At 71.1% G+C, this 223,609-nt stretch carries 211 protein-coding genes, 1 tRNA gene, 3 pseudogenes and 1 riboswitch (1 of these 216 cut by a window edge); of the genes and pseudogenes, 128 read left to right on the top strand and 87 right to left on the bottom strand.

Annotated elements, in window-relative coordinates:
• The 6 genes from ACZ6S6_RS01075 to ACZ6S6_RS01050 all read right to left on the bottom strand — a co-directional run.
• On the bottom strand, positions 1–107 hold the 5' end (the start) of the coding sequence (locus ACZ6S6_RS01075; RefSeq protein WP_362953817.1) for an ABC transporter ATP-binding protein. Its footprint begins 790 nt before the window's first position; only the first 107 of its 897 coding nucleotides appear in the window; the start codon lies at positions 105–107; the stop codon falls past the left edge of the window.
• A gap of 5 nt (positions 108–112) precedes the next feature.
• Entirely contained in the window at positions 113–1,912 is a 1,800-nt protein-coding gene (locus ACZ6S6_RS01070) for a branched-chain amino acid ABC transporter permease (RefSeq protein WP_362953756.1), read from the bottom strand.
• A 5-nt stretch (positions 1,913–1,917) separates the two neighbouring features.
• Positions 1,918–2,847, bottom strand: a complete 930-nt coding sequence (locus ACZ6S6_RS01065) for a branched-chain amino acid ABC transporter permease (protein WP_362953758.1) — start codon at positions 2,845–2,847, stop codon at positions 1,918–1,920.
• A gap of 100 nt (positions 2,848–2,947) precedes the next feature.
• Positions 2,948–4,159 carry a branched-chain amino acid ABC transporter substrate-binding protein gene (locus tag ACZ6S6_RS01060; RefSeq protein ID WP_362953819.1) on the bottom strand — a complete coding sequence of 404 codons (1,212 nt, stop codon included), beginning with the start codon at positions 4,157–4,159 and terminating at the stop codon, positions 2,948–2,950.
• Between the two features lie 646 nt (positions 4,160–4,805).
• The gene (locus ACZ6S6_RS01055; protein WP_362953760.1) at positions 4,806–5,276 is read right to left on the bottom strand and encodes a PaaI family thioesterase; all 471 of its coding nucleotides are present in this window, start codon (positions 5,274–5,276) and stop codon (positions 4,806–4,808) included.
• A gap of 124 nt (positions 5,277–5,400) precedes the next feature.
• Positions 5,401–7,674, bottom strand: coding sequence for an FdhF/YdeP family oxidoreductase (locus tag ACZ6S6_RS01050; RefSeq protein ID WP_469702845.1), 2,274 nt, complete (start codon positions 7,672–7,674; stop codon positions 5,401–5,403).
• A 157-nt stretch (positions 7,675–7,831) separates the two neighbouring features.
• Between ACZ6S6_RS01050 and polA the strand changes: the two genes are divergently transcribed.
• On the top strand, positions 7,832–10,543 hold the full coding sequence (gene polA, locus ACZ6S6_RS01045; RefSeq protein ID WP_362953763.1) for a DNA polymerase I: 2,712 nt from the start codon (positions 7,832–7,834) through the stop codon (positions 10,541–10,543).
• A gap of 28 nt (positions 10,544–10,571) precedes the next feature.
• On the opposite strand, the gene ACZ6S6_RS01040 is transcribed toward polA, so the two are convergent.
• Positions 10,572–11,444: a DUF4184 family protein gene (locus tag ACZ6S6_RS01040; RefSeq protein ID WP_469702843.1), complete on the bottom strand. Its 873-nt coding sequence runs from the start codon at positions 11,442–11,444 to the stop codon at positions 10,572–10,574.
• Between the two features lie 185 nt (positions 11,445–11,629).
• On the opposite strand from ACZ6S6_RS01040, the gene ACZ6S6_RS01035 reads away from it, so the two are divergent.
• The 3 genes from ACZ6S6_RS01035 (at position 11,630) to pgfA (ending at position 14,771) form a co-directional block, all read left to right on the top strand.
• Positions 11,630–13,333, top strand: coding sequence for a lytic transglycosylase domain-containing protein (locus tag ACZ6S6_RS01035; RefSeq protein ID WP_469702841.1), 1,704 nt, complete (start codon positions 11,630–11,632; stop codon positions 13,331–13,333).
• 137 nt (positions 13,334–13,470) lie between these two features.
• The gene (locus ACZ6S6_RS01030; protein ID WP_123469382.1) at positions 13,471–13,608 is read left to right on the top strand and encodes an SPW_0924 family protein; all 138 of its coding nucleotides are present in this window, start codon (positions 13,471–13,473) and stop codon (positions 13,606–13,608) included.
• Between the two features lie 155 nt (positions 13,609–13,763).
• On the top strand, positions 13,764–14,771 hold the full coding sequence (gene pgfA / locus ACZ6S6_RS01025) for a cell envelope lipid trafficking protein PgfA (protein ID WP_362953769.1): 1,008 nt from the start codon (positions 13,764–13,766) through the stop codon (positions 14,769–14,771).
• Here pgfA and hrpB read toward each other — a convergent pair.
• Positions 14,758–17,271 carry an ATP-dependent helicase HrpB gene (gene hrpB / locus ACZ6S6_RS01020; RefSeq protein ID WP_469702838.1) on the bottom strand — a complete coding sequence of 838 codons (2,514 nt, stop codon included), beginning with the start codon at positions 17,269–17,271 and terminating at the stop codon, positions 14,758–14,760. The two genes, pgfA and hrpB, sit on opposite strands and share 14 nt — an antisense overlap.
• Before the next feature lie 49 nt (positions 17,272–17,320).
• Complete coding sequence (locus ACZ6S6_RS01015; protein WP_469702836.1) at positions 17,321–18,133, bottom strand: class I SAM-dependent methyltransferase; 813 nt, start codon at positions 18,131–18,133, stop codon at positions 17,321–17,323.
• Positions 18,134–18,529: 396 nt separating this feature from the next.
• Here ACZ6S6_RS01015 and rpsA point away from each other — a divergent pair, with 396 nt between their 5' ends.
• Positions 18,530–20,050, top strand: a complete 1,521-nt coding sequence (gene rpsA / locus ACZ6S6_RS01010; protein WP_362953774.1) for a 30S ribosomal protein S1 — start codon at positions 18,530–18,532, stop codon at positions 20,048–20,050.
• A 107-nt stretch (positions 20,051–20,157) separates the two neighbouring features.
• Here rpsA and ACZ6S6_RS01005 read toward each other — a convergent pair whose 3' ends face one another.
• Positions 20,158–21,120, bottom strand: coding sequence for a right-handed parallel beta-helix repeat-containing protein (locus ACZ6S6_RS01005; RefSeq protein ID WP_469702834.1), 963 nt, complete (start codon positions 21,118–21,120; stop codon positions 20,158–20,160).
• Between the two features lie 370 nt (positions 21,121–21,490).
• On the opposite strand from ACZ6S6_RS01005, the gene ACZ6S6_RS01000 reads away from it, so the two are divergent.
• The 3 genes from ACZ6S6_RS01000 to ACZ6S6_RS00990 all read left to right on the top strand — a co-directional run bounded on the left by ACZ6S6_RS01000 (position 21,491) and on the right by ACZ6S6_RS00990 (position 23,595).
• Positions 21,491–22,429, top strand: a complete 939-nt coding sequence (locus ACZ6S6_RS01000) for a PAC2 family protein (RefSeq protein ID WP_362953777.1) — start codon at positions 21,491–21,493, stop codon at positions 22,427–22,429.
• Between the two features lie 106 nt (positions 22,430–22,535).
• Entirely contained in the window at positions 22,536–23,138 is a 603-nt protein-coding gene (gene coaE / locus ACZ6S6_RS00995) for a dephospho-CoA kinase (RefSeq protein WP_469702832.1), read from the top strand.
• 88 nt (positions 23,139–23,226) lie between these two features.
• Entirely contained in the window at positions 23,227–23,595 is a 369-nt protein-coding gene (locus ACZ6S6_RS00990) for a tetratricopeptide repeat protein (RefSeq protein ID WP_362953781.1), read from the top strand.
• 65 nt (positions 23,596–23,660) lie between these two features.
• On the opposite strand, the gene ACZ6S6_RS00985 is transcribed toward ACZ6S6_RS00990, so the two are convergent.
• Positions 23,661–23,939, bottom strand: coding sequence for a DUF6343 family protein (locus ACZ6S6_RS00985; RefSeq protein ID WP_469702829.1), 279 nt, complete (start codon positions 23,937–23,939; stop codon positions 23,661–23,663).
• A 112-nt stretch (positions 23,940–24,051) separates the two neighbouring features.
• On the opposite strand from ACZ6S6_RS00985, the gene ACZ6S6_RS00980 reads away from it, so the two are divergent.
• Together ACZ6S6_RS00980 and ACZ6S6_RS00975 are read left to right on the top strand one after the other, a co-directional pair.
• Complete coding sequence (locus tag ACZ6S6_RS00980) at positions 24,052–25,170, top strand: ADP-ribosylglycohydrolase family protein (RefSeq protein ID WP_469702827.1); 1,119 nt, start codon at positions 24,052–24,054, stop codon at positions 25,168–25,170.
• Positions 25,171–25,373: 203 nt separating this feature from the next.
• Positions 25,374–26,069 carry a class I SAM-dependent methyltransferase gene (locus ACZ6S6_RS00975; RefSeq protein WP_469702824.1) on the top strand — a complete coding sequence of 232 codons (696 nt, stop codon included), beginning with the start codon at positions 25,374–25,376 and terminating at the stop codon, positions 26,067–26,069.
• Between the two features lie 38 nt (positions 26,070–26,107).
• Here ACZ6S6_RS00975 and ACZ6S6_RS00970 read toward each other — a convergent pair whose 3' ends face one another.
• A complete protein-coding gene (locus tag ACZ6S6_RS00970) occupies positions 26,108–26,455 on the bottom strand; it encodes a hypothetical protein (protein WP_362953789.1) in 348 nt (115 codons plus the stop codon).
• Positions 26,456–26,719: 264 nt separating this feature from the next.
• Here ACZ6S6_RS00970 and ACZ6S6_RS00965 point away from each other — a divergent pair, with 264 nt between their 5' ends.
• The 5 genes from ACZ6S6_RS00965 (at position 26,720) to ACZ6S6_RS00945 (ending at position 33,298) form a co-directional block, all read left to right on the top strand.
• Entirely contained in the window at positions 26,720–27,802 is a 1,083-nt protein-coding gene (locus ACZ6S6_RS00965; RefSeq protein WP_469702822.1) for a slipin family protein, read from the top strand.
• Between the two features lie 189 nt (positions 27,803–27,991).
• Complete coding sequence (locus tag ACZ6S6_RS00960; RefSeq protein WP_469702820.1) at positions 27,992–31,006, top strand: DEAD/DEAH box helicase; 3,015 nt, start codon at positions 27,992–27,994, stop codon at positions 31,004–31,006.
• Positions 31,003–32,328, top strand: a complete 1,326-nt coding sequence (locus ACZ6S6_RS00955; RefSeq protein WP_362961928.1) for an SWIM zinc finger family protein — start codon at positions 31,003–31,005, stop codon at positions 32,326–32,328. Before ACZ6S6_RS00960 ends, ACZ6S6_RS00955 begins: the two co-directional genes overlap by 4 nt.
• 118 nt (positions 32,329–32,446) lie before the next feature.
• Positions 32,447–33,178: a DUF7873 family protein gene (locus ACZ6S6_RS00950; protein WP_362961930.1), complete on the top strand. Its 732-nt coding sequence runs from the start codon at positions 32,447–32,449 to the stop codon at positions 33,176–33,178.
• A 33-nt stretch (positions 33,179–33,211) separates the two neighbouring features.
• Positions 33,212–33,298, top strand: a tRNA-OTHER gene (locus ACZ6S6_RS00945).
• A 320-nt stretch (positions 33,299–33,618) separates the two neighbouring features.
• Here the strand turns inward: ACZ6S6_RS00945 and ACZ6S6_RS00940 are convergent.
• Positions 33,619–34,263: a cysteine peptidase family C39 domain-containing protein gene (locus tag ACZ6S6_RS00940; RefSeq protein ID WP_469702818.1), complete on the bottom strand. Its 645-nt coding sequence runs from the start codon at positions 34,261–34,263 to the stop codon at positions 33,619–33,621.
• Positions 34,264–34,342: 79 nt separating this feature from the next.
• Positions 34,343–35,554 (bottom strand): pyridoxal phosphate-dependent aminotransferase, encoded by a 1,212-nt coding sequence (locus tag ACZ6S6_RS00935; RefSeq protein ID WP_362961934.1) that lies wholly within the window; start codon positions 35,552–35,554, stop codon positions 34,343–34,345.
• A gap of 85 nt (positions 35,555–35,639) precedes the next feature.
• Between ACZ6S6_RS00935 and ACZ6S6_RS00930 the strand changes: the two genes are divergently transcribed.
• Together ACZ6S6_RS00930 and ACZ6S6_RS00925 are read left to right on the top strand one after the other, a co-directional pair.
• A complete protein-coding gene (locus ACZ6S6_RS00930) occupies positions 35,640–36,317 on the top strand; it encodes a winged helix-turn-helix transcriptional regulator (RefSeq protein WP_362961936.1) in 678 nt (225 codons plus the stop codon).
• A gap of 108 nt (positions 36,318–36,425) precedes the next feature.
• Complete coding sequence (locus ACZ6S6_RS00925; RefSeq protein ID WP_469702813.1) at positions 36,426–36,962, top strand: cupin domain-containing protein; 537 nt, start codon at positions 36,426–36,428, stop codon at positions 36,960–36,962.
• 62 nt (positions 36,963–37,024) lie between these two features.
• Here ACZ6S6_RS00925 and ACZ6S6_RS00920 read toward each other — a convergent pair whose 3' ends face one another.
• Positions 37,025–37,390: a nuclear transport factor 2 family protein gene (locus ACZ6S6_RS00920; protein WP_469702811.1), complete on the bottom strand. Its 366-nt coding sequence runs from the start codon at positions 37,388–37,390 to the stop codon at positions 37,025–37,027.
• Positions 37,391–37,431: 41 nt separating this feature from the next.
• On the opposite strand from ACZ6S6_RS00920, the gene ACZ6S6_RS00915 reads away from it, so the two are divergent.
• Positions 37,432–38,097 carry a nucleotidyltransferase domain-containing protein gene (locus ACZ6S6_RS00915; RefSeq protein ID WP_469702808.1) on the top strand — a complete coding sequence of 222 codons (666 nt, stop codon included), beginning with the start codon at positions 37,432–37,434 and terminating at the stop codon, positions 38,095–38,097.
• A 64-nt stretch (positions 38,098–38,161) separates the two neighbouring features.
• Positions 38,162–38,809 (top strand): nucleoside/nucleotide kinase family protein, encoded by a 648-nt coding sequence (locus ACZ6S6_RS00910; protein ID WP_469702804.1) that lies wholly within the window; start codon positions 38,162–38,164, stop codon positions 38,807–38,809.
• A gap of 59 nt (positions 38,810–38,868) precedes the next feature.
• Here ACZ6S6_RS00910 and ACZ6S6_RS00905 read toward each other — a convergent pair whose 3' ends face one another.
• Both ACZ6S6_RS00905 and ACZ6S6_RS00900 read right to left on the bottom strand, forming a co-directional pair.
• Complete coding sequence (locus ACZ6S6_RS00905; RefSeq protein ID WP_469702801.1) at positions 38,869–39,015, bottom strand: hypothetical protein; 147 nt, start codon at positions 39,013–39,015, stop codon at positions 38,869–38,871.
• A gap of 311 nt (positions 39,016–39,326) precedes the next feature.
• Complete coding sequence (locus tag ACZ6S6_RS00900) at positions 39,327–40,337, bottom strand: hydroxyacid dehydrogenase (protein ID WP_362961948.1); 1,011 nt, start codon at positions 40,335–40,337, stop codon at positions 39,327–39,329.
• A 485-nt stretch (positions 40,338–40,822) separates the two neighbouring features.
• On the opposite strand from ACZ6S6_RS00900, the gene ACZ6S6_RS00895 reads away from it, so the two are divergent.
• The 9 genes from ACZ6S6_RS00895 to ACZ6S6_RS00855 all read left to right on the top strand — a co-directional run bounded on the left by ACZ6S6_RS00895 (position 40,823) and on the right by ACZ6S6_RS00855 (position 50,538).
• Complete coding sequence (locus ACZ6S6_RS00895) at positions 40,823–42,151, top strand: sugar ABC transporter substrate-binding protein (RefSeq protein ID WP_469702796.1); 1,329 nt, start codon at positions 40,823–40,825, stop codon at positions 42,149–42,151.
• Positions 42,148–43,119 carry a carbohydrate ABC transporter permease gene (locus ACZ6S6_RS00890; protein ID WP_362961951.1) on the top strand — a complete coding sequence of 324 codons (972 nt, stop codon included), beginning with the start codon at positions 42,148–42,150 and terminating at the stop codon, positions 43,117–43,119. The genes ACZ6S6_RS00895 and ACZ6S6_RS00890 overlap by 4 nt, the downstream gene beginning before the upstream one ends.
• Positions 43,116–43,982, top strand: coding sequence for a carbohydrate ABC transporter permease (locus ACZ6S6_RS00885; RefSeq protein ID WP_469702791.1), 867 nt, complete (start codon positions 43,116–43,118; stop codon positions 43,980–43,982). Before ACZ6S6_RS00890 ends, ACZ6S6_RS00885 begins: the two co-directional genes overlap by 4 nt.
• A gap of 128 nt (positions 43,983–44,110) precedes the next feature.
• Complete coding sequence (locus tag ACZ6S6_RS00880; RefSeq protein ID WP_362961954.1) at positions 44,111–45,457, top strand: alpha-L-fucosidase; 1,347 nt, start codon at positions 44,111–44,113, stop codon at positions 45,455–45,457.
• A gap of 80 nt (positions 45,458–45,537) precedes the next feature.
• Positions 45,538–46,971: a polysaccharide lyase 6 family protein gene (locus ACZ6S6_RS00875; protein ID WP_469702785.1), complete on the top strand. Its 1,434-nt coding sequence runs from the start codon at positions 45,538–45,540 to the stop codon at positions 46,969–46,971.
• A gap of 32 nt (positions 46,972–47,003) precedes the next feature.
• On the top strand, positions 47,004–48,431 hold the full coding sequence (locus ACZ6S6_RS00870) for a polysaccharide lyase 6 family protein (protein WP_469702782.1): 1,428 nt from the start codon (positions 47,004–47,006) through the stop codon (positions 48,429–48,431).
• Positions 48,432–48,535: 104 nt separating this feature from the next.
• Positions 48,536–49,375 carry a sugar phosphate isomerase/epimerase family protein gene (locus tag ACZ6S6_RS00865; protein WP_469702779.1) on the top strand — a complete coding sequence of 280 codons (840 nt, stop codon included), beginning with the start codon at positions 48,536–48,538 and terminating at the stop codon, positions 49,373–49,375.
• A gap of 62 nt (positions 49,376–49,437) precedes the next feature.
• Positions 49,438–50,085, top strand: coding sequence for an SGNH/GDSL hydrolase family protein (locus tag ACZ6S6_RS00860; protein WP_469702776.1), 648 nt, complete (start codon positions 49,438–49,440; stop codon positions 50,083–50,085).
• 90 nt (positions 50,086–50,175) lie between these two features.
• A complete protein-coding gene (locus ACZ6S6_RS00855) occupies positions 50,176–50,538 on the top strand; it encodes a cupin domain-containing protein (protein WP_362961963.1) in 363 nt (120 codons plus the stop codon).
• A 25-nt stretch (positions 50,539–50,563) separates the two neighbouring features.
• Here the strand turns inward: ACZ6S6_RS00855 and ACZ6S6_RS00850 are convergent, their stop codons facing one another.
• The 3 genes from ACZ6S6_RS00850 to ACZ6S6_RS00840 all read right to left on the bottom strand — a co-directional run bounded on the left by ACZ6S6_RS00850 (position 50,564) and on the right by ACZ6S6_RS00840 (position 53,595).
• Positions 50,564–51,865: an MFS transporter gene (locus ACZ6S6_RS00850; protein WP_469702773.1), complete on the bottom strand. Its 1,302-nt coding sequence runs from the start codon at positions 51,863–51,865 to the stop codon at positions 50,564–50,566.
• A 27-nt stretch (positions 51,866–51,892) separates the two neighbouring features.
• Positions 51,893–52,435 (bottom strand): methylated-DNA--[protein]-cysteine S-methyltransferase, encoded by a 543-nt coding sequence (locus ACZ6S6_RS00845; RefSeq protein ID WP_362961966.1) that lies wholly within the window; start codon positions 52,433–52,435, stop codon positions 51,893–51,895.
• A 98-nt stretch (positions 52,436–52,533) separates the two neighbouring features.
• Positions 52,534–53,595, bottom strand: a complete 1,062-nt coding sequence (locus tag ACZ6S6_RS00840; protein ID WP_469702769.1) for a glycerophosphodiester phosphodiesterase — start codon at positions 53,593–53,595, stop codon at positions 52,534–52,536.
• 210 nt (positions 53,596–53,805) lie between these two features.
• On the opposite strand from ACZ6S6_RS00840, the gene ACZ6S6_RS00835 reads away from it, so the two are divergent.
• From ACZ6S6_RS00835 to ACZ6S6_RS00815, 5 genes are all read left to right on the top strand, one after another.
• Positions 53,806–54,681, top strand: a complete 876-nt coding sequence (locus tag ACZ6S6_RS00835) for an MHYT domain-containing protein (protein WP_362961970.1) — start codon at positions 53,806–53,808, stop codon at positions 54,679–54,681.
• Between the two features lie 38 nt (positions 54,682–54,719).
• On the top strand, positions 54,720–56,837 hold the full coding sequence (uvrB, locus tag ACZ6S6_RS00830) for an excinuclease ABC subunit UvrB (protein WP_469702764.1): 2,118 nt from the start codon (positions 54,720–54,722) through the stop codon (positions 56,835–56,837).
• A 130-nt stretch (positions 56,838–56,967) separates the two neighbouring features.
• Positions 56,968–57,546: a TerD family protein gene (locus ACZ6S6_RS00825; RefSeq protein WP_362961973.1), complete on the top strand. Its 579-nt coding sequence runs from the start codon at positions 56,968–56,970 to the stop codon at positions 57,544–57,546.
• Between the two features lie 121 nt (positions 57,547–57,667).
• Positions 57,668–59,605, top strand: a complete 1,938-nt coding sequence (locus ACZ6S6_RS00820; RefSeq protein WP_469702760.1) for a TerD family protein — start codon at positions 57,668–57,670, stop codon at positions 59,603–59,605.
• A gap of 259 nt (positions 59,606–59,864) precedes the next feature.
• Positions 59,865–60,866, top strand: coding sequence for a TerC family protein (locus ACZ6S6_RS00815; protein WP_469702756.1), 1,002 nt, complete (start codon positions 59,865–59,867; stop codon positions 60,864–60,866).
• A 75-nt stretch (positions 60,867–60,941) separates the two neighbouring features.
• On the opposite strand, the gene ACZ6S6_RS00810 is transcribed toward ACZ6S6_RS00815, so the two are convergent.
• Both ACZ6S6_RS00810 and ACZ6S6_RS00805 read right to left on the bottom strand, forming a co-directional pair.
• Positions 60,942–61,598, bottom strand: a complete 657-nt coding sequence (locus ACZ6S6_RS00810; RefSeq protein ID WP_362961978.1) for an MBL fold metallo-hydrolase — start codon at positions 61,596–61,598, stop codon at positions 60,942–60,944.
• A gap of 10 nt (positions 61,599–61,608) precedes the next feature.
• On the bottom strand, positions 61,609–62,301 hold the full coding sequence (locus ACZ6S6_RS00805; protein ID WP_469702753.1) for a maleylpyruvate isomerase family mycothiol-dependent enzyme: 693 nt from the start codon (positions 62,299–62,301) through the stop codon (positions 61,609–61,611).
• A gap of 175 nt (positions 62,302–62,476) precedes the next feature.
• Here ACZ6S6_RS00805 and uvrA point away from each other — a divergent pair, with 175 nt between their 5' ends.
• Both uvrA and ACZ6S6_RS00795 read left to right on the top strand, forming a co-directional pair.
• Positions 62,477–65,542 (top strand): excinuclease ABC subunit UvrA, encoded by a 3,066-nt coding sequence (gene uvrA, locus ACZ6S6_RS00800; RefSeq protein ID WP_469702750.1) that lies wholly within the window; start codon positions 62,477–62,479, stop codon positions 65,540–65,542.
• Between the two features lie 250 nt (positions 65,543–65,792).
• The gene (locus ACZ6S6_RS00795) at positions 65,793–66,221 is read left to right on the top strand and encodes a Rieske (2Fe-2S) protein (protein ID WP_362961984.1); all 429 of its coding nucleotides are present in this window, start codon (positions 65,793–65,795) and stop codon (positions 66,219–66,221) included.
• A gap of 32 nt (positions 66,222–66,253) precedes the next feature.
• On the opposite strand, the gene ACZ6S6_RS00790 is transcribed toward ACZ6S6_RS00795, so the two are convergent.
• Positions 66,254–67,180 (bottom strand): hypothetical protein, encoded by a 927-nt coding sequence (locus ACZ6S6_RS00790; protein WP_362961986.1) that lies wholly within the window; start codon positions 67,178–67,180, stop codon positions 66,254–66,256.
• Positions 67,181–67,407: 227 nt separating this feature from the next.
• Here ACZ6S6_RS00790 and ACZ6S6_RS00785 point away from each other — a divergent pair, with 227 nt between their 5' ends.
• From ACZ6S6_RS00785 to ACZ6S6_RS00720, 14 genes are all read left to right on the top strand, one after another.
• A complete protein-coding gene (locus ACZ6S6_RS00785) occupies positions 67,408–68,019 on the top strand; it encodes a papain-like cysteine protease family protein (protein WP_469702744.1) in 612 nt (203 codons plus the stop codon).
• Positions 68,020–68,023: 4 nt separating this feature from the next.
• Positions 68,024–68,938, top strand: coding sequence for a hypothetical protein (locus ACZ6S6_RS00780; RefSeq protein WP_469702740.1), 915 nt, complete (start codon positions 68,024–68,026; stop codon positions 68,936–68,938).
• A 152-nt stretch (positions 68,939–69,090) separates the two neighbouring features.
• Positions 69,091–71,199: an excinuclease ABC subunit UvrC gene (uvrC, locus tag ACZ6S6_RS00775; protein ID WP_469702738.1), complete on the top strand. Its 2,109-nt coding sequence runs from the start codon at positions 69,091–69,093 to the stop codon at positions 71,197–71,199.
• Positions 71,196–72,161, top strand: a complete 966-nt coding sequence (rapZ, locus tag ACZ6S6_RS00770; RefSeq protein ID WP_362961996.1) for an RNase adapter RapZ — start codon at positions 71,196–71,198, stop codon at positions 72,159–72,161. The genes uvrC and rapZ overlap by 4 nt, the downstream gene beginning before the upstream one ends.
• Positions 72,158–73,192 (top strand): gluconeogenesis factor YvcK family protein, encoded by a 1,035-nt coding sequence (locus ACZ6S6_RS00765; RefSeq protein ID WP_362961998.1) that lies wholly within the window; start codon positions 72,158–72,160, stop codon positions 73,190–73,192. Before rapZ ends, ACZ6S6_RS00765 begins: the two co-directional genes overlap by 4 nt.
• Positions 73,183–74,172 (top strand): DNA-binding protein WhiA, encoded by a 990-nt coding sequence (gene whiA / locus ACZ6S6_RS00760; RefSeq protein ID WP_024494235.1) that lies wholly within the window; start codon positions 73,183–73,185, stop codon positions 74,170–74,172. The genes ACZ6S6_RS00765 and whiA overlap by 10 nt, the downstream gene beginning before the upstream one ends.
• 259 nt (positions 74,173–74,431) lie before the next feature.
• Positions 74,432–75,442, top strand: a complete 1,011-nt coding sequence (gene gap, locus ACZ6S6_RS00755; protein WP_362962000.1) for a type I glyceraldehyde-3-phosphate dehydrogenase — start codon at positions 74,432–74,434, stop codon at positions 75,440–75,442.
• 108 nt (positions 75,443–75,550) lie between these two features.
• The gene (locus ACZ6S6_RS00750; RefSeq protein ID WP_469702732.1) at positions 75,551–76,762 is read left to right on the top strand and encodes a phosphoglycerate kinase; all 1,212 of its coding nucleotides are present in this window, start codon (positions 75,551–75,553) and stop codon (positions 76,760–76,762) included.
• Between the two features lie 6 nt (positions 76,763–76,768).
• Positions 76,769–77,545, top strand: coding sequence for a triose-phosphate isomerase (tpiA, locus tag ACZ6S6_RS00745; RefSeq protein WP_362962004.1), 777 nt, complete (start codon positions 76,769–76,771; stop codon positions 77,543–77,545).
• 113 nt (positions 77,546–77,658) lie between these two features.
• Positions 77,659–77,895, top strand: a complete 237-nt coding sequence (secG, locus tag ACZ6S6_RS00740) for a preprotein translocase subunit SecG (protein ID WP_362962005.1) — start codon at positions 77,659–77,661, stop codon at positions 77,893–77,895.
• A 108-nt stretch (positions 77,896–78,003) separates the two neighbouring features.
• On the top strand, positions 78,004–78,339 hold the full coding sequence (locus ACZ6S6_RS00735; RefSeq protein WP_073735395.1) for an RNA polymerase-binding protein RbpA: 336 nt from the start codon (positions 78,004–78,006) through the stop codon (positions 78,337–78,339).
• Positions 78,340–78,555: 216 nt separating this feature from the next.
• Entirely contained in the window at positions 78,556–80,223 is a 1,668-nt protein-coding gene (gene pgi, locus ACZ6S6_RS00730; RefSeq protein WP_469702727.1) for a glucose-6-phosphate isomerase, read from the top strand.
• A gap of 4 nt (positions 80,224–80,227) precedes the next feature.
• A complete protein-coding gene (locus ACZ6S6_RS00725; protein ID WP_469702725.1) occupies positions 80,228–80,731 on the top strand; it encodes a PH domain-containing protein in 504 nt (167 codons plus the stop codon).
• Entirely contained in the window at positions 80,728–82,245 is a 1,518-nt protein-coding gene (locus ACZ6S6_RS00720; RefSeq protein ID WP_469702723.1) for a PH domain-containing protein, read from the top strand. The genes ACZ6S6_RS00725 and ACZ6S6_RS00720 overlap by 4 nt, the downstream gene beginning before the upstream one ends.
• A gap of 124 nt (positions 82,246–82,369) precedes the next feature.
• On the opposite strand, the gene pgl is transcribed toward ACZ6S6_RS00720, so the two are convergent.
• The 5 genes from pgl to tkt are packed head-to-tail and all read right to left on the bottom strand — an operon-like array spanning position 82,370 to position 88,988.
• Positions 82,370–83,155: a 6-phosphogluconolactonase gene (gene pgl, locus ACZ6S6_RS00715; protein ID WP_469702720.1), complete on the bottom strand. Its 786-nt coding sequence runs from the start codon at positions 83,153–83,155 to the stop codon at positions 82,370–82,372.
• Complete coding sequence (gene opcA, locus ACZ6S6_RS00710) at positions 83,152–84,198, bottom strand: glucose-6-phosphate dehydrogenase assembly protein OpcA (protein ID WP_469702718.1); 1,047 nt, start codon at positions 84,196–84,198, stop codon at positions 83,152–83,154. Before opcA ends, pgl begins: the two co-directional genes overlap by 4 nt.
• Positions 84,195–85,727 (bottom strand): glucose-6-phosphate dehydrogenase, encoded by a 1,533-nt coding sequence (gene zwf, locus ACZ6S6_RS00705; protein WP_362962016.1) that lies wholly within the window; start codon positions 85,725–85,727, stop codon positions 84,195–84,197. Before zwf ends, opcA begins: the two co-directional genes overlap by 4 nt.
• A 5-nt stretch (positions 85,728–85,732) precedes the next feature.
• Positions 85,733–86,851, bottom strand: a complete 1,119-nt coding sequence (gene tal, locus ACZ6S6_RS00700) for a transaldolase (protein ID WP_362962018.1) — start codon at positions 86,849–86,851, stop codon at positions 85,733–85,735.
• A 34-nt stretch (positions 86,852–86,885) separates the two neighbouring features.
• Positions 86,886–88,988 (bottom strand): transketolase, encoded by a 2,103-nt coding sequence (gene tkt, locus ACZ6S6_RS00695; protein ID WP_362962020.1) that lies wholly within the window; start codon positions 88,986–88,988, stop codon positions 86,886–86,888.
• 423 nt (positions 88,989–89,411) lie between these two features.
• Between tkt and ACZ6S6_RS00690 the strand changes: the two genes are divergently transcribed.
• From ACZ6S6_RS00690 to dgoD, 5 genes are all read left to right on the top strand, one after another.
• A complete protein-coding gene (locus ACZ6S6_RS00690) occupies positions 89,412–90,365 on the top strand; it encodes a heme o synthase (protein ID WP_362962022.1) in 954 nt (317 codons plus the stop codon).
• A 97-nt stretch (positions 90,366–90,462) separates the two neighbouring features.
• Positions 90,463–90,819, top strand: coding sequence for a hypothetical protein (locus ACZ6S6_RS00685; RefSeq protein WP_469702713.1), 357 nt, complete (start codon positions 90,463–90,465; stop codon positions 90,817–90,819).
• Between the two features lie 260 nt (positions 90,820–91,079).
• Entirely contained in the window at positions 91,080–91,838 is a 759-nt protein-coding gene (locus ACZ6S6_RS00680) for an SDR family NAD(P)-dependent oxidoreductase (RefSeq protein WP_469702711.1), read from the top strand.
• Between the two features lie 41 nt (positions 91,839–91,879).
• Positions 91,880–92,722 carry a FadR/GntR family transcriptional regulator gene (locus ACZ6S6_RS00675; RefSeq protein ID WP_469702708.1) on the top strand — a complete coding sequence of 281 codons (843 nt, stop codon included), beginning with the start codon at positions 91,880–91,882 and terminating at the stop codon, positions 92,720–92,722.
• A complete protein-coding gene (gene dgoD / locus ACZ6S6_RS00670) occupies positions 92,719–93,864 on the top strand; it encodes a galactonate dehydratase (protein WP_469702706.1) in 1,146 nt (381 codons plus the stop codon). The genes ACZ6S6_RS00675 and dgoD overlap by 4 nt, the downstream gene beginning before the upstream one ends.
• Before the next feature lie 39 nt (positions 93,865–93,903).
• Here the strand turns inward: dgoD and ACZ6S6_RS00665 are convergent, their stop codons facing one another.
• The 3 genes from ACZ6S6_RS00665 to ACZ6S6_RS00655 form a co-directional block, all read right to left on the bottom strand.
• Complete coding sequence (locus ACZ6S6_RS00665; protein WP_469702704.1) at positions 93,904–94,914, bottom strand: COX15/CtaA family protein; 1,011 nt, start codon at positions 94,912–94,914, stop codon at positions 93,904–93,906.
• Positions 94,915–94,979: 65 nt separating this feature from the next.
• Entirely contained in the window at positions 94,980–95,747 is a 768-nt protein-coding gene (locus ACZ6S6_RS00660) for an ABC transporter permease (RefSeq protein WP_469702701.1), read from the bottom strand.
• Entirely contained in the window at positions 95,744–96,691 is a 948-nt protein-coding gene (locus tag ACZ6S6_RS00655; protein WP_362962036.1) for an ABC transporter ATP-binding protein, read from the bottom strand. The genes ACZ6S6_RS00660 and ACZ6S6_RS00655 overlap by 4 nt, the downstream gene beginning before the upstream one ends.
• A 136-nt stretch (positions 96,692–96,827) precedes the next feature.
• Between ACZ6S6_RS00655 and ACZ6S6_RS00650 the strand changes: the two genes are divergently transcribed.
• The 8 genes from ACZ6S6_RS00650 (at position 96,828) to ACZ6S6_RS00615 (ending at position 103,395) form a co-directional block, all read left to right on the top strand.
• Positions 96,828–97,568 (top strand): helix-turn-helix transcriptional regulator, encoded by a 741-nt coding sequence (locus tag ACZ6S6_RS00650; RefSeq protein WP_362962038.1) that lies wholly within the window; start codon positions 96,828–96,830, stop codon positions 97,566–97,568.
• The gene (gene sufB / locus ACZ6S6_RS00645; protein WP_362962040.1) at positions 97,565–98,986 is read left to right on the top strand and encodes a Fe-S cluster assembly protein SufB; all 1,422 of its coding nucleotides are present in this window, start codon (positions 97,565–97,567) and stop codon (positions 98,984–98,986) included. The genes ACZ6S6_RS00650 and sufB overlap by 4 nt, the downstream gene beginning before the upstream one ends.
• A 62-nt stretch (positions 98,987–99,048) precedes the next feature.
• A complete protein-coding gene (gene sufD, locus ACZ6S6_RS00640) occupies positions 99,049–100,230 on the top strand; it encodes a Fe-S cluster assembly protein SufD (protein WP_362962041.1) in 1,182 nt (393 codons plus the stop codon).
• On the top strand, positions 100,230–100,547 hold the full coding sequence (locus ACZ6S6_RS00635; RefSeq protein WP_362962043.1) for a bifunctional 3-phenylpropionate/cinnamic acid dioxygenase ferredoxin subunit: 318 nt from the start codon (positions 100,230–100,232) through the stop codon (positions 100,545–100,547). The genes sufD and ACZ6S6_RS00635 overlap by 1 nt, the downstream gene beginning before the upstream one ends.
• 7 nt (positions 100,548–100,554) lie before the next feature.
• Positions 100,555–101,319 carry a Fe-S cluster assembly ATPase SufC gene (sufC, locus tag ACZ6S6_RS00630; RefSeq protein ID WP_362962045.1) on the top strand — a complete coding sequence of 255 codons (765 nt, stop codon included), beginning with the start codon at positions 100,555–100,557 and terminating at the stop codon, positions 101,317–101,319.
• Entirely contained in the window at positions 101,316–102,584 is a 1,269-nt protein-coding gene (locus tag ACZ6S6_RS00625; RefSeq protein ID WP_362962047.1) for a cysteine desulfurase, read from the top strand. Before sufC ends, ACZ6S6_RS00625 begins: the two co-directional genes overlap by 4 nt.
• A 20-nt stretch (positions 102,585–102,604) precedes the next feature.
• A complete protein-coding gene (sufU, locus tag ACZ6S6_RS00620; RefSeq protein ID WP_306052627.1) occupies positions 102,605–103,060 on the top strand; it encodes a Fe-S cluster assembly sulfur transfer protein SufU in 456 nt (151 codons plus the stop codon).
• The gene (locus tag ACZ6S6_RS00615; protein ID WP_362962050.1) at positions 103,057–103,395 is read left to right on the top strand and encodes a metal-sulfur cluster assembly factor; all 339 of its coding nucleotides are present in this window, start codon (positions 103,057–103,059) and stop codon (positions 103,393–103,395) included. The genes sufU and ACZ6S6_RS00615 overlap by 4 nt, the downstream gene beginning before the upstream one ends.
• A 293-nt stretch (positions 103,396–103,688) precedes the next feature.
• Here ACZ6S6_RS00615 and ACZ6S6_RS00610 read toward each other — a convergent pair whose 3' ends face one another.
• Positions 103,689–103,868: a hypothetical protein gene (locus tag ACZ6S6_RS00610; protein ID WP_469702693.1), complete on the bottom strand. Its 180-nt coding sequence runs from the start codon at positions 103,866–103,868 to the stop codon at positions 103,689–103,691.
• Complete coding sequence (locus tag ACZ6S6_RS00605; RefSeq protein WP_362962094.1) at positions 103,865–104,059, bottom strand: hypothetical protein; 195 nt, start codon at positions 104,057–104,059, stop codon at positions 103,865–103,867. The genes ACZ6S6_RS00610 and ACZ6S6_RS00605 overlap by 4 nt, the downstream gene beginning before the upstream one ends.
• A gap of 148 nt (positions 104,060–104,207) precedes the next feature.
• Between ACZ6S6_RS00605 and ACZ6S6_RS00600 the strand changes: the two genes are divergently transcribed.
• Genes ACZ6S6_RS00600 through ACZ6S6_RS00590 form a run of 3 tightly spaced genes read left to right on the top strand, consistent with a single transcriptional unit; the run spans position 104,208 to position 105,504 of the window.
• Positions 104,208–105,038, top strand: coding sequence for a helix-turn-helix domain-containing protein (locus ACZ6S6_RS00600; RefSeq protein WP_362962054.1), 831 nt, complete (start codon positions 104,208–104,210; stop codon positions 105,036–105,038).
• Positions 105,035–105,244, top strand: coding sequence for a DUF397 domain-containing protein (locus tag ACZ6S6_RS00595; protein WP_362962056.1), 210 nt, complete (start codon positions 105,035–105,037; stop codon positions 105,242–105,244). Before ACZ6S6_RS00600 ends, ACZ6S6_RS00595 begins: the two co-directional genes overlap by 4 nt.
• A gap of 50 nt (positions 105,245–105,294) precedes the next feature.
• Positions 105,295–105,504: a DUF397 domain-containing protein gene (locus tag ACZ6S6_RS00590; RefSeq protein WP_469702687.1), complete on the top strand. Its 210-nt coding sequence runs from the start codon at positions 105,295–105,297 to the stop codon at positions 105,502–105,504.
• 70 nt (positions 105,505–105,574) lie between these two features.
• Here ACZ6S6_RS00590 and ACZ6S6_RS00585 read toward each other — a convergent pair whose 3' ends face one another.
• Complete coding sequence (locus tag ACZ6S6_RS00585) at positions 105,575–106,042, bottom strand: hypothetical protein (protein WP_362962060.1); 468 nt, start codon at positions 106,040–106,042, stop codon at positions 105,575–105,577.
• Between the two features lie 216 nt (positions 106,043–106,258).
• Here ACZ6S6_RS00585 and ACZ6S6_RS00580 point away from each other — a divergent pair, with 216 nt between their 5' ends.
• Positions 106,259–107,149 carry an aminoglycoside phosphotransferase family protein gene (locus tag ACZ6S6_RS00580; protein ID WP_362962062.1) on the top strand — a complete coding sequence of 297 codons (891 nt, stop codon included), beginning with the start codon at positions 106,259–106,261 and terminating at the stop codon, positions 107,147–107,149.
• 327 nt (positions 107,150–107,476) lie between these two features.
• On the opposite strand, the gene ACZ6S6_RS00575 is transcribed toward ACZ6S6_RS00580, so the two are convergent.
• Entirely contained in the window at positions 107,477–109,468 is a 1,992-nt protein-coding gene (locus ACZ6S6_RS00575; RefSeq protein ID WP_469702684.1) for a caspase, EACC1-associated type, read from the bottom strand.
• Positions 109,465–109,869 carry an effector-associated constant component EACC1 gene (locus ACZ6S6_RS00570; RefSeq protein ID WP_362962066.1) on the bottom strand — a complete coding sequence of 135 codons (405 nt, stop codon included), beginning with the start codon at positions 109,867–109,869 and terminating at the stop codon, positions 109,465–109,467. Before ACZ6S6_RS00570 ends, ACZ6S6_RS00575 begins: the two co-directional genes overlap by 4 nt.
• Before the next feature lie 322 nt (positions 109,870–110,191).
• Between ACZ6S6_RS00570 and ACZ6S6_RS00565 the strand changes: the two genes are divergently transcribed.
• Entirely contained in the window at positions 110,192–112,516 is a 2,325-nt protein-coding gene (locus tag ACZ6S6_RS00565; protein WP_362962068.1) for an eCIS core domain-containing protein, read from the top strand.
• A 63-nt stretch (positions 112,517–112,579) separates the two neighbouring features.
• Here the strand turns inward: ACZ6S6_RS00565 and ACZ6S6_RS00560 are convergent, their stop codons facing one another.
• Complete coding sequence (locus tag ACZ6S6_RS00560) at positions 112,580–112,831, bottom strand: hypothetical protein (protein ID WP_469702681.1); 252 nt, start codon at positions 112,829–112,831, stop codon at positions 112,580–112,582.
• Positions 112,832–113,252: 421 nt separating this feature from the next.
• On the opposite strand from ACZ6S6_RS00560, the gene ACZ6S6_RS00555 reads away from it, so the two are divergent.
• Entirely contained in the window at positions 113,253–113,882 is a 630-nt protein-coding gene (locus ACZ6S6_RS00555) for an alpha-ketoglutarate-dependent dioxygenase AlkB (RefSeq protein ID WP_469702679.1), read from the top strand.
• 53 nt (positions 113,883–113,935) lie between these two features.
• On the opposite strand, the gene ACZ6S6_RS00550 is transcribed toward ACZ6S6_RS00555, so the two are convergent.
• The 5 genes from ACZ6S6_RS00550 to ACZ6S6_RS00530 all read right to left on the bottom strand — a co-directional run bounded on the left by ACZ6S6_RS00550 (position 113,936) and on the right by ACZ6S6_RS00530 (position 118,966).
• Complete coding sequence (locus ACZ6S6_RS00550; protein ID WP_362962072.1) at positions 113,936–114,118, bottom strand: hypothetical protein; 183 nt, start codon at positions 114,116–114,118, stop codon at positions 113,936–113,938.
• 159 nt (positions 114,119–114,277) lie between these two features.
• Positions 114,278–116,437: a permease gene (locus ACZ6S6_RS00545; protein ID WP_469702677.1), complete on the bottom strand. Its 2,160-nt coding sequence runs from the start codon at positions 116,435–116,437 to the stop codon at positions 114,278–114,280.
• Positions 116,437–117,120 carry an ABC transporter ATP-binding protein gene (locus ACZ6S6_RS00540; RefSeq protein ID WP_362962076.1) on the bottom strand — a complete coding sequence of 228 codons (684 nt, stop codon included), beginning with the start codon at positions 117,118–117,120 and terminating at the stop codon, positions 116,437–116,439. Before ACZ6S6_RS00540 ends, ACZ6S6_RS00545 begins: the two co-directional genes overlap by 1 nt.
• Positions 117,121–117,222: 102 nt before the next feature.
• A complete protein-coding gene (locus ACZ6S6_RS00535; RefSeq protein ID WP_469702675.1) occupies positions 117,223–117,570 on the bottom strand; it encodes a hypothetical protein in 348 nt (115 codons plus the stop codon).
• A gap of 373 nt (positions 117,571–117,943) precedes the next feature.
• Positions 117,944–118,966, bottom strand: a complete 1,023-nt coding sequence (locus ACZ6S6_RS00530) for a DUF7847 domain-containing protein (protein ID WP_469702673.1) — start codon at positions 118,964–118,966, stop codon at positions 117,944–117,946.
• A 202-nt stretch (positions 118,967–119,168) separates the two neighbouring features.
• On the opposite strand from ACZ6S6_RS00530, the gene ACZ6S6_RS00525 reads away from it, so the two are divergent.
• Positions 119,169–119,489 carry a DMT family transporter gene (locus ACZ6S6_RS00525; RefSeq protein ID WP_362962080.1) on the top strand — a complete coding sequence of 107 codons (321 nt, stop codon included), beginning with the start codon at positions 119,169–119,171 and terminating at the stop codon, positions 119,487–119,489.
• Positions 119,489–120,025, top strand: a complete 537-nt coding sequence (locus ACZ6S6_RS00520) for a TetR/AcrR family transcriptional regulator (protein ID WP_469702671.1) — start codon at positions 119,489–119,491, stop codon at positions 120,023–120,025. Before ACZ6S6_RS00525 ends, ACZ6S6_RS00520 begins: the two co-directional genes overlap by 1 nt.
• A 67-nt stretch (positions 120,026–120,092) precedes the next feature.
• Here ACZ6S6_RS00520 and ACZ6S6_RS00515 read toward each other — a convergent pair whose 3' ends face one another.
• Positions 120,093–120,998 (bottom strand): winged helix-turn-helix transcriptional regulator, encoded by a 906-nt coding sequence (locus ACZ6S6_RS00515; RefSeq protein WP_469702668.1) that lies wholly within the window; start codon positions 120,996–120,998, stop codon positions 120,093–120,095.
• 304 nt (positions 120,999–121,302) lie between these two features.
• Here ACZ6S6_RS00515 and dapD point away from each other — a divergent pair, with 304 nt between their 5' ends.
• Entirely contained in the window at positions 121,303–122,292 is a 990-nt protein-coding gene (dapD, locus tag ACZ6S6_RS00510) for a 2,3,4,5-tetrahydropyridine-2,6-dicarboxylate N-succinyltransferase (RefSeq protein WP_362962086.1), read from the top strand.
• On the opposite strand, the gene dapA is transcribed toward dapD, so the two are convergent.
• Positions 122,289–123,197: a 4-hydroxy-tetrahydrodipicolinate synthase gene (dapA, locus tag ACZ6S6_RS00505; protein WP_469702665.1), complete on the bottom strand. Its 909-nt coding sequence runs from the start codon at positions 123,195–123,197 to the stop codon at positions 122,289–122,291. The genes dapD and dapA overlap by 4 nt on opposite strands.
• Before the next feature lie 301 nt (positions 123,198–123,498).
• Between dapA and ACZ6S6_RS00500 the strand changes: the two genes are divergently transcribed.
• Positions 123,499–124,008 (top strand): DUF4232 domain-containing protein, encoded by a 510-nt coding sequence (locus ACZ6S6_RS00500; protein WP_469702663.1) that lies wholly within the window; start codon positions 123,499–123,501, stop codon positions 124,006–124,008.
• Between the two features lie 45 nt (positions 124,009–124,053).
• Here ACZ6S6_RS00500 and ACZ6S6_RS00495 read toward each other — a convergent pair whose 3' ends face one another.
• Positions 124,054–125,172 (bottom strand): lipid II:glycine glycyltransferase FemX, encoded by a 1,119-nt coding sequence (locus tag ACZ6S6_RS00495; RefSeq protein WP_469702661.1) that lies wholly within the window; start codon positions 125,170–125,172, stop codon positions 124,054–124,056.
• Between the two features lie 135 nt (positions 125,173–125,307).
• On the opposite strand from ACZ6S6_RS00495, the gene ACZ6S6_RS00490 reads away from it, so the two are divergent.
• The 4 genes from ACZ6S6_RS00490 (at position 125,308) to ACZ6S6_RS00475 (ending at position 129,903) form a co-directional block, all read left to right on the top strand.
• Positions 125,308–126,024, top strand: a complete 717-nt coding sequence (locus ACZ6S6_RS00490) for an antibiotic biosynthesis monooxygenase (RefSeq protein ID WP_469702659.1) — start codon at positions 125,308–125,310, stop codon at positions 126,022–126,024.
• A 179-nt stretch (positions 126,025–126,203) separates the two neighbouring features.
• Positions 126,204–127,703 (top strand): hypothetical protein, encoded by a 1,500-nt coding sequence (locus ACZ6S6_RS00485; RefSeq protein ID WP_469702657.1) that lies wholly within the window; start codon positions 126,204–126,206, stop codon positions 127,701–127,703.
• Positions 127,704–127,871: 168 nt separating this feature from the next.
• Positions 127,872–129,350, top strand: coding sequence for an alkaline phosphatase PhoX (locus tag ACZ6S6_RS00480; protein ID WP_469702655.1), 1,479 nt, complete (start codon positions 127,872–127,874; stop codon positions 129,348–129,350).
• A gap of 322 nt (positions 129,351–129,672) precedes the next feature.
• The gene (locus ACZ6S6_RS00475; protein ID WP_037711258.1) at positions 129,673–129,903 is read left to right on the top strand and encodes a hypothetical protein; all 231 of its coding nucleotides are present in this window, start codon (positions 129,673–129,675) and stop codon (positions 129,901–129,903) included.
• 140 nt (positions 129,904–130,043) lie between these two features.
• On the opposite strand, the gene ACZ6S6_RS00470 is transcribed toward ACZ6S6_RS00475, so the two are convergent.
• Positions 130,044–131,261 carry a TerD family protein gene (locus tag ACZ6S6_RS00470; RefSeq protein ID WP_362961783.1) on the bottom strand — a complete coding sequence of 406 codons (1,218 nt, stop codon included), beginning with the start codon at positions 131,259–131,261 and terminating at the stop codon, positions 130,044–130,046.
• A 122-nt stretch (positions 131,262–131,383) separates the two neighbouring features.
• Positions 131,384–132,193: an NAD-dependent epimerase/dehydratase family protein gene (locus ACZ6S6_RS00465; protein WP_362961781.1), complete on the bottom strand. Its 810-nt coding sequence runs from the start codon at positions 132,191–132,193 to the stop codon at positions 131,384–131,386.
• Between the two features lie 681 nt (positions 132,194–132,874).
• Between ACZ6S6_RS00465 and ACZ6S6_RS00460 the strand changes: the two genes are divergently transcribed.
• Together ACZ6S6_RS00460 and ACZ6S6_RS00455 are read left to right on the top strand one after the other, a co-directional pair.
• Positions 132,875–133,843, top strand: a complete 969-nt coding sequence (locus tag ACZ6S6_RS00460; RefSeq protein ID WP_362961779.1) for a 5-dehydro-4-deoxyglucarate dehydratase — start codon at positions 132,875–132,877, stop codon at positions 133,841–133,843.
• The gene (locus ACZ6S6_RS00455; protein WP_469702652.1) at positions 133,840–135,018 is read left to right on the top strand and encodes a hypothetical protein; all 1,179 of its coding nucleotides are present in this window, start codon (positions 133,840–133,842) and stop codon (positions 135,016–135,018) included. The genes ACZ6S6_RS00460 and ACZ6S6_RS00455 overlap by 4 nt, the downstream gene beginning before the upstream one ends.
• On the opposite strand, the gene ACZ6S6_RS00450 is transcribed toward ACZ6S6_RS00455, so the two are convergent.
• On the bottom strand, positions 135,001–136,233 hold the full coding sequence (locus tag ACZ6S6_RS00450) for an MFS transporter (protein ID WP_362961803.1): 1,233 nt from the start codon (positions 136,231–136,233) through the stop codon (positions 135,001–135,003). The two genes, ACZ6S6_RS00455 and ACZ6S6_RS00450, sit on opposite strands and share 18 nt — an antisense overlap.
• Before the next feature lie 265 nt (positions 136,234–136,498).
• Here ACZ6S6_RS00450 and ACZ6S6_RS00445 point away from each other — a divergent pair, with 265 nt between their 5' ends.
• From ACZ6S6_RS00445 to ACZ6S6_RS00390, 12 genes are all read left to right on the top strand, one after another.
• Positions 136,499–137,155: a GntR family transcriptional regulator gene (locus tag ACZ6S6_RS00445; RefSeq protein ID WP_362961775.1), complete on the top strand. Its 657-nt coding sequence runs from the start codon at positions 136,499–136,501 to the stop codon at positions 137,153–137,155.
• Between the two features lie 32 nt (positions 137,156–137,187).
• Entirely contained in the window at positions 137,188–138,090 is a 903-nt protein-coding gene (locus ACZ6S6_RS00440; protein ID WP_362961773.1) for a dihydrodipicolinate synthase family protein, read from the top strand.
• On the top strand, positions 138,087–139,823 hold the full coding sequence (araD, locus tag ACZ6S6_RS00435) for an L-arabinonate dehydratase (protein ID WP_469702649.1): 1,737 nt from the start codon (positions 138,087–138,089) through the stop codon (positions 139,821–139,823). The genes ACZ6S6_RS00440 and araD overlap by 4 nt, the downstream gene beginning before the upstream one ends.
• Before the next feature lie 243 nt (positions 139,824–140,066).
• Entirely contained in the window at positions 140,067–140,996 is a 930-nt protein-coding gene (locus tag ACZ6S6_RS00430; RefSeq protein WP_250970433.1) for a carbohydrate ABC transporter permease, read from the top strand.
• Positions 140,993–141,913, top strand: a complete 921-nt coding sequence (locus ACZ6S6_RS00425) for a carbohydrate ABC transporter permease (protein ID WP_362961769.1) — start codon at positions 140,993–140,995, stop codon at positions 141,911–141,913. The genes ACZ6S6_RS00430 and ACZ6S6_RS00425 overlap by 4 nt, the downstream gene beginning before the upstream one ends.
• A 5-nt stretch (positions 141,914–141,918) precedes the next feature.
• Positions 141,919–143,097: a Gfo/Idh/MocA family protein gene (locus ACZ6S6_RS00420; protein ID WP_469702646.1), complete on the top strand. Its 1,179-nt coding sequence runs from the start codon at positions 141,919–141,921 to the stop codon at positions 143,095–143,097.
• Positions 143,094–143,921: a DUF6807 domain-containing protein gene (locus ACZ6S6_RS00415; RefSeq protein WP_469702644.1), complete on the top strand. Its 828-nt coding sequence runs from the start codon at positions 143,094–143,096 to the stop codon at positions 143,919–143,921. Before ACZ6S6_RS00420 ends, ACZ6S6_RS00415 begins: the two co-directional genes overlap by 4 nt.
• Entirely contained in the window at positions 143,918–145,471 is a 1,554-nt protein-coding gene (locus ACZ6S6_RS00410) for a glycoside hydrolase family 43 protein (protein WP_469702642.1), read from the top strand. The genes ACZ6S6_RS00415 and ACZ6S6_RS00410 overlap by 4 nt, the downstream gene beginning before the upstream one ends.
• A gap of 63 nt (positions 145,472–145,534) precedes the next feature.
• Positions 145,535–146,869 carry an ABC transporter substrate-binding protein gene (locus ACZ6S6_RS00405; protein ID WP_469702639.1) on the top strand — a complete coding sequence of 445 codons (1,335 nt, stop codon included), beginning with the start codon at positions 145,535–145,537 and terminating at the stop codon, positions 146,867–146,869.
• 127 nt (positions 146,870–146,996) lie between these two features.
• Entirely contained in the window at positions 146,997–147,818 is an 822-nt protein-coding gene (locus tag ACZ6S6_RS00400) for a rhamnogalacturonan acetylesterase (protein WP_362961759.1), read from the top strand.
• Positions 147,819–147,921: 103 nt separating this feature from the next.
• Positions 147,922–149,253 carry a pectate lyase family protein gene (locus tag ACZ6S6_RS00395; RefSeq protein ID WP_469702637.1) on the top strand — a complete coding sequence of 444 codons (1,332 nt, stop codon included), beginning with the start codon at positions 147,922–147,924 and terminating at the stop codon, positions 149,251–149,253.
• 136 nt (positions 149,254–149,389) lie between these two features.
• Positions 149,390–150,502, top strand: a complete 1,113-nt coding sequence (locus ACZ6S6_RS00390) for a pectinesterase family protein (RefSeq protein ID WP_469703807.1) — start codon at positions 149,390–149,392, stop codon at positions 150,500–150,502.
• 51 nt (positions 150,503–150,553) lie between these two features.
• Here the strand turns inward: ACZ6S6_RS00390 and ACZ6S6_RS00385 are convergent, their stop codons facing one another.
• From ACZ6S6_RS00385 to ACZ6S6_RS00365, 5 genes are all read right to left on the bottom strand, one after another.
• A complete protein-coding gene (locus tag ACZ6S6_RS00385; RefSeq protein WP_469702635.1) occupies positions 150,554–151,279 on the bottom strand; it encodes a hypothetical protein in 726 nt (241 codons plus the stop codon).
• Positions 151,276–151,857 (bottom strand): SigE family RNA polymerase sigma factor, encoded by a 582-nt coding sequence (locus ACZ6S6_RS00380; RefSeq protein ID WP_362961753.1) that lies wholly within the window; start codon positions 151,855–151,857, stop codon positions 151,276–151,278. The genes ACZ6S6_RS00385 and ACZ6S6_RS00380 overlap by 4 nt, the downstream gene beginning before the upstream one ends.
• 255 nt (positions 151,858–152,112) lie before the next feature.
• Positions 152,113–153,564, bottom strand: a complete 1,452-nt coding sequence (locus ACZ6S6_RS00375) for a peptidoglycan D,D-transpeptidase FtsI family protein (protein WP_469702632.1) — start codon at positions 153,562–153,564, stop codon at positions 152,113–152,115.
• Positions 153,565–153,689: 125 nt separating this feature from the next.
• Positions 153,690–154,163, bottom strand: coding sequence for a GNAT family N-acetyltransferase (locus tag ACZ6S6_RS00370; RefSeq protein WP_469702630.1), 474 nt, complete (start codon positions 154,161–154,163; stop codon positions 153,690–153,692).
• 2 nt (positions 154,164–154,165) lie between these two features.
• Positions 154,166–154,936, bottom strand: coding sequence for an IclR family transcriptional regulator (locus tag ACZ6S6_RS00365; protein WP_362961747.1), 771 nt, complete (start codon positions 154,934–154,936; stop codon positions 154,166–154,168).
• Between the two features lie 154 nt (positions 154,937–155,090).
• Here ACZ6S6_RS00365 and ACZ6S6_RS00360 point away from each other — a divergent pair, with 154 nt between their 5' ends.
• From ACZ6S6_RS00360 to ACZ6S6_RS00330, 7 genes are all read left to right on the top strand, one after another.
• On the top strand, positions 155,091–156,611 hold the full coding sequence (locus ACZ6S6_RS00360) for an aldehyde dehydrogenase (NADP(+)) (protein WP_469702627.1): 1,521 nt from the start codon (positions 155,091–155,093) through the stop codon (positions 156,609–156,611).
• Entirely contained in the window at positions 156,608–157,219 is a 612-nt protein-coding gene (locus ACZ6S6_RS00355; protein ID WP_469702625.1) for a DUF1349 domain-containing protein, read from the top strand. Before ACZ6S6_RS00360 ends, ACZ6S6_RS00355 begins: the two co-directional genes overlap by 4 nt.
• Positions 157,220–157,373: 154 nt before the next feature.
• A complete protein-coding gene (locus ACZ6S6_RS00350; RefSeq protein ID WP_469702623.1) occupies positions 157,374–158,207 on the top strand; it encodes an NAD(P)H-binding protein in 834 nt (277 codons plus the stop codon).
• A 164-nt stretch (positions 158,208–158,371) separates the two neighbouring features.
• Positions 158,372–159,343 (top strand): pectate lyase family protein, encoded by a 972-nt coding sequence (locus ACZ6S6_RS00345; RefSeq protein ID WP_469702621.1) that lies wholly within the window; start codon positions 158,372–158,374, stop codon positions 159,341–159,343.
• A 156-nt stretch (positions 159,344–159,499) separates the two neighbouring features.
• Positions 159,500–159,991, top strand: coding sequence for a GNAT family N-acetyltransferase (locus tag ACZ6S6_RS00340; protein WP_469702619.1), 492 nt, complete (start codon positions 159,500–159,502; stop codon positions 159,989–159,991).
• Positions 159,992–160,115: 124 nt separating this feature from the next.
• Positions 160,116–160,835, top strand: coding sequence for a DsbA family oxidoreductase (locus ACZ6S6_RS00335; RefSeq protein ID WP_469702617.1), 720 nt, complete (start codon positions 160,116–160,118; stop codon positions 160,833–160,835).
• 92 nt (positions 160,836–160,927) lie between these two features.
• Positions 160,928–161,989 (top strand): aminotransferase class V-fold PLP-dependent enzyme, encoded by a 1,062-nt coding sequence (locus tag ACZ6S6_RS00330; RefSeq protein WP_469702615.1) that lies wholly within the window; start codon positions 160,928–160,930, stop codon positions 161,987–161,989.
• Positions 161,990–162,011: 22 nt separating this feature from the next.
• Here the strand turns inward: ACZ6S6_RS00330 and ACZ6S6_RS00325 are convergent, their stop codons facing one another.
• Positions 162,012–162,497, bottom strand: a complete 486-nt coding sequence (locus tag ACZ6S6_RS00325) for a MarR family winged helix-turn-helix transcriptional regulator (protein WP_362961721.1) — start codon at positions 162,495–162,497, stop codon at positions 162,012–162,014.
• 156 nt (positions 162,498–162,653) lie between these two features.
• Here ACZ6S6_RS00325 and ACZ6S6_RS00320 point away from each other — a divergent pair, with 156 nt between their 5' ends.
• The gene (locus ACZ6S6_RS00320) at positions 162,654–163,724 is read left to right on the top strand and encodes an alkene reductase (RefSeq protein ID WP_362961719.1); all 1,071 of its coding nucleotides are present in this window, start codon (positions 162,654–162,656) and stop codon (positions 163,722–163,724) included.
• A gap of 149 nt (positions 163,725–163,873) precedes the next feature.
• Here the strand turns inward: ACZ6S6_RS00320 and ACZ6S6_RS00315 are convergent, their stop codons facing one another.
• The 4 genes from ACZ6S6_RS00315 to ACZ6S6_RS00300 form a co-directional block, all read right to left on the bottom strand.
• Positions 163,874–164,899, bottom strand: coding sequence for a VOC family protein (locus ACZ6S6_RS00315; RefSeq protein WP_469702612.1), 1,026 nt, complete (start codon positions 164,897–164,899; stop codon positions 163,874–163,876).
• Between the two features lie 95 nt (positions 164,900–164,994).
• Complete coding sequence (locus tag ACZ6S6_RS00310) at positions 164,995–165,204, bottom strand: DUF397 domain-containing protein (RefSeq protein WP_362961715.1); 210 nt, start codon at positions 165,202–165,204, stop codon at positions 164,995–164,997.
• 212 nt (positions 165,205–165,416) lie between these two features.
• On the bottom strand, positions 165,417–165,626 hold the full coding sequence (locus tag ACZ6S6_RS00305) for a DUF397 domain-containing protein (protein ID WP_469702610.1): 210 nt from the start codon (positions 165,624–165,626) through the stop codon (positions 165,417–165,419).
• A complete protein-coding gene (locus ACZ6S6_RS00300) occupies positions 165,623–166,465 on the bottom strand; it encodes a DUF5753 domain-containing protein (protein WP_469703805.1) in 843 nt (280 codons plus the stop codon). The genes ACZ6S6_RS00305 and ACZ6S6_RS00300 overlap by 4 nt, the downstream gene beginning before the upstream one ends.
• A 92-nt stretch (positions 166,466–166,557) precedes the next feature.
• On the opposite strand from ACZ6S6_RS00300, the gene ACZ6S6_RS00295 reads away from it, so the two are divergent.
• Together ACZ6S6_RS00295 and ACZ6S6_RS00290 are read left to right on the top strand one after the other, a co-directional pair.
• A complete protein-coding gene (locus ACZ6S6_RS00295) occupies positions 166,558–166,815 on the top strand; it encodes a hypothetical protein (RefSeq protein ID WP_469702607.1) in 258 nt (85 codons plus the stop codon).
• A 163-nt stretch (positions 166,816–166,978) separates the two neighbouring features.
• Positions 166,979–167,242 carry a hypothetical protein gene (locus ACZ6S6_RS00290; protein ID WP_469702605.1) on the top strand — a complete coding sequence of 88 codons (264 nt, stop codon included), beginning with the start codon at positions 166,979–166,981 and terminating at the stop codon, positions 167,240–167,242.
• Positions 167,243–167,330: 88 nt separating this feature from the next.
• Here the strand turns inward: ACZ6S6_RS00290 and thpD are convergent, their stop codons facing one another.
• The 5 genes from thpD to ACZ6S6_RS00265 all read right to left on the bottom strand — a co-directional run bounded on the left by thpD (position 167,331) and on the right by ACZ6S6_RS00265 (position 171,996).
• Positions 167,331–168,224 carry an ectoine hydroxylase gene (gene thpD, locus ACZ6S6_RS00285; protein ID WP_362961707.1) on the bottom strand — a complete coding sequence of 298 codons (894 nt, stop codon included), beginning with the start codon at positions 168,222–168,224 and terminating at the stop codon, positions 167,331–167,333.
• A 6-nt stretch (positions 168,225–168,230) separates the two neighbouring features.
• Complete coding sequence (locus tag ACZ6S6_RS00280; RefSeq protein ID WP_362961705.1) at positions 168,231–168,629, bottom strand: ectoine synthase; 399 nt, start codon at positions 168,627–168,629, stop codon at positions 168,231–168,233.
• Positions 168,630–168,695: 66 nt separating this feature from the next.
• Positions 168,696–169,958, bottom strand: coding sequence for a diaminobutyrate--2-oxoglutarate transaminase (gene ectB / locus ACZ6S6_RS00275; protein ID WP_362961703.1), 1,263 nt, complete (start codon positions 169,956–169,958; stop codon positions 168,696–168,698).
• 82 nt (positions 169,959–170,040) lie between these two features.
• Complete coding sequence (gene ectA, locus ACZ6S6_RS00270; RefSeq protein WP_469702602.1) at positions 170,041–170,571, bottom strand: diaminobutyrate acetyltransferase; 531 nt, start codon at positions 170,569–170,571, stop codon at positions 170,041–170,043.
• A 318-nt stretch (positions 170,572–170,889) separates the two neighbouring features.
• Positions 170,890–171,996: a pyridoxal-phosphate-dependent aminotransferase family protein gene (locus ACZ6S6_RS00265; RefSeq protein WP_469702600.1), complete on the bottom strand. Its 1,107-nt coding sequence runs from the start codon at positions 171,994–171,996 to the stop codon at positions 170,890–170,892.
• Between the two features lie 114 nt (positions 171,997–172,110).
• On the opposite strand from ACZ6S6_RS00265, the gene ACZ6S6_RS00260 reads away from it, so the two are divergent.
• Positions 172,111–173,211: an amidohydrolase family protein gene (locus tag ACZ6S6_RS00260; protein ID WP_469702597.1), complete on the top strand. Its 1,101-nt coding sequence runs from the start codon at positions 172,111–172,113 to the stop codon at positions 173,209–173,211.
• A 343-nt stretch (positions 173,212–173,554) separates the two neighbouring features.
• Positions 173,555–174,586 carry an SCO1860 family LAETG-anchored protein gene (locus ACZ6S6_RS00255; protein ID WP_469702595.1) on the top strand — a complete coding sequence of 344 codons (1,032 nt, stop codon included), beginning with the start codon at positions 173,555–173,557 and terminating at the stop codon, positions 174,584–174,586.
• A gap of 132 nt (positions 174,587–174,718) precedes the next feature.
• Here the strand turns inward: ACZ6S6_RS00255 and cobC are convergent, their stop codons facing one another.
• From cobC to ACZ6S6_RS00240, 3 genes and pseudogenes are all read right to left on the bottom strand, one after another.
• Entirely contained in the window at positions 174,719–175,813 is a 1,095-nt protein-coding gene (cobC, locus tag ACZ6S6_RS00250) for an Rv2231c family pyridoxal phosphate-dependent protein CobC (RefSeq protein WP_362961695.1), read from the bottom strand.
• Positions 175,797–176,065: pseudogene (locus ACZ6S6_RS00245) on the bottom strand (sirohydrochlorin chelatase); the annotation flags it as partial. The gene cobC and the pseudogene ACZ6S6_RS00245, both read right to left, overlap by 17 nt.
• Positions 176,062–176,439: pseudogene (locus ACZ6S6_RS00240) on the bottom strand (cobalamin biosynthesis protein); the annotation flags it as partial. The pseudogenes ACZ6S6_RS00245 and ACZ6S6_RS00240, both read right to left, overlap by 4 nt.
• Positions 176,440–176,611: 172 nt before the next feature.
• Here ACZ6S6_RS00240 and ACZ6S6_RS00235 point away from each other — a divergent pair.
• Entirely contained in the window at positions 176,612–177,334 is a 723-nt protein-coding gene (locus ACZ6S6_RS00235) for a ZIP family metal transporter (RefSeq protein ID WP_469702592.1), read from the top strand.
• 38 nt (positions 177,335–177,372) lie between these two features.
• On the opposite strand, the gene ACZ6S6_RS00230 is transcribed toward ACZ6S6_RS00235, so the two are convergent.
• The 7 genes from ACZ6S6_RS00230 to ACZ6S6_RS00200 form a co-directional block, all read right to left on the bottom strand.
• The gene (locus ACZ6S6_RS00230) at positions 177,373–178,740 is read right to left on the bottom strand and encodes a cobyrinate a,c-diamide synthase (protein WP_469702590.1); all 1,368 of its coding nucleotides are present in this window, start codon (positions 178,738–178,740) and stop codon (positions 177,373–177,375) included.
• Positions 178,734–179,333 (bottom strand): cob(I)yrinic acid a,c-diamide adenosyltransferase, encoded by a 600-nt coding sequence (gene cobO, locus ACZ6S6_RS00225; RefSeq protein ID WP_362961689.1) that lies wholly within the window; start codon positions 179,331–179,333, stop codon positions 178,734–178,736. The genes ACZ6S6_RS00230 and cobO overlap by 7 nt, the downstream gene beginning before the upstream one ends.
• Positions 179,333–181,357 carry a putative cobaltochelatase gene (locus ACZ6S6_RS00220; protein ID WP_469702587.1) on the bottom strand — a complete coding sequence of 675 codons (2,025 nt, stop codon included), beginning with the start codon at positions 181,355–181,357 and terminating at the stop codon, positions 179,333–179,335. Before ACZ6S6_RS00220 ends, cobO begins: the two co-directional genes overlap by 1 nt.
• A gap of 52 nt (positions 181,358–181,409) precedes the next feature.
• Positions 181,410–183,032 carry a cobyric acid synthase gene (locus tag ACZ6S6_RS00215; RefSeq protein WP_469702585.1) on the bottom strand — a complete coding sequence of 541 codons (1,623 nt, stop codon included), beginning with the start codon at positions 183,030–183,032 and terminating at the stop codon, positions 181,410–181,412.
• Positions 183,029–184,042, bottom strand: a complete 1,014-nt coding sequence (locus ACZ6S6_RS00210) for a cobalamin biosynthesis protein (RefSeq protein WP_469702583.1) — start codon at positions 184,040–184,042, stop codon at positions 183,029–183,031. The genes ACZ6S6_RS00215 and ACZ6S6_RS00210 overlap by 4 nt, the downstream gene beginning before the upstream one ends.
• 144 nt (positions 184,043–184,186) lie before the next feature.
• Positions 184,187–184,318: riboswitch (cobalamin riboswitch) on the bottom strand.
• A gap of 171 nt (positions 184,319–184,489) precedes the next feature.
• Positions 184,490–184,723, bottom strand: coding sequence for a hypothetical protein (locus ACZ6S6_RS00205; RefSeq protein WP_362961682.1), 234 nt, complete (start codon positions 184,721–184,723; stop codon positions 184,490–184,492).
• 12 nt (positions 184,724–184,735) lie between these two features.
• A complete protein-coding gene (locus ACZ6S6_RS00200; protein WP_469702580.1) occupies positions 184,736–186,016 on the bottom strand; it encodes an inorganic phosphate transporter in 1,281 nt (426 codons plus the stop codon).
• A gap of 235 nt (positions 186,017–186,251) precedes the next feature.
• Between ACZ6S6_RS00200 and ACZ6S6_RS00195 the strand changes: the two genes are divergently transcribed.
• The 3 genes from ACZ6S6_RS00195 to ACZ6S6_RS00185 all read left to right on the top strand — a co-directional run bounded on the left by ACZ6S6_RS00195 (position 186,252) and on the right by ACZ6S6_RS00185 (position 189,675).
• Positions 186,252–186,941, top strand: a complete 690-nt coding sequence (locus ACZ6S6_RS00195) for a class II aldolase/adducin family protein (protein WP_362961678.1) — start codon at positions 186,252–186,254, stop codon at positions 186,939–186,941.
• A gap of 110 nt (positions 186,942–187,051) precedes the next feature.
• Positions 187,052–188,179, top strand: coding sequence for an alpha/beta hydrolase (locus tag ACZ6S6_RS00190; protein ID WP_469702578.1), 1,128 nt, complete (start codon positions 187,052–187,054; stop codon positions 188,177–188,179).
• Positions 188,180–188,364: 185 nt separating this feature from the next.
• Complete coding sequence (locus tag ACZ6S6_RS00185; RefSeq protein WP_362961797.1) at positions 188,365–189,675, top strand: hypothetical protein; 1,311 nt, start codon at positions 188,365–188,367, stop codon at positions 189,673–189,675.
• Between the two features lie 105 nt (positions 189,676–189,780).
• On the opposite strand, the gene ACZ6S6_RS00180 is transcribed toward ACZ6S6_RS00185, so the two are convergent.
• On the bottom strand, positions 189,781–190,194 hold the full coding sequence (locus ACZ6S6_RS00180; protein ID WP_362961674.1) for a VOC family protein: 414 nt from the start codon (positions 190,192–190,194) through the stop codon (positions 189,781–189,783).
• A gap of 271 nt (positions 190,195–190,465) precedes the next feature.
• On the opposite strand from ACZ6S6_RS00180, the gene ACZ6S6_RS00175 reads away from it, so the two are divergent.
• The 3 genes from ACZ6S6_RS00175 (at position 190,466) to ACZ6S6_RS00165 (ending at position 193,570) form a co-directional block, all read left to right on the top strand.
• The gene (locus tag ACZ6S6_RS00175; RefSeq protein ID WP_362961672.1) at positions 190,466–192,064 is read left to right on the top strand and encodes an ABC-F family ATP-binding cassette domain-containing protein; all 1,599 of its coding nucleotides are present in this window, start codon (positions 190,466–190,468) and stop codon (positions 192,062–192,064) included.
• A 341-nt stretch (positions 192,065–192,405) separates the two neighbouring features.
• Positions 192,406–192,627 carry a helix-turn-helix domain-containing protein gene (locus ACZ6S6_RS00170; RefSeq protein ID WP_018518904.1) on the top strand — a complete coding sequence of 74 codons (222 nt, stop codon included), beginning with the start codon at positions 192,406–192,408 and terminating at the stop codon, positions 192,625–192,627.
• Positions 192,628–192,778: 151 nt separating this feature from the next.
• On the top strand, positions 192,779–193,570 hold the full coding sequence (locus tag ACZ6S6_RS00165; protein WP_362961670.1) for an enoyl-CoA hydratase/isomerase family protein: 792 nt from the start codon (positions 192,779–192,781) through the stop codon (positions 193,568–193,570).
• A gap of 87 nt (positions 193,571–193,657) precedes the next feature.
• On the opposite strand, the gene ACZ6S6_RS00160 is transcribed toward ACZ6S6_RS00165, so the two are convergent.
• A complete protein-coding gene (locus ACZ6S6_RS00160) occupies positions 193,658–194,392 on the bottom strand; it encodes a hypothetical protein (RefSeq protein WP_469702575.1) in 735 nt (244 codons plus the stop codon).
• Positions 194,393–194,486: 94 nt separating this feature from the next.
• Between ACZ6S6_RS00160 and ACZ6S6_RS00155 the strand changes: the two genes are divergently transcribed.
• Genes ACZ6S6_RS00155 through amaP form a run of 5 tightly spaced genes read left to right on the top strand, consistent with a single transcriptional unit; the run spans position 194,487 to position 196,834 of the window.
• Positions 194,487–194,981 carry an Asp23/Gls24 family envelope stress response protein gene (locus tag ACZ6S6_RS00155; RefSeq protein WP_362961666.1) on the top strand — a complete coding sequence of 165 codons (495 nt, stop codon included), beginning with the start codon at positions 194,487–194,489 and terminating at the stop codon, positions 194,979–194,981.
• A 32-nt stretch (positions 194,982–195,013) separates the two neighbouring features.
• A complete protein-coding gene (locus ACZ6S6_RS00150) occupies positions 195,014–195,205 on the top strand; it encodes a hypothetical protein (RefSeq protein WP_136330255.1) in 192 nt (63 codons plus the stop codon).
• A gap of 5 nt (positions 195,206–195,210) precedes the next feature.
• Positions 195,211–195,564, top strand: a complete 354-nt coding sequence (locus ACZ6S6_RS00145) for an Asp23/Gls24 family envelope stress response protein (protein WP_362961664.1) — start codon at positions 195,211–195,213, stop codon at positions 195,562–195,564.
• Entirely contained in the window at positions 195,561–196,250 is a 690-nt protein-coding gene (locus ACZ6S6_RS00140) for a DUF6286 domain-containing protein (protein WP_469702570.1), read from the top strand. The genes ACZ6S6_RS00145 and ACZ6S6_RS00140 overlap by 4 nt, the downstream gene beginning before the upstream one ends.
• Positions 196,247–196,834 (top strand): alkaline shock response membrane anchor protein AmaP, encoded by a 588-nt coding sequence (gene amaP / locus ACZ6S6_RS00135; protein WP_362961660.1) that lies wholly within the window; start codon positions 196,247–196,249, stop codon positions 196,832–196,834. Before ACZ6S6_RS00140 ends, amaP begins: the two co-directional genes overlap by 4 nt.
• A gap of 72 nt (positions 196,835–196,906) precedes the next feature.
• Here the strand turns inward: amaP and ACZ6S6_RS00130 are convergent, their stop codons facing one another.
• The 6 genes from ACZ6S6_RS00130 to ACZ6S6_RS00105 form a co-directional block, all read right to left on the bottom strand.
• A complete protein-coding gene (locus tag ACZ6S6_RS00130) occupies positions 196,907–197,662 on the bottom strand; it encodes an SDR family oxidoreductase (RefSeq protein ID WP_362961658.1) in 756 nt (251 codons plus the stop codon).
• 4 nt (positions 197,663–197,666) lie between these two features.
• On the bottom strand, positions 197,667–199,478 hold the full coding sequence (locus ACZ6S6_RS00125; RefSeq protein WP_469702568.1) for a glycoside hydrolase family 15 protein: 1,812 nt from the start codon (positions 199,476–199,478) through the stop codon (positions 197,667–197,669).
• Positions 199,479–199,571: 93 nt separating this feature from the next.
• Positions 199,572–200,387, bottom strand: a complete 816-nt coding sequence (locus ACZ6S6_RS00120; RefSeq protein WP_362961654.1) for an SURF1 family cytochrome oxidase biogenesis protein — start codon at positions 200,385–200,387, stop codon at positions 199,572–199,574.
• A 71-nt stretch (positions 200,388–200,458) separates the two neighbouring features.
• Entirely contained in the window at positions 200,459–200,692 is a 234-nt protein-coding gene (locus ACZ6S6_RS00115; RefSeq protein ID WP_362961652.1) for a hypothetical protein, read from the bottom strand.
• A gap of 64 nt (positions 200,693–200,756) precedes the next feature.
• Positions 200,757–201,764, bottom strand: coding sequence for a DEDDh family exonuclease (locus ACZ6S6_RS00110; protein ID WP_469702564.1), 1,008 nt, complete (start codon positions 201,762–201,764; stop codon positions 200,757–200,759).
• Positions 201,765–201,793: 29 nt separating this feature from the next.
• Positions 201,794–202,462 (bottom strand): TetR/AcrR family transcriptional regulator, encoded by a 669-nt coding sequence (locus tag ACZ6S6_RS00105; protein ID WP_362961648.1) that lies wholly within the window; start codon positions 202,460–202,462, stop codon positions 201,794–201,796.
• A gap of 125 nt (positions 202,463–202,587) precedes the next feature.
• On the opposite strand from ACZ6S6_RS00105, the gene ACZ6S6_RS00100 reads away from it, so the two are divergent.
• The 8 genes and pseudogenes from ACZ6S6_RS00100 to ACZ6S6_RS00065 all read left to right on the top strand — a co-directional run bounded on the left by ACZ6S6_RS00100 (position 202,588) and on the right by ACZ6S6_RS00065 (position 210,389).
• Positions 202,588–203,388 (top strand): acetoacetate decarboxylase family protein, encoded by an 801-nt coding sequence (locus ACZ6S6_RS00100; protein ID WP_469702561.1) that lies wholly within the window; start codon positions 202,588–202,590, stop codon positions 203,386–203,388.
• Positions 203,385–204,269: an SDR family NAD(P)-dependent oxidoreductase gene (locus ACZ6S6_RS00095; RefSeq protein ID WP_469702559.1), complete on the top strand. Its 885-nt coding sequence runs from the start codon at positions 203,385–203,387 to the stop codon at positions 204,267–204,269. Before ACZ6S6_RS00100 ends, ACZ6S6_RS00095 begins: the two co-directional genes overlap by 4 nt.
• Before the next feature lie 10 nt (positions 204,270–204,279).
• Positions 204,280–205,560 carry an amidohydrolase family protein gene (locus ACZ6S6_RS00090; RefSeq protein WP_469702557.1) on the top strand — a complete coding sequence of 427 codons (1,281 nt, stop codon included), beginning with the start codon at positions 204,280–204,282 and terminating at the stop codon, positions 205,558–205,560.
• Positions 205,561–205,598: 38 nt separating this feature from the next.
• Positions 205,599–206,825: an amidohydrolase family protein gene (locus tag ACZ6S6_RS00085; protein ID WP_362961795.1), complete on the top strand. Its 1,227-nt coding sequence runs from the start codon at positions 205,599–205,601 to the stop codon at positions 206,823–206,825.
• Between the two features lie 25 nt (positions 206,826–206,850).
• Entirely contained in the window at positions 206,851–207,564 is a 714-nt protein-coding gene (locus tag ACZ6S6_RS00080) for a VIT1/CCC1 transporter family protein (protein ID WP_469702554.1), read from the top strand.
• A 130-nt stretch (positions 207,565–207,694) separates the two neighbouring features.
• Positions 207,695–208,588: a sterol desaturase family protein gene (locus ACZ6S6_RS00075; protein ID WP_469702552.1), complete on the top strand. Its 894-nt coding sequence runs from the start codon at positions 207,695–207,697 to the stop codon at positions 208,586–208,588.
• Entirely contained in the window at positions 208,585–209,292 is a 708-nt protein-coding gene (locus ACZ6S6_RS00070) for a lysoplasmalogenase (protein ID WP_362961636.1), read from the top strand. Before ACZ6S6_RS00075 ends, ACZ6S6_RS00070 begins: the two co-directional genes overlap by 4 nt.
• A 21-nt stretch (positions 209,293–209,313) precedes the next feature.
• Positions 209,314–210,389: pseudogene (locus ACZ6S6_RS00065) on the top strand (zinc-dependent alcohol dehydrogenase family protein).
• A 73-nt stretch (positions 210,390–210,462) separates the two neighbouring features.
• On the opposite strand, the gene ACZ6S6_RS00060 reads toward ACZ6S6_RS00065, so the two are convergent.
• A complete protein-coding gene (locus tag ACZ6S6_RS00060; RefSeq protein WP_362961634.1) occupies positions 210,463–211,998 on the bottom strand; it encodes a S8 family serine peptidase in 1,536 nt (511 codons plus the stop codon).
• Between the two features lie 290 nt (positions 211,999–212,288).
• Between ACZ6S6_RS00060 and ACZ6S6_RS00055 the strand changes: the two genes are divergently transcribed.
• The 3 genes from ACZ6S6_RS00055 (at position 212,289) to moaA (ending at position 215,464) form a co-directional block, all read left to right on the top strand.
• Entirely contained in the window at positions 212,289–212,654 is a 366-nt protein-coding gene (locus ACZ6S6_RS00055) for a DUF485 domain-containing protein (RefSeq protein WP_362961632.1), read from the top strand.
• Positions 212,651–214,288, top strand: coding sequence for a solute symporter family protein (locus tag ACZ6S6_RS00050; protein WP_469702549.1), 1,638 nt, complete (start codon positions 212,651–212,653; stop codon positions 214,286–214,288). Before ACZ6S6_RS00055 ends, ACZ6S6_RS00050 begins: the two co-directional genes overlap by 4 nt.
• Before the next feature lie 186 nt (positions 214,289–214,474).
• The gene (gene moaA / locus ACZ6S6_RS00045) at positions 214,475–215,464 is read left to right on the top strand and encodes a GTP 3',8-cyclase MoaA (protein ID WP_469702547.1); all 990 of its coding nucleotides are present in this window, start codon (positions 214,475–214,477) and stop codon (positions 215,462–215,464) included.
• 6 nt (positions 215,465–215,470) lie between these two features.
• Here the strand turns inward: moaA and ACZ6S6_RS00040 are convergent, their stop codons facing one another.
• The gene (locus tag ACZ6S6_RS00040) at positions 215,471–215,719 is read right to left on the bottom strand and encodes a hypothetical protein (protein ID WP_469702545.1); all 249 of its coding nucleotides are present in this window, start codon (positions 215,717–215,719) and stop codon (positions 215,471–215,473) included.
• 300 nt (positions 215,720–216,019) lie between these two features.
• On the bottom strand, positions 216,020–216,361 hold the full coding sequence (locus ACZ6S6_RS00035; RefSeq protein WP_362961624.1) for a DUF3099 domain-containing protein: 342 nt from the start codon (positions 216,359–216,361) through the stop codon (positions 216,020–216,022).
• Positions 216,362–216,599: 238 nt separating this feature from the next.
• Between ACZ6S6_RS00035 and ACZ6S6_RS00030 the strand changes: the two genes are divergently transcribed.
• Positions 216,600–216,878, top strand: coding sequence for a GlsB/YeaQ/YmgE family stress response membrane protein (locus ACZ6S6_RS00030; protein WP_362961622.1), 279 nt, complete (start codon positions 216,600–216,602; stop codon positions 216,876–216,878).
• Positions 216,879–216,954: 76 nt separating this feature from the next.
• On the opposite strand, the gene tyrS is transcribed toward ACZ6S6_RS00030, so the two are convergent.
• The 3 genes from tyrS to ACZ6S6_RS00015 all read right to left on the bottom strand — a co-directional run bounded on the left by tyrS (position 216,955) and on the right by ACZ6S6_RS00015 (position 221,464).
• Complete coding sequence (tyrS, locus tag ACZ6S6_RS00025; RefSeq protein WP_469702542.1) at positions 216,955–218,223, bottom strand: tyrosine--tRNA ligase; 1,269 nt, start codon at positions 218,221–218,223, stop codon at positions 216,955–216,957.
• 67 nt (positions 218,224–218,290) lie between these two features.
• A complete protein-coding gene (locus ACZ6S6_RS00020) occupies positions 218,291–219,685 on the bottom strand; it encodes a metallopeptidase TldD-related protein (protein WP_469702540.1) in 1,395 nt (464 codons plus the stop codon).
• A 255-nt stretch (positions 219,686–219,940) separates the two neighbouring features.
• On the bottom strand, positions 219,941–221,464 hold the full coding sequence (locus ACZ6S6_RS00015) for a TldD/PmbA family protein (protein ID WP_469702537.1): 1,524 nt from the start codon (positions 221,462–221,464) through the stop codon (positions 219,941–219,943).
• Between the two features lie 244 nt (positions 221,465–221,708).
• On the opposite strand from ACZ6S6_RS00015, the gene fabG reads away from it, so the two are divergent.
• Both fabG and fabI read left to right on the top strand, forming a co-directional pair.
• On the top strand, positions 221,709–222,428 hold the full coding sequence (gene fabG, locus ACZ6S6_RS00010; protein WP_362967274.1) for a 3-oxoacyl-[acyl-carrier-protein] reductase: 720 nt from the start codon (positions 221,709–221,711) through the stop codon (positions 222,426–222,428).
• A gap of 5 nt (positions 222,429–222,433) precedes the next feature.
• Positions 222,434–223,201, top strand: coding sequence for an enoyl-ACP reductase FabI (gene fabI, locus ACZ6S6_RS00005; RefSeq protein WP_362967272.1), 768 nt, complete (start codon positions 222,434–222,436; stop codon positions 223,199–223,201).
• The last annotated feature ends 408 nt before the right edge of the window (positions 223,202–223,609 follow it).

Below are 223,609 nucleotides of genomic sequence, written 5' to 3'. Positions count from 1 at the left end.
GCGTTGACGGTGAGGTCGACGTCGTGGACGGCGGTGAGGCCGCCGAAGCGCATCGTGACGCCGCTGGCGTCGAGCACGGGGGTGCCGGTCTCTGTGGTGGTGGTCATGGTGGTCACGCCCCCGCCTTGGCGATGCCGGCGTCGATGTCGTCGGACTTCCGGGGTTCCGGTACGTCGAGCTGGTCGTTCTCGTGGAATTCGAGCTGCTTCCTGCGGTCGGCGACCAGTCCTTCGGGGCGCAGGCGCATCAGGAGGATGAGTGCGACGCCGAAGAGGAAGAGCTGGTAGTCCTGCATGAACTGGAGTTTGGCCGGGATGAGGTAGAGCAGTGCCGCGCCGACGAGGGGTCCGCTGAGGGTTCCCATGCCGCCGAGGATGACGGCGGCGAGGAGGAAGGCGGAGTTCGGGGGTACGGAGCCGGCGAACTGGTACTGCTCGGGCGTCACGGTGTAGTTGACGTGTGACTGCACGGTTCCGGCGAGTCCGGCGAGGGTGGCGCCGAGGGCGAAGGCGAGCAGCTTGAGCCGGAAGGCGTTGATGCCCATGGCGGTGGCCGCGGTCTCGTCCTCGCGGATGGCGACCCAGGCGCGGCCGATGCGGGATTCTCCGGAGCGGCGGAAGACGAGGACGACGACGGCGGTGAAGACGAGCATGAGCAGGTAGTAGTTGGCCGACCTGCCGAGGGTGAAGCCGCCGATGTCGTGCTTGAGCCCGAAGTCGAACCCGAAGAGGTTGAGGTCGGGGATGCTCGGGATGCCCTGGGAGCCGTTGGTGAGGTCGGGTCCGCTGTTGCCGTTGAGGTTGTTCACGGTGAGGCGGAAGATTTCACCGAAGCCGAGGGTGACGATTGCGAGGTAGTCGCCGCGTAGTCGCAGGGTTGGCGCGCCGATGAGTACGCCGAAGACGAGTGAGGCGCCGGCGCCGGTGAGGACGGCGGCCCAGAAGGGGAACTCGACGCCGATGGCCGACATGGTGGAGCCGGAGACCAGGGCGGCGGCGTAGGCGCCGACGCCGAGGAAGGCGACGTATCCGAGGTCGAGGAGGCCGGCGAGGCCGACGACGACGTTGAGGCCGAGTGCGACGGTCGCGAAGATGAGGATGTTGGCGCCGATGAGCGCGTATTCCTCTTTCTGCTGTGTGAAGGGGAAGCAGACGGCTGCGACGAGTGCGGCGGCCAGGGTGATGTTGCGGTGCTTCGTGGTCAGCGCGGTGATGCGGGAGACGAGTCCGGCACGGTTCAGCGCGATGAAGGCGAAGGCGGCGGTGATGAGGAAGCCGATGAAGAGTTCGGCGTAGTCGGTGTCGATGCCGTACGCGAAGATGTAGAGGCCGATGCCGAAGGCGATGGCGATGGTGAGGATCTCGGCCCAGGCGGGGACGGGTGCGGCGCGGCGGGCGGCTGGTGCGCTGAGGCCGTTGCGGAAGCGCTGCCAGCCTGCGTCCGGGTTCCCGGTGTCGGGAAGGGGCTGGTCGGCGGGGAGTCCGTGGGCGGCGATGACGGCGATGAGCGAGCCGATGCCGCTGACCCAGGCGCCGGGTTCGAGGTTGACGACGCCGCCGAGGTCGTAGGTGATGGCGCCGATGGCGTAGGCGGTGGTGGCGAAGGTGCCGAGCGCCAGGAAGCGGACGGGGCTGTTGGTGCCGCCGGGGGTGAGCCAGCCGAGGCCGCGGATGCCGTACCCGGAGAGGGTGAGGAGCAGGGTGAGCGCGGCGCTGATGAGGGTGAGGACCTGGAGGCCGCCGGGGTAGCCGGTGACGGTGAGGTCGCCGGGGAATTGGTCGGTCCAGGTCCAGGCGAGGAAGGTGCCCACGAGGGCGAGGGCCGCGCCTGCCGTGGTGGCGATGCGGGCCGCGGGGGCGGGCATCGGGATCAGGGCGGTTGCGGGGGGCGTGGTGGTGGTGTTGGTGGTCATCCGTATCACGCCCGATCCGCGACGCGTTCGCCGAGCAGGCCCTGGGGACGGAGCAGCAGGACGATGATGAGGAGGACGAAGGCCCATACGTCCTTCCAGGCGCCGCCGCCGAAGAGTTCCATGCCGGGGACGTCGCTCATGTAGCCGGTGGCGAGTGATTCGGCGATGCCGAGTACGACGCCGCCGAGCATGGCGCCGTAGATGTTGCCGATTCCGCCGAGTACGGCTGCGGTGAAGGCCTTGAGCCCCATGATGAAGCCCATTTTGAAGCCGATCTGGCCGTTCTTGAGCCCGTAGGCGACGGCGGCGACGGCTGCGAACGCGGCACCGATGGCGAAGGCCATGACGATGATGCGGTCGGTGTTGATGCCCATGAGCTTTGCGGTGTCGGGGTCCTGGCTGGTGGCCTGCATGCCGCGGCCGGCGCGGGTCTTGGAGACGAAGAGGCCGAGGGCGATCATGCAGACGGGTGCGGTGATGAGGACGAAGAGGTCACCGCGTTGGATGTGGGCGCCGAAGATGTCGATCGCTTCGCCCTTGAACTGGGGGAAGGAACGGTCCTTCTTGGCGTCGGGGTACCACTTCCAGATGGCCTGCTGGAGGGCCAGGGAGAGTCCGATGGCCGTGATGAGCGGGGCGAGGCGTGGTCCGCCGCGCAGGGGCCGGTAGGCGAAGCGTTCGGCGGCGGCGCTGATCGCGACGGAGCAGATGACGCCGCCGATGATCATGAGGGGGATGATTGCGAGGAGGTTGGTGCCGGCCGGCATCCAGAGGTAGACGGTGAGGGCCCCGAAGCCTCCGATCATGAAGATCTCGCCATGGGCGAAGTTGATGAGCTGGATGATTCCGTAGACCATCGTGTAACCGATCGCGATGAGTCCGTACATCGCGCCGAGGATGAGTCCATTGGCCAGCTGTTGCGGCAGTTCGTGCACCGCAGGGCCTCCGTGGAGTGGTTCGGATATGGCACCGCGCGGGAGCGCTCATGGCGCTCCCGCGCGGTCTGGTGTCAGTCAGTGCGTGGCCGGGAGCTTGTTACGGCTTGTAGACCTCGCTGAGCTTGGAGGCCCACTTTCCGCCGTCCACCTGGTAGGCGGTCATCATGGTGTTGGTGGTGTCGCCGAACTCGTCGAACGAGACGGGGCCGGTGACGCCGTCGAACTTGACCTTGCTCATCGCGGCGAGGACCTTGGCGCGGGCGTCGTCGGGGAGCTTGCCGTTGTTGTCGGCGACGGCGATCTTGACGGCCTCGATGATGGACCAGGTGGCGTCGTAGGTGCCGCCGCCGTAGGCCTCGTAGGCGTCCTTGTATCCGGCCGTCTTGTAGTTCTCGATGAAGGCCTTGGCGGAGTCGAGCTCCTCGACGGGCTTGCCGACGGAGGTGGCGATGTCGCCCTGGGCCTTCTTGTTGAGCTTGATGAAGTCGGCGCTGTACATGCCGTCGCCGCCCATGAGGGGGATCTTGACGCTGTCCTTGAGCTGCTGGCTCAGGGGTGCGCCGGCGGGGTACTCACCGCCGTAGTAGACGGCCTTGGCGCCGGACTTCTTGACCTTGGTGACGACGGCGTTGAAGTCGCGGTCGTCGGGGTTGACGTGGTCGGAGCCGGCGATCTTGCCGCCGAGGCCGGTGAAGGTCGCCTTGAAGGAGGCGGCGAGACCGGCGCCGTAGGGCTTCTGGTCGTCGATGAGGTAGACCTGCTTGATCTTCGCGTTGTTGTACAGGTACTTCGCCGCGAAGGCGCCCTGGATCTGGTCCGTGGTGGCGGTGCGGAAGTAGGTCTTGAAGGGGCGCTTCTTGTCGCCGGTCTTCCAGTTCTCGCCCTGGGTCAGTTCGGTGCCCGTGTTGGCGGGGGAGACCTGGGTGAGGCTGGCGTCGTTGAGCGGCTTCTGCATCGACTGGGAGACGCCGGAGTTCAGGGGGCCGACGACGCCGAGGACGGTGTCGTCGTCGATGAACTTCTGGGCGTTCTGCTGGCCGACGGAGGGCTGCGCCTGGTCGTCGAGGGGCTTGACGACGAAGTTGATGCCGGGGACCGTCTTGTCCTTGTTCGCCGTCTTGGCGGCGAGGTCGGCGGAGTTCTTGATGCCGAGGCCGAGGGCGGACAGGTCACCGGTGATGGGCGCGTCGACGCCGATGACGACGGTCTGGGTGCCGCCGCTGTCGCTGCTCTTCTTGTCGTCGTCGCGCGACCCGCAGGCGGTGAGTGTCAGTGCTCCTGTGGTGAGCACTGTGGTGAGGATGAGCAAAGAACGGTGTCGCACGAAAAGTCCTTTCCCTGGCGCGGCCTCCTCTGCTTGAGGTGCCGTGTCGTTCGCCGGGCCGTACTGGTGGGTACAGGGCCGTGCCGCAGACGCGCCCGGCGGCGCGGTGACTGGCGGTGACTCTATGGGCAGGGGCGGGGGTCGGGGATGGGTCAGCCGAATGATGTGACTGTCTTGTTATGCCCTTGAGGAAGGCTTGAGGTGGCTGTGTGGACATGTACGGCTTTTTACCGGACGGTGAAGTGACCGCATCCTGAGAACGCGCAGCTCTGCTAAGGGGCTTGAAGCGATCTTGCTGCTGTCGCGTCGTGGGGGTGCGGAGGGCGCGTGAGTGCGCGCGGAAGTGCCCGGCGTCTGCGGGGCCGGGTTCCCCGGGCCGCGTCGGGGTGGGTGAACATTGCGCGGATGTTACGCAGTGTTACATCGGGGGTGGTGTGATCGACGCGGTGTGGCGGGGGGTGCGGGCGGGGGGTGGCTGCTGAGTGGGCCACAGAACGGGGTTTTTGGTCAAGGGAGTTGGCTGGCGCGGATGTGCAAGTTCGGTGTGCGGAGCTGTAGTTGGGGGGGATATGGCGATGCCCGGCCGGTTTGCGGTCCGGCCGGGCAGGGGTGGTGCGGGGGTGTCGGGGGGTCAGGCGGATTCGGCCTTGGGTGCGTCACGCAGGAGGCAGGTGAGCCGGGCGGTGCAGACGCGCTTGTCGTGTTCGTCGGTGATGACGATCTCGTACGTGGCGGTGGTGCGGCCGCGGTGCACGGGGGTGGCGACGCCGGTGACGAGGCCGCTCCGTGCCCCTCGGTGATGGGTGCAGTTCAGGTCGACGCCCACGGCGAGCTTGGCGGGGCCGCCGTGGAGCATGGTGCCGACGGAGCCGAGGGTCTCGGCGAGGACGGCGGAGGCGCCGCCGTGCAGGAGTCCGTAGGGCTGGGTGTTGCCTTCGACGGGCATGGTCCCGACGACGCGGTCCGCGGAGGCCTCGGTGATCCGGACGCCCATGCGCTCGCCGAGGTGGCCGGCGGAGAAGAGGGCGGGCAGGTCGACGCCGAGGGCGGCGTACTCGTCGATGATCTCCTGGGGGAACTTGGGTGCGGTGTGCTCGCCCATGGGGTCCGGCTCCGTCTCTGTGCGGTGGTTCGTCGCTGTGTGCGTTTGTTCCTGGTGCGTTGTTCTTATCAGACGACTGAGCGGACGCTTAGTGCGCGCTCGCCGTGAGGGCCCGTCCGCGGTGTCAGCGCACGTTCTCGAAGCGGATCACCACGGACTTGCTGGCGGGGGTGTTGCTGGTGTCGGCGGTGGAGCCGAGGGGGACCAGGACGTTGGTCTCGGGGTAGTAGGCGGCCGCGCAGCCCCGGGCGGTGGGGTAGTGGACGACGCGGAAGCCGGGGGCGCGCCGTTCCGCTCCGTCCTTCCATTCGCTGACCAGGTCGGCGTAGGCGCCGTCGGCGAGGCCGAGGGCGGCGGCGTCGTCGGGGTTGACGAGGACGACGCGGCGGCCGCCCTTGATGCCGCGGTAGCGGTCGTCGAGGCCGTAGATGGTGGTGTTGTACTGGTCGTGGGAGCGCAGCGTCTGCAGCAGGAGCCGTCCTTCGGGGAGTTCGGGGAACTCGACGGGCGCTGCCGTGAAGTTGGCCCTGCCCGTGGCGGTGGGGAAGCGGCGGGAGTCGCGGGGGCCGTGCGGGAGGCTGAATCCGCCCGGGTGGGCGACGCGTGCGTTGAAGTTCTCGAAGCCGGGGACGACACGGGAGATGCGGTCGCGGATCGTCCCGTAGTCCTTCTCGAACTCCTCCCAGGGGGTGGTGGAGGCGGGTCCGAGTACGGCGCGGGCGAGGCGGGCGACGATGGCGGGTTCGGAGAGCAGGTGGGGGCTCGCGGGGGTGAGGTTGCCGCGGGAGGCGTGCACCATGCTCATGGAGTCCTCGACGGTGACGAACTGCTTGCCACCGGTCTGGACGTCCTTGTCGGTACGGCCCAGCGTGGGCAGGATCAGGGCCCGGGTGCCGGTGACGGCGTGGGAGCGGTTGACCTTGGTGGAGACGTGCACGGTGAGGCGGGCGTTGCGCATGGCTGCCTCGGTGACGTCGGTGTCGGGGGAGGCGGCGACGAAGTTGCCGCCCATGGCGAAGAAGACCTTGGCGCGGCCGTCGCGCAGTGCCTCGATGGAGCGGACCACGTCGTAGCCGTGGTGGCGTGGTGAGGTGATGCCGAATTCCTTGTCGAGGGCGTCGAGGAACGCGGGCGCGGGCCGTTCGAAGATGCCCATGGTGCGGTCGCCCTGGACGTTGGAGTGGCCACGTACGGGGCAGACGCCGGCGCCGGTGCGGCCGATGTTGCCGCGCAGCAGGAGGAAGTTGACGACTTCGCGGATGGTCGGCACGGAGTGCTTGTGCTGGGTGAGGCCCATGGCCCAGCACACGATGGTGCGCTCCGAGGCGAGGACCATCGCGAGGGCCTCTTCGATGGCGGAGCGGTCGAGGCCGGTGGCGGCGAGGGTCTCGTCCCAGTCGGCTTCGGTGGCCGCCGCGGCGAACGCCTCGTAGCCGTGGGTGTGTTCGGCGACGAAGGTCTCGTCGACGGCGCCCTCGGTCTGAAGGATCAGCTTGTTGAGGAGCCGGAAGAGGGCCTGGTCGCCGCCTATGCGGATCTGGAGGAAGAGGTCGTTGAGGGCCGCGCCCCTGATCATGCCGAGGGGGGTCTGCGGGTTCTTGAACCGTTCGAGTCCGGCCTCGGGCAGCGGGTTCACCGAAATGATCCTCGCGCCGGCGGACTTGGCCTTCTCCAGGGCGGAGAGCATCCGGGGGTGGTTGGTGCCGGGGTTCTGTCCGGCGACGATGATCAGGTCGGCGTGGTGCAGGTCCTCCAGGGAGACGGAGCCCTTGCCGATGCCGATGGTCTCCGTCAGTGCCGAGCCGGAGGACTCGTGGCACATGTTGGAGCAGTCGGGGAGGTTGTTGGTGCCGAATTCGCGGGCGAACAGCTGGAGCAGGAACGCGGCCTCGTTGCTGGTGCGCCCGGAGGTGTAGAAGAGGGCCTCGTCGGGGGAGGCGAGCGCGCCGAGCTCCTCGGCGATGATGTCGAAGGCGCGCTCCCAGGTCACGGCCTGGTACCGGTCGGCCCCCTCGGGCAGGTACACGGGCTGTGTGATGCGTCCCTGCTGGCCGAGCCAGTAGCCGCTGCGGGTGGCCAGATCGGCGACGGGGTGGGCGGCGAAGAAGTCGGGGGTGACGCGGCGCAGTGTCGCCTCCTCGGCGACGGCCTTGGCGCCGTTCTCGCAGAATTCGGCCGTGTGCCGCTTGTCGCCCTCGGGCCAGGCGCAGCCGGGGCAGTCGAAGCCGTTCTTCTGGTTGACCTTGAGGAGGGTCTGCGCGGTGCGGCGCACACCCATCTGCTGCTGGGCGATGCGCAGGCTGTGGGCGACGGCGGGCAGCCCGGCGGCGGCGTGCCGGGCCGGTTCGACCTGCGGTGCGTCCTGGACCGGGTCACCTGCGGGCGGCTTCGTGGCCATCGTGTTCCCCTTTGAGCCGGCTGCGGACCGGGCGGGGTCCGCTGTGCGTGATTCCTTGTCCTTTGATCCTGGCACGCGGCGCGGCGCGGCGGCCCGGCGAGCGGTCGCGGGCTGCCACCGGTCCGGATTGTCAGTGGTACGTGGCAGGATCGGGGGCGTGGCTGAGACGGCATCGAAGAAGACGGCAGACAACCGACCGCGCCTGCTCCTGATGGACGGGCACTCCCTGGCGTACCGGGCGTTCTTTGCGCTGCCTGCGGAGAATTTCACGACCGGGGCGGGGCAGCCGACGAACGCGGTGTACGGCTTCGCGTCGATGCTGGCGAACACGTTGCGTGACGAGGCGCCGACGCATTTCGCGGTGGCGTTCGACGTGTCCCGCAGGACCTGGCGCTCGGAGGAGTTCCCCGAGTACAAGGCGAACCGGTCGAAGACCCCGGACGAGTTCAAGGGGCAGGTCGAGCTGATCGGGGAGCTGCTCGACGCGATGCACGCCGACCGGTTCGCGGTCGACGGTTTCGAGGCGGACGATGTGATCGCGACGCTGGCCACCCAGGCCGAGGCGGCCGGTTTTGACGTGCTGATCGTCACCGGCGACCGGGACTCGTTCCAGCTGATCACGGACAATGTCACGGTGCTGTACCCGACCAAGGGCGTCTCGGAGCTGACGCGTTTCACCCCGGCGAAGGTCGAGGAGAAGTACGGGCTCACCCCCCGGCAGTACCCGGACTTCGCGGCGCTGCGCGGTGACCCGTCGGACAATCTTCCGGGCATTCCCGGGGTCGGCGAGAAGACGGCCGCGAAGTGGATCAACCAGTTCGGTTCGTTCGACGACCTGGTGGCGCGGGCCGATGAGGTCAAGGGCAAGGCCGGGCAGAATTTCCGCGACCACCTGGACGCGGTGCGGCTGAACCGGCGGCTGACCGAGATGGTCCGTGACGTGGCGCTGCCGAAGACCCCGGCCGACCTGGAGCGTGCTCCTTACGACCGCACGGCGGTCACCGGTGTCCTGGATGTGCTGGAGATCCGCAACCCGAGCCTGCGCGAGCGGCTGCTGGCCGTGGACCCGGGCGCCGTCGAGGACGAGGCCCCGGCACCCGCCGCGGGCATCGAGCTGGACGGTTCGGTGCTGGGCGCGGGCGAGGTCGCCCCGTGGCTGGCCGAGCACGGCGGGCAGCCGCTCGGCGTTTCCACGGTCGACACCTGGGCGCTCGGCAGCGGCACGGTCACCGAGATCGCGCTCGCCGCGGCCGGCGGGGCCGCCGCCTGGTTCGACCCCTCGCAGCTCGACGAGGCCGACGAGCAGGCGTTCGCGGCCTGGATCGCGGATGCCGGGCGCCCGAAGGTCATGCACAACGCGAAGAGCGCCATGCGGGTCTTCCCGGAGCACGGCTGGCGGATCGACGGCGTCTCGATGGACACCGCGCTCGCCGCCTACCTGGTCAAGCCCGGCCGGCGTTCCTTCGCACTGGACGCGCTGGCCGTGGAGTACCTGGGGCGGGAGCTGGCCCCGGCGGCCTCATCCGACGGGCAGCTGGCCTTCGGCGCGGACGACCAGGCGGAGGCCGACGCCCTGATGACGCAGGCCCGAGCGGTCCTGGATCTCGGGGAGGCGTTCACGACGCGGCTCAAGGAGGTCGGCGCCGCCGAACTGCTCCACGACATGGAGCTGCCGACGTCCATCCTGCTGGCCCGCCTCGAGCGGCACGGCATCGCGGCCGACCGGTCCCATCTGGAGGGCATGGAGCAGCAGTTCGCGGGCGCCGTGCAGCAGGCGGTGAAGGAGGCGCACGCCGCGGTGGGCCGGGAGTTCAACCTCGGCTCGCCCAAGCAGCTCCAAGAAGTGCTCTTCGGTGAGCTGGGCCTGCCGAAGACGAAGAAGACGAAGACCGGTTTCACCACGGATGCCGACGCCCTGGCGTGGCTGGCCGCACAGACCGAGCACGAGCTGCCGGTCATCATGCTGCGCCACCGTGAGCAGGCGAAGCTCCGGGTGACGGTCGAGGGCCTGGTCAAGACGATCGGGGCGGACGGCCGCATCCACACCACGTTCAACCAGACGGTGGCGGCGACGGGCCGGCTCTCCTCGACCGACCCCAACCTGCAGAACATCCCCGTCCGTACGGACGAGGGCCGGGCGATCCGTCGCGGGTTCGTCGTCGGCGAGGGCTTCGAGTCGCTGATGACGGCGGACTACAGCCAGATCGAACTGCGGGTGATGGCCCACCTCTCCGAGGACGCGGGCCTGATCGAGGCGTTCACCTCCGGCGAGGACCTGCACACCACGGTCGCCTCGCAGGTGTTCGGCGTCGAGAAGTCGGCGGTCGACCCGGAGATGCGGCGCAAGATCAAGGCCATGAGCTACGGGCTGGCATACGGTCTTTCCGCGTTCGGCCTCTCCCAGCAGCTGAACATCGAGGCGGGCGAGGCCCGCGGTCTGATGGACACCTACTTCGAGCGGTTCGGCGGGGTCCGTGACTATCTGCGCCGGGTGGTGGAGGAGGCCCGTGCCACCGGCTACACGGAGACGGTCTTCGGCCGCCGCCGCTACCTGCCGGACCTGAACAGCGACAACCGCCAGCGCCGGGAGACGGCCGAGCGGATGGCGCTCAACGCACCGATCCAGGGCACGGCGGCGGACATCGTCAAGGTCGCGATGCTCCAGGTCGACCGGGCGCTCACCGAGGCGAAGCTGGAGTCGCGGATGCTGCTCCAGGTGCACGACGAAATCGTGCTGGAGATCGCCGCGGGCGAGCGCGAGCAGGTGGAGCGCATCCTGCGCCACGAGATGTCGACGGCGGTGCGACTGCGCGCGCCGCTGGACGTGTCGGTCGGCGTGGGCAGGGACTGGGAGTCCGCCGCGCACTGACAGGCGGGGCTTCGGGGGCGGATCGCCCTCAGTCGCCGGACGGGCCCGCGTTCCGGGCGCGTCCGGCGACGGGGAGCGACGGTGTGCCGGTGCCGCCGCGGCCCGGGAGCCGCATCCACACCCCGTACAGCACCAGCCCCACCGCCAGTCCGGCGCCCGCGCCGAAGCACGCGGTGGGGATGATGTCGAGCGGTGTGTCGATGTGCCCGAAGTACGCGTACCAGCGTGCGCACCGGTGAACGACACCCAGCAGCACGCACAGGCCGATGACGCCGCCCGCGTACCACCGCGCCCGGCGCCCGAGCACCGGTACGGACGCCGGAGCCGGCTGTTCACCGGTGCGCCGCAGCGCGGACACGGTGAACCAGGTGAGCACGGCCAGCGCCAGTGCCGAGGTGCCGTACTGCACCAGCTGGAACACCGGGTATCCGCCCGCGTCCCGGCCGAGCACCGGCACCAGCCGCACCCCCCACCGGCCGTGGTGGGTGAACGCGTCCCAGACGACATGCGTACCGGCCCCGATGACCGCCGACGCCACGAACCAGGCACCGTCCCGGACATCCAGAGGCCCCCGCCCCGGTGCCCGGCGGGCTCCCCGCACCAGTGCGTACACCCGCCCCTGACGGTTCCGCGGCAGCAGCGCCACCAGCGGTTCGCGCAGCAGCAGCCACAGTGCGACGGTCGCCGCCGTGATGAGGACATCCACCGTGAACACGCCCCACACCGCGTGCGTGACCTGCCCGAACTCCATGGCGCCCGGAATGGCGGTGTCCGCGTAGTACGTGATGTCGGGGGCGAACGAAGCGGCGACGAGGGCCGAGGCGACGAGTGGTCCGCGCCCCGTTCCGTCGCGGTGGAGCCCCGGCAGGACGGCTGCGGCATGGCTGAGGGTGAACGGCATGGTGAAAGTATGTGTGAGCCGCCGTCACCGAAGCGTCGGCCCTTGTACACCTTGTGATCCGGAACGTGAGAAAGCGGTGAGAAGCGGTAAGGCCGCTGTGTCCGGGCGGCACAAGTTGCCGTAGGGTCGCCTGAGTCCAGGCGCAGGGGAGCGCGGACAGCCGACGACGGGGAGGGCCACACGTTATGGCAGTGCAATTCGGTCGCCGACTGCGCAGAGGGGCGACCACCACTGCTGTGGCCGCCGCCGCTGTCGCGGCGCTTTCCGCCTCGCAGGCCCCCGGTTCGCCCCTGGTCGCGGCCGAGGGCGACCAGCCGGCCGTGGGCGCGACGCCCTCGGACGACAACGCGGCCTCCGGCAACTCGCCCTACTACACGGACCTGCCGCCGCTGAACACGCCCAACAAGCCCGGCACTTCCGTCGATCTGCCGGTGACCGGCAGCGCGGAATCGGGCATACCCGCCTCGATCCTGGCGGCGTACAAGAAGACCCAGCAGACCGTCGCGGGCACGGACGCCGCCTGCCGGCTGCCGTGGCAGCTCCTCGCCGCGATCGGCAAGGTCGAGTCCGGCCAGGCCCGCGGCGGCCGCGTCGACGCGCAGGGCACCACGCTCTCCCCGATCCTCGGCCCGGCCCTCAACGGCCAGGGCTTCGCCCTGATCAAGGACACCGACAACGGTGCCTACGACGGGGACTCGACGCACGACCGCGCGGTCGGCCCGATGCAGTTCATCCCGTCCACCTGGGAGACCTGGGGCCAGGACGGCAACGGCGACGGCCGCAAGGACCCCAACAACATCTACGACGCGGCCCTCGCCGCCGGACGCTACCTCTGCGCCGGCTCCCGCGACCTGTCGATCGCCGCGGACCTGGACCGGGCGGTCCTGAGCTACAACCACTCGGACGAGTACCTGCGTACCGTCCGTTCCTGGTTCGAGTACTACAAGCGCGGCACCCACGAGGTCCCGGACGGCAGCGGCGTCCAGCCGGCCGGCCTCGGCAACGGTACGGACGCGGGCCGCACCGGCTCCACCGCGTCACCGTCTCCGTCGGCCTCGCCTTCCCCGCACGGTTCGCCGGCCCCGAAGCCCCCGTCGAAGCCGGCCCCGAAGCCGCCGTCGAAGCCCAGCCCCACCCCGACGGACCCGGGCGGCCCGGCCGGCAAGCCGACGTACCCGCCGCCGACTCCCGAACCCACGCCGTCCCAGACCGTCGCCGGGCTGAAGAACGCGGGCACCGGCACCCTGACCGCCACCGCGGGCGACGCCTTCGCCGAGCGGATCAAGGTACGGGCGCGCAACGGCTTCGGCGGCCCGCTCGCCAAGGTGTCCGTGACCTTCGCCGTCACCGGCGACACGGACGCCGCGTTCGCCGGTGGGAAGCGCACCGTCATCCTCACCACCGGCGCCGACGGCACGGTCACCGCGCCGGTGCTGAAGGCGGGCGAGAAGACGGGCGAGTTCGCCGTGCGCGCGACGGCCACCGGCACCTCGCTGCCCGCCGTCAGCTACTCCGCGACGGTCACCGCCCGGCAGGCCGACACGATCGCCAGGACCGGCGTCGAGAAGCTGACCGCCGAGGCCGGCGCCACCTTCGCCGACGTCGAGGTCAAGGCCACGTACAAGGACGCGGCCGCCCACGGCGTCGCCGTCACCGCCACCATGATCACCGACGACGAGAAGCCGGCCGAGAACGACAAGGGCCCGTACTTCGAGGTCAAGGACGGCGAGCCCGTCCGCACCCTCACGGACCTGAGCACCGACGCCGACGGCAAGCTCGTCCTCCCGGAGATCCACGCCGGCGACACGGCGGGCACGTACAGGCTGCGCCTCACCACCGAGGGCGGCGCCACCGTCGTCATCGAGCTCACGGTCGAGGCCGCTGCCTGACCGAACAGCGCCCCGGAACAGCCCCTTTGCCGACACCCGGCCAAGGGGCTGTTCTACGTGTTCTCATCTCGCGCCCCGGTTGCTACGGTGCCCCAGCCCTGACGACCCATCAGCTACACGCTCCCGGGAGGCCGAGCATGCGTGCCCTCGTCGCCGCCGCCATCGGACTGGCCGCCGCCCTCGCCCTCGTGCTCACCATCAGCGCGGTGGGCGCACCACCCGGTGAGACCTCGCCCAAACCTCTGCTGACCACCGTCCCGGGCCCCAAGAACTAGCCGCCCGCACCCCACAACGCAGTCCGCACCGCACAAAGCCCGCTCGCACAGCACAAAGCCTGCTCGCACCGCACAAAGCCCGCTCGCACCGCACAACGCCCGTCCGCACAGCACAACGCCCGTCCGCACCACGGAATGCAGAGGGAGGACACCCCATGCGCCGCCGAGCCAGCCTCGTACTCCTGGCCTTCGCCGTCTTCTTCGCCGCGCTGTCGCCGTTGCTGCGCTGGTACGCCTTCCCGCGGCTGGCGAAGATCCCGCCGAACCAGTACCAGGAGACCGTGCTGGAGGCGAAGCCCGCGACCCTGCTCGACTACAGCACCCTCACGGCCAAGAAGGTCGACAAGCTCACCATCGTGCAGACCCTCAAGGGCAATGTGGAGGAGTCCGAGAAGATCGAACGCAGCGCCGGCCGCGACGTCGTCGTCTGGGACGCCCTCTCCTATGTCCAGGGTCCGGACGGCAAGATGGTCTCCAAGATCCCCGAGCGCTACATCTTCGACGCGCACAGCCAGGCCCCGGTCCACGCCACCGGTGAAATGGTCGACGGCGACCAGGTCAGCCGCGAGGGCATCGAGTACAAGTGGCCCTTCCTCACCGAGAAGCGCGACTACCAGTACTTCGACGCCCAGACCCGCACCAGCTCGCCCATCCACTACAAGGGCACCCAGACGTTCCGCGGTCTGAAGGTCTACTACTTCGAGCAGACCATCCCGTGGACCAAGGTCCCCATGCCGAAGACGATGCCCATCAAGGGCATCACCCCGCAGCAGATCGCCAAGACCGGGATGACCCGCTGGTACACCACCAAGCGGATGTTCTGGGTCGACCCCGTCACCGGGGCGCCGGTCAACGGCGAGGAGATCCACCGGGAGGAGATGCGGAACGCGAAGGCGATGGGCATGCCCAAGGACACCGTCACCGTGTTCGCCGGGGACGTGAAGATGCGCGAGGACTACATCGCCTCGATCGTCGACCAGGTCAAGTCCCAGCGCGTGCTGGTGCTGCTGCTGACCTCGTACCTGCCCTGGGGCTTCCTCTTCCTCGGCGCCGCGCTCCTGGCCCTCTCGCTCTGGCTGGAGGCCCGCTCCCGGCGGCCGGGCACACCGAGGCCGCACACCGCACCGGAACCCGTCCCCGACCCGGAACCTACTCCCGCTTGAGCCGGGCCTTCGTGAACCGGGTCGCCTCCACCGTCGTCGGGTCCTCGGGCCACGGGTGCTTCGGATAGCGGCCGCGGAGCTCCGCGCGCACCGCCTTGTAGCCCTCCCGCCAGAACGACGCCAGATCGGCCGTCACCGCCGCCGGGCGGCCGGCCGGCGAGAGCAGATGGACCAGGACCGGAACCCCGGCCACCCGCGGGGTCTCCTGGAGACCGAACAGCTCCTGGAGCTTCACCGCGAGCACCGGCTGCGCCCCGCCGTACTCCACCCTGATCCGTGAACCGCTCGGCACCTCGATCCGCTCCGGGGCCAGCTCGTCCAGCCGGGCCCCCTCACCGGTCGCCCACGGCAGGAGCCGGCGCAGCGCCTGTCCGGCGTCGATCCCGGCGAGCGCGGAGCGGCGCCGGGCCCGCGACAGCTCGGGCTCCAGCCACTCCCCGGTACGGCTCAGCAGCGCCTCGTCCGACACATCCGGCCAGGGCTCGCCCAGCTCCCGGTGCAGGAAGGCCAGCCGCTCCCGGAGCTGTCCGGTGTCCCGGGTCCAGCGCAGCAGGCCGAGCCCCTCCCGCCGCAGGCCCTCCACCAGGGCCTCGCGGACCAGGGCGGGGTCCGGCTGCTTCAGCGGGCGCGCCGACAGCTCGATGGCGCCGAGGCGTTCCACCCGGCGGGCCACCACGTCGCCGCCGTCCCAGTGGACCTCCTCGCCCGCGAACCGCAGATGCCCGGCGGCCAGCCGCGCCGTGTCCTCGTCGATCACCGCGGCGAGCCGGACCCGCGCGGACGCCGACTGGGCCGGACGGTCCGCGACCGCGACCGCCAGCCACGCCGCACTGCGCAGCCGTGAGCCGTCCCGCAGCTCCGCCCCCGTGCCGGACGCCATCAGGAACGCACCCTCGCCCCGGGCCCGCGCCACCCGCTCCGGGAAGGCCAGGGCCGCCACCAGGCCGACGGCGGCATCGTCCGGGCCCGCTGATCCGCCGCCCCCGCCGCCCCCGGCGCCCTTGGACGAGGAGGACAGTCGCCGCACCTCCTGGCGCCAGCGGGCCGCGTAGGAGTCCTTGCCCTGGCGTGCGGTGCGCAACGCGGCCGCCAGGTCGTCCCCGTACTCCCGGGGCGGTTCCTCGCTCAGCAGCGCCACCACCTCCGCGGCCCGGCGCCCGCCGACCGAGGCCGCCCCGTCCAGCAGCGCCCTGGCCAGCCGGGGATGCAGCCCCAGCCGCGACATCCGTACGCCCCGCTCGGTCACCCGCCCGTCCGGGCCCACCGCGCCGACGGCCGTCAGCACCTCGTGGGCGGCGCCCATCGCACCGGCCGGAGGAGCGTCGAGCAGCGCGAGTCCGGTGGCCTCCGGATCGCCCCAGCAGGCCGCCTGGAGGGCGAACGCGGCAAGGTCGGCCACCTTGATCTCGGGGGAGGGGAACCGTGCGAGGCGCCCGTCCTCGGCCTGCTCCCAGCAGCGGTAGACCGCACCGGGCGCCTCGCGGCCGGCCCGGCCCGCCCGCTGGCGGCCCGACGCCTGCGAGGCCCGTACCGTCGCCAGCGCGCTCAGGCCGCGGGCGTGATCGGTGCGCGGCTCCCTGGCCAGCCCCGAGTCGACGACGGTCCGCACCCCCGGCACGGTCAGCGACGACTCCGCCACCGAGGTCGCCAGCACCACCCGCCGCCCCTCGGATGAACCGGCCAGCACCGCGTCCTGCACCGCCGCGGGCGCCCGCCCGTGCACCTGGAGCACCTCGGCCGCGACGCCGGACAGCTGCCCCGCCACCCGGCCGATCTCACCGACACCGGGCAGGAAGCACAGCACGTCGCCGTCCCGCTCGGCCAGCGCCCGCCGCACCACCGCGGCCACATGGGTCAGCAGCGCGGGATCGACCCGCATCCCGTGCGGCGGCCGCACCGGCCGGGCAGGCGGCGCCCACACCACCTCCACCGGGTAGGAGACGCCCTGCGCCTCGACCACCGGTGCGTCGCCGAGCAGCCGCGCCCAGCCCTGCGCGTCGGTCGTCGCCGACGCGGCGACCAGCCGCAGATCGGGCCGGATCGCCGCCCGTACGTCGAGGAGGAAGGCTGCGACCGTGTCCGCGTCCAGATGGCGTTCGTGGCACTCGTCGATGATCACCACATCGATTCCGGACAGCTCCTGGTCGCGCTGGAGCCGCTGGAGCAGCACCCCGGTGGTGACCACCTCCACCACGGTGTCCGGCCCCACCACCCGCTCCCCGCGCACGGTGAACCCGACCCGCTCGCCGGCCCGCTCACCGAGCAGCCAGGCCATCCGCCGCGCCGCCGCACGGGCCGCGATCCGCCGGGGTTCGGCGACCACCACCCGGCGGGGCGGTCCGTCACCGGTCAGCCCGGCCAGGACCAGGGGGACGAGGGTGGTCTTGCCGGTGCCGGGGGGCGCGCACAGCACGGCGACACCACGGTCGTCGAGGGCCCGCCGCAGAGCGGGCACGGCGGTGCGGACGGGCAGTCGGTCCAGGGCGTCGGTGCGGATCACGCCCCCAGTGTCGTACGGCCCGTTCCCGCGCCCCGCTCCGGCCGGTGCCTCAGTCCCGTACGCAGACGAAGATCGCGGTTCCCGGGATCAGGTTCCCGCGCAGCGGCGACCAGCCGCCCCATTCCTGGCTGTTCCAGGCGGGCCACTCCGGTTCCACCAGGTCGACCAGGCGGAATCCGCCCGCCACCACGTCCCGTACCCGGTCACCCAGCGTCCGGTGGTGCTCGACGTACACGGCGTCGCCGTTCTCGTTCTGCTCGACGTAGGGGGTGCGGTCGAAGTAGGAGGCGGTGACGGACAGGCCCTCGGGTCCCGGTTCGTCCGGGAACGCCCAGCGGACCGGATGCGTGACGGAGAAGACCCAGCGGCCTCCCGGGCGCAGCACCCGGTGCACCTCGCGGAACACCTGGGCCGGGTCCGCGACGAACGGCACCGCGCCGTAGGCGGAGCAGGCCAGGTCGAAGCTGCCGTCGTGGAAGGGGAGCACCCCGGCGTCGGCCTGGACCAGGGGGATGCCGCCGCCGATCCGCAGGGCGTGCTGGAGCTGGCGGTGCGAGAGGTCGAGGGCGACCGGGCGGGCGCCCTGGGCGGCCAGCCAGCGCGAGCACTGCGCCGCGCCCGCCCCGATCTCCAGGATGTCCAGGCCCTCCAGGTCGTCCAGGGGGCCCAGGAGTCCGGCCTCCATCTCGTCGATGCCCTCGGGGCCCCAGACGAACCGGTCGTCGCCGAGGAAGCCGCCGTGGTCGCTCTGGTACTCGTCGGCGTTGCGGTCCCACCAGCCGCGGCTGGCCCGGCTGCTCTCGGCCTCGTCCGCGCTGCGGCGTGTCGCCTCGGGTTCGGCCTGGTCGATCTCTTGGCTCATCGTGCCCGTCGCTGTAGTTTGCCTTCACCCCGTCGTACGCGGTACGTACCAAGGGGGATCCGTGAGTACGGAATCCGTGTGTCCGGACATCATCGGTGCCGATGTGGCCTCGGTGAACACGAGTTGTGCCGGGTATGGGGCGTTCCGCCCCTGGTGTGCGCCTTCGCGCATTGACCGTGCCCTGCTGCCCCCGTATGCTACAAGTTGCGCTGCGAGCCTGCGCGCCTCAGACCTAGCAGGCCGCGCTCGCATCTGTTGTATGTCCCCTCGGTTCACGAGGCGCCTCCCGTTCGCGGGATGGGCGCTTCCCAGGCTGTCCGGCTTCTGCAGAGGCGATACGGGCTCACGGCGTAGCAGTAACTTCGACTCACTGTCCGTACCGGAGCCCTTTCCCACATGACGAGCAGCACCGAGACCACCGCCACCACTCCGCAGGTTGCGGTCAACGACATCGGCGACGCGGACGCGTTCCTCGCGGCGATCGACGAGACGATCAAGTACTTCAACGACGGCGACATCGTTGATGGCGTCATCGTCAAGGTTGACCGCGACGAGGTTCTCCTCGACATCGGTTACAAGACCGAAGGTGTCATCCCGAGCCGCGAGCTCTCGATCAAGCACGACGTCGACCCCAATGAGGTCGTCAAGGTCGGCGACGAGATCGAGGCCCTGGTTCTCCAGAAGGAGGACAAGGAAGGCCGCCTGATCCTCTCGAAGAAGCGCGCTCAGTACGAGCGTGCCTGGGGCACCATCGAGAAGATCAAGGAAGAAGACGGCATCGTCACCGGTACCGTCATCGAGGTCGTCAAGGGTGGTCTCATCCTCGACATCGGCCTCCGGGGCTTCCTGCCGGCGTCGCTCGTCGAGATGCGCCGCGTCCGCGACCTCCAGCCGTACGTGGGCAAGGAGCTCGAGGCCAAGATCATCGAGCTGGACAAGAACCGCAACAACGTGGTCCTGTCCCGCCGTGCCTGGCTCGAGCAGACCCAGTCCGAGGTCCGTCAGACGTTCCTCACGACCCTCCAGAAGGGTCAGGTCCGCTCCGGCGTCGTCTCCTCGATCGTCAACTTCGGTGCCTTCGTGGACCTGGGTGGCGTCGACGGTCTCGTGCACGTCTCCGAGCTGTCCTGGAAGCACATCGACCACCCCTCCGAGGTCGTCGAGGTCGGCCAGGAGGTCACCGTCGAGGTTCTCGACGTGGACATGGACCGCGAGCGTGTCTCCCTGTCGCTCAAGGCGACGCAGGAAGACCCGTGGCAGCAGTTCGCCCGGACGCACCAGATCGGGCAGGTTGTTCCCGGTAAGGTCACCAAGCTCGTTCCGTTCGGTGCGTTCGTGCGCGTCGACGAGGGCATCGAGGGCCTGGTCCACATCTCCGAGCTGGCCGAGCGCCACGTGGAGATCCCGGAGCAGGTCGTCCAGGTCAACGACGAGATCTTCGTCAAGGTCATCGACATCGACCTCGAGCGTCGTCGCATCAGCCTCTCGCTGAAGCAGGCCAACGAGTCCTTCGGTGGCGACCCGGCCTCGGTCGAGTTCGACCCGACGCTGTACGGCATGGCCGCGTCGTACGACGACCAGGGCAACTACATCTACCCCGAGGGCTTCGACCCCGAGACCAACGACTGGCTCGAGGGCTTCGAGGCTCAGCGCGAGGTCTGGGAGACCCAGTACGCCGAGGCGCAGTCGCGCTTCGAGCAGCACCAGGCCCAGGTCATCAAGTCCCGCGAGGCCGACGAGGCCGCTGCTGCCGAGGGCGCTGCTGCCCCGGCCGGCAGCGCTCCGGCTGCCTCCAGCGGTGGCGGTGGCGGCGGTGGCGGTTCGTACTCCTCGGAGTCCGCGGACAACTCCGGCGCCCTGGCGTCGGACGAGGCCCTGGCTGCCCTGCGCGAGAAGCTGGCGGGCGGCCAGAGCTGACGCTCTGACCCTCCGGCCGGTCATCGGCTGCAGTAGATGAAAGTGAGGCCCGCTCCCCTCGGGGGGCGGGCCTCACTCATGTCCGCGACGGGCGTGCGGACGCGGCTTTATGGGGTGACGGAGATGTTGGTGAGGCCCTTGCCGCCGGTCACCGTGTTGCTGCCGCGGACCGTGGTGACACAGCTCGTGCTGTAGTTGGTGATGTTGAACGCGAGCTGCTTGTCGCCCGTCGAGCCGGACAGGTCCGAGGTGTTGTCGCGGAAGACGGTCCCGCAGCCCCAGCCGCTCTGCTGGGTGTGCGTCTCGTAGCCGTTGTTGGTCGTACGGGAGCCGTGGTTGCCCTCGACCAGCACGTCGTTGCCCTTCACGTCGACCCAGGAGTCGTCGTAGTTGGCCCCGGTCAGCCCGCTGCCGTCGAAGGTGTTGCCGACGATCCGCGTACCCGTGGTGCCCTCCTTGATGTCGACGTTCTCGCCGCCGACGTCCGGACCGATCGTGTTGTCCAGGATCTGGACCCGGTCGCTGTTGTCGGAGAGATCGCCCGCGGTGCCGACGTAGACGCCCTCGCCCATGCCGCGGCCGTTGTGCCCGGTGTCGTAGATCCGTGAGTTCTTGATGACGCCGTCGCTGCTGGACTTGCGGAAGTGGACGCCCTCCATGTCGAGGTCGTGCACGGTCACCGAGTCGATGACGACACCGTTGGCGCTGTCGGCCACGATGCCCTTCTGGCCGCCGGAGACGGTGATGCCCCGCACGGTCCAGTACGAGGCGCCGTTGAGGTGCAGTCCGTAGCCGCCGCCGGCCGTGAGGACCGCCCCGGCGGAGCCGGTCAGGGTGATGCGTGCGGAGGCGGTGGCGGGGACGGTCGCCTTGAAGTTGTTGGTGTACGTGCCGTCCGCGAGCTGGATCGTGTCGCCGGGGACGGCCGCGGTGAGGGCCGCCTTGAGCTGGGCCGCGGTGCTCACCTCGATGACCGTCGTGGCTCCGGCGGTGGCGGCCGAGGCGAGGACCAGGCCGCCGGTGGTCAGGGCGGTGGACAGCAGGGCGGCGAGCAGCGTGCGGGTGCGCATGGGGGTGCCTTCCCGTCGAAGGATTCAAGGTTCAGGGTTCTCGTACATGAACGTGGGGCGAGTTTCTGAACTTGCTGCCCGTGAACGTAGGGACGGAGTGACGCCGTGTCAAGGTCTGGACCATTGCGGGTGAGGGTGGTGCAAGGGGGAGCGGGGGAAACGCGAGGGACGCACGAGAAACTGACGGCTCGGTACTCGGCCTCGTCGCGAACTCGGCGCCTTCGCCGAGGTGTTCATCGGCCTGAACGTCAGTGCCTCGACGCACTGCACTCGCGGGTACCTGGGTAAACACCTCGTGAAGGGGTGCGGCCGGGAATGCCCGTGCCCCTCGGGGCGTTCTTCTTCAGGAACACAAGGAGGAGCGGTAACCGTGGCTGATCCGCAGAGTTTGTACGAATGGGAGCCGAAGGGCCTGGCCGTCGTCGACATGGCGCTTGCCCAGGAGTCGGCCGGACTGGTCATGCTCTACCACTTCGACGGGTACATCGACGCGGGTGAGACCGGTGAGCAGATCGTCGACGGTCTGCTCGAATCGCTGCCGCACCAGGTGGTGGCCCGCTTCGACCACGACCGCCTCGTCGACTACCGCGCACGGCGCCCCCTGCTGACCTTCCGGCGCGACCGCTGGACGGCGTACGAGACCCCGACGCTGGACGTCCGGGTGGTCCAGGACGCGACCGGGGCCCCGTTCCTGCTGCTGTCCGGGCCGGAACCGGACGTGGAGTGGGAGAGGTTCGCCGCCGCCGTCGAGCAGGTCGTCGAGCGCCTCGGCGTGCGTCTCGCGGTCAACTTCCACGGCATTCCGATGGGGGTCCCGCACACCCGCCCGGTCGGCGTCACCCCGCACGGCAACCGCACCGACCTCATGCCAGGACACCGCAGCCCGTTCGACGAGGCACAGGTGCCCGGCTCCGCCGAGGCCCTCGTCGAGTACCGGCTGATGGAGGCCGGACACGACGTACTCGGTGTCGCCGCCCATGTGCCGCACTACGTCGCCCGCTCCGCCTACCCCGACGCCGCGCTCACCGCGCTGGAGTCGATCACGGCGGCGACCGGACTGGTGCTGCCGGCCATCGCCCACGCCCTGCGCACCGAGGCGCACCGCACCCAGACGGAGATCGACCGCCAGATCGGGCAGGGCGACGAGGAACTCGTCTCGCTGGTCGAGGGCCTTGAGCACCAGTACGACGCGGTGGCGGGCTCCGAGACCCGGGGCAACCTGGTCGCCGAGCCGGTGGACCTGCCGTCCGCCGACGAGATCGGCCTCGAATTCGAGCGCTTCCTGGCCGAACGGGAAGGCGACAGCTGACCTCCAGCACGACGACCGCCGATTCCACCGGTCCGGCCCCGCAGGCCTGGCATAGGCTGCCGTTCCGCCTGTCGGGCCCCGCGGGCGTGGCACTAGGCTGCCGCCCATGCTGAAAGTGGGCCTGACCGGTGGAATCGGCGCCGGCAAGAGCGAAGTGTCACGGCTGCTCGTCGGCCACGGAGCCGTCCTCGTCGACGCCGACCGGATCGCCCGCGAGGTCGTCGAACCCGGAACCCCCGGGCTCGCCGCGCTCGTCGAGGCGTTCGGCACCGGAATCCTGAACCCGGACGGCACCCTGGACCGGCCGAAGCTCGGCTCGATCGTCTTCTCCGACGCCGAACGGCTCGCCGCCCTCAACGCGATCGTCCACCCGCTGGTCGGTGCCCGCTCCGCCGAGCTGGAACGGGCCGCGGGCCCCGACTCCGTGGTCGTCCACGACGTTCCCCTCCTCGCCGAGAACGGCCTCGCACCCCTGTACGACCTGGTCGTCGTCGTCGATGCCGCTCCCGGGACCCAGCTCGACCGCCTCGTGCGGCTGCGCGGGATGACGGAGCCGGACGCCCGTGCCCGGATGGCCGCGCAGGCCACCCGCGAGGAGCGGCTCGCCGTCGCCGACCTGGTCATCGACAACGACGGACCGGTCGAGGCCCTGGCGCCACAGGTCCGCGAGGTCTGGTCGGAGCTGGTGCGGCGGGCCGCGGCCGGCTGACCCCGGAGCCGATGCGGCGCGGCCCGGACCGGAATACCGGACCCCGGAGCGACGTTCACACCGAGGTGGCCGAGGGAAGGATGCGACTGTGCCCGAGAGGAACCCGGAAACCCACGTCATAGACTTCCGCGCGGCCGAGCAACTGCTGGCCGCGCGCGATCCCCGGGGCGCCGTGAAGCTGCTCGACTCGGTGATCGCCTCCCACCCGGAGAACACCGCCGCCCGGCTGCTGCGCGCCCGCGCCTTCTTCGCGGCCGCCCAACTGCGCCCCGCCGAGCTCGAATTCGAACTCGTCCTGGAACGGGAGCCGGACAACGCCTTCGCGCACTTCGCGCTGGCCCGGACCTTCGAGCGGGCCGGCCATCCGGAACGGGCGACCCGTCACTTCAGGCTGGCGGCCGCGCTCGACCCCAACCCGGAGTACCTGAGGGCCGCCCGCTTCGATACGGAGGGCTGAGCGGCTGCCGGGTGACCTCCGAGGCCGCCCGCCATGCTCTGGCCCGATTGTCGTCGGGCCCGCGGTCAGTCCCCGTACCACCGCCGTCCCCCGTGGCCCGGTCCGTGCGGCGGGACGGTGGGGCCCGGCTGGTAGCGCGGGCCCTGGTGGACGCGGTGGACGATCACGGCCAGATCCACCAGCATCAGGACGAGCAGCACACCGCAGGCGGTCGCCCACCACGGGCGGCCGGTCAGAGTGAAGGCCGTCAGGCCGAGGACGGTCCAGGCCAGGCCCCATAGACTCAGCCGGAGCCGCAGTCGCAGAGAGCTGCGTGCAGTCGTCGGTTCACTACCGGTACGCATGGCGATCGCCTCTCCTGCCAGCATGGACCCGCGACGGCGGACCGCGGCGGGCCGACGAGAGACGCGGCCGACGAGAGATGCGGACCGACGAGAGATGGTGGGGGCGGCGGCGATGAGTGGCACGGCATGGGGGAACGACTCCGTCCGGAGGTCCCGGGTCCGGGGGTGCCTGCTGGGCGGGGCGATCGGGGACGCGCTGGGCAATCCGGTGGAGTTCCTGTCGCTCGCGGGCATTCGGCGGGCCCACGGAGAGCAGGGCATACGAGGCCTCACGGCCGACGAGGACGGGGTGGCCGGGCGCGTCACGGACGACACCCAGATGACGCTCTTCACGGCCGAGGGACTGATCAGAGCCCACTCCCGGGCCATGGCCAAGGGGATCGGCGGCGCCGAGACCGCGGTCCTCAGGCACGCCTATCTGCGCTGGCTGGACACCCAGAACCACTCCGCGCCGCCCGACCCCGAAGGGGATGACATCGTCCGCACCGGCTGGCTCAGGCAGCAGCCCTGGCTGTACGCGCGGCGGGCCCCCGGCAACGCCTGTCTGACCGGGCTCGCGGCCGGGTACACCCCCGACCCGAGGGCCCCGCTCGGCGAGCCCGGCCCGGTCAACACCGGCTCCAAGGGGTGCGGCACGGTGATGCGCTCCGCCCCCTTCGGTCTGACCGGCCGGCCCGCGAGTGCGAGCTTCGGGCCGGCCGCCCGCTGCGCGCAGATCACCCACGGCCACCCCACCGGCGCCTACGCGGCCGGCACGCTCGCGGCGATCGTCGCCCACCTCCTGGACGGCGACTCCCTGCCCGGTTCCGTGCTGCGGGCCATGGAACTGCTGGCCCGCCACCCCGGGCACGAGGAGACGACCGCCGCGCTCCGGGCGGCGGTCGAGCTGGCCGCCCAGGGCGCCCCGAGCGCGGAGAAGGTGGAGTCGCTCGGCGCCGGCTGGGTGGCCGAGGAGGCGCTCGCCATCGCCGTGTACTGCGCACTGGTCCTGCCGGGCGCCGGTCAGGTGGACGAGGCCCTGCTGCTCTCCGTCAACCACTCGGGCGACAGCGACTCCACCGGTGCCGTCTGCGGCAACTTGCTGGGCGCCCACCACGGCGAAGTACACCTTCCGCCGACCTGGCTGGTGCGCACGGAAGGGCGGGCGGTGATCGCCGAGGTGGCCGACGACCTCTCCCTGGAGTTCGAGCACGCGGTCGAGTGGCCGCCCGGCCGCTACCCGGGGTGCTGATGTGAGCCGAGGCGCGGGTCAGCCGGTCAGCAGCCGAAGCCCCCGTACAGGTGGTCCACCTTGTCGAACGAGGCGCGCAGCCGGCTCAGTTCGACGCCCCCGGCCGCCGCCGACGACGCCAGGGTTTCGGGACGGGACGGGAACGGCCTCCGGTGACGGTTTCGGGACGGGAACGGCCTCCGGTGACGGCTCGTTAGGCGTACATGAGCGGACAACTGATACGTGAGGGCTATTCAGGGACCGGTCCCGGCGCGATCACCCCGGACGGCTGCGCGGTGGAGCTGTACACCCGGCTGTCCGTCGGCAGCGAACCGGATGTGATCGCCGGGGCCGTCCCCGCCGGGTCGAGGATTCTGGAACTGGGCTGTGGCGCGGGCCGGGTGACGCATCCGCTGATCCGCCGCGGGTTCGATGTCACCGCGGTGGACGAGTCGGCGCAGATGCTGGAGAAGGTGCGCGGCGCGCGTACGGTGCAGAGCCCCATCGAGGCCCTGGAGCTGGGTGACGAGACGTTCGACGTGGTGATGCTGGCGTCGTTCCTGGTGCACACGGGCGACCACCGGGTGCGGGACGGACTGCTGCGGACCTGCCGGAGATACGTGCGCGACGGCGGGGTGGTGCTCATCCAGCGTGAGGGGCCGGATTACCACACCGGACTGCCGAGAGAGCGTGTCGAACCGGCGGGGTACACCCTGCGCATCGTCTCCTCGCAGCCGGTCGGGGACGGGCTGCGCTCGGTGCGCGCCGAGTACGAGTTCGACGACGCCCGGTGGTCGCAGACGTTCCTGTCACGGCCGCTGTCGAAGGAGCAGTTCGAGGAGTATCTGGCGGCGGCCGGCCTCGGCGTGGACCGCTATCTCACGGATGACGCCGTCTGGGTGCGGGCCGTGCCCCGGTAGCGGCGCGGGGCGGCGGCCGGCCGGCGCGGTGGCCCGGATCAGTGCACCGTGCTGAAGCTGCGCCAGGGCAGCGAATCGGGCGCCCGCACGTCGGAGAGCGTGGTGGCGAGGTAGGTCGTACCCGGTCCGGTGCAGTCCCGTGTGCGGTACAGGATGATGTCGATCAGGGTCCCGTTGTCCACTTCCTTGGCACCCGCGGGGGCGAGTTGGTGGCAGCCCCGCACCGAGGGGCTGTTCACCATGATCACGGCCTCCCGCTCGGTCGTGTAGGTGACCGGACCGACCGCGGTCCGGCCGAGGCCCGAACAGCCCGCGACGGTGAGGGTCAGCAGGGCGGTCCCGGCTGCGATGCCGAGACGGCGGCGTCGGTTGTCGATCACGGGCATGGGCGGGTCCTCGTCTGTCTCGTCCGGCTCATCCGTACGCACTCCGTCACATAGCCCCCGTACGCCACGGGGGTACGTGCTGACGCTGGTCACCTTGCCCGCTCGCCGCCCGCCCGGCATCCGGGAGGCGGCCGGGCGGGCTACGGGTGCACGGAATGTACGGACAGGGGTTCGACTGCCGCCCAAACGGGGCATACCGTGGTAATAGCGCCTCATGTGGCGTGGAGTGAGTGTTCAGATGTTTCCGGCTGGCAGGGGGCCGTCATGGTCCAGGAGCTCTTGATCGCTTTGGTTGTGGTGGTCCTGGCGGGTGTCGCGTACACGGCGGCCGCCGCCCGGGTCGTCAAGCAGTACGAGCAGGGTGTGGTTCTCAGGTTCGGCCGGCTCCGGGACGACGTACGAGGGCCCGGATTCACCATGGTGCTCCCCGGTGCGGAGCGGCTGCGCAAGGTCAACATGCAGATCGTGACGATGCCTGTGCCGGCCCAGGACGGGATCACCCGGGACAACGTCACGGTGCGGGTGGACGCGGTCATCTACTTCAAGGTGGTTGACGCCGCGAGTGCCATCATCGCGGTGGAGGACTACCGGTTCGCCGTCTCGCAGATGGCGCAGACATCGTTGCGTTCGATCATCGGCAAGAGCGATCTGGATGATCTGCTGTCCAACCGGGAGAAGCTGAACCAGGGCCTGGAGCTGATGATCGACAGCCCCGCGGTCGGCTGGGGCGTACAGATCGACCGGGTGGAGATCAAGGACGTCTCGCTCCCGGAGACGATGAAACGCTCCATGGCGCGTCAGGCCGAGGCGGACCGTGAGAGGCGCGCCCGGGTCATCAACGCGGACGCGGAACTCCAGGCGTCGAAGAAGCTGTCCCAGGCAGCCGCGGAGATGTCCTCCCAGCCTGCGGCACTGCAGCTGAGGCTGCTCCAGACCGTGGTGGCGGTGGCCGCGGAGAAGAACTCCACACTGGTGCTGCCGTTCCCGGTGGAGCTGCTCCGCTTCCTGGAGCGGGCACAGCAGCCGACAGCGCCGCCGCAGGCCGCGCAGCCCGTGGAGCCCGTGGAGCCCGTGTCGGCGTCGTCACCTGAGTCCTCACCTGAGTCCTCGCCGGTGTCCTCATCGGCCGAGACGCAGCCCGAGCCCGCGGAGTCCGAGCCCTCGTCGGCCGGAGCACAGTCTGCGGAGCCCGAGCCCGAGCCCGAGCCCGAGCCCTCGTCCGTATCGCCGTCTCCGTCTCCGTCACAGGATTCGGCGCGGACGGAGGCTCCCGCACCCAAGCCCGCCCCGCCTGCCGGGAGGCCCCGGCCGCGCCGCACCGGGTCGAAGCCGCTCGCCAGGCACTGAGGCCGCCGGCGCCCCCACGGGCCCGCCCGCCGTACCCCGTCCGAACCGAGGGGCCGGGGGCGGGCCCGTGGGCCGCTGTCAGACCCCCCGCTTAGACTCGCGAGTCAGAGGTATCCGGTGCCGGTCAGGTGCCGGGGACCGCGGGCACAGAGCCCGTGACCAGGGATTCGGGCATGAGGGGAGGGGCCGGTGGCCATCGCATCACCGCCGCAGGACGCGACCGTCGGCCGCCTGCTGCGCTGCGCGGCCGTCTTCCTTCCCGCAGAGCTGCCGAGGGAGGGCCGCATCGCGTTCTGGGACCCGGAAGGGGCCCCGCTCCCCGGCCTCGGTGAAACGTCCGGCAGCGGCTCCGCCTCCGGTACGGATTTCGCGGTCGGCACCGACGACCGGGTCTCCGAGATCACGGTCGTCCGGCGGCACGGCGGTCAGGGTGACGTCCGCCTGCACACCGTGCCCGCCCTCGTGCTGCCCCTGGCCGATGCCGTACCCCTGCTGGCCCGTGCCAGGCACCAGCAGTCCGCCCACCCCGCCACCCGCTGCTGGGGCGCCGCCACCCTCCACGCGCTCCATCTGGTGGCCAGCGGCCGGATGCTTCCCGGGCTGACGCCCGACGATCACGATGCCTGGCGGGCCGGTCCGCGCGCCGCCGAGGACGTCGCCCATCTGCGTGCGGTCGCCGCGGCCATGCCCCCCGAGGGGTACGCGGTGCCGTTCCCCGACCGCACGCCCCTCCAGGTCCCCGACCCCGAGCCGCTCATCGCCTCCTTCCTCGACGCGGTGGCCGACACGCTGCCCCGTACCCCCGCGGCGGCGTTCGCCATGGGGGCGCCCTTCGCCGCCAGGGAGGCCCAGCACCTGCCCGGCGCCCGGGAGTGGGCCGTGGCGGTCGCGGCCGGGCTGGACGCGGGCGTACGGGTGTCGCTGCGCCTGGACCTCTCCGCGTACGAACTCTTCGACACGACGGACTCCGGCGGCACGATCGGCTCCGATGGCGCGACGGACTCCGACTCCGACTCCGACTCCGACTCCGGCTACGACGACGCGGCCGGCTTCTCCGGCGAGGTGGGATCCGGTTCCGACGGTCCCGCCGCCGCGCGGCATGCCGCCGCGGCCGTCACCCAGGTGCACAGCCTCGCCGACCCGACCTATGTCGTCGACGCCGCCGCGCTGTGGACCGGCGGGGCGGGCGAGCCCTTCGGCCCGCGGGCCCGGATCGATGCCGTGCTCGCGCTGCGCCGCGCCGCCCGTGTCTGGGCCCCGCTGGAACGGCTGCTCGACCAGCCCGTCCCCGACGTACTGGCCCTCACCGAGGACGAGTTGTACGAGCTGCTGAGCGATGCCGGGGCCCGGCTCTCGGCCGCCGGGGTGAGCGTGCACTGGCCCCGGGAGCTGGCCCGTTCCCTCACCGCCGCCGCCGTGGTGCGGCCCGCGCCGGGCACCGCCACCGACGGCACGGCGTTCTTCGACGCCGAACAGCTCTTCGCCTTCAACTGGCAGCTCTCGCTGGGGGACCAGCAGCTCACCGAGGCCGAGATGGACGTGCTGGCCGAGGCCCACCGGCCCGTCGTGCGGCTGCGGGACCAATGGGTCGTCGTCGACCCCGCTCTCGTCCGCAAGGCGCGCAAGCGGGAGCTGGGTCTGCTCGACCCGGTGGACGCCCTCGCCGTCGCCCTGACCGGCAGCGCCGAGGTGGACGGCGAACAGGTCGACGCCGTGCCGGTCGGTGCGCTCGCCGCGCTCCGCACCCGCATCATCGACGACGAGACCACCATCGCACCGCCGCCCGGCCTCGACGCGACGCTCCGCGACTACCAGTTGCGCGGGCTGGCCTGGCTGGACCGGATGACCTCGCTGGGCCTCGGCGGCTGCCTCGCCGACGACATGGGCCTCGGCAAGACGATCACCCTCATCGCCCTGCATCTGCACCGTGCCCACCCCGCGCCCACCCTGGTGATCTGCCCCGCATCGCTGCTGGGCAACTGGCACCGGGAGATCAACCGCTTCGCCCCCGGCGTACCCGTGCGCCGGTTCCACGGCACCGACCGCACCCTCACCGAACCCGACGGCGGCTTCGTCCTCACCACGTACGGCACGATGCGCTCCAGCGCGGCCGAACTGGCCGCGCACAGCTGGGGACTGGTCGTCGCCGACGAGGCGCAGCACGTGAAGAACCCGCACTCCTCGACGGCGAAGGCGCTGCGCACGATTCCGTCCCCGGCCCGGGTCGCCCTGACCGGTACCCCCGTCGAGAACAACCTCTCCGAGCTCTGGGCGCTGCTCGACTGGACCACGCCCGGACTGCTCGGCCCCCTCAAGGCGTTCCGGGCCCGGCACGCCCGGATCGTGGAGAACACCGGCACGGCGGCCGGGATCGGCAACGACGAAGCGGTCGAGCGGCTCTCCAGGCTGGTCCGCCCGTTCCTGCTGCGCCGCAAGAAGTCGGACCCGGGCATCGCACCCGAGCTGCCGCCCAAGACGGAGACCGACCACCCCGTCTTCCTCACCCGTGAACAGGCCACGCTCTACGAGGCCACGGTGCGCGAGACCATGGCGTACATCGAGGCCTCGGAGGGTATCGCCCGGCGCGGCCTCATCATGAAGCTGCTGGCCTCGCTCAAGCAGATCTGCAACCACCCCGCGCAGTATCTGAAGGAGGAGCCGACCCGGCTCGTCGGCCGCTCCGGGAAGCTCGCCCTGCTCGACGAACTCCTCGACACGATCCTCGCCGAGGACGGCTCCGTCCTCGTCTTCACCCAGTACGTGACGATGGCCCGGCTGCTCTCCGCGCATCTCACCTCGCGGGCGATCCCCTCCCAACTCCTGCACGGCGGTACGCCGGTGCCCGAGCGGGAACGGATGGTGGACCGCTTCCAGTCCGGCGAGGTCCCGGTGTTCCTGCTCTCTTTGAAGGCGGCGGGCACCGGGCTGAACCTCACCAGGGCCGCCCATGTCATCCACTACGACCGCTGGTGGAACCCGGCCGTCGAGGAGCAGGCCACCGACCGCGCCTACCGCATCGGGCAGACCCAGCCCGTCCAGGTGCACCGCCTGATCGCCGAGGGCACCGTCGAGGACCGGATCGGCGAGATGCTGCTGGCCAAGCGCGCTCTGGCCGACGCCGTGCTGGGCGCCGGCGAGACCGCGCTGACCGAGCTCAGCGACCGTGACCTGGCCGATCTCGTCTCTCTGCGGAGGCCGTCATGAGCCCCCGCCCGCAGCCCCGTCCGCAGTCCCTGCCGTCCGCCCGCGATTCCCGGCCCGTCGCCCGGTCCCGGCCGGGCCCCGACGACCTGCGGCGGACCTTCGAGGCGGTACCGGCGCGGACGTCCGGCGACGACGAACCGTTCGCGGACAGCTGGTGGGGCCGGGCCTGGGTGGCGGCGCTGGAAGCCCTCTCGATGGACGCGGCGAGACTCGCCCGCGGCCGTGCGTACGCGGACGGCGGGCACGTCGCCGCGGTCACCGTCACCCCCGGCCGCGTCGTCGCCTATGTGCACGGCAGCCGCCCCCGGCCCTACCGCGCCGAACTGCGGCTGCGTACCTTCACCGACGCCGACTGGGACACCTTCCTCGCCACGGTCGCCGCCACCCCCGGCCACCTCGCCGCACTGCTCACCAAGGAGATGCCGCACTCCCTGGCCGGCACGGCGGCCGCCTCCGGGGTCGCGCTGCTCCCCGCGGCCGACGACCTCGACCCCAGCTGTTCCTGCCCCGACCACGGCTGGCCCTGCAAGCACGTGTCGGCGCTCTGCTACCAGATGGCCCGGCTCCTGGACGCCGATCCGTTCGTCCTGCTGCTGCTGCGCGGCCGGGGCGAGCGCGAACTCCTGGAGGACCTGGGCCACCGCAACGCCGCGCACTCCGCACGGGAGCGGCCCGAGGCCCCCGCCGCCCCCTCCGTACCGGCGCAGGACGCGCTGGCCGACCGCTTCCTGCCTCCGCTGCCCGCCCCGTTCCCGGTGCAGCCGTACCCCGGGCAGCCGCCCGCGTACCCGAGCCTGCCCGGCAGCCGGGACCCCCTCGCCCTCGACCAGCTCGCCACGGACGCGGCGGCACGGGCCCATGCCCTGCTCACCACCGGCCTCGACCCGCTCGCCGGGCTCACCCCCTGGCAGGACGCGGTCCGGCTGGCAGCCGCCCGGCCCACCGCGGGGCTCACCGCCACCACCCGCGCCCTCTACCGCGAACTGGCGTCCGCCACCGGCCGCAACACCACCGACCTGGCCCGCGCCGTCGCCGCCTGGCGCCAGGGCGGGGCCGAGGGGCTGGACGTCCTGGAAACGCAGTGGGACCCCCCGGCCGGCCCGTTCGACCGGGCCCGCCCGGCCCTCGCGGCCGCCGGCTTCCCCCGCTTCCAGCCCTGGCGCAACCACCTCACCCACCCCGGCGGCACGCTCCAGCTCCGCTTCGGCCACGACGGCCGCTGGTACGGCTACGAGTCCGACCCGGGGCAGGACGAGTGGTGGCCGCGTGCCGTACCGGACTCCGACCCGGTGGGCGCGCTCCTGGAGCTGAGCGGCGGCTGACGGGAGCCCGTAAGCGGAAGAGCGGAAGCGCGCACCCGGCGCACCCCGGTGCATCCAGCGCCTCCGGTGCGGTAAAACCGCTGGTGCGGGCCGTGTTGTTGTTGCTAGCTTCCTGGACGTGGCGAAACTCAATCAGATCATCGCAGTGGAGAAGGGCGTCAAGTCCAAGGCTCACCAGGACCTGACGGCGGCGCATCACGGCCTCCAGAAGGCCGGTCTGCTGGCCGGGATCTCCCGGACCTACCAGCCGAAGGACGAGGAGGGCGAGCAGTTGCCGCCCGAGTCGACGCCGGTGCAGATCAAGGCCGAGGACGTGCTGCGCGAGACGGCGACGACCCTCACCCGGCTCTTCGACGTGACCGCCACCAAGGACTGGGCGAACTGCGCGGCCCGCGCCGACATCTCGGTCGACGGGCGGGTGCTCGTGGCCGGCGTACCGGTGTCGTACCTGCTCTTCCTGGAGAAGCAGCTCACGGACATCACCACCTTCATCCGCAAACTGCCGGTGCTCGAAGCCTCGGAGGCCTGGGCCCAGGACCCGTCCACCGACTCCTGGAAGACCGAGCCGGTGCGGACCCTGCGCACAAAGAAGGTGCCCCGCAACCACGTGAAGGCGGAGGCCACCGAGAAGCACCCGGCGCAGGTCGAGGTGTACTACGAGGACATCCCGATCGGCTACTGGACGACCGTGAAGTTCTCCGGGGCGCTGCCCGCACGGCGGATCAACGAACTGACCGACCGGGTCGAGAAGCTCCAGCAGGCCGTCAAGTTCGCCCGCGAGGAGGCCAACGGCGTGGACGTCACGGACCAGCGGGTGGGTGATGCGGTCTTCGGTTACCTCTTCGGGTGACCGACCATGGAATCCCCGGCGGCGGTCGAAGCCGCCGGGGTGCGCGAGGAGCGCAAAGCTGAAACTGAAGTTTGTCGTGACGACGCGGTTCCGGTGGAGGTTCGAGTCCTCCCCCCGGCACTTCCGTACTCTCGTACTTTCTACGGATGCGGGCCGGGGTGGCCCAACTGGCAGAGGCAGGCCGCGATCAATCTCAGACTCTTGCTCCAGACTCAGCATGCGCCACCTATCGCCGAATCGACCGGGCCCGTGCCCGTGTGCGTCGAGATGCCGGTTCGACTCCGGCCCGCGGAGCTTCGGTCCGCGGTGGTCCAAAGGCAGGACGCGACGACATAAAACTGACACGGGACCTTAAAAGTGTCGGCGTGCCATACAGGTGGCATCACAGGGCTCGGGGGCCGGCTACGCCCCCGGGCCCGCTCCCGTTCGGGGCCGGTGCGTCATGCCCGCGCGCGCAGTGAGACCCCTCGACCGGCGAAGAAGCGCTCGAACTCCGTCAGCGGAAGCTCCGCCGACCGGGTCGCGGCCGTCGTGCCCGACGGGTTGTGGAAGTGGACGCCCGTACCGTCGGCCGTACGGGACGTCAGGAGCACCAGGTGCCCGCCCCGTCCCGGTGCGGGCCGCCGCGGGTGGCGGATCGCGTAGTGCACGGAGGCCATGACGGACCGGCCCTCGTCCAGCAGGGCCGGGATATCCGCGGACGAGAGGTGCCGGTGGACGGTGGCGTCGAGGCCGTGCCGCTCCCGTACGTATGCGGCGAAGGGGGCGTAGACCAGACCGCGGATCGCACCGTCCGGGTCCTCGGTGTACGCGCCGTACCCGAGCGCTCCGTCTCGCAGCGCGAAGAGGGGCGGGGCGTCGGCGCCGAGCGCCATGCGCAGACAGGTCATCCCGCACAGATGGCCCGCCCAGCGCGCGTACTCCGCGGGCGACTTCGCGCCCGAGTCCGCCCACGCGGGGTCGGTGGCCGGGTCGAGCCCGTCCTCGACGATCGCCCCGACGAGCTCGAACGAGGCGAACTGGGTGTGCACCGGGACCGGGCAGCCGGGGCAGGTGGTGCAGGTGGGGTGCGTGGGGTGGCTCACGATCGGTATCCGTTCATCCCCGGCATTCGTTCCTTCCGGTGGCTGTTCCTTCCCGGCGGCCGTTCATTCCGGCGTCCGGTCACTGCCGGTACCCGGCCAGGAAGCGGCCGATCCGGCTGATCGCCGCGTCGAGGTCGTCAGCGTACGGGAGGGTCAGGATCCGGAAGTGGTCGGGCCGCGGCCAGTTGAAACCGGAGCCCTGCACGACCTGGATCTTCTCGCGCAGCAGCAGGTCGAGGACGAACCTCTCGTCGTCGACGATGGGATGGACCTTCGGGTCGATGCGAGGGAAGGCGTACAGCGCGCCCCTGGGCTTCACGCACGACACTCCGGGGATCTCGTTCAGCTTCTCCCAGGCGCGGTCGCGCTGCTCGTACAGCCTGCCTCCGGGCGCCACCAGCTCCCGGATCGACTGCCGGCCGCCCAGCGCGGCCTGGATCGCGTACTGCGCCGGGGCGTTGGGACACAGCCGCATGGAGGCGAGCATGGTCAGCCCCTCCAGATAGCTGCGCGCGTGCTGCTTCGGCCCTGACACCACCATCCAGCCCGACCGGAAACCGGCCACGCGGTACGTCTTGGAGAGACCGCTGAACGTGAGACAGACCAGGTCGGGGGCGAGGACCGCCACGCTGTGGTGCTCGGCGTCGTCGTAGAGGATCTGGTCGTAGATCTCGTCGGCGAACACCATCAGACCGTGCCTGCGGGCCAGGTCGAGGATGGATTCCAGGACCTCGCGGGGGTAGACGGCGCCGGTCGGATTGTTCGGGTTGATGATCACGACGGCCCTGGTCCGGTCGGTGATCTTCGATGCCATGTCGGCCAGGTCGGGGTTCCAGTCCGAGGCCTCGTCGCACATGTAGTGCACGGCCTTCCCGCCGGCCAGGGTCGTCACCGCGGTCCACAGCGGGTAGTCCGGGGACGGGATCAGCACCTCGTCACCGTCCTCCAACAGGCCCTGCACCGCCATGGAGATCAGCTCGGAGACCCCGTTGCCGAGGAAGATGTCGTCCACGCCGACCCCGGTGAGCCCCATCGCCTGGTAGCGCTGCGCCACGGCCCGGCGGGCGGAGAGGATGCCACGTGAATCGGTGTAGCCGTGGGCCTGCGGGAGCATCCGGATCATGTCCTGGACGATCTCCTCGGGCGCCTCGAAACCGAACAGCGCCGGGTTGCCCGTGTTGAGGCGGAGCACGCTGTGACCCGCCTCCTCCAGGGCGTTGGCGTGCTCGATGACCGGACCCCGGATCTCGTAACAGACCTCGTTGAGCTTGCTGGACTGGCGGAATTCCATGCGATGCCTCCCCGACCCGACTGTGATACTTGGTTTTACCAAGCTTGAGCTTGGAAAGTCCAACAACATGTCTAGACTGCGTCGTATGCCACGTCAGCAACAGCCCGCGACCCGACCGGCCCGCCGCCGGAGTTACGACCAGTTCTGCGCCGGCGCGCGTGCGCTGGACGCCGTCGGCGACCGGTGGACCCTGCTGATCGTCCGTGAACTGCTGGCCGGCCCACGCCGGTACACCGATCTGCACGCCGACCTCCCCGGCGTCAGCACGGACGTCCTCGCCTCCCGGCTCAAGGACATGGAGCAGGGCGGATTGGCCACCCGCCGCAAACTCCCGCCGCCCGCCGCCGCCTCGGTGTACGAACTCACCGAGCGCGGTCACGGACTGCTGCCCGTCCTCGCCGCACTCGCCGAATGGGGCGCACCCGCACTCGCGGAGCGGCGGCCCACGGACGCGGTCCGGGCGCACTGGTTCGCGCTCCCGCTGCTGCGCGCGCTGGACGGACCCGGCGGGCCGGCCGGTGACGGAGTGCTCGATGTACACCTCGACGAGGGCGAGTTCCATGTCCGTACGGGAGCGCGGGCGCCCGGCGGCGCTGTCTACGGGGACGGTCCGGCCGCCCGCGCCGATGCGCGCATCGTGCTCGACGCCGAGCTCTGCCTCGCGCTGGGGCGCGGTGAGGCGACGTTCGCCGAGGCGGTGAAGGACGGGCGGATCGAAGTGTCGGGCGAGGGGCCGCTCGCCGCGGAGCTGCGCGGCGAATGACGGCGGTGGCGGCGGGACGGTTCGCGCCGCCGACTCCTGGGTAGCGTCGGGGCATTTGGGATGTCAGGGACAGATGATGCCCGTGACACTGACGCAGAGGAGTTGCCCATGAGATCCGGCAGACAGCAGGCGCGGCTGGGACGGCAGGAGCCGGCGGGCGGACCGGTTTTCCGGGGGCGGCTGGGCAAGGCGCTTGTCATCGGGGGCTGTGTGGCGGCGCTCGGCTTCGTGCCGTCGGCGGCCGTCGCCACTCCGGGCAGTGGGGTGACCGGCACCGTCGTCGCGGAGGGCACATCGCCGGGCAAGTTGAAGGTGAAGAAGCCGAAGGGCCGTACCGACGTCACCTTCCGGAAGATCACCGTCGAGCCCGGCGGCTCGACCGGCTGGCACACCCATCGCGGTCAGCTGATCGCGGTCGTCAAGCAGGGGACGCTGACGCGCACCCTGGACGACTGCACGGTCGAGGTGACACCCGCCGGAACGTCCTTCATCGAGCCGTCCGGGGCCAAGCACCGCCACATCGGACGCAATCTGGGGACCGAGCCCGTCGTCCTCTGGGTGACCTACCTGCTGCCCAAGGGCAGTGAACTCTCCGACGACGCCGACGCCGTGGACTGCGGAAGGAAGGGCGGCGGGAGGAAGTGAAGCAGGGCTGAGGCCCGCCCCCTGTCGTCCCGTCCGGCCACCGCGCCGGCGGGTGCCGACCGTCAGCGGGCGAGCGTCTCCCCGTAAGCACCGAGGCCGCCGATCACCAGTCCGTCCCGGAACGTCAGCACCTCGTAGACCCGGCCGCCGATCTGGTTGCGGTAGTCGATCACCAGGGTGTCCACGCTCACCCGGACGTCCATCACCTCGAACTTCAGGTCGGGGATGAGCTCAAGCCCGCGCGCCCAGTACGCACGCAGCTCGTCCTTGCCGCGCACGGTGCCGGAGGCGTCGCCGGTGAACCGGGCGATCATGGGGGATCTGAAGATCACGCCGTCGTGATAGTGCGTCAGGACGCGGTCCAGATCGTGGGAGTTCCAGTCGTCCTGCCACTGCGCGGCGAACGTGCGGGCGAATGCGAGGTCCATGAGGAAGAGCGTACGAGGCGCGGACGAAGGGGTGGCAGGCCGTGAGTGAAGAGGACCCCGGGAACCACCTCGACCCGGCGCGCCGGGCCGCGTTGGCGCAGGAGCTCCTGCGCGCGCTCCGCTCCCACTGCGCCGGTTCGCGGGCGGAACCGCGAGGCTCGCTCGCGCGGGGGACCGCCGACGCGTACAGCGATATCGACCTCCTCTGGACCGTGCCCGACGAGCGGTTCGACGCCTGTGTCGCCGCCGTCCCGGATCTGCTCGGCACGGTCCGCGGAGTCGCCTCCCTACGGGTCGACCCCGACCTGGGGAACTCCCGCAAGAGGCGGCTGCTCTTCGTCGACTTCGACCGGCTGCCCCTCTTCTGGCGGCTGGACCTGGAGATCGTCGCGCTGTCCGTCGCCGGCCGGCCCGGCTACGACCAGGACAATCCGGCGGCGCGCAGCGACGACTGGTCGAGGCCCGCCAGCGCGCTCGCCAACGCGGTCGCCGCGGTGAAGGCGGTGCTGCGCGGCCGGCCGCAGACCGCCCGCGGCCTGCTGGAGCGCGGCTTCGCCCGCATCGGGGCGGTGGACACCGTCACCGGTGACTGGTTCGCCGACGTCACCCGCCTCGCCGAGGCCGCTGCCGCGATCGAGCCGGCCCGTGGCCCGCTCGCCGAGCGCGTCGTGCGGCTGGCGGCGGACCACCGGGCGGACCTCCGCTGACGGGCACTGTCCGCCGCCCCGGGTGATGCGACCGGCCTCGCCGCGACGGGGTGATGATGGATGCGTGCGATATGAAGCGATCACCTGGGAACGGCTGGCGGACGCCCTTGCCGCGCACGCCGACGCGCTGAAGCCGTCCGACGGCGGGCCCTGGCTCAAGGTCGCCGTCGACGGGGCCCCGGCCGCCCGGACCGGCGAGCTGGCCGAGTCGGTCGCACAGGCGCTGCGGCTCCGCGGCCGGGCCGTGCTCCCCGTGTCCACCGCGGGGTTCCTGCGGCCCGCCAGTCTGCGGTTCGAGTACGGCAAACAGGACCCCGACTCGTACTACGGCAGCTGGTTCGACACCGGAGCGCTGTGGCGTGAGGTGTTCGGGCCGCTGGAGGCGGGCGGCAGCGGGCGGGTGCTGCCCGACCTCTGGGACCCGGCGACGGACCGGGCCACCAGGAGCCCGTACCGGCTCCTGCCGGAGGGCGGGGTGCTGGTGATGCACGGGCCGTTGCTGCTGGGGCACTGGTTCCCGTTCGACCTGAGTGTCCACCTGCGGCTGTCGCCGGGTGCGCTGAGGCGGCGCACCGAGGAGGGCGAGCAGTGGACGCTGCCCGCCTTCGCGCGGTACGAGGACGAGGTGGCGCCCGCCGTGAGCGCCGACGCGGTCGTCCGGGCCGACGATCCACGCCATCCCGCCTGGACGGGGCTGCGGCGGGACGGATAGCCGGGAGGCGTGGGGGCGTACGGCTGCTCCGGCCGTATCGAGCCCGTGGGCGGCGCTTTTCAGGAAAGTGGGGCCCGCTGTTCACCGTGGCATTTCCGGGTAACCGCACCGACCGGCCGTGCGCACATATTCTCGGCGGGTCCGTCGGCGAGCGTGAAAATGCCGACAGCGGCGCGGAATTCGGCCTCGATCCCTTTCAGGTTCACGGCCTGCTCCTTTGCCCACTCGGCGGCCGGGCCGAATGAACAACCGAATGAACAGCCGAATGGACATGCGGAGCGATAGTCCGGGCCGGGGCCGTTACTTGCCCCGAACTATCGCTCCTCTCACTTACGTCCCACTAGCGTTTCGCTAACGTTTCGCTGACGTGACCCCCCCCTGGGCTGCGGGCTCGCGGAATCGGGTGCCGATCGGGCTTGCCCGGCCCCGGGCATTCGGTACAGCATGGCCGCCTCGCGTGACGTCGCGACCGGAATTCCCCCGAGGAAGGGAGCCTTGCCGGCCGTTCCCGGTGGCGTCAGGCCAGCGAAGCGGCGCGGGCGGGATCGATGGCATGCCGCAGCGGCAGGTCCTGTGCGAACCGGCGCAGTTCGTCGAGCACGAGCTGTCCCAGGCGGTGGCGTTCGGCGCCCAGGGCGCCGCCGAGATGCGGTGTCAGGACGACGTTGGGAAGGGTGAAGAGTGGCGAATCATGAGCCGGGGGCTCGGGATGAGTTACGTCGAGCACGGCGGTGAGGTCGGGCCTGGCACGCAGGACCTGAGCGGCGGCCGTCTCGTCGATCAGCGCGCCCCGCGCGGTGTTGATCAGCGTCGCGCCCGGCCCCAGGGAGCTCAGCAGCCGCGCCCCGATCGTGCCGCGGGTCTCGGGCAGGAGCGGTGCGTGGAGGCTGACGACGTGGCAGGTGGCGAAGAGTTCCTCGACGGGGACCAGCCGGACGCCCGCCTGCCGGGCGGCGTCCGGGGAGGCGACGGGATCGGTGGCGAGGACCTCGACGTCGAAGCGGGCGAGGTGGCCGGCGACGAGCCGGCCGATGTGCCCGAGCCCCAACAGGCCCACCCGTGACCGGTAGGCGCCCGGGACGTCGGGATCGCGGGGGAAGCGGCGGCTGCTCGCGACCTCCCGCGCGATGCGGTGTGCCTGCTTCAGCCCGAGGAGGACCTGGGCCAGGGTGAACTCCGCGACCGGGACCGCGTTGGCCGCGGCTGCGGAGACGATCGGGATGCCGCGCTCCCAGAAGGCGGGCGTGGTCAGGTGCCGGACGGACCCCGCCGCGACGAGAACGGCCCGCAGCCGAGGGGCGTGCGACAGGAAGGCGGTGTCGAGGACGGGCGCACCCCAGCCCGTGAGCAGGATGTCGACGCCCCTCAGCACCTCGGGGTCCTCGTCGAGTTCCTGCCGGGTGAGGGGCGGTCCCTGCCAGTGGACGAGCCGGCCGATCCCGGCCAGCACCTCGGGCGGGTAGACGTCCGCGCGGCGTTCTTCCTCCATGACCAACAGGGCTGTCGGTGCGGTGGCCGGTTCGTTCATGTCGGGTCTGTCTCCTCGGCCTGTCCGGTGCTGGACCGGCAGCCGGACGGCCGGTCGGTCCCTGCTCGGGTCTGTGGGCGGATGTCTGACTGGATGTCGTTAATTGGTGTGGCCTGTTTGCTCTTCAGGTCGGCTGGTTCGCAGGGACGATACATCGGATCACTGGAATGTCCTCGCGTACAGCTCGGATGTCCAGCCCTCGTCGCTGGGGTGGTGGTTGTCGTGATCCGCGCCCGAGCGGATCGGGGCGGCCATTCGTGCGGATAGCTGAACTGGTCAGCTATCAGGCGATTTATGGAGGTGGTACCGGCCTCGCGCGTTCCGGATTGCCGGGGCCGCACCCGGGAGGGGGCTCGGTGGAGGGGTGTGTCGACCGGCGGAAACTTTTTGTATTCATCGGACTATTGACCGCTGATTCCGACCCCGTTACGGTCCCAGAAAGCGCTTTCCAGGCCAACTGTGAGGCGGCGGAAACGGGAGTTGTGATGCAGAGATCGCGTTGGATCGGTGCGGGTGTCCTCGCCTCGACACTGGTCCTCACCAGCTGTTCATCCGGGCCTGCGGGAGTGGATGCCAAGCAGAACCCCAAGGCGACCCTGGAGCTCTGGACCAGGACGACACCGGGCGGACCGGGGGAGCAGGGCGCGCTCAAGGTCGCCACCGGCTTCGAGAAGGCCACGGGCTACAAGGTCAAGGTCACGGCCATCTTCGACGACTTCGAGACCAAGCTGCAGCAGCGGGCCGCCCAGAAGAACCTCCCCGACATCGTCATGAACGACGTGACGCAGCTCGGGGCCATGCACAGCCAGGGCCTGCTCCGGGAGATCGACCTGGACAAGATCAAGGACAGCGGGCAGATCGTCGGCCAGGGGCTGGACTCCGGGAAGAGCGTGGACGGCAAGCAGTACGGACTGCCGTACTCGGCACAGGCGTCCGCGCTGCTCATCCGCAAGGACTGGCGGCAGAAGCTGAAGCTCGACGTCCCGCGGAACTGGGGCGACTTCACCGCGATGGCCGAGGCCTTCACCACCCAGGACCCCGACGGCGACGGCAAGCAGAACACCGCCGGCCTCGCCGCCCCGCTGTCCACCAAGCGCGGCTACGCCTCCTGGTACTTCTCCAACTTCCTCTGGGCCGCGGGCGGCGACTTCATCACCCGGACCGGGGAGGGCACGTACAAGCCGGCGATGACCACGAAGGCATCGGTCGAGGCCATGCAGTGGTTCCGCGATCTGGGCTGCAAGGCCAAGGCCGTCCAGCCCGGCGCCGTGACCATGGACACCCCGCCGACGAACGAGTCGTTCGAGGCGGGCCGGGCCGGCATGTTCGTCGTCGGCCCGTATCTGCTGCCCCGCTTCGACGAGACCCTCGGCAAGGACAAGTACGAGGTCGTGCCGATGCCCAAGGGACCGAAGGACGCCACCGTCCTCGCCGAGGGCGGCTCCGTCTACCTGATGGCCGGCTCCGGCAACCAGGCCGGCCAGGACGCCTTCGCCGGCTACGCCGTCTCCGCCGAGGGCCAGAAGACGGGGATGGAGGGTGCCAGTGGCTACATCGTGCAGCTTCCCGTCAACAAGACGGTGGACATCTCCCAGGTGCGTTCCGACCCCCGCTGGAAGACGTACACCGAGGCGTACCAGGACTCCGGGCGGTACGCGCCGTCCATCCCGAACTGGACCCCGGTGCGGCAGGCGACGGCGGACACCGTGAACGCGCTCATGGCGGACTGCGGTCTCGACACCGAGGCCAAGCTGGGTGAGCTCGACAAGCAGCTCGCCGACATCCTCAAGGAGCAGGGGATCGCCGCGTCATGAGCCTCGACCAGGCCGAACCGGCCGCCCCCGCGGCGGCCGGACCCTCCCCCCGCAAGACGGGGCGCCAGGACGGCGGGGCCACCGGTTTCCTGGGGCGCAGCCGCAGATCGGGCCGGTGGTGGACGCCCTGGCTGTTCCTCGCCCCGGCTCTGCTCCTCTTCCTGTACTTCAAGTTCATCCCCATGGCCAACGCGCTGACCATGTCCTTCCAGGAGGTTCAGCCCTACCTGGGCAACAAGTGGGTCGGCACCGACAACTACGCCACGGTGCTCCAGTCCCACGGATTCCGCGAGGCCGCCTGGCACACGGTCGTCCTCGCCGCCGGGCAGACGGCCGGCTCGATGGCGCTCGGCCTCGCCCTCGCCCTGCTGATGGAGGGGCAGAGCCGCCGGCTGAAGGTCGTGCGCTCCGCGGCGTTCCTCCCGGTGGTGGTGCCGATCGCGGTCGTCGCCGAACTGTGGCGGATCATGTACCACCCGACCGGGGACGGCATGATCAACTCCCTGCTCGGGCTGGTGGGAATGGGCCCGTCGGGGTTCATCAACGACCCCGACACCTCGATGGCCTCCATCATGTTCACCGGCATCTGGCGGGGCGCCCCCTACGACATGATGATCATCCTCGCCGGTCTGACGAGCGTGGACCGCGGTCTGTACGAGGCCGCGAAGGTCGACGGCGCGTCCAGGCGGCAGCGGGTGTGGCACGTGACGGTGCCCGGGCTGCGGTCGGTGTTCTCGATCCTGTTCATCCTCGCCGCGATCCGCGGACTGCGGGTGTTCACCGAGGTGTTCCTGCTGACCAACGGCGGACCCGACGGTTCCACCGAGGTCGTCATGACCCTCATCTACAAGCTCGGGCTGGAGCAGAACCGGCTCGGCGTCGGAGCGGCGGGAGCGGTCCTGCTGTTCGTCGCGACGCTGATCCTGACCGTCGTCGTCCAACTGCTGCGGCGGAGGGAGAGCAAGTGAGTGCGCAGACCGAGACCGCGCTGGGCCTGACCGAGAGCCGGAGCGCCGGCGGACGGATCCTGAGGGCCGTCGTCTACCTGCTGGTCCTGATCGTCTTCGCGGGGCCCCTGCTGGCCCTGCTCGTCAGCTCCTTCGGACACGTCAAGGACCCGACACAGCTGAGCGTCATCCCCTCGGGCATCACCCTGGACAACTTCAGGATCGCCTTCGACCAGGGGGTGCTCAGGTACCTGCTGAACTCGTTCTTCGTGGTCGGCTTCGGGCTGCTGCTCCAGGTGGCCGTCTCCGTCCTGGCCGGGTACGCGCTGGCCAGGAAGGTCTTCCCCGGGATGACGCTGGTGCTCGTCGCCGTCCTGGCGACGCTGATGCTGCCCGAGGAGATCCTCGCCCTCCCGCTGTCCCTGATCCTCTCCGACCTGCCGGTCATCCACTTCAACCTCATCGGCACCCTGGCCGGAATGATCGTCCCGCTGGGCGCCTGGGGGTTCTCCATCCTGGTGATGACCGAGTTCATGAAGGACGTGCCGCGCGAACTCGAAGAGGCCGCCCGCATCGACGGCGCGGGAGATCTGCGGATCTTCGCCCAGATCATCCTGCCGATGTGCAAGCCCGCCCTCGGCGTCATCGGGGTCTTCGGCTTCACCATGATCTGGGATCAGTACCTGCTGCCGCTCCTCGTCTCCACCGACTCCTCCTCGTACACGCTCCCGCTGGCGCTGCGGACCCTGCGGATCGACCCCGCGGTGACCCCCGGAGTGGTGATGGCCGCCTCGCTGCTGGCCCTGCTGCCGTCCGTGATCGTCTTCCTGTTGTTCCAGCGCTCCTTCGTCAGCGGGCTGTCCTCCGGCGCGCTGAAGGGCTGACCCCGCAGCCCGCGCCCCGCCCTCGCGCACCACCGTGACGCAGCCGCCCGCCGGCCACCGTCCCCGTACGACCGTCCCCGACGCGCACCGCGCACCCACCGGACGCCGAAGAGAAGGAGCGATTCCCCATGACCACGAGCCCCGACACCCCGCAGGCCCGCCCGCCCGGGAACCGGGCTCCCGAAGGAGCCCCGGAGACGGCCTGGTTCACCGCCGCCCGGTTCGGCATGTTCGTCCACTGGGGGCTGTACTCCCTCGCCGCGCGGCACGAGTGGGTCAAGAACCGGGAGAAGCTGACCGACGAGCAGTACCAGGTCTACTTCGACCACTTCGACCCCGACCGCTACGACCCGGTCCAGTGGGCCAGGGCGGCCAAGGCGGCCGGCATGCGCTACGTCGTCCTCACCACCAAGCACCACGACGGCTTCTGCCTGTGGGACAGCGCCCTCACCGAGTACAAGGTCACCAACACCCCGCACGGCCGCGACCTCGTCGCCCCGTTCGTCGAGGCGTGCCGCGCCGAAGGGCTCAAGGTCGGCCTCTACTACTCGCTGATCGACTGGCACCACCCGTCCTTCCCGGTGGACGGCACCCACCCGCAGCGCGACGACGAGGAGTTCAAGGCCGCCAACGCGGACCGCGACATCCGCGACTACCAGCGCTATCTGCACGGCCAGGTCCGTGAACTGCTGACGTCGTTCGGGCCCATCGACTACCTGTTCTTCGACTTCTCCTATGCCGGGCGCACCTGGTGGGGAGGCAAGGGCCCCGACGACTGGGATTCCCCGAAGCTCCTGGAGACGATCCGGGAACTCCAGCCGCACGTCCTCGTCAACGACCGGACCGGCCTGCCCGGGGACTTCGTGACCCCCGAGCAGTACCAGCCCTCCGGCCCGATGACCGAGAACGGGCGTCCCGTGCTCTGGGAGGCCTGCCAGACGCTCAACGGAAGCTGGGGCTACGACCGCGACAACCTCGACCACAAGAGCGCCGACCTGCTGATCCGGATGCTCGTCGACGGGGTGTCCAAGGGCGGCAACCTGCTGCTCAACGTGGGCCCCACCGGCCGCGGTGATCTCGACCCGCGCGATCGCGCGATCCTCGGCGAGATCGGCCGCTGGACGGAGCTGCACGAGCGGTCGGTCCACGGCTGCGGCCCGTCCCCGTACACACCTCCCGCGGAATGCCGGTACACCCAGCGCGGCGACCGGCTCTACGTCCACCTGTTCGCCTGGCCGCCGCGCCACCTGCACCTGCCGGGCCTCGCCGGCCGGGTGCGGTACGCCCAGCTGCTGAACGACGCGTCCGAGATCATCCCGGTCCACATCGACCCGGACCGGCCCGCGGTCAACACCGAGATGGGCGGCCAGCCCGCCGGAACGCTCACGCTCCAGATCCCGGTCCGCCGCCCCGACACCCCCGTCCCCGTCATCGAACTGTTCCTGGACACACCGGCCGACCCGGCCGACGGCTGATCCGGCCGACAGCTGATCCCGGCTTCCGGCCGGCCGGAAGCCGGAAAAGGCTCCCTCCACCACACACTCACGGAGGCACCATGCAACGCCGCACGTTCCTCATGAGCACCGCGGCAGGGGTGGCACTGGCCGCCGCCCCCGTCGCCGGAGCGCCGCCCGCGAGCGCGGCCACGGTCCCGGCGGCCGTGCGCACGCCGGCCGAGCTCCAGGCCGCGATCGACCGGGCGCGGCCCGGCGACCGGATCGTCGTGGCCGACGGGACCTACGCCGTCCCGCCGGACAGCCCCCTCACCATCCGGAACAAGCGGGGCACCGAGCGGGCACCCGTGACCATCGCCGCCCGGACCCCGGGCGGTGCCGTCCTGGAGGGCGAACACAGCTTCCTCCTGGAGGCGTCCAGCCACATCACCCTCAGCGGCTTCTCCTTCCGCCAGAGCAGCACCCTGGACATCCCCCCGGACTGCTCGCACATCAGGCTCACCCGCAACGACTTCCAACTGGCCGACATCGAGGGCCTGCACTGGCTGATGGTGCGCGCGGACGACAGCACCGTCGACCACAACCACTTCCACGGCAAGAGCACGCTCGGCATCTACCTCGGCATCGAGGGCGCGGGCACGGACGAGATGGCCCAGCGCGTCCACGTGTACCGCAACTACTTCTCCGACCACACCTTCGCCGGTTCCAACGGCGGCGAGCCGATCCGGCTCGGCGTCAGCCCCCGCGCACTGTCCGGAGCCCACGCGGTCGTGGAGTACAACCTGTTCGAGCGCGCCGACGGAGACCCCGAGGCGATCTCGGTGAAGAGCTCGGACAACACCATCCGGTACAACACCATCCGCGACAGCCTGGGCGGCATCGTCCTGCGGCACGGCAACCGCAACCGGGTCGAGGGCAACCACCTCGTCGACGGCCAGGAAGGCGTACGGATCTACGGCAACGACCATGTGATCGTCAACAACTACCTCGCCGGCCTGTCGGGGCGCGCCCTGGTGATCGGCAGCGGTTCCGAGCGCGACCACCTGCCCGGCGAGACGCCCGAGTCGCGCCGCGGCAACGACGCCCCCGACCGGCTCCTCGTCGCGTACAACACCCTGGTCGACAACAACGGCACGCTCTCCGGCGAGAGCCAGCGCCCGCACGAGCCGCGGGACGTCACCGTCGCCGACAACCTGTTCGTCGCGGACACGGGCCGACTTGTCGACATGGCGAACACCGTGCGCTTCACCTGGTCGGGCAACCTGCTGTGGGGCGCCGCCGCCGACGGCAACATCCCCGCCGGTGGCGGCACCCGCATCGACCCGAGGCTGGAGAAGGACCCGCACGGCATCGCACGGCCGGCCGCCGACAGCCCGGCGATCGACGCGGGCACCCTTCGGTGGCCGCCCGTCACCCACGACATCGACGGGCAGCCGCGCGGCCGGGTCCGGGACGTGGGCGCGGACGAACACTCCCGCCGGGCACCGAGGCGCGGACCCCTGACCCCGGCCGATGTCGGCCCCCTGGCCCGCTGAGCGCACCCGTCCACTTCGACGCAGGAGACACCATGCAACGACGCACGTTCCTCCGGAGCACAGCGGTGGCCGCACTCGCCGCCGTACCGCTCGCCACCTCGCTGTCGGGGAGCGCGTCGGCGGCCGACATCCCGGTCGCCACCCTGGCCCAGCTCCAGAGCGCCATCAACAGCGCCGCGCCCGGTGACCGGATCGTCGTCGCCGATGGCACCTACACGGTCCCGTCGGGCAGCGCGATCAACATCACCGGCAAGAACGGCACCGCCGCCGCGCAGATCACCATCGTCTCGAAGACCCGCGGCGGCGCCGTGCTGCGTGGCGAACGCGGCTTCGTGCTCAGCGGTTCGAGCAACATCACCATCAGCGGATTCTCCTTCCGGCAGAGCACCACGATGGAGATCCCCGCGAACTGCTCGGCGATCCGGCTGACCCGCAACGACTTCCAGCTCGCGGACACCGGCGACCCGTACTGGCTCGTCGTGCGGGCGGACGATTCGAAGATCGACCGGAACCACTTCCACGACAAGACCACCGCGGGCATCTTCATCGTCGTCGACGGCTCCGGCCCGACCGCCATGGCCCAGAACCTGCACATCTTCCGCAACCACTTCTCCGACCACAGCTTCACCGGGGCCAACGGCGGCGAACCCATCCGCCTCGGCGTCAGCAGCCGCGCACTGTCCGGCGCCCACGCGGTCGTCGAGTACAACCTGTTCGAGCGCTGTGACGGCGATCCCGAGGCGATCTCGGTGAAGTCCTCGGACAACACCATCCGGTACAACACCATCCGCGACAGCCGCGGCGGCATCGTGCTGCGCCACGGCAACCGTTCCGTGGTGGAGAGCAACCACCTGATCGGAGGCACGGACGGGGTACGCGTCTACGGCAACGACCACAGAATCGTCAACAACTACCTCAGCGGGCTGTCCGGCAGGGCCCTGGTGATCGGCAGCGGCACCACCCGTGACCACAACACCGGTGAGACGGAGGACGAGCGGCGGGGCAACGACGCCTGCGACCGCGCGGTGATCGTGCACAACTCCCTCATCAACAACACCGGCATGCTCTCGGGCGAGACCCGCGCGTACGAGCCGCAGGACGTGACCGTCGCCGACAACCTGCTGGTCGGCGACTCGGGCAGCCTCGTCGCGATGGGAGCCACCTCCGGCTTCACCTGGCAGAGCAACCTGCTGTGGGGCGCGGCCGGAGACGGCAACATCCCCTCCGGGGGCTTCATCCGGGCCGACCCGCTGCTCAGCCGGGGCACGGACGGTGTGCTGCGGCTGTCGTCGGGCAGCCCGGCGATCGGCGCCGCGACGCTGAGCGGCGCCGCCGTCGCCGATGACATCGACGGGGACCGGCGCGGCAGCGTACGGGACATCGGCGCCGACGAGTACACGACGGCTCCCGTGCTCCGGCACCCCCTCACGGCGGCGGACGTGGGTCCGAACGCCGCCTGAGCGACCACGGTGACGGGGCACCGCCCAGCCGGCCCGGTCCGCCCGCCCCGTCCGGGCGGACCGTACGAGAGCGCCCGAAGGCCCGACCGCAGGAAGGCAGTGTCATGACCGAGGAGAGCAGCCGGAACGCGGCGGGCCGTGCCCCGCTCCGACCGCCGGCCGGACCGGAAGCGGGAAGCCTCGGGCTGGGCCTGTGCTCGGTCACCTTCCGCCGGCTGCCCGCCGCCGAGGTCGCGCGCCGCGCCGCGGACGCGGGCCTGGAGGTGATCGAGTGGGGGGCGGACGTGCACGCGCCCCCGGAGGAGCCGGGCACCGTCAGCGCGGTCCGTGAGGCCACCGAACGGTACGGGCTGGCCTGTTGTTCGTACGGCTCGTACTTCCGCGCCACGCCGGGCGAACTGGCCGGGTTCCCCGCCGTCGCCCGCGCCGCGGTGCTTCTCGGGGCGCCGCGGATACGGGTGTGGGCGGGCGCGACCGGATCGCGGTCCGCCCCGCCCGATGAGCGGCAGGAGACCGTGAGCTGTCTGCGGGAGGCGGCACGGATCGCCGCGGACCACGGGCTGCTGCTCGCGCCAGAGTTCCACGGGGGAACGCTCACCGACACCGTCGCCTCGACCGCCCGGCTGCTGGACGAGGTGGACGCGGACAACGTCCGCACGTACTGGCAGCCGCCGCTCGGCACACCCCGCGAAGAGGCGCTGGCGGGGCTGGCATCGCTCGCCGACCGGGTCTGCGCCGTGCACGCCTTCTCGTGGTGGCCGGGCAACAACCGGCTGCCGCTGGCGGACCGTTCGGACCTGTGGGCGGCCGCCCTCGGCCTGCTGGCCGGCCGGGGTGTCGAGGCGCTCCTGGAGTTCGTGCCCGGCGACGACCCCGCGGTGCTGGCGCGGGAGGCCGCGACACTGAGGGGATGCGCGGGCCGAACCCCCGCCGGCCGGCCGTAGCCGGCCGGACTCCCGCAGGTCACCAGGGACGATCCAGCGCCCCCGACGTCAGGACGGCAGACATGCACATCAAGGACGACGACACGCTCCTGTTCATCGGTGACTCCATCACCGACGCGGGCCGCGACCGTACGGATTCCGCGTCGCTCGGCACGGGTTACGTCCACGAGATCGCGCAGACCCTGCGCGACCGCGCGGACGGCGGACCCGGACCCCGTGTCATCAACAAGGGGATCAACGGCGACCGCGTGTACGACCTCGAAACCCGCTGGACCACCGATGTCATCGACCACCGGCCCACCGTGGTCACGGTCAAGATCGGCATCAACGACACCTGGCGGCGCTACGACCGGGGACTGCCCAGCCCGGTCGACGTGTTCGAGGCGTGCCTCGACCGGCTGCTCGCGGACACGGCGCGCGAGCTGTCCGCACGGCTCGTCGTCATCACCCCGTTCCTGCTCCCGGCCGGGCCGGACCAGGAGAGCTGGTTCGAGGACCTCTCTCCCCGCACCGACGCCGTTCTGCGGGCAGCCGGGAACAACGGAGCCCAGGTGGTCCGCGCCGACCTCGTCGTGACCCGCGCGGCACAGGACCGGGAGGCGGCGGAGCTGGCCCCTGACGGCGTCCACCCGAGCCGTCTCGGGCACCGGCTGATCGCCGATGCCTGGCTCGCCGCGGTCGGCTCAGCTGACCAGGACCCGCGGAGGTAGCGCGTCCTGGGGGAGACCGGGCCGGACGCTTCGCGGGCTCGGCCCGGGGCCCTGCCGGACGCTCCGGAGCGATCGCTAGAGTGACCGCCCATGACCACAATTGATCAAGCTCCCGCCTCTTTCGCCGTGCACATCCCGGACGCCGTGCTCGAACCGGAACCGCTCGATCCCGCACAGATCGTGTCGGGTGAGCCGCAGGTCACCGGCAAGGTGCTGTGGGAGTCGGCCGACGGCAAGCAGTTGCGCGGGATCTGGCAGATCACGCCCGGCGTGGTCACGGACACCGAGGCCAACGAGCTGTTCGTGGTCGTCAGCGGGCGCGCGACCGTGGCGGTCGAGGGCGGCGAGACGCTGGAGATCGGACCGGGCGACGCCTGCGTGCTGCGCGAGGGCGACCGTACGACGTGGACCGTGCACGAGACGCTGCGCAAGGCCTACCACATCAGCCTCTGAAGCCTCTGAGGGGCGCCCCGCCGGCTCAGGCCGAGGAGGCGGGGCGGGTGAGGGACCGGCGCAGCGCCAGCGCGGCCATCGGCAGCAGCAGACATGCGCCGGTGAGGTTCAGCCAGCCGTAACTCGCCCGGGAGACGATGACCCCGGCGACCGCGCCGCCGATGCCCGCCGACGCGTTCATGGTCAGGTCCGACAGGCCCTGCACGGCGGCGCGGGCGGGCTGCGGCACGGAGTCGGTGAGCAGCGCCGAACCGGCGACCAGCCCCGCGGACCAGCCGAGCCCGAGCACGAACAGGCCGGCCGCGGTCCTGCCGTGAGCGGCGCCCGCGGTCCCCGCCAGCAGCGCGGCCAGGGAGAGCAGCCCGACCGCCAGGCCGATGACGGTGAGCCGGCCGAAGCGGTCCGACAGCCAGCCCATCACCGGCGAGAACGCGTACATCCCCGCGATGTGGCCGCTGATCACCAGGCCGACCAGCTGGAGGTCCGCGCCGTGATGGCCGAGGGCGACCGGGGTCATCACCATGATCGAGACCATCGCGGTGTGCGAGACGGTCACGGTCACCAGCGCCAGCCGGGCCATCGGCGATGCCCGCACGGCCGCGATGCCCGCACGCAGCGAACGGCTCCCGGCCGACGTGCTCTCCTGCGGGGCCAGCGCGCGCGCCGTGAGCAGCGGGTCGGGCCGCAGCAGCGCCGCGACCACGAGCGCGGCGAGGAGGAAGATGCCGGCCGCCCAGACGAACGGCCCGGCCGTCTCGGACACGGCGGTGCCGCGGAAGACCCGGCCCGCCGGAGCCGCGATGTTGGGCCCCAGCACCGAGCCGATGGTGGTGGCCCAGATGACGGTCGAGATCGCCCGGCCGCGCCGCTCGGGCTCGGCCAGATCCGCCGCGGCGAACCGTGCCTGCAGATTGGCGGAGGAGCCCGCGCCGAACGCGGCCATGCCGAGGAGCAGCAGGGGGAAGCTCTCCACGACGGTGGCCAGCACCACGAGGCCGGCGCCGAGCGCACCGATCAGATACGCCAGTACGAGGCCGGGGCGGCGGCCGCGCGAGGTCATCAGCGCGGCCAGCGGCAGCGACAGCAGCGCGGTGCCGGCCACCGACGCGGTGGGCGCGAGGCCCGACAGCGCCTCGGAGCCGCTGACCTGTGTCGCCAGTACGGGGGCCAGGGTGATGCCGACGGGCACACCGAGGCCGCCGAGTATCTGGCCGGCGATGAGGACACCTGTCGTCCGGCGCCGGAGCCCGGGGAGGTCGGCCGCGGTGACCCGCCCGGTGGAAGCGGGCTCGCCGGGAGTGTCGGATGCGTCGAGGGTGTTGGTCACCGAGGCAGTGTGCCAGCGGTGGGAGGGTCAGAACAGCGGTGGGGGCAGCACGCCCTCCAGCGCCAGCAGCCGCCGTTTCGTCTCCAGCCCGCCGCCGAAGCCGCCGATCCCGCCGTCGCGCTCCACCACCCGGTGACAGGGCACCACGACCGGCAGCGGATTGGACCCCATGGCCGCCCCGACCGCCTGGGCCGCCCCGGGCTGCCCGACCCGCCCGGCGAGCTCCCCGTAACCGGCGACCGCGCCGTACGGCACGCCCGCCGACAGCTCACGGAGCACCTGGCGGTTGAAGCCGCTCGTCAGCGACCAGTCCAGATCGAGGGAGAAATCCCGCAGCGTGCCCGCGAAGTACGCCGCGAACTGGCGTATCGGCTCGGCCAGCCGGACGGAGCCGGGTGATTCGACCGGCTCCGCGCCGAGCCGGTCGCGCAACCGGGCCAGCGCCCTGTCCCGTACCGCCGGACGCGCGTGGAAGACCACGCTCACCAGCCCGGCGTCCGTCGCGGCCAGCAGCAGCGGGCCGATGTCGCTCTCCACGACGGCCCACTCGACAACCCCGTTGCTGTTCATGGCAACCACCGTACGGCCGGCCACTGACAACGGCCGCCGGCCGGCCGCGACGGCGGCCCCGTGACGGTCAGCCGGCGGCCTCACGCACCCCGGCAGCCTCACGTACCTCCGGCGGCCTCACGCACCCCGGCAGCCTTGCCTGCCCCGGCGGCCTCACGCACCCCGGCGGCCCCACGCACCCCGATGGCCGCCCGCACCACGTCCGGCGTGTTGGTGATGATGCCGTCCACGCCGTAGCCGGACACCTGGCGCGCGTGCGCCGCGTCGTTGACCGTCCACGTGTTGACCCGGAGCGTCTTGTGGTGCGGCCCCTTCAGCGCGTGCACCGCCGCCACGTACTCGCCCGAGACCGAGGTGTACGTCGGGTTGATCTGGTCGGCGAACTCGGCGTACTCGGGCAGCTCGGCGACGGCCGGGGTGCCCAGGAAGCCCGTGACGACGTCCGGGCGCTGCTCGTGCACCTTGCGCACACTGTCCGCGCCGAAGCTCTGGATCACGAGGCGGTCGCGGACATGCCCGCTGTCGAGCCACCCCTCCTCGTTCAGCACCCGCAGGGTCGCCCGCTCGATCCCCGGGTAGATCTCGGGGCTCTTGATCTCCAGGAGCAGGTTCTGGCGGTTGTGCCCGATCCGGTCCAGGTACTGCCGGAGCGTGGGCACCCGGGTGCCGGCGTACTGCGGCCCGAACCAGCTGCCCGCGTCCAGCCGGGCGATCTCGGCCGCCGTGAAGTCCTTGACCGCCCACGGCGCGCGGTCCGGGAAGACCTGCTCGGCGTCGGTGGTCCGCTTCAGATCGGTGTCGTGGATGACGACGAGTACGCCGTCCTTGGTGAACTGGACGTCGTTCTCCACCCAGTCGAAGCCGAGCTCGTCGGCCTTGTCCACGGCCGCGAGGGTGTTCTCGGGGGCGTGGACCGACGCGCCCCGGTGGGCGATGACGAGCGGGCCGCCGGTCCGGGCCGGGGCGGGGTCGCTCGCCGTCCGGACCCCGGAACCGGTGGCCGCCCCCGTGCGCCGGGCGGTGACGGCGTGGGTCCCCGCCACGGTGTGCCCGGCCGCGGTGGTGTCCGTGACCGGTGTGCCGGTGTTCGACAACAGGAACGTGCCGGCGCCCAGCAGCGCGGCGGCAGCGACGGAGGCGGTTGCGGTGCCTGCGTACACGTGGACTCCTTGCGTCAGAGGTGCGGACGGCCCGAGGCTCGCAGCCGCCGCCGAACAAGGGACGGGCGAAGGATGGCCACCATGTGAACGCACCTCGGGGACCGCGTCATGGGTTGGTGCCCCTGTCGATAAAATGCAGTTCTTCTGTTTGTTTGCCGGGCCTTGCGCCTTAGGGTCGTCCGCACCCGGGCTTCTGCGAAGGGCATGTGTATGCAGGGCACAATCGACGGTTTCAGCTATGGGGCGGTGACCCCCGTCGCGGCGTTCCTCATGGCCTGCCTCGGTGCGGCACTGGGGCTGCGCTGCACCACCCGGTCACTGCGCACGGAACGTTCCTTCAAGGCCGGCTGGCTGGCCCTCGGTGCGGCCTCCATAGGCTCGGGTATCTGGACGATGCACTTCATCGCGATGATGGGTTTCTCCGTCGAGGAGGTACCGATCAGCTACGACAAGCCGGTCACGTTCGCCAGCCTCGCCGTCGCGATCGTCATGGTCGGTGTCGGGATCTTTCTCGTCGGGTACCGGGGCGCCACCCCGATGGCTCTGGTGACGGGTGGCACGATCACCGGGCTCGGCGTGGCCTCCATGCATTACCTCGGCATGGCCGGGATGCGACTTGATGGGCAGTTCGAGTACGACACGGTCACCGTGACGCTCTCCGTGGTCGTCGCCGTGGTGGCCTCGACCGCCGCGCTCTGGGCCGCCGTCTCGATCCACGGCTTCCTGCCGAGCCTCGGTGCCGCCGTCGTGATGGGCCTCGCGGTCAGCGGAATGCACTACACGGGCATGGCCGCACTCCGGGTCCACCTGCACCCCGCCACGCTCACCGGCACCACCGCCGGCGACACCCCGACCGGCTTCCTCGTGCCCATGCTGATCGGCCCGGCCTGCTTCCTGCTGCTCGCCGGGATCGTCGTGATGTTCGACCCCCTGGTAGTCATGGGCACCCCGGACTGGGGCGACGCCGCGGCCGGACGGGCCCTCGGCATCCCCGCCCAGCGCCAGGTACCCCGCTTCGGCACGCACGCCGACCCGGCGTCCTTCCACTCGCAGTGGCGCGACCCCGTGCGGCACCACGATCGCTGACCGGCCCCGTTGTCAGTGGGGGGTCGTACGGTGGATGCATGCGGCCCGTTTCGAAGATCGAACGTTCGGTGGCGCCTTTCGAGGTCGTCAGTCCCTACCAGCCAAGCGGCGACCAGCCGACGGCCATCGCCGAGCTGGAGCGGCGCGTCAGGGCAGGTGAGAAGGATGTCGTGCTCCTCGGCGCGACCGGCACCGGAAAGTCGGCGACCACCGCCTGGATGATCGAGAGGCTGCAGCGCCCCACCCTGGTGATGGCGCCGAACAAGACCCTCGCCGCCCAGCTGGCCAACGAGTTCCGCGAGCTCCTGCCCAACAACGCCGTCGAGTACTTCGTCTCGTACTACGACTACTACCAGCCCGAGGCGTACGTCCCGCAGTCGGACACCTACATCGAGAAGGACTCCTCGATCAACGAGGAGGTCGAGCGGCTGCGCCACTCCGCGACGAACTCCCTGCTCACCCGGCGTGACGTCATCGTGGTCGCCTCCGTCTCCTGCATCTACGGCCTCGGTACCCCGCAGGAGTACGTCGACCGGATGGTCCAGCTCAAGGTGGGCGACGAGATCGACCGCGACCAGCTGCTGCGCCGCTTCGTCGAGATCCAGTACAGCCGAAACGACCTGGCGTTCGCCCGCGGCACCTTCCGGGTGCGTGGCGACACCATCGAGATCTTCCCGGTCTACGAGGAGCTCGCCGTCCGCATCGAGATGTTCGGCGACGAGATCGAGGCGCTCTCCACCCTCCACCCGCTCACCGGCGAGGTCATCAGCGAGGACGAGTCCCTCCACGTCTTCCCCGCCAGCCACTACGTGGCGGGCCCGGAGCGACTGGAGAAGGCGGTCGGCGGCATCGAGAAGGAGCTGGAGCAGCGGCTGGCCGAGCTGGACAAGCAGGGCAAGATGCTGGAGGCCCAGCGGCTGCGGATGCGCACCACGTACGACATCGAGATGCTGCGCCAGATCGGCACCTGCTCAGGTGTCGAGAACTACTCGATGCACTTCGACGACCGCACCCCCGGCACCGCGCCCAACACCCTCCTCGACTACTTCCCCGAGGACTTCCTCCTCGTGCTCGACGAATCGCATGTCACCGTGCCGCAGATCGGCGCGATGTACGAGGGTGACGCCTCCCGCAAGCGGACCCTCGTCGACCACGGCTTCCGGCTGCCGTCCGCCCTGGACAACCGCCCGCTGAAGTGGGAGGAGTTCCTCGGACGGATCAACCAGACGGTCTACCTCTCCGCCACCCCCGGCAAGTACGAGCTCTCCAGGGGCGACGGCTTCGTGGAGCAGATCATCCGCCCCACCGGCCTCGTCGACCCGGAGATCGTCGTCAAGCCCACCGAGGGCCAGATCGACGACCTGGTGCACGAGATCCGCAAGCGCACCGAGAAGGACGAGCGGGTCCTGGTCACCACCCTCACCAAGAAGATGTCGGAGGACCTCACCGACTACTTCCTGGAGCTCGGCATCCAGGTCCGCTACCTGCACAGCGACGTCGACACCCTGCGCCGCATCGAGCTGCTGCGCGAACTGCGCTCCGGCGAGTACGACGTCCTGGTCGGCATCAACCTCCTGCGCGAGGGCCTCGACCTGCCCGAGGTGTCGCTCGTGGCGATCCTCGACGCCGACAAGCAGGGCTTCCTGCGCTCGGGCACCTCACTGATCCAGACCATCGGCCGCGCCGCTCGTAACGTGTCCGGGCAGGTCCATATGTACGCGGACAAGATCACCCCGGCGATGGCGCAGGCCATCGACGAGACCAACCGGCGCCGCGAGAAGCAGATCGCCTACAACACCGAGCGCGGACTCGACCCGCAGCCGCTGCGCAAGAAGATCAACGACATCGTCGCGACGATCGCCCGCGAGGAGGTCGACACCGAGCAGCTCCTCGGCACCGGCTACCGCCAGACGAAGGGCGCCAAGGCGCCCGTGCCCACGCTGGGCGTCAAGGCCGGTTCCGGGAAGGCCAAGGGGGACGGGGCGGTGGTCACCGACCGCCCGGCCACCGAGCTCGCCGGGATCATCGAGGAGATGACCGACCGGATGCGCGCGGCCGCCGCGGATCTGCAGTTCGAGGTCGCCGCCCGACTGCGTGACGAGGTGGGGGAGTTGAAGAAGGAGTTGCGCCAGATGCGGGAGGCGGGCCTGGCCTGACCCCGCGGGGCGGGGTGTGTTGCAGGAACGACACAAAACGGCCCGCACCCGATGCGCCGGTGGCGCGACTGCGTAGGGTGCTGGAAACCGCGCAAGGATGGTTTGCGGGGAAGCGGAGAGGGGACAGCGCGTGACGGTCAACATGACCAAGGGCCAGGCCATCAGCCTGCAGAAGAGCGACGGGGGGACCCTGACCGCGGTACGGATGGGGCTCGGCTGGCAGGCGGCGCCGCGTCGCGGTCTGTTCGGTTCGCGCACCCGGGAGATCGACCTGGACGCCTCGGCGGTCCTGTTCGCCGACAAGCAGCCGGTCGACGTCGTCTTCTTCCGGCACCTCGTCAGCGACGACGGCTCCGTCAAGCACACCGGGGACAACCTGGTCGGCGGCGCGGGCTCCGGCGGCGACGACGAGGCGATCCTGGTCGACCTCCAGCGGGTGCCGGTCCACATCGACCAGATCGTCTTCACGGTGAACTCCTTCACCGGCCAGACGTTCCAGGAGGTCCGACACGCCTTCTGCCGCATCGTCGACGAGACCAACGGCCAGGAGCTGGCCCGCTACACGCTGGACGGCGGCGGGCAGTACACCGCTCAGATCATGGCGAAGGTGCACCGCGCGGGGAACGGCTGGCAGATGACCGCCATCGGCACCCCGGCCAACGGCCGCACCTTCCAGGACCTCATGCCGGCGATCCTGCCGCACCTGTAGGCAGGGCCGGACCAGCCGGTCCGTATCGGTAACCGCAGCTCCCGGAGGCATCGGCCGCCGGGAGCTGCACCGCATCGCGGCACCGTGCCGCGCGGTGGCAACTCGTCGAGGGGACAGGGCAATGACGGCCGAGCTGGTCCGGGGGCAGAACCACACCTTGCCCCAGACCCGTCTGGAGATCCGGATTTCGGCGGGGACGCCCGTCGTGGCGGGCGCCACGCTCGGGGACGAGCACGGCACCGTGCACGGCGTCGAGCGGATCGCCCACCCCGGCTCGCCGCACCTGCCGGGGCTCGAAGTGTCCAGGCAGGCGGCCGCCGACCACCGGCTCGCCGTCGACCTCGACGCCCTGCCCGACGGGGTGCACCGGGTCACGGTGCTGCTGGCCCTGCCGCTGGAGGCGGGCGGCCCGGCCCGGTTCGGAGCCGTGGCGGCGCCCTTCGTCGCCGTCACCGGTCTCGAAGGCACCGAGATCGCCACCTTCACCCTGACCGGGCTGGACACCGAGTCCGCGGTCGCCGCCCTGGAGCTCTACCGCCGTCAGGGCGGCTGGAAGGTCCGCGCGGTCGGCCAGGGCTATGCGGGAGGTCTCGCCGCGATGCTCGCGGATCAGGGCGTGGACCGGGCGGCCGAACTGGCCGGTTCGATCCAGGAGGCGGTCGCCCGCGGCACGGCCCGCTCCGTGTCACCGCCCCCGCCCCGCAGCCCGGAGGGCGACCGGGTCAGGCGCGCGGCGGGCCCCGCACCCATACCGGGCGGCGGGCAGCCCCCCGCCCGGCCCCCGGCCTCCCCACGGCCCGAGCCCGAGCCCCCGGCCCCGGCCGCCGTCCCGTCCGGACCCATCGACTACGCGCACCCGCGCCGCCAGCCCGCCGCGCCCCCGCCGCCCCCTCCCGCCGCGCCGCCCGCCGGGCCCGGAGAGCCGGCGCGGCCCGTTGCCGGGGACGCGACCGGATGGTCCATGGACGAGCGCCTCTACAACCAGATCTGGGGGATGTTCGAGGACCTGGCCAGGACCACCGCCGCGTACCGCAGCGCCGTCGACTTCGCCGAGTCCCGGATGGACCAGGAGCTGGAGCGCACCCTGTCCGACCCGCGCAGCCGGACAGGCGGTGCGGGCGACCCGGCCCGTGAGCAGGCCCGCGCCAAGCGTGACGAGCTGACCGGCCGGGCCCGCGAGGCGCTGGAGCGCGACCTCGCCCAGCTGGCCGCCGAGTCCGCCGTGGTGGAACCCGCGCTCCCCGCCCCCTACGCGGGCTGGGACAACCCCGTCTGGCACGCCTACCGGGTTCCGATGGAGATCCCGATGGCGCTGCGGATCGGTGATCTGCACCTGCCGGAGAGCGCCTCCCTGCGCATCCCGCTGCTCGTACGGCTGCCGCTGGAGCGCGGGATCTGGATCGACAGCGGGCGCCCGGCCTCCGAGGCCGCCGCCCTGACGGACAGCGACCAGTTGCACCGGCTGGCCATGGAGAGCGCGGTCCTGCACGCGGCCCGGCTGCTCGCCGTCTACCCGGCGGGCGAGTTCTCGGTCCACGTCATCGACCCGGCGGGCTCCGCCGCGGCCGCGCTCGCCCCGCTGGTCCGCTCCGGGGTTCTCGCGGGCCCGCCCGCGTCCGGTCCCGGGGGAGTGTCCTCGGTCCTCGCCCAGCTCACCCGGCGGGTCGATCTGGTGCAGATGGCGGTCCGGGCCGGCGCCGCGGATTCGCTGCCGCCCGATCTGGACCCGGCCGAGCAGCTGCTGATCGTCAACGACTTCCCGCACGGCTTCGACGACCGGGCCGTCACCCAGCTGCGCTACCTCGCGGACGAGGGGCCGTCCGTCGGCGTCCATCTCCTGATGGTCGCGGACCGGGAGGACGCCTCCGGGTTCGGGCCGGTGCTCGATCCGCTGTGGCGGTCGCTGCTCCGGATCACCCCGGTCGCCGACGACCATCTGGCCGACCCCTGGGTGGGCCACGCCTGGACGTACGAGCCGTTGCGGACGCCTCCCGGCAGTGGCGTTCTCGAGCTGGTGCTCGCCCAGGTGGCGGCCGCCCGCCGCACCGGACCCCGCTGACCCGCTCCGTCCCCGTTCGCCTACCACCGCCCTGACCTGGGCTTTTGGGGTTTATTTAGCCTCCTCTTTACCATCCCTTGGTAATTCCTGTACTGTTTCTTGAGCGGAGGGGAGTACTCCCGATCGCGGCGTTCCCGTCAGTACGGACTGTGACCGGTCCCGGGGCGCCGGCCAGGCGCGCAGCCCGCGCGCCCAGGTGGAAGAGACCTCCGGCAGCGACGACGCTGATCAGTAGCCGTAGCGAACTGCCGGAGGCGCAGTGGACGTTTCATGGACCCTCTGGGCGCTGACCATTCTTGGTCTGAGCGCCCTCATCGCCGTCGACTTCTTCATCGGGCGCAAGCCTCATGACGTGTCGACGAAGGAAGCCGGAATCTGGACGGTCGTCTGGATCGCGCTGGCCGCCCTCTTCGGGCTCGGCCTGCTCGTCTTCGGCGAGACCCAGGCCTCGGGCGAGTTCTTCGCCGGATTCATCACCGAGAAATCGCTGAGTGTCGACAACCTCTTCGTCTTCGTGCTGATCATGGCGAAGTTCTCGGTGCCCTCCCACCTCCAGCAGCGGGTGCTGCTCTTCGGTGTACTGATCGCACTGGTGCTGCGGGCGGTCTTCATCGCCGCGGGCGCCGCGGTCATCGCCAACTTCTCGTGGGTCTTCTACATCTTCGGCGCGTTCCTGATCTTCACCGCCTGGAAGCTCATCCAGGAGGCGCGGGCCGACGAGGAGGAAGAGGAGTTCGAGGAGAACAGGCTCCTGAAGACGATCGAGCGCCGCTTCGGTGTCGCCGACAGGTACCACGGCACCAAGCTCTTCATCCGCAACAACGGCAAGCGCGTCCTGACGCCCCTGATGGTCGTCATGCTCGCCATCGGCACCACCGATGTGCTGTTCGCGCTGGACTCGATCCCGGCGATCTTCGGGCTGACCCAGGACCCGTACATCGTCTTCACCGCCAACGCCTTCGCCCTGATGGGTCTGCGGCAGCTGTACTTCCTGATCGGCGGTCTGCTGAAGAAGCTGGTCCACCTCAGCTACGGGCTCTCGGTGATCCTCGGGTTCATCGGCGTCAAGCTGGTGCTGCACGCCCTGCACGAGTCCGGGGTGCACGTCCCCGAGATCTCCATCCCGGTCTCGCTCGGCGTCATCTGCGGCGTGCTGGTGATCACCACGATCACCAGCCTCCTCGCCAACAAGAAGACGGCCGAGGCGGAGGCGCGGAAGGCCGGGGAAGACGCCGAGAAGGGCGCCGGAATCGACGCCTGAACCGGCCGTCAGGCCCGGTGACGCCTACGGTGCGGCCCCGGTGACATCCGCTGTGCGGACGTCACCGGGGCCGTTTCACCAGCCGCGGGCGCGCCACTCGGGCAGTCGCGGACGCTCGTCGCCCAGCGTGGTGTCGTCGCCGTGGCCCGGGTAGACCCAGGTCTCGTCCGGCAGCGGGGCGAAGAGCTTGGTCTCCACATCGTGCAGCAGGCTCACGAACGCCTCGGGGTCCTCGAAGGTGTTGCCGATCCCGCCCGGGAAGAGGCAGTCCCCGGTGAACAGGTGCGGAGCGCCCTGCGGGTCGTCGTAGATGAGCGCGATCGACCCCGGTGTGTGCCCGGTCAGATGGCGGGCGGTCAGGGCGACCCGCCCGACCCGGATGGTGTCGTTGTCCTCGACGAGCACATCGGTCGGGACCTCGATCCCCTCGGCGTCGTACCGCCCGGCGTACGTACGCGCGCCCGTGGCCGCCACGACCTCGCCCAGGGCCTGCCAGTGGTCGCCGTGCCGGTGGGTGGTGACGACCGAGGCGATCGAGTCGTCACCGATCAGCCCCAGCAGGGTGCCGGCGTCGTTGGCCGCGTCGATCAGGAGCTGCTCGCCGGTGGCCCGGCAGCGCAGCAGATAGGCGTTGTTGTTCATCGGGCCGACGGCGACCTTGGAGATCATCAGATCCGTCAGCTCGTGCACGTCCGCCCGCCCGCCGACCTTGACCGCTCCGCTGTACGTCATACGTCTCAGCCTATAGCGAGGGCAGCGCGGGCAGGGGCAGCCCGCCCTCGACGGTCAGCGCCGACCCGTCGCGGCGCCCGCTGAGCCAGCCGAGCAGCTCGGGAGCCGTACCGCGGACGGTGACGGGGCCGCCCGCCGCCCCGCCGCCGGTCGTCCAGGACCGGCCCCTGCCGTCGGCCACGCCTGTGGACACGATGTCCGGGTGTCCGGCGAACCGCTCGGCCAGGAAGTCGATCTCCCGGGCGGTGAAGTCGTCGGCCAGATCCTCCAGCTCGTACCCCACCCCCAGGTCGACATGGTGCAGCTCGACCTCGATGCGGCGGCGGAAGGGGATGCGGGAGGCGGAGTCCGTCACGCCGTTGCGCATCGCGACGGTGCGTGACCAGTCGGCCGGGGCCGAAGCGGCGGCCACGAAGCGGGCCGCGCTCTCCGACAGATCGGCCAGCTGTTCGGCCCGCGGCCGGGGGGCGTCGCGCTCGATGTCGCGGTCGCGGGTTTCGCTGTCTGCGTACATCGGCCGGCCCTGGAGAACATTTACGAGCGCGTCGGCGTTACGTGAGAGGTGCGCGACGACATGACCCCGGCTCCAGCCCGGCAGTCGCGACGGCGAGGCAAGCGCGGAGTCGTCCAGTTTCTCCGTGGCGCTGAGCAGCCGGCCGGTCGCTTCACGTAGGGCGTCCAGGTCGTGCACGTGATCAATCATGGGGCCGAGCGTAGCCCCGCCACTCATTTGGGTGAAGGAGTTATCAGCCGTCCGTAAATCGAATGCGCGTGCTATACGCTCGGAGTTGAAAGCTCCGTACAACGCTGTGGCACCCCCCATATCCTGGGGCAGGGGCTCAGTTCCCCCGCTTCTCTCTAGAAAGGTGCGGACCGGCGTGGCCGACCGTCTCATCGTCCGTGGCGCTCGCGAGCACAACCTCAAGAACGTCTCGCTCGACCTTCCCCGCGACTCCCTCATCGTCTTCACCGGGCTCTCCGGGTCGGGCAAGTCGTCGCTCGCGTTCGACACGATCTTCGCCGAGGGGCAGCGCCGTTACGTGGAGTCGCTCTCCTCGTACGCCCGGCAGTTCCTCGGCCAGATGGACAAGCCGGACGTCGACTTCATCGAGGGCCTGTCGCCCGCCGTCTCCATCGACCAGAAGTCGACCTCGCGCAACCCGCGCTCGACGGTCGGCACCATCACCGAGGTCTACGACTACCTCCGGCTGCTCTTCGCCAGGATCGGCAAGCCGCACTGTCCCGAGTGCCGCCGGCCGATCTCGCGCCAGTCTCCGCAGGCCATCGTGGACAAGGTGCTCGGCCTGCCCGAGGGCAGCCGTTTCCAGGTCCTGTCGCCGCTGGTGCGCGAGCGCAAGGGCGAGTTCGTCGACCTCTTCGCGGATCTGCAGACCAAGGGCTACAGCCGGGCCAGGGTCGACGGCGAGACCATCCAGCTCTCCGAGCCGCCCGCGCTCAAGAAGCAGGAGAAGCACACCATCGAGGTGGTCATCGACCGCCTCACCGTCAAGGACAGCGCCAAGCGCCGGCTGACCGACTCGGTCGAGACCGCGCTGGGCCTCTCCGGCGGCATGGTCGTGCTCGACTTCGTCGACCTCCCCGAGGACGACCCCGAGCGTGAGCGGATGTACTCCGAACACCTCTACTGCCCGTACGACGACCTCTCCTTCGAGGAGCTGGAGCCGCGCTCCTTCTCCTTCAACTCGCCCTTCGGCGCCTGCCCCGACTGCACGGGCATCGGTACGAGGATGGAGGTCGACCCGGAGCTGATCGTCCCGGACGAGGAGAAGTCCCTCGACGAGGGCGCGATCCACCCCTGGTCGCACGGCCACACCAAGGAGTACTTCGGGCGGCAGATCAAGGCGCTCGCCGAAGCCCTCGGATTCCGTACGGACATCCCCTGGGCCGGGCTGCCGCAGCGCGCCAGGAAGGCCCTGCTGCACGGCCACAAGATCCAGACCGAGGTCCGCTACCGCAACCGGTACGGGCGCGAGCGCGCCTACACCACCCCCTCCTTCGAGGGCGCGGTGCAGTTCGTCAAGAGGCGGCACTCCGAGGCGGAGAGCGACTCCAGCCGGGAGCGCTTCGAGGGCTACATGCGCGAGGTGCCCTGCCCCACCTGTGAGGGCACCAGGCTCAAGCCGATCGTCCTCGCGGTGACGGTGATGGAGAAGTCCATCGCCCAGGTCGCGGCGATGTCGATCAGCGAGTGCGCCGAGTTCCTCGGCCGGATGAAGCTGAACGCCCGCGACAAGAAGATCGCCGAGCGGGTGCTCAAGGAGGTCAACGAGCGGCTGAGGTTCCTGGTCGACGTCGGCCTGGACTACCTCTCGCTGAACCGCGCGGCCGGCACCCTGTCCGGTGGCGAGGCCCAGCGCATCCGGCTCGCCACCCAGATCGGCTCCGGCCTGGTCGGCGTGCTCTACGTGCTGGACGAGCCGTCCATCGGCCTGCACCAGCGCGACAACCACCGGCTGATCGAGACCCTGGTCCGGCTCCGCGACATGGGCAACACCCTCATCGTCGTCGAGCACGACGAGGACACCATCAAGGTCGCCGACTGGATCGTCGACATCGGCCCCGGCGCCGGTGAGCACGGCGGCAAGGTGGTCCACTCCGGATCGCTCAAGGAGCTGCTGGCCAACGACAAGTCGATCACCGGTCAGTACCTGACCGGCAAGAGGTCGATCGCGATGCCCGACGTCCGGCGTCCCGTCGACCCCTCGCGCCTGCTCACGGTGCACGGCGCCCGGGAGAACAACCTCCAGGACATCGACGTCTCCTTCCCGCTCGGGGTGCTGACGGCCGTGACCGGTGTCTCAGGCTCCGGGAAGTCGACGCTGGTCAACGACATCCTCTACACCCACCTGGCGCGCGAGCTGAACGGCGCCAAGTCGGTCCCCGGCCGGCACACCCGGGTCGACGGGGACGATCTCGTCGACAAGGTGGTGCACGTCGACCAGTCGCCCATCGGCCGTACGCCCCGGTCCAACCCGGCCACGTACACCGGTGTCTTCGACCACGTCCGCAGGCTGTTCGCGGAGACGATGGAGGCCAAGGTCCGCGGCTACCTGCCGGGCCGGTTCTCCTTCAACGTCAAGGGCGGCCGCTGCGAGAACTGCTCCGGCGACGGCACCATCAAGATCGAGATGAACTTCCTGCCGGACGTGTACGTCCCGTGCGAGGTCTGCCACGGAGCGCGCTACAACCGGGAGACCCTGGAGGTCCACTACAAGGGCAAGTCCATCGCCGAGGTGCTGGACATGCCGATCGAGGAGGGCCTCGCGTTCTTCGAGGCCGTGCCGACGATCGCGCGGCATCTGCGGACGCTCAACGAGGTCGGCCTCGGATACGTCAGGCTCGGCCAGTCCGCGCCGACGCTCTCCGGCGGTGAGGCACAGCGGGTCAAGCTGGCGAGCGAGCTCCAGAAGCGCTCGACCGGCCGCACGGTGTACGTGCTCGACGAGCCGACCACCGGTCTGCACTTCGAGGACATCTCCAAGCTCATCAAGGTGCTCTCCGGGCTGGTCGACAAGGGCAACACGGTGATCGTCATCGAGCACAACCTCGATGTCGTCAAGACCGCCGACTGGGTCATCGACATGGGTCCCGAGGGGGGCAACGGCGGCGGTCTGGTCATCGCCGAGGGCACCCCGGAGTACGTGGCCGGTGTCCCCGCCAGCCACACCGGAAAGTTCCTCCAGGGCATCCTGGACGCGGACCGGGTCAGCGAGGCGGCGGTTCCCCCGGCCCGTAAGCCGGCCCGCAGGACGGCCGCGAAGAAGGCGGTCGCCGCGACCTCCGCCCCCGCCAGGAAGACGGCGACGGCGAAGGCCACCGGGACGGCCGCGGCGAAGAAGCCCGCGGTGACGAAGGCCGTGGCGAAGAAGCCCGCGGCGAAGAAGACGGCGGCGAAGAAGACGGCCGGCGCGCGCAAGGCCTGACGGCCGGCCGAGGCGGTGGTTCCCGGCACCGGGAACCACCGCCTCGCCGTGTGTCCGGAGCCGGCCGGCCCGCCTCGCCGCCCCGGCCCGACGGACACGGCTCTGACCAGGCACGACCGGGTGCGACCGGGCCGGGCGCAGGGGCGTCCGTCTCCGCCGGTATCGTCGGTTACGTCACCGATGCCTCCGCCGCCTCTGCCGTCCTGGGCACCTCTGGCGCACCGAATCCCCTCCGACCAGTGGAGACCGCATGTCCGGCCAGCCCGCCGCCCGCCGTACCGTGCTGAAGGGCGCCGCTCTCGCGGGCGCCGCCGGGCTGGGAGTGGCCGCCTGCTCGACCGACTCGAAGCTCGGGCACGCCCAGACGCCGACCCCCACCGCACCCGTCGAGCTCGGCGCCCCGGACGAGGTCCCGGTCGGCGAGTCCAAGCTCTACCGCGAGCAGCGCGTCATCGTCAGCTGCCCGGCCAAGGGCCAGTACAAGGCGTTCAGCGCCCAGTGCACCCACGCGGGCTGCCTGCTGGACAAGGTCGAGGACAACGAGGGGCACTGCCCCTGCCACGGCAGCCTCTTCGACACCACCACAGGCAAGGCCGTGCACGGTCCGGCGACCGTGCCGCTGCCCTCCGTCCCGGTCCGGGTCGAGGGCGGACGACTGGTCGCGGGCCCCGAGGCCTGAACCGGCCCGCCCGGCAGCGGCGGCGGCCCGTCTCACTCCCAGTCCCAGTCGATGCCGACCAGACCGGGCCGCACCCCCTGCTCCACCAGATGGACCGTCCGGTGCCGGCCGGTGAGGGTGAGGTCCGTCCGGGCGCCGCGCGGCGCCCCCGTGGACACCTGGGCGAAGCGCCGGCACCGTACCGGCAGCGCCTCCTCGTCGAACCGGACCTGGAGCACGTACTGCCCGCCGCCGAAGCTGAAACCGCGCACGTACTCGCCGCACGGCCCTCCCGTACCGTCCTCGAAGCCGTAGCCGAGGAGGTACGTCTCGCCCGCCCGCAGCCGGGTGTCGAAGAGCAGCTCGGCGACCAGGACCCCCGTCTCCGCGTCCCAGCGGACCCGCCCCGTCCGGCAGTTCTCCCGGGCGCTCACCCCGACCCGGGCCGGATCGCAGCCCGGATCGCCGCGGTACACGGCGAGATAGCGGTCGATCCCGTCGCGGTGGGCGCGCACCACATGCTGGGAGCTCCGGCGCTGCATCCGGCGGCCGGGCCCGATCCGTACCCGCTCCTGGTGCCCCACCGTGTGCAGCCCCCCGTCCGCGGGTGACTCCATCGCGGTGAGCAGCCGCTCGACCGCGCCGGACCCGTCCACCAGGGAACGGTACGAGCGGGCCGGCGGGCGGTCGGCCTCGGTGCGGGGCTCCCCGGCCCCCAGCAGCCCGAGCAGCGAGTTCCCCGGCAGCCCCAGCACCTCCTCCAGCGCCTTCACGGCCCGCAGGGACTCGGGGCGCTGCGGGCGCCTGGCCCCCTGCTGCCAGTAACTCAGGCTGGTCACACCGACCTTGACCCCGCGGTGCGCCAGATGGTGCTGCACCCGCTGGAGCGGCAGCCCGCGCACCGAGAGCGCGGTGCGCAGCGCCAGATGGAACGGGCCGGTGTGCAGCACCTGCGCCAGTTCGGCCTCGGTGTGCTGCATGGGTCCTCCAGGTGAACGTTCACGTCGTGCGGGAGCGGGGCCGCGCCGGCGGATGCCGGTCCGCAGGTGGCCAGGGGGAGGCGTTCACGCGTCCGCCCCTGGCGTTCACACCGCGGTGTTCCCCCGCATTGAAGCGTGTTGACCCGTTCCCGACAACGGTTGATGCTCCTCGACAGCGTCCGGACGCGCTCCTTGGAACCCCCACCCCCCGCCCCGGGAGGACCGCCATGCGCAACCGAAGAGTCAGGCCCCGACGGCTGTCGGTCACGGCCGTACTCGCCGCCCTGCTGCTCGCCGTACCTGCGGCGACCGCCACCGCGTCGGAGCAGAACCGCTCCGCACCGACCGCCACCCTCGCCGCGGCCCAGCGGCTGAACATCACCATGCAGGCCCAGCAGAAGACCAACTGGTGCTGGGCCGCGGCGGGCAACACCGTCACTGCCTGGTACGGCCGCGACTACACCCAGAACGAGTTCTGCAACGCCGCGTTCGGCCGGGCCCAGGGCTACGAGTGCCCCAACTCGCAGGCCTCGCTCGGCAACGTCCAGGACGGTCTGTCCTGGGCGGGCATCCGCCCCGGTTCGTACGTCACCGGCTGGCTGCGCTATCCCACCGTGCAGGCCGAGATCGCCGCCGGGAGGCCGGTGGAGACCCGCATCCAGTGGTCGTCGGGCGGCGGCCACATGCACGTCCTGTACGGCTACGACGACGCGAACAGCTGGGTCTACTGGGGCGATCCCTGGCCCTCCGACAACCGCTACAACTGGGCCTCGCACGCCTGGTACGTGAACAACAGCGAGTTCTCCTGGACCCACTCGCTCTACCGGATCGGGGCGTGACGGCATGACCTCCACCGGATTCCCGGCCCACCCCGCCGCACGTACCGCACGTACCGCGCGCTCCGCCGCGGCGGCCCTCGCCGCGGCCGGCGTGCTGGCCGGGTCCGCACTGCTCACCGTCGCCGCCCCGCAGGCGGCCGCCGCCACCGGTCCCGCGGCCACTCCGGCAGCCCTGGCCGCGGCCCACGAGGCGGCCACCGACGCCGCCACCCTGGACACCCTGTCCCGGTTCTTCGCCCGGGAGGGCGCGGTCACCCGGGCGGCGGCCGCCCCACGGATCGAGGGCGCGGCCGTGCCCGTACGCACCCTGGCCGCGGACTTCGTCGCCGGTGAACCGGGGGCCCCGGTCGCCGGCCTGGACTACCTCGCCAGCACCGCCGTCTCCTCGGACGGGCAGAAGGCGTCCCTGTGGACGCTGCCCGAGCCGGGGAAGGACGGGCGGTGGCAGGTGGTGAACATCGCCAGCGGAGACGACGAGGCCCGGTACGCGGCCGCGGGCGCCCGCGCACTGCCCGGCGGCACCGTCTTCCGGGAGCCGCAGATCAACGCCTGGTACGTCCAGAAGGGCAGCCGGGTGCTCCCGCTGGACCAGGACGCGGTGAACGCGGTCGGAGCGCACGGCACCACCCTGGCCGCCTACCGCAGCCGGGTGCACGCCGCGTACGCGGACAAGCTCCCCGGCTCCGGATACGCCCGCTCGGGCCGGGCGGGCGGCTACGGGCCCGCCGGAGCGGAACCGGCCGCCGGACACCCCGAGGCGGCCGCCGCCCGGCCGGGGCCGGCCATCGCGGCGGACACCGGCGCGGACCAGGGCGCGGACACCGCGCTGACGGCCGCCTCCGGCGCCGCGGCGGCGGGCGCCGCCGCCGTGCTCGGCCTCTGCGGCGCGAAGGCCCTGCGCCGCCGCCGGGCCGGGTGAGCGGCCCGGCGGGGCAGGGGCGCGGCTGACCGCCGGAGCCGCCCGCGACCGATGACCCCGTGCTCCGGGGCGCGTACCCCACGCGCGCTCCGGAGCACGGCGCCGTCCACGGGCACGCCGCGCTGTCACTGCCCGCAAGTAGGGTGGGAGACATGGCAGACCCCTCCAGCTACCGCCCCAGGCCGGGACAGATCCCCGACTCCCCGGGGGTCTACAGATTCCGCGACGAACACCGCCGGGTGATCTACGTCGGGAAGGCGAAGAACCTGCGCCAGCGCCTGGCCAACTACTTCCAGGACCTGGCGGGCCTCCATCCGCGTACGCGCACGATGGTGACCACCGCCGCGTCCGTGGAGTGGACCGTCGTCTCCACGGAGGTCGAGGCGCTCCAGCTGGAGTACTCCTGGATCAAGGAGTACGACCCCAGGTTCAACGTCAAGTACCGCGACGACAAGAGCTATCCGTACCTCGCGGTCACGCTCAACGAGGAGTTCCCGCGCGTCCAGGTCATGCGCGGGGCCAAGAAGAAGGGCGTGCGCTACTTCGGTCCGTACGGCCACGCCTGGGCGATCCGCGAGACGGTCGACCTGATGCTGCGGGTCTTCCCCGTCCGCACGTGCTCCGCCGGGGTGTTCAAGAACGCCGCCAGGACCGGCCGCCCCTGCCTCCTCGGCTACATCGGCAAGTGCTCGGCCCCCTGCGTCGGCCGGGTCACCCCACAGGAGCACCGCGAACTCGCCGACGACTTCTGCGACTTCATGGCCGGCCGTACCGGCGCGTACATCCGCCGCCTGGAGAAGGACATGATGGCGGCGGCCGAGGAGATGGAGTACGAGCGGGCGGCCCGGCTCCGCGACGACGTCGAGGCGCTCAAGCGCGCCATGGAGAAGAGCGCCGTCGTGCTCGCCGACGCCACCGACGCCGACCTCATCGCGGTCGCCGAGGACGAGCTGGAGGCCGCGGTCCAGATCTTCCACGTCCGGGGCGGCCGGGTGCGCGGGCAGCGCGGCTGGGTCACCGACAAGGTGGAGAACGTCGACACCTCCGGACTGGTCGAGCACGCGATCCAGCAGCTGTACGGCGAGGAGGCCGGGGACGCCGTCCCCAAGGAGGTCCTCGTCCCGGCCCTCCCCGAGGACCCCGACGCGGTCTCCCAGTGGCTGGCCGGCCGCCGGGGCTCCCAGGTCAGCCTGCGCATCCCGCAGCGCGGCGACAAGAAGGACCTGATGGCCACGGTCCAGCGCAACGCCCAGCAGGCCCTGGGGCTGCACAAGACCAAGCGGGCGTCCGACCTGACGACCCGCTCCCGCGCCCTGGAGGAGATCTCCGAGGCGCTCGGCCTGGACACGGCACCATTGCGCATCGAGTGCTTCGACATCTCCCACCTCCAGGGCGACGACGTGGTGGCGTCGATGGTCGTCTTCGAGGACGGGCTGGCCCGCAAGGGGGAGTACCGCCGCTTCCAGATCAAGAGCTTCGAGGGACAGGACGACGTCCGCTCGATGCACGAGGTGATCGGGCGCCGCTTCCGGCGCTACCTCCAGGAGAAGGAGCGCACGGGGGAGTGGGAGGAGACCCCGGCGGACACGGGCCCCGCGCAGACGGACCCCGCGCAGACGGGCCCCGCGCCCGCGGACTCCGCGCCCGCGCACCCCGCACCCCAGAACCCCGCCCCGGACCCCGCCCCCCAGAACCCCGCGCCGGACTCCGCCGCCGAGCCCCGCGAGGACGACGGCCGGCCCAAGCGGTTCGCCTACCCGCCGCAGCTCCTCGTGGTCGACGGCGGGCAGCCCCAGGTCGCCGCGGCCAAGCGGGCGCTGGACGAGCTGGGGATCGACGACATCGCCGTCTGCGGCCTCGCCAAGCGCCTCGAAGAGGTCTGGCTGCCCGATGACGACGACCCGGTGGTCCTGCCCCGCTCCAGCGAGGGCCTCTACCTCCTCCAGCGCATCCGCGACGAGGCGCACCGTTTCGCCATCACCTACCAGCGCGCCAAACGGGCCAAGCGCATCCGTTCCAGCCCCCTGGACGCCGTCGCCGGTCTGGGCGAGACCCGGAAGCAGGCCCTGATCAAGCATTTCGGCTCCGTGAAGAAGCTGAGGCAGGCGACAATCGACGAGATCTGCGAGGTTCCGGGGATAGGCCGCAGGACGGCGGAATCAGTGGCCGTCGCGCTGGCCTCGACCACCCCGGCCACGCCCGCCGTGAACACGGCCACAGGAGAGATCATTGAAGAGGACGACGGGGGCAGTACGACATGACTGAGCGCGAACAGGAACAAGGGCACGACCGCACCGACCGAGCAGACGGAGCAGGACACATGAGTACGGGTACCCCGGCCGAGACGGGCGACAGCACGGCGGCCATCCCCGAGCTGGTGATCATCTCCGGTATGTCGGGCGCCGGACGCAGCACCGCGGCCAAGTGTCTGGAGGACCTCGGCTGGTTCGTCGTCGACAACCTGCCGCCCGCGCTGATCCCCACCATGGTGGAGCTCGGCGCCAGGTCCCAGGGCAACGTGGCCCGGATCGCCGTCGTCGTCGACGTACGCGGCCGCCGCTTCTTCGACAACCTCCGGGAGTCCCTCGCGGACCTGGAGGCCAAGGGCGTCACCCGGCGGATCGTCTTCCTGGAGACCTCCGACGACGTGCTGGTGCGCCGCTTCGAATCGGTCCGCCGGCCGCACCCCCTCCAGGGCGACGGCCGCATCGTCGACGGCATCGCCGCCGAGCGCGACCTGCTGCGCGAGCTGCGCGGCGACGCCGACCTGGTGATCGACACCTCCAGCCTCAACGTCCACGAGCTGCGCGCCAAGATGGACGCCCAGTTCGCGGGCGACGAGGAGCCGGAGCTCCGCGCCACGGTGATGTCCTTCGGCTTCAAGTACGGGCTGCCGGTCGACGCCGACCTGGTGGTGGACTGCCGGTTCCTGCCCAACCCGCACTGGGTCCCCGAACTGCGCCCCTTCACCGGGCTCAACGAGGAGGTCTCCGCGTACATCTTCGACCAGCCGGGCGCCAAGGAGTTCCTCAACCAGTACACGGAGCTGCTCCAGCTCATCGCCGCCGGATACCGCCGCGAGGGCAAGCGCTACGTGACCATCGCCGTGGGCTGCACGGGCGGCAAGCACCGCTCCGTCGCCATGTCGGAGAAGCTTTCGGCCCGGCTGGCCTCCGAAGGGATCGAGACCGTGCTCGTACATCGGGACATGGGGCGCGAGTGACCAGTCGCACCATACGTCTGCGCCGGCTGCGCAGAGCCACCTCCGCGCTGTCCGGCCGCAAGCGCGGCGCACAGCCCAAGGTCGTGGCCCTCGGCGGCGGCATGGGGCTGTCCGCCTCGCTGACCGCGCTGCGGCGGATCACGGGTGATCTGACCGCCGTGGTCACCGTCGCCGACGACGGCGGCTCCAGCGGCCGGCTCCGCGAGGAGCTGGGCGTACTGCCGCCCGGCGATCTGCGCAAGGCGCTGGCCGCCCTGTGCGGCGACGACGACTGGGGCCAGACCTGGGCCCAGGTCATCCAGCACCGCTTCCAGTCCAAGGGCGATCTGCACGAGCACGCCGTCGGCAACCTCCTGATCGTCGCCCTGTGGGAGCAGCTCGGCGACCACGTCCAGGCCCTGGACCTGGTCGGCAAGCTCCTCGGGGCGCAGGGCCGGGTGCTCCCGATGTCCGCCGTGCCCCTGGAGCTCCAGGCGCTCGTACGGGGACACGACCCGCAGCGTCCGGACGAGGTGGACACGGTGCGCGGCCAGGCCACCGTGGCGCTCACCCCGGGCGAGGTGCAGTCCGTGCACCTCGTCCCGGCCGACCCGCCGGCCGTCCCGGAGGCGGTCGCCGCGGTCCTGGACGCGGACTGGGTGGTGCTCGGTCCGGGGTCCTGGTTCTCCTCGGTCATTCCGCATCTGCTCGTCCCCGATCTGCTGGACGCGCTGATCGAAACGAAGGCCCGAAAGGTCCTCTCGCTCAACCTCGCGCCGCAACCCGGTGAAACAGATGGCTTCTCTCCGCAGCGTCATTTGGAGGTTTTGGGACGACACGCCCCTAAACTCGCCTTGGACGTGGTGCTGGCCGACGAGGCTGCCGTGCCCGACCGCGAGTCCCTCTCCGATGCCGCAAAACGGCTCGGTGCCGCGGTCGAGCTGGCGCCGGTGGCCTCACCCGACGGCGTTCCGATTCACGATCCGGAGCTGTTGGCCGCCGCGTACGACCGTATTTTTCGGATGCATGGAAGGATCGGCCCATGGCGATGACGCCAGCGGTGAAGGACGAAATCTCTCGGCTTCCCGTAACCCGGACCTGCTGCAGGAAGGCAGAAGTCTCGGCGATTCTTCGGTTCGCGGGTGGGCTGCACCTGGTGAGCGGCCGGATTGTGATCGAGGCGGAGCTGGACACCGCGATGGCGGCGCGCCGGCTGAAGCGGGACATTCTCGAAATCTTCGGGCACAGCTCGGAGCTGATCGTGATGGCACCCGGCGGGCTGCGGCGCGGCTCCCGCTACGTCGTACGGGTGGTGGCGGGCGGCGACCAGCTGGCCCGCCAGACGGGTCTGGTGGACGGCCGCGGCCGTCCCATCCGCGGGCTTCCCCCGCAGGTGGTCTCGGGGGCCACCTGTGATGCCGAGGCCGCCTGGCGCGGGGCCTTCCTGGCGCACGGCTCGCTCACCGAGCCGGGGCGCTCCTCCTCACTGGAGGTGACCTGCCCGGGGCCGGAGGCGGCGCTCGCGCTGGTCGGTGCCGCCCGCCGGCTCTCCATCGCGGCGAAGGCCCGCGAGGTGCGCGGCGTGGACCGGGTCGTCGTCCGCGACGGCGACGCGATCGGCGCCCTGCTCACCCGGCTGGGCGCCCATGAGTCGGTGCTCGCCTGGGAGGAGCGGCGGATGCGGCGCGAGGTCCGCGCCACCGCCAACCGCCTCGCCAACTTCGACGACGCGAACCTGCGCCGTTCGGCCAGGGCCGCGGTGGCCGCGGGTGCCCGTGTGGGGCGCGCGCTGGAGATCCTGGGCGAGGAGGTGCCCGAGCACCTCGCGGCGGCCGGACGGCTGCGCATGGAGCACAAGCAGGCCTCCCTGGAGGAGCTGGGCGCCCTCGCCGATCCGCCGCTGACCAAGGACGCCGTCGCGGGCCGTATCCGCCGGCTCCTCGCGATGGCCGACAAGCGGGCCCAGGACCTGGGGATCCCGAGCACGGAATCCACCCTCAGCGAAGAGCTGGCCGACGGCCTGGTCGGCTGATCAGGACCCCCGCCGGCGGACCGGAGCCGGAACGCGCCACGTTCCCAGGGGCGTTGACACTGCGTAATCGCCGCAGCGGGCGGGGGAGGGCAACCGGAGGCCCGTGCTCCTACTGGGGAGTACGGGCCTTTGCCCGTTCCTCCCGCCCCGCTCGATGTCACTCCCGGGGCCTCGGAGGGGTAGTGTCGTAGGCGGTCGGGGACATCCCATACAACTCGCCGGCGTCGAAAACCGGCGTACCTAACGAGGAGATCGGTTCGTGACGATCCGCGTAGGCATCAACGGCTTTGGCCGCATCGGTCGTAACTACTTCCGCGCGCTGCTGGAGCAGGGTGCGGACATCGAGATCGTGGCTGTCAACGACCTGGGTGACACTGCGACCACGGCTCACCTGCTGAAGTACGACACCATTCTGGGTCGTCTCAAGGCCGAGGTCAGCCACACCGCCGACACCATCACCGTCGACGGTCACACCATCAAGGTGCTCTCCGAGCGCAACCCCTCGGACATTCCGTGGGGCGAGCTGGGCGTCGACATCGTGATCGAGTCGACCGGCATCTTCACCAAGAAGGCCGACGCCGCCAAGCACATCGCCGGCGGCGCCAAGAAGGTCCTCATCTCGGCTCCGGCCAAGGACGAGGACATCACCATCGTGATGGGCGTCAACCAGAACAAGTACGACGCGGCCAACCACCACGTCATCTCCAACGCCTCCTGCACCACCAACTGTGTGGCGCCGATGGCCAAGGTTCTCGACGAGAACTTCGGCATCGTCAAGGGCCTGATGACGACGGTCCACGCGTACACGAACGACCAGCGGATCCTGGACTTCCCGCACTCGGACCTGCGCCGCGCCCGCGCCGCCGCCGAGAACATCATTCCGACCACGACCGGCGCCGCCAAGGCGACCGCTCTGGTCCTCCCGCAGCTCAAGGGCAAGCTCGACGGCATCGCGATGCGTGTCCCGGTCCCGACCGGTTCCGCCACCGACCTCGTCGTGACCCTGGAGCGCGAGGTCACCAAGGACGAGGTCAACGCCGCGTTCAAGAAGGCCTCCGACGACGGCGACCTCAAGGGCTTCCTGACGTACACCGAGGACCCGATCGTGTCCTCGGACATCGTCGGTGACCCGTCGTCCTGCACCTTCGACTCCTCCCTGACCATGGTCCAGGAGGGCAACACGGTGAAGATCCTCGGCTGGTACGACAACGAGTGGGGCTACTCCAACCGCCTCGTCGACCTGACCGTCTTCGTCGGCAGCCAGCTCTGACCTTCGAACCGGCAGGCACCTCGATGTGAGTACGGGGCTCGAACAGCGCAATGACGCGCCGTTCGAGCCTCGTTGCATGCTCTCTCGTCCTTCCAAGGAGTCCAGAAGATGAAGACCATCGACGAACTTCTCGCCGAAGGGGTCACCGGCAAGCGCGTATTCGTCCGCGCCGACCTCAACGTGCCGCTCAGCGGCACCACCATCACCGACGACGGCCGCATCCGCGCGGTCCAGCCGACCGTGGAGAAGCTGGCCGCGGCCGGTGCCCGGGTCGTCGTCGCCTCGCACCTGGGCCGCCCCAAGGGCGCCCCGGACCCGGCGTTCTCGCTGGCGCCCGCGGCTACCCGGCTCGGTGAACTGCTCGGGACCGACGTGGCCTTCGCGACCGACACGGTCGGCGAGTCCGCCCGCGCCACGGTCGCCGCCCTCACCGACGGCAAGGTCGCCGTCATCGAGAACCTCCGCTTCAACGCCGGCGAGACGTCGAAGGACGACGCCGAGCGCGGCGCGTTCGCCGACCAGCTGGCCGAGCTCGCCGACGTGTACGTGGGTGACGGCTTCGGCGCCGTGCACCGCAAGCACGCCTCGGTCTTCGACCTCCCGGCCCGGCTGCCGCACGCGGCGGGCGACCTGATCGCCACCGAGGTCGGCGTCCTGAAGAAGCTCACCGACGAGGTGCGGCGGCCCTACGCGGTCGTGCTCGGCGGCGCCAAGGTCTCCGACAAGCTCGGCGTCATCGACCACCTCCTGGAGCGGGCCGACCGCATCCTCATCGGCGGCGGCATGGCGTACACCTTCCTCAAGGCCCAGGGCCACGAGGTCGGCAGCTCGCTGCTCCAGGAGGACCAGATCCCGGTGGTCCTGGAGTACCTCAAGCGCGCCGAGGAGAAGGGCGTGGAGTTCGTGCTCCCCGTCGACGTCGTGGTCGCCCCGGCGTTCCCCGACCTCAAGACCAAGGCTCCGGCCCACCCCACCACCGTCGCCGCCGACGCCATGCCGGCCGGTCAGATGGGGCTGGACAACGGTCCGGAGACCAACAAGCTCTACGCATCGAAGCTCGCCGACGCGGCCACCGTCTTCTGGAACGGCCCCATGGGCGTCTTCGAACACCCCGATTTCGCCGAGGGCACCAGGGCGGTCGCCCAGGCCCTCGTCGACTCGTCCGGCTTCAGCGTGGTCGGCGGTGGCGACTCCGCCGCGGCCGTCCGCATCCTGGGCTTCGACGAGAACGCGTTCGGACACATCTCGACCGGTGGCGGCGCCAGCCTCGAATACCTTGAGGGCAAGACGCTTCCCGGCCTGGCCGCACTGGAGGACTGACCTTTCATGACCACCCGCACCCCGCTGATGGCGGGCAACTGGAAGATGAACCTCAACCACCTGGAGGCCATCGCACACGTCCAGAAGCTCTCCTTCGCCCTGGCCGACAAGGACTACGACGCCGTCGAGGTCGCAGTCCTGCCGCCCTTCACCGACCTGCGCTCCGTGCAGACGCTGGTCGACGGCGACAAGCTGAAGATCAAGTACGGCGCCCAGGACATCTCGGCGCACGACTCCGGCGCGTACACCGGTGAGATCTCCGGTCCCATGCTCGCCAAGCTGAAGTGCACCTATGTCGCCGTCGGCCACAGCGAGCGCCGCCAGTACCACGCCGAGACCGACGAGGTCTGCAACGCCAAGGTGAAGGCCGCGTACCGGCACGGCCTGACCCCGATCCTCTGCGTCGGCGAGGGCCTGGACATCCGCAAGGCCGGTGAGCAGGTCTCCTACACGCTCGCCCAGCTGGACGGCGCGCTGAAGGACGTCCCGGCCGAGCAGGCCGAGTCCATCGTGATCGCCTACGAGCCGGTCTGGGCCATCGGCACCGGCGAGGTCGCCACCCCCGACGACGCGCAGGAGGTCTGCGGTGCGATCCGCGGCCGTCTCGCGGAGCTGTACTCGCAGGAGCTGGCCGACGCGGTCCGCATCCAGTACGGCGGCTCGGTCAAGTCCGGCAACGTCGCCGCGATCATGGCGCAGCCCGATGTGGACGGCGCGCTGATCGGCGGCGCCGCGCTGGACGTCGACGAGTTCGTCAAGATCGTCCGCTTCCGCGACCAGTGAGTATGCGGTAGCGCGGATCCGTCGTACCCTTGCGGGGGCCGAGGAGGGCACAGCCTCCCGGCCCCCGTTGTTCGCATACGCAGTCCAGGAATTCCGGAAAGTAGGGACCAGCCGTGATTTTGGCGTTCGAGATCACCCTGATTGTCTTCAGCCTGCTGATGATGCTGCTGGTGCTGATGCACAAGGGAAAGGGCGGCGGTCTCTCCGACATGTTCGGTGGCGGCATGCAGTCGTCCGTCGGTGGCTCCTCGGTCGCCGAGCGCAACCTCGACCGGATCACCGTCGTGGTCGGTCTGTGCTGGTTCGCATGCATTGTGGTGCTTGGTCTGCTCATCAAGCTGGACAACTGACCCGTCGTACGCGATTCCTGTGAGGGTGTAACTCCAATCACTGGACGCGCGTTGGGCCTTACGTAGACTGGGGCATCTTCGAGCACCATCACGCAGGGAGTTACGACCGTGGCAAGTGGCAACGCGATCCGGGGAAGCCGGGTCGGAGCGGGGCCGATGGGGGAGGCCGAGCGCGGCGAGTCCGCGCCACGCGCCCGCATCTCCTTCTGGTGCTCGAACGGGCACGAGACGCAGCCGAGCTTCGCCCATGACGCGCAGGTACCGGACACCTGGGACTGCCCCCGCTGTGGCTTCCCGGCCGGCCAGGACCGCGACAGCCCGCCCGACCCGCCGCGCACCGAGCCGTACAAGACGCACCTCGCGTACGTGCGCGAGCGGCGCAGCGACGAGGACGGCGAGGCGATTCTCGCCGAGGCCCTCGCGAAACTCCGCGGCGAGATCTAGGGCCTTTCGTTTGGATCAGGCTGGACCCCGCGAGCCCAGCATGATCCAAACGAGAGGCCCTAGAAGTCGTTCACCGGCCGGGCACCCTCAGGGTGCCCGGCCGGAATGCTTCCGCCGTGCCGCAGCCCGCCGCCGTCCCGTCCGTCCCCCTGATCAATTAAGTTGGTGGGGCAGCGGGGAACTGCGGTGACGAGGAGAAGTGGGCTGATGTCCGGGATGAACGCACAAAGTCAAACCAGGCTCAACCAGACGCCGGAATGGACCGCGCTGGGAAAGCACCGTGAGCAGCTCGGGACGACCCATCTGCGCGAGCTGTTCGCGGACGATCCGGAGCGGGGCACCGGATACACGCTGCGGGTCGGTGACCTGTACATCGACTACTCCAAGCAGCTGGTCACCGATGAGACGCTCCGGCTGCTGCGCGAACTCGCCGGGGCGACCGGGGTCGCCGCGCTGCGGGACGCGATGTTCCGCGGCGACAAGATCAACACCACCGAGGACCGCGCCGTCCTGCACACCGCGCTGCGCGCCCCGCGCGACGCCGTGATCGAGGTCGACGGCGAGAACGTGGTGCCCGCCGTGCACGCGGTGCTCGACAAGATGGCCGCCTTCTCGGAGCGCGTCAGGTCGGGCGAGTGGACCGGTCACACCGGCAAGCCGATCAAGAACATCGTCAACATCGGCATCGGCGGCTCGGACCTGGGCCCCGCGATGGCGTACGAGGCGCTGCGCTCCTTCACGGACCGCTCGCTGACCGTCCGCTTCGTCTCCAACGTCGACGGCGCCGACCTCCACGAGGCCCTGCACGGTCTCGACCCCGCCGAGACGCTCTTCGTCATCGCGTCGAAGACCTTCACCACGATCGAGACGATCACCAACGCCACCTCTGCCCGCGACTGGCTGCTGACCGGTCTGAGGGCCGGTCAGGACGCGGTGGCCAAGCACTTCGTGGCGCTGTCGACGAACGGCGAGAAGGTCGCGGACTTCGGTATCGACACCGCGAACATGTTCGAGTTCTGGGACTGGGTCGGCGGCCGCTACTCGTACGACTCCGCCATCGGCCTCTCGCTGATGATCGCCATCGGCCCGGACCGGTTCCGCGAGATGCTGGACGGCTTCCACCTCGTCGACGAGCACTTCCGCACCGCCCCGGCCGAGGAGAACGCCCCGCTGCTGCTGGGGCTGCTCGGCGTCTGGTACGGCGCGTTCTTCGACGCCCAGTCGCACGCCGTACTGCCCTACAGCCACTACCTGTCCAAGTTCACCGCGTACCTCCAGCAGCTCGACATGGAGTCCAACGGCAAGTCGGTGGACCGCGACGGCAACCCGGTGGACTGGCAGACCGGACCGGTCGTCTGGGGCACCCCCGGCACGAACGGGCAGCACGCGTACTACCAGCTGATCCACCAGGGCACCAAGGTCATCCCGGCCGACTTCATCGGCTTCGCGGAGCCGGTCGACGGCCTGCTGCCCGGACTGGTCGCCCAGCACGACCTGCTGATGGCCAACTTCTTCGCCCAGACCCAGGCGCTGGCCTTCGGCAGGACACCGGACGAGGTGCGCGCCGAGGGCGTCGCCGATGAGCTGGTGCCGCACAAGACGTTCCGGGGCAACCACCCGACCACGACGATCCTCGCGGACCGGCTGACGCCTTCGGTGCTCGGCCAGCTGATCGCGTTGTACGAGCACAAGGTCTTCGTCCAGGGCGCCGTCTGGAACATCGACTCCTTCGACCAGTGGGGCGTCGAACTCGGCAAGGTCCTCGCCAAGAAGATCGAGCCGGTGCTGACCGAGGACAAGGCGGCCGAGCGCGAGGCCGCCGAGCGGCTGGACAGCTCGACCGCCGCGCTCGTCGCCGCCTACCGCGAGCTCAGGGGACGCTGAGCCCATGGCCACGGGGGAGGGGGCGGTACGGCTGCGGGCTCCGGCGCACACACTGGACTCGCGGGCCGTCCGCTGGTGGCGGACCCGGTGGCTGCTGCTGACCGCCGGTCCGGTGGTGGTCCTGGCCGTGCTGGGCGGGCTCATCGCGCCCGCCCGGTTCTGGCTGCTGCTGCCCGCCGCGGTGCTCGCGGTGCTCGGCACCGGCTGCGCCGTCCTCGTCCCCCTCTGGTGGTTCCGCACCCATCGCTGGGAGGTCACCGACGAGGCGGTGTACGTCCGCACCGGGCTGCTGTGGCAGGAGTGGCGGATCGCGCCGATGTCCCGGATCCAGACCGTGGACACCGTGCGCGGCCCCCTCGAACAGCTCTACCGGCTCGCCACGGTCACCGTCACCACCGCCTCCGCCAAGGGCGCGGTCCGGATCGAGGGCCTCGACCACGAGCTGGCGGCCGAGCTCGCCGAGCGGCTGACCCGGATCACCCAGGACACCCCCGGGGACGCCACATGAGCACGGCGGCCCCGGCCGGGGACTGGCGGTCCCTCGACCGCCGCACGGTCTGGCTCACCACCCTCGTCACCGCCGGGGTCGCGGCCGGTGCCGCCGTGCCGACCACACTCGGGCTCTCCGGACGCCTCGGCTTCGGCCCCGCCGTCGCCTGGGTGCTGACGGGCGCCGCCCTCCTGATCGCCTTCGGCACGGGCGCCGACTACGTACGCTGGCGCCGCACCCGCTACCGCGTCGGCGCCGACCGCGTCGAGCTCCACACCGGTCTGCTGCTGGTCAAGAAGCGCTCGCTGGCACGCGAACGCATCCGGAGCGTCGACGTCACCGCCCATCTGCTCCAGCGCGTCCTCGGGCTCGTCACCGTCCGGATCGGCACCGGTGAGCACACCGGCGGCGAATCCACCCTGGAGCTCGACCCGGTCCTGCGGGCCGAGGGCGAACGGCTGCGCCGCGCACTCCTGGAGCGAGGCCCCACCGCCACCTCGGGCAGCCACCGCGAGGGCGAGCTCGTCGCCCTCGACCCGCGCTGGATCCGCTACGCACCGGTCTCGTTCGTCGCACCCGCGCTCGGCGGCGCGGCGGCCGGGGCCGTACTGCAGGTCAGCGACTGGTTCGGGGCGCAGGGCGAGGTCATCGAATGGGTCGGTGACCGCTACCGGGACACCTCCCTGCTCTCGGTGATCGTGCTCCTCGCCGTCGCCGGAGTACTCGCCGGGGTCGTCGGCGCGCTGGGGCTCTGGGTCGAGATGTGGTGGAACTACCGCCTCGAACGCGAACCCGGCGGCACCCTGCGCATCCGGCGCGGACTGCTCACCTCCCGGTCCGTCTCCATCGAGGAGCGCCGGCTGCGCGGCGTCGACCTCGTCGAGCCGCTCGGCGTCCGGCTGCTGGGCGCCGCCCGGGTCGACGCCATCACCACCGGTCTGGCCAAGGACGACGACGAGCAGCACGGCGACCACAACACCCTGCTGCCCGCCGCGCCCCGGCCGGTCGCCGGTGCCGTCGCCGCCGCCGTGCTCCGCGAGACCGTGTCCCCGACCGGCGCCCCGCTGACCGCGCACCCCGCCACCGCCCGCGGCCGGCGGCTGCGCCGGGTGCTGTGGGCGGTCCTGCTCCCGGTCCTCGTCCTCGCGCTGCTCGGCGCCCTGCTGACGCCCGTCCTGCTCTGGATCGCGCTCGGCTGCGCGGCTGTGGGCCTCCCTGTGGGGGTGCTGCTGGCCCGGGACGCCTACCGCGCTCTGGGACACGCGCTCAGCGGCGCGTACCTGGTGACCCGCTCGGGCGCCCTGCGCCGCTCCACCGCGGCGCTGGAACGGTCCGGGGTGATCGGCTGGACGGTGCGCCAGTCGTACTTCCAGCGGCGGGCCGGGCTGCTGAACATCACCGCCACGACAGCCGCCGGAGCGGGCGCGTACACGGTGTACGACGCGGACGCGGCCGAGGGCCTGGACTTCGCCTCCGAGGCCGTCCACGGCCTGCTGGAGCCCTTTCTGGAGCGGGTTCCGGCGGGGGAGTGAGCCCGATGCGCGCGGGGCTCACTCCCCCGTGAGCCCGATGAGCGCGGGGTGAGCCCCTCACGCCGCGGGCCCGGTCCGCTCCGAGGAGCAGGCCGGGCCCGCGGGTACCGCCACTGCCGGCCGGTCAGGCGGAGGCCGGCGGATAGAGGGCGCGCGGCAGCCGGGACGCCGCCGCCGCGTCCAGCAGCCACAGCGTGCGGCCGCGTCCGTAGGCGCCCGCCGCCGGGGCCTGGATCTCCCCGGCACCCGACAGGGCGATGGCCGCGGCCTCCGCCTTGTCCTCGCCCGCCGCGAGCAGCCACACCTCGCGGGCCGCCCGGATCGCGGGCAGCGTGAGCGTGACCCGGACGGGCGGCGGCTTGGGCGCCCCGCGCACACCGACGACGGTGCGCTCGGTCTCCCGTACCGCGGGCAGCTCGGGGAAGAGCGAGGCGACATGCGTGTCCGGGCCGACGCCCAGCATCAGCACGTCGAACACCGGCACCGGACCGTGGTCCTGCGGACCGGCCGCGGCGGCCAGCTCGGCGGCGTACGCGGCTGCGGCGGCCTCGACGTCCCGCCCGTACGGGCCGTCCGAAGCGGGCATCGCGTGCACCCGGGACGGGTCCAGCGGCACCGAGTCCAGCAGGGCCTCGCGGGCCTGGGTGACATTGCGCTCCGGATCGCCCTCCGGCAGGAACCGCTCGTCGCCCCACCACAGGTCGAGCCGCGACCAGTCGACCGCGTCCCTGGCGGGCGCCCCGGCGAGCGCGGCCAGCAGACCGTTGCCGTTGCGTCCGCCGGTGAGCACCACCGAGGCGTGACCGCGTGCGGCCTGGGCGTCCACGACCTTCGTGATCAGCCGGGCCGCCGCGGCCTGTGCCATCAGCTCCTTGTCGCGGTGCACGACGAGCTGGGGGACGGCGCTCACTTCGACGCCGCCTTCTTCGCCGCCGTCTTCTTGGCCGGAGCGGCGGGTGCGGCGGCCGCGGTGGCCTCGGTGGACGAGTCGCCCGTCTTCGCGGCCGCGGCGGCCTTGGGCGCCCCCGCTTCCCCGAGCCGTTCCACGCCGAACTTCACCGAGGACTCATAGGTGTTGTCCGGGTCGAGCCGGCGCAGCTCCTCGGCCAGCAGCTCCGCGGTCTCCCGGCGCTTGAGCGCCACCGCGCGGTCCGGCTGATCCACCATGGAGAGCGTGGCCAGCGAACCGTCGGCCCGGTCCAGCACGATCGTGCCGTTCCTGGTCTCCATCCGGACGGCCGTCAGACCCGGGCCGCCCGACATGGTGCGTTCCACCGGAACCTGGAGCCGGTCCGCGAGCCACATGGCCAGCAGCTCGCAGCTCGGGTTCTCGGACTCGCCCTCGACCGAGGCCGAGACGACCTCCACGGTCTGCTGGTCGAGCGCGGCCGCCAGCATCGAGCGCCACGGCGTGATCCGGGTCCAGGCCAGATCCGTGTCGCCGGGGGTGTACGACTTCGCGCGCACCGCCAGTTCGGCGCTCGGGTGCTCCGCCGAGTACGCGTCCGTGATCCGGCGCTGGGCGAGCGCGCCCAGCGGGTCCTTCGCCGGATCGGCGGGCGCCGCCTCGGGCCACCAGACCACGACCGGCGCGTCGGGCAGCAGCAGCGGAAGGACCACCGACTGCGCGTGGTTGGCCAGTTCGCCGTAGAGCCGCAGCACCACGGTCTCGCCGGTGCCCGCGTCGGAGCCGACCCGGACCTCGGCGTCCAGCCGCGCGTCGCGCCGGCTGCGCGGCGAACGGCTGACCCGCTTGATCACCGCGATGATCCGCGAGGGGTGCTCGCGCGAGGCGTCGCCCGCCGACTTGAGAGCGTCGTAGGCGTTCTCCTCGTCGGTGACGATGACCAGCGTGAGGACCATGCCGATCGCCGGGGTGCCGATGGCACGGCGGGCCGACACGAGCGCCTGGTTGATCTTGCTGGAAGTGGTTTCCGTGAGATCGATCTTCATGGCCGGCGCCAGCTCCGTCCGTCTCGTGCGAGCATCTCGTCCGCCTCGGCCGGGCCCCAGGTGCCCGACGGGTACTGCGCGGGCTTGCCGTGCTTGTCCCAGTACTCCTCGATCGGGTCGAGGATGTCCCAGGAGAGTTCGACCTCCTGGTGGCGGGGGAAGAGGTTGGCGTCGCCGAGCAGCACATCGAGGATGAGCCGCTCGTACGCCTCCGGGCTGGACTCCGTGAAGGACTCGCCGTAGGCGAAGTCCATCGTGACGTCCCGGACCTCCATCGAGGTGCCGGGCACCTTGGAGCCGAACCGCACGGTCACGCCCTCGTCCGGCTGGACCCGGATGACCAGGGCGTTGCTGCCCAGCTCCTCGGTCGCGCCGGACTCGAAGGGCAGATACGGGGCGCGCTTGAAGACGATCGCGATCTCGGTGACCCGGCGGCCGAGCCGCTTCCCGGTCCGGAGATAGAACGGCACACCCGCCCAGCGGCGGTTGTTGATCGTCAGCTTGATCGCGGCGAAGGTGTCGGTCGTCGACTTGGGGTCGATACCGTCCTCCTCCAGGTAGCCGAGGACTTCCTCGCCGCCCTGCCACGCGTGCGCGTACTGGCCGCGCACGGTGTGCTTGCCGAGGTCGTCCGGCAGCTCGACGGCCGTGAGCACCTTGAGCTTCTCGGCCACCAGCGCCTTCGGGTGGAAGGAGCCGGGCTCCTCCATCGCGGTCAGCGCCAGCAGCTGGAGCAGGTGGTTCTGGATGACGTCCCGCGCGGCGCCGATGCCGTCGTAGTAGCCGGCCCGGCCGCCGATGCCGATGTCCTCGGCCATCGTGATCTGGACGTGGTCCACGTACGAACGGTTCCAGATCGGCTCGAACATCGTGTTGGCGAACCGCAGCGCCAGGATGTTCTGGACCGTCTCCTTGCCCAGGTAGTGGTCGATCCGGAAGACCTCGTTGGGCGGGAACACATCGTGCACGAGCTGGTTGAGCTCCTGCGCGCTCTTGAGGTCGTGGCCGAAGGGCTTCTCGATGACGGCGCGCCGCCAGGAACCCTCCTTCTGGTCGGCGAGCCCGTGCTTCTTGAGCTGCTGGACGACCTTGGGGAAGAACTTCGGCGGCACGGAGAGGTAGAAGGCGAAGTTGCCGCCCGTCCCCTGTGCCTTGTCGAGCTCCTGGATGGTCGCCTTCAGGGTCTCGAAGGCGTCGTCGTCGTCGAAGGTGCCCTGGACGAAGCGCATCCCCTGGATGAGCTGCTGCCAGACCTCTTCACGGAACGGGGTACGGGCGTGCTGCTTGACGGCGTCGTGGACCTCCTGGGCGAAGTCCTCGTCCTGCCATTCGCGGCGCGCGAAACCGATGAGCGAGAAGCCCGGCGGCAGCAGGCCGCGATTGGCCAGGTCGTAGACGGCGGGCATCAGCTTTTTACGGGACAAATCGCCCGTGACGCCAAAGATGACCAGGCCCGACGGCCCCGCGATGCGCGGGAGCCGTCGATCCTGGGCGTCACGGAGCGGGTTGGCTCCGGGAACACCAGACAAAGTGGTCAGCCCTCCGAAGGGGCGAGGCGCTTGAGTTCCGCCTCTGTCGAGTTGAGCAGGTCGATCCAGGCCGCCTCGAACTTCTCGACGCCCTCGTCCTCAAGGAGCTGGACGACGTCGTCGTAGCTGACCCCGAGCTCCTTGATCGCGTCGAGGTCGGCACGGGCCTGGCCGTAGCCACCGGTGACGGTGTCGCCGGTGATCTCGCCGTGGTCGGCCACCGCGTCCAGAGTCGCCTCCGGCATGGTGTTGACCGTGTTCGGCGCGACGAGGTCGTCGACGTACAGGGTGTCCTTGAGGGACGGGTCCTTGACGCCGGTGGAGGCCCACAGCGGACGCTGCTTATTGGCCCGCGCCTTGTCGAGGGCCGCCCAGCGCTCGCCGCCGAAGACCTCCTCGTACGCCTCGTAGGCCAGGCGCGCGTTGGCGAGGGCGGACTTGCCCTTGGCGGCCTTGGCCGCGTCGCTGCCGATCGCGTCGAGCCGCTTGTCGATCTCGGTGTCGACACGGGAGACGAAGAACGAGGCCACCGAGTAGATCTTGGAGAGGTCCAGGCCCGTGGCCTTCGCCTTCTCCAGGCCCGCCAGGTAGGCGTCCATGACCTCGCGGTAGCGCTCCAGCGAGAAGATCAGCGTGACGTTGACGCTGATGCCCCTGCCGATGACCTCGGTGATCGCCGGCAGGCCGGCCTTCGTCGCCGGGATCTTGATGAGCGTGTTCGGCCGGTCCACCAGCCAGGCCAGCTGCTTGGCCTCGGCGACGGTGGCATCCGTGTGGTGCGCCAGGCGCGGGTCGACCTCGATGGAGACCCGGCCGTCCTGGCCGTCCGTGCTGTCGAAGACCGGACGCAGGATGTCGGCGGCGTCACGGACGTCCGCCGTCGTGATCATGCGGATGGCCTCGTCGACCGTGACCTTGCGGGTGGCGAGGTCGGTGAGCTGCTGCTCGTAACCGTCGCCGTGCGAGATCGCCTTCTGGAAGATCGAGGGGTTGGTGGTGACGCCCACCACGTGCTGCTGGTCGATCAGCTCGGCCAGGTTGCCCGAGGTGATCCGCTTGCGCGACAGGTCATCGAGCCAGATCGCCACGCCCTCGTCGGAGAGGCGCTTGAGTGCGTCTGTCATGAGAATTGCATCTCCTACTAGTCGTATAACGGCGTCAGCGTGCGGCGGCCGCGAGAGATTCCCGGGCGGCGGCGGCAACGTGCTCGGCGGTGAAGCCGAACTCGCGGAAGAGGACCTTGGCGTCCGCCGAGGCACCGAAGTGCTCCAGCGAGACGATCCGGCCGGCGTCTCCGACGTACCGGTACCAGGTCAGCGCGATGCCCGCCTCGACGGCCACGCGTGCCTTCACGGACGGCGGCAGGACGCTGTCCTTGTACGCCTGGTCCTGCTCCTCGAACCACTCGACACACGGCATCGAGACCACCCGGGTCGGGATGCCGGCCGCCTGCAGCTCCTCGCGCGCCCCGACGGCGAGCTGTACCTCGGAACCGGTGCCGATCAGGATCAGCTGCGGCGTCGCGACGTGCCCGTCGGGCGTCTGCGCGTCGAAGAGGACGTAGCCGCCCTTGGCCGCGTTCTCGTTCGCCCCGTACGTCGGCACGCCCTGGCGGGTCAGCGCCAGGCCGTGCGGGGCGCCCTTGCCGAACACCTTGGTGTAGCGGCGCAGGATCTCGCGCCAGGCGATCGTGGTCTCGTTGGCGTCGGCCGGGCGGACGATGTTCAGGCCCGGGATCGCGCGCAGCGAGGCCAGGTGCTCCACCGGCTGGTGGGTCGGGCCGTCCTCGCCGAGGCCGATGGAGTCGTGCGTCCACACGTACGTCACGGGTGCGTGCATCAGCGCGGACAGGCGCACGGCGTTGCGCATGTAGTCGGAGAACACCAGGAAGGTGCCGCCGTAGACGCGGGTGTTGCCGTGCAGCGCGATGCCGTTCATGGCGGCGGCCATGGCGTGCTCGCGGATGCCGAAGTGGATCGTGCGCCCGTACGGGTCGGCGCCCGGCAGCGGATTGCCGACCGGGAGGAACGACGACGTCTTGTCGATCGTGGTGTTGTTCGAGCCCGCGAGGTCGGCGGAGCCGCCCCACAGCTCGGGCACGATCTCGCCGAGCGCCTGGAGCACCTTGCCGGAGGCGGCGCGGGTGGCGACACCCTTGCCGGTCTCGAAGACCGGAAGGCTGTCCTCCCAGCCCTTGGGCAGCTCGCCCGCGCGGATGCGGTCGAACTCGGCGGCGCGCTCCGGGTTCGCGGTGCGCCAGGCGGCGAAGGTCTTCTCCCACACGGCCTTGGCCTCACGGCCGCGGTCCAGCGCCTCACGGGTGTGCGCGATGACCTCGTCGGCGACCTGGAAGGACTTCTCCGGGTCGAAGCCGAGGACCTTCTTGGTCGCGGCGACCTCGTCGGCGCCGAGGGCCGAGCCGTGCGCGGCCTCGGTGTTCTGGGCGTGCGGAGCGGGCCACGCGATGATCGAGCGGGCCGCGATGAACGACGGGCGGGTGGTCTCGGCCTTCGCGGCCAGGAGCGCCTCGTACAGACCCGCCGGGTCCAGGTCACCGCTGGGCAGCTGCGCGACACGCTGGACGTGCCAGCCGTAGGCCTCGTAGCGCTTGAGGGTGTCCTCGGAGACCGCGGTCTCCGTGTCGCCCTCGATGGAGATGTGGTTGTCGTCCCACAGGAGGACCAGGTTGCCCAGCTTCTGGTGCCCGGCCAGCGAGGACGCCTCCGCGGAGATGCCCTCCTGGAGGCAGCCGTCACCGGCGACGGCCCAGATCATGTGGTCGAACGGGGAGGTGCCGGGGGCCGCCTCGGGGTCGAACAGGCCGCGCTCGTAGCGGGAGGCCATGGCCATGCCCACGGCGTTCGCGACACCCTGGCCCAGCGGACCGGTGGTCGTCTCCACGCCCGTGGTGTGGCCGTACTCCGGGTGGCCAGGAGTCTTCGAGCCCCAGGTGCGGAAGGCTTCGAGGTCCTCCAGCTCCAGGCCGTACCCGGCCAGGTAGAGCTGGATGTAGAGGGTCAGGCTGCTGTGGCCCACCGAGAGCACGAACCGGTCACGGCCGGTCCACTCCGCGTCGGCGGGGTCGTGCCGCATCACCTTCTGGAAGAGGGTGTACGCGGCGGGAGCCAGGCTCATGGCCGTACCCGGGTGGCCGTTTCCGACCTTCTGTACGGCGTCCGCGGCGAGAACGCGGACGGTGTCCACGGCCCGCTGGTCCAATTCGGTCCACTGGAGGTCTGTGGTGGTCGGCTTGGTGCTCACCCTGAGTCAGGGCTCCTCTCCACTGTTGTAAACCGGTGGCTGTGACCGCACCGGGCACTATCGAGCCTACCCTCGTCGCAACCCGCGATTTCCGGTAAATCCCAGGGTGCGGGCGGTCCGCCGGATTCGCCTCCCGTATGAGCGCACAGGCTCACCGATGCGCCACTCCGATGAGCGCCGGGACCCACTCCTGAGGTGCTCCGGAACACCCCCGGGCGGGTCCTCCGGGCGCCCGCGAATCCCGGCGTGTCACCTGGATGAGCCAGGCCCTGCGCGCAGGTGCCGCAACGGCCCTCCACGCCACATCAACACGACCCCACCCCCGCGAAGGACGGCATGTCCTCAACGTCTACAGTGGACTGGTTCGCGCAAGTCTTTACCGGGCCTTCACGCCCGGAGCTTGCTGGGATTTCTCTGTCAGGGGTGTGCGTGACGGCCGTCGAGTCCCGACCCGCAGGGGTCGCCTTGACTCCGAGCCCAGGGGGCCATCGCCCATTCGGGGCCCGTGTCAAGGCATTCGTGGCACTGACCAAGCCTCGGATCATCGAGCTGTTGCTGATCACCACTGTTCCAGTGATGTTCCTGGCCGCTCAGGGTGTACCCGACCTGTGGCTCGTGCTCACTACCACCATCGGCGGCTACCTGTCCGCCGGCGGTGCCAATGCACTGAACATGTACATCGACCGCGACATCGACGCGTTGATGGACCGTACGTCGCAGCGACCGCTGGTCACCGGCATGGTGAGCCCGCGCGAGTGCCTGGCCTTCGGTATCGCCCTCGCGGTGATCTCGACGGCCTGGTTCGGTCTGCTGGTGAACTGGCTGTCGGCGGCACTGTCGCTCGGCGCCCTGCTCTTCTACGTCGTCGTGTACACGATGCTGTTGAAGCGCCGCACCTCGCAGAACATCGTCTGGGGCGGTATCGCGGGCTGCATGCCGGTCCTCATCGGCTGGTCGGCCGTGACGAACTCGGTGTCCTGGGCCGCGGTGATCCTCTTCGCCGTCATCTTCTTCTGGACGCCGCCGCACTACTGGCCGCTCTCCATGAAGGTGAAGGACGACTACGCGCGGGTCGGTGTCCCGATGCTTCCGGTCGTCGCCACCAACCGGGTGGTCGCCCGCCAGATCGTGCTCTACAGCTGGGTCATGGTCATCGTCTCGCTGCTGCTGACCCCGCTGGGCTACACCGGCTGGTTCTACACGGTGGTGGCCGTGCTCACCGGCGGCTTCTGGCTCTGGGAGGCGCACGGCCTGCAGAGCCGCGCCAAGGCCGGCGCCGCCGGGGCCAAGCTCAAGGAGATGCGGCTGTTCCACTGGTCGATCACCTATGTGTCGCTGCTGTTCGTCGCCGTCGCGGTGGACCCCTTCCTGAGGTAGTCCGCCCCTTCGACCTCCGCCGACGGGCGGGGTGCGTGGCCCACGCCACGCGCCCCGCCCGTCGCCAGTTGTACTACCCGTCGGTAGCATCCTGTCCATGGCAGAGACGGCTGAGACCCAGCAGGTGGACGGCAGGCGGGCGGCGCGCGCGGAGCGCAGGGCGGCGCGCCTCGCCAAGCAGATCGGTGCCTTCGCGAAGGCCCACGGCGGCGCCGAGGGGCAGCTCGCCTACCTCGGACAGACGGGCACCCGCATCGTCCTCGTCGGCGAGGACGGCGGCTGGGGCGATCTGGTCGCCCCGTCGTACGCGGTCGCCGAGAGCGCCGCGCGGAAGTCCGGGATCACGATGCACGAGTCCTTCGACGGCGAGTTCGCCGCCAAGGTGCGCACGGGCCCGTACGAGTGGACGCGGATGGCCGGCATCCAGGTCGGCGGCCCGGCCAACAAGGGCTGAGGGCCGAAGGGCCGAGCAGGCCGAGCAGGCCGAGCAGGCCGAACGGGTTGCACAGGCCGAACGGGCCGCACAGGCCGAACAGACACCGCGGCGGAGGCCGGTCGGGCATCAGTCCGACCGGCCTCCGCCGTTTCCGTGCCCGCCCACCGGCGAACCCGAGTTTCACTTAATTAGTAATTAATCTTGACGGTCCCGGCCGGGCAACAGATCGTGACTGGAGTCACGACAGCATCGCTGAACCCGAGGAGCCGACCCGCACCATGAACGCAAACCCCCGCTTCGCCGACAAGGTGGCCGTGGTCACCGGAGCCGCCTCGGGCATCGGCGCGGCCACCGCCGAACGGCTCGCCGCGGAGGGCGCCGCGGTGATCCTCGCGGACATCGCGGAAGGCCCCGGCGAGAGCGTCGCCGAAGGCATCCGCGCCGGGGGCGGCCGGGCCCGCTTCGTCCGCACGGACGTCTCCGACGAGGGCGACTGGCAGCGGGCCGTGGCCGCCGCGCACACCTTCGGCCCCGTCGGCGTCCTGGTGAGCAACGCCTACACGGTCGATGTCACCCCCGCCCACGAGATGACCCTCGCCTCCTGGGAGCGGCAGCTCGCGGTCAACCTCACCGGCACCTTCCTCGGCTTCCGGGCGGTCCTGCCCGACCTGCGCGCACAGCGCGGCGCCGCGGTGCTGACCTCCTCGGTCCACGCCCACAAGGGCATCCCCGGACACCCCGCCTACGCCGCGTCCAAGGGCGCGCTGCTGTCGCTGTGCGGACAGCTCGCGGTGGAGTACGGGCCCGAGGTGCGGGTCAACGCCGTACTGCCGGGTCCCATCCTCACCGGGGCCTGGGACCGGGTGGGGGAGGAGGACCGCCGCAAGACCGTCGCCGAGACCGCCGCGGGCCGGTTCGGCACCCCCGAGGAGGCGGCCGCGGCCATCGCCTTCCTCGCCGCCGACGAAGCGTCCTACATCACCGGATCGAGCCTGCTCGTGGACGGCGGCTGGTCCGTCGTCAAGGCCTCGGCCTGACCCCCGCCGTATCCCGTCGCACAGCAGAAAGGCACACGGACATGACGCCATACGCGCGCCGCGGAGTGCACGGCCAGACCGTGGAGACTCTCGCGCGCCGGGTCCTGAGCGGCGAGATCCCCGAAGGGGCGACACTCGACCTCGTGGCGCTCCAGGGCGAGCTTGACGTCAGCCTGACCGCCCTGCGCGAGTCCCTGAAGGTCCTCGCGGCCAAGGGGATCGTGGACGCCCGCCAGAAGCGCGGCACCTTCGTCAGGGCCCGCGCGGACTGGAACCTGCTCGACGCGGACGTACTGCGCTGGCAGTTCGCCGGCGGCACCGGACCGGGCGTCGACCTGGCACTCCTGCGCAACCTGGGCGAGGTCCGCGGCATCGTCGAACCGGCCGCCGTCCGGCTGGCCGCCGACCGCCGCACCGACGCGGACCTGGCCGTCCTCGAAGCCGCGATCACCGCGATGGGCGAGCAGGAGGGCGGCCCCGCCCACGCGGTCGAGGCGGACCTCGCCTTCCACCGCGCCCTCCTCGCGGCCACCCACAACGAACTGCTGGAACGCATGGAGATGGTCATCGAGTCCGGCCTCGCCCACCGCGACGAGATCGTGCACAGCTCCCAGCACGGCGAGGACCCGGTCCCGAGCCACCGAGCCGTCCTGGACGCCGTCCGCGACCGGGACCCGGCCGCCGCCGAGCACGCCATGCGGGCCTTGCTCGACCAGGCCGTACGCGACCTCGACCGGGCCCACGGCACCGCGGACGTCCATGGCACCTCCGGCACCGACGAAGGGGCCGCGGACACACAGGTCACCGCCTCCGGCACCGACGAGGGGACCGCGGACGTACATGTCACCGCCGCCGGCACCGACGAGGGGACCGTGAAACGGTGAAGATCACCCGTATCGAGACCTTCCTCGTCCCGCCGCGCTGGCTGTTCTGCCGGATCGAGACCGACGAGGGCGTCGTCGGCTGGGGCGAACCCGTCGTCGAGGGCCGCGCCGAGGTCGTCAGGGCCGCCGTGGACGTCCTCGCCGAATACCTGATCGGCCGGGACCCGCTGCGTATCCAGGACCACTGGCAGGTGCTCAGCAAGGGCGGCTTCTACCGGGGCGGCCCGGTGCTCTCCAGCGCCGTCGCCGGAATCGACCAGGCGCTGTGGGACATCGCCGGGAAGACGTACGGCGCCCCCGTCCACGCCCTGCTCGGCGGTCCCGTGCGCGACCGGGTCCGGGTCTACGCCTGGGTCGGCGGCGACGAACCCGCCCGCCTCGCCGAGGAGGTCACCGCCCAGGTCGAGGCCGGCTTCACCGCCGTCAAGATGAACGCGGCCGGCCGCACCTCACCGCTGGCAACGCCCGCCGAGACCGCCGCCGTCGTCGAACGGGTCGCCGCCGTCCGCGACGTGCTCGGCCCCGGCCGCGACGTCGCCATCGACATGCACGGCAGATTCGGACCGGCCGGGGCCCGCCGGGTCCTGCACGCCGTCGAGGCGCTGCACCCGCTGTTCGTGGAGGAACCCCTCCTGCCCGAGCAGGGACATCTGCTGCCCGCCCTCACCGCCGCCACCTCCGTCCCCATCGCCACCGGCGAACGGCTCTACGGGCGCGCCGAGTTCCTGCCCGCGCTGACGGCCGGGATCGCGGTCGCCCAGCCGGACCTCTCGCACGCCGGGGGCATCTCCGAGGTCCACCGCATCGGCTCGCTCGCCGACACCTTCGGGGTGCAGCTCGCCCCGCACTGCCCGCTGGGCCCCATCGCGCTGGCGGCCAGTCTCCAGATCGCGTTCGCCACCCCGAACTTCCTCATCCAGGAGCAGAGCCGGGGCATCCACTACAACAAGGACGCCGACCTGCTGAGTTACGTCGTGGACACCGAGCCGTACCGCTTCGACGCCGGCCACGCCCGGCGCACCGACCGGCCGGGGCTCGGCATCACCGTGGACGAGAACGCCGTCCGCGCGGCGAGCCGTTCCGGACACGCCTGGCGCAACCCGGTGTGGCGGCACGACGACGGATCGTTCGCCGAATGGTGAGCGCCCCGGCGGGGACCGTTCACGTTTCGGCGCCGGGGTTCAGGCCGTCGCGGGCTCCGGCTGCTCGGCCGCCGGGCCGGGCACCTCGGCGACGGCCACCGGCCGCTCGCGCTGCGACAGCAGGACGCGCAGCACCCCGATCCACACCAGGCACGAGCCGAACATGTGCAGCCCGACGAGGATCTCCGGCGTGTCCGTGAAGTACTGGACGTACCCGATCACACCCTGCGCCATCAGGATCAGGAAGAGGTCCCGGGCACGGTGCAGCGGGCCGATGGGCGCGTCGACGGCCTTCAGGACGAACCAGAGCGCGACGGTCAGTGCCACCACGACCCAGGCGAGATCGGCGTGCAGCTGCGCGATCATCTTCCAGTCGATCGGGATGCGGTGGACGTCGCTGGAGTCCCCGGCGTGCCGGCCGGCCCCCGTGACCACCGTGCCGACCGCGATCAGCAGCCCGGCCGCCACCACCAGCAGCCAGGTCAGCTGCGAGACCGCCTTGCCGACCAGCGGACGGGGCGCGGTGTCGCCCTCCCCGACGCGGTGCCAGGTCAGCAGGGCGATCGTGAGGAGTGCGGTGGCCAGCAGGAAGTGCGCCGCGACGGTGTACGGGTTCAGGCCGACGAGTACGACGACGCCACCCAGCACCGCGTTGCCCATCACCACCCAGAACTGCGCCCAGCCGAGCCGGGTGAGACTGCGCCGCCGGGGCTTCGCGGACCGGGCGGCGATGATCGCCCAGCCGACAACGGCACACAGGACGTACGTGAGCATCCGGTTGCCGAACTCGATGGCGCCGTGCAGGCCCATCTCGCTCGTCGCCGTCAGCGAGTCGTCGGAGCACTTGGGCCAGGTCGGGCAGCCGAGACCGGAACCGGTCAGCCGGACCGCACCGCCGGCCACGATGATCACCATGGCCAGCACGACGGATGCCAGGGCGGCACGCCGGACGGTCCGGGGGGACGGCGTCCAGCGATCGGCGATGTACTGAAGCGGGTTTCGCACGGCTTGAGCGACTTCGGCTCGGGTCAGCTTGGGCACGGGGACCATCGTAGGCGGCCGCTTGTGCAAGCTTTCACGAGGGGGACGAACCATGACCTGTCGCGTGTCCCGGGTCACTCCCAGCGGAAGAAGCGCGCCGCCGCGCCCAGGCCCAGCACCGCCCACACGGCCAGGATGCCGAGGTCGCCCCACGGCATCGCCGCACCGTGCTGGAGGACGTCCCGCAGGCCGTCGGAGAGGGCCGCGATCGGCAGCAGCCCCAGCACCGACTGGACACCGTCCGGGAACTTGTCCAGCGGCACGATGACCCCGCCGCCGACCAGCAGCAGCAGGAAGACCAGGTTGGCCGCGGCGAGGGTCGCCTCCGCCTTCAGCGTCCCGGCCATCAGCAGGCCGAGCCCGGAGAACGCGGCGGTGCCCAGGACGAGCAGCAGCAGGACGGCGAACGGGTTGCCGTGCGGCGACCAGCCCAGCGCGAAGGCGATCACCGTGAGCAGCGCCACCTGGAGCACCTCGGTGACCAGCACGGCGAGGGTCTTGGCGGTCATCAGCGCCCAGCGGGGCAGCGGGGAGGCGCCGAGCCGCTTGAGCACCCCGTAGCGCCGCTCGAAGCCGGTGGCGATGGCCTGGCCGGTGAAGGCCGTGGACATCACGGCGAGCGCGAGGATGCCGGGGGTCAGGAAGTCGACCGACGCGCCCGAGCCGGTGTCCACGATGTCGACCGCGCTGAACAGGACCAGCAGCAGCGTCGGGATGACCACCGTCAGCAGCAGCTGCTCGCCGTTGCGCAGCAGCATCCGCGTCTCCAGCGCGGTCTGCGCGGCGATCATGCGGGGCAGCGGGGCCGCGCCCGGCCGGGGGGTGTACGTACCGGCGCTCATGCGCGCAGCTCCTTTCCGGTCAGTTCCAGGAAGACGTCCTCCAGGGTGTGGCGCTCGACGGAGATACCGGAGGGCATCACGCCGTTCTGCGCGCACCAGGAGGTGACGGTGGCCAGCAGCTGCGGGTCGACCTGGCCGGTGATGCGGTACGCGCCCGTGCCGAGCTCGACCGCCTCCGTTCCGTCGGGCAGTGCCTTCAGCAGGGAGCCGAGATCGAGACCGGGGCGGCCGGTGAAGCGCAGGGTGTTCTCGGCGCCGCCGCGGCAGAGCGTCTCCGGGCTGCCCTGGGCGACGAGCCGGCCCGCGTCGATGATCGCGACGTCGTCGGCGAGCTCCTCGGCCTCGTCCATGAAGTGGGTGGTGAGCACGACGGACACGCCGTCGCCGCGCAGTTCCCGTACGAGGTCCCAGGTGGAGCGGCGGGCCTGCGGGTCGAGGCCCGCGGTCGGCTCGTCGAGGAAGACCAGCTCGGGGCGGCCGACGACGGCCATCGCGAGGGCGAGCCGCTGCTGCTGGCCGCCGGAGAGCCGGCGGTAGGTGGTGCGGCCGCAGCCGCCCAGCCCCAGGCGCTCGATCAGGGCGTCCACGTCCAGCGGGTGGGCGTGGAGTTTCGCAGTGTGGCGGAGCATCTCGTCGGCGCGTGCGCCGGAGTAGACGCCGCCGGACTGGAGCATCACGCCGATCCGGGGGCGCAGCCGCGCCGCGTCGGTGACGGGGTCGAGACCGAGGACCCGGACCGTCCCCTCATCCGGACGGCGGTACCCCTCGCATGTCTCGATCGTGGTGGTCTTCCCGGCGCCGTTGGGGCCGAGGACCGCGGTGACCGCACCGGCGTCCACGCACAGGTCGAGGCCGTCCACCGCCGTACGGTCGCCGTACCGCTTCACCAGGCCACGGACCTGGACAGCCGGGCCGGACGGGGGTGGGGCGGGCTCGCTCTTCATGGGCGGTAAGTCTAGGCAGCCGCCTCCGGGGCCCCCGTCCCGGGGCTTGATTAGGTGACCCTAAGTGATTGATTCCACGGGAGATCGTTTCGGACCGTGGTTGTCAGGGCCGGATGAATTACGCAACAATGGCGTTGTGAAATACGTTGGCGAGGCTCCGCAGGAGGAACTCGCGACCGGTGAGCGCTCGACGCGCAACCGGATCGCGCGCTCCGTCCTGGACCACGGCCCGTCCACCGCCGCCGATCTCGCGAAGCGCCTGGGGCTCACCCAGGCCGCCGTCCGCCGTCAGCTCGACGCCCTCGTATCCGACGATGTCGTGGAGGCCCGCGAGCAGCGGGTGTACGGGGCGCGGACCCGTGGCCGTCCGGCCAAGGTGTTCGCCCTGACCGACTGCGGCCGGGACGCCTTCGACCAGTCCTACGACGAGCTCGCCGCGGACGCCCTGCGCTGGATCGCCGAGACCGCGGGCGACGGAGCGGTCATGGCGTTCGCCCGTGCCAGGGCCGCCGACCAGGTGGCTTCCTATCGCGCGGCGATCGACGCCGCGGACCCCGAGACCCGTACGGAGGCCTTGGCCAAGGCCTTGTCCGCCGACGGGTACGCTGCTACGGCGCGTAGCGCGCCGGCCCCGCAGCAGGGCGAGCAGCTGTGCCAGCACCACTGCCCGGTCGCACACGTCGCCGAGCAGTACCCGCAGCTGTGCGAGGCGGAGACGGAGATCTTCTCCAGTCTCCTGGGGACCCATGTGCAGCGTCTCGCCACCATCGCCCACGGCGACGGGGTGTGCACGACCTACATCCCGCGCAGCGGTCACCCCACTTCACAGACGACTGATTCAGCATCCACAAGCAAGTCCGGGAGGAACCCCGCATGACGCTCCCTACGGAGACTGCCCACCCTGAGCTCGATGGCCTGGGCACGTACGAATTCGGCTGGGCCGACTCCGACGCGGCAGGCGCGACGGCCAAGCGCGGCCTCTCCGAGGCTGTCGTCCGCGACATCTCGGACAAGAAGAACGAGCCCGAGTGGATGCTGAAGCTGCGGCTCAAGGGCCTCAAGCTCTTCGGCAAGAAGCCCATGCCGAACTGGGGCTCGGACCTGTCGGGCATCGACTTCGACAACATCAAGTACTTCGTGCGCTCGACGGAGAAGCAGGCGGAGTCCTGGGAGGACCTGCCCGAGGACATCAAGAACACGTACGACAAGCTCGGTATCCCGGAGGCGGAGAAGCAGCGCCTCGTCGCCGGTGTCGCCGCGCAGTACGAGTCCGAGGTCGTCTACCACCAGATCAACGAGGAGCTGGAGGCGCAGGGTGTCATCTTCATGGACACCGACACCGCGCTGAAGGAGCACCCGGAGCTCTTCAGGGAGTACTTCGGCACCGTCATCCCCGTCGGTGACAACAAGTTCGCCTCGCTGAACACGGCCGTGTGGTCCGGTGGCTCGTTCATCTACGTGCCGAAGGGCGTGCACGTCGAGATCCCGCTCCAGGCCTACTTCCGTATCAACACGGAGAACATGGGCCAGTTCGAGCGGACGCTGATCATCGTCGACGAGGACGCCTACGTCCACTACGTCGAGGGCTGCACCGCGCCGATCTACTCCTCGGACTCGCTGCACTCCGCGGTCGTCGAGATCATCGTGAAGAAGGGCGGCCGCTGCCGCTACACGACGATCCAGAACTGGTCGAACAACGTCTACAACCTGGTGACCAAGCGCGCCGTCGCCTACGAGGGCGCGACCATGGAGTGGGTCGACGGCAACATCGGCTCCAAGGTCACCATGAAGTACCCGGCCATCTACCTGATGGGCGAGCACGCCAAGGGCGAGACCCTGTCCATCGCCTTCGCGGGCGAGGGCCAGCACCAGGACGCCGGCGCCAAGATGGTCCACATGGCCCCGAACACCTCGTCCAACATCGTCTCCAAGTCGGTGGCACGAGGCGGCGGCCGCACCTCCTACCGCGGTCTGATCGAGATCGGCGAGGGCGCGCCGGGCGCGAAGTCCAACGTCCTGTGCGACGCGCTGCTGGTCGACACGATCTCGCGCTCCGACACCTACCCCTACGTCGACGTCCGCGAGGACGACGTGTCGATGGGGCACGAGGCGACCGTCTCCAAGGTCTCCGAGGACCAGCTCTTCTACCTGATGAGCCGCGGCATGACCGAGTTCGAGGCGATGGCGATGATCGTGCGCGGCTTCGTCGAGCCGATCGCGAAGGAACTCCCGATGGAGTACGCCCTTGAGCTCAACCGGCTGATCGAGCTGCAGATGGAGGGTTCGGTCGGCTAGTACGCCGGCGACCGAATCCCCCTGACATCTGTCTGACTGAGAAAGAGAGCACTACGACAGCCATGGCTGAGGCTCAGAATATTCCGGCGGGCTCCACCACCGCCGGCTCCATCGCGGTGGCCGCCGAGTCGACCGTCGCCACGCGCATGAGCGCGCCCCCGTCCTTCGACGTCGCGGACTTCCCGGTCCCGCACGGCCGCGAGGAGGAGTGGCGGTTCACGCCGCTGGAGCGGCTGCGCGGGCTGCACGACGGCACGGCCGTCGCCAACGGCGGCGGTGTGAAGGTCGCGATCGAGGCGCCCTCGGGCGTCACGGTCGAGACCGTCGGCCGCGACGACGCCCGCCTCGGCAAGGCCGGCACCCCGGTGGACCGGGTGGCCGCACAGGCCTACTCGTCCTTCGAGCAGGCCTCCGTCGTCACCGTCGACAAGGAAGCCGTGCTCACCGAGCCGATCCGGATCGCGGTGCACGGCGAGGGCGGCGTGGCCTACGGCCACCAGGTCATCACCCTGGGCGCCTTCGCCGAGGCCGTCGTCGTCATCGACCACACCGGCGACGCGGTGCTCGCCGCCAACATCGACTACGTCCTCGGCGACGGTGCGAAGCTGACCGTCGTCTCCGTCCAGGACTGGGACGAGAACGCCGTCCACGTCGGCCAGCACAACGCGCTGGTCGGCCGGGACGCCTCCTTCAAGTCCATCGTCGTCACCTTCGGCGGCGACGTCGTCCGGCTCCACCCGCGGATCGCCTACGCGGGCCCCGGCGGCGAGGCCGAGCTCTTCGGCCTGTACTTCACCGACAAGGGCCAGCACCAGGAGCACCGCCTCCTGGTCGACCACAACGCCCCGCACTGCAAGTCCAACGTGGCCTACAAGGGCGCGCTGCAGGGCGACGGCGCGCACGCCGTGTGGATCGGTGACGTCCTGATCCAGGCCAGCGCCGAGGGCACCGACACCTACGAGATGAACCGCAACCTGGTTCTCACCGACGGTGCGCGGGTCGACTCGGTGCCGAACCTGGAGATCGAGACCGGCGAGATCGTCGGCGCCGGCCACGCCTCCGCGACCGGCCGCTTCGACGACGAGCAGCTGTTCTACCTCCAGTCCCGCGGCATCCCCGCCGAGGAGGCCCGCCGCCTCGTCGTGCGCGGCTTCTTCGCCGAGCTGGTCCAGCAGATCGGCCTGCCGGACGTCGAAGCCCGTCTCCTCGACAAGATCGAGACCGAGCTGAAGGCGTCGGTCTGATGGCCTTCGTCAAAGCCTGTGCGCTGAGCGAGCTGGAGGACGACACCCCCAAGCGGGTGGAGCTCGACGGCACGCCGGTGTCCGTCATCCGCACCGAGGGCGAGGTGTTCGCGATCAACGACATCTGCTCGCACGCGAACGTCTCACTGTCCGAGGGCGAGGTCGAGGACTGCATGATCGAGTGCTGGCTGCACGGATCGAGCTTCGACCTGCGCACCGGCAAGCCGTCCGGCCTTCCCGCGACGCGCCCCGTCCCCGTATACCCCGTCAAGATCCAAGGGGACGATGTGCTCGTCTCCGTCACCCAGGAGACCTGAGTCACCCATGGCAACGCTTGAAATCCACGACCTGCACGTCACCGTCGAGGCCGACAACGCCACGAAGGAGATCCTCAAGGGCGTCGACCTGACCGTGAAGCAGGGCGAGACCCACGCCATCATGGGCCCCAACGGGTCCGGCAAGTCCACCCTCGCGTACTCCCTCGCGGGCCACCCCAAGTACACGGTCACCAGCGGCACGGTGACCCTGGACGGCGAGAACGTCCTGGAGATGACCGTCGACGAGCGCGCCCGCGCCGGTCTCTTCCTCGCCATGCAGTACCCGGTCGAGATCCCCGGTGTCTCGGTCTCCAACTTCCTGCGCACCTCCGCCACCGCCGTCCGCGGCGAGGCCCCCAAGCTGCGTACCTGGGTGAAGGAGGTCAAGGAGGCGATGTCCGAGCTCCACATGGACCCCGCCTTCGCCGAGCGCAACGTGAACGAGGGCTTCTCCGGCGGTGAGAAGAAGCGCCACGAGATCCTTCAGCTGGAGCTCCTCAAGCCGAAGATGGCGATCCTCGACGAGACGGACTCCGGTCTGGACGTCGACGCGCTGAAGACCGTCTCCGAGGGCGTCAACCGGGTCCGCGAGTCCGGCGAGGTCGGCACGCTGCTGATCACGCACTACACGCGCATCCTCAAGTACATCAAGCCCGACTTCGTGCACGTCTTCGCCAACGGCCGCATCGCCGCGTCCGGCGGCGCCGAGCTCGCCGACAAGCTGGAGAACGAGGGCTACGAGGCCTACACGAAGGGTGGCGCTTCCGCGTGACTGACGCCCGACAGGGGCTCTCCGGCCTCCTCGACACCGAGGCGATCCGCAAGGACTTCCCGATCCTGGACCGCACGGTCCACGACGGCAAGAAGATCGTGTACCTGGACAACGCGGCGACCTCGCAGAAGCCGCGCCAGGTGCTCGATGCCCTCAACGAGTACTACGAGCGGCACAACGCCAACGTCCACCGCGGCGTGCACGTGCTCGCGGAAGAGGCCACGGCGCTGTACGAAGGCGCCCGTGACAAGGTCGCGGCGTTCATCAACGCGCCCAGCCGCAACGAGGTGATCTTCACCAAGAACGCCTCGGAGTCGCTCAACCTCGTGGCCAACATGCTCGGCTGGGCCGACGAGCCCTACCGGGTCGACCACGAGACCGAGATCGTCATCACGGAGATGGAGCACCACTCCAACATCGTGCCGTGGCAGCTGCTCTCGCAGCGCACCGGCGCGAAGCTGAAGTGGTTCGGCATCACCGACGACGGCCGGCTCGACCTGTCCAACATCAACGAGATCATCACCGAGAAGACGAAGATCGTCTCCTTCACGCTGGTCTCGAACATCATGGGCACGATCAACCCGGTCGAGCAGATCGTCCGTCGCGCCCAGGAAGTCGGCGCCCTGGTCTGCATCGACGCCTCGCAGGCGGCCCCGCACATGGTGCTCGACGTGCAGGCGCTGCAGGCCGACTTCGTGGCCTTCACCGGCCACAAGATGGTCGGACCGACCGGCATCGGTGTGCTCTGGGGACGGCAGGAGCTCCTGGAGGACCTGCCGCCGTTCCTCGGCGGCGGCGAGATGATCGAGACCGTGTCGATGCACTCGTCGACGTACGCCCCGGCGCCGCACAAGTTCGAGGCCGGTACGCCCCCGATCGCCCAGGCCGTCGGCCTCGGCGCGGCCGTGGACTACCTCTCGGCGATCGGCATGGAGAACATCCACCGCCACGAGCAGGCGATCACCGAGTACGCGGTGAAGCGGCTCCTGGAGGTCCCGGACCTCAGGATCATCGGTCCGGCCACCGCCGAGGACCGCGGGGCCACGATCTCCTTCACGCTCGGCGACATCCACCCGCACGACGTGGGCCAGGTACTCGACGAGCAGGGCCTCGCCGTCCGGGTCGGACACCACTGCGCACGGCCGGTCTGCCTGCGGTACGGAATTCCTGCGACGACGCGAGCGTCGTTCTATCTGTACTCCACGCCCGCCGAGGTCGACGCCCTGGTGGACGGTCTGGAACACGTCCGGAACTTTTTCGGTTAGACAGCGGCGAGGGTTGACTGGTGAAGCTTGATTCCATGTACCAGGAAGTGATCCTGGACCACTACAAGCACCCCCACGGGCGTGGCCTGCGGGACGGCGACGCCGAGGTGCATCACGTCAATCCGACGTGCGGTGACGAGATCACGCTGCGCGTGCGGTACGACGGTGAGACCATCGCCGATGTGAGCTACGAGGGCCAGGGCTGCTCCATCAGCCAGGCCAGCGCCTCCGTGCTGAACGAACTGCTGGTCGGCAAGGAACTGGGCGAGGCCCAGAAGATCCAGGCCGCGTTCCTGGAACTGATGCAGTCCAAGGGACAGCTGGAGCCGGACGAGGCGATGGAGGAGGTGCTGGAGGACGCGGTCGCGTTCGCCGGCGTCTCCAAGTACCCGGCCCGGGTCAAATGCGCGCTGCTGAGCTGGATGGCGTGGAAAGACGCGACGGCGAAGGCGCTGTCCGAAGGGAAGACGGCATGAGCGAAAACGAGACTCTCACCACCAAGCCGGCCTCCGAGGAGGAGGTCCGCGAGGCGCTGTACGACGTCGTCGACCCCGAGCTGGGCATCGATGTCGTCAACCTGGGCCTGATCTACGGCATCCATGTGGACGACGCGAACATCGCCACCCTCGACATGACCCTGACGTCGGCGGCCTGCCCGCTGACCGATGTCATCGAGGACCAGGCGAGGTCCGCCACCGACGGCATCGTCAACGAGCTGCGGATCAACTGGGTCTGGATGCCGCCGTGGGGTCCCGACAAGATCACGGACGACGGCCGCGAGCAGCTGCGCGCGCTGGGCTTCAACGTCTGAGCACCCCCGTACGAGCGTGAACGGCCCCCGGCACAAGCCTGCCGGGGGCCGTTCGGCGTTGTTCGTCCGCGATATCCCCGGCGTCCGCCCGGCCGAACCCCAGGGTTCGCGCTCCCCACGGCCGTGCCCGCCGGTCCGCCCGGCGAGCGCGGCCGTTTCGCTGTCCGTCGACGGCACGGCCCGGCCGAATGCGCCGCCCGGCGAGCGACACGGCGCGCTGCCCGGTCGTCGCGGTGACCTCCACCGCGTAGCCCGCACCGGTCACGCGGCACGCTCCCCACCCGGGTGCCGCTTCACGACCGCTCCCCGTGCTCGGCGGCCAGATGCCGTTTGCGCAGCACACGGCAGTCGGTCGCCCTGCTCTCGTCCCTCTCCCGCCGGGCCACGGCTTCGGCGAGATCGAGTTCCTGGCACTTACGGCACTTACGGCACTTACGGCGCTCACGGCACTCGGGGTCGCTGCTGGAGGTCATGCCACTTCCCCCCGGCTCCTGGCGTTCTCGTACGCGGTACGGGCGCGGAGGCGCTCGTCGCGGGTGGCGGGGCGGATGAATTCGGGGACGGCTTCCCACTCGGGACCCCCGCCGATCGGCCGCAGTGACCAGTAGGGGCCGGAGGCTCCTCGGAACTCCCCGACGCGGTCGTTACGGCTGCTGTCCACCATGAGCGTGCCGGCGGGCGGGAGTTGGGCGCGTTGCTGCTCAGACACTTCCGCTCCTCTCTGTAGTCGTTTCACTACCAAGGGCGTTCAGCGTGGCTTAGAGTCAGGGTGTCTTCAACTTACGGAGAACGACAGGCAAGTTGGGTATCGGATGGTGAACCGAAAGGAACTTGACCCCGAGCGGTCGCCCAGCGCGGCGTTCGGGGCACTTCTTCGCAGCTTGAGGGATGAGCGAGGCTGGACACAGGACGAGCTGGCAGAGCGCATCGGGTGTTCCGGGGCGCACATTTCCGCCGTCGAAACTGGGCGGCGGACTCCAACTCAACAGTTCGCGGCAAGTGCTGACAGAGCCCTCGGAAGCGGAGATCGACTGCAACGTCAGAGCCGGGCCGTCCGGTACAGAGCGCTGCTTGAAGGATTTCCGGAGTACGTGGCGCACGAGGGACGCGCTGTGGAGATCAGGCTCTATGAAGTCGGTGTGATACCTGGTCTGCTCCAGACACATGAATACGCGTCAGCGCTCGGAGACAGCACTGTGAAACGGGGCGTTGCCTCCCGGGACCAGGCCGACGAACGAATTGCCCTGATCGCGCAGCGTCAGGCGTCGCTGACACGAACGCCGTCCCCGCTGGTATTTGTGGTCCTCGACGAGAGCTGCCTTCTCCGTCCCATCGGTGGCAGCACACTCATGGACGCACAGTTCGTGCGACTGATGGAGTTTGCCGAGCTGCCGAACACCGTGCTTCAGGTTGCCCCGTTCGACATCGGGGTTCGTCGCCCGATGACGTTGCCGGTAACGTTGCTCACGATGCCGGACCGCTCGCTCGTGTCGTACGCGGAGTCCGCCAATCGGGGTCACCTGGAGCGGGACAGCGGATCGGTAGTGCCCTTGTTGACGGACTACCATCAACTACAGGCCGAAGCGCTGCCCCGAGCGGCGTCCGTGGCCATGATTAACCAGTTACGAAAGGGCAACCCGTGACGACCGAATCCCCCCGTTGGTTCAAGTCCTCATTCAGCGAGAACGGTGGCCAGTGTGTCGAGGTCGCTACCAACCTCGTTACCCAGCATGGCGTGGTCCCCGTACGTGACTCCAAGAGCCTCGCCGGCCCGGTCCTGAACGTCGCCGCCGCTTCGTTCGCCTCCTTCGTGGCCGGCGTCAGGGCAGGAGAGTTCGGCGCCGTCTGACCACTGTGTGGATGTTCCGTCTTGATCGACCAGTTGCGAAAGGGCACCCCGTGACGACCGAATCCCCCCGTTGGTTCAAGTCCTCGTACAGCGGCAACGGCGGCCAGTGCATTGAGGTTGCCACCAACCTCGTCACCCCGCATGGCGTGGTCCCCGTACGTGACTCCAAGAGCCTCGCCGGCCCGGTCCTGAACGTCGCCGCCGCTTCGTTCGAGTCCTTCGTGGCAGGCGCCAAGGCCGGAGAGTTCGGCACCGTCTGACCGCTGTGTGGATGTTCCGTCTTGCGTGGGTCCAATGGTGGGCCGGAGGGCCCTCGCAGGCGGCATCCGCCTAGCCGGCAGTGAACTGCTGGCCGAGGAAGTGAGCGAACACGCGCTGCGGGTCGCCGGCGACGTACGTGTTCTGCAGGAACTTCAGCTTGTGCTCGCCGTCCCTGGTCCGGATGGTCATCCGGCCGCGCCCAAGGAAGAGCTTCCGGTACTCCGCCGAGACGATCTCGTCCCAGGGCACGAGGGTCTTGCGTGGCGATGCGAGCAGACCCTCGACCCCGTTGCGCAGCACCTTCTCGATGAACGGGCTGCCGTACACCGAGTTCGGTCCGGACGCCGCGACCGCGGCACCTCCGCCCAGAGCCACGCTTGCTCCCGCCGTGACCCCCCGAGCGACACCGACCGCACCAGCCTTGCCCGAGACGATCGCCTTGTGGATCACCACGCCCCGGCCCAGGACGACGACTATGCGCCCCATCCCTGCCGGCGCCCACGCAGCGAGCACGTCGTCGGCCTGCGGTTGGTCCATCGGCTCCATCGGGCTCCCCAAGTCCTGGCTGGCGCGGTGCCAGTGCTGCGAGGCAGCCTAACAACCTCGTACATGGCCGACGGTGACGACGGCAGCGCCGGCAACTGATCGATATCGGCGTGCGGAGGGTGCTGGGGTTCACGAGGTTCCGGAGCCTGACGGAGAGGGGGCAGTTGCGGCGGCGGCTCTCCCCCCGCCTCGGTACTGTGGCTTCGCATGACCGACACCGAGATCACCGCAGACCTGGTCCGCGACCTGCTGCAGGAGCAACATCCAGACCTTGCCGGGCTGGCCATCCGCGAGGTGGCGGGCGGCTGGGGCAACCAGATGTGGCGCCTCGGGGACGAGTTGGCCGTGCGTATGCAGCGCATGGACCCTACTCCGGAGCTCCAGCTCAAGGAGCGGCGGTGGCTACCCGTGCTGGCCCCGCGCCTGCCGCTCCCGGTGCCGACCCCGGTGCGGTTCGGTGAACCGTCCGAGCGCTTCCCCAAGCACTGGACCGTGATGACGTGGGTTCCCGGCGAGCCGCTGGATCACGGCTCGATCAGCCGTGGCGCCCACGCGGCCGACACGTTGGCGGGTTTCCTCCGGGCGCTCCATGTGGAGGCGCCCGCCGAGGCGCCGGTCTCTACGGACCGCGGTGCCCATCCCAGAAACTGCACGGACAGCTTCGAGATCTTCTTCCAGGCCGTTGCCCCCGACGACATCGCTGTCGACGTCCGGGCCGTCTGGGACGACGCCGTCGCGGCCCACGCGTGGGAGGGCCCGCCGGTGTGGGTGCACGGCGACCTCCATCCCGCGAACGTCGTCGTCTCGGACGGAACGCTCTCGGGCATCGTCGACTTCGGTGACATGTTCGCCGGCGATCCGGCGTGGGACCTCGCCGCCGCATGGGTGCTGCTGCCCGCGGGCACGGCCTCACGGTTCTTCGACACGTACGCGCGTGCAGACGAGGCGGCGATCCGGCGTGCCCGCGGGCTGGCCGCTATGAAGAGCCTCTTCCTGATGCTCATGGGACAGAACGGAGATCAAGGCCTTCCCGGCGGCAAGCCGCACTGGGGACCTGTAGGCCGGGCGGCACTTGACCGTGTTCTGAAGGGCATCTGACGCGCGCTATTGCTTGTCGTTTATCCAGCTTCGTGGGTTCATAACGGTGGAGTCGGGTATTGGAATTTCATGAACGCCTGCTTTGGGAGAGGCTCCGAGTCGGTTCCCGGCGTGCTGCGGACCGTTATCAGATCAGTTCAGATCAGATCGATGCAAGGATCGATGGCCCAGTGGTTGGTTAGTAGGACTCGACTGGCGAAGGGCACGTCTTCCTCGTCCAGAAACCTGAAACCGAGTGCTCGGCAGATACCGTCTTTGGTATGCCGTTCGATTCCGGGCCGGGTGCACAGTCCGGGCGGCCGGGTGGCGGGTGCTGAGATCGGGGGCTCAGGATTTGGGAGTAGGGCAAAACCTGGATGGATCGGGAATCTTCTGTAGCGGCACCCCCGTTACGTCTTCCTTATATAGTTTCTCCACCATGCCATCCTTCTTAATTTTCCTAATAGCTTCGCAAACTTGGCCCTTCAGGGTGGGGTTGCCTTTCGGTAGTCCGATTCCGTACTCCTCCGTACCGAATCCGTCCCGGGCGATCATGAGCTCCGCCCCTCCGCCTCTTTTGTTGCTGTCTTTTTTCAAGCCTGCCAAGATGGGTTCATCCGTAACCACTCCATCATATTTATACTCGCCGTTCCCGTCTTTCTCCCGCAAGCCCTTCATGCAATTATTGTAGTCAGTTAGTGGGGATACGTGTGTGAAGCCGAGCTCTTTGAGGCGGGCCTCTGAGGTTGATGCTTTAACTGTACAGAGAGGGGCATCGAGATTTTCAGACCTCAAGTCGAAAATTGAAGTTGCCTTAGATGATCCCTGTATCCCGCTGGTATTCCTGAAGTATGCTTCATTGTTTCCATCTCCCTTCCGTAGCATGACATTTTGAATTGCTTGATAGTAGGGTCCAGCGAAGTCGACTCTTCTGAGTCTCTCTGGATTGATTCCGTAAGTTCCCACGACCATTTGAACGGAACCCCTTTCCAGGGCGGCCTCGCGACTTTCGGTCCCAATTGGTTGGAAGCGGATATTGTCTTTAGGGATTTTCATGTGCTCGGTGATGAGTTTTGCGTATTCGATTTCGGCGCCGGTCCAATTCGGGTGCAGCGGGTCGTTTCCAATGTTTGTGCTCATCCCGGGCTGGTCGTCTTTGACTCCAATCACGAACAAGCCCTTCTTCTTCTTCGCGTTATTCAACGCGGTCAGAGCGCTTTCTCCAACGGCAGGCGAGACTGAAGTGCTGGGATCGGAGAGACCGGATGCGTGAGAGGGCTGTTCCTGCGTCTTCTGCTTGTGCAGGTGGTTCCAGGTCAGCAGGCCTCCGCCGGCGAGGAGGGCGAGGCAGGCTGTGCCGATCAGTGCGATGCGCGGGCCGCGGCCGGACCGGCCCACGCCGGGGATGCCGACCTGCTCGCCGCTGGTGCCTGTACGGGCACTACGAGAATCGGGCTGGGCCTCGGCGGAAGCAGGGGAGTGGTCGTACTCCCACGGCTGGGCGTGGGGGCCGGTCGCTGAGTCCGGTCCGGTGCGGATCGAAGTCCGGTCATGCCGTGGACGCCAGGCAGCCTCCGCTCTGGGCGGAGCAGCCGGCGACGAAACGGGAAGAGCCGCGTGATTGCGTCCGAGCGCCACCTGGGCACCGCTGTTCCGGTCCCTGGCCTGCGGAATGGGATGCCCCCGGGCGCCCAGCGTCAGACGCAGATGCCGGTAGATGGTCCCCAGATCCAGCAGTTCGGGACCGCCGGGGATACCATGGCGCAGCGTTTCGAGCAGGGCGCCGGTGAAGGCGGTGTAGGTGTCCCCGACGGGCGCCAAGGCGGTGCGGGTCTCGGCTGTAGCCGCGAGTAGGTAACTTCCTTCCACAGCGGCCTGGTTGGCAAGGCCGGGCGATGCGCTCATCCGCCCCAGGGCCCGGCCGCTGTAGCAGCAGTCCAGGATCACGACGTGGCGTTCGGCGCAGGAGTCCAGAAGAAGGACCTGGCGGAGCCAGTCGTAGGGCAGACCGGTCTCGACGCAGCCGAACTCCGTGTGCGGCAGAGCCAGGCTGAGTGTGTCCTGCGAGTCGATCAGCCCATGCCCGGCGAAGTAGACGACCAGGGTGTCGGTGGCTTCGGCGGCAGCCTCTCTCACCTCTCTCACCACGGTGTGCGCGGCGGCCGGATTCTCAACGACGGTCACATGCTGCGCCGGCAGTTGCAGGGACAGAGGGCCTGACAGGAGCCCGGCGAGGGCTTGCAGGTTGTTCGAGACGGCCGGCAGCTGCTCAAGATGCTGGTAGCGGCTCGTCCCCACCAGGACCGCCCGCGATGCCCCCGGGTCGGGCAGAACGCTCACTGCCCCCCGTCCTCATCACGGTCGGTGTCCAGAGCCCGGATCACCCGTTCAACCTCCTCGTTGGAACCGCCGGTGAGGACGAAAACCGTATCCCCGCGGTGAATCTCCAACCGCGGGCGTTGTGGCCGGGTCTGCCGCCACGCGACCAGGGCCAGCACGAACGACGCCGCGCTCCATCCGTTCCCCGTCACCAGCTGAAGCACATCCATCACCGTCCCCATCTCCCCCGGTCGCGGCACGCTTCCCCGCACCCCGACCGTGGCAGATCTGCGTACTTCAGGGTCCGATCGCAACCAGCCCTGCAAAGACCGCAGTTCCCCTGCGGACTCGACCCGCACCTCTAATTGCACCCGGACCTCCCCATCCCTCCATGCACCCTCCTTGTGACGATGCGCGCTCATTCTCCGTCACAGCACCGCGTTCACGGCCGGAAACGCCATGTCCGGCACCTGGATCTCCACAGTAAATCCGGCATTTACCGCGACAGCATGCACTGCGACAGCAGCCTCAAAGGGTCGAGATCGGGCCGAGGAGAGCCGTCCCCACGGCGGAGGGCTGCGAAATGCCCTAGCGTCCCGTCAAGGGACATGTCACTGGCCCCATCACCGGAACGTGGTCCCCTGAGTCGGCGCCGTGTCCGCCGCAGGGGTCGGAGATCCGCGCCAGGGCGGAGCCTGGGGGCGTGGACATCGACGCCGGTGGAGATGGCACGGGAGGAAGATCATGCACGCGAACAGCAGCACAAGGGGCAACGAGGCGGAGAACAGCCAGTCATCGGCCCGCACGCCACCCGGCCGCGCCGCGACACCGCTCCCTGCGCTCTTGGCCCTCCAGGGCAGCGCCGGCAACGCGGCAGTTGTCCAGATGCTCCGCCGGGCCGGACAACCCTGGCCCCAGGAAGAGCACGGGCACAGCGCCGACTGCGGTCACCAGCAGGCCGAACAACCCGTACAGCGCTCCACCGTCCCCGACGTCCTGCGCTCCCCGGGCCGCCCCCTCGACGACAACACGCGCACCGAGATGGAGGCCCGCCTCGGCGCGGACTTCTCCCAGGTGCAGGTGCACAGCGACGCCGCCGCCCGCCGCTCCGCCGGCGAAATAGGCGCCCGCGCCTACACCTCCGGCAACGACGTCGTTCTCGGCGAAGGCGGCACCGACCCGCACACCCTCGCCCACGAATTGGTCCATGTCGTCCAGCAGCGTCGGGGCCCCGTCGACGGCACCGACAACGGCGCGGGCCTGAGCGTCAGCCACCCCTCCGACCGCTTCGAACGCGAAGCCGAGCAGATGGCCCGCACCGCACTGGCCCAACCGGCGCCCGACCAGGGCCATCCGGCGACCGACGCATCACGCACCGCGCCGGCCCAGCCGGGCGCCGCCCCCGTTCAGCGGGCCCTGGCGACACAGATCACGGCGAGCAGCAAGGAAGGAGAGGAGGGGGCGGTGGGCGACGTCATTTTCGCCGGCCGCCCCGACTCCGCGCACTCCGGGACGATGGGCGACCACGCCACCGCTTATGTCGTCCTGCGCGAGGCCGTGCGGAAGAGAATCCGCGGTAAGAGCGCGGCAGCGGCCGGAGAAGAGGTGTACCAGCTCTTCGTGCAGGCACAGCAATTGCCGGAGGCGAAGCTGGTGGGCGAGGACGAGCAGTGGAAAAAGAACAAGGACCTGATGAGCGAGGCGTCCACGGAGTTGAAGCGCCTCGATGCATTACGGACGAGTGACAGTGACGAGAATTGGGGCATGTCCGGGCTCCAGCAAATGATCAACGCTTACCTCCAGTACCGGGAGGCGCTACCGCTGTCCACGTTCTTCACGAAAGGAAATAAGGGGTCCGGGAAGGGGCACGGCGAGGCCAAGGCCCACAAGGCACTCCTGGGCTATCCCGATAACAATCTGAGCAAGGAGGTACTACAGGCGTCGATCTTCGGGCTGCTGGACACAAGGGCCGTCAGGCATCACATGGGGCAGCAGGAAGAAGACGGAAAGGGAAACATCCCGGGCAGCGTCGCGGAACGGCACGTCGAATCGATCGGTGAAGCCTACGGTGAAGGGGTCATTACCGGCGCCTGGGGCAGTGTCCGGGCCGCCGTAAAAGCGATTACCATCAAACTGGGAAAGGAGGAGGGTGCGGACAAGTCTGCACCCTCAATGGGGAAAGACTCCGCCATTTCCGGCAAAGACGCTGAGGTGGACAGACAGCCGAGGCTCGCGGTGCAAATCGTCACCAAGGACGACGGCAAGATCGATAGGTTGCTTTCGAGTGGACGGCCCGAGACTCAGTTCGCCTCGACCGAGGGCGAGGGTGGTCACACGATCGCCTGGACGGTGCATATCGACTACGTCGGGGCACGTCTGAAGGGCAAGACGGTGACCCAGGCCATCGGCGAGCTGGACAGCCTGACTTCCCATGTCGACGATCTGAAGGAAGGACTCAACCGCACTGCTCGGCAGGACACCGGCCTTGAGGATGACTTCGCCAACCTCAGGGTGGGTACGCGGAGATCCGGGCGATTGGCGTCGAAACCCGCGAAATCGGCAGCACCCGAGAAGGACGGCGAGGAACTGCAGGCCGAGGACGCTGCCGTAGAGGAAGAGCTCGACAGGAAGACCGAAGCGGCCCAAAAGCACATGACGGATAAAGTGAAGGCCGCAAAGGGGGAGGAGGCGGTACCGGAACTCGCGTTGCAGGAGGCAGTATCCGCCGTCCTGGCGCGTATCAACCTCATTCCCGGCGCGGCGTCCCTGTATCTCAGCACCAGCGGTGCTGCAGAAGGGATTCATCGCGGCTCCTTGAAAGCGGACAAGCATACGCAGGAGGAATCACGGAAAGCCATCTTCGGCATGCTGCAGATCTTGCCTGACCATGAGAACAAGCCAGCGGCGACTGCTTTGATGGAGCAGCACCTGAAAATAGTGGAGGTCGCCTACCCGGAGGCATTCGAAGCATCGAAGCTCAGGGGCCAGTCCCTCAAGGGGCAACGCGGGGTATTGAAGGAGTACTGGAATACGAAGAATACGGGCGATGACGCCGATTTCGAAGATTAGTATCAAACTTTCGTGACGGTCCGCCAGTTTTGTCTGACGAGTATTCCGGTTGCCAGCGCAGGTTCATCGCATCGACCGCACCTCACGCGGCCGTCGTCGTTGGGCGAAGTGCTCCACCTTCCCCGGCGGCACCCCCTGAAGCCACGTCGCCGTCGCCCCCAGCGCTTCCAGTCTGTCCAGGTGGGCCAGGTGTTCGCGCAGATGGGAGACAGTCGGCGCCTTCGCCGGGCGCTTCAGCTCGTCGAACCTGCTGCGACCGCCCTCGGGTACCCACAGCAGTCCCAGCAGCCGGGCCTGCTCGACCTCGTCCGGCACGTCTGTGGAGTGGCCGGGAATCGAGCCGATTGCCTGGCACTCCCTCGCCCCCTCCTCGGTCGCCTTGTGCGACTGAATCAGAAGGTCGCCGGTCTCTTCGTGAAGCCAGATCGTCGGAGACTCGCCGGTCGGTGTGTTCGGATGATGCCGAGGAACTTCAGGGTCACGACGGCTCCCGCCGTCGAGAGGGTTGAGCCGGCGTGCACGAGAGTCTTCGCTGCGGGCCGAGAGCATCAAGGGTGTCTTTACGGGCTGACGCGGATCGCTCGGTTCACCGCTCGCCCGGCTGTGCCCGCCCCTCGACCGCAGAGCGGGTTCGTCCCTGCCGGGTGCTGCCCCTTACTCTCTGTGCTTCGACGGGGCCTGACCAGCCAGGTCCGCCGAGTAGCTCATATGTTCGATTAGCGCGTACGCTGGACACATGGCAACGCACCAGCTCCAGGGATCGCTCTTCGACCAGAGCGACGACGTGCGCCTGGGCCCGCTGGGCGGGATCCAGCGGACGGCCCTCGGTGACGGGGCCTGGATCGACCTGCTGCCGGGCTGGCTCAGCGGCGCCGGAGTCCTGTTCGAACGGCTGGCCGCGGACGTCCCGTGGAAGGCGGAACGGCGGCAGATGTACGAGCGGGTCGTGGACGTGCCCCGGCTGCTCGCCTTCTACCGGGCCGGCGAACCGATGCCGCACCCCGTTCTCGACGAGGCGCGCCGGGCCCTGTCCGCGCACTACCGCGCCGAGCTCGGCGAGGAGTTCACGACGGCCGGCCTGTGCCACTACCGCGACGGGCGCGACAGTGTGGCCTGGCACGGCGACCGCATCGGCCGGGGTGCCCGCGAGGACACGATGGTGGCCATCCTCTCCGTCGGCACGCCCCGTGACCTGCTGCTCCGCCCGCGTCACGGTGGCGAGACCGTCCGCCGCCCGCTGGGGCACGGCGACCTGATCGTGATGGGCGGCTCGTGCCAGCGGACCTGGGAGCACGCCATCCCCAAGTCGGCCCGGTCCGGCGGAGGGCGCATCAGCGTCCAGTTCCGGCCGCGCGGGGTGCAGTAACCCGGCAGCCCAGTAACCGGACAGATTCGCCGGACCGATCCGCAGGACGGATTTTAGAACGGGCCCGTGTTCTGCCTCTGGGCGTTCCCCGTCCCCAGGCCCTGCGCGAGTCCCTGTTCCGCCGCCCCGCGCTCCAGCGCACCGCGTTCCCCCGAGCCGCCTCTGCGCCGGAGTACGACCAGGCACCCGCAGACGGCCGCCGCGAGCACGGCCGCCATGGCGATGACAACGATCATGTGTCCCCCCGTGTGTCCGACGGAACCGTGCTGCGGTTCCGTCGCTGACACGCATTGTCGCTCGCCGCCGGTCGGCTGGGAAGGCCGATGTCGCTTCGGGTGCCGCGGAGGTGTCCGCAGGGGAGGGCACCCCGCCCCGCCGTCGGCCCGTGACGCCTATCAGTCGGCTGCCGGCCGCCATCGCTCGGCCTCGCGTGCTGCCGCGCGTGCGCCGAGGAATCCGACGGTCAGGGAGACAGCGGCACAGGCGGCGATGCCGGCTGTCAGGACGGTCCAGGACACGGAGCCCTCCTTCACCAGGGCGATGAAGAAGACCGAGTGCCAGGCGGTCACCGCTCCTGTGACGACGGTTGAGATGAGCAGGGGCACCGTGAGATGCCACGAGGCGACGGACCGGAACACGCGGCGTCGGCCGGTCAGGACGGACAGCGGGGCGAGCGCGTGACGGATCCGGACGAACTCGGCCGCCGCACTCACCGCCCCGGCCATGAGGATGAAGAGGATGCCGGTGATGCCGAACAGCTGAATCCAGTTCGGCAGGCGCGAACGCGAGGATCCCAGCCAGTTCCCGCCGAGTGCCTCCACCTGTACCGAAGGATTGGAGAGCGTGAACGCGGCCTGTTTCACCGCGGCGAGCTGCCCGGCGGCGGGGGTCACGACGAGAAGGGACCGCGTGCCGTCCGCCTTCACACCGGCCGGGGCTGCCGGGACGAACCTGAAGCCACCCCACCAGCGGCGCATTTCCTCCACCTGAGCGTTTCCGCCGGTCGGCGCTGTCGCGCCGCCGTGGCACTCCACCCGCAGTACACGCAGGTCGCGGCAGGTTCCTGTGACCGTGACCCACGGTTCTCTCGGCGGCCCGGGATCATGGAACGTACGGCTCAGCAGGACCGCGCCCGCCGGCAGAGCCGAACGGAAGCGGCCGGTCTGTGCCGCGGTCATGCTGCTGGGGGTCACCTCGATCACGGTGTCCTTGATCCGCTGATGGGTGGCGGCGGCCGCTTGCGAGTGAACGCCCAGCCTGCTGGTCCACACCTGCATCTGGGCGACGATGCCGATGCCGATCACCATCGCCAGGGCGAGACGGACGATGACGCCCGGGTGCGCGTGTGTCCACCGCCCGCCGATCAGACGGCCCGCATGGCCCTTCCGCCTCCCGCTCTCGGCAAGCCGGGAACCCAGACGGCGGGTGAGGAGGGCCACCACGGAGGACAGGAAGGCCCACATCACGACGGTCCCGGAGGTGAAGACGGAGAGCTGCGCCTTGCGAGGCATGTACTGGCTCGTCAGAACCAGCGCGACCCCGACACCGCAGAGAGCCGGACGCCATGGGGGGACCCGGGAGCTGAAAGACGCGGGGCGGGTGGACGTGCCGTCCCGGTGGATGCGGTGCGTGCCCACCACGATGCCGAGCACGACCAGCAGCGACACCGCGGCCGAAGCGACGGCCATGGGCCAGGCGTCCCGCACATCATGGTGATCGAGGATGTAACCCGTGGGCGCGAGGCGGGTGCTGTGCACGGACGCGACGGCATACGGGACGAGCGCGGTGAGTGTTCCCAGTGCGGCCGGGACCCCCGCTTCACCGGTGTTGACGATCATGCGGTGCCGCCATGTGCCGCCCAGTGCCTGCAGCAGACCGCCGCGTCGGTCACGGGTGCGGGAGCCGACCCGTGCGGCGACGACGGTCAGAGCGAGGGCGGGCAGTCCGGCCAGGGCCCACAGCGCGAGGAGAGGAGAGCTCACCGCCGGCTGATCGACCATCTCTCCCGTCGCTGCGCCGTTGCTGCCGAAGGCGGACACGGGCAGCCACCGGCGATCGTTCCTGGGCGCACCGTCCCCCACCCGCACGTAGGCGATCCGTTCGGAGGGCGTGACCAGGCCGTCCGTGGCGATGGTGCCGGCGAACCTCCCGTAACGGGTCAGGATTCCTTCCCCGCTGCCGGTCCTGACGAGTTCGGGAGAGAGCAGGACTTCGCCCGGCTTCGGCCAACGGGTCACACCGGCGGGAACGGGAGCCCCGGCGGTGAGTGGCCGGACGAATACGAGGGAGACGGGTCGGCCGCCGACGGAGTCGCCCCCCTGCCGGTACAACAGGGCGGCGTCCCTGCCCAGGTCGACCACCGGCCCCCGGGCGTCCGCCCTGGTCTCCCGGCCGTCGTACGTCGCGAGCGTGGCCACGGTCGCCAGGACGACGAGGGCGACGGCGGCCGCCGAGCCGAACAGGCCCCACCATCGCAAGCGGTCGCCCGGCGTGGACCGGCCGGCGGCGAGACCGATCCTGAGCAGTTTGGACGCGGTGCGGATCCTGTTCCCCATCACAGGGCCCTCGCTTCGGCCAGGATCCCACCGCGCAGTTCGTGGCGCCGGTCGGCACGGTCGGCCACAGAGAGGTCGTGGGTGACGACCAGCAGTGCGCAGTCACGGTCCCGGGCGGCCGTGAACAGGAGGGTGGCGACGGCCTCCTTGGCGTCCGGGTCGAGGGCGCCGGTGGGTTCGTCGGCGAGCAGCACGGCGGGTTCCGTGATCAGGGCGCGGGCGACGGCGGTCCGCTGGCGCTCACCGCCGGAGAGCATGCCGGTCGCAGTGGAGCCGATGGGGACACCGAGCGCACCGAGGAGTTCCTCCGCGCGCCGGTACGCGTCCTGATGCCGTCCTCCGTCGAGCAGGACCGGCAGGGCGACATTCTCCACCGGGCTTAATTCAGGGAGGAGTTCGCCGAACTGGAACACCATGCTCAACGTCTCCCGACGCGCTCGGGCGAGCCGCGCGGATCCGAGACCGGTGATGTCCCTGCCCCCGGCGGTGACCGTGCCCGACTGTGGCTTGATCAGGCCGAGTACGCACATGAGCAGGGTCGACTTGCCTGATCCACTGGGGCCGGTCACGGCGACCGACTCGCCCCGGGACACGGACAGTTCCACGCTGTCGAGGAGAGTCCGCCCGCCGACCTCGTAGCACAGGTTGCTGATATGGAGCCCGGACGAGTCCTTCTGGTACACCGAACGTGCCTCTTGTCTCAGGAATGCTCTTGTCTCAGGAATGAGGGTGCCGCACCGGCCCTGGTCGGTCCGGTGCGGCAGGAACAGCCTTGGGAATTCCGCTTACGGGAATTTCCAGCCCGAGCAGTCGTCCGGCGCACCGTAGTTCTCGTCACAGACCTTGAACTCGTAGATGCTCGACCCGTCGGCCGAGTACGAGGTGGTTCCGGGGCCGCTGTGGTTCCACAGCGTGCGCTTCGCCCCCACGTTGTTGATCCGGTAGTACTCCGCCTTCACCGGGTCGCCGTCACTGCTGTTGTCCTTGACGGCCACCATCCCGCTGTCGGCCTTGGCCGGAGACCAGCCGTGCGCACCCCCGGCGTAGGCGTCCACTGCCGCCGCCGCCGTGGCCGTGGGCACGGCGAGGGCAAGCGTGAACAGCGCAGCCGCAACGATCTTCGTACGTGCCATTGGTGCGTACTCCTTCAGCCGGCGAAGTCCAGAACACGGAAGGGAGCCTCAGCCACAGGGCATGCGGCTGCCGCAGATACGCCGTGCTCCTCAGATGTCTCTGAGTCAAAGCCCCCAGGGACGGCTGATTAATCGCACAACCGAGCTACGGATAACAAGAGATGGCTTGCCCTCGTATCCGTCGCGCTGGTGCACTTCTCGTTGCATCATGCGCAACGTCGCTGTACGCGGGTTGGGATTTCCGGGGCAGGCCGGCAAAAGGCAACCGGGATCGGCAATTCGTTCCGGACGCGATCGACCAGAAATCGCCCTCGGAATTCAGGCTTCCGCGCCCATCGGCACGACGGGCCCAGCCGCGCCGGCGAAGGCGGACTCAGCCCGTGTGCGGCGGCGGTACCGCGGCGGCCTCGGCGAGGACCGGGCCCAGGTTCTCGGTGCGGATGCGCCGGTCCACGTACAGCAGTCCGGTCACCAGCGGCGGGAAGGTGGCCACGATCAGCTGGCTGACCATCTGTCCGATCATGATGGCGATCAGATAGCCGCTCATCGCGACGACGACCGAGGCCGGGTTCGGGTCGTTGCTCAGGTTCGCCGAGCCGAGCATCCCCGAGAACATGCCGATGAACGTGAACGGCAGCTGGATCAGATAGCTCGCGACCCCCGCGATGGCGGCTGCCAGCAGGCTGATGCCGAAGATCCGCCACCAGTCGCCGCGCACCAGCATGGACGAGCGGCGCAGTGCCGCGATGGGGCCCTGGTTCTCGAAGACCACGGCCGAGGGCGCCAGGCTGAACTTCACCCAGAGCCAGACCGCCAGCGGCGCCGTCGCCAGGGCGCCGAGCATGCCGATGACGACCAGCGCGGCCGAGGCGCCGTCGCTGCTGCCCGCGCTGGTCAGGCCGATGAAGAGGGCGATGACGCCGGCCCAGGCCAGTACGAGCGGGATCATCGCGATCACCCAGGTCAGGAACACCGTTCCGATCACCGCGGGCACCCGTGCCCAGGCCCGTCGCCATACGGCGGAGAAGGTGGTCGGCCGGCCCAGGACCGCTTCCTGGAGGACCGCGGGTACGGCCGCGTACATCAGGGCCGTGGACAGCACGGCCGTGATCAGGCACAGCAGCGCGATCGCGCAGAGGGCGATCACTATCGGTACCCAGTCCTCGGTCCTGGGGGTCTCGTCGGAGCTGAGCGAGAACACTCGGTCCAGATGGTCCGAGGTCGCGGAGTAGGCGATCGCGATCGCCGCCACGACCACGGCCAACGCCCCGCCGTACGCGGCCGCGCCGACGCCGAGCAGCTGCTTGCCGTGACGGCCCACGGTGGAGAACACGCCGTTGAATATGTCCCCGAGCCTCAGCGGCCCCAGGGGTATCACCCCGGGCTTGGGCGGCATCCAGCCGCCGCCCCAACCGGGCTGCCCTCCGGGAGGTCCCCCGTACGGCGCGCCCCCGTACGGCCCGCCGCCCCACCCTGCGTCCTGCGCCACTGCTGCTCCGCCTGTCAGTCGGTCATGTACATGGACGGACCACCGTATCGCCCCTGGTGCCCGGCCGACCCCGGGCTTTCTGCGCGGGTCGATGCGTACACTCGTACACATGGGATATGGACTGCTGGCCGCGGCCATCGCTGCGGAGGTGGCCGGGACCACCGCCATGAAGTACAGCGAGGGTTTCACCCGGCTCTGGCCCTCACTGATCACCGTCGTCGGCTATCTGCTCGCCTTCTCGCTGCTCGCCCAGACGCTCAAGACCATGTCGATGGGCACCGCCTACGCGATCTGGGCCGGCATCGGCACCGCCGCCGTCGCCGTCATCGGGATGCTGTTCATGGGGGAGTCCGGCAACCTGGTCAAGGTCGCGGGCATCCTGCTGGTCATCGCCGGTGTCGTGGTGCTCAACCTGGGCGGTGCGCACTGATGGCGCGGCGGTACGACCCCGAGCGGCGCACCCGGATCATCGACGCGGCGATCCGGGTGGTCGGCGCCAAGGGCATCGCCGGTCTCAGCCACCGCTCCGCCGCGGCCGAGGCCGATGTGCCGCTCGGCTCGACGACGTACCACTTCGCCTCGCTGGACGAGCTGTTGACCGCCGCGCTCCGCCGGTCGAACGAGAACTTCGCCGGGCTCATGCGGGAGAGCCGGGCCCTCGCCGACCCGGCCGCCGACCTCGCGGCCGAACTCGCCCGGCTGCTCGGGGAGTTCTTCGGCGGCGGCCGGGGCCGGGCGGAGCTGGAGTACGAGCTCTACCTCGCCGCCCTGCGCAGGTCCGCGCTGCGGCCGGTCGCCGCCGAGTGGACCGACGACACGGCCGCACTCCTCGCGGCGCGCACCGATCCGGCCACCGCGCGGGCCCTGGTCGCGCTGATGGACGGGATCTGCCTCCAGGTCCTGCTCACCGGCGGGGTCTACGACGAGGCGTACGCACGGGAGATGCTGGGCCGGATCGCCGGCTGAGCGCTCGCGCCCCCGGCCGCACGAGTGATCCGGCCGCCGGGCCCGTTGAATGTTTCCCGGCACGGTTTCAGTCGGCCGCCCCGTCCGCACCCGCTCCCGCAGCGGCCCGGACCGTCGCCAGCGCCGCCCGCACGCTCTGTTCGATGTCGGTGATCGGGTACAGCGCCTCGCGGACCGTGCGGTCCCGGTCCACCACCAGCGTCAGCCGCTTCAGCCGGCTGATCCCCGCCGCCCGGAACGTCGGCAGCCGCAGCGCCGCCGTCAGTTCCAGCCCGGCGTCCGACAGGAGCGGGAAGCGCAGCCGCTCCGCCTCCGCGAACGCCCGCTGCTCGTCCGGGCGCTGGGTGGAGACCCCGTGCACCGTCGCGCCCGCCGCCGTGAACTCGGCCAGCCGGTCGCGGTAGGTGCACGATTCGAGGGTGCAGCCCCGCGCGCCGGGAATCCCGGCCCAGTCCGGCGGATAGGACTCCGGGCGGGCATAGGCGCCGGGGAAGAAGTACAGGACGGTGTACGGGGTGGCCGCGGCGACGGGGTCGTGCTCGCCGCCGGTGTGCAGCGGCAGGCTCAGCTCCGGTACCCGGGTGCCCACCAGCGCGTGCACCCGCGCGGCCTCCTGCGAGGACTCCTGTGCGGTCGCCATGGTCGTTCCGTCTCCCGTCACCCAGGCGTCGCCCCAGTCCTGGAGCGCGATCAGTACCGGCAGCAGGGCGCGGCCGCGCGGGGTCAGCCGGTACTCGTACCGGGCGGGCCGCTCCTGGTACGGCTCCCGGGACAGCACATCCGCCTCGACCAGCAGCCGCAGCCGCTCGGTCAGGACCTTGCGGGACACGCCCAGTTCATGCTGGAGGGCGTCGAAACGGTGCACCCCGCGCGCCGTGTCCCGCACGATCAGCAGGGTCCACCAGTCGCCGACCACGTCGAGGGCCTGGGCGATCGCGCAGTCGGCGTCGGCCAGGCTGGTGCGCTGGGGCATGGGTTTCCTCCGTCACGTCGGACGGCCATTCAACTGGATCGACCTGCGAAAGCATGCTGCCACAGTCCGTTCCCAAAGGGAACTCTTGAGGTGGGGGAGGGGTGCGGGCCGTGCTGGGCCCAGATTTCCGGGAGACGCTTCGCGGGGTGCGCGGCGACCTGGAACGTCCTCACCTGTGGTGGCACGTCCATCGGGCCGGTCGCGGGCCGGCAGGACAGCGCGCGTGGCGGCCGTTCCGCGGCCACGACGCCCGGACGCTGAGACCGGTTCGCCGGGGCGGCCCCCGGCCGGTTAGGTTCGGGTCATGACCGACACGACTTCCACCCGTACCACCGGCGCCGTCGCCGCCGGCCTCGCCACCATCGCCGGTGACGGTTCCGTTCTCGACACCTGGTTCCCCGCGCCCGAGCTCACCGCCGAGCCCGGCCCGGCCGGAACCGAGCGGCTCAGCCCCGACCGTGCCGTCAACCTGCTCGGCGAGGGCGCCGCCAAGGCCATCGGCGTGGACGCCCGCCGCGGGGTCGAGGTGGTCGCCGTGCGCACGGTCATCGGCTCGCTCGACGACAAGCCGCTCGACGCGCACGACGCGTACCTGCGGCTGCACCTGCTCTCGCACCGCCTCGTCCAGCCGCACGGACAGAACCTGGACGGCCTCTTCGGCCTCCTCACCAACGTGGCCTGGACCTCGCTCGGGCCGGTCGCCGTCGACGATCTGGAGAAGGTGCGGCTGAACGCCCGCGCCGAGGGCCTGCACCTCCAGGTGACCTCGGTCGACAAGTTCCCGCGCATGACCGACTACGTCGCACCGAAGGGCGTCCGGATCGCCGACGCCGACCGGGTGCGGCTCGGCGCGCACCTCGCCTCCGGCACCACCGTCATGCACGAGGGCTTCGTCAACTTCAACGCCGGCACCCTCGGCACCTCCATGGTCGAGGGCCGCATCTCCGCGGGCGTCGTCGTCGGCAACGGCTCCGACATCGGCGGCGGCGCCTCCACGATGGGCACCCTCTCCGGCGGCGGCAAGGAGCGCATCGTGATCGGCGAGCGCTGCCTGGTCGGCGCGGAGGCCGGTGTCGGGATCGCGCTGGGCGACGAGTGCGTCGTCGAGGCCGGTCTGTACGTCACCGCCGGCACCCGGGTCACCCTGCCGGACGGCCAGGTCGTCAAGGCGCGCGAGCTCTCCGGCGCCTCGAACATCCTCTTCCGCCGCAACTCGGTGACCGGCACCGTCGAGGCCCGCCCGAACAACGCGGTCTGGGACGGCCTCAACGACGTCCTGCACAGCAACGGCTAAGAGGGTCCGGCAATCGGGGCGCCGAGCAGTTCCTCGTACGCCCCTCGCAGCCCGTCGGCCGCCTCGCGCCCGGCGGGCTGCAGCGGTTCGCGGACCGGGCCCGCGTCCAGCAGCGCCTTCGCCGTCACCGTGCCGGGCAGCCCGGACGCCATCATCAGCTCGACGAGCGGCGCCAGGAGCCCGTTCAGCCGCGCCGCCCCGGCGGTGTCCCCGGCGTCGAACGCGTCCAGCACGGCCCGCAGCCGGCGGGGCGCCACGTTGGCGACGGTACTGACGTAGCCCGCGCCGCCCACCGCGTACAGCGGCAGATTCAGCTCCTCGCAGCCCGAGTAGTACGCGAGCGAGGTGGCGGCGATCACCCTCGTCGCGCCCAGCAGGTCCTGCGAGCAGTCCTTCACCGCCACGACGCGCGGGTGCTCCGCCAGCCGCAGCAGCGTCTCCGGTTCGATGCGGGTGCCGGTGCGGCCGGGGATGTCGTACAGCATCAGCGGGAGGCCGGTGGACTCGGCGACCCGCAGGAAGTGCGCCTCGACGGCGGCCTGCGGCGGCCGGCTGTAGTACGGAGTCACCACCAGCAGGCCGTCGGCGCCCGCCCGTTCGGCCTGCCGGGCCAGCTCCACGGTGTGCCGGGTGTCCGCGCTGCCGACGCCCGCGACCACCGGCACCCGCGCGCCGACCGCTTCGCGCACCGCGCGCAGCAGCGTGGTCTTCTCGGCGTCCGACGTGGTCGGGGACTCGCCGGTGGTGCCGCTGAGCACCAGACCGTCGCAGCCGGCCGCGACCAGTGCCGCGGCGTGCCCGGCGGCCGCGTCCGGATCGAGGGCGCCCTCGGCGGTGAACGGAGTGATCATGGCGCAGAGGGCGCGGCCGAAGGGGCGCGGGCGGGATGCTGCGGGAGGCGTCATGTCCGAAGTGTCCGCCCACCGGACCGTGAAGGTCCACTTAGTTCTTCTTCTGGTGAAGCTGAAGGAAAGCTCAACAATCTGGTGCTCTGGCATGATCGGCCGCACATCGGGGCGGGCTGACGCGGGGGGCGGATGCATGGGTGCGCGGGCACTGCGGGGGACAGGGATACGCGGAGCCGTTCCGGCGGCTCTGTTCGTGGCCGGCACACTCACCCTGTCCGGGTGCGCGGGGTTCCTCGTGCCGGCGGGGGAGGGGGAGGCGGGCCCGAGCCCGTCGCACACCGCGTCCGCCGGGGTGCACGTGACCACACCGTCCCCCCTGGACATCGCCTCCCCGCCCGCCGCCCGTCCGCGGGCACCCGTCCGCCCGACCCCGGTGCCCTCCGCCACCGGCTGCCCGGACTCGGGCCTCGTCGTGGACATGGGCCCCGTGGAGGCGGCCCTCGGCCACCGCGCCGTCGGGCTCACCCTGACCAACTGCGGCGGCGAGCCCGTCCGGGTCGACGGCTACCCCTCGGTCCAGGCCATCGACGAGAACGGTGACGCGCTGCCGGTGAAGGTGAACCCGGGCTCGTCGTACTTCGGTAACGACAAGGGCCCCGAAGAGGTCATGCTGGCCCCCGGCAAGACCATGCGGTCGCTCCTGGTCTGGGTCTCCACCCCGACCGGCGGCGACCTGATCGAGGGCGACGCGCTGGAGATCGCCCCGGCGCCCGGCCTGGAGGCGCGCACCTTCCCGCTGGAGGGCAGCGACGTACGGCTGCTCGACGAGTTCAACATGACGGGCTGGCGGACCTCGCCGACCGAGTGACGCTGCGGAGCACGGGCGGGCGCGGCCGACGGTCCGCCCCGGACGTCATCGGCGGGACATGTACAGGCCGAAGGCCTTGTGCAGCAGCTTGTTGACCGGGTAGTCCCACTCGCCGACGTACTCGGCGGCCCGGCCGCCGGTGCCCGCCTTGAAGCGCAGCAGGCCCATCAGGTGGTTGCTCTCGTCGAGGGTGTCGGTGATGCCGCGCAGGTCGTAGACGCTCGCGCCCCGCTCGTGCGCGTCGCTCATCATCCGCCACTGGATCGCGTTGTTGGGCTGCACCTCGCGCCGGCGGCTGGTGGAGGCGCCGTAGGAGTACCAGACGTGGGTCCCGACCGTCAGCATCGTCGCCGCGGAGAGCACCTCCCCGTCGTGGTGGGCGAGGTACAGCCGCATCCGTCCGGGATCCTCGGCGCGCAGCGCGGTCCACATGCGCTGGAAGTAGCCGAGCGGGCGGGGGATGAAACGGTCGCGCTCGGCCGTCTCGCGGTACAGCTCGTAGAAGGCCGGAAGGTCGTCGTGGTCGCCCTCGACCACCTTGACGCCCGCCTTCTCCGCTTTCTTGATGTTGCGCCGCCACTGCTGGTTCAGCCCGCCGCGGATCTCCTCCAGCGACAGCCCGGCGAACGGTACCTGGAAGACGTACCGGGGCTGTCCCGCGCTGAAGCCGTCCGTGCCCCCGTCCTCGCCCTGCTGCCAGCCCAGCCGGCGCAGCTGGGCCACCAGCTCGTCGGCCCCCGGCTCGCTCACGTCCGGCTCGACGTCGCGCAGCCTGCGCGCGGCCGGATCGGGGATGGCGTCCTTGACGGTCCGCGCCTCCCAGCGGCGGGCGACCACCGGCGGGCCCATCCGTACCGTGAACGCGCCCCGCGCCTTGACATGGGCCACCAGCGGATCCAGCCAGGGGCGCAGATCGCCCGCGTGCCACGGGATGACCGGCCCCTCCGGCAGATAGGCCAGATACCGTTTCACCCGGGGGATCGGCCGGTACAGGACCAGCGCGGCGCCGACGATCCGCCCGGCCTCGGACCAGCCGATGCTCTCCGCTCGCCAGTCCGGCTTCACCTCGCCCCACGACGGGACCTGCATATGGCTCGCGGAGCCCCGCTCCGCGACAAACGCCAGGTGCTGTTCGCGCGTGATGGCCTCGACCCGCAGCGACATGCGGTACTCCGTTCGTTGTCCGATTCGTCAGCCTAACGACGACACCACGGACCGCAGTTGACCTCAAGCGCACTTGACGTCACAGGGTGGCTGTCACGGGCGCACCGCAGGGGAGCGCCGGTGAGGGGAGCAGCCATGAGCGTCGAATTCGTGTCCAGGCCCGATTTCACCCGAGCGGACGCGGGCATCGTCAAGGCCAGTACCTGGGACGTCGGCACCCCCGAGCGGCAGCGGCAGGCCGTCGAGGCCATCCGGGACGCCTGGGCCGGCCGGGAGTGGCCGCGGCCGGGGCCGCTCTCGTACACCGTCCACGCGGGGGAGGACGGCAGGACGCTCTTCCACTACTCGCAGTGGCCGGACGAGGAGAGCTACCGGGCCTTCGTCCGGGCCGGCCGGGACGCGCGCAACGCCGGCATCGACGCGGCCGTGCCCGGCATCGAGCGGATCGGACCGCACACGTACGAGCTCTACCGCTCCTCCTCGCTCGGCGGTCCGGAGGGGCGGGAGCCGGGGTGCGTCGTGATCGTCGACGTGGAGTTCGAGGGGGCGGACAAGGCCCGCCAACGCGACTGGGTGGACGGTGTGTTCGAGGCACTGGGGACGGACCCGGCGCCCGCACCGGGGGGTATCGGCGGGCACTTCCACGTGAGCACCGACGGAACCCGGGTGCTCAATTACGCGGAATGGGTGAGCGCACAGGCCCACATCGACGCGCTGGCCGCTCCCGGCAACGGGGTCGGGTCGCGGACACCGCAGTGGGAACGGGTGCGGAACTACCCCGGGGTTACCGGCGGCGGTGTGCACCGCTACACCCCCGCGCTCAGTCTGCGACCGGGGGTCCGCGGGCGGTGACCGCGCGGGTGCGGCCGCCCGTCGCCGGGGCCCGGCGGGCGGGCGGCGGCGGACCTGCCCGGGTACCGGGCGGCGTGGGACGAAATGCGTCTACGCTTGGGCCGCCTGTCCCCGTACGCGCCCGGAAGCCATGGCCCCGGCGACGCGTGCGCCCCGTACGTTCCTAGGAGAACCCCCTGATGTCCGCAGAGCGCCCCACCCTGCCGCCGGTGCGGCTGCACACCGAGGCCGAGCTGGCACGGGACGCGCTTGCCGCGCCGCTGCTCGCCCGCGCCGTCCGGCTCGCCCGCTGGGCCGGTCCCGGCACCAGGGTGGGCGCCGGCGGCGAGCTCGTCGAAGCGCAGCTGCCCGCGGCGGCCGAGCACCTCGGCCTCACCGCGGACGAGGACGGTGCGGCGGAGGCCAGCGAGGCCTGGCGGCTCGCGGTCGACACCGGGCTCGTCGAGGTCGAGGACCCGGCGGACGAAGAGACGGAGCCGGGAACGGAGCCGGACGCGGAGGACGGCCTCGGTGAAGAGGCGGAAGGCACCGTCACCGCGGGCGAGAACCTGGCGCTGCTGACCGCCGGATCGCCGCAGGACGTCCTGGCGATCTGGCTCGACGGCCTGGAGGCCGCCCACGCCGATGCCATCGCCCCCTTCTTCGACGACTTCGCCGACCTCGTCGGCGAGGACGGGTCGATCGACTTCGACGCCCTGGAGTGGGACCCGGAGACCGAGGCCGAATTCCTCGACGGCGTGCTCGGCAACCTCTATCTGCTCACCGTCTCCGACAGCGCCGCGGGCGACGCGCCCGTACCGCTGCCCGCGCTCGCCGCGTCGATGATCGTGCCCGACGACATGGGCGAGCCCACCGACGACATCCTGGAGCAGGTGTCGGACGCGATGATGCGCCTCGACGACCAGTTCCGGGTCCTGGAGCCCATCGGCATCGTCGAGTACCAGCCGGTGGACGAGGCGCTGCTGGCCGAGGAGGGCGAGGACGCCACCCCGCCCGCCGCCGACGACGACGTCACCCGGTACGGGATGGTGAAGCTGACCCCGCTCGGCCTGTACGGCATCCGGGCCAGGATGCTGGACGCGGGCGTGGAGGCCCCCGCCATCGGCGACCTCCTCGACAAGGGTGCCGACGCGCTCCTCGGCGGCATCGCGTACTACCCCGAGGACGCGGCCCGCAGCGAGGTCGAGCTGTGGCTCGCCCGGCGCGGCGCCGGCGGGGCGGCCGGCGAGCTCCTGGACGCGGCACGCGGCGAGGACCCGCAGGCACCGCTGCGCCGGCTGCACTGCCAGCAGGCGCTCGCCCTGGTCGGCGCGGAGGCGGAGCCCGCCGTGCGCGCCGTGCTGGACGACGCGGAGCTGGGCGGCCTCGCCCGGGTCTGGCTCGCGGAGCTGGGCGCCGCCGGTGTGCCCGCGCCGCCGGAGTCGATGATCTTCTGGCTCGCCGTCGACACGATCGCGGCGCAGCTGGAGGCGGACGGCGACCTGGACGAGCTCCAGGGCCTGGTCGAGGGGCTGTCCGGCCAGCACAGCGGCTTCTTCGACGAGGTGTGGCGGGTGGACCACCCGGCCACGGCGGACGTCCTTGAGGCGATGGGCCGGCTGCACAGCGACAAGAAGCTGGCGAAGGACGCCCGCAAGGCCGCCTTCAAGGCCCGGTCCCGGAGCGGCTCGGCAGGCTGAGCAGGGCGGAGGCGGGGCGGCGGCGGGGCGGCGGGGCAGGTCCGCCCCGCCGCCGGGGAAGTTCACGTAACGCATTCCCTGGAAGTCGTCCTCAGTTCAGCTGGTGTTGGCGCCGGCGCGGGACGGTGATCCCGCCAACAACCGCCCCAGCCGCACCAGGAGTACGTGATGGCCTTCACGCGCAGGGAATTCAGCAAACAGTCCGCCCTCACCGGTGCGGGCATCGCCCTCACCGGAACCGTAGCCGCGCTGGCCACCGCGCCCGGCGCCCTCGCCGCCGGGGACTCGAAGCACGGCCACGGCCACGGGCATGACCACGACGGACACGGCCACGGCCACGGGCACAGTCGCGAGCCCGGATACGGGGCGCTGCTCCCCGACCCGAAGGGCATGCTCGCGCTGCCCGCCGGATTCTCGTACAAGGTCATCACCCACAGCGGGGTCACCAAGCTGGAGAGCGGCGAGTACACCCCCTCCAACCACGACGGCACGGCCGCCTTCGAGGGCGCCCGCGGCGTCACCCTGCTGGTGAACAACCACGAGCTGGCCGGCGTCCGCACCGACTGGGAGCACCCGGTCCCGCTCACCGAGGGTCTCGTCTACGACGCGGTCGCGGGCGGCGGCTGCACCGTCGTGGAGACCCGCCGCGACGGCCGCACCGCCGAATGGGTCGGCATCGCCGGCACGTCCACCAACTGCGCCGGTGGCGCCACCCCATGGGGCACCTGGCTCACCTGCGAGGAGACCGAGGACAGGGCCGGCACGAACGGTCTGCTCAAGGACCACGGCTACGTCTTCGAGGTCGACCCGTACGACAAGCGCGCCAACCGCGACCCGCGCCCGGTCAAGGCGTTCGGCCGGTACGCCCACGAGGCCGTCGTCATCGACCCCAAGCAGGGCCACGCCTACCTCACCGAGGACGCGTCCGGCCCCAACGGACTGCTCTACCGCTGGGTCCCGCCGCACGGCTTCAGGCACGGCCACGGCAAGCTGCGCACGCTCGCCGCCGACGCCGGCGTCCTCCAGGCCACCAAGTGCTTCGATCACAGCGGCGGGTTCGTCGACGACCTCTCGCGCGCCACGAGGATCGGCACGGTCTACGGCGTGGACTGGGTCGACGTCCCGGACCGTGACGCCCGGACCGTCTCGGTGCGCAAGCAGTTCGGCGACAAGGACGTCACCCGGGCCCGCAAGCTCGAAGGCATGTGGTGGGGCGACGGCGGCGCCTACATCGTCTCCTCGTTCGCCCGTGACGAGAGCCCGCTCCAGCACGACGGCCAGGTCTGGTTCTACGACCCGAAGCGCCGCACACTGACGCTGAAGGTGCTCCTCGGCGTCAACGCCGACCCCTCCGTGGACGGTGCCTTCGACGGCCCGGACAACATCACCGTATCGCCGTACGGCGGCCTCGTGATCGCGGAGGACGGCGAGGGCGTCCAGCACCTGTTCGGGGCCACCGAGAGCGGCCGCACCTACCCCATCGCGCGCAACGAGCTGAACGCCGGAACCGAGGAGGACCCGGAGTACAGCGAGTTCACCGGAGTCACGTTCTCGCCCGACGGGAAGACGCTGTTCGCTAACATCCAGACGCCGGGGATCATGGTGGCCATCACCGGCCCGTGGAAGCGTCAGCCGCGACGGGGGTAGTAACCCGTACGAGTGGTCCGGGCGGGTCGCGCCCATGTCACCCGGAAGGGGGGCGTGGTGGCGTGGCCGGGCCGGGACTACCGGACTGGTGCGGCTCGTCGGAACGGGGCCGCTGCGCCGCGGCGGGCACGCCCTGTCGGAAAGCGATAACCGCCACACCTCCGGGTCCTTTCGGGCGCCGCGCTTCGGGGCGGTGCCCTTGCCGGGAGCGGGAAGCGAGGCCGGCCGGCCGCGGAATCGCTGATTACGAATCCGGCATCAGTGGGGCCCCAGGAGCGGTCGGGCATGGCGTCGGGCGTTTCCAGGGCGCATACTCAAGGTAATGAAACAGTCAGCCGGATCCCGGCGTCACCTGCCTTCCAGTCCCTTCAACCGCCCGGCCCAGGCGGCCCCACCGGTCGAATTGTTCGATGTGGGCGACAGGGTGTCGCACGACCAGTTCGGACTCGGCCGAGTCCTTGCTGTCGAGGGCGACAACGACGCAGTGCTCATCGACTTCTCGGGGCGACAGGGGAGGATCCTGAGCCCGTACTCCAAGCTGACCAAGCTCTGAGAGAAGCGACGAGCACGCGCCGCGTCCGACGTGTCCGCCGTATCCCTCTCATTGACGGCCTTCAGGGGCACCCGCCACCAGCCGGGTGCCCCTGAAGCCGTTCCACCGGCCGCCGGAGCGACCGGGACCGGGGACACGGCCTACAGCGACTGGGCGGCGGGCTTCACCATGCCCCGGACCGTGCGCGACTTCACGAAGTCGCCCACCGCGGTCATCTCCCACTCGCCGGAGAACTGCTTGATCAGCTTGGCCATGATCACGCCCGTCTGCGGCTCGGCGCCCGTCAGGTCGAAGCGGACCAGCTCGTCGCCGGTGGCCACGTCGATCAGCCGGCAGTAGGCCTTCGCCACCTCGGTGAACTTCTGGCCGGTGAACGAGTTGACCGTGAAGACCAGGCCGGTCGCCTCCGCCGGGATCCGGCCCAGATCGACGACGATCACCTCGTCGTCCCCGGCGCCCTCGCCCGTGAGGTTGTCGCCCGAGTGCTTGATGGCGCCGTTCAGGATGGAGAGCTTGCCGAAGTAGCAGCTGTCCAGGTGGTTGCGGTCCGGGCCGTAGGCGATCACCGACGCGTCCAGGTCGATGTCCTTGCCGCGGAAGGCGGGCTCCCAGCCGAGGCCCATCTTGACCTGGGAGAGCAGTGGCCGGCCGCCCTTGACCAGTGACACCGTCTGGTTCTTCTGCAGATTGACCCGGCCCTTGTCCAGGTTGATCCGGCCGGGGGCCTGGGCCGGGGCCGGCGGGGCGGCGGGCGGGGCCGGCGGAGCGGCAGGCGCCGGCGGGGCGGAGAGCCTCGGGTCCACCGGGGCGGCGGCGGTCACCGGGGGCGCCACCGGTGCGGGCGCGGCGGCGGGCTCGTCCTCGACCGAGACGCCGAAGTCGGTGGCGATGCCCGCCAGCCCGTCGGCATAGCCCTGACCGACCGCGCGGGCCTTCCAGGCGCCGCCCCGCCGGTAGACCTCGATGACCACGAGCGCGGTCTCGGCGCCCAGCTGGGGCGGGGTGAAGGTGGCGAGCGCACTGCCGTCGTCCGCGTTGCGCACGGTGGCGGTGGGCTCGATGCCCTGGAAGGTCTGACCCGCTCCGTCCGGGCTGGCGGTGACGACGATCTTCTCGATGCCGGGCGGCACGGCGGCGGTGTCGACCACGATGGCGTCGGGAGCGGTGCCGCCGCCGGAGCGGTAGGTCACACCGGCGCCCGTGGGCTGGTTGTAGAAGATGAAGTCGTCGTCGGAGCGCACCTTGCCGTCGGCGGTGAGCAGCAGGCCCGACACGTCGAGCCGCACCGGAGCGGCGACGTCCACCGCCACTCGGGGGGCGGAGAGAGGGATGTTCGAGCCGGGTGTCATATCGGTCATGCACGGGGTAACGAATGACCCGGCTTTGCCGTTCCCTTACCTTTGTGCGGCTTCGCCCGTACGGCGGCGGCGCCGGTTCCGTCCGGGTATGTCAGCTCATGTCAGCGGTTTCCGGGGGGTGGTCAGTACGGCCAGATCGGCGGGTTGGTGCAGAAGTGGCCGCCGAGGTGGGCGTGGTCCGGGTTGTCCGGGTCGAGTTCGCCCTGCTCGGCGATGAGCTTCGCCGCGTACGGTTCCGAGTCGTCCCTCGGCTCGTAGCCGAGCGCGCGCGCCGAGGTGAGGTCCCACCACAGCCGGGTGTTGTCGGACGAGCCGTGGACGACGGTGTGTCCCACGTTCTCGGCGCTGAGCGCGGCGTCGAAGAGCCGGGCGCCGTCGCCGGGGCTCATCCAGACCGAGAGCATCCGTACGGATGTCGGCTCCGGGAAGCAGGAGCCGATACGCACGGAGACGGTCTCCAGTCCGTGCCGGTCCCAGTAGAGCTGGGCGAGATCCTCACCGAAGCACTTGGAGAGGCCGTAGAAGGTGTCCGGGCGGCGCGGGGTCCCGACCGGGATCAGCGGATCGCCGGGGAGCGGGCGGGGGGTGAATCCGACGGCGTGGTTGGAGGAGGCGAAGACGATCCGCCGCACGCCTTCCGCGAGCGCGGCCTCGTAGAGGTTGTACGTGCCCTCGATGTTCGCCCGGAGAATCTTGTCGAAAGAGGCTTCCAGCGAGATCCCCGCGAGGTGGATGATCGCGTCGACGCCCCGCACGGCCTCGCGCAGCGCCTCCTTGTCGCCGAGGTCGGCGGTGATCGCGTCCGGCTCGCCCTCGACGGGGACCATGTCGAGGAGGCGGAGCTCGTAGCCGTGGGCGGGCAGCAGTCCGCGCATCAGGGTGCCGAGGCCGCCGGCGGCGCCGGTGAGCAGGACGGTGCGGGGGGCGGGCATACGTGGATCTCCTCGGAACGGGGGGCGGCTGCGCTCGCCGGGTCCTGGGTGGGGTTCACATGCGTGGACAAGTTATGGAGCGGTGTGGGGTTGCGTCAAGGGGGGTTGCCCTGGTCCGGGGTGCGGGGTTCCGTCCTCAATCGCCGGACGGGCTGGTTTGTGCGGGTGCCCCGCAGGGGCGCTTTCCCGGTGGGTGGGGGGTGGTGCCCCTCCGGGGCGTCTCCTCGAAAATGGCGTGTTCACCCCGGTCCGAGGGGGACCCGGGTCGTACGCCATTTCCTGCGGGGACTCCCCTGCACGTCCCCACCCCTGCATCACTCGCGTCTGCACACCGGCCCGATGGCTGCCGCAGACGCGGGGCGGCCGGGTCCGGGGCCGTGCAGGGGAGTCCCCGCAGGACGACGAACAGATACCCGGGTCCGTTTGCGTACCCGCCGCACGTTCGTCGTCTGAGGAGACGCCCCGGAGGGGCATCGGACCCCCACCCACCGGGAAAGCGCACCCTGCGGGGGCACCCGCACACACCAAGCCCGTCCGGCGATTGAGGACGGAACCCCGCGCCCGGACCGGGGCGCCAACCCACCTTGACCCGCGCCGAGCCACTGCCTTAGCGTAAGGACCGTTCATGAATATGGACGCCAGTCAGAATTGTGCACGCCTGAACCCGCTCAGGGAGCGCCCGTGACCTCAGCCCCACTCGCCGCCCGACTCACCGCTGTCGCCGGGCCGCTCTTCTTCCCCGTCACCGCCTACGGACCCGACGGCTCCGTCGACCTCGACGTCTTCCGCGCGCATGTGCGCAAGGGCGTCGACGCCGGTGCGGCGGCCGTCTTCGCCTGCTGCGGGACGGGTGAGTTCCACGCCCTGACGCCCGAGGAGTTCCGCCTCGTCGTCGCCGCGGCCGTCGAGGAGACCGCCGGCCAGGTGCCCGTCGTGGCGGGCGCCGGATACGGCACCGCCCTCGCCGTCCAGTTCGCGAAGCTCGCCGAGGAGGCGGGCGCGGACGGGCTCCTCGCCATGCCGCCGTACCTGGTCGTGGCCGACCAGGAGGGGCTGCTCGCCCACTACACGGCACTCGGCGCCGCCACCGGCCTGGAGACGATCGTCTACCAGCGCGACAACGCCGTCTTCACCCCGCAGACCGTGGTCGCCCTGGCGCAGACGCCGGGCATCATCGGCCTCAAGGACGGCTACGGCGACCTCGACCTGATGCAGCGCATCGTCAGCGCCGTGCGCACCGGACTGCCCGGCCGGGACTTCCTGTACTTCAACGGGCTGCCCACCGCCGAGCTCACCGGTCTCGCCTACCGGGGCATCGGCGTCAAGCTCTACTCCTCCGCGGTCTTCGCCTTCGCGCCCGATATCGCGCTGGCCTTCTACCGGGCCCTCGAAGCGGGTGACGACGCCCTCGTCAACGGGCTGCTCGACCACTTCTACCGGCCGCTCGTCGAACTGCGGGCCAAGGGCCGCGGCTACGCGGTCTCGCTGGTCAAGGCGGCCGTCCGGCTCCAGGGCCTGGAGGTCGGCGAGGTGCGCAGCCCGCTCACCGAGCCGCCGGCCGCGCACATCGAGGAGCTGACCGGGATCATCGAGAGCGGCCGCGCGCTGCTGGAGCGGAGCGCCGGCGGCGACGCCGGGGAGCGCGGGTGAGGACCTCCGCCTTCCTGTACCCCTGGGACGTCGTCGGGGACCCGGACGCGGCCGCCCGCGTCGCGGACCTCGGCGTCCAGCAGGTGACGCTCGCCTCCGCCTACCACTCCACCCGGGCGCTGACCCCGCGCCACCCCGGCCACCGCATCGTCACGGCCGAGCACGCGGCGGTGCTCTACCCGCCGGACCCCGCACGGTGGGCGGGGCGCGCGCTGCGTCCCCGCGCGCAGTCCTGGGTGGCCTCGGACGACCCCTACGCCGAGGCTGCCGAGGCCCTGGCAGGCGCGGGTCTCCAGGTGCACAGCTGGGTGGTCCTCGCGCACAACTCCCGGCTGGGCGCCGAGCACCCGGACATCTGCGTGGTCAACGCCTACGGCGACCGCTACCCGTGGGCCCCCTGCGTCGCGCAGCCCGGTGTCCGCGCCCATCTGGTGGACCTGGCGGTGGAGGCGGCGGTGCGCGGCGGTACGCACGGCACGGAGCTGGAGTCCTGCGGCTGGTACGGGTTCGCGCATCTGCACGCCCACGACAAGATCGCGGGCGTCGGCCTCGGTGACGCGGCGCAGTACCTGATGTCGCTCTGCTTCTGCCCCGACTGCCGGACCGGGTACGAGGGTCAGGGGCTGGACGCCGCCGATCTGGGCCGGGCGGTACGCCGGGCGCTGGAGCCGGCCTGGTCGGGTGCCGGCTCCCCGGAGACCGGCTGGTCCGGCGTCGAGAAGCTCCTCGGCGCGGGTCTGGCCGCCGCCACCCTCCAGTGGCGTGCCGAAGTGGCCCGCGGGCTCCAGGAGTCGGTGGTCGCCGCGGTGCGGGCGGCCGCCGCACCGGACTTCCAGGTGCTGCTGCACGCCGACCCCGCGCCGTACCGCTCCGGTGCGAACGTGGGCGTCGACCCGGAGCACATCCTGTCCGTGGCGGACGGTGTGGTGCTGCCCTGCACCGGCAGCGACGCGGCGCGCGAGGCCGTGCTCGGCCCGTTCGCCGGCCGTGAAGGTGTGCTCGCGGCCAACCTCACCGTGGTGCGGGGGATGGGCGGCAGCCCGGACACCCTGGAGCGCGACGCGGGGCACGCGGCCTCGCTCGGCGCGAACGAACTGCGGCTCTACCACGCGGGGCTGGCCTCCGGCCCGGACCTTCGAGCCGTCGCCGGAGCGCTCTCACGCCTCGGCCGATGACGGAAGCGGGCCGGTGGGGGCGTCCGTCAGCCGCCCCCGCCGGCCCGTGACCAGGATCAGCGCGGCCGCCAGCGCCAACGTGCCCACCAGCGGCAGCAGCACCTGGACGTCCACCACCGCCACCAGCCCCGCGCCGAGCGCCAGTGCCACCGCGTTCGGCGCGAACATCAGCGTGTTGGCGGTCGCCGCCGTCCGGCCCAGCAGCGCGTCCGGCGTCTCCCGCTGCCCCGCCGTCATCGCGGCGATCAGCACACACGGCAGCCCGGCCCCGATCAGCCCGCACGCCACCAGCGCCACCGCGTCGTACGGCACCGCGCGCAGCCCCACCGCCAGCCCGAACACGGCGATGCCCGCCGCCGTGAACACCCGCTCCGGCAGCCGCCGCAGCAACGGCCCGGCCAGCAGCCCGATGGCGACGGACCCGACGCCCTGCACCGCGGAGAGCACCCCCGCGTACGCCGGGGAATGACCCAGCGTCCTGTCCACGACGGCGTACAGCGTCGCCCCGTTGAGCCCGGCGCACAGCATCGTGACCGATCCGGCGAGCACCAGCGGACGCAGCACCGGCGAACCCCACACCTGCCGCATCCCCGCGGTCCAGCCGCCCGTCCCGTCCCCGGTCACCGCCGGGGCGGGCCGCCGTACCCGCAGCAGTCCGTAGAGCCCGGCGGCCAGCGCGAAGGAGGCCGCGTCCAGCAGGGCCACCGAGGCGCCGCCGAAGCGCGCGTACAGTGCCGCGCCGGTGAGCGGGGCCACCAGCTTCATGCCCTCGTTCGCCATCATCCGCAGCCCGTTGAAGTCGCCCAGCAGTCGGGCGTCCACCGCTCGCCCGACCAGCGCCGATTCCGCCGAGTCCATCAGCACGGAGCTCGTCCCGTACAGCACGAGCACCGCGAACAGGATCCAGATCCGCCCCGCCGAATCCACCGCGGTCAGGGCGGTCAGCAGCAGGGCCATCACGACGTTCGACCAGACCAGCAGCGGCTTCCTGGGCAACCGGTCGGCCACCGCCCCGAGGACCGGACCGAAGAGCACCGGCATCCAGACGGTGAACAGGGCGAGCGCCGCCAGACTGTCCGAACCCGTCAGCGACTTGACCCAGATCCCGGCCGCCAGTGACATCGCCGAGCTGCCGAACCCGGAGACGACGACCGCCGCCAGGAACAGCCCCGCCGTCCGGTCCCTCAGTACCCGCCCCGCCGCCGACCCCGCCATCGTGCCCACCGAACCTCCCTGACCTGCGCTTGCGTTGTGCGGTCAGGCTGTCCGCCAAGGCCCTCGCGGGGCATCGGGAGGATGCCGTAGGCCCCCCGGCGGGGCGGCCCGGCGCGGTGATCCGTGTACGGCACACGTCGTAGTCCGGCGAAGTTCTTCTGTCAGAAGCGTTGACGAAACATTCCTGGCGCCTCTAGCTTCATCGCGTCGTACTTCGTACGTCATATATGAGACGCGATACGCGAGATGCGAGAGCCCTTCACCCATGACCTTTGCGCCCACCCCGATTCCGTCCCGCACCCAGTACGTGCTGGAGGCGATCAAGCACGCGATCCTCACGGCGCAGCTGAGACCAGGGCAGGCGCTCGTCGAGACCGAGCTCGCCGCACAGTTCGGGGTCTCCAAGACCCCCGTCCGTGAGGCGCTCAAGACCCTCGCCGGTACCGGACTCGTCGTCATGAGCCAGTACAAGGGCGCGATCGTGCGCCTGGTCGACGCGACCATGGCCCGGGAGGTGTACGACGTGCGGCTGCTCCTCGAACCGGAGGCGCTGCGCCGCTCCATCACCCGCAAGGCCTCGCTCGACGAGGCCCAGGAGGCCCTGGAGCGGGCCGACTCGGCCGGCGACAAGGCGGACAGGTCGCTCGCCAACCGGGACTTCCACCGGGCGCTCTACCTGCCCTGCGGCAACCCGCTGCTGGCCCGGATGCTCGACGAGGTCCGCGACCAGGCGGCCCTCGTCTCGACCGTCGCCTGGGCGACCATCCCGTCCTGGGAGCGGGAGGCGGCCGAGCACCGGGAGATCCTGCGGCTCGCGCTCGCCGACGACGCGGACGCCGCGGCCGGGGCCCTGCACGACCACATCGCGTCGTTCGTCCGCCGCGCCTTCCCCGACGACGAAGACGGGGGCGGCGCGGCGTGAACCACCAGCACATCGAAGAAAGGCCTGTCCGCATGGACCTCACACCGCTGAAGGCGGCCCTCGCAGACGTCGTGGCGATCCCGGTGACCCCGTTCGCCGCGGACGGCACCATCGACACGGCGGTGCACCGCGCCCTGCTGCGCAGGCTCCTCGACGGCGGCGTACGCATCCTCACCCCGAACGGCAACACCGGCGAGTTCTACGCGCTGACCCCCGAGGAGCGGCGCACCGTCACCGAGCTGACCATCGACGAGACGGGCGGCCGTGCCGCGATCCTGGTCGGGGTCGGACACGACGTGCCGACCGCCGTCGCCGCGGCCGAGCACGCCCGGGACGCCGGGGCCGAGATGGTGATGGTGCACCAGCCCGTCCACCCGTACGTCTCGCAGGACGGCTGGATCGACTACCACCGGGCCATCGCGCAGGCCGTCCCCGGACTCGGCGTCGTGCCCTACATCCGCAACCCGCACCTGGACGGGGAGGCCCTGGCCGCGCTCGCGGACGCCTGCCCCAACGTCATCGGCGTCAAGTACGCCGTCCCGGACGCCGCCCGCTTCGCCGCCTTCGCCCGCGACGCGGGTCTCGACCGGTTCGTCTGGATCGCCGGCCTCGCGGAGCTGTACGCCCCCTCCTACTTCTCCGCGGGCGCCACCGGATTCACCTCCGGCCTCGTCAACGTCGCCCCCGGTGTCTCGATCGCCATGCTGGAGGCGCTGCGGGCCGGCGACCACCCGGCCGCGATGAAGGTCTGGGAGCAGATCCGCCGCTTCGAGGAACTGCGCGCCGCCCGGCAGTCCGCCAACAACGTGACGGTCGTCAAGGAGGCCCTGGCCTCGCTCGGCCTGTGCGGCCGCGACGTCCGCCCGCCCAGCCGGGTGCTGCCCGAGGCGCAGCGCGCCGAGGTCGCCGACCAGGTCGCGGGGTGGTCCATATGATCCCCGAGGCCGGCCGCATCAGCTCCGAGGAGCTGCGCAGCCACCAGTGGTACGGCACCGACGGGCTGCGCTCCTTCAGCCACCGCGCCCGCACCCGCCAGCTCGGCTACCTCCCCGAGGAGCACCTCGGCAAGCCGGTCATCGCGATCCTCAACACCTGGTCCGACATCAACCCCTGCCACGTCCACCTGCGCGACCGCGCCCAGGCGGTCAAGCGGGGCGTCTGGCAGGCGGGCGGCTTCCCGCTCGAATTCCCGGTCTCCACCCTCTCGGAGACGTTCCAGAAGCCGACCCCGATGCTCTACCGCAACATGCTGGCGATGGAGACGGAGGAACTGCTGCGCTCCTACCCCGTGGACGGCGCGGTGCTGCTCGGCGGCTGCGACAAGTCGACGCCCGCGCTGCTGATGGGCGCCGCCTCCGTCGACCTGCCGGCCGTCTTCGTACCGGCCGGGCCGATGCTGCCGGGGCACTGGCGCAACGAAGTCCTCGGCTCCGGCACCGACATGTGGAAGTACTGGGACGACAAGCGGGCCGGGCTCATCGGCGACTGCGAGATGGCCGAACTGGAGAACGGGCTCGCCCGCTCGCCCGGCCACTGCATGACGATGGGCACCGCCTCCACCCTGACGGCCGCGGCCGAGGCGCTCGGCGTCACCGTCCCCGGCGCCTCCTCCATCCCGGCCGTCGACTCGGGCCATGACCGGATGGCCGCGCGGTCCGGGCTCGCGATCGTCGAACTGGTCTGGCAGCAGCGGAAGCTGTCGGACATCCTCACGGCGGACGCCTACGAGGACGCCGTCGCCACGGTCCTCGCGCTCGGCGGCTCCACCAACGCCGTCATCCACCTCATCGCGATGGCGGGCCGCTCCGGGATCAGGCTCACCCTCGACGACTTCGACCGCGTCGCCCGTACCGTCCCGGTCCTGGCCAATCTGCGGCCCGGCGGGAAGTACCTGATGGAGGACTTCCACTTCGCCGGCGGGCTGCCCGGCTTCCTGGCCCGGCTCACCGACGTACTCCACCTGGACCGGCCCACCGTCGCGCACGACACCCTGCGCGCACAGCTCGACGGCGCTCTCGTGCACAACAGCGACGTCATCCGGGAACGCGACAACCCCCTCGCCGACGAGGGCGGCGTGGCGGTGCTGCGCGGCAACCTCTGCCCGGACGGCGCGGTCATCAAGCACATCGCCGCCGAACCGCACCTGCTGCGCCACACCGGTCCCGCGGTCGTCTTCGACGACTACAAGGAGATGCAGCGCACCATCAACGACCCGGCCCTGGCCCTCACCCCGGACCATGTGCTGGTGCTCCGCAACGCCGGACCCAAGGGCGGCCCCGGAATGCCCGAGTACGGCATGCTGCCGATCCCCGACTACCTGCTGAAGCAGGGCGTACGGGACATGGTGCGGCTCTCCGACGCCCGGATGAGCGGCACCAGTTACGGGGCCTGCGTGCTGCACATCGCACCCGAGTCCTATGTCGGCGGGCCCCTCGCACTCGTCCGCAGCGGTGACCTCATCACCCTGGACGTCGAGGCGCGCCTGCTCCATCTCGACGTGACCGAGGCGGAGTTGTCGCGGCGCGCGGCCGAGTGGACGCCGCCGGCCAACCGGTACGAGCGCGGTTACGGGGCGCTCTACCAGGACCAGATCACCCAGGCCGACACCGGCTGCGACTTCGCCTTCCTGGCCCGGCCGGGAGAAGTGCCCGACCCGTACGCCGGCTGAACGGCCCCACCGGAATTCCGCGCACCGCGTGTCCGGCATACCGAACGACATGCGGGAAGCGCTTGCGTACTACACGCACCGCACCACCGAGCACCACCCGGTACCACCGAGCACCACCCGGTACCACCGAGCACCACCCGGCACCACCGAGCACCACCCGGCGCCAGTGGGTGCCGGCCGGCCCCGTCGAGTGCTCCCAGCACCAACCCGCACCCCCAGTACCTCAGAGAACGGAGACGTGTCATGGCCCAAGCCGCCGCTGTGGCCACACCGCCCAAGGTGCCCAGGCGCCGCTCCGCGAGCCCCCGCCGACTGCCGTATCTGCTGATCGCCCCCGCGGGGCTGCTGATGCTGGGTTTCATCGCCTACCCGGTGATCAGCGTCTTCTACTACAGCCTGCAGAACTACAACGTCACCAAGCCGTGGCGGAACGGCTTCGCGGGCCTCGACAACTTCACCCGGATCTTCACCGAGGACGACCAGTTCTGGACCACCCTGGGCTTCAGCGCCCAGTGGGTGGTCACCCAGGTCGCGCTCCAGCTCACCCTCGGACTCGCCCTCGCCCTGATCGTCAACCAGACCTTCATCGGCCGCGGCATCTCCCGCGCCATGGTCTTCTCGCCCTGGGCCGTTTCCGGCGTACTGACCAGCACCATCTGGATCCTGCTCTACAACTCCTCGACCGGCTTCAGCCGTTACCTCGCGGACGCCGGCATCGGCGACTACGGCACCTCCGTGCTCTCCGACACCGGAACCGTCTTCTGGGCCGCGACCGTCGCCGAACTCTGGCGCGGGGTCCCCTTCTTCGCCATCCTCATCCTCGCCGACCTCCAGTCCGTCTCCAAGGAGCTGTACGAGGCGGCGTCCGTCGACGGGGCCGGGCGGCTGCGCCAGTTCTTCCACATCACCCTGCCGCACCTGCGGGACGCGATCATCCTCGCCACCCTGCTGCGCGGCGTCTGGGAGTTCAACAACGTCGACCTGCTCTACACCCTCACCGGGGGCGGACCGGCGGGCGAGACCACCACCCTGCCGCTCTATGTCGCCAACACCGGCATCGAGGGCCACGACTTCGGATACGCGTCGGCGCTCACCACCGTCGCCTTCGTCATCCTCCTCTTCTGCTCGATCGTCTATCTGCGCCTGAGCAAGTTCGGAGGCGACCACAAGTGACTGCCGCACTGGCCGAGAAGAACGGCACCGACACCGCACACCCGCCCGCCCCGAGCAGCCCGCCGCCCGCCGCGCACCGGCGCCGCAAGCCCGGACGCGAGCGCGCCTTCGACGAGGTGCCGCGCTGGCAGATCTACGTACCGCTCGGCATCTACCTGGTCTTCACCCTCATCCCGTTCTACTGGATGTTCCTGTTCGCCGTGCGCCCCGCCGGGTCCACCTCGCTCGTGCCGTGGCCGATGACCGGGGAGCACTTCGACAAGGTCTGGAACGAGCGCAGCTTCGCCGTCTTCTTCCAGAACAGCATGATCGTCGGGGTCTGCACCCTGATCACCACCACGCTCGTCGCACTGGCCGGCGGCTACGCCCTCGCCCGGTTCAACTTCAAGATCAAGAACGCCTTCATGCTGGCGCTGCTCTGCTCGCAGTTCATCCCGGGCGCGCTGATGCTCGTACCGCTCTTCGAGATCTTCAAGAACCTCCAGATGATCAACTCCCTGGGGAGCGTGGTCATCGCCGAGACGGTCTTCCAGCTGCCGCTGTCGATCATCCTGATCAGCGGATTCATCAAGAACGTGCCCGTCTCGCTGGAGGAGGCCGCCTGGGTGGACGGCTGCTCGCGCTTCCGCGCCTTCTGCGCGGTGGTGCTGCCGCTGCTGCGGCCGGGGCTGATCGCGGTCGGCTCGTTCGCCTTCGTGCACAGCTGGAACCACTTCCTGTTCGCCCTGATGTTCCTCAGCGAGCAGGACAAGCAGACGATCCCGGTCGGCCTGAACACCCTCATCGGCGCGGACAGCGTCGATCTGGGCGCGCTCGCCGCGGGCGGTGTGATCGCCGCGGTCCCCGTGGTGATCGTCTTCGCCTTCATCCAGAAGTGGCTGATCACCGGCTTCAGCGCCGGCGCCGTGAAGGGCTGACGCGTATGAGCCCCACCCCCACCACCCCGCTGCCGGTCGTCCTCGCGGGCGCCCGCGGCCACGGGCGCTGGCACCTCGCCAATATCCGCCGCCTCCAGGACCAGGGCCTCGTCCGGCTCGCCGGAGTCTGCGAACTCAACCCGCTCAGCGCGGACGAACTCACCGCCTTCGCCACCGAACTCCCCGAGCAGTCAGCCGACTTCGGGGCGCTCCTGGACTCCACCGGGGCCCGCGCCGCCGTCATCTGCACCCCCATCCAGACCCACACCGAACTGGCGCTCACCGCCGCCGGACGCGGCGTCCACCTCCTGCTGGAGAAACCGCCCGCCGCGACCCGGACCGACTTCGAGCGGATCCTGACCGGGGTACGGGACGCCGGCATCGCCTGCCAGGTGGGCTTCCAGTCCTTCGGCTCACACGCGGTACCCGCCATCCGCGAACTCGTCCGCACCGGCGCCGTCGGCACCGTGCGGGGCTACGGGGCCGCGGGCGCCTGGGTCCGCGACGACACCTACTACCGGCGGGCGCCCTGGGCCGGGCGGCGGCGGATCGGCGGCACGGATGTGGTCGACGGGGTGCTCACCAACCCGCTCGCGCACGCCGTCGCCACCGCCCTCGAACTCGCCGGCAGCGCGACGGCGCGGGACGTCGCCGGAGTCGAGACCGAACTCTTCCGCGCCCACGACATCGAGGCCGACGACACCTCCTGCGTACGCGTCACCACCACGTCCGGGCTGCCGGTCACCGTCGCCGTCACCCTCTGCGCCGAACAGGCCGGGGAACCCTATGTGATCGTCCACGGCGACCGCGGCCGGATCACCTTCTGGTACAAGCAGGACCGGGTCCTCGTCCAGCGCGCCGGACACGGCCCGCAGGAGACCGTCCACGGACGGACCGACCTCCTGGAGAACCTCGTCGACCACCTGACGCACGGCACGGCGCTGCTCGTGCCGCCGCACCGCACCGGCGCGTTCATGGAGGTCGTCGAAGCCGTACGGACCGCCCCCGAGCCGCTCGCCCTGCCGTCCGGCGCCTGGCACACCGCCCCCGCCCTCACCGGCGGCGGCACCCGCCGGGTGGTGCGCGGCATCGACGCGGCCGTCGCGGCGGGCGCCGGCACCCTCACGCTCTTCTCCGAACTCGGCGTCCCCTGGGCGCTCCCCACCGAGGTGAGTTCACCGTGACGACCACCGCACTCCTGAGCTGCGCCGGCCGCCCCGTCGGCCGCTACACCTACCTCCCCGCCCCCGAGGGCCGCCCCTACCTCCACCCCGTCACCACCCTCGCCGGCACCCCGGTCACCGAGGAGCACCCGGCCGACCACCTCCACCACCTGGGCACCTCCGTCGCCGTGCCCGACGTGGCGGGGCACAACTTCTGGGGCGGCCGCACCTTCGTCCGCGACCAGGGCCCCACCGCGCTCGACAACCACGGGGTCCAGCGCCACCTCGGCTGGAAGCTCCGCGACCCGGACGGCTTCGTCGAGGAGCTCAGCTGGGAGGCCGGCGACACCGAACTCCTGCGGGAGCACCGCACGGTCGCCACCGCCGAACTCTCCGACACCGCCTGGGCGCTGGACTTCTCCTTCTCGCTCACCAACCGCGGCGGCTCGGACCTCTCCATCGGCAGCCCCGCCACCAACGGCCGGCCTGGCGCCGGATACGGCGGCTTCTTCTGGCGCGCGCCCAAGGAACCCTCGCCGCCCGCCGTGTTCAGCGGCCTCGGGGACGGCGAGGAGGCGGTGCACGGACGCGCCGCCGACTGGGTCGCGATGAGCGGCGACGGCTGGACCCTGGTGTTCGCGGGGGCGACCGAGGAGACCCGGCGGGACCCGTGGTTCGTGCGGACCATCGAGTACCCGGGCGTCGGCTCATCCCTCGCCGCAGCCCACCGGCTCCCCGTCCCCGCCGGAGCCACCGTGGTACGCCGGGTCGTCACCGTCATCGCCGACGGCCGGCTCGACCGGGCGACGGCCGCCGCCTACGTCCGCCGGGCGGTGACCGCGTGAGCGGCCCGGGCGGACGGCCCTGGACCGCCGACCTCGGTGACGGCACCTACCGCAACCCGGTGCTGAACGCCGACTGGTCCGACCCCGACGTGGTGCGCGTCGGCGAGGACTTCTACCTCACCGCCTCCAGCTTCGGCCGGGTCCCCGGACTGCCGCTGCTGCACTCGCGCGACCTGGTGAACTGGTCACTCATCGGCCACGCCCTGGACCGCCTCGAACCCGCCGCGGACTTCGCCGTGCCGCGCCACGACCGCGGGGTCTGGGCGCCGTCGCTGCGGCACCACGCCGGACGGTTCTGGATCTTCTGGGGCGACCCCGACCACGGCATCCAGCAGATCAGCGCCGGGGACATCCGCGGCCCGTGGACCGCGCCCCATCTGGTGAAGGCGGGCAAGGGGCTGATCGACGCCTGCCCGCTGTGGGACGAGGAGACCGGCGAGGCCTATCTCGTGCACGCCTGGGCCAAGTCCCGTTCCGGGATCAAGAACCGGCTCACCGGCCACCGGATGAGCCCCGACGGCCGGGAGCTGCTCGACGAGGGCAAGACCCTGATCGACGCCGACACGATCCCCGGCTGGTTCACCCTGGAGGGCCCCAAGCTCTACCGGCACGAAGGCGAGTTCTGGATCCTCGCCCCGGCCGGCGGGGTGGCGACGGGCTGGCAGGGCGCCTTCCGCTCCCGCGACTTCTTCGGACCGTACGAGGAGCGCGTCGTCCTCGCCCAGGGCCGTACCGGCGTCAACGGGCCGCACCAGGGCGGCTGGGTCCGCACCGAGGCGGGCGAGGACTGGTTCCTGCACTTCCAGGAGCGCGGGGCCTACGGGCGGGTCGTCCACCTCCAGCCGATGCGCTGGGCCGAGGAGGACGGGGGCTGGCCGGTCATCGGTGACGCGGGCGAACCCGTGTCCGTGCACCCGAAGCCGGCCGCGCCCCGCCAGCCCGCCGAGGCACCGGCGAGCGACGACAGCTTCCCCGGCGGCCGGTACGGCAGACAGTGGCAGTGGACCGCCAACCCCCGCCCCGGCTGGACCGTCGAGCACGCCGGGGACGGGCTGCGGCTCAGCTGCGTACGGACCGCTTACGCGCACGATCTGCGGGCCCTGCCCAATGTGCTGGTCCAGCGGCTGCCCGCCGACACGTTCACGGCCGAGGTGGAGGTCTGCCTCGGCAGTGAGGTGCCGGGCGCCAAGGCGGGGCTCGCCGTGCTCGGCGACGCGTTCAGCTGGATCGGCCTGGAGCGGTCGGACGGCGGGGGCGTACGGCTCGTGCACCGGTACGCGGAGACGGTCGCCGAGCACGAACGGGACGCCGGGCACAGCAGACCGGCCCCCGAGGGGCGGGCCCGGCTGCGGATCGAGGTCGGGGCCGGGGCCCGCTGCCGCTTCCACGCCGACACCGGGGACGGGACCGGGTTCAGGCCCTCGGGCCAGGTCTTCGCGGCGGAGCCGTGGCGCTGGGTCGGCGCCCTGCTCGGACTCTTCGCCACCGCACCCGCCGGGACGGGGCCGGCCGGGACGGCCCGCTTCACCGGCTTCCGCACCACCGCCTGACCGTACGAAGCCCCCCACGCAGAGCAACCCTTCACACGGACAACCGACAGAGAAGAGCCGACCATGAAGATCTCGAAGACGCAGCGGGGGCGTGCCGCGGCAGCGGTGTCCGTCGCGGCGGTACTCGCCCTGACCGCCACCGCCTGCGGTGACGACGGCAGCGGGAGCGGCACCGAGGGCAGCGGCAAGGGCGAAATCACCTTCTGGGACAACAACGGCGGTCCACGCACCGCCATCTGGACCGAGATCATCAAGGATTTCGAGAAGGCGAACCCGGACATCAAGGTCAAGTACGTGCCGATCCCGATCGCCGACGTGCAGTCCAAGTACGACACGGCCATCGCGGGCGGCGGACTGCCGGACGTGGGCGGTGTGGGCACGGCCTACCTGGCCAACATGGTCTCGCAGGAGGCCCTCGACCCGCTCACCGACCGGATCAAGGACTCCTCCCTCAAGGGCAAGCTCGTCGAGGGCATGGTCGAGAGCGTCAAGGACGCCGGCGGCCGGGGCGACGACATGTTCGCCGTGCCGACCTCCGCGAACAACGGCGCGATCTGGTACCGCACCGACCTGTTCGAGTCCGCGGGCCTCCAAGCACCCACCACCTGGGCCGACTTCTACAAGGCGGCCGAAAAGCTCACCGACAGCAAGAAGAACAAGTTCGGCTACACCATCCGCGGCGGCGCCGGCTCCATCGCCCAGGCCATGGACGCGGCGTACGGCCAGTCCGGCATCACGGAGTTCTGGAAGGGCGACAAGACGACCCTCAACGACCCGAAGAACGTCGCCGCGCTGGAGAAGTACGCCGCGCTCTACAAGAAGTCGACGCCCGCCGCCGACGTCAACAACGACTTCACCAAGATGGTCGCCCAGTGGGACACCGGCACCATCGGAATGCTCAGCCACAACCTGGGCTCCTACCAGGACCACCTGAAGGCGCTGGGCAAGGAGAAGTTCGCCGGTATCCCCAACCCGATCAGCGACGGCGGCACCCGGGTCCAGGTCTCCAACCCGGTCGACGGCCTCGGCCTGTTCCGGTCGAGCAAGAACAAGACGGCCGCCTGGAAGTTCATCGAGTTCGCCGCCTCGCACGCGTCGAACAGCAAGTGGAACGAGTCCGCGGGCGCCATCCCGGCCAACACCGAGGCCGCCAAGGACCCGTGGATCAGCGCGGCCGAGCCGACCGAGCTCGCCGCGAAGGCCCTCACCGACGGCTCCACCAAGATCGTGCAGCTGCCGTACTACCTGCCCGACTGGAACAACATCAGCAAGGCGGACAACGAGCCGGAGTTCCAGAAGCTGCTGCTCGGCAAGGTCACGGCCAAGGCCTTCCTCGACAAGATCGCCGAAGAGCTGAACAAGGCCCAGGCGGAGTGGAAGGAGATCGGCAACGGCTGATCCGGCCGCTCGCAAGGCCGACACCCCGGTGACCGGGGCCGGCAGCGGGTCGCGTCCCGCCGCCGGCCCCTCTCCTCCTGCACATCCGTACGACCTCGTACGCATCCATGAGAGAGGCAGTCCCACCGTGTCACTCACTCGCAGGCAGACCGCGGCCGCCATCGCCGCACTGCCGCTGGCCCTCGCCACCACCCCCGCCGTCGCGCACGGCGGCGCCGCCCGCCGCCCGCGCACCGTGCACATCGCGGGCGATTCGACGGCAGCCCCGAAGTACGCCGACGCGGCCCCGGAGACCGGCTGGGGCATGGCCCTGCCGTTCTTCCTGAGCCGCACCCTCACCGTCGCCAACCACGCGATGAACGGCCGCAGTTCGAAGAGCTTCATCGACGAGGGCCTGCTCGCCGCCCTGCTGGAGGAGGTCCGCGCCGGAGACCTCCTGCTGATCCAGTTCGGGCACAACGACGAGAAGACCGAGGACCCGGCCCGCGGCACCGATCCGTACACCACCTACCAGGACTGCCTGGGCCGGTACATCGCCGCGGCGCGGGCCCGCCGCGCCCGGCCCGTGCTGGTCACCCCGGTCGAGCGCCGCCGGTTCGCCGAGGACGGCACCGCGAAGCCCACCCACGGCGACTATCCGGCCGCGATGCGCGCCCTGGCCGCCGGGGAGCGGGTGCCGCTGCTCGACATGCAGGCCCTGTCCCTCGCCCGCTGGCAGGAGCTCGGCCCCGACGGGACCGAGGCGTACTTCAACCGGCTGGAGCCGGGGGAGTCCCCCAACTACCCGGACGGGCAGCAGGACAACACCCACTTCCGGCCCACGGGCGCCATCGAGGTCGCCCGCATGACGGCCCGCGCCCTGCTGGACAGCCGGGTGCTCACCGCGCGCGACATCCGCCGCGTCGACGGACACGTCCCCGAGGCATGGATCAGCTGGCCGCAGGCCTGACGCCGCCCCACCGCCCCACCACCCCACCGCCCCGGCGGCCCGTACCGGGCCGGATCGGCGGCCCCCCATTCCCGCACACCCGAACGAGAGCTGAGGATTCGTCATGTCCGCACGCAGATCCCGCACCCGCGCCATCGCCGTCGCGATGGGCTGCGCCTCGCTGGCCCTGGCCCTGAGCGTCCCCGCCCAGGCCTCCGCGCACCACGGCGGGAAGGGCGTCGAGCGCTCGGTGCTTCCCGCAGGTGACGGCTGGGCCTCCGCCGAAGGCTCCACCACCGGAGGCGCCGCCGCCACCCCCGACCACGTCTACACCGTGAGCAACCGGGCCGAGCTCATCGCCGCCTTCGAGGACGCGGGCGACGCCCCGAAGATTATCAGGATCGACGGCACCATCCACGGCAACGCCGACGCCGAGGGCACCCCGATCGACTGCGAGGCGTACCAGAGCGACGGCTACACCCTGGACGGATACCTCGACGCCTACGACCCGGCCACCTGGGGCCGGACCGAGGTCCCCTCGGGCCCCATGGAGGACGCCCGGCTGGCCTCCGCGAAGCTCCAGAAGGCCGCGGTGAACGTCTACGTCCCGTCCAACACCACACTGATCGGCGTCGGCAAGGACGCCACGGTCATCGGCGCCAGCATCCAGATCCAGGGCGTCTCCAACGTCATCGTCCGCAACATCGGCTTCCAGGACACCTACGACTGCTTCCCCCAGTGGGACCCCACCGACGGGGACACCGGCCACTGGAACTCCGAGTACGACAACCTCGTCGTCTACGGCTCCGACCACGTCTGGGTCGACCACAACACCTTCAGCGACGGGGACCACCCCGACGCCGACCAGCCGCGCTACTTCGACGAGCTGTTCCAGCAGCACGACGGGCTCTTCGACATCGTCAAGGGCGCCGACCTGGTCACCGTCTCCTGGAACGTCCTCAAGGACCACGACAAGACGATGCTCCTGGGCAACAGCGACGGCGCCGCGGCCACCGACCGCGGCAAGCTCCGCGTCACCCTGCACCACAACCTCTTCAAGAACGTCAACGAGCGCGCGCCGCGGGTCCGGTTCGGGCAGGTCGACTCGTACAACAACCACTTCGTCGCCACCAAGGGCAGCGTCTACGGCTACTCCTACGGGGTCGGCGCCGAGTCGCACCTCGTCGCCGAGCACAACGCGTTCACCCTCAGCGGCGAGTTCGACAAGGCGAAGATCATCAAGAAGTGGTCCGAGTCCTCGCTCACGGCCGCCGACAACTATGTCAACGGCCGCCGGACCGACCTGATCGCCGTCCACAACGCCGGCGTTCCCGAGGAGCAGCTCACCTCGGGCGCCGGCTGGACCCCGGCCCTGCGCAACAGGGTCGACCACCCGCTGCTCGTGCCGCTGCTCGTCGGCCTCGGCGCGGGCACCGCCCGGATTCCCGGCGCCTGACCGCCCCGCACGGGGCCGGGCGGCCCCCTCCGCCGGTGCCTCTCCAGGAACCGGCCGGGGGCCGCCCGGACCCGGCGCCCCTCCGCGCCCCTCCGCAGAAGGAAGTCAGCCCATGCCCATGCCCATGCCCGTACCCATGCCCAGCAGACGCAGCGCCCTGACCCTGTTCGCGGGCGGCGGCGCCGCCCTCGCCCTCGGTGCGGCCCCCGCGGCCCACGCCCACGGCCGGCCCGCGGATCACCGGCCCTTCGGACGCCACGGCTCCCCGTCCCGCCGCCGCGACAGCGGGACGCTGTACGTCGACGCGCACGGCAGGGGCGACCACACCGGCGTCCAGGCCGCCGTGGACGCCGCGACCGGCACCGGCCGCACCCTGGTGATCGCCCGCGGCACCTACCGCGAGACCGTCGACATCCCGGCCGACCGGACCGGCCTCACCCTCATCGGGGCGAGCGGCGACCCGCACGACACCGTCATCGTCTACGACAACGCCAACGGCACACCCCTGCCCGACGGTTCGGGCACCCACGGCACCAGCGGATCCGCCACCGTCACCTCCCGGCCCGCCGGCCTCACCGCGCACGCGCTGACCTTCGCCAACGACTGGCTGCGCGCCGACCACCCCGAGTACACCGGCACCCAGGCCGTCGCCATCAAGGTGACGGGCGACCGTTCGGCGTTCCACGGCTGCCGCTTCCTGGGACACCAGGACACCCTGTACGCCGACTCCGCCGCCCTCACCGACTTCGCCCGCCAGTACTACCGCGACTGCTACGTCGAGGGAGACGTCGACTTCGTCTTCGGCCGCGCCACAGCGGTCCTGGACCGCTGCCACTTCCGCACCCTGACCCGCACCGACCTGGACGCAGCCCCGTACGGCTTCGTCTTCGCGCCCAGCACCGCCGGAGCCAACCCGCACGGCTATCTGGTGCTGCGCTCCCGCGTCACCGGCACCGCACCGGACGGGTACTTCAAACTGGCCCGCCCCTGGGTGCCCTCCTCCGACCTCACCGCGCACCCGATGCTGACCGTGCGCGACAGCCGGCTCGGCGCGGGCATCGACACGGACGAGCCCTACGGGACCATGTCCGCGGGCTTCCCCTGGCAGGAGCAGCGCTTCGCCGAGTACCGCAACACGGGGCCCGGCGCGCGGGTCACCGTACCCGCCAACCGCCCCCGGCTGACCGCCGCCGAGGCGCGGCCGCACACCCCGGCCGCCTACCTCGGGGACTGGCGCCCCTACGCGTGAGCACCGGCACCACGGCCAGGGTCCTTTGTTTCCCGGCGCAGTCCAGGCCGGTCAGTGATCCTGGCCGAAGGAGTCGCCCACCGAGGCCCGTTGACCGGAGGCACGGACCGCGTGCGCGGTCAGGGAGTCGCCCGACGCGTCCCGTTCGCCCTCCGCGTGGTCGTACTGCCCGGCGAACGTGTGCGTACCGGCCGGGACGGTGCGCCCCGGCCTCAGGGCCCACCGGTAGACGAGGAAGCCGCCGTCCTCGGTCGCCGACACGGTGAAGTCCCGCTCGGGCAGCGAGCGCCAGGAACCGGTGCTGGTCACCCCGCCGGTGAGCGCGATCCGCAGCTCCACGGTGAGCGAGGAGAGCGGCTCGGCCGTCCGCAGCGTCACATTGCTCTGGGCCCAGTACGAGTTGCTGTGCGGGTCGACGGCGCCGTCCGTCCACAGCGGGCCGTCCTCGGTGCGCGGCGCACCGCCGGGCGCGGCCGGCGCCCCGGTGGCGGACGGCGTGGTGACGGCGGACGGCGGGGCCGCCACCCGCTTCCCGCGCGGCTCGTCGCCGCCCGCGGAGGTGACGGCGAACGCGCCGGCCGCCAGCACCCCGCAGACCGCCGCCGTCGCCCCCGCGACCCGCAGCCACGGCATCGCGGCGCGCGGCGGGCGCACGGCACGCGCCGAGGGGCGGCCCCCGGCCGTCCCTCGCTCGATCCGGGCCCGCATCCGCTCCCGGTCCGGGCGGTGCGCCTCGGCGGCGCCCCGCAGCCGCCGGGCCAACTCCTCGTCCCTCACTGGCTTCCTCCGGTGCGCTGCGCCGCGACGGCCACGTGCACGTGCGCGGCGGGCGTATCGGGACCGAGCAGCCGTTGCAGTTCCGCGACGGCGCGCGAGGTCTGGCTCTTCACCGTACCCACCGAGATCCCGAGCACCAGCGAGGTGTCGCGCTCCGAGAGGTCGAAGGCGTGCCGCAGCACCACACAGGCGCGCTTGCGGAACGGCAGCCTGCGCAGCGCACCCTGGACGTCGACCACCGCCGACACGTCCGGATCGTGGACCGCGTACCCGTCCCCGCCGCCGCGCGGCGCCCAGAACAGTGCGATCCGGCGGCGCTCGCGCACCGCGCTGCGGATCCGGGTCCTGGCCAGGTTGGCCACCACACCGCGCGCGTACGCCACCGGATGGTCGGCGTTCCTGACCCGGTCCCAGCGGTGCCAGAGCGCCAGCAGCGCATCGGCGGCCAGATCGTCGGCGGCATCGGCCTCACCGGTCAACAGGTGTGCGAGCCGGGCGAGTTCGGCGTAATGGGCCTCGAAGAACTCATGGAACTCGGCGGCGGCAGCGGCATCGTCGGCGTCGATGGATGTGCCCACGGCTACCTCGTCCCTGCGCTCGGATGGCCGGTGCGCGTGCCGCTGCCCGGCCGGCCGCGCACGTTCCCGCTGTGTACGTTCCTGAGACCGCCCACGGTGTGCGGGCGGGGCGAGAGCGTACCAGCGCACCCCGGAAGCGCTTCGACACGGGTGCGTAACCAGTAAGGCGCAACACGGCGAAAACCTGAAGGGCCCGGGACACGGCGAACGCCCCGGTACCCCGAAACGGGGTGCCGGGGCGTCGCGTTCATCCGGTTACCGCTGGAGCGCGGCTTTCATCATCTTCTGGGCGATCGGGGCCGCGAGGCCGTTGCCGCTGACCTCCGACGCCGCCGAGCCCGAGTCCTCCACGATCACGGCGACCGCGACCTCCCGGCCGCTCGACCGGTCCTTCGCGTACGAGGTGAACCAGGCGTACGGGGTGTTGCTGTTGCCCACACCGTTCTCCGCGGTCCCCGTCTTGCCGCCCACCTCGGCCCCGCCGATCCGGGCGTTGGTGCCGGTGCCCTGCTCCACGACGGTCACCATCGCGCTGCGCAGCTGCTTGGCCGTGGACGAGGAGACGACGCGCTTCATGTCGCCGTCCGCGAAGTCCTCCAGCGTGCCGCCCTCGGAGTCCGTCACCTTGGAGACCATGTGCGGTGCGGCCAGCTCACCGCCGTTGGCGAGGGCCGCGGAGACCATCGCGATCTGGAGCGGGGTCGCGGTGACCTCGAACTGGCCGATGCCCGTCAGCGCCGTCTGCGCGTCGTCCATCCCGGTCGGGTAGACGCTCTTGTAGGCCCTGACCGGCACGTCGAGCTTCTCCGTGTTGAAGCCGAACTTCTCGGCCATCGCCCGCACCTTGTCCTGGCCGAGATCGGCGGCGACCTTGCCGAAGACGTTGTTGCACGAGTACTGGAGCGCCACCCGCAGAGTCGCGTTCTCGCAGGGCGCGGAGGCGCTCTCGTTCGGCAGGGGGGTAGTGGTGCCGGGCAGGGTGTACGGCATCGGACTCCTGGTGGCCTCGTCGACCGAGCTGTAGAGGCCGTTCTCCAGCGCGGCGGACGCCACCACCAGCTTGAACGTCGAACCGGGCGCCAGCGGCTGCCGCATCGCGCGGTTGACCAGCGGCTTGTCCGGGTCGGCGAGCAGCTTCTTCCAGGTGTCGCCGTCCGCCGTCCCGCTGATGTCCGAGGGGTCGTAGGACGGTGAGGACACCATCCCGAGGATCTGCCCGCTCTTCGGGTCGATCGCCACGGCCGCGCCCTTGTCGTCGCCGAGCGCGTCGGCCGCCGCCTTCTGCACGTCAGGGTCGATCGTGGTCAGCACGTTGCCCGGCGCGGTCTTCTTGCCGGTCACCACGTCGAGGGGGTTCTTCAGCCGGTCGTCGGTGCCGTCCAGCACATGGCTGTAGATCCCTTCGAGCTGGGTGGAGCCGTAGGCCTGTGAGCTGTACCCGGTGACGGCGGCGTAGAGATCACCCTTGTTATAGGTGCGCTTGTACGCGAGATCGCTGCCCTCCGTCCTCTTGGATCCGGTGACCGGCGAGCCGGCCACGATGATGTCCCCGAGCGGACGCGCGAACTGCGCGATGGTGTTCCGCCGGTTGTGGTCGTCGTCTGCGAGCGCCTTTGCCTGGTACGCCTGCACCCAGGTCGCCCGCCCCAGCAGGGCGAGGACCAGCAGCAGGCAGAAGACCGAGGCGCGCCTTATGGTCTTGTTCATCCCGTACAAGGGACGTGCGGGGCGCGGCGCTGCGTTCCCGGGTGTGCCGCTTCTCACCCATTACTCATCGTCGCCATGATCCGGCGCCCGGCCGGGCACCCACTCCGGCGCACTCACGCGGGCACTCACCCAGGCAGGGTGAACAGCAGCTCGTCCGTCTCCTCGCCGCGGGCGTGCGCGTAGCCGTGGTCCTTGCCCGTCACGGTGAACCCGCACTTCTCCAGTACCCGCCGGGACCCCGCGTTGTCGGCCGCCGCACGCGCGTACAGCGGACGCTCCGGTACGGAGCCGAGCAGTGCCCGCAGCGCCGCGGTGGCCACCCCGCGGCCCCAGTGCGCCCGGTCGATCCAGTAGGTGACCTCGCGGTCGTCCGGCGGTCCGTAGACACCGGCGTTGCCGACCGGCACTCCGTCGGCGAGCACGGTACGCATCACGACCGACCCGTCGGCCAGGACGCGCGTCCAGTGGGCGTCGAACGCGTGCCGGTCGGTGGGGTTCTCGGCGGTGAAGGCGGCCGCGTGGACCGACTCGGGGTCGGCCATCCACGCGAAGAACAGCGGCAGATCGCCGTCCAGCACCGGGCGAAGCGAGATATCCATGGTCAGAGCCTCCGGGTCGCGAGGGTCAGCCGGTCGCGCGCGTCGAACAGCGCGTCCTTGACCATCTGCTCGTGTGCGGGCGTGAGCCGGGCGACCGGCACCGAGCAGCTGATGGCGTCACGGGACGGGGTGCGGTACGGGATCGCGACACCGAAGCAGCGCAGCCCCAGGGTGTTCTCCTCGCGGTCCACCGCGTATCCCTGCTCGCGGATCAGGTGCAGCTCCTCGATGAGCTTCTCCCGGTCGGTCAGGGTGTGCTCGGTCAGCGCGGGCAGCGTCTCGGGCAGCATCTTGCGCACCTGCTCGTCGCTGTGGGTGGCCAGCAGCGCCTTGCCGAGCGAGGTGGAGTGCGCGGGCAGCCGGCGGCCGACGCGGGTGAAGGGGCGCAGATAGTGCTGGGACTGGCGGGTGGCGAGGTACACCACGTTCGTCCCGTCGAGACGGGCCAGGTGGATGGTCTCCGTGGTGTCGTCCGAGAGCCGGTCCAGGGTGGGGCGGGACGCGGCGACCACCTCGTCGCCGTCGATGTACGAGGTGCCCACCAGCAGCGCCCGTACGCCGATCCCGTACCGGGTCCCGGTCGCGTCCGTCTCCACCCAGCCCAGCTCGACCAGGGTGCGCAGCAGCATGTAGAGGCTGGACTTGGGGTATCCGACCGCCTCCTGCACCGCGGCGAGCGAGTGCATGCCCGGCCGCCCGGCGAAGTACTCCAGCAGTTCCACCGTCCGTACCGCGGACTTGACCTGTGCCCCACCAGACTCGGCAACCGACATCGCCCTACGCCCCTTCCAGCCCACTTACGAAACCTGCGACTTCTTGCCAACACCGAACGCCCGGAAATAGAGTCACTTCATATTCACGATCGGGAACACTGTTCAGAATACCGAACAACTTCTGATGTGTGGCAGTGGAGCGGAAGGAAACACGGTGGCAGCAGCACCAGTCTGGAGCGTCGACCCCCGCACCGGGAACCCGCGTGAGCAGGTTGCGGTGGAGGCTACAGCGGAGGAGGTGGACCGGGCGGTCCGGGCCGCACATGCCGTACGAGCCTCGCTCGCCGACCGCACCGTGCGCGCCGCGTTCCTGCGCACGGCGGCCGATCTGCTCGCCGAGGCCGGCGAGCACGTCATCGAGGCCGCCGACGCCGAGACGGCACTCGGCCCGGCCCGGCTCACCGGCGAACTCGCGCGCACGGCAGCTCAGTTGAGGGCCTTCGCGGAGGTCGTGGACGAGGGCGCGTTCCTCGACATCCACATCGACCACGAGGATGCCGCCCGCACCCCGCCGTGGCCCGACCTGCGGCGCTACAAGATCCCGCTCGGCGTCGTCGCCGTCTACGCGGCCAGCAACTTCCCGCTCGCGTTCTCCGTCCCCGGCGGCGACACGGCCAGCGCCCTCGCGGCGGGCTGTCCGGTCGTCGTCAAGGCGCACCCCGACCACCCGGCGACCTCAGAACTCTGCGCCTCCGTGCTGCGCAGGGCCGCGGCCCAGGTCGGACTCCCCGAGGACGTCCTGATCCTGGTGCACGGCTTCGAGGCGGGCGTCGAGCTCGTCCGCCACCCGCTCGTCAGCGCCGCCGGCTTCACCGGCTCGGTGCGCGGCGGACGCGCCCTCTTCGACGCGGCGGCGGCCAGGCCCGCCCCCATCCCGTTCCACGGCGAGCTCGGCTCCCTCAACCCCGTCGTCGTCACCGAGGCGGCCGCCGCCGAGCGCGGCGAGCAGATCGGTGCCGGGCTCGCGGGCTCGATGACCATGGGCGCGGGCCAGTTCTGCACCAAGCCCGGATTCGTCCTGGCCCCCGCCGGCGAGGCCGGCGACCGGCTGCTGAAGGCGCTCACCGAGGCGGTCAGCGACACCGAGGCGGGCGTCCTGCTCGACCACCGGATGCGCGACGCCTTCCTCGCCGGAGTGCGCGAGCGCGCCGAACTCCCGGACGTGGACGCCCCGGTCACCCCCGGCGCGGGCGGCGAACACACCGTAGCGGCCGGCTTCCTGACCGTACCGGCGCACCTCCTCACCACCGAGGGCCCGCACGACGCCCTCCTGGAGGAGTGCTTCGGCCCGGTCACCGTCGTGGCCCGCTACACCTCCGAGGACGAGATCACCGCGGTCCTCTCCCGGCTGCCCGGCAACCTCACCGCCACCCTCCAGATCGCCACCGAGCAGGAGGACGGCAGCGCCGCCGCCGTCCTCGCCGCGCTCACCCCGCTGGCCGGACGCGTCCTGGTCAACGGCTGGCCGACCGGCGTCGCCGTCGCCCCCGCCCAGCACCACGGCGGCCCCTACCCGGCCACCACCTCCACCTCCACCTCGGTCGGCGCCACCGCGATCGAACGCTGGCTGCGCCCGGTCAGCTACCAGACCACCCCCGAGGCGCTGCTCCCGCCGGAGCTCCGCGAGGACAACCCGCAGGGCCTGCCGCGCCGGGTGGACGGACGCCGCTCATGACCCTGCGACTCCCCGAACTCCCCTTCGGCCTCGAACCGTTCGGCCCCGCCACCGGGTGGAACTACGAGGGAGGCGCCCTGACCGCCCGCGCGGGCGCCCGGCAGGACCGCTTCGTCCCGCCGGGCGGCGCCGCCCTCGACTCCGAGAGCGACGCGCCCCGGCTGCTGGGCACCGCCCCGGAGGGCGACTTCCAGCTGATCGCCCAGGTGAAGGTCGGCTTCACCGCCGCCTTCGACGCGGGGGTCCTCTACCTCCACGTCGGCGACCGCGAGTGGGCCAAGATCTGCCTGGAGCTCTCCCCGGACCGTCCCACCATCTGCACGGTCGTCACCCGGGGCCACTCCGACGACGTCAACTCCTCCGTCGTGGAAGGCGACAGCCACTGGCTGCGGCTGAGCCGTACCGGTGACGCCTTCGCCTGTCACGCCTCCGCCGACGGCGAGAAGTGGACCTTCGTCCGCGTCTTCGCCCTGGGCACCCCGGAGCAGGCGGCGGCCGCGTCCATCGGCTTCCTGGTCCAGTCACCCACGGGGGAGGGCTGCGAGGTCTCCTTCGACCGGATCGCGTTCCGCCCGACGGGCCTCGCCGACCTCCGCGACGGCAGCTGACCGAAGCCCCGCCGCGCGTACTCGCCGTGATGCGGATCGTCACGGCGAGTACGCGCGGGGCTGAGGAGCCCGGTCGAACGACGCCTTGACCTGAAGTCTTGTCGAGGTTCTAGCGTGTGGTCCGGTTCATCACCTGACGACGGGAGACACGCTCATGATCCTCGTGACCGGAGCCACCGGAAACATCGGCAGCGCACTGCTGAAGGAACTGCACGCACACGGTGCCGGCCCGCTCAGGGGGCTCACCCGTGACGCCGCACGGGCGGCCTTCCCCGAAGGGGTCCAGGCCGTGGAGGGCGACTTCGCGGAGCCGGCGTCGCTGAAGCCCGCGCTGGAAGGGGTGCGCTCCCTGTTCCTCGTGTCGCGGCTGGGCCCGGACGCCGCCATCCTCGAAGCGGCCCGGCAGGCGGGTGTGGAGCACGTCGTGCTGGTGTCGTCGATCACCGTCCTGACCCACCCCCACCTCGGCCCCGCCGGCGAGAACCTGGCGGTGGAGCGACTGCTCGGAGCGAGCGGCATGGACTGGACGATCCTGCGGCCGACGCAGTTCGCCTCCAACGCCCTCATGTGGGCGGCCTCCGTCCGTGCCCACGAGACCGTCCGCGCGCCGTACGCGGAGACCGCACTGCCGACCATCCACCCCGCGGACATCGCGGCGGTGGCACGGGTGGCACTGACCGAGCCCGGTCACCGGGGCCGGACGTACGCCCTGACCGGTCCGGAGCCGGTGAGCGCCCGCGGGCAGGCCGAGGCCATCGCGGCGGCACTGGGCCGGGAGGTGCCCTTCGCCGAGGTCAGCCGCGAGGAGGCCCACGCGCAGATGGCCGCCGTCTTCGGGGCCGAGGCCGCGGACGCGGTGCTGGACGTCACCGGCGGGGACGTGAACGACGAGCTGCTGAGGGTGCGCGACACGGTCGCACAGGTCACGGGAACGCCGGCCCGTCCGTTCCGGCAGTGGGCCTCGGAGAACGCCGACGCCTTCCGCTGACCCCGTCCGCCGACCCGTCCGCGAAGTTACGTCCCCGACCCGGCAACCCCCGGCTCCCCGGCGACGACAACAGGGAGACAGCGCCTCGCGAGCGGACGCACCGCGCCGCTCGCGAGCCGCTCGGCACCGCACCCTCCCGCACGTCGTCGTACCGAAGGGACATCATGCGCACCCACCTCCGCACCCGTAGCCGCGGTCTCACGGCCCTCGCCGCCGCAACAGTCGCCGTCGTCGCCGTCGCCCTGCTTCCGGGCTCCGCCGGGGCCGCCGAATCCTCCCCCGTGGGCTACGGGGCCGGCACGACCGGCGGCGGCAGCTCCTCCGCCGTGACCGTCACCAGCCTCGCCGCGTTCAAGACGGCCGTGACCGGCACCGCCGCCAAGACGGTCAAGGTCAGCGGCATCATCTCGCTGAGCGGCCAGGTCGACGTCGGGTCCAACACCACGGTGCTCGGCGTCGGTTCGTCCTCCGGGTTCACCGGTGGCGGGCTGCGGCTGAAGAACTCGACGAACATCGTGATCCGCAATCTCAACATCAGCAAGCCGGTGGCCCCCGCCGACGGGATCACCGTGCAGAAGTCCACCAAGGTGTGGATCGACCACAACACCTTCTCCGCCGACCGTGATCACGACAAGGACTACTACGACGGCCTGCTCGACGTCACCCACGCGTCCGACCAGGTCACCGTCTCCTGGAACACCTTCAAGGACCACTACAAGGGCAGCCTGGTCGGCCACAGCGACAACAACGCGAGCGAGGACACCGGCCACCTCCGTGTGACCTACCACCACAACTACTTCAACAACGTCAACTCCCGTATCCCCAGCCTCCGTTTCGGCACCGGACACTTCTACGACAACTACGTCGTGGGCGCCTCGACGGCGGTGCACTCCCGGATGGGCGCGCAGATGCTGGTGGAGAACAACGTCTTCCGCAGCACCGGTGTCGCCATCACCACCATCCGTGACAGCGACAAGGACGGCTACGTCGTGGAGCGCGGCAACGACCTCGGCGGCGCGGCCACCGAGATCTCGCAGGTCGGCACGTTGACCCAGGTGCCGTACTCGTACACCGCGGAACCGGCCTCGTCCGTCGTCTCCTCGGTGACCGGCGGGGCGGGCGCCGGCAAGATCTAGGTGTTCTGTCCACGGAGAGTGCCCCCGCCCCACCGGGGGCGCCCTCCGCCACCTCGGGCCGTGCGGACGGTGGAGTACGTCTGCCGGGCGGCCGGCCCGTTCGGCAGGGTGGGCACGGGCCGCAACCTCAGGCTGACCGGCCGCGTCCCTCTCATCATGATCCGAATTGCGACCCCCGCCGATCTCGACGCGATAGTCCACCTGCACACCGAGGCACGCGCCACCTACTACCGGGGCCACCTCCCGGAAGAGGAGTACGCGGGCTCCGGGGAGGTCGGCCGCAGCCGGGACGGCTGGGCGCGCGCCATCGACCGGGCCGAGTCCACCGTGCTCTGCGCCGAGCGGGACGGCGTCCTCGCCGGCATCGCGGCCCATGCCGTGCGCGACGGCGCCATGCACCTCACCCAGCTCCATGTGGCACCTTCCCGCTGGCGCCAGGGCATCGGGACGGAACTGCACGACGCGTGTGTGGCCGCCTGGCAGCGGGACGGGGTGGCGGACGCCCGCCTGGAGGTGTTCGTCCACAACATCCGCGCCCAGTCGTTCTACGTGGCCCACGGCTGGGCCCCCGACCCGGCGCACCCCCGCGCGGGCACCCATCTGATGCTGCGCCTGACGGTGCCGGCCGGCGCCCGCAGCGACGCGTAGGGGCCCCGGCCGTTTTCCCGGTCCCCGGGGGAATGACAGGGGCTCGGACACGTGTTCCCAGAGAGCGGAGGGCCCCTCCGCGCTGTGTGAGCAGCCGCCCGAGAGCCTGGAGAGAAGAAGAGTCATGCGCGTCGAGATCTGGAGCGACATCGCCTGCCCGTGGTGCTACATCGGCAAGGCCCGTTTCGAGAAGGGCCTGGCAGGGTTCGCCCACCGCGACGAGGTCGAGGTGGTGCACCGTTCCTTCGAGCTCGACCCGGGGCGCGCCAAGGGCGACACCGGGCAGGTCATCGACATGCTGGCGCAGAAGTACGGGCGCACCCCCGATGAAGCGCGGTCCATGGAGGCGAATGTCGCGGCCAACGCGCACGCCGAAGGACTTGGCTACCGCACCGAGGGGCGCGACCACGGCAGCACCTTCGACATCCACCGGCTGCTGCACCTGGCCAAGGCCCGCGGCCGCCAGGACGAGCTGCTGGACCTCGCCTACCGGGCGAACTTCGCCGAGGAGCGGTCCGTCTTCGACGGCGACGTACTGATCGAGCTCGCCGTCGAGGCCGGTCTGGACGCCGACGAGGCGCGTGCGGTGCTCGCCGACCCGACGGCGTACGCGGCCGAGGTGCGGGCCGACGAGCGGGAGGCGTCCGAGCTCGGGGCCAACGGAGTGCCGTTCTTCGTGCTGGACCGGCGGTACGGGATCTCCGGCGGCCAGCCCGCCGAGGTGTTCGCCCAGGCGCTGGAGCAGGCGTGGCAGGACCGCCCGCTGACCGCGATCGGCGGGGACGCCGCGGCGTGCGACGCCGACGGCGCGTGCGAGGTTCCGTCGGCAGGCGGCAACGGCTGACCTCCGGCCACCCGCATGCATAAGCATTGCTTGGGGTTACCCCTTAACTCTTAGTGATTGACTATGAGTCAAGGGGGCTTCAGGCTGGGCGCATGATGATCTCTTCGCTCAGCCGCGCGGTCGACGCCGAGTTCGCGCCGGAGACCGCCTACCTCAACACCTCCAGCTGCGGGCTGCTGCCCCGCCGGACCGTCGACGCGGTGAAGGCCCTCGCCGAGGAGAACGCCACCGGACGCAGGGCCGGTGCGGGCGACTCCGAGGCGGTGGAGCGGGCCAGGGGCGGATTCGCCCGGATCGCCGGTGTCGACGCCGGCAGGGTCTCGGTCGGCAGCTCCGTCGCCGTCCATGTGGGCCTGATCGCCTGCTCCCTGCCGGCCGGGGCCGAAGTGCTCGCGCCCGAGGGGGAGTTCAGCTCGGTCACCAGCCCGTTCGCGGTCCGCGGTGACCTCAGGACGCGGTACGTCCCGCTGTCGGACCTCGCCGACGCGGTGCGCGCGGAGACCGCTCTCGTCGCCTTCTCCTCGGTGCAGTCCGCCGACGGCCGGCTCGCCGACCTGGACGCGGTGCGGGCCGCGGCGGCCGCCCACGGCGCCCGTACGCTGCTGGACGCCACCCAGTCCGCGGGCTGGCTGCCCCTGGATGCGGGGGCGTACGACTACACGGTCACCGGCGGTTTCAAATTCCTGATCTGCCCACGGGGTACGTCGTTCCTCACGGTCACCGAGGAGGCGCAGCGGTCGCTGGCGCCGGTCTTCCCCGGCTGGGCCGCGGCGGCGGACTCGTGGAACAGCCTCTACGCACCCGTCCGGACGCTCGCCCCCGACGCCCGCCGCTACGACGAAGCGCCCGCGTTCCTTCCGTACCACGGCGCCGAGCACTCCCTCGCGCTGCTGAACGAGATCGGCGTCGACGTCCTCCACGACCACGCCACCGGGCTCGCGGCCCGGTTCCGGGCGGGGCTGGCCGGGCTGGGGCACGAGCCGGTGGCGGGGACGACGGCCGTCGTCGCGGCGCCCGGACTGGGGGACCGGGCGGCGGACCTGGAGCGCGCCGGGGTGATGGTCTCCGACCGGGCCGGAAATCTGCGGGCGTCCTTCCATCTGTACAACACCGAGGCCGACGTGGACCGCGCGCTGAACGTGCTGTCCGGCTGATCCCCGCCGCGGGCGGGTGCGGTCAGCGGTTCTCCGGGCAGTCCGCCGTCTCCCGGCAGAGGTTCTCCTCGACCTTGGCCAGCAGCCGGGCCAGCTCCTCGCGCTCGCCCCTGTCCAGGCCCGCGAGGGTGTGCTCCTCCAGATTCGTCCAGGCCCGCTCCACGTCGGAGAGCAGGGCGCAGCTGTTGTCGGTGGCCTCGACCAGGACGGCCCGGCGGTCGGCCGGGTCGGGGCTGCGGCGGACGTGTCCGGACTGCTCCAGGCGCTGAAGCATCTTGGTGACCGTGGACGGATCGAGGTCGACGGCCTTGATCACCTCCGACTGGCGCACCGCGCCCGAGTCCCAGAGGTACATCATCAGGAACTCCTGGCCGGGGTAGAGGCCCGCGCTCTTGAGCAGCTTGCCCGCCGTGATCCGGTGGAGCCGCGCGACCCGCGAGACGGCATGGCTGACCGGGCCGCCCCGGGCGGCGCTCGGTAGCTCGGTACAGGCGGGATCGGACGTCATCGGGGCTCCTCGGGGTGGTGCGCGGCGGGCTCCCGGGCGGTCGCGCCGCGAGTGCCGGAGACTTCCCGGCAACTTTACCTTGGTCGGCCAAGTAATGCGCTACAGTGGCGCACACCGCAGATACTTGGCCGACCACATAAATCTTGGGGGCTCTCCATGACCACCGCCTTCGACCCGTTCGACCTGTCCGGCACACAGCTCGCCAACCGCATCGCCCTGGCCCCGATGACCCGCAGCCGGGCGGGCGAGGGCGGCATACCGACGGAGCTGACCGCCGAGTACTACGCCCAGCGCGCCTCGGCCGGGCTCGTCATCACCGAGGGCGTCCAGCCCTCCGCCGTCGGGCAGGGCTACCCCAGCACCCCCGGACTGCACAGTGCCGGGCAGGTCGCCGGCTGGCGCAGGGTCACCGACGCCGTGCACGCCAAGGGCGGCACGATCTTCGCGCAGCTCATGCACACCGGCCGCATCGGCCACCCGGTCCTGCTGCCCGACGGCCTCACCCCGGTCGGCGCCTCCCCGGTCGCCGCGTCGGGCCAGGTCTTCACCCAGGAGGGCCCGAAGGACTTCGTCACCCCGCACGAGCTGACCGGCACCGAGATCCGGGCCACGATCGCCGACTTCGTGACCGCCGCGCGCAACGCGGTGGACGCCGGGTTCGACGGCGTGGAGCTGCACGGCGCCAACGGCTACCTGATCCACCAGTTCCTGGCGCCCAACTCCAACCTGCGCACCGACGAGTGGGGCGGCTCCGTGGAGGGCCGCATCCGGTTCGCGGCCGAGACCGTGCGCGCCGTCGCCGCCGAGATCGGAGCCGCGCGCACCGCGATCCGGATCTCGCCCGGAAACCCGTTCAACGACATCGACGAGCCCGCGCCGGAGGCCACGTACCGGGCGCTGGTGCAGGCCGTCGAACCGGTCGGGCTCGCCTACCTGCACATCGTCGAGGGCAGGGCCGACGACCGGGCGCTGACCGCCACGCTGAGCAAGGAGTTCAACGGCACGCTCGTCCTCAACCCGGCGAGCGAGGGCCCGACCGGTCCCGAGGCGCTGGCCCTGGTCGAGGAGGGCGTGGCGTCGGTCATCTCGTACGGGGCGCTGTTCCTGGCCAACCCGGACCTGCCGGAGCGGCTGCGGGCCGGCGGCCCCTACAACGCCGCGGACCGGGCGACCTTCTACGGGGGCGACCACCGCGGCTACACGGACTACCCGGCGCTCAGCGCGTGAGCACCGAACGGCGGCCGGCCGCCGCCGGATGACCGGACCTCAGGCCGAGTGCTTGCTCTTCGACCGCCACCTCACGGTCGACTTCGCCCACCCCGACGCCGGTCTGTCCGGCGGGCGGGCTTGGTTCTCCCACCGGTAGCGGTCCGGGACTACGGCTGCGGGTTCTCCTCCAGCGGCGCCCCGTGCCACTTCCACGAGGTGACCCGCTCACGGCCCGGCAGATCCGCGCGGCCGGTGGACCACAGCAGTACGGTCCACCGGTCGCTGTCGTCCGGGGCGTCGGGGAAGAGCCGGGCCAGCACCCGGTGGCACAGGTCGTCGGGCGGCGTCCAGCCGATGCCAAGGCCCGCCGCGAGGTCATGGGTGTGCACCAGGGTCTCCACGATGCCCATCGCGGCGAATCCCTCCGCGTCGGAGATCCCGTGGCTGTGGTGGGCGCGGACATCCGGGGCCGTCGTGCGGACCATCGCCGCAAGCATGGACCCGGTGGCCTCCAGCGCCTGCAAGAGGCCCGCCGTACCGGCCGCCGGGTCCGCGAAGATCGCGTTGGCCGGTCCGCCCTCGCGGCGCGCGGCCCAGTGGAACGGCACATCTCGGTCCAACGCCGGTGACTGCGGCCCCAGTTGGGCCGCGTACGCGAAGAGGTCGTCGCTCAGGTGCTCCACGGTCTCCCAGCAGGTCCAGGTGAGCGTCCCCGCCGGGGTGTGCCAGCCGGCCGCCGGGGCCTCCTTGAGCGCGGCGACCGCCAGCCGCACCGCCGAGGTCACGTCGTCCGCGGTGACCGGCAGCCGCGTCCCGGTGAGCAGCGCCCGCTCACGCGCACTGCACTCCACGCAGAACTCGTTGCCCTCCGGATCGGACAGGGTCGCCCAACCCCGCCCGTTGGGCTTGCGGTGATCCGCGACGAGCGTGGCACCGAGGGCGAGCAGCCGCTCGACCTCCTCGTCGCGGGTGCGGTCCTGCGGCTGGATGTCCAGGTGGATGCGGTTCTTGGTGCGCTTCGGTTCGGGCACGGTGATGAACAGCAGCGCGGCACCGGGGGCCTCGACGAGGGCCTCGGGGTCACCGGGGAAATCGTCGTCGGCGAGGGAGGCGCCCAGCACCTCGGCCCAGAACGTGGCGAGCGTGTAGGCGTCGCCGCAGTCGACGGTGACGTGATGTACGTGAGAAGTCATGGGCCACACTGTCGCCGGTGAGCGCAGTCGGGTCCAACGAGATACGCCGGAGGCCCACCACGCGGTGCGTGACGGACCTCCGCGCGCTCGGTTGTTCAGACGGTGCCGAACTCTCCGGCCTTCACGCCTGCCACGAAGGAGGCGAACGCGTTGGCGGGGACGGTGAGAACGGGTCCGCTTGGCCGCTTGGAATCGCGGACGGGGACTGTGCCGGTTGAGTACGCGTTGGACGGGGCCCATTCGACGCATGTGCCACCGTTGTCGCTGTAGCTGGACTTGACCCAATGGGGGGATTCGGTCGTCACGGGGTGCCCTTTCGTAGCTGCTTGAACATGGCCAGGGATGCCGCCTGGGAGGGCGATCCGGCCCTGCAGCTGATGCTAGGACGCGAGCGCGGGCGCATGGACGCTGGTTTTCGGTCCAGTTGTCCTTGGGCCTGGGCTGCGACGTGAGGGACTTCCGGGCACAGCGGAGTCCCACCACGCGACGCATGATGGGGCTCCGCTGAACCGGTCGGTCAGACGGTGCCGAACTCTCCGGCCTTCACGCCCGCCACGAACGAGGCGAACGCGTTGGTGGGGACGGTCAGAACCGGGCCGCTCAGATCCTTGGAGTCACGGACGGGGACCATGCCGCGCGAGGCGGCGACGTTGGCGGCAACCTCGACGCAGGCGCCGCCATTGTCGCTGTAGGAGGACTTGAACCAGCGGGGGGATTCGGTTGTCACGGTGTGCCCTTTCGTAACTGCTCGATCATGGCCACGGAAGCCGCTTGCGAGAGCGCTTCAGCCTGCAACTGATGGTAGGCGGTCAACAGGGGCACCACGGAAGTGCTTTCACGGTCGAGGTGCCCCTGCTGGGCGGACTCCGCGTACGACATGAGCTGGCGGTCCGAGAGCGTCAGGATGTAAAGTGGCAGGTTGAACGGGCGGCGCTCCCCCATGCTGAACGGGGCGATCTGGAGCACGGTGTTCGGCAGCTCGGCGAATTCCACCAGTCGTGCCAACTGCGCGTCCATCACGGCTGATCCTCCTACGGGTCGGCGGATGCAGCTTTCGTCCAGTACCACCAGGACGAGCGGCGGAGCGGACTTCCGTACGAGCGCTGCTTGCCGCTCCGCGACGAGGCTGACCCGCTCGTGCGCCTGCTCGGAGGTGATCGCCCTCCGCTTGACGGCGCTCTCGGCAAGGACTGTCGCGTACTCCGGGGTCTGGAGCAGACCGGGCAGGACGCCTACCTCGTACAGCCGGATCTCCGCTGCTCTGCCCTCGTATCCCACGTACTCCGGGAAGCCTTCCAGCAGACTGCCGTGCCGGATGTCCCGCCACTCGCGCTCGAAGGAATCAGATGTTCCTTCGAGCCCCAGTGCGGAATCAACACCGATCGAAAACCTGCGGGTTGGCGGTTTACGACCATTCTCGACGCCCGAGACATGCCGTCCGGTGTACCCGATCCGTCCACCGAGGTCGTCCTGCTTCCAGCCGCGCGCCTCTCGTGCCCTGCGTAACCGGGCACCGTACGCCGCTTCCGGTGACGCGTCCGGGTTCAACTCCTTGATGTTTACCAATGTGTTCTCCGTACCTGCCACGTTGAGTACGGCCCGACGGTAGGCCACGCTGAGCCGTCTTGGTAGTGGAATGGCTACGGAGAGGCACCATCGTGTGCACAGAAAACGTTTCTCTGAACGGACGACCTCACCACCTTCCCGCCCTCGGCACACTCATGGTGGACACCAGCCGTCAAGGCCGCGTGGGTGAGTTCCGAGGAGCCGCCGGCCCGTACTGGTCGCTGCGGCCGGTCTGCGGCGGGACCGAGTGGGAAGCCGAGCCCGAGCACGTTCGCCCCGCGGATGCCATAGAGCGGCTGCGAGCGGAGAACGCGCGGTGCAACGCGCGGAGTCGGGGTGAGGTGCTGTGAGAAGCCCGACCCGTCCGGCCGTTCCGCTCGTCCTTGCCGTGGCCCGGCCCCGCCACCATCCGGGCCGGGATTGTTCACCTCAACCGGAGAGCCAATGGTGATCCACTGCAACTCACCCGTCCGCCCGCCGTGGTTGCGGACCTTGCGAGCACACGGGCAAGCGGTGACCGGGGAACTTCCCGACTGGCTCACCTGTGAGCTCGGCAAGGGCCATACCGGTGAGCACGCCGACTGCCTCGACACAATGGGACGCGGCACCTTTGACGTATGGCTGCGCTGGAACGAGGGCGAATTCACCTACGTCTGCGCCGCACCCTGCGAACAGGTGGACCCCGCCATCGCCCCCCGACTGCAACAGGCGTGCTGGTTGTTCACCGACCACGAGCCCGGACACTCCTGGGAGTTCGAGGATCTCCCGCAGGACTAGACCGTGTCCGCCAGGCCCGGTGTCCGGGACACGACGGAGGGGGTGGGACGGCATCACCGTCCCACCCCCTCCGCACCGCGGTCCGGGCCTACTTCACCGGCGTGAAGTCCCGCGCCCCGATGAACTCCGGGCGGCGGATCGGAGCCGCGAAGGGCTCCTCGGCCTTGTTCTCCACGCTGTTGAACACGATGAAGACATTGCTGCGCGGGTACGGGGTGATGTTGTCCCCCGAGCCGTGCATGCAGTTGCAGTCGAACCAGGTCGCCGAACCGGCCCGGCCCGTGAAGAGCTTGATGCCGTGCCGGTCGGCCATCTTCGTCAGCGCCTCGTCGGACGGGGTGCCCGCGTCCTGCATCTGGAGCGACTTCTTGTAGTTGTCCTTCGGCGTCTCGCCCGCACACCCGAGGAACGACTTGTGCGAGCCGGGCATGATCATCAGCCCGCCGTTGGTGTCGTAGTTCTCGGTCAGCGCGATCGAGACGGACACCGCTCGCATGTTCGGCAGACCGTCCTCGGCGTGCCAGGTCTCGAAGTCCGAGTGCCAGTAGAACCCGGAGGCACCGAAGCCCGGCTTGACGTTGATCCGCGACTGGTGGACGTACACGTCCGAACCGAGGATCTGACGGGCCCGGCCCACCACGCGCTCGTCGCTGACCAGCCGGGCGAACACCTCGCTCAGCCGGTGGACCTCGAAGACCGACCGTACGTTCTGCGACTTCGGCTCGATGATCGAGCGCTCGTCGGCGCGGACCGCCGGATCGGCGATCAGCCGCTCCAGCTCGGCGTGGTAGCCGGCCACCTCGTCCGGCGCGATCAGCTGGTCGACGGTGAGGAAACCGTCGCGCTCGAACCCCTGGAGGTCCTTCGCGGCGACCGGACCCGGTGCGCCGGGCGCGGACCAGATGACCGGGTCCTGGCGGGGAGTGGTCATCTCGGCGGCGCCGCGCGATGGGTACAGGTCGGCACGTACATCAGTGGTCATGATGGTTCAGCCCTCCTCGGTCAGCAGCGGGTAGACACCGTTCTCGTCGTGGTCCTCCCGTCCGGTGACGGGAGGGTTGAAGACGCACACGCAACGGAAGTCCGTCTTGGGGCGCAGCGTGTGGTGCTCGTGCCCGTTCAACAGGTACATCGTGCCGGGGGCGATCCAGTGCTTCTCACCGGTGTCGTCGTTGGTGAGTTCTGCCTCGCCCTCCGTGCAGAGCACGGCCTCGATGTGGTTGGCGTACCACATCGACGTCTCCGTGCCCGCGTAAAGCACGGTCTCGTGGAGTGAGAAGCCCACCTTCTCCTTGGCGAGCACGATGCGCTTGCTCTCCCAGGTGCCGGAGGCGGACTTCACATGCCGGTCGGTGTTCTCGACGTCACTGAACGATCGGACAATCACGGTGGGTCGGTGCCTTTCTCTCTGCAGCGGTGTATCTCATCGGGCCCGCCCCGGGGCGGCCCCGGGTCAGGCGGTCTCGCGGACGCAGCGGGCCAGCGTGCGCAGGCCCTCGTCCAGCTCCTCGGGGGTGATGGTCAGCGGCGGCAGCAGCTTGACGACCTCGCTCTGCGGACCGGAGGTCTCCAGCAGCAGCCCCAGCTCGAACGCGCGGGCGCAGATGGCCGACGCGCGCTTCGGGTCGTTGAACTCCATGCCCCACACCAGTCCGCGGCCGCGGAACTGCGCGCTGTCGTGCTCGCCGCAGATCGCCAGGAGTGCCTGCTCGACCTGCTCGCCGCGGGCCAGCGTCTGCTTCTCCATCTGGCCGTCCGCCCAGTAGGCGTCGAGCGCCGCGGCGGCGGTGACGAACGCGGGGTTGTTGCCGCGGAAGGTGCCGTTGTGCTCGCCCGGCTCCCAGATGTCCAGCTCGGGCTTGAACAGGCAGAGCGCCATGGGCATCCCGTAGCCGCTGATGGACTTCGACAGCGTGACGATGTCCGGCGTGATGCCGGCCTCCTCGAAGGAGAAGAAGCCGCCGGTCCGGCCGCAGCCCATCTGGATGTCGTCGACGATCAGCAGCATGTCCTGGCGGTGGCACAGCTCCTGGAGCGCGCGGAGCCACTCGGCGCGGGCGACGTTGATGCCGCCCTCGCCCTGGACCGTCTCCACGATCACGGCGGCGGGCTTGTTGAGCCCGGAGCCCTGGTCCTCCAGCAGCCGCTCGAACCAGAGGAAGTCCGGGACGGTGCCGTCGAAGTAGTTGTCGAACGGCATCGGCGTGCCGTGCACCAGCGGGATACCGGCGCCGGCCCGCTTGAAGGCGTTGCCGGTGACGGCCAGCGAGCCGAGCGACATGCCGTGGAAGGCGTTGGTGAACGAGACCACGGACTCGCGGCCCTTGACCTTGCGGGCCAGCTTCAGCGCCGACTCGACGGCGTTGGTGCCCGTCGGGCCGGGGAACATCACCTTGTACGGCAGGTCGCGCGGCCGCAGGATGACGTTCTGGAAGGTCTCCAGGAAGGCCCGCTTGGCGGTGGTCGCCATGTCGAGGCCGTGGGTGATGCCGTCGCGCTCGATGTAGTCGATCAGCGCGCGTTTCAGCACCGGGTTGTTGTGGCCGTAGTTGAGCGAGCCGGCTCCGGCGAAGAAGTCGAGGTACGAGTGGCCGTCCTCGTCCGTCAGCCGGGCGCCCTGCGCGCGGTCGAACACGGCGGGCCAGCCGCGGCAGTAGCTACGTACCTCGGACTCCAGGGTCTCGAAGACACTGAGGGCGGGCGGGGTGATGGTCACAGCGGGTCTCCTGCGTGAGGGGGGTGTGACGGGCGGCGGTGAAGGGATCGCGACGGTACGGTCCGTCGGCGGAAGTGCTCGCTCAGGCGTGGAACGGGCCTATGCGGTAGAGCACTTCCGGCAGATGATTGCCCTCCGGGAACAGGCCGCCGTCGAAGAGCACCTCCTGTTCCAGTGCCACGTCGTGGCGCTGGGCGTAGGAGGTGAACAGGCGGTCCGATGCGGTGTTGTCCGGCGTGATGGTCGTCTCGACCGAGGCGAGGCCCTGTTCCGCGGCGACCCGTTCGGTCAGGGTGTCCAGCAGCTTCGCCGCCAGGCCGGTGCCGCGGTGGCCGTGGTCGACGGCCACCTGCCAGACGACGAGCGTCTCGGGGCGGTCTGGCCTGATGTACCCCGTCACGAAGGCGACCGGGCTGCCGGTCTCGTCGCGGGCGACCACGGAGGTCGCCGCGAAGTCACGGCACCACAGCAGGTAACTGTACGAGGAGTTGAGGTCCAGGACCTTGGAGTCGCGGGCAATGCGCCAGATCGCGGCTCCGTCCTCCACTCGTGGTGTGTCGATGGTGATGAATTCGCTTCGGGCACGTGCAAAATCTGCTGGTGCGGCGGTCATGGGAATTGAATTTACCCAGCAAGTTTCGAAATTGCATCGAGGAAAGGGGTTGGGTGAAGCGCCCTGTTGTGCTATCAGGCGGGCGCGCGCCCTGGCGCGACTTGCATACACTTTCGTCCGGTATGACCCGGATTTATCCGGCAAAACGACCTTGGTGTGGAGTCGGTCACAAGGTGGTAACTCTCGTGAGACGTCACTGAATTGGGTGAGGAGGACTCGTGAAAACTGGGGTGTTTAGCCTTCGAGGAAGCGGGAAGAAGAATGCGGGGAGCTGCTCTCAATGAGGCAGCTCCCCGCATTGTTGGATTGCGTCGGGATCTATTCGCTGGGCCAGGTTTCCGAAACCGTCTTGCGGGCAGCTTCGAAATTGACCTGCCGGCCCGCATCGGCCAGCGCCGACCCCAGAGCCGCGAGCGAGGAGAGCACCGCGCCCCGCGTCGCATCCACCCCGTAGTGATTGACCCGGATCATCTCCCCGGACAGCGCCCCGCCGCCCGCGATCAGCGGCAGCGACGGGTCAGCGGCGAGCGCCCGTGCGACCAGACCCGCGGCGTCCACGCCCTCCGGGGTGCGCAGCGTGGTCGCCACCGGCGCCGCGTCCTTCGCCTCGCGCACATACGGGGCCAGGCCGCCGCCCAGCGCGAGCGCGCCCGCCCGGGTGGCCGCGGCCGCCGCGGCGTGCCGGGCCATGAGGGCGTCGGGGCCCTCCGCCTCGATCCGCTCCACACAGGCCTCCAGCGCCAGCATCTCCAGCTGGGCCGGTGCGTGCGGCAGCGCCTTGCGGCCGCCGTCGATCCAGCGCTCCTTCCAGTCCAGCAGGGAGAGGTAGGAGCGGCGCGGCGCCTGCGGATTGGCGGCGAGCCGCTCCCAGGCGCGGGCGCTCACCGACACCGCGGACACCCCGGCCGGACCGCCCATCGCCTTCTGCGCGCCGATCACGCACAGGTCGACGCCCCACGCGTCGGGCAGCAGCGGCTCCGCGCCCACCGAGGCGACGGCGTCCAGCATGAACAGCGCCCCGTGCGCGCGCACGGCCTCGCCGATCTCCGCGACCGGGTTGGTGTTGCCGGTCGCCGCCTCCGCGTGGACCAGCGAGACGAAGTCGATCTCCGGGTGCGCGGCCAGCGCCTCGGCGACCTGGCCGGCGGTGACGGCCGTGTGGAAGGGCACCACCAGGTCGACGACCTCGGCGCCGCAGTCACGCAGCCAGTTGCCGAAGGTCTGCCCGTAGGGACCCGTCACCACGTTCAGCGCGGTCGAACCGGGCCGGGCGCCGCCCCGGATGCAGCCTTCGAGGGGGAGCAGGGCCTCGCCCTGCATGATGACGACATCCTGCTCGGTGGCGAGGAGACCGGCCACCCGCCGCTCGACGGCCGCGAAATGCGCGGGGGTGAGCGGGGTGAGGTCGAGGAAGGGGTGCGTCACGGTGGTGCTCTCTTCGGGATCGGATCGGTGTGCGGCCGGCCTGCGGACCGGGCCCGCACCGAGGGTACCCAGCACTCGCGAACGGCCTTGCGGGTCCCTCGTACAGTGCTGTGCATGAGTGATCACGAGGCGCCGCGGGTGCTGCATGTGAAGGGGCGGGTGCTCGTCGGACCCGACGAGGTCAGGGACGAGCTCTGGGCGGTCGGCGGACGCGTCACGTACGAGCGGCCCGCCGGCGCGGACGGGGCGACGGTCCTCAGCGGATGGGCGCTGCCGGGGCTGGTCGACGCCCACTGCCACGTCGGGCTCGACCACCACGGGGCCGTCGACACGGCGACCACGGAGAAGCAGGCCGTCGACGACCGGGAGGCCGGTGCGCTGCTCCTGCGGGACGCGGGTTCGCCCGCCGACACCCGGTGGATCGACGACCGCGAGGACCTGCCGAAGGTCATCAGGGCCGGCCGCCACATCGCCAGGACCCGGCGGTACACCAGGAACTACGCGTACGAGATCGAGCCGGACGAGCTGGTGGCGTACGTGGCGCAGGAAGCGCGTCGCGGCGACGGCTGGGTGAAGCTGGTCGGCGACTGGATCGACCGGGAGGTGGGCGACCTGACGGCGTGCTGGCCGCGCGAGGCGGTCGAGGCGGCCATCGCGCAGGCGCACCGGCTGGGCGCCCGGGTCACCGCGCACTGCTTCGCGGAGGACTCGCTGCGCGATCTCGTCGAGGCCGGGATCGACTGCGTCGAGCACGCGACGGGGCTGACCGAGGAGACGATCCCGCTCTTCGCGGAGCGCGGGGTCGCGATCGTCCCGACGCTGGTCAACATCGCCACCTTCCCCTCGCTGGCGCGGGGCGGCGACGCCAAGTACCCGCGGTGGTCGGCCCATATGCGCCGGCTGCACGAGCGGCGCTACGACACCGTGGGCGCCGCCCATGACGCCGGTGTCCCCGTCTTCGTCGGCACCGACGCGGGCGGTGTGCTGGCCCACGGGCTGGTGGCCGACGAGGTCGCCGAACTGGTGAAGGCGGGCATCCCGCCCCTGACCGCGCTGTCCGCCGCGACCTGGGACGCCCGCGCGTGGCTCGGCAGGCCGGGACTGGAGGAGGGCGCTCCGGCCGACCTGGTGGTGTACGACGAGGACCCGCGGGCGGACGTGCGCGTGCTGGCCGCGCCCCGCAGGGTCGTGCTGAACGGGCGCGTGATCGGCTGACGGGCGGGCCCCGGGTCCTGACCGGCCCGGGGTGCACCGTGTTGACCGGCAGTTACCAGGGGTCGGCCCGCTCGTTGAACACGTCCGCGTGCGCGCCGGCGCGGTCGCCTTCGAGCCGCCCACGCTCAGTGAAACGGGTGAAACGGGTGAACCCGAGGAACGCACGTGCCGAGATATTCGAATACAGACACGAAAACCCCCCTTTGGGGTGAACTCACGTCAGGTGTCCGCCAGTTCACCCTCTGTGCGTAAAGATTCACGGAGTCGAGGCCACCGGTGCCCGCGATGTCCCCCATTGGACGGCGCCGGTGGCTCCAAAGTCTCTTGTGGGGGTTCCACCATCTTGAACAGCAACACCTTCCGCCTCGCCGCCCTGGCGGTCGCCGCCGCTCCCGTCGCACTGCTGGTCGCCGTCCCCGCGCAGGCCGCCACCGCGACCACCGCCACGACCACCGGTGACGGGAAGGCGAGCGCGGTAGTGCTCCGTACCGCACTCGACGTCTCGCTCCTGAACAAGTCGATCGATGTGCCGCTCAAGACCACGCTCAACGAGGTGCACGCCCCGGCCACCGCGAAGGAGACCGCGCTCAGCGTGCGGCTCGACGGTGTGGACGACGGACAGCCGGTCCACGTGCTGCGCGCCGATGTCGCCACGGCGAACGCGACCGTCGACAAGCACCGTGCCGAGGGCTACACCAACATCGCGAGGGCCCGGCTCCACCTGCCCGGTCTGCCGCTGCTCTCACTGATCGAGGTCGAGCAGATCACGTCCAAGGCGGTCTGCGAGGTGGGCCACAAGCCGGTCGCCGAGTCGAACGTGCTGGGGTACGTGAAGGTCCTCGGCCAGCGCGTCACCCTCACCGCCGGGGGCACCACCCAGGTCAAGGTGCCGGGCGTCGGTGAGGTGACGCTCGACCTGTCGAAGACGCACACCACCTCACGCACCGCGGCGGCCTCGGCACTTCAGCTGAAGGTCTCGGTGAACCCGCTCAAGCTGAACGTCGCCGATGTGCAGGGCGAGGTCACGCTCGCGGAGGCCACCTGCGAGACGCCGAAGGCGCCCGAGCCGGGCGGCTCCACCGGCGGTTCGTCGGACGGAGGTTCGTCGGACGGCGGCTCCGGCGACGGCGGTTCGACCGGCACCAGCGGCACCAGCGGCACCAGCGGTTCCGGCAACGGGGGTTCCACGGCCGGTGATTCCGGCGGCGACGTGAAGACGCAGACCGGCACCGGCAACGCACCCGCGGCCTCCGACGCCGATCTCGCCGAGACGGGCTCCAGCTCCACCACGCCGTACATCGCGGGCGGTGCGGCCTTGCTGCTGGCCGTCGGCGCCGGCGCGATGGTCGTGACCCGGCGGCGTGCGCGGGGCTGACGCGCGGGGGAGCGCGTCAGGGCCCGAGGGGGCGGCCGGGGGGTCGTAGGGAAAACAGGGGGCGGGGAGCGGTGTTCCACGAGTGGAGCACCGCTCCCCGCCCCCGACGCGGCACCGGACCGGGCGGTGCCGTCACCGGCTGACGGCGGTCAGCGCCTGGAGCGCCTGATCGAGCACCTGCAGAAAGCGGTTGGTCGTCGTACGGTCGCGCACGGCCAGCCGCAGCCAGTCGGTGCCGAGCCCCGGAAACGTATCGCCGCGCCGGGCCGCGTAGCCCATCATCCGCAGCCGCTCCCGTATCTCGGCAGCCCGCTCCAGCCGGACCAGGACAAACGATCCCTCGGCCGGCTCCACCACCTGGATCTCGGTGAACTCGCGCAGCCCCGCCACCAGATGGCACCGGTCCACCGCGATGCGTTCCGCCGCGGCTGCCGCCTCGGCCAGCGCCCTCGGTTCCATGCACGCCTCGGCGGCCGTCAGCGCCGGTGACGACACCGGCCACAGCGGCTGCGCCTGCGCCAGCATGCGCACGGTCTCCGGCGCGGCCGTCACATAGCCGATCCGCAGCCCGGCGAGCCCCCAGGTCTTGGTGAGGCTGCGCAGGACGACGAGCCCGGGGATGTCGGTGCGGCCGCACAGCGCCTCGCGCTCACCGGGCACCGCGTCCATGAACGCCTCGTCGACCACCAGAGTCCGTCCGGGGCGGGCCAGCCGCTCCAGTACGGCCGCGGGGTGCAGCACGGACGTCGGGTTGGTCGGATTGCCGACCACCACCAGATCCGCGTCCGCCGGAACAGCGGCCGGATCCAGCCGGAAGCCGTCCTCGGCCCGCAACAGCACCCGTCCCACCTCGTGCCCGGCCGCGCGCAGGGCGGCCTCGGGCTCGGTGAACTGGGGGTGGACCACGACCGGCCGCCGGGCCGGCAGCGCACGTGCGATCAGCACGAACGCCTCCGCCGCCCCCGCCGTCAGCAGGACCCGCTCGGGCGGCAGCCCGTGGCGTGCGGCGACCGCCGCGAGCGCCGGACGCCCGTCCGGATAGGCGCAGAGCGCGCCGAGCGACGCGGCTATCCGCTCCTTCAGCCAGGCCGGTGGGGTACCGGCCCGTACGTTGACGGCGAGATCGGTCAGATCCCGGCCCCGTCCCCGTACCTCCGCGTCACCGTGATGCCGCAGATCGTGGGCGCCCGCGCCGGTTGCGTCGGGGCTCTCAGTGGGAGTGTGCATGACCGCCATGGTGGGGGGTGGTGGTGATGGCCGTCGGCGTCAGGGTGGAAGCGCGGCTGCTGCGGCGGTCCCACCTTGTCTTCGAAGCCCGGCAGTGGAATCGGTACACGCAAGAGTCGCAGTTCATCCGCGAATCGCTCTTGGCGGCCTCTCGGTAGCGCCGCCGGTGCGGAGGAAGCACGTCAGAACGACTATGCGCCCCGCACCCGGCTTCACGCAACGGTCCAGGCCCTGCCGCACATCGGGCGCGGCCGGCGGACCACCGCGCAGGTGGCCATCGCCGCGCGCCCCTCGGGCCGCGACTTCCGCTTCGGCACCAGGAGTTCGCCGCCGGCGGCGAGCGCCGCGGCCTCCGCCACCGAGGGGGTGCCGGCGGCGGCGAGCGGCGCGCCGGACGGATGCGGCACCTCGATGCGGGCCAGCTCCCCGGCCGGGTACGTCCGCAGCGGCACTCCGAGCCGTGCGGCGGCGGCCACGATCCCCGGCTCCTCGGCCTTGGTGTCGACGGTCACCAACTCCGCGACGCTCGACGGCGAGAGCCCCGCCCCCGCCAGGGTGTCCCGGATCAGCCCGAACACCTCGTCCGCGGGTGCGCCCCTGGACGCGCCGACCCCGACCGCGAGCGAGGCGCCCCCCACAGCGCCTGCCACAGCGCCTGCCACCGCGTCCGTCGCCGCCGGCACGGCTGCGGCGACTGTTTCGGTCATGGAACGATCCTTTCGGGACGGGAAAACGACGGGACCTGACGGCGGGCGCCCTGAGATGCGCGCACCGGGGTCAATCGGCTAGCAAGAGCCCATGGCGGTGTTCGTCGCGCTCGGCGCGTTCCTGATGACCCTGGCCGGTGGCTGGGTCGCCCAGCGCGTCACCGACCGCCGCCACCTCGTACTCGGCTTCGCCGGCGGACTGATGCTCGGCGTGGTCGGCCTGGACCTGCTGCCGGAGGCGATCGAGGCCGCCGGCGGCCTCGTCTTCGGCGTACCGGCGGCCCTGCTGCTGTTCGTCGGCGGCTTCCTGGTCGCACACCTGGTGGAGCGGCTGCTCGCGGTACGCCAGGCCGCACACGGCGCGGGCGAGGAACGGGTGCCCCAGGTCGGGCTGACGGCGGCGGCGGCGATGGTCGGCCACAGCCTGATGGACGGCGTGGCGCTCGGCGCGGCCTTCCAGGTCGGCGGCGGCATGGGCGCGGCCGTCGCCCTCGCCGTCATCACCCACGACTTCGCGGACGGCTTCAACACGTACACGATCACCAGCCTGTACGGGAACGCCCGCCGCAAGGCCCTCACGATGCTCTACGCGGACGCGGCGGCGCCCGTCGTCGGCGCGGCGACGACGCTTCTGTTCACCCTTCCGGCGGAACTCCTCGGCTGCTATCTCGGTTTCTTCGGCGGAGCGCTGCTCTACCTCGCCGCCGCCGAGATCCTGCCCGAGGCGCACCACGACCACCCGGCCCGCTCCACCCTGCTCTGCACGGTCGCCGGAGTGGGCTTCATCTGGCTGGTCGTGGGCCTCGCGGGCTGACCGCCCCACCGCTTCCCGCCCCGTGCCGCGCCCGTGGTTCATCCCGCGCACCTCTCGACGAACCGGCGGGCCGTACCGGGCGCCGAGGCCCAGTGCGTATGCAGATAGCTCGCGTGCACGCCGCGCTGCACGAACCCCTCCACGCGCCGCTCCGGCCGGTGCATGCCCCAGGCCGGCTCGTCCCCGGCGCCCGGCTCCAGCACGGTGCGGTGGAACTCGTGCCCGCGCATCCGCGTCCCGGCCACCGCGAGCACGTTGTCGGAGAGCGCCACGGCGTCCCGGTAACCGAGCGTCAGCCGCTGGGACATCCGCCCCTCGGCGTTCAGCACCCCGCACATCGGCAGCCCGTCGAGCGACCGCGCCAGGTACAGCAGCCCCGCGCACTCGGCGGCCACCGGCGCCCCGGACGCCGCCAGCTCCGCGACGGCCCCGCGCAACGGCTCGTTGGCGGACAGATCGGGCCCGTACACCTCAGGAAATCCGCCCCCGACGACCAGCCCACGGGTCCCCTCGGGCAACGCCTCGTCCCGCAACGGATCGAACGGCACCACCTCGGCCCCGGCGGCGGTGAGCAGCTCACTGTGCTCGGCGTAGGAGAAGGTGAAGGCGGCCCCGGACGCGACGGCGACCCGTACCCCTCCCGCTCCCGGAACGGGCCCGCCGCAGGCGGCCACGGCCCCCGCCGCGTCCCACACCTCACCGGCCACGGACGGCGCGGACCGGGCCAGCGCCATCAGCGCGTCCAGATCACACCCCGCCAGCACCTGCTCCCGCATCGCCGCGACCGCGGCCACCGCGTCGCCCCGCCGCTCGGCCACCGGCACCAGCCCCAGGTGCCGCGACGGCACCGCCACCTGCTCGGCCCGCCGCAACACCCCCATGACCGGCACCCCGGACTCGTCCAGGGCCTCGCGCAGCAGCTCCTCGTGGCGATCGGAGCCGACCTTGTTCAGGATCACCCCGCCGATCCGCACCCGCGGGTCCCACGAGGCGAAACCGTGCACCAGCGCCGCCACCGACCGCGACTGCGACGACGCGTCCACGACCAGCACCACCGGCGCCCGCAGCAGCTTCGCGACATGCGCGGTGGACGCGAGCTCACCGAGCCCCGACGCCCCGTCGTACAGCCCCATCACGCCCTCGACGACCGCCAGATCACAGCCCCGCGCACCGTGCGCGAACAGCGGAGCGATCAGCTCCGGCCCGCACATGTACGCGTCGAGATTGCGCCCCGGCCGCCCCGTGGCGAGGGTGTGGTAGCCCGGATCGATGTAGTCGGGCCCGACCTTGTGCCCGGACACGGCGAGCCCCCGCCCGGCGAAGGCGGCCAGCAGACCCGTCGCGACGGTGGTCTTGCCGCTGCCGGACGAAGGCGCGGCGATGACCAGGCGGGGAACCGTCACCACTCGATGCCCCTCTGGCCCTTCTGTCCGGCGTCCATCGGGTGCTTGACCTTTGACATGTCGGTCACCAGATCCGCCGCGTCCAGCAGCGCGGCGGGCGCGTTGCGCCCGGTGATCACCACATGCTGCGAACCGGGCCGGTCGCGCAGCACCTCGACGACCTCGTCGGTGTCGACCCACCCCCAGTGCATCGGGTAGGCGAACTCGTCGAGCACGTACAGCCGGTGCGTCTCGGCGGCGAGATCCCGCTTGACCTGCTCCCAGCCCTCGCGGGCCGCGGCCTCGTTGTCCAGCTGCTGGTCGCGCTGGACCCAGGACCAGCCCTCGCCCATCTTGTGCCAGACGACGGGCCCGCCCTCGCCGCTCGCGCCGAGTACCTTCAGCGCGTTCTCCTCGCCGACCTTCCACTTCGCCGACTTCACGAACTGGAAGACCCCGACCGGCCACCCCTGGTTCCAGGCGCGCAGCGCCAGCCCGAAGGCCGCCGTCGACTTGCCCTTGCCGATACCGGTGTGCACCATCAGCAGCGGCCGGTTGCGGCGCTGCCGGGTGGTGAGTCCGTCGTCCGGCACACTGACCGGCTGTCCCTGCGGCATCAAGCAGCCCTCCTGCTGTTGTCCTGAACATCCTTGACCAGCCCGGCGATCGAGTCCGCCCGCAGCTCGTCGAGCGTGACGGCGGTGCCGCCCAGCTCGCCCGCGAGACTCACCGCGAGACCGAGCCGCACCGGACCCGGCTCGCAGTCCACGACCACGGACGCCGTGCCCTCGGCCTCGTGCAGCCGGGCGGCCCGCCCGGCCAGTGCCACCGGCTCCGGCCCCCCGGTCGCCCGCCCGTCGGTCACCACGACCAGCAGCGGCCGCCGCGACGGATCGCGCAGCCGCTCCACCCGCAGCACGTCATGGGCCTTCAGCAGCCCGGCGGCCAGCGGGGTACGCCCACCGGTCGGCAGCGTCTCCAGCCGTGCGGCCGCCGCGTCCACCGACGAGGTGGGCGGCAGCACCACGGCCGCCTCCTTGCCCCGGAAGGTGATCAGACCGACCTTGTCGCGCCGCTGATAGGCGTCCATCAGCAGGGAGAGGACCGCACCCTTCACGGCGGCCATCCGCTGCCGGGCCGCCATCGACCCCGACGCGTCCACGACGAACAGCACGAGATTCCCCTCGCGCCCCTCCCGCGTCGCCTGCCGCAGATCGTCCCGCCGCACCACCAGACCCGGCCCGGACCGGCCCCGCGCCCGCTGGTGCGGGGCGGCGGCCTGCACGGTGGCGGCCAGGTGCAGCTTGGTCAGCGCGCCCCGCGGACGCCGCGCGCCGGTGGTACGCCCGTGCTCGGTACGCGCCCGGGAGCGCCGCCCCGCCGCACCCTCGCCCAGGCCCGGCACGCTCAGCATCTTCGTCCGGAACGGCTCGGCGGCCCGCACGGGCTGCTGCTCGCCGCCCCCGCCCGGCCGGGGCTGCCCCGGTTCCTGCTCCCCGCCCTGCTCGGGCACGGACTGCGTGGGCGTGTCGTCGGCGCCGCCCTCGGGCCGCGGCGGCGTGTCGGGCCCGTCGCCCTGCGGCGGGGGGCCGCCGCCACCGGGGCCGTCCGGGTCCGGATCGTCGTCCTCGCCGCTGTTCTGCTCCAGCGTGTCGTCGAGCTTGTCCTCGTCGAGCCCCGGCGCGTCGAACGGATTGCGCCGGCGCCGGTGGGGGAGCGCGAGCAGGGCGGCCTGCCGCACGTCCTCGGCCAGCACATCGGTGCGCCCCGCCCACGCGGCCAGCGCCGTGGCGGTCCGGGCCATCACGATGTCGGCGCGCATCCCGTCGACCTCGAAGGCCGCGCAGGTGGCCGCGATCTGCCGCAACGCCCCGTCACCGAGCCGTACTTCGGGCAGCAGCGCCCGCGCGCCGGCGATCCGGGCCCGCAACGCGCCCTCCTCGTCCGCCCACCGGGCCGCGAAGGCGGCCGGATCGTCGTCGTACGCGAGGCGCCGGCGCACCACCTCGACCCGCAGATCGGTCTCACGGGACGCGGCCACCTCGACGGTCAGCCCGAACCGGTCGAGCAACTGCGGCCGCAGCTCGCCCTCTTCGGGGTTCATCGTCCCGACGAGCAGGAAGCGCGCGGCATGGCGTACGGAGACGCCCTCGCGCTCCACGTACGAGGCGCCCATGGCGGCCGCGTCCAGCAGCAGGTCCACCAGATGGTCGTGGAGGAGGTTGACCTCGTCCACGTACAGGATTCCGCGATGGGCGTCCGCGAGGAGCCCCGGCTCGAAGGCCTTCACGCCCTCCGCGAGCGCCCGTTCGATGTCGAGCGCCCCCACGAGCCGGTCCTCGGAGGCGCCGACGGGCAGTTCGACCGTCCGCGCCGCCCGCGACACGCCGGAGGCGGACTCGTGGGGGCCGTCGGGACACGCCGGATCGGGCGCCGCGGGGGCGCAGGAGAACCGGCACCCGGGGACGACGGACACCTCCGGCATGAGCGCGGCCAGCGCGCGCACCGCGGTCGACTTGGCGGTGCCCTTCTCGCCACGCACCAGCACCCCGCCGACGGCCGGCGAGATGGCGTTGAGCAGCAGGCCGAGGCGGAGATCGTCCTGCCCGACGATGGCGGTGAAGGGGTACGGCGTACTCACAAGGCCTCCTTGGTGGCGGCGGTTTCCAGCGGTTTCGGCGGCCGGCGGGCGGTCACGCGGGTGCTCCAAGTGCTCCAAGTGCTCCAGGTGCTGCGGGGTCTGCGGGCGCTGCGGGGTCTGCGGGTGCTCCGGGGTCTGCGGGTGCTCCGGGTGCTCCGGGGGCGATGAAGGGGAGTCCTGCCGGCGGGCCCGACTCGATGAGCCGCCACAGCGCGTCGGTGTCCGCGTGTTCCTCGATGAGGTCGCCGAGGCGGTCGAGCTGTTCCTCGCGCAGCTGGGCGAAGCAGGTGCCGGGGGCGGGCACGAAGCGGCGGCCGGCGGCGCGCGCGACCTCGGTCAGGAAGCGGCGGCGGAACTCGTCGCTCTCCAGGGAGCCGTGCCAGTGGGTGCCCCACACGGCGCCGGACCGGCAGCCGTCGAGGCGCTGCCCCTGCCCGTCGGTGAGGAACGGCTCGCCGCCCCGCACGTCCGCGACGCCGTGGTGGATCTCGTACCCCTCGACGGGGGCGCCGAGCGCCTCGCCGGCCGGCCGGGCGAGGGTCTTCTCGCGGGCGAACCGGACGCGTACGGGCAGCAGCCCGAGCGCGTCGACCTGCCCGGCGCGCGACTCCACCTCGTCCTCGATGTGTTCCCCGAGGATCTGGTAGCCGCCGCAGATGCCGAGGACCGGGCGGCCCTCGGCGGCGCGCCGCAGCAGCGCGTCGGCGAGCCCGCGCTCGCGCAGCCAGGCCAGCGCCCGCACGGTGCCGCGGGTGCCGGGCACGATGACGAGGTCGGCGTCGGACAGTTCCTCGGCGCGGTCCACGAACCGCACGACGACACCCGGTTCGGCGGCCAGCGCGTCGACATCGGTGAAGTTCGACATCAGGGGCACCGCGCACACCGCGACACGCAGGACGTCCTCGCCGTGCGGCGGGGCGACGGCCGACTCCCGTACGGTGCCGCGCAGCGAGACCCGCAGCCCGTCCTCCTCGTCGATGCCGAGGCCGTGGGCGAACGGCAGCACCCCGTACGTAGGCCGTCCGGTGAGATCGCGCAGCATGTCGAGGCCGGGCTCCAGCAGCGACACGTCACCGCGGAACTTGTTGACCAGGTAGCCGGCGATCAGCGCCTGGTCCTCGGCGGCGAGCAGTGCCGTCGTACCGAAGAACGACGCGAAGACCCCGCCCCGGTCGATGTCCCCGACGACCACCACCGGGAAGCGGGCCGCCCTGGCGATGCCCATGTTCACGATGTCCGTGCGCCGCAGGTTGATCTCGGCCGGACTGCCCGCCCCCTCGCAGATCACCGCGTCATACGTGCCCCGAAGCTGCTCCAGGCAGTCCACGACGGTGGACAGCAACGCTTCCTGCCTGCCGCCGTGGTAGCCGCGGGCGCTCATCTCGCCGACCGCGCGCCCCATCAGGACGACCTGGCTGGAGCGGTCGCTGCCGGGCTTGAGCAGCACCGGGTTCATCAGCGCGGTCGGCTCCACCCTGGCCGCCTGGGCCTGCATGGCCTGGGCGCGGCCGATCTCGGCGCCCTCGCGGGTGACGAAGGAGTTCAGGGACATGTTCTGCGCCTTGAACGGCGCGACCTTCACGCCCCGGCGCACCAGCCAGCGGCAGATGCCCGCCGTGACGACGCTCTTGCCCGCGTCCGAGGTGGTCCCGGCGACCAGCAGCCCGCCGCTCATGTCGGTCTCCGTCCTGAGGTGCGCGTATCCGGGGCGTGCGGCCCCGTGCCGTGCGTCGAGGTGATCCGTCGTGCGGCCGCGCCGACGCCCAGGCGGGCCGCCACGCTCACGCCCAGGGCCAGCGCACCGATCCGGCGCGACAGCCGTACGGCGCGTTCGATGTCCTCGGTCTCCACCGCCCGGCCCGTCTCCCCGTTGAGTACGGGGCGGTGCTCGACCCGGCCGCCGTAGGCGAGGGTGCCGCCGAGGCGTACGCCGAGGGCGCCCGCGAAGGAGGCCTCCACGGGGCCCGCGTTGGGGCTCGGGTGCTTGGCGGCATCCGCCCGCCAGGCCCGTATCGCCCCTCGGGGCCGTCCGCCGGCGGCCACGGCGAGCAGCGCCGTCAGCCGGGCGCCCGGCCAGCCCGCGAGGTCGTCGAGGCGGGCCGAGGCCCAGCCGTAGCGCAGGTGGCGGGGCGACTTGTGGCCGACCATGGCGTCGAGGGTGTTGGCGGCCCGGAAGCCGACGAGTCCGGGGACCCCGCCCAGCGCACCCCACACCAGGGCGCCGACCACGGCGTCCGAGGTGTTCTCGGCGACGGACTCCACCACGGCGCGGGCGATCTGCGGTCCGTCCAGGGACTGCGGGTCGCGGCCGCACAGGTGGGGCAGCCGTTCACGGGCCAGGCCGAGGTCCCCGGCGGCCAGGGCGCCGCCGATGGACCGGGCCTCGCGCCCCAGCGAGGTGCCGCCGACGACGGACCAGGTGGCGGCGGCGGTCAGGGCCACGGACGCGGCGGGACGGCGGCGCAGCGCGCGGGCGGCCAGCGCGGCACCCCCCGCGGCGCCTCCGGCGCAGACCAGGGTGTGCAGCGCGCCCCACCCGCGGTGGTCGCGCCACAGACGGCGTTCGACGCCTGCCGCGGCCCGCCCGAAGGCGGCGACCGGATGTCCCCTGCGGGGATCACCGAGCAGCAGATCGCCGATCAGACCGGCCGTGGCGCCGTACGCGAAGATGCGATCGGCACGCACGGTTCAGCCGGCCGTCGCGCCTCGAAGGACCTTCGTGCGGGCAGCTGGTGGAAGGGGCGGCACGGATACGGGCGCACGGCGGCCGGGCATGGCGATATGTCCTCACTCAGGGTCCGCGCCCTGGTTCGACGTGACCGGCGACGAGAGTCTCCTGGCTCCCGGATCCGCAGTTCCCCCGGTCTTCCAGTCCACGTGCGTGGACCGTGACTTCCGGTGGTGGGGGACTGCTCCCCGGTGACAGTGGCGGGACCGCGCCGGATTCGCACCGGCTTCCTCTGCTGTCGCCGTAATGGCTCCGGCAGTCCACCACGCTCCGCGAACGTCAGTCAACCTGCCGTTGACCTGCGACGGCGCAGTGTGCTGAGACCCACATCGGGCCGGACGCACCCGAGGTGCGTCCGGCCCGATGAGCGGGAGCGGGAAGGGCCCCGGGGGGCCCGGCGGCCGTCAGGCGACGATCATGTAGATCCCGTAGGCCACCGCCGCCGCGCACAGCCCGAAGCAGACGTACGCGCCCGCGCGGGCCAGCATCAGGGACCCGCCGGCCTGCCCGCCCCGCGCGGCCGGTTCCGGCTGCCTGGAGAGGCCGACGATGCCCAGGGTGAAGAGGCCCACCAGGGCGACGGTGGCGACGAGAGAGACACCGAAGACGGTGCCGAGGGCTGCCCAGTCGATGTTCATGGGGATGTGTCCTTACACCGTGGCGGGTCGCGCCGGGTCGGCTACGGGTCCGGCCGGGGCCGGGATGGTGGTCTTGAGGTCCTGCTGCGCCTGGACCGCGGTGGGCGGCGGGCTGACGGCCGCGATGGCGGTGGTGACGACGCCCGCGGGTTCGGCGTCCCCGACAGGAGCGCCGTCCCGGCCGCCGGGTGCGACGTCGTCCTTGCCGACCGGCTTGCGGCGCGACAGGACCCAGATCGCTCCGGAGCCCGCGACCAGCAGCACGGCGACGACCACGACGCCCCAGGTGCCCTGCTTGGTGAGGAATTCGGCCCCCGCGCCGACCAGACCGGCGGCCGGCAGGGTCAGACCCCAGGCGACGAACATCCGGGTGGCGGTGGACCAGCGGACCACACCGCCCCGGCGGCCCAGGCCCGCGCCCATCACGGCGCCGGAGCAGGACTGGGTGGTGGAGAGGGAGAAGCCGAGGTGCGAGGAGGCCAGGATGACCGTCGCCGCACTGGTCTGGGCGGCGAAGCCCTGCGGCGGCTTGAGCTCGGTGAGGCCGCTGCCCATGGTGCGGATGATGCGCCAGCCGCCCAGGTAGGTGCCGAGCGCGATGGCCAGACCGGCACTGACGATGACCCAGACCGGCGGGTTCGAACCGGGGGAGAGCACCCCGCCGGTGACCAGGGCGAGCGTGATGATGCCCATGGTCTTCTGCGCGTCGTTGGTGCCGTGGGCGAGGGAGACCAGCCCGGCGGAGGCGATCTGCCCGGCGCGGTAGCCCTTGGCGGTCGCCTTCTCCTGGGCGCCGTTACGGATCTTCCCGCCGATCCGGTACGTCAGCTTGGTGGCCAGCAGCGCGGCCAGACCGGCGACGATCGGGGCGGCGACCGCGGGGAGCAGCACCTTGGTGACGACCGTGCCGCCGTCGACCGACGACCAGCCCGCGGACATCACCGCGGCGCCGATCAGACCGCCGAAGAGGGCGTGGGAGGAGCTGGACGGGAGCCCGACCAGCCAGGTCAGCAGATTCCACAGGATGGCGCCGACGAGCGCCGCGAAGATGACCTCGGTTCTGAGGCCGTTCTCATTGATGATCCCGCCGGAGATCGTCTTGGCGACCTCCACCGACAGGAACGCGCCGACGAGGTTGAGAACGGCGGACATCGCCACCGCTGTCTTGGGTTTGAGTGCGCCGGTCGAGATGGTCGTGGCCATCGCGTTGGCGGTGTCGTGGAAACCGTTCGTGAAATCGAACACTAGAGCTGTCACGATCACAATCGCGAGCAGCAGCGTGATGTGTTCCATTTACCCAGGCAATCGTTCGACGGCAGTGGCACGTGGACCGTAGGCAACCTGGGTGAACGGAAGATGAACTGAACAGGGCGTTGCGGTGACTCCAATCGGAGGGTCGCCGCTCCACTTGGCCGTGCTCCGACAGCGCGGGACGGGTACGGGGCGGTGTGGGCCCCGGTTCCGGCTCCGGACGATCTTCCGGAGCAAGCGGAAACATGGACCGCTCATCAGTGGAAAGGATCTTCGTATGAGCGATCAGCGGCGGGGCCCGGTCGAACAGGCCGGAGACATCGAACAGGCCTGGGGCGCGGTCGTCGCCACCGCCCGCAGAACGGCGGCCGACGGCCTGGTCGTGGGGACCTCGGGCAATGTGTCGGCGCGGGTGGGCGACACCGTCCTGGTCACCCCGAGCGGCGTGCCCTACGAGCGGCTCCGCCCCCAGGACGCGGTCGGCGTCGATCTGGAGGGCAACCGGGTCCTCGGCGAGCTGGCCCCGACCAGCGAACTCCCGCTCCATCTCGCGGTCTACCGGAACACGGCGGCGGCCGCCGTGGTGCACACCCACGCGGTGCACGCCACAGCCGTCTCCACGCTGGTCGCCGAGGTCCCGCCGATCCATTACGCGGCCGCGATGCTGGGCGGCCCCGTCCGGGTCGCCGCCTACGCCAGGTACGGGACCGACGAGCTGGCCGCGAACATGCTGGCGGCCCTGCGAGGCCGCACCGGCTGTCTGCTCGGCAACCACGGAACCCTCACTTACGGATCCACCCTCGACGAGGCGTACGACCGCACCGCCCAGCTCGAATGGCTCTGCCGCCTCTGGCTCGCCGCGAGCGCAGTCCCCGGCCGTTCCCCGGCCCTGCTCACCCCGGACCAGCTGGGCGACGTCCGGGAGGCGCTGAAGGGGTACGGGCAGCCGGGGCCGGGCCGTCCGTGATCCTTCCGTACCCCTTCGGGCGGCGGGTCCGATGCCGCCGGGGCGGGCGCGCGGCACCGGACGGCCCACGCCCGGTGGCCGACTCCGGGAGCGCCCTGGAGACTGAAGCCGTGCGCCCGGCAACAGCGACGGCAGCAGTCGTCACCTCCATCCTCGGCGCCGGTGCGGCAGCGGTCGCGGCCGGCCGGTACGCCGGCGACGTCGCCCTCCGGGCGCCGTCCGGACGACCCTTCCCCGCCGACCGCAGACTCACCGTGCACGCGACGGCGGCGGGGCAGGTCACCCTGACCCGGTCCTTCGCCGCGCTGCGGCCCGGCACCTACGGGCTGGTCGGTGACGACGTCCACGCCGTCGTGGGCCCGGTGATCGACCAGGCCCACCAGGCCCCCGACACCGTCGTGCGCCGGCTGGAGCGCGTCAACCGCGGCACCCTGCGCCCCGGGGCCAAGGTCCGCATGACACCCGAGCTGCACAGCGGCGACCCCACCACGGCCCTCGGACTGGACCACCGCGAGGTCGAGATCACCGGGGAACTCGGCGTCCTTCCCGCCTGGTTCGTGCCCGCTCCCCGCGACACCTGGGTCATCACCGCGCACGGCATCGGCACCACCCGGGAACATCCCCTGAACCTGCTCGGCTTCCTGAACGGCCAGCAGCTTCCGGTGCTCGATCTCGCCTACCGCGGCGACGCCGGGGCCCCGCGCTCCCCGGACGGCCTCAGCCACCTCGGCGAGTCCGAATGGCGCGACCTGGACGCCGCCATCCGCTTCGCCGTGCGCTACGGCGCCGAGCGGGTCGTGCTGCACGGCTGGTCCACCGGCGCCTCCATGGCCCTGCACGCCTGCGTCAACTCCGCGCTCCGGGACCGCATCTGCGGCCTCGTCCTCGACTCCCCGGTCATGGACTGGGCCACCACCCTGCGCGCCCTGGCCGCCGCCCGCGGGGTCCCGTCCGCCCTGCTGCCCCTCGCCGTCCGCGCAGCCCAGGGGCAGACCGGACTGCGCGGCGCCCGGCTCCTGGACACCTCACTGCCCCGGACCCTGCACGTCCCCACGCTGATCTTCCACGGGCCCGACGACACCCTGGCGCCCTGGCGGCCCTCCCGGGCGCTCGCCGCCCGCCGCCCCGACCTTGTCGCCCTGCACCCGGTGCCGCAGGCTCCGCATGCGGCGATGTGGAACGCCGACCCGGTCCACTACGAAGAGACGCTGCGACGCTTCCTCACGCCCCTGATGTGAGCTGATGTGCCGCTTCGGCCGGTTGGTCCCGGACGGTGCGGACGCCCCGGGACACCGGCGATCCGGGTTCCGTTTGGGCTTTCGGGCTGTCAGAGGCAAGACTGCTCCCCGTGACGTCCCGTACCCCGCGCGACTCCAGGCTGCGACTTGTCCGCCCGCGACCCCTCGCCACCGCTCGCAAGGCCGTGATCACCAGGCGCACCAGGCCGGCGCCCCGCCCGCCCGAGGGCACCCCGCCCCGGGCGGAACTGGCCCGCCAGGCCAGGACGGCCCTCGCCGACGCCGTGCGGATCGCCCGCTGGGCGGCCGGCGGCTCCCGCCCCGGCACACCACCCCTGGCCGCCACGGCCCTCGAACGGGCCTCCTCCGAGCTGGAGTTGTCCCCGGCCCAGGTGCGCTCCGGCTGGGACCGGGCCCGGCTCGCCGGCCTCGTCGAGCTGCACGGCGACACCGCACGGCCCGGCTGGCGGCTGCGCGCCTGGGACCGCGACGACTCCGCCGTGCTCCGCGGCTGGGTGGCGCTCTTCGACGCCTGGTCACTCGTCCACCCCGCGCCGCAGGACATCGAGTCCACCGCCGTCGCCGAGGCCGTCGAGGCCGTGCCCCAGGTGCTCTCCCTCCTCCAGCTCTCCGCGGGCCCGGTCACCGTGCCCGCACTCCTGGACCTCCTCGGCCAGCGCGTCGCCGAACTCCACGAGGAGCGCTGCGAGGTGCCGTACGGGCCGCAGCCGCTGCCCGTACCCGCCGAGGAGACCCCCGCCGCCCACCCGGAGGCGCTGGTCGCCCTCCTGCTGGACTGGGCCCTGGAGGGGCTGGCCGCCGTCGGGGCGCTCACCCTCGGCTCCGGGCACGCCACCCTCACCCCGCTCGGCAACTGGGCGGTCTGGGTCAAGCTGGAACAGATCTGCGTCGCCGCCCAGAGCCCGGCGGGCAACATCGAGCAGTCCGCCGCCGACATGCTGCTCGGCTGCGCCCGGCTCACCCCCGGACCGGCCCGTGCCGAATACCGCGCCTGGCTGGCCGCCCGGCCCGTCGGCAGCGCCGTCGCCGAACTCCTCGGGGTGGCCCGGGGCGAGGACGCGCTGCTGCGCGGGCTCGCCTTCGAGGCGCTCCGCGTCGTCGGCGCACCCGCCGAGCCCGAGGTGCGCTCCGTCGTCGCCGACCCGTCGCTGCGCCCCTACGCGCTGCTCTGGCTCGCCGAGTACGACGGGGCCGACCCCGAGGACGCCCAGGAGGTCCTCAGCCGCGAGGAGGCCACCTGGCTCTGGGTCGACACCGCGGCGGCCGTGGCCGACCACGGCGAGACCGGACTCCTTGTCCGCCACCTCGACTCGGCCGTGCAGGGCAGCGTCCCCGCCCTGCTCGACGAGGTACGGGCCGTCGGCCATCCGCGCACCGTCCAGGTCCTGGTGGCGCTGGCCGCCGCACACCCCGACCCCGCGCTCGCCAAAGCCGTCCGCAAGGCGGCGTTCCAGGTGCACACCGGCGGAGCCTGACCGGGCGGTCCGTCCGGCCGGGGAAGACCCGCGGCCGGCCGGACCGCCCTCAGCCCGCCGCCCTCAGCCCGCCGCCCTCAGCCCGCCGCCCTCAGCCCGCCGCCCTCAGCCCGCCGCCCCCGGCGCGTACGTCCCGAAGCTCCACACATTGCCCTCGGCGTCCCGCGCCATGTAGTCCCGCGAGCCGTAGTCCTGGTCGGTGGGCGGCATCAGGATCTCCACCCCGTGCTCCACCGCCCGCGCGTGGTGTGCGTCGATGTCGTCGACCACCACATAGACGCCGGCCGGCCCCGACCCCCGCATCGCCTTGGCGAAGATCCCCTCGCGGCCGCTGGAGCCCAGCATCACCCTGCCGTTCCCGCAGGACAGCTCCGCATGGAGCACGGTGCCGTCCTCGCCCTCGTACACCGCTTCCTCGGTGAAGCCGAGCCCCTCCGTCAGCGTCCTGATCGCCGCCTTCGCGTCGTCGTAGACAATCGTCGGAAAGACCGACGGAACGCCTGCCGTCGAACCGGCCATCGCGCTCACCCCTTCTCGCCTCGCTCAGGCCCCCGCGCCTGATTCGTGTGTGACCTGTGTCTCAGTCTTCCACCGGGCACTGACAGTCGTGCGTCCACGACTGCGGCGAGCCCTCGGCGACCGCGGCGGGAGCAGGCGGCAAAGTGATTGGACACCGCCAGTAGACTGGTCCTCATGGCAACTCTCCTTGTGCGTATGCGTGAGTAGCGGCGTTCGAGTCGTGAACCGCTAGCCGTTCTTCCGCCGTCCATTCCGCCCTGGAGTTTTACCCGTGATCACCGCCTCCGGCATCGAGCTGCGCGCCGGCGCCCGTATGCTCATCGAATCCGCCTCCTTCCGCATCGCCAAGGGCGATCGCATCGGCCTCGTCGGCCGCAACGGAGCGGGCAAGACCACCCTCACCAAGTGCCTCGCGGGCGAGGGCACCCCCGCCGCCGGCACCATCACCCGCTCCGGCGAGGTCGGCTACCTCCCGCAGGACCCGCGCACCGGCGACCTCGACGTCCTCGCCCGCGACCGCATCCTCTCCGCCCGCGGCCTCGACGAGATCCTCCGCAAGATGCGCGAGAACGAGGAGCGGATGGCGAACGGCAAGGGCGCCACCCGCGAGAAGGCGATGAAGAAGTACGAGCGCCTGGAGACGGAGTTCCTCACCAAGGGCGGATACGCCGCCGAGGCCGAGGCCGCCACCATCGCCGCGGCCCTCAGCCTGCCCGACCGGGTGCTCGGCCAGCCGCTCCACACGCTCTCCGGCGGTCAGCGCCGCCGTGTCGAGCTGGCCCGGATCCTCTTCTCGGACGCCGACACCCTGCTCCTCGACGAGCCCACCAACCACCTCGACGCCGACTCCATCGTCTGGCTGCGCGACTACCTCAGGAGCTACCGCGGCGGCTTCGTCGTGATCTCCCACGATGAAGAGCTGGTCGAGACCGTCGTCAACAAGGTCTTCTACCTCGACGCCAACCGCTCGCAGATCGACGTCTACAACATGGGCTGGAAGCTCTACAAGCAGCAGCGCGAGGCCGACGAGAGGCGCCGCAAGCGCGAGCGTCAGAACGCCGAGAAGAAGGCCGCGACGCTCAACGCCCAGGCCGACAAGATGCGCGCCAAGGCCACCAAGACCGTCGCCGCCCAGAACATGGCCAAGCGCGCCGACCGGCTGCTCTCCGGCCTGGAGGCCGTACGGATCTCCGACAAGGTCGCCAAGCTGCGCTTCCCGGACCCCTCGCCGTGCGGCAAGACCCCGCTGATGGCGGAGGGCCTCTCCAAGTCCTACGGGTCGCTGGAGATCTTCACCGACGTCGACCTCGCCATCGACAAGGGCTCCCGGGTCGTCATCCTCGGCCTCAACGGCGCCGGCAAGACCACGCTGCTCCGGCTCCTGGGCGGCGCGGAGAAGCCCGACACCGGCGACATCATCGAGGGCCACGGACTCAAGCTCGGCTACTACGCCCAGGAGCACGAGACCCTCGACCCGAACCGCACCGTCCTGGAGAACATGCGCTCCGCGGCGCCCGACCTCGACCTCGTCGCGGTCCGCAAGACGCTCGGCTCGTTCCTCTTCTCCGGCGACGACGTGGACAAGCCCGCCGGAGTGCTCTCCGGCGGTGAGAAGACCCGGCTCGCCCTGGCGACGCTGGTGGTCTCCTCCGCCAACGTGCTCCTGCTCGACGAGCCCACCAACAACCTCGACCCGGCCAGCCGCGAGGAGATCCTCGGCGCGCTGCGCACGTACAAGGGCGCCGTCGTCCTCGTCACGCACGACGAGGGCGCGGTCGAGGCGCTCCAGCCCGAGCGCATCATCCTGCTGCCGGACGGCGTCGAGGACCTGTGGGGTGCGGACTACCGGGACCTGGTCTCGCTGGCCTGACCCGGCCCGGCCGCCCACTGATCCACTCCCACTGGATCATTCGGCCTACCCGTGATCCATCATCTGCGTGAGTACGTCTCGTACCTCGGCGCGGCGCCCGGCAGATACCTGCCGGGCGCACCCATTTCCGGGCGCGATCGCTGTGCGGCCCTGACCTGGACGTTCCCCCCGGGGTATGCCCCACGGACCCTCCGCGGCCCCACGGAATGCGAGATTCCGATCAGTCCGGCGCACTCCCGGGGCGTGAATCCGGTTGCACGGACCTTGCCGAATGGGTGGCCAGGAAGCTCCGGAGGGGTGATCATGAGAGTCCAGAGCGCACTTCCCACGAGGAGGCACGGGTGGCCGAGACTCTGAAGAAGGGCAGCCGGGTAACCGGCGCCGCGCGCGACAAGCTCGCGGCAGACCTGAAGAAGAAGTACGACTCCGGTGCGAGCATCCGGGCGTTGGCCGAGGAAACCGGCCGCTCCTACGGATTCGTCCACCGGATGCTCAGCGAGTCCGGAGTGACGCTGCGAGGACGCGGCGGCGCGACACGAGGCAAGAAGGCCGCGACGGCCTGACAGCCGTCGACGGATCGGAGCAGGTCTGCGACCTGCTCCGGGGCTCACCGGTTTCGGCGGTGGCCACCCGGTCGATCGTGCGGTCGATCGGGTGGTTACTGTTCAGTCACTTAGCTCCATGTGCTGACTGCACCCGAACCGGAGGCGCCCCATGACCTCGCTCGACTCCGTGCTCGACAAGGACGGCGTACGACTCACCGTCGATGACGCGATTGCCACGGTGACCCTCACCAACCCGGCCAAGCGCAACGCTCAGTCCCCCGCTCTGTGGCGGGCGTTGACAGAGGCCGGACGGGCCCTGCCCGGCAGTGTGCGGGTCGTCGTGCTGCGCGGCGAAGGTGTGTCCTTCTCCGCCGGTCTCGACCGGCAGGCGTTCACCCCGGAGGGTTTCGACGGTGAGCCGTCGTTCCTCGACATGGGGCGTGGCCCCGAAGCCGAGCTCGACGCGGTCATCGCGGAGTACCAGGAGGCGTTCACCTGGTGGCGGCGCAACGACATCGTGTCGATCGCGGCCGTCCAGGGACATGCGATCGGCGCGGGCTTCCAGCTCGCCCTCGCCTGCGATCTGCGGATCGTCGCCGAGGACGTGCAGTTCGCCATGCGCGAGACCAGCCTCGGCCTGGTGCCCGACCTCACCGGCACTCACCCCCTGGTGCACCTGGTGGGGTACGCACGCGCGCTCGAAATCTGCGCCACCGGCCGCTTCGTGCACGCCGCTGAGGCCGAGCGCACCGGCCTGGCCAACCTCGTGGTGCCCGCCGATGAGCTCGACGGAGCCGCCCGTGACCTGGCCGGCGCCCTGCTGGCCGCCCCGCGCGACGCCCTCGTCGAGACGAAGGCCCTGCTGAGCGGGGCCGTCACCCGGCCGTACGAGGAGCAGCGCACCGCCGAACGGGCCGCGCAGGGCCGCCGGCTGCGCGACCTCGCGGGCCTGTCCGACTGACACGTCACCCGGCCGGGGGTACACACCGCCCCCGGTTCCGAGCCGCGCCCGGCCCGCCGCCCCCTGCCGCCGTCCGAGGCGCCCGGTTCAGCCTTCCGGGGCTTCCGGCGCACCGGGCGGCGCCGGTTGCCCCGTCACCGCCGTGACCAGCACCGCGACCGGCGGATGCCCGTCCACCGCCTCCGTCACCGCGGCCCGCACCGCGCGTGCCACGTCGAGCGCGCGGTGGCCCTCGTCCGTCGCCAGCTCGACCCGTACGTGGTCCGCGCCCGTGTGCACCGCCGCGCCCAGCACCCGGGTCAGCGTGGCGACACCGGCCACCCCGGCGGCCGCCCGGCCCGCCGCGTCCTGCGGCTCCGCCGCACGCACCCCGTCCGGCTCCGGCTCGTCCGGCTCCGGCTCGGTGTCCAGCAGCTCCGTCACCTGGAGGTCCACCTCGGCGACCACCAGGCCGAGCCGCCGCGAGGCCGCCGCAAGCAGTGCCGAGCGCAGCGCCGCCGCGGCGACGGGCAGCGGCTGGTCGGCCGTCGCCGCCATGGTCGCCTCGATCCTCAGCGGGCCGGGCGGCAGCGCACTCGGGGGCGGCGGCACCTGCGGACCGGGGGCCGTCCCCGGATCGGCCACCGCGATCCTCAGCTCACCGAGCACGGGCCCCGCCCCCGGGCCGCGTACCGCCCGGCGCAGCACCGCGACCGCGGCCCGTTCCGAGATCCAGGCCCCGTCCGCAGGACCCCCCAAAGGGAGCAGCCTGCCCAGGCCGAGTCGCTGCCGGACCGCAGCCGTCCATCCGTCGGCCCTGTTCGGGCTGTCAGCCGTCGTCATTGCCCCAGCCTGCCGTATCCACGGCGCGAGACGGGGCAAGCGCACTTAATGTGGGGCAAGGAAGTCAAATCCTGCCCCGAAGGGAAGAACGGCGATGACCGACACCCCACAGCGCAACCGGCCCGAGAACCCCGACAAGGACGCGGCGGGTGGCGACAGCAGGACATCGCCACTGACCAAGCGCGGCGGCGGAGACCCCGCGACCCGCGGCCGTACGACGATCGCCGACGGCGTGGTCGAGAAGATCGCCGGAATGGCGGCACGCGACGTGGTCGGCGTGCACGCGATGGGCAGCGGCCTGTCCCGCACCTTCGGCGCGGTGCGCGACAAGGTGCCCGGCGGCGGCAAGTCCGTAACCCGGGGCGTGAAGGCCGAGGTCGGCGAGTCGCAGACCGCCCTCGACCTGGAGATCGTCGTGGACTACGGCGAGTCGATCGCCGATGTCGCCCGTGACGTACGGGAGAACGTGGTCGCCGCCGTCGAGCGGATGACGGGTCTCGAAGTCGTCGAGGTCAATATCGCGGTGAGCGATGTGAAGCTGCCCGACGAGGAGGACGACGACGATCAGCCCGAGCCACGTCTCCAGTAGTACTCCCGTCCGAGGTAGTTGAGGAGCGCACGATGAGCATGGCTGTGGTCGGCATGGTGGCAGGCATGGCGCTCGGATTCGCCGGATATTTCGGCGGGTTCGGTGCCTTTCTGCTGGTGGCCGCGTTGGGGGCGATCGGCTTCATCGCCGGTCGCTTCCTCGACGGTGATCTGGAGCCCGGCGACTTCTTCCGGAGTCGCGATCGCGGCGACCGACGGCGGTGACGGCCGTGTCGGGGGCGAGCGGCCGGGTCGCCGCCGGGGAGCGCGGGGAGACCCGGATCGCCGACCGGGTCGTCGCGAAGATCGCCGCGCAGGCGGCGAAGGAGGCCGTCGACGAGCCGGCGAAGGACGGCGCGTCGCCACGCGCCACGGTCACGGTGCACCGTGACACCGCCCGGGTACGGGTGAGTCTGGAGCTCGGGTATCCCAGCGACATCGGCCGCCAGTGCGGTGCGGTGCGTCACCGGGTCGCGATGCGGGTAAAGGCGTTGGCGGGGATGGAAGTGCCCGAAGTGGCCGTACAGGTCGAGCGCCTGCACCCCTCAGGAACGAGCCTCGCGGCGCAGGGGAGGATCCGATGACCGAGCCCCAGAACCCGGAACACGGCAGTACGCAGCGGCTGCCCACGGTCCAGCCGGTGGAGCACGGGGACGCGCTGGGACTCGACCAGTCGGCGTCGTCCGCCGCCTACGACCCGCTGCCCGACAAGGAGCGGGGCGACGGCGGCGCGGGCCGCTTCTGGTCCGCCCGCCGCATTCCGGCCGGCATCCTAGCCCTGGTGGTCCTCGGCGGCGCCGGTCTCCTCCTGTACGACGTGGCGGCGGTCCGGGCCGGCCATCCGGCGATGCAGTGGCGCCGCTCGCTGGCCGACGAGCTGGCCCGGCGGCCGCTGAACGACGTCTGGGTGCTCACCGGTGCGGCGGTCGCGACGGCGATCGGCCTGTGGCTGATCTTCCTCGCGCTCACGCCCGGACTCCGTGACCTGCTGCCGATGCGCCGCAACCACCCCGGCGTGCGGGCCGCGCTCGACCGGACCGCGGCCGCGATGGTCCTTCGCGACCGGGCCGTCGAGGTGTCCGGCGTGCAGTCGGTCCGGGTCCGGATGGGCCGGAAGAAGGTGGGGGTGCGGGCCGTCTCGCACTTCCGTGAACTCGACGACGTACGGGCCGATCTGGACACCGTGCTCTCCAGGGGCATCGGAGAACTCGGACTGTCCAGGCCGCCGAGCCTGTCCGTCCATGTCCGCCGTCCGGCGAGGAAGGGGTGAGCGGCGTGCTCAGGACCGTCAACCGGGTACTGCTGGGGCTCGCCGGGCTGGTGCTGGTCTGCGTGGGCGGCGGGGTGCTGGCCGCCGCGACCGGGCTCTCCGTACCGTCCTGGTGGCCCTGGTCCGGCAAGAACGACGTACTGCTCAGCGAGTCCGGCCGGGACCGCTGGCGCTCGGACGGCTGGTGGTGGCCGACGGTCATCGCGGTCCTCGCCGTCCTCGTCGTGCTCGCCCTGTGGTGGCTGCTGGCCCAGCTGCGCCGCGCCCGCCTCTCCGAAGTGCTGGTGGACAGCGGCGACGGCGAGGGTGCGCTGCTGCGCGGCCGGGCCCTGGAGGGCGTGCTCGCCGCGGAGGCGGGAGCGCTGGACGGGGTGTCCCGCGCCCAGGTCGTACTGACCGGGAAGCGCAGCACACCACAGGCCAGGATCCGGCTGCTGATGGAGCCGCACGCGGCGCCGGAGGAGGCGCTGGGCCGGCTGACCGATGAGGCGCTGGCCCACGCCAGGGACTCCGCCGGCCTGGCGCGGCTGCCCGCCGAGGTCCGGCTGAAGGCGGTCAAGCACCGCGCGGAGCGGGTGAGCTGACGGACGGTGCGGACACGCCGGGCGGCCCGCCCGGCGTCGTCCGGCCCCCGCCCGACGGTTCAGAACGACGGTTCAGAAGCCGTGCCGGGAGCCGCCGTCGACCGGGACCATGATGCCGGTCAGATACGAGGCGGCGGGCGAGAGCAGGAAGGCCGCCGTCCGGCCGAACTCCTGCGGGGTGCCGTAGCGGCGCAGCGGGATGCGCGCCTCGTTGGCCGTGCGCGAGGCCTCCGCGTCGCCCGAGAGCGCGTCCAGTTCACGTACCCGGTCGGTGTCGATCCGGGCCGGCAGCACGCCCACCACCCGGATGCCCCGCGGACCGAGCTCGTCGGCCAGTGACTTGGCGAACCCGGCCAGGCCGGGGCGCAGACCGTTGGAGATGGTCAGTCCGGCGATCGGCTCGTGGACGGAGCCGGAGAGCACGAAGCCGATGACCCCGCCCTCGCCGAGCGCCGCGGCGGCCGCACGGGCCAGCCGCACCGCGCCCAGGAAGACCGACTCGAAGGCCGACCGCCACTGCTCGTCGGTGTTGTCCGCGGCGGAACCGGGCGCCGGACCGCCGACGCTGATGAGGATGCCGTCGAGCCGGCCGAACCCCTCCTGCGCGGCGTCCACCAGCCGCTGCGCCACCGACGGGTCGGCGTTGTCGGCGGCGAGCCCGACCGCGTCCGGGCCCAGCTCCTCGGCGGCGGCCCGGACGGTCTTCTCGTCCCGGCCGGTGATGATCACCTTCGCGCCGTCGTCCACCAGCGCCTTCGCCGCGGCGTTGCCCAGCCCCCGGGTCGCGCCGGTGACGATGTACACGCGGTCCTTCAGTCCAAGATCCATGGCCCTATCCTGCCGCCTCGCCGGGCGCCGTGTCCTCGCGGGCCTGTGCCTCGGCCAGCGCGACGGCCGTCCCCACCAGCCCGATGTGGCTGAACGCCTGGGGGAAGTTGCCGAGCTGGCGCATGGCGGCGGTGTCGTACTCCTCGGCGAGCAGCCCCACGTCGTTGCGGAGCGCCAGCAGCCGCTCGAACAGTTCGGTGGCCTCCTCGGTGCGCCCGGTCATCCGCAGCGCGTCCGCGAGCCAGAACGAGCAGGCCAGGAACGCGCCCTCACCGCCGGGCAGCCCGTCGATCGAGGTGCCGTCGGTGCTGTAGCGGCGCACCAGCCCGTCGCTGCCCAGCTCGTCGCGGACCGCGTCCACCGTCCCGACGAGCCTCGGGTCGTCCGGCGGCAGGAACCCGGTCCTGGCGATCAGGAGCGTCGCGGCGTCCAGGTCCCGTGACCCGTAGGACTGGGTGAAGGTGTTGCGCACCGGGTCGTACCCCTTCTCGCACACCTCCCGGTGCACGGCGTCCCGCATCGCCCGCCAGCGGTCGGCGTCGCCGGTCAGCGACGGGTCCTCCTCCAGACTGCGCACGGCCCGGTCGGCCGCCACCCAGGCCATCACCTTGGAGTGCACGAAGTGGCGGCGCTGACCGCGGATCTCCCACAGCCCCTCGTCCGGCTCGCGCCAGGTGGACTCCAGGAAGCCGAGCAGGCTGAGCTGGAGGTTCCAGGCGTGCGGTTTGTCGCCCAGACCCGCGTCACGGGCCAGCCGCAGCGAGTCGATGACCTCCCCGTACACGTCGAGCTGACGCTGACGGACCGCGGCGTTGCCGATCCGGACCGGGGTGGAGTTCTCGTACCCGCGCAGCCACGTCAGTTCCGACTCGGGCAGTCTGCGCTCGCCCGCCAGTCCGTACATGATCTGCAGATCGGCCGGGTCCCCGGCGACGGCGCGCAGCAGCCAGTCCCGCCAGGCGCCGGCCTCCTCCAGATAGCCGGCCGAGATCAGCGCGCCGAGGGTGAGCGTGGAGTCCCGCAGCCAGCAGAAGCGGTAGTCCCAGTTCCGTACGCCGCCGATCTCCTCGGGCAGCGAGGTGGTGGGGGCCGCCACGATGCCGCCGGTCGGGCCGAAGGTGAGCGCCTTCAGGGTGATCAGTGAACGGATCACGGCCTCCCGGTAGGGCCCCTGGTACTTGCAGCGGGCGGACCACTCGGCCCAGTCGGACAGGGTGTTCTTCAGCGCCTCGTACGGGTCGACGAGATCGGGCCGGGGCGAGTGCGAGGGGTGCCAGGTCAGGACGAACGCCACCTGGTCGCCCGCGGAGACGCTGAACGAGGAGCAGGTGGAGAACTGCTGGCCCCAGGTCTTGACCGGCGGTTCGCTGCGCAGCCAGACGGAGTCCGGCCCGGCGACCGCCACCCGGTGGCCCTGCGAACGGCGCACCCAGGGCACGACCGAGCCGAAGTCGAAGCGCAGCCGGAGCACGGAGGTCATGTCGACGGTGCCGCTGACACCCTCGATGATCCGCATCACATCGGGTTCCTGGTCGCGCTGCGGCATGAAGTCGATGACCTTGACCGTGCCGGTGCGGGTCTCCCAGAACGTCTCCAGGACGAGGGAGTCATCCGCGTAGGCGCGCCGGGTACAGGTGTCCGCACCCTTCGGCGCGATACGCCAGTGGCCGTTGTCCTCGTCACCGAGCAGGGCGGCGAAACAGGCGCCCGAGTCGAAGCGGGGCAGGCAGAGCCAGTCGACGGAACCGTTCTTTCCGACCAGGGCGGCTGTCTGGAGATCGCCGATGAGGGCGTAGTCCTCGATGAGTGGGGTCACGCCTGGCGTGTTCCCGAACATGGCCCTCGCTAAGCAGCCGTTGTACGACGTGAGTCGCGAGTCACCCCGGCGGGCGAGGGCGCGGGCACCCCGTCAGGCTTTCGCGGGCTCGGGCTTCCCGGGCTCAGCCGCGGCGCCCGCCGCTTCGGCGGCCGCGGCCGCGGCCGCCACCAGGTCGCGCTTCTCCCGGCGGGCCAGCACCACGTAGCCGACCGGAACACCGGCGGCGAACAGCCACCACTGCACGGCGTACGCCATGTGCGGGCCGATGGAGCTGTCGTCGGGAGCCTCGATCAGCTCGGGGGTGTCGCCGGACGGCACGGGCCCGGTCTGCTCCAGGTAGCCGCCGAGCACCGGCCGGGAGAGCAGCTTGGCCTGCTCGGCGCTGTTGATCAGCATCACCTGGCGGTCCGGCAGGTCCGAGAGGTCCTTGATGCCGCTGCTGCCCGTCGTCTCGTCGGCCTTGAGCCGCCCGGTGACGGTCACTTCGCCCTTCGGCGCGGCCGGTACGTCGGGGAAGGCGCGCTGGTCGTCGGCGGTGGCGATCCAGCCACGGTTGATCATGACCGTGCCGCCGCCCTTGAGATCGAAGGGGACCAGCACATGGAAGCCGATGCTGCCGTCGGTGGAGGTCCTGCGCCGCACCACGACCTCGTGCTTCTCGTCGTACGTCCCGGTGGCCTTCACCGCGCGCCAGTAGTCGGAGCGCGGAACGGTGTGGCCGGGCGAGGTGAGCGCGGAGACCGGAACCGGTTTCGCCTTGAGGTTGTGCGAGATCAGGGAGTTCTGCGCGACCTTGTGCTCATGCCGGTGCAGCTGCCAGAAACCCAGCTCGACCATCGTGGGAATCATGACGAGGGCGAGGAGGGCGAGGATCAGCCACTGCCGGGTCAACAGGAAGCGGTACACCCCATGACGGTACAACCGTGGCATGGGGTGCATCGCGCAGGGGGTGGGGGAAAGGGTGCGGCGTCCGGTGCTCAGACTCTGTCGATGATGCCCGCCTTCCCCTCCGCGCGGGCGCAGTGACCGCCGCAGAACCAGTGCCCGTCGACCTCGACACCCTGGCCGATGACCTGGACCCGGCAGTGCTCACAGATCGGCGCCATCCGGTGAATGGCGCAGGAGAAGCAGTCGAAGACGTGCACCGCGCCCTGTGCGTGCACTTCGAAGGACATCCCGTAGTCGTTTCCGCATACCTCGCAACGTGCCATGCGCCACAGGGTGGGACGCGAGGGCGGCGGCGGGCGAGCGGTGGGCGGGCGAGTCGCCCCCGGTTCACTCCGATGACGGCGCCGCCGACGGCCCCTTCGACGCCTCGGCCACGTCCCGCAGGAGATGGGTGAACGCGCTCTCCTCCAGGATCGGGGTGCCGAACGACTTGGCCTTCACCGTCTTGGACGTCGCCGCGTCCGGGTCGTTGGTGACGAGCAGACTGGTCAGCCGGGACACGCTGGTCGCCACATGCAGCCCGGCCTCCACCGCCCGGTCCTCCAGCAGCTCACGGTCGATCGAGGTGTCCCCGGAGAACGCCACCCGCATGCCCTGCATGAGAGGTTTGTCCTTGTCGTACCGCCCCGGATTCGGGTGCGGGCAGGCCGGACGCTTGCGCGAGGGGCGCCAGCTCGCCTGGCCACCGCCGTACGAGGCCTGGTGGCCGATCCGCGGGGTGACTGGGGAGTCCGCCCACTCGGTCAGCGGCCGGCACTCCAGCAGCGGCAGCCGCAGCCCGCCGTCCGCCGCCGCGTGCAGACTCGGGCGGAACGCCTCGGCCAGCACCCGGGCATCGTCCAGCGCGTGGTGCGCGCGCTCCTGCACGACCCCGAAGTGCGCGGCCAGCGACTCCAGCTTGTGGTTGGGCAGCGGCAGCCGCAGCTCCTTGGAGAGCGCGATGGTGCACAGCCGCTGCTGGACCGGGGCGATCACCGAGGCCCGCGCGTACTCCCGGGCGAGCATCGACCAGTCGAAGGCCGCGTTGTGCGCGACCAGCACGCGGTCGGCGAGCCGCTCGGAGAGCTGGGCGGCGACCTCCGGGAAGAGCGGGGCGCCTTCGAGTACGTCAGTGGTCAGCCCGTGGATCCACACGGGGCCGGGATCCCGCTCCGGGTTGACCAGGGTGTACCAGTGGTCCTCGACGTTGCCCTGCGCGTCCAGGCGGTAGACGGCGGCGGAGATTATCCGGTCGTCCCGTGCGAGTCCGGTGGTCTCCACGTCGACGACCGCGTACCCCTGCGGGTAGGCGGTCGGCCACGGTGCTGCGGTCTGGCGGTCGTCGAGCATGGTCACAGAGAATACGGGCCACGACCGACAGTCCCCTACCCGGCCGTCAACCCCGGGTCCTGTCCGGCGGACCGGCGCTCCCGCGAGGGGCCTGCCAGCAGCCCGTCCACCAGCGCCCGTACGGAGGTGGCGAACAGCCGGTCCGGGGCGGCGGGCCGGGTCAGCGCGCGGGCCAGCGCCGGATCGCCGCCGGCCGTCGACTCGCTCCACAGATCGCCCTCGGCCGGTGACTGGACCGGGGACCGCTCCCGGTTGCGCTCCACCAGCAGGAAGCCCACGGTGTGGAACTGCACCGCCCGGACCGCGGCCGCCGCCCGCGCCCCCCGGAGCCCGGCGGCGTGCACCTCGTGGACCAGCGCCTGCTGCGCCGGCAGGAACATCCGTTCCGTCAGCCCCCGTTCGTGGACCATCGCGATCAGATGCGGCCGGGCGCGCAGTTCGCGGCGCAGTCCCCGGGCCACGGAGACGATCCGGGCGGCCGGGGCCCGGCCGGTGGGGCGCAGGGTGCCCATCTCCTGGACGGTGCGCTCGACGAGGGCGTCAAGCAGCGACTCGCGATTGCCGACGTGCCAGTAGATCGAGGTGACGGCGGTGCCCAGCTCGGCGGCCAGTCTGCGCATGGTGAGGGTCTGCGGACCGTGCTGCCGCACCAGTCCCGCGGCGGTCGCGAGGACCTCGTCGCGGGTCAGCGCCGATCGCGCCACAGCTCCTCCAGGTTCCCGAACTCCGTTACACGCATGGCTATTTACCCTTCATCGTCCCCGGTGTAACTGTGTTACAGGGCCCGGCGGATAGCCGGGACACGGACGACCGAGAAGGGTGGCACCGCATGGCACGGGTACGGTACGGCGCGCGCACCGAGGCCGAGATCGCGGCATCCCGCGAGGCCCGCTCCAGGCTCCCCGACATCTGGTCCACCGGCGTCACCGCCGTCTGGGAGAGCGACCCCGACGCGGTGGCGGCCGTCCTCCCGCCGCCGCTGAAACCCGCCGGGCGCCCGCTCGTCCGGGCGAGCATCAGCAAGGTCGACCTCCCCGGCTATCCGCTCGGCGCGGGCTCCGTCTCCGTCGCCGCCGTCCACGACGGGCACGAGGGCTGGTACCCGCTGGTCATGCCGATGACCCACGAACGGGCGCTGACCGGCGGCCGCGAGGTGTTCGGCGAACCGAAGAAGCTCGGTGAGGTCAGCGTCGAACGCGAGGGCCTCGTCGTACGGGCCCGCCTGGTCCGTCACGGCATCGCCTTCGTCGAGATCCGCGGCGCGGTCGACGGACCGCTCCCGCTGCCCGAACCGGTCACGAAGCTCGACTTCTACTTCAAGTTCCTGCCCGCCGTGGACGGCGAGGGCTTCGACTCCGGCCCCGTACTGATCCACTGCACCCGGCACGAGAAGGTCCGCGGACTGGAGCGGATCACCGGCGACGTGGTGCTGCGCGAGTCGATGTACGACCCGGTCGCCGACCTCCCCGTCCGCAGGCTGATCGACCTCACCATCGGTGAGAAGACCAGCGACCAGCAGGGCAGGGCCGTGGAGCGGGTCAGCGCCGACGCGCTGCTGCCGTACGTCCACCAGCGCTACGACGATCCGCAGCAGATCCACGACGGCCCGCCCGAGGGGAGCGTCCGATGAGGCTGGAGGAGGGCCGGACCGCGGTCGTCACCGGGGCCGCGAGCGGCATCGGCCTCGCCATGGCCCGCCGGTTCGCGGCCGAGGGGCTGAACGTCGTGCTCGCCGACGTGGAGGAGGGCGCGCTCGACAGGGCCGCCGCCGCACTGCGCCAGGACGGCGCACGGGTGCTGGCACGGGCCGTCGACGTCAGCGAACGCGACTCCGTACAGGAACTCGCCGAGGCCGCGTACGACGCCTTCGGCGCCGTGCACGTGCTGTGCAACAACGCCGGCGTCGGATCGGGCGCCGAGGGCCGGATGTGGGAGCACGAGCCCAACGACTGGAAGTGGGCCTTCGCGGTCAACGTGTGGGGTGTCTTCCACGGCATCCAGGCCTTCGTGCCGCGCATGCTCGCGGGCGGCGACCCCGGCCACATCGTCAACACCTCGTCCGGTGACGGCGGGATCGCCCCGCTGCCCACCGCCTCGGTGTACGCGGTCACCAAGTCCGCCGTCGTCACCATGACCGAATCGCTCTACGCGCACCTGCGGGCGGAGGAAGCGGCGGTCGGCGCCTCGGTCCTCTTCCCCGGCCCGCACATGCTCCGCACCGGACTGTGGGAGTCGCACCGCAACCGCCCCGAGCGGTACGCGAAGGAGCGCCCGCGCCGGACCCCGTACCGCAGCCTCGGCCAGTGGGAGGCCGCGATGAGGTCGGCGGGCCACGACGTGGAGTTCACACCGGTGGAGGAGGTCGCGCAGACCGTCGTGGACGGCATCACCGCCGACCGCTTCTGGATGCTGCCGGACAGCGAGCACAGCGACCGGCAGATCCGCGCCAGGTCGCAGTCGATGCTCGACCGCGCGAACCCGTCCTACCTGGAGAAGTTCGTACTCGACTGAGGAGTGAGCCATGACCGACGACGACCCGTACCTGATCATCTCCTCCGACTGCCACGCCGGACTGCCCACCGAGGAGTACCGGCCCTACCTCGACAGCCGCTTCCACCGGGAGTTCGACGACTTCCTCGCCGGCCGCGACCGCCGCCGCGAGGAGATGACCCGCCTCGGGGTCCGCAACGAGGCCTTCGCCGACAAGTGGTTCCAGGACAACGAGGAAGGCCTCAGGGGCGGCTGGGACGCCACCCAGCGGCTCAAGGAGCTCGACGGCGACGGGGTGGCGGCCGAGGTCGTCTTCCCCGACGCGGACGCCGTGGACAGCCGCACCGCCGCCCCCTTCGGCGTCGGCCTCGGCCTCTCCGGCGACCAGGACCCGGAGCTGGGCATGGCCGGAGCGCGGGCCCACAACCGCTGGCTCGCCGACTTCGTCTCCCAGCACCCCGAACGCCACTGCGGGGTCGCCCTGCTGCCCGTCACCGGCGAGACCGGCCGGGTCGTCGCCGAGATCCACCGGGCGAAGGAGTCCGGCCTCGGCGCCCTGATGATCCCCTCCATGTGGGTGGACAAGGCGCCGTACCACGACCGCCGCTACGACCCCGTCTGGGCGGCCGCCGCCGAGACCGGGATGCCGATCGTCACCCACTCGGGCGCGGCCCCGCGCCACGAGTACGGCGACCACCTCGGGATCTACGTCTCCGAGGTCACCTGGTGGCCGTCGCGCCCGCTCTGGTTCCTCCTCTGGTCGGGCGCCTTCGAACGCCACCCCGGGCTCAGGTTCGGCGTCGCCGAGTCCGGCTGCTGGTGGCTGCCCAACCTGCTCTGGTTCATGGACCGCCTCTACCTCGGCGCCCACGGCGGCAAGAAACTCTCCCCGTTCGCCGAACTGAAGCGCCCGCCGCACGAGTACCTCGACCGCCAGGTGTTCATCTGCGCCACCAACACCAAACGCCGCGAGCTCGCCCAGCGGTACGAGATCGGCGTCGACAACATCCTCTGGGGCAGCGACTTCCCGCACCCCGAGGGCACCTGGCCGAACACCGCGAACTGGCTGCGCGACACCTTCCACGACATCCCCGTCAACGAGACCCGCCGGATGCTCGGCCTGGCCGCCGCCGAGGTCTTCGGCTTCGACACGGACAGGCTCGCCCCGCTCGCCGCACGCATCGGCCCGACCCCCGCCGACCTGGGCCAGAGCGCCGACCAGAGCGCGGTCGAGGCCTCCTGGGTCCGCTCGCGCGAGGTCGGCAGGCACTGGCTGACCGACCACGACTTCCCGGTCCTGGGGACGTCGTGACGGGCCCCGAGGGTGCGGTGACGGGTCCTGGGGGCGGCATGACGGACCGCTACACCGTCATCTCCGCCGACTGCCACGCCGGCGCCGACCTCCTCGACTACCGGCCGTACCTGGAGTCGGAGCACCACGACGACTTCGACGCCTGGGCGGCCACCTACGTCAACCCGTACGAGGACCTGGTGGCCGACACCGCCGACCGCAACTGGAACTCGGCCCGCAGGCTCGCCGACCAGGAGGCGGACGGCATCGTCGCCGAGGTCGTCTTCCCCAACACCATCCCGCCCTTCTTCCCCTCCGCCTCCCTGATGGCACCCGCACCCTCCCGGGCGGAGTACGAACAGCGCTGGGCCGGGCTGCGCGCCCACAACCGCTGGCTCGCCGACTTCTGCGCGGCCGCGCCCGGCCGGCGCGCGGGCGTCGCGCAGATCCTCCTCAACGACCCGGACGAGGCGGCCCGCGAGGTCCGCCGCACCAAGGAGGCCGGACTCACCGGCGGCATCCTGCTGCCCGGCGCCCCACCGGGCTCCGGCGTTCCGGAGCTGCACTCCCCGGCGTACGACCCGCTCTGGGCGGTCTGCGCGGAGCTGGACGTACCGGTCAACCACCACGGCGGCTCCGCGTCCCCGCCACTGGGCGACGAACCGGCGGCCCGCGCCGTCTTCATGGTGGAGACCACCTGGTTCTCGCACCGGGCCCTGTGGCACCTGATCTTCGGCGGGGCGTTCCGCCGCCACCCCGGACTCAGGCTCGTCCTCACCGAACAGGGCTCCGGCTGGATCCCGGGCATCATGGAGATGCTCGACTACTACCACGGCCGGCTGGTCGCGTCGGCCTCCCGGGCGGCCACGGCGGAGTCCAAGTTCGGTGCGGGGCTGGCCGGTTCGATGGGCGCGAGCCCCAGCGAGGTATGGCGCGAGAACTGCTACGTGGGCGCCAGCTTCATGCGCCCGCACGAGGTGCCGCTGCGCGACCGGATCGGCCTCGACAAGATCATGTGGGGCAGCGACTACCCGCACGACGAGGGCACCGCCCCGTACTCACGCGAAGGCCTGCGGATCGCGTACGCCGGGCTGCCGCCCGCCGAGATCGCCGCCATGACCGGCGGCAACGCCGCCCGCGTCTACGGATTCGACCTGGCCGCCCTCGACCGGATCGCCGCACGCGTCGGCCCGACCGTCCAGGAGATCGCCGAACCCCTGGAGGAGGTCCCCGCGGGCGCGACCAGTCCCGCGTTCGCGCGAGGCGGGTCGGTACGCGTCTGGTGACTCCGTGAGGTGAGACCATCCCCGGATGAGCGATCCCCAGGCGCACCACGAACCGCACCGCACGGGTATGGGCGCACGGCTGAACTGGCTGCGCGCCGCCGTGCTCGGGGCCAACGACGGTGTGGTTTCCACCGCCGGCCTCGTCGTCGGCGTCGCCGGGGCCACCGACGACCGCGGCACCCTGCTGACCGCCGGCCTGGCCGGGCTGCTGGCCGGGTCCATGTCGATGGCCGCGGGCGAGTACGTGTCGGTCTCCACCCAGCGCGACTCGGAGAAGGCCGCACTCGCCACGGAGAAGCGCGAGCTCCAGGAGATGCCGGAGGCGGAACTCGCCGAACTCACCGGACTGCTGGAGGGCAAGGGGCTGAGCCACGAGGTCGCCCGCGAGGCCGCTGTCCAGCTCACCGAACGCGACGCGCTGCGCGCCCACGCGGAGGTCGAGCTGGGCATCGACCCGGACGACCTGACGAATCCCTGGCACGCCGCGGGCGCCAGCTTCCTTGCGTTCACGGTGGGCGCGCTGCTGCCGCTGCTGGCGATCGTGCTGCCCCCGGTCTCGCTGCGGCTGGTGGTGACCGTGCTCTCGGTGCTCGCCGCACTGGCCCTGACGGGCTGGTGGAGCGCCCGGCTGGGCGAGGCGGCGGTGGGCCCGGCGGTGCTGCGGAACATGGGCGGGGGAGCGCTGGCGATGGCCGTGACGTATGCGGCGGGGGAATTGCTGGGGGCGGCGGGGGTGTAGGGCCTCTGATGGAGTGACCGTACGACGGCCGTCCTGTCAGAAGTCACCAAAGATTGCTGACACCACGTCTCGCATACTTGTTGGTAACAACGTCTGGCCGCGGGCCGACCTGCGGCTCTACGGTGCTGACATGCCGACGAACCTGCCCGATGTAGTGCTCTGGTCCATACCGGCCTTCGTCCTGCTCACCGTCCTGGAAATGGCGCTCCACCGCTTCCACCCCGACGAGGAGGCCGCCGGTTACGAGGCGAAGGACGCCGCCACCAGCATCACCATGGGGCTGGGCAGCCTGGCCTTCGACCTGCTGTGGAAGGTACCCATCGTCGCCATCTACTCGGCGGTGTACGAACTCACCCCGCTCCGCGTGCCCGTCCTGTGGTGGACCGTCCCGCTGATGCTGCTGGGGCAGGACTTCCTCTACTACTGGTCCCACCGGGGCCACCACGTCATCCGGATCCTCTGGGCCTGCCACGTGGTGCACCACTCCAGCCGGAAGTTCAACCTCTCCACCGCGCTGCGCCAGCCCTGGACCTCGCTGACCGTCTGGCCGTTCTACCTCCCGCTGATCGCCTGCGGTGTCCACCCGGCGGCGCTCGCCTTCTGCTCATCGGCCAACCTCGTCTACCAGTTCTGGGTGCACACCGAACGCGTCGACAAGCTGCCCAGGCCCTTCGAGTACGTGCTGAACACGCCCTCCCACCACCGGGTGCACCACGCCTCCCAGGGCGGCTACCTCGACCGGAACTTCGGCGGCATCCTGATCGTGTGGGACCGGTGGTTCGGCTCCTTCACGGCGGAGACGCAGCGGCCCGTGTTCGGGCTCACCAAGAACATCGACACGTTCAACCCGCTGCGGGTCGCCACCCACGAGTACGCCGCCATCGCCCGCGACGTACGCGCGGCGGGCAGCTGGGGCGAACGGGCCGGGCGGGTCTTCCGCGGGCCGGGCTGGCAGCCGGCCGGCACCGCCGCCACGCCTGCCGCCGCCTCCGCGACCGCCCCCGCGCGCGAGCGCACCGGATGAGCGCCGGCCCGCTGACGAGCCCCGGCCCGTTCCCGGACCGGCGGGAGCGTCTCGTACGCCCCCTGCTCATCGCCTTCCTCGCCGTCTGCGCCGCCGACCTCGTCGCGGTCCTCGCCGGCAGCGGTGTCGCGCACCTCGTCGCCAAGCCGCTGCTGATGCCGCTGCTGGCCGGGTACGCCGCCGCCCGGCGCGCGCCCCGGCTGCTGATCGCCGCGCTGCTCTGCGGCTGGGTCGGTGACGTGTTCCTGCTGGCCGACGCCGACCTCGCCTTCCTCCTCGGGATGGGCGGCTTCGCCGTAGGGCACCTCTGCTACCTGCGGCTCTTCGGACGGGCCCGCGGCGCCCTGCTGCCCGCGATCCTGTACGCGGCCGCCCTGGCCGTCTTCACCGCCCTGATCTGGGGCGGGCTGCCGGCCGGTCTGCGGTTCCCGCTGGCGGGCTACAGCCTGCTGCTCACCGCCATGGCCTACCGGTCCGGCGTCCTCGGCCGGTACGCGGCCGCCGGCGGCGCGCTCTTCCTGCTCTCCGACGCCCTGATCGCCACCGGCATCGCCGACCGGCCGCAGCTGCCCGCCCCCGGCTTCTGGGTCATGCTCACCTACGTGGCGGCCCAGCTCCTGCTGACCCTCGGAGCGCTCGCCCCGGGTGCGCGACGGCCCGGTACGGACCCTGGGGCGTACCGTGGACGGAGTATCAGCATCTGAGATCAGCAAGGACCCCCACGCATGCGCGCCACCGTCATCCACGCCCCCCACGACATCCGCGTGCAGGAGGTCCCGGACCCGGCGATCCAGCAGCCCACCGATGTGGTGCTCCGGGTCCTGCGGGCCTGCGTCTGCGGCAGCGACCTGTGGGCGTACCGCGGCGAGTCCGCCCGCAAGCCCGGCGAGGGGGTCCCCCCAGGCCGTTCAGGCTCTGGGGGAGCATCGGCCACGAGTTCCTCGGGATCGTCGAGGAGGCCGGCTCCGGGGTCAACGGCTTCGCCGTCGGCGACCTCGCCGTCGCCCCCTTCGTCTGGTCCGACGGCACCTGCGCCTACTGCGCCGAGGGCCTGACCACCTCCTGCCCGCAGGGCGGCTTCTGGGGCTCGGTCGGCTCCGACGGCGGGCAGGGCGAGGCCGTCCGCGTCCCGTTCGCCGACGGCACCCTGGTCAAGCTGCCGTCCGCCGCGGCCTCCGACGAGCGGCTGCTCACCGCGCTGCTGGCCCTCTCCGACGTCCTCGGCACCGGCCACCACGCGGCCGTCGGCGCCGGTGTGAGGCCCGGCACCACGGTCGCCGTCGTCGGTGACGGAGCCGTCGGCCTGTGCGGCGTCATGGCCGCCAAGCGGCTCGGCGCCGAGCGGATCATCGCGCTCGGCCGTCACACCGCGCGCACCGACATCGCCCGCACCTTCGGCGCCACCGACGTGGTCGCCGAGCGCGGCGACGCGGCCGTCGCCGCCGTACGGGAACTGCTCGGCGGCGAGGGCGCCCACGCGGTGATCGAGGCCGTCGGCACCGAGCAGTCGATGCGCACGGCCGTCGGCATCACCCGCGACGGCGGCTCGGTCGGCTACGTCGGCGTACCGCACGGCAGCGGTACCGGACTGGACCTCGGCGTCATGTTCGGCCGGAACATCGCCCTGCGCGGCGGGGTCGCCCCCGTACGCGCCTACATACCGGAGCTGCTCCCCGACGTCCTGTCCGGCACCATCGACCCGTCGCCCGTCTTCGACCTGGCCATCGGCCTCGACGAGGTCCCGGCCGGCTACAAGGCGATGGACGAGCGAACCGCGCTGAAGGTCCTCATCACACCGTGAGCCGGGCGGCCGGGCGCTCCCGGCCCGGCCGGTGCGGGGGCCGGCGAGATCACCGGCCCCCGCACCTGACCCGCTACCAGCGGACCGCGTTCAGGGCGTTCACCACACCGGCTCCGTAGAAGCCGTTGCGGTGCTTGCCGCCCTCGCAGACCGCGTCGACGGTGCCGTCACCGTCGATGTCGTACGGCGCGCCGCACGCGGTGGCGTCGGCCTCCGCCAGCAGCAGCGCCTTCACCGCGAGCGCCGACGCGTGCGGGTGCGTCGACTTGATCAGAGCGGCGACTCCCGCCACATGCGGGGAGGCCATCGACGTACCGGCCATGTAGCCGTACTGGCCGCCCGGCAGCGTGGACAGGATCAGACCGTTCGTCGCGGGCAGCTCGGGGGGCTGGTAGCCCGTCGAGTCGCCGCCCGGGGCGGCCACGTCGATGACGCCGTTCCCGTAGTTCGAGTACGAGGCCTTCAGCCCCTTCGCGCCCGTCGCCGAGACCGTCACGACACCCGGCAGCATCGTCGGGATGTCGAAGCACTTCTTCGGGTCGATCGTCCGGGTGACCGTGCTGCCGTCGTTCGGGCTCGTCGAGTCCTCGATCGTGTCGGCCGCCAGGTCCTCGGCCGAGTTGCCCGAAGCGGCGACATTGACCGTGCCCTTGCGCTCCGCGTACCGGGTGGCACGGGCGACCGCCTCGACCAGTGCGCCCTGGTCCGGGTCGTCCTTGCAGTTGAACAGCCACGGGTCGGTGTAATAGCTGTTGTTGGTGACATCGACGCCGTGGTCGGCCGCCCACATGAAGCCGCAGACTATGGACTCGGTGTAGAAGAACCCGTCCGGGTTCGCCACCTTGATACCGGCGACCTTCACACCCGGTGCGACACCCGTCACCCCGATGCCGTTCTTCGCGGCGGCTATCGTGCCCGCGACATGGGTGCCGTGCGGGCTCTCACCGGCCTTCGGACGCCAGGAGCCGGCCGTGGTGTCCGGTGCGCCGGTCACACAGTTCGCCGAGGCGCCCCGGTCGAAGTTCGGTGCGAGGTCCGGGTGGGTGTCGTCGACACCCGTGTCGATGACCGCGACCGTGACCTTCCGGCTGCCCAGCGACTTCTGGTGCGCCTTGTCCGCCTTGATGGCGGGCAGGGCCCACTGGAGCGGCTCCATCGGGTCCTGGTCCGCCGTCGCCCGCGCCGCGGCGCCCCGCTCCTCCTGCGCGGTGAGCGGCTGCTCGACCCCGATGTCCTTGGTGGCCTGCGGAACGATCGGGTTGGTACGGGTGGCGCCCGCCGAATCCACGCCCCTGACCCTGCGTATGGACTGCGCGAAGTCCGGGTTCTGCGAGTGGACGACGAGGACACCTATCCGGTCGTAGGTGGTCACCACCGTGCCGCCGGCCCGCTCCACCGCCTTGCGCACCTGCTTGACGGTGCCGAGACCGCCTCGCGTATTCACCACGTACGACAGCTTCGGTCCGTCGGCCGGCACCGCCGCCGCGGGCCTGCCGTCCACCGGCGAGGCGGTCGCGGCACTCGTCGGCAGGAAGCCGAGCGAGACAGTGAGGGCCAATCCGACGGGCAGCGCCAGTGCGCGCGTCCGTCTGGATCCCAGATGAGCCATGGGGTCTCCACTTCATCCGTGTCAGTGGACCGGACACGGGCGTGTCCAGTCGCGTACATGACGAGTGAAGCTATCGCTGATCATCCCGGCTCATCAATGAGTTCACGAGAACCCGTCTTCGCGGCGGCGTCCGAAAGGGTGACCCGGAGAAGGGGGGAAGAGTGGTGAACCGCTTCGCCGCGCGCCGCGTGCCGTTGTCAGGGGAGGCGCACCATCACCCCCCGATACCGAGGTTCGCAATGAAATCCACCGTCCCCACCACTACCGCACCCGCGTCGCGAGGAGATTCCGTGGCTACCGCTGCACCGCCGCCCGAGGGCAGTACGGACAAAGGGCCGGCCCAGCCCACGACCGAGGCCTTCATCGCGGAGCAGGAGAGCGCGGAATTCGGCGAACTGCGCCGCTCGCACCGCTCGTTCGCCTTCCCGCTGACGATCGCTTTCGTCCTCTGGTACCTGCTGTACGTGCTGCTGTCCAACTACGCCGGCGGCTTCATGGGCACCAAGGTGTACAGCAACTTCAACGTCGCCTTCGTCTTCGGTCTCGCCCAGTTCCTCACCACCTTCCTCATCGCCTGGTTCTACTCGCGGCACGCCAACGCGAAGCTGGACCCGAAGGCCGAGGCCATCAAGTCCCGTATGGAGGCCGACGCATGAGCGCCGCGTACCACGCCCACACCGCCGTGCTCGCCGCCTCCTCCACCACCGAGCACCGGCCGCTGATCATCACGCTCTTCGCGGTCTTCGTCGCGGCGACCCTCGGCATCACCGTCTGGGCCGGCCGGCAGACCAAGAGCGCCTCCGACTTCTACGCGGGCGGCCGCCAGTTCACCGCCTTCCAGAACGGACTCGCGGTCTCCGGCGACTACATGTCCGCCGCCTCGTTCCTCGGTATCGCCGGAGCCATCGCCCTCTTCGGATACGACGGCTTCCTCTACTCGATCGGCTTCCTCGTCGCCTGGCTGGTGGCCCTGCTGCTGGTGGCCGAACCGCTCCGCAACTCGGGCCGGTACACCATGGGCGACGTCCTCGCCTACCGGATGCGGCAGCGCCCCGTGCGCACCGCGGCGGGCGTCTCCACGATCATCGTCTCGATCTTCTACCTGCTGGCACAGATGGCCGGCGCGGGTGTGCTGGTCTCCCTGCTCCTCGGCATCACCAGCGACGCCGGAAAGATCCTCATCGTTGCGCTGGTCGGCGTACTGATGATCGTGTACGTCACCATCGGCGGGATGAAGGGCACCACCTGGGTGCAGATGGTCAAGGCCGTGCTGCTCATCGCGGGCGCCATCCTGATGACCTTCATGGTGCTGTGGAAGTTCAACTTCAACGTCTCCGACCTGCTGGGCACCGCCGCCGAGAAGAGCGGCCACGGCGCGTCGTTCCTGCAGCCCGGACTCAAGTACGGGGCCACCGGCACCTCGAAGCTGGACTTCCTCTCCCTCGGCATCGCCCTGGTGCTGGGCACCGCGGGCCTGCCGCACATCCTGATCCGCTTCTACACCGTGCCGACCGCCAAGGCCGCCCGTAAGTCCGTCAACTGGGCCATCGGCATCATCGGCGGCTTCTACCTGATGACGATCGCGCTCGGATTCGGCGCCGCGGCCCTCATCGGCCCGAAGGAGATCATCGCGAAGAACCCGGCAGGCAACGCGGCGGCCCCACAGCTCGCCGAGTACCTCGGCGGGGTCGGCACCACCGGCGGCGCCGTCATGCTCGCCGTCATCTCCGCCGTCGCCTTCGCCACCATCCTCGCCGTCGTCGCGGGCCTCACCCTCGCCTCCTCGTCGTCCTTCGCCCACGACATCTACGCCAATGTCATCCGCAAGGGGAAGGCCAGCGAGAAGGAGGAGATGCGGGCCGCCCGCTGGGCCACCGTCTTCATCGGCGCGGCCGCGATCCTGCTGGGCGCCTTCGCCCGCGACATGAACGTCGCCGGCCTGGTGGCGCTCGCCTTCGCCGTCGCCGCCTCGGCCAACCTGCCGACCCTCCTCTACAGCCTCTTCTGGAAGCGGTTCACCACCCAGGGCGCGCTGTGGTCGATCTACGGCGGTCTGGCCAGCTCGGTGATCCTGGTGCTGTTCTCGCCGGTCGTCTCCGGCAACGAGAAGACCTCGATGTTCAAGGGCGTCGACTTCGCCTGGTTCCCGCTGGAGAACCCCGGCCTGATCTCCATCCCGCTGGGCTTCCTGCTCGGCTGGATCGGCTCCCTCCTGTCGAAGGAGGAGCCGGACAAGGGCAAGTACGCCGAGCTGGAGGTCAAGTCCCTCACCGGCATCGGAGCCCACTGAGAGCAGGAGTTCACCCAGGAGTCCGTCTCTCGCACCGCTCCTTGCCCGCGGCCGCGTCGTAGAGTCCTACGACGCGGCCGCGTCGTACCTCGTGCCAAACGAGCCCCTGCGATGTCACACGTCTCGCGTAGTCTCGAAAGAGTCAGCGACCGCAACCGGGAAGTCAGCCGGAGGAGGGGGCCCACCATGCTCATCGACACCTACGACCGGGTCGCCACCGACCTGCGCGTATCACTCACCGACCGGTGCAATCTGCGCTGTACGTACTGCATGCCCGAGGAGGGCCTGCAGTGGCTGGCCAAGCCGGACCTGCTCAGTGACGACGAGATCGTCCGGCTCGTCCGCATCGCCGTCACACAGCTCGGCATCACCGAGGTCCGCTTCACCGGCGGAGAGCCGCTGCTGCGCCCCGGTCTCGTCTCCATCGTCGAACAGTGCGCGGCCCTGGAGCCCCGCCCGAAGATGTCGCTCACGACCAACGGCATCGGGCTGAAGCGGACCGCCGCCGCGCTCGCGGCCGCGGGTCTCGACCGGGTCAACGTCTCGCTGGACACCCTGCGCCCCGACGTGTTCAAGACCCTCACCCGCCGCGACCGGCACCACGACGTCCTGGCCGGCCTCGAAGCCGCCCGGGAAGCCGGGCTCACCCCGGTCAAGGTCAACACCGTCCTGATGCCGGGACTCAACGACGACGAGGCCCCCGACCTCCTCGCCTGGGCCGTGGACAACGCCTACGAGCTCCGCTTCATCGAGCAGATGCCGCTCGACGCACAGCACGGCTGGAAGCGCGACGGAATGATCACAGCGGGTGACATCCTCGACTCGCTGCGCACCCGGTTCGACCTCGCCCCGGAGGGCCAGGACGAGCGCGGCTCCGCCCCCGCCGAACGCTGGCTGGTCGACGGCGGACCCCACCGGGTCGGCGTCATCGCCTCCGTCACCCGGCCGTTCTGCCGGGCCTGCGACCGCACCCGGCTCACCGCCGACGGACAGGTGCGCACCTGCCTGTTCGCCCGCGAGGAGACCGACCTGCGCGGCGCACTGCGGTCGGAGGCGCCGGACAAGGAGATCGCCCGGATCTGGAGGCTCGCGATGTGGGGCAAGAAGGCCGGGTCCGGCCTGGACGACCCCTCCTTCCTCCAGCCCGACCGCCCGATGTCGGCGATCGGCGGGTAGCGCGGCCTAGCGGGGCGAGTCCGGTGACTCCCACTCCGCCAGCGTCACCACATCCTTGAGGAAGCCCCGCAGATCCAGGAACGAGGAGAGATGCTCCCGGTGCTCGTCACAGGCCAGCCAGGTCTTGCGGCGGTCCGGGGTGTGCAGCTTCGGGTTGTTCCAGGCAAGCACCCACACGGCGTCGGCACGGCAGCCCTTGGCGGAGCAGACGGGGGCTTCGGCAACGTTCTCGGCGGCGGATTCAGGGGAGTTCACGGACTCAACCCTAGAGCCTCTCGTGAGGCCGTCGGCCGGCCGCCGCGGCGGCCGGCCTGACGCATCCCCTGCCGGAGAAAGGGCGACGCCGAGCAGCCACGGGGGGAGCTGCCCGGCGTCGGTCCGTCGCTCCGACGGGGGATGCGGAGCGCTATCGAAGTATGTCACGCAGACCGGGGTGCGGTGCACTGGAACTTCACGATTGATCTGAGCTTTTCTTGAGCTTGAATCCGCCGCGAATTCGGTTGATATCGGGGCATACGGGTTCAGTCGTGCCCCTGCGGATCCAAGGCGCGGAAGCTACTGGCCCGCCTCCGGGCCCGGTTCGGCCGGGCCTGCCGCCGGTGCGGTGCCGAGCGCCGGCCGCGTCGGGGCCGGGACGAAGGTGGAGGGCAGCGCGGGGCTGTTCTCGCGGCCCGCGTTGGCGATGACGACGGCGACGTACGGGAGCAGAACGCCCAGCGCCAGCCCCACGATCGCCACATAGCGCTCCACGTTCCACAGGGCCGCCGCGGCGACGACCGAAAGCGTGCGCACGGACATCGAGATCACATAGCGCCGCTGCCTGCCGCGCACATCCTCCGCGAGACCCTGCCGGGCACCCGTGATCCGGAAGACCTCCGCATCGCTCTGCTTCCGCATCCCGTCTCCACCAATCTTCCCCGAGCCCGCGCGGGAGCTGGGGGAGACCCCGTTACCGCGCCGGACGCTCCCCGGACCGGACCGCTCCCACGGTACGCCCGGCATCCGGCGCGTTCGAGACCGGGGCGCGCCGTGAAACCGCTCCCGCCGCACGTTCGGACCCCTCCGGCATGCGGGGTGCGCGCCCGGCGTCGAGACTGATCGGACATCGCGACACCGCGTCGCACGAGGAGGCGGCATGAGCTGGTTGTGGGCAATCATCGTGGGCCTGGTCCTCGGCCTGATCGCGAAGGCGATCCTGCCGGGGAAGCAACAGATCCCGCTCTGGCTGACGGTCATTTTCGGCATGATCGGCAGCATCCTCGGCAATGCTGTCGCCACCTGGCTCGGTGTCAACGACACCAAGGGCATCGACTGGACGCGCCATGTGCTCCAGCTGATCGGTGCCGTGGTGGTGGTCGGCGTCGGCGACATGCTGTGGGCGTCGATCCGCGGCACCAAGCATCAGAAGACCTGAGGACCGCCGGGCACCGAACGGCAGCGGCCGGGCACGCGTCACGCGTGCCCGGCCGCTGTGCTGTTCTCGTGACGGCTCAGCCGGCCGTGACCTCGATGGCCGCGAGGTTCTTCTTGCCCCGGCGCAGCACCAGCCAGCGCCCGTGCAGCAGCTCCTCGCGGGCCGGTGCCACCTCACCGTCGGCGACCTTGACGTTGTTCACGTACGCGCCGCCCTCCTTGACGGTGCGGCGCGCGCCCGACTTGCTCGGCGCCAGACCGACCTCCACCAGCAGGTCCACCAGCGGACCCAGCTCGGTGACCCGGGCGTGCGGCACCTCGGAGAGCGCCGCGCCGAGCGTCGCCTCGTCCAGCGCACCCAGCTCACCCTGGCCGAACAGCGCCTTCGACGCGGCGATGACCGCGGCGCACTGGTCCGCGCCGTGCACCAGCGTCGTCAGCTCCTCGGCCAGCGCGCGCTGCGCGGAGCGCGCCTGCGGCCGCTCCTCGGTGACCTTCTCCAGCTCCTCCAGCTCGGCGGGGCTCAGGAAGCTGAGGATGCGCATGTAGCGGGAGATGTCCCGGTCGTCGACGTTCAGCCAGAACTGGTAGAACGCGTACGGCGTCGTCATCTCCGGGTCCAGCCAGACCGCGCCGCTCTCGGACTTGCCGAACTTGGTGCCGTCCGCCTTCGTCATCAGCGGGGTCGCCAGCGCGTGCACCTCGGCGCCCGGCTCCAGGCGGTGGATCAGGTCCAGGCCCGCGGTGAGGTTGCCCCACTGGTCGCTGCCGCCCTGCTGGAGGGTGCAGCCGTGACGCCGGTACAGCTCCAGGAAGTCCATGCTCTGGAGCAGCTGGTAGCTGAACTCGGTGTAGCTGATGCCCTCGTCGGACTCCAGCCGCCGGGCGATGGACTCCTTGGTGAGCATCTTGTTGACCCGGAAGTGCTTGCCGATGTCCCGCAGGAACTCGATCGCGGACATGCCCGCGGTCCAGTCCAGGTTGTTCACCATGACCGCGGCGTTCTCGCCCTCGAAGGACAGGAACGGTTCGATCTGGGAGCGCAGCCGCGTCACCCAGGCGGCGATCGTCTCCGGGTCGTTCAGCGTGCGCTCGGCGGTCGGGCGCGGGTCACCGATCTGACCGGTGGCCCCGCCCACCAGGGCGAGCGGCCGCAGACCGGCCTGCTGGAGCCGGCGCATGGTGAGCACCTGCACCAGATGGCCGACGTGCAGACTCGCCGCGGTGGGGTCGTAGCCGCAATAGAACGTGACGGGACCGTCCGCGAGAGCCTTGCGCAGTGCGTCCTCGTCAGTGGACTGGGCGAACAGCCCGCGCCACTTCAGCTCGTCGACGATGTCCGTCACGGTTCCGTGTCTCCTCAGCTACGTCTATGGATACGTGTATTGAATTGCAACAGGCAGTCTAGGCGGGTCACACCCCCGGGCTCACCGAGCTCATGTTGAAGTCCGGGACGCGCAGCGCGGGCATCGCGGCCCGGGTGAACCAGTCGCCCCACTCGCGCGGCAGCGTCTTCTCGGTGCGCCCCGCCTCGGTGGCCCGCGACAGCAGGTCCACCGGGGACTCGTTGAAGCGGAAGTTGTTCACCTCGCCGACGACCTCGCCGCCCTCCACGAGGTACACCCCGTCGCGGGTCAGCCCGGTCAGCAGCAGCGTCGCCGGATCGACCTCGCGGATGTACCACATGCAGGTCAGCAGCAGGCCGCGGCCGGTCGTGGCGGCCACCATCTCCTCCAGGGACCGCTCCCCGCCGCCCTCCAGCACCAGGTTGTCGATCGCCGGGGCGAGCGGCAGCCCCGTCAGGCCCGCCGTGTGCCGGGTGGTCGTCAGCTGCTCCAGCCGCCCGTCCCTGATCCAGTCGGTACGGGCCAGCGGCAGCCCGTTGTCGAAGACCGAACAGTCGTCCCCGGAGGAATGGGCGAGGACGAACGGCGCCGACTCCAGGCCCGGCGCGTGCGGGTCGCTGCACAGCGTCAGCGGCAGCGCGGACAGCGTCTCGCCGAGCCGGGTGCCGCCACCGGGCCTGGAGAACACCGTCCGGCCCTCCGCGGCGTCCCGGGCGGTCGAGGACCACAGCTGGTAGATCAGCAGATCGGCGACGGCGGTCGGCGGCAGCAGCGTCTCGTACCGTCCGGCCGGCAGCTCGATACGGCGCTCCGCCCAGCTCAGCCGCCGGGCCAGCTCGGCGTCCAGCTCGGCCGGGTCGACATCCTTGAAGTCGCGGGTCGCGCGCCCCGCCCAGGCCGAGCGCGACCGGTCGGGCGACTTGGCGTTCAGCTCCAGCGTCCCGTTCGGCTGGTCGTGGCGCAGCCGCAGCCCCGTCGACGTACCGAGGTAGGTCGAGGTCATCTCGTGGTTGGCGAAGCCGTACAGCTCACGGCCGCCGGACCGGGCCCGCGCGAAGGCGTCGCCGAGCGCGGGGGCGAACGCCGCGAACACATCGGAGTCCGTCTCCGCGGGCGCGTCCGTGAAGTCGGGCGAGGCAGGCACCCCGGTGACCAGCGACTGCGCGTCCTCCGCCGGACCGGCCCCGCGTGCGGCGGCCTCGGCGGCCCGCACCAGCGGCTCCAGGTCCGCCGCGGTGACGGCGGACCTGGACACCACGCCCGACGCGGTGCCCTCGGCCCCGTCGACCGTGGCGATGACGGTGAGCGTGCGGCCCCTGGTCACCCCGTTCGTGGTGAGCGCGTTGCCCGCCCAGCGCAGATTGGCCGACGACTCCTCGTCGGCGATGACCACACAGCCGTCGGCGGTGGACAGTTCGAGCGCGCGCTCGACGATCTCGTACGGCTTGCTGACGCGGCTCATCGTCCGGCCTCCTGCGTCGTGTTGAGACTGTGCTGTCCCGGGGGGCGACCCCCGGACCCCCGGCCGGTTCCGTGCGCGCGGCTCATCGTCCGGCCTCCTGCGTCGTGTTGAGACTGTGCTGTCCCGGGGGGGCGACCCCCGGACCCCCGGCCGGTTCCGTGCGCGCCGCTCATCGTCCGGCCTCCTGCGTCGTATTGAGACTGTGCTGTCCCGGGGGGCGACCCCCGGACCCCCGGCCGGTTCCGTGCGCGCCGCTCATCGTCCGGCCTCCTGCGTCGTATTGAGGATGTTCACGCCCCGGAAGAGGGCGGAGGGGCAGCCGTGCGAGACCGCCGCCACCTGGCCCGGCTGGGCCTTGCCGCAGTTGAAGGCGCCGCCCAGGACGTACGTCTGCGGACCGCCGACCTTCTCCATCGAGCCCCAGAAGTCCGTCGTCGTCGCCTGGTAGGCGACATCGCGCAACTGCCCGGCGAGCCTGCCGTTCTCGATCCGGAAGAACCGCTGCCCGGTGAACTGGAAGTTGTACCGCTGCATGTCGATGGACCAGGACCGGTCGCCGACCACGTAGATCCCGCGCTCCACCCCGCCGATCAGATCGTCGGTGGAGAGGCCGCCCGGATCAGGCGCCAGCGACACGTTCGCCATGCGCTGCACGGGGACATGGCCCGGCGAGTCCGCGTACGCGCACCCGTTGGACCGGCCCAGGTCCGTCAGCTTCGCGATCCGGCGGTCCAGCTGGTAGCCGACCAGCGTGCCGTCCTTCACCAGGTCCCACGACTGGGCCTCGACACCCTCGTCGTCGTAACCGATGGTCGCGAGCCCGTGCTCGGCCGTGCGGTCGCCCGTCACGTTCATCACCGGGGAGCCGTACGCCAGCTTCCCCAGCTTGTCGAAGGTCGCGAACGAGGTCCCGGCGTACGCCGCCTCGTACCCCAGCGCCCGGTCCAGCTCGGTGGCGTGGCCGATCGACTCGTGGATGGTCAGCCACAGATTGGACGGGTCGACCACCAGGTCGTACGTCCCCGCCTCGACACCCGGGGCGCGCATCTTCTCGGCCAGCAGCGCGGGGATGCTCTCCAGCTCCGCGTCCCAGTCCCAGCCGGTCCCCGTCAGGTACTCCCAGCCGCGCCCGACCGGCGGCGCGATCGTGCGCATCGAGTCGAACTCGCCGCTCGTCGCGTCCACCGCCACCGCGGTGAACTGCGGATGCAGCCGCACCCGCTGCTGGGTGGTGACCGTGCCCGCCGTGTCCGCGTAGAACTTGTTCTCGTGGACGGTCATCAGCGAGGCGTCCACATGCGCGACGCCCTCCGCCCGCAGGAGCCGGGCGCTCCACTCGGCGAGCAGCTCCGACTTCTCCTCGGCCGGCACGGCGAAGGGGTCGACGTCGTACGCCGACACCCAGCTCCGCTCCCCGTGCACCGGCTCGTCGGCCAGTTCCACACGCTCGTCGGAACCCGCGGCCGCGATCACCTTCGCCGACAGCTTCGCCATGGCGACGGCCTGCGAGGCCACCTTCGCCGCGGCGTCCATCGTCAGATCCACCCCGGAGGCGAACCCCCACGCCCCGCCGTGCACCACCCGCACCGCGTACCCGAGGTCGGTACTGTCCGACGCCCCGGCCGGCCGGGCGTCCCGCAGCCGCCAGGTGGCGCTGCGCACCCGCTCGAAGCGGAAGTCGGCGTGCACGGCCCCGAGCGCCCGCGCGCGGGCGAGCGCCGCGTCGGCCAGCGGCCGCAGCGGAAGCGCCAGGAACGACTGATCTACCTCATGGGGCACGAGCGGCCTCTCCTCTGCGTCACATACCCTCGGATCTTTCACGAGGCAGTGAAGCATGACGGAAGCGGCGGCACAGTCGAATTGCGGGCGGGGCGAGGCGCGGTCCGGCGGGGTCGCGGCCGGGACGGCACTGTAGGAACCCGACAGTGCCCGGGGGAAGGCGCTGTCAGAGGCCGATTCCCCGGGAAGCGGGCGGTACCGATAGGTTTTCGATGTACCAGACCGCCAAGGAAAGGGTGATCCGTTGAGCCGCTCGGTTCTCGTCACCGGAGGAAACCGGGGCATCGGCCTCGCCATCGCCCGCGCTTTCGCCGACAACGGCGACAAGGTCGCGATCACCTACCGTTCCGGCGAGCCGCCCGTGGCGCTCACCGAGGCCGGTGTTCTCGCGGTCCGTTGCGACATCACCGACGCCGAGCAGGTGGAGCAGGCCTACAAGGAGATCGAGGAGAAGCACGGCAATGTGGAGGTGCTGGTCGCCAACGCCGGTATCACCAAGGACCAGTTGCTGATGCGGATGTCCGAGGAGGACTTCACGTCCGTCCTCGACACCAACCTCACCGGCACCTTCCGGGTCGTCAAGCGTGCCAACCGCGGCATGCTGCGCGCCAAGAAGGGCCGGGTCGTCCTGATCTCCTCCGTCGTCGGCCTCCTCGGCTCGGCGGGGCAGGCGAACTACGCCGCGTCCAAGGCGGGTCTGGTCGGCTTCGCCCGGTCGCTGGCCCGTGAGCTGGGCTCGCGGAACATCACTTTCAACGTCGTCGCGCCCGGCTTCGTCGACACCGACATGACGCAGGCGCTCACCGAGGAGCAGCGCAAGGGCATCGTCGCCCAGGTGCCGCTCGCGCGTTACGCGCGACCCGAGGAGATCGCCGCCGCGGTGCGCTTCCTCGCCTCCGACGACGCGTCGTACATCACTGGAGCCGTCATCCCTGTTGACGGCGGATTGGGCATGGGTCACTGATCACCATGAGCGGAATTCTCGACGGCAAGCGCATCCTCATCACCGGGGTGCTGATGGAGTCGTCCATCGCGTTCCACGCTGCCAAGGTGGCCCAGGAGCAGGGCGCCGAAATCATTCTGACCGCCTTCCCGCGGCCCACGCTGACCGAGCGCATCGCCCGGAAGCTGCCCAAGCCGGCCAAGGTCATCGAGCTGGACGTGACCAACGCCGAGCACCTGGACCGGCTCGCCGGTCTGGTGCGCGACGAGCTCGGCACGCTCGACGGCATCGTCCACTCCATCGGCTTCGCGCCGCAGGACGCGCTCGGCGGCAACTTCCTCAACACCCCGTTCGAGTCGGTCGCCACGGCGATGCACGTCTCGGCGTTCTCGCTGAAGTCGCTCGCCATGGCGTGCAAGCCGCTGATGAGCGAGGGCGGTTCGATCGTCGGCCTCACCTTCGACGCGCAGTTCGCCTGGCCGCAGTACGACTGGATGGGCCCGGCCAAGGCCGCGCTGGAGGCGACCTCCCGCTACCTCGCCCGTGACCTGGGCAAGGACGGCATCCGCTGCAACCTGGTCTCGGCCGGGCCGCTCGCCTCCATGGCCGCCAAGTCCATTCCGGGCTTCGATGACCTCGCCGAGGTGTGGAACACCCGCGCGCCGCTGGCCTGGGACATGTCGGACCCGGAGCCGGCCGGCCGCGGCATCGTCGCGCTGCTCTCGGACTTCTTCCCGAGGACGACGGGCGAGATCATCCACGTCGACAGCGGCGTGCACATGATGGGCGCCTGACCCTCGCAGGACCGCGTTCCGAAACGGCCGCGCACCACTTCTCCGGAGGTGGTGCGCGGCCGTTCTCCTTGTCCCGCCCGGCCTCCCGGCGCTCAGGTCGAAAACCTGGTCGATGCACCGCAGAATGTGGAGGAACCGGACTCTGGTCAGGCTGAGGGGAGGAGATCGCTGTGCGCGGCACACGTCACCGAACCCGGTCCCTGCTGGCGGCCTCCGCGGTCGTCGCCGGACTGCTCGTCCCCGGCGCCCTGTACGCCGCGGGCGGGGGGGGGGGGGGGGGGGGGGGGGGGGGCGGCGCCCCCCCCCCCCCCCCCCCACTCCGCTCCCGCCCCGATCCCGCGGAACGCGGCCGAGCCCTACCGTCCGCTCCCCCGTGACGACCCGGCGCGCGGCACCTCGGCGTCCGGC

The sequence above is a fragment of the Streptomyces sp. NPDC048671 genome, from assembly GCF_055587045.1.
Note: the sequence above shows the minus strand (reverse complement) of the source record. Positions and strands in the feature narration are given on the sequence as shown.

What these genes read in the sequence shown, in the direction of transcription:
- ACZ6S6_RS00030 (WP_362961622.1), top strand. Translation starts at nt 216,600, where the DNA reads ATGAGCTGGTTGTGGGCAATCATCGTGGGCCTGGTCCTCGGCCTGATC.
- pgi (WP_469702727.1), top strand. Translation starts at nt 78,556, where the DNA reads ATGAACGCACAAAGTCAAACCAGGCTCAACCAGACGCCGGAATGGACC.
- ectA (WP_469702602.1), bottom strand. Translation starts at nt 170,571, where the DNA reads ATGACCGCCGCACCAGCAGATTTTGCACGTGCCCGAAGCGAATTCATC.
- ACZ6S6_RS00430 (WP_250970433.1), top strand. Translation starts at nt 140,067, where the DNA reads ATGGCCCAAGCCGCCGCTGTGGCCACACCGCCCAAGGTGCCCAGGCGC.
- ACZ6S6_RS01040 (WP_469702843.1), bottom strand. Translation starts at nt 11,444, where the DNA reads ATGCCGTTCACCCTCAGCCATGCCGCAGCCGTCCTGCCGGGGCTCCAC.
- ACZ6S6_RS00420 (WP_469702646.1), top strand. Translation starts at nt 141,919, where the DNA reads ATGAGCCCCACCCCCACCACCCCGCTGCCGGTCGTCCTCGCGGGCGCC.
- ACZ6S6_RS00355 (WP_469702625.1), top strand. Translation starts at nt 156,608, where the DNA reads ATGACCCTGCGACTCCCCGAACTCCCCTTCGGCCTCGAACCGTTCGGC.
- ACZ6S6_RS00555 (WP_469702679.1), top strand. Translation starts at nt 113,253, where the DNA reads ATGGCAACGCACCAGCTCCAGGGATCGCTCTTCGACCAGAGCGACGAC.
- ACZ6S6_RS00900 (WP_362961948.1), bottom strand. Translation starts at nt 40,337, where the DNA reads ATGAACGAACCGGCCACCGCACCGACAGCCCTGTTGGTCATGGAGGAA.
- ACZ6S6_RS00140 (WP_469702570.1), top strand. Translation starts at nt 195,561, where the DNA reads ATGACCGAGCCCCAGAACCCGGAACACGGCAGTACGCAGCGGCTGCCC.
- ACZ6S6_RS00475 (WP_037711258.1), top strand. Translation starts at nt 129,673, where the DNA reads ATGAAACAGTCAGCCGGATCCCGGCGTCACCTGCCTTCCAGTCCCTTC.
- ACZ6S6_RS00330 (WP_469702615.1), top strand. Translation starts at nt 160,928, where the DNA reads ATGATGATCTCTTCGCTCAGCCGCGCGGTCGACGCCGAGTTCGCGCCG.
- ACZ6S6_RS00390 (WP_469703807.1), top strand. Translation starts at nt 149,390, where the DNA reads ATGCCCAGCAGACGCAGCGCCCTGACCCTGTTCGCGGGCGGCGGCGCC.
- ACZ6S6_RS00895 (WP_469702796.1), top strand. Translation starts at nt 40,823, where the DNA reads ATGCAGAGATCGCGTTGGATCGGTGCGGGTGTCCTCGCCTCGACACTG.
- ACZ6S6_RS00200 (WP_469702580.1), bottom strand. Translation starts at nt 186,016, where the DNA reads ATGGAACACATCACGCTGCTGCTCGCGATTGTGATCGTGACAGCTCTA.
- dapD (WP_362962086.1), top strand. Translation starts at nt 121,303, where the DNA reads ATGACCGACACGACTTCCACCCGTACCACCGGCGCCGTCGCCGCCGGC.
- ACZ6S6_RS00035 (WP_362961624.1), bottom strand. Translation starts at nt 216,361, where the DNA reads ATGCGGAAGCAGAGCGATGCGGAGGTCTTCCGGATCACGGGTGCCCGG.
- ACZ6S6_RS00930 (WP_362961936.1), top strand. Translation starts at nt 35,640, where the DNA reads ATGCCACGTCAGCAACAGCCCGCGACCCGACCGGCCCGCCGCCGGAGT.
- ACZ6S6_RS00835 (WP_362961970.1), top strand. Translation starts at nt 53,806, where the DNA reads ATGCAGGGCACAATCGACGGTTTCAGCTATGGGGCGGTGACCCCCGTC.
- sufD (WP_362962041.1), top strand. Translation starts at nt 99,049, where the DNA reads ATGGCTGAGGCTCAGAATATTCCGGCGGGCTCCACCACCGCCGGCTCC.
- ACZ6S6_RS00890 (WP_362961951.1), top strand. Translation starts at nt 42,148, where the DNA reads ATGAGCCTCGACCAGGCCGAACCGGCCGCCCCCGCGGCGGCCGGACCC.
- ACZ6S6_RS00675 (WP_469702708.1), top strand. Translation starts at nt 91,880, where the DNA reads ATGACGCCATACGCGCGCCGCGGAGTGCACGGCCAGACCGTGGAGACT.
- ACZ6S6_RS00570 (WP_362962066.1), bottom strand. Translation starts at nt 109,869, where the DNA reads ATGAGCGCGCATCGTCACAAGGAGGGTGCATGGAGGGATGGGGAGGTC.
- ACZ6S6_RS00165 (WP_362961670.1), top strand. Translation starts at nt 192,779, where the DNA reads ATGACCTCGCTCGACTCCGTGCTCGACAAGGACGGCGTACGACTCACC.
- ACZ6S6_RS00050 (WP_469702549.1), top strand. Translation starts at nt 212,651, where the DNA reads ATGAGCGCCGCGTACCACGCCCACACCGCCGTGCTCGCCGCCTCCTCC.
- ACZ6S6_RS00450 (WP_362961803.1), bottom strand. Translation starts at nt 136,233, where the DNA reads ATGGCGGGGTCGGCGGCGGGGCGGGTACTGAGGGACCGGACGGCGGGG.
- ACZ6S6_RS00865 (WP_469702779.1), top strand. Translation starts at nt 48,536, where the DNA reads ATGACCGAGGAGAGCAGCCGGAACGCGGCGGGCCGTGCCCCGCTCCGA.
- ACZ6S6_RS00965 (WP_469702822.1), top strand. Translation starts at nt 26,720, where the DNA reads ATGGTCCAGGAGCTCTTGATCGCTTTGGTTGTGGTGGTCCTGGCGGGT.
- ACZ6S6_RS00100 (WP_469702561.1), top strand. Translation starts at nt 202,588, where the DNA reads ATGGCACGGGTACGGTACGGCGCGCGCACCGAGGCCGAGATCGCGGCA.
- thpD (WP_362961707.1), bottom strand. Translation starts at nt 168,224, where the DNA reads ATGACCACTGATGTACGTGCCGACCTGTACCCATCGCGCGGCGCCGCC.
- ACZ6S6_RS00680 (WP_469702711.1), top strand. Translation starts at nt 91,080, where the DNA reads ATGAACGCAAACCCCCGCTTCGCCGACAAGGTGGCCGTGGTCACCGGA.
- ACZ6S6_RS00810 (WP_362961978.1), bottom strand. Translation starts at nt 61,598, where the DNA reads ATGACGTACAGCGGAGCGGTCAAGGTCGGCGGGCGGGCGGACGTGCAC.
- ACZ6S6_RS00260 (WP_469702597.1), top strand. Translation starts at nt 172,111, where the DNA reads ATGAGTGATCACGAGGCGCCGCGGGTGCTGCATGTGAAGGGGCGGGTG.
- ACZ6S6_RS00580 (WP_362962062.1), top strand. Translation starts at nt 106,259, where the DNA reads ATGACCGACACCGAGATCACCGCAGACCTGGTCCGCGACCTGCTGCAG.
- ACZ6S6_RS00780 (WP_469702740.1), top strand. Translation starts at nt 68,024, where the DNA reads ATGACCTCCACCGGATTCCCGGCCCACCCCGCCGCACGTACCGCACGT.
- ACZ6S6_RS00550 (WP_362962072.1), bottom strand. Translation starts at nt 114,118, where the DNA reads ATGATCGTTGTCATCGCCATGGCGGCCGTGCTCGCGGCGGCCGTCTGC.
- ACZ6S6_RS00585 (WP_362962060.1), bottom strand. Translation starts at nt 106,042, where the DNA reads ATGGACCAACCGCAGGCCGACGACGTGCTCGCTGCGTGGGCGCCGGCA.
- ACZ6S6_RS00335 (WP_469702617.1), top strand. Translation starts at nt 160,116, where the DNA reads ATGCGCGTCGAGATCTGGAGCGACATCGCCTGCCCGTGGTGCTACATC.
- ACZ6S6_RS00480 (WP_469702655.1), top strand. Translation starts at nt 127,872, where the DNA reads ATGGCCTTCACGCGCAGGGAATTCAGCAAACAGTCCGCCCTCACCGGT.
- ACZ6S6_RS01015 (WP_469702836.1), bottom strand. Translation starts at nt 18,133, where the DNA reads ATGAGCCAAGAGATCGACCAGGCCGAACCCGAGGCGACACGCCGCAGC.
- ACZ6S6_RS01005 (WP_469702834.1), bottom strand. Translation starts at nt 21,120, where the DNA reads ATGCGCACCCGCACGCTGCTCGCCGCCCTGCTGTCCACCGCCCTGACC.
- ACZ6S6_RS00405 (WP_469702639.1), top strand. Translation starts at nt 145,535, where the DNA reads ATGAAGATCTCGAAGACGCAGCGGGGGCGTGCCGCGGCAGCGGTGTCC.
- ACZ6S6_RS00600 (WP_362962054.1), top strand. Translation starts at nt 104,208, where the DNA reads ATGGTGAACCGAAAGGAACTTGACCCCGAGCGGTCGCCCAGCGCGGCG.
- ACZ6S6_RS00395 (WP_469702637.1), top strand. Translation starts at nt 147,922, where the DNA reads ATGTCCGCACGCAGATCCCGCACCCGCGCCATCGCCGTCGCGATGGGC.
- ACZ6S6_RS00955 (WP_362961928.1), top strand. Translation starts at nt 31,003, where the DNA reads ATGAGCCCCCGCCCGCAGCCCCGTCCGCAGTCCCTGCCGTCCGCCCGC.
- ACZ6S6_RS00655 (WP_362962036.1), bottom strand. Translation starts at nt 96,691, where the DNA reads ATGAAGAGCGAGCCCGCCCCACCCCCGTCCGGCCCGGCTGTCCAGGTC.
- ACZ6S6_RS00720 (WP_469702723.1), top strand. Translation starts at nt 80,728, where the DNA reads ATGAGCACGGCGGCCCCGGCCGGGGACTGGCGGTCCCTCGACCGCCGC.
- ACZ6S6_RS00495 (WP_469702661.1), bottom strand. Translation starts at nt 125,172, where the DNA reads ATGTCGCTGCGGGTCGAGGCCATCACGCGCGAACAGCACCTGGCGTTT.
- dapA (WP_469702665.1), bottom strand. Translation starts at nt 123,197, where the DNA reads ATGACGCCTCCCGCAGCATCCCGCCCGCGCCCCTTCGGCCGCGCCCTC.
- ACZ6S6_RS00525 (WP_362962080.1), top strand. Translation starts at nt 119,169, where the DNA reads ATGGGATATGGACTGCTGGCCGCGGCCATCGCTGCGGAGGTGGCCGGG.
- ACZ6S6_RS00870 (WP_469702782.1), top strand. Translation starts at nt 47,004, where the DNA reads ATGCAACGACGCACGTTCCTCCGGAGCACAGCGGTGGCCGCACTCGCC.
- ACZ6S6_RS00485 (WP_469702657.1), top strand. Translation starts at nt 126,204, where the DNA reads ATGTCCGCAGAGCGCCCCACCCTGCCGCCGGTGCGGCTGCACACCGAG.
- ACZ6S6_RS00465 (WP_362961781.1), bottom strand. Translation starts at nt 132,193, where the DNA reads ATGCCCGCCCCCCGCACCGTCCTGCTCACCGGCGCCGCCGGCGGCCTC.
- cobC (WP_362961695.1), bottom strand. Translation starts at nt 175,813, where the DNA reads ATGCACACTCCCACTGAGAGCCCCGACGCAACCGGCGCGGGCGCCCAC.
- ACZ6S6_RS00160 (WP_469702575.1), bottom strand. Translation starts at nt 194,392, where the DNA reads ATGACGACGGCTGACAGCCCGAACAGGGCCGACGGATGGACGGCTGCG.
- rapZ (WP_362961996.1), top strand. Translation starts at nt 71,196, where the DNA reads ATGACTGAGCGCGAACAGGAACAAGGGCACGACCGCACCGACCGAGCA.
- tpiA (WP_362962004.1), top strand. Translation starts at nt 76,769, where the DNA reads ATGACCACCCGCACCCCGCTGATGGCGGGCAACTGGAAGATGAACCTC.
- ACZ6S6_RS00470 (WP_362961783.1), bottom strand. Translation starts at nt 131,261, where the DNA reads ATGACCGATATGACACCCGGCTCGAACATCCCTCTCTCCGCCCCCCGA.
- ACZ6S6_RS00440 (WP_362961773.1), top strand. Translation starts at nt 137,188, where the DNA reads ATGGACCTCACACCGCTGAAGGCGGCCCTCGCAGACGTCGTGGCGATC.
- ACZ6S6_RS00370 (WP_469702630.1), bottom strand. Translation starts at nt 154,163, where the DNA reads ATGGATATCTCGCTTCGCCCGGTGCTGGACGGCGATCTGCCGCTGTTC.
- ACZ6S6_RS00535 (WP_469702675.1), bottom strand. Translation starts at nt 117,570, where the DNA reads ATGGCACGTACGAAGATCGTTGCGGCTGCGCTGTTCACGCTTGCCCTC.
- ACZ6S6_RS00565 (WP_362962068.1), top strand. Translation starts at nt 110,192, where the DNA reads ATGCACGCGAACAGCAGCACAAGGGGCAACGAGGCGGAGAACAGCCAG.
- ACZ6S6_RS00520 (WP_469702671.1), top strand. Translation starts at nt 119,489, where the DNA reads ATGGCGCGGCGGTACGACCCCGAGCGGCGCACCCGGATCATCGACGCG.
- ACZ6S6_RS00935 (WP_362961934.1), bottom strand. Translation starts at nt 35,554, where the DNA reads ATGGAATTCCGCCAGTCCAGCAAGCTCAACGAGGTCTGTTACGAGATC.
- ACZ6S6_RS00860 (WP_469702776.1), top strand. Translation starts at nt 49,438, where the DNA reads ATGCACATCAAGGACGACGACACGCTCCTGTTCATCGGTGACTCCATC.
- ACZ6S6_RS00115 (WP_362961652.1), bottom strand. Translation starts at nt 200,692, where the DNA reads ATGGCACGTTGCGAGGTATGCGGAAACGACTACGGGATGTCCTTCGAA.
- ACZ6S6_RS00365 (WP_362961747.1), bottom strand. Translation starts at nt 154,936, where the DNA reads ATGTCGGTTGCCGAGTCTGGTGGGGCACAGGTCAAGTCCGCGGTACGG.
- ACZ6S6_RS00215 (WP_469702585.1), bottom strand. Translation starts at nt 183,032, where the DNA reads ATGAGCGGCGGGCTGCTGGTCGCCGGGACCACCTCGGACGCGGGCAAG.
- ACZ6S6_RS01055 (WP_362953760.1), bottom strand. Translation starts at nt 5,276, where the DNA reads ATGGGCGAGCACACCGCACCCAAGTTCCCCCAGGAGATCATCGACGAG.
- cobO (WP_362961689.1), bottom strand. Translation starts at nt 179,333, where the DNA reads ATGCCGCAGGGACAGCCGGTCAGTGTGCCGGACGACGGACTCACCACC.
- ACZ6S6_RS00130 (WP_362961658.1), bottom strand. Translation starts at nt 197,662, where the DNA reads ATGGATCTTGGACTGAAGGACCGCGTGTACATCGTCACCGGCGCGACC.
- pgfA (WP_362953769.1), top strand. Translation starts at nt 13,764, where the DNA reads ATGCGCCGCCGAGCCAGCCTCGTACTCCTGGCCTTCGCCGTCTTCTTC.
- opcA (WP_469702718.1), bottom strand. Translation starts at nt 84,198, where the DNA reads ATGAAGATCGATCTCACGGAAACCACTTCCAGCAAGATCAACCAGGCG.
- coaE (WP_469702832.1), top strand. Translation starts at nt 22,536, where the DNA reads ATGCTGAAAGTGGGCCTGACCGGTGGAATCGGCGCCGGCAAGAGCGAA.
- ACZ6S6_RS01070 (WP_362953756.1), bottom strand. Translation starts at nt 1,912, where the DNA reads ATGACCACCAACACCACCACCACGCCCCCCGCAACCGCCCTGATCCCG.
- ACZ6S6_RS00155 (WP_362961666.1), top strand. Translation starts at nt 194,487, where the DNA reads ATGACCGACACCCCACAGCGCAACCGGCCCGAGAACCCCGACAAGGAC.
- ACZ6S6_RS00925 (WP_469702813.1), top strand. Translation starts at nt 36,426, where the DNA reads ATGAGATCCGGCAGACAGCAGGCGCGGCTGGGACGGCAGGAGCCGGCG.
- ACZ6S6_RS00325 (WP_362961721.1), bottom strand. Translation starts at nt 162,497, where the DNA reads ATGACGTCCGATCCCGCCTGTACCGAGCTACCGAGCGCCGCCCGGGGC.
- ACZ6S6_RS00320 (WP_362961719.1), top strand. Translation starts at nt 162,654, where the DNA reads ATGACCACCGCCTTCGACCCGTTCGACCTGTCCGGCACACAGCTCGCC.
- ACZ6S6_RS00615 (WP_362962050.1), top strand. Translation starts at nt 103,057, where the DNA reads ATGAGCGAAAACGAGACTCTCACCACCAAGCCGGCCTCCGAGGAGGAG.
- sufC (WP_362962045.1), top strand. Translation starts at nt 100,555, where the DNA reads ATGGCAACGCTTGAAATCCACGACCTGCACGTCACCGTCGAGGCCGAC.
- ACZ6S6_RS00750 (WP_469702732.1), top strand. Translation starts at nt 75,551, where the DNA reads ATGAAGACCATCGACGAACTTCTCGCCGAAGGGGTCACCGGCAAGCGC.
- ACZ6S6_RS00725 (WP_469702725.1), top strand. Translation starts at nt 80,228, where the DNA reads ATGGCCACGGGGGAGGGGGCGGTACGGCTGCGGGCTCCGGCGCACACA.
- ACZ6S6_RS00980 (WP_469702827.1), top strand. Translation starts at nt 24,052, where the DNA reads ATGAGTGGCACGGCATGGGGGAACGACTCCGTCCGGAGGTCCCGGGTC.
- ACZ6S6_RS00545 (WP_469702677.1), bottom strand. Translation starts at nt 116,437, where the DNA reads ATGGGGAACAGGATCCGCACCGCGTCCAAACTGCTCAGGATCGGTCTC.
- ACZ6S6_RS00445 (WP_362961775.1), top strand. Translation starts at nt 136,499, where the DNA reads ATGACCTTTGCGCCCACCCCGATTCCGTCCCGCACCCAGTACGTGCTG.
- moaA (WP_469702547.1), top strand. Translation starts at nt 214,475, where the DNA reads ATGCTCATCGACACCTACGACCGGGTCGCCACCGACCTGCGCGTATCA.
- ACZ6S6_RS00975 (WP_469702824.1), top strand. Translation starts at nt 25,374, where the DNA reads ATGAGCGGACAACTGATACGTGAGGGCTATTCAGGGACCGGTCCCGGC.
- ACZ6S6_RS00820 (WP_469702760.1), top strand. Translation starts at nt 57,668, where the DNA reads ATGACGGCCGAGCTGGTCCGGGGGCAGAACCACACCTTGCCCCAGACC.
- ACZ6S6_RS00020 (WP_469702540.1), bottom strand. Translation starts at nt 219,685, where the DNA reads ATGAGCCGCGTCAGCAAGCCGTACGAGATCGTCGAGCGCGCGCTCGAA.
- ACZ6S6_RS01030 (WP_123469382.1), top strand. Translation starts at nt 13,471, where the DNA reads ATGCGTGCCCTCGTCGCCGCCGCCATCGGACTGGCCGCCGCCCTCGCC.
- ACZ6S6_RS00180 (WP_362961674.1), bottom strand. Translation starts at nt 190,194, where the DNA reads ATGGCCGGTTCGACGGCAGGCGTTCCGTCGGTCTTTCCGACGATTGTC.
- ACZ6S6_RS00375 (WP_469702632.1), bottom strand. Translation starts at nt 153,564, where the DNA reads ATGAACAAGACCATAAGGCGCGCCTCGGTCTTCTGCCTGCTGCTGGTC.
- ACZ6S6_RS00685 (WP_469702713.1), top strand. Translation starts at nt 90,463, where the DNA reads ATGGCAGAGACGGCTGAGACCCAGCAGGTGGACGGCAGGCGGGCGGCG.
- araD (WP_469702649.1), top strand. Translation starts at nt 138,087, where the DNA reads ATGATCCCCGAGGCCGGCCGCATCAGCTCCGAGGAGCTGCGCAGCCAC.
- uvrB (WP_469702764.1), top strand. Translation starts at nt 54,720, where the DNA reads ATGCGGCCCGTTTCGAAGATCGAACGTTCGGTGGCGCCTTTCGAGGTC.
- ACZ6S6_RS00095 (WP_469702559.1), top strand. Translation starts at nt 203,385, where the DNA reads ATGAGGCTGGAGGAGGGCCGGACCGCGGTCGTCACCGGGGCCGCGAGC.
- ACZ6S6_RS00875 (WP_469702785.1), top strand. Translation starts at nt 45,538, where the DNA reads ATGCAACGCCGCACGTTCCTCATGAGCACCGCGGCAGGGGTGGCACTG.
- tal (WP_362962018.1), bottom strand. Translation starts at nt 86,851, where the DNA reads ATGACAGACGCACTCAAGCGCCTCTCCGACGAGGGCGTGGCGATCTGG.
- ACZ6S6_RS00345 (WP_469702621.1), top strand. Translation starts at nt 158,372, where the DNA reads ATGCGCACCCACCTCCGCACCCGTAGCCGCGGTCTCACGGCCCTCGCC.
- ACZ6S6_RS00235 (WP_469702592.1), top strand. Translation starts at nt 176,612, where the DNA reads ATGGCGGTGTTCGTCGCGCTCGGCGCGTTCCTGATGACCCTGGCCGGT.
- ACZ6S6_RS00610 (WP_469702693.1), bottom strand. Translation starts at nt 103,868, where the DNA reads ATGACCTCCAGCAGCGACCCCGAGTGCCGTGAGCGCCGTAAGTGCCGT.
- ACZ6S6_RS00195 (WP_362961678.1), top strand. Translation starts at nt 186,252, where the DNA reads ATGAGCGATCAGCGGCGGGGCCCGGTCGAACAGGCCGGAGACATCGAA.
- ACZ6S6_RS00665 (WP_469702704.1), bottom strand. Translation starts at nt 94,914, where the DNA reads ATGGTCCCCGTGCCCAAGCTGACCCGAGCCGAAGTCGCTCAAGCCGTG.
- ACZ6S6_RS00845 (WP_362961966.1), bottom strand. Translation starts at nt 52,435, where the DNA reads ATGAACAGCAACGGGGTTGTCGAGTGGGCCGTCGTGGAGAGCGACATC.
- ACZ6S6_RS01050 (WP_469702845.1), bottom strand. Translation starts at nt 7,674, where the DNA reads ATGGCCACGAAGCCGCCCGCAGGTGACCCGGTCCAGGACGCACCGCAG.
- ACZ6S6_RS00805 (WP_469702753.1), bottom strand. Translation starts at nt 62,301, where the DNA reads ATGATTGATCACGTGCACGACCTGGACGCCCTACGTGAAGCGACCGGC.
- ACZ6S6_RS00205 (WP_362961682.1), bottom strand. Translation starts at nt 184,723, where the DNA reads ATGAACATCGACTGGGCAGCCCTCGGCACCGTCTTCGGTGTCTCTCTC.
- sufB (WP_362962040.1), top strand. Translation starts at nt 97,565, where the DNA reads ATGACGCTCCCTACGGAGACTGCCCACCCTGAGCTCGATGGCCTGGGC.
- ACZ6S6_RS00660 (WP_469702701.1), bottom strand. Translation starts at nt 95,747, where the DNA reads ATGAGCGCCGGTACGTACACCCCCCGGCCGGGCGCGGCCCCGCTGCCC.
- ACZ6S6_RS00855 (WP_362961963.1), top strand. Translation starts at nt 50,176, where the DNA reads ATGACCACAATTGATCAAGCTCCCGCCTCTTTCGCCGTGCACATCCCG.
- ACZ6S6_RS00090 (WP_469702557.1), top strand. Translation starts at nt 204,280, where the DNA reads ATGACCGACGACGACCCGTACCTGATCATCTCCTCCGACTGCCACGCC.
- ACZ6S6_RS00880 (WP_362961954.1), top strand. Translation starts at nt 44,111, where the DNA reads ATGACCACGAGCCCCGACACCCCGCAGGCCCGCCCGCCCGGGAACCGG.
- ACZ6S6_RS00635 (WP_362962043.1), top strand. Translation starts at nt 100,230, where the DNA reads ATGGCCTTCGTCAAAGCCTGTGCGCTGAGCGAGCTGGAGGACGACACC.
- ACZ6S6_RS00340 (WP_469702619.1), top strand. Translation starts at nt 159,500, where the DNA reads ATGATCCGAATTGCGACCCCCGCCGATCTCGACGCGATAGTCCACCTG.
- ACZ6S6_RS00080 (WP_469702554.1), top strand. Translation starts at nt 206,851, where the DNA reads ATGAGCGATCCCCAGGCGCACCACGAACCGCACCGCACGGGTATGGGC.
- ACZ6S6_RS00605 (WP_362962094.1), bottom strand. Translation starts at nt 104,059, where the DNA reads ATGGTGGACAGCAGCCGTAACGACCGCGTCGGGGAGTTCCGAGGAGCC.
- ACZ6S6_RS00070 (WP_362961636.1), top strand. Translation starts at nt 208,585, where the DNA reads ATGAGCGCCGGCCCGCTGACGAGCCCCGGCCCGTTCCCGGACCGGCGG.
- ACZ6S6_RS01035 (WP_469702841.1), top strand. Translation starts at nt 11,630, where the DNA reads ATGGCAGTGCAATTCGGTCGCCGACTGCGCAGAGGGGCGACCACCACT.
- uvrC (WP_469702738.1), top strand. Translation starts at nt 69,091, where the DNA reads ATGGCAGACCCCTCCAGCTACCGCCCCAGGCCGGGACAGATCCCCGAC.
- whiA (WP_024494235.1), top strand. Translation starts at nt 73,183, where the DNA reads ATGGCGATGACGCCAGCGGTGAAGGACGAAATCTCTCGGCTTCCCGTA.
- ACZ6S6_RS00515 (WP_469702668.1), bottom strand. Translation starts at nt 120,998, where the DNA reads ATGCCCCAGCGCACCAGCCTGGCCGACGCCGACTGCGCGATCGCCCAG.
- ACZ6S6_RS00795 (WP_362961984.1), top strand. Translation starts at nt 65,793, where the DNA reads ATGTCCGGCCAGCCCGCCGCCCGCCGTACCGTGCTGAAGGGCGCCGCT.
- ACZ6S6_RS00350 (WP_469702623.1), top strand. Translation starts at nt 157,374, where the DNA reads ATGATCCTCGTGACCGGAGCCACCGGAAACATCGGCAGCGCACTGCTG.
- ACZ6S6_RS00075 (WP_469702552.1), top strand. Translation starts at nt 207,695, where the DNA reads ATGCCGACGAACCTGCCCGATGTAGTGCTCTGGTCCATACCGGCCTTC.
- ACZ6S6_RS00985 (WP_469702829.1), bottom strand. Translation starts at nt 23,939, where the DNA reads ATGCGTACCGGTAGTGAACCGACGACTGCACGCAGCTCTCTGCGACTG.
- rpsA (WP_362953774.1), top strand. Translation starts at nt 18,530, where the DNA reads ATGACGAGCAGCACCGAGACCACCGCCACCACTCCGCAGGTTGCGGTC.
- ACZ6S6_RS00150 (WP_136330255.1), top strand. Translation starts at nt 195,014, where the DNA reads ATGAGCATGGCTGTGGTCGGCATGGTGGCAGGCATGGCGCTCGGATTC.
- ACZ6S6_RS00085 (WP_362961795.1), top strand. Translation starts at nt 205,599, where the DNA reads ATGACGGACCGCTACACCGTCATCTCCGCCGACTGCCACGCCGGCGCC.
- fabI (WP_362967272.1), top strand. Translation starts at nt 222,434, where the DNA reads ATGAGCGGAATTCTCGACGGCAAGCGCATCCTCATCACCGGGGTGCTG.
- ACZ6S6_RS00490 (WP_469702659.1), top strand. Translation starts at nt 125,308, where the DNA reads ATGAGCGTCGAATTCGTGTCCAGGCCCGATTTCACCCGAGCGGACGCG.
- ACZ6S6_RS00790 (WP_362961986.1), bottom strand. Translation starts at nt 67,180, where the DNA reads ATGCAGCACACCGAGGCCGAACTGGCGCAGGTGCTGCACACCGGCCCG.
- ACZ6S6_RS00920 (WP_469702811.1), bottom strand. Translation starts at nt 37,390, where the DNA reads ATGGACCTCGCATTCGCCCGCACGTTCGCCGCGCAGTGGCAGGACGAC.
- ACZ6S6_RS00970 (WP_362953789.1), bottom strand. Translation starts at nt 26,455, where the DNA reads ATGCCCGTGATCGACAACCGACGCCGCCGTCTCGGCATCGCAGCCGGG.
- ACZ6S6_RS00785 (WP_469702744.1), top strand. Translation starts at nt 67,408, where the DNA reads ATGCGCAACCGAAGAGTCAGGCCCCGACGGCTGTCGGTCACGGCCGTA.
- ACZ6S6_RS00060 (WP_362961634.1), bottom strand. Translation starts at nt 211,998, where the DNA reads ATGGCTCATCTGGGATCCAGACGGACGCGCGCACTGGCGCTGCCCGTC.
- ACZ6S6_RS00530 (WP_469702673.1), bottom strand. Translation starts at nt 118,966, where the DNA reads ATGCCGCCCAAGCCCGGGGTGATACCCCTGGGGCCGCTGAGGCTCGGG.
- ACZ6S6_RS00315 (WP_469702612.1), bottom strand. Translation starts at nt 164,899, where the DNA reads ATGACTTCTCACGTACATCACGTCACCGTCGACTGCGGCGACGCCTAC.